This is a genomic window from Streptosporangium sp. NBC_01810 (assembly GCF_035917355.1).
Classification (GTDB): domain Bacteria; phylum Actinomycetota; class Actinomycetes; order Streptosporangiales; family Streptosporangiaceae; genus Streptosporangium.
In genome coordinates, this window is the sequence record NZ_CP109070.1 from 3,715,245 (window position 1) to 3,945,930 (window position 230,686).

Sequence of the window (230,686 nt, forward strand, 5' to 3'; positions counted from 1 at the left end):
AACGACACGCCATCCCCACGATCACGATCGGATCGTCGGCCACCGAACGCACCACCGGCAGATCCGCGACCTGCTCGGAGTCCACCGAGCCGAACAGCTCCCCGTATAGGAATTCGGCCACGCTGTGCGAGGTCGGGTAGTCGAAGACCAGCGTCGCGGGCAACGACAACCCCGTCGCCGTGGCCAGCTGGTTGCGCAACTCCACCGCGGCCAGCGAATCCAGGCCCATCTTGCTGAAGGCCCGGTCGGGCTCCACCGCATCCCCCGACGCGTGGCCCAGCACCACCGCCACCTGCCGCCGTACCAGCTCTTCCAGCACCCGCCCGCGCTCGCCCACGTCCAGGCCGGCCAGGCGCCGCCGCAGCCCGCCCTCTTCGCCAACGCCGGCGACCGCACGAACCATCCGCCTCGCCGCCGGTACCAGCCCCCGCAGCAACGCCGGCACCTCACCGCCGCGGCCCCGCAACACCTCCACCTCCACCCGCAGCGGCACCGTCATCGCCGCATCCGTCCGCACACTCACGTCGAACAGCCGCAGCCCCTCGGCGGCAGACAGGGCCGGCAACCCGATCCGGGCCAGCCGGTCGCGGTCGGCGTCGGACAGCTCGGCGCTCATCCCGGTGGCCGCATCCCACAGCCCGTACGCCAGCGACGTCGCCACCAGCCCTCGCGACCGCCGATAGGCCGCCAACCCGTCCAGGAACACGTTGGCCGCCGCGTAATTGCCCTGCCCCGCCGCCAGGACCAGCCCACCGGCCGAGGACACCAGCACGAACATCGCCAGCGGCAGATCCCGGGTCAGCTCATGCAGATGCCAGGCCGCGTCCGCCTTCGGTCGCAGCACCGCATCCAACCGGCTTGGCGACAACGCCTCCACCACACCGTTGTCCGCCGCGCCCGCCGCATGCACCACACCCACCAGCGGGGCCGAATCCGGAACCGACCCCACGACCCGTGCCAGCGCGTCTCGATCCCCCACATCGCACGACATCACCCCGACCTTCGCCCCCAGCCCGGTCAGCTCCGCCACCAGCGTCTCGGCACCCTGCGCCGACAGCCCGCGCCGGCTCACCAGCAGCAGGGAACGCACACCGTGATCGCTCACCAGACGACGCGCCAGCAACGCCCCCAACCCGCCCGTACCACCCGTCACCAGCACCGTCCCCGCCGCCAACCCGACAGAGCCGCCGGGCCGCTCGGCAGAGCCCAGATCCGAGCCCGAATCCAAGCCCGAATCCGAGCCGTCGGCGATCACGGCGACGGAGCCGCCGGGCCGCTCGGCCGAGCCCAGAACGGCCCGCTCAGACTGCGCCATCCTGACCAGCCGAGGCACCAGGAACGCCCCCGAGCGCACCGCCAGCTCCGGCTCCCCGCAGGCCACCGCCGCCCGCACCGCCGCGTCCCGCTCCTGGCCCTCGTCCAGATCCAGCAGCACGAACCGCCCCGGGTGCTCGGCCTGCGCCGCCCGCACCAACCCCCACACCGGCGCGACCGCCACATCCACGTCCGCGCCCTCACCCACCGACACCGCACCCCGGGTCACCACCACCAAAGGCGCCGACCCCGGGCTCTCCCGCTCCAGCCACGCCTGCAGTACCTCAAGCACGCCGCCGACCACCGAACGCACCACCTCCGGCGTCTCACCGGCCGGCCGCGCCGCGCAGTCCACCACCACGACCGGCTCGGCGGCATCGACAGCCGCATCGGGAGAGCGGTCATCCGCGACCGCGGGCCATTCGGTCACCGGCGCCGCACCGACGGTGGCGGGCGTCTCGATCGGGTTCCACGCCACCTGGAACAGGGACTGCTCCCCTCCCGCCGCGCCCAGCTGCCGCGCCGACACCGGGCGCCCCACCATCGCCCCCGCCGACAGCACCGGCCGGCCGTTCTCATCGGCCACGTCCAAGCTCAGCGTGTGCTCACCCGAATGCCGCACCCGCACCCGCAGCGTCGAGGCGCCCGAGGCGTGCAGCACCACCTGCCGCCACACGAACGGCAACACCGCCCGCCCGCCGCTCGCCACACCCGAGGGATCGATCAGCGACACGTGCATCGCCGCGTCCAAAAGCGCCGGATGCACCCCGAACCGCCCCGCCTCCGCAGCCGCCCGCTCATCCAGCACGACCTCGGCGAACAACTCCTCCCCCCGCCGCCACGCCGCGCGCAACGCCTGAAACGCCGGCCCGTAGCCATAGCCGACCTCGGCCAGCCGCTCGTAGGCCCCCGCCACCTCCACCTCGGCCGCCCCCGCCGGCGGCCACCGCACCAGATCGAATCCCGGCTCGGCCGCCCGCTCCGCGAGCACTCCCTGGGCGTGCAGCGTCCACTCACCGCCCTCGTGCTCATCGGCTCGGGAATACACCCGCACCGCGCGCCGGCCGGCCTCACCGGGGCCGTCGACGACCACCTGGACCCGCACCCCGCCGGTCTCGGGCAGTATCAGCGGCGCCTGCAACGCCAGCTCCTCCAGCACCGCGCAGCCGACCTCGTCACCCGCGCGGACCACCAGCTCCACGAATCCGGTCCCGGGCAGCAGTACCCGGCCCAGAACCTCGTGGTCGCAGATCCACGGATGGGTCGACGCCGACAACCGCCCGGTCAAGACCACCCCGTCCGACTCCGGCGACACCACCACCGCCCCCAGCAGCGGGTGCAGCACCGTCTCAAGCCCCAGACCTCGCGCGTCCCCGCCCCGCCGGCCGGTCGGCCAGAACCGCTCCTTCTGGAAGGCATAGGTGGGCAGCTCCACCCGCCGCCCACCCGGCAACACCGCACGCCAATCAAGGGGAACCCCGCGCACGTGCAACCCGGCCAACGCCATCATGATCGTCGTCTGCTCGTCCTGGCCCCCGCGCAGTGCCGGCACCAACACCGCAACCGGATCAGAACCGGCTTCGGCTTCCGCGGCGAGGGTGTCTTGGGCCATCGCGGTCAGCACACCGTCCGGCCCCAGCTCCAGATAGGCCCGCACCCCCTGAGCGTGCAACGTCCGGACACCGTCGGAGAACCGCACCGCGCCACGCACCTGATCCACCCAGTAATCCGGTGAGCACAGCTGCTCGGCGGTGGCCGCCTGCCCGGTCACCGTCGACACGAGAGGAATCTGTGGCGGGCTGTAGGTCAGCGCGCCCGCCACCGCCCGGAAGTCCTCCAGCATCGGATCCATCAACGGCGAATGGAACGCATGCGACACCCGCAACCGCTTCGTCCTGACCCCCCGAGACTCCAACTCGGCGGCGATGGCCAGCACCGCCTCCTCCACCCCGGCGATCACCACCGAGGCCGGACCGTTCACCGCCGCGACCGACACCTCCTTCTCCCGCCCCGCCAGCAGGGCGGCGACCTCCTCCTCAGAGGCCCGCACCGCGACCATCGCCCCACCGGCGGGGAGCGCCTGCATCAACCGCGCCCGGCCCGCCACCAGCACACACGCATCCGACAGGGACAACACCCCCGCCACATGCGCCGCGGTGATCTCCCCGATCGAATGGCCCGCCAGCACACCCGGCCGCACCCCCCAGGACTCCACCAACCGGAACAACGCCGTCTCCACCGCGAACAACGCCGGCTGCGCCCACCCCGTCCGATCCAGCAACCCCGCCTCGACCGAACCCGGCTCGGCGAACAGCACCTCCCGCACCGAACACCCCACCCACTCGACCGACCCACCATCCGGCTGCCCGGCCGGCTCCCGCTCCAACCGCTCCAGCAGCGGATCCAACTCCGCGATCACCGCATCCAACGCCGCCGCGAACACCGGGAACCGCTCATACAACTCCCGGCCCATCCCCACCCGCTGACTGCCCTGACCGGTGAACAGCACCGCCGGCTTGGCCGCGCCCCGCGCCGAACCGGTCACCACCCCCGCGGCCGGCGCACCCTCGGCCACCGCGGCCAGACCCCGCACCAACTCCGCCCGCTCAGCACCCACCACCGCCGCCCGATACTCAAACGCCGATCGAGCCGTCGCCAGCGACACCCCCACCTCGGCCAACCCCAGACCGGGGAAGCTCTCCACATGCGACAACAACCGGGCCGCCTGCGCCCGCAACGCCACCTCACTGCGCGCCGACACCACCCACGAAACCGCTCCGCCATCAGAGCCGCCGTCAGCCTCGCCGCCTCCGGCCTCCACCGCGTCCACCGGCACCGGAGGCTGCTCAATGATCACGTGCGCGTTGGTGCCACTGATCCCGAACGACGACACCGCCGCCCGACGCGGACGCCCGGCCTCCGGCCACGACCGCGCCTGAGTCACCAGCTCGACCGCGCCCTCGCTCCAGTCCACATGCGACGACGGCGCATCCACATGCAACGTGCGCGGCACCACACCCTCACGCATCGCCATGACCATCTTGATGATCCCCGCCACACCCGCCGCCGCCTGGGTGTGACCGATGTTCGACTTCACCGAACCCAGCAGCAGCGGCCGGTCGGCCGACCTGTCCTGCCCGTACGTCGCCAGCAACGCCTGAGCCTCGATCGGGTCACCCAGCGTCGTACCGGTACCGTGACCCTCCACCACGTCGACATCCGCGAAAGACAGCCCCGCCCCGGCCAGCGCCTGCCGGATCACCCGCTGCTGCGACGGACCGTTCGGCGCCGTCAACCCATTCGACGCCCCGTCCTGGTTGACCGCCGACCCGCGCACCACCGCCAGCACCTGATGACCGTTGCGGCGGGCGTCCGACAACCGCTCCAGCACCAGCACCCCGACGCCCTCCGACCAGCCGACCCCGTCGGCCGACTCGGAGAACGACCGGCAGCGGCCGTCAGAGCTCAGACCGCCCTGGCGGAAGAAGTCGATGAAGGTGTTCGGGGTGGACATCACGGTCACCCCACCGGCCAGCGCCAGCGAGCATTCGCCCGAGCGCAGCGCCTGCGCCGCCAGGTGCAACGCCACCAGCGACGACGAACACGCCGTGTCCACCGTCACCGCCGGACCCTCCAACCCCAGGGTGTAGGACACCCGGCCGGAGGTCACGCTGCCGGTGGTCCCGTTGACCACGATCCCGCGCAACTCCTCCGGCGCGCCGTTCCCCGCTGAGGGGTAGTCGTGATACATCATCCCGGCGAAGACACCGGTCGGGCTGCCCTTGAGGGTGAGCGGGTCGATACCCGCCCGCTCGACGGCCTCCCAGGAGGTCTGCAGCAGCAGACGCTGCTGGGCGTCGGTCGCCAGCGCCTCACGTGGTGAGATCCCGAAGAACCCCGGGTCGAACTCGGCCGCGTCATACAGGAATCCGCCCGCACGGGCGAAGGACGCGTCCGGAAGCTCCCAGCCCCGGTCGGCCGGGAAGCCCGAGATGGCGTCCCTGCCCTGGCTGACCAGCTCCCACAACTGCTGCGGAGAGGTGACGCCGCCCGGATACCGGCAGGCCATGCCAACGATGACGATCGGGTCCCCGCTGAGCGGAGCCGCGACCGGCAGGGGCGGCGCGGAGGCCGCGTCGGCGCCGTCGCCGTCGAGTCGCCCTTGGATGAAGCCGGTCACCGCCGCCGGGGTGGGCTGATCGAACACCAGCGTGGCCGGCAGCCGCAGCCCGGTCGCCTCGATCAGCCGGTTACGCAGTTCCACCGAGGTCAGGGAGTCAAGACCGAGGTCCTGGAAGGTCAGCTCCGGCGAGATCGCGTTCGCCGAGGCATGCCCCAGCACGGCGGCCACCTGCCCGAGCACCAGCGTGGACACGGCCTCGCCCAGCGCCTGCCCCGACAGGGCGCTGAGTGCCTCAGAGCCGGAGGAGGTGATGGCCGCCTGCCGCAGGGGGGCGGGCACCAAAGCACGCAAAAGCGCCGGGATACGGCTTTGTGCCCGCAGCGCGGCCCGGTCCAGCCGGGCGGCCACCACCACCGGCTCAGCGCCCGTCATCGCGGCGTCGAACCAGGTGAGTCCCTGCTCGGCGGAGATGGGGCGCAGCCCGGACCGGGCCATGCGCCGCATGTCGGTCTCGGTCAGGGCGGCGGTCATGCCGGTGTCCTGCTGCCAGGGCCCCCACCCGATCGACAAACCCGCCAGCCCCTCAGCGACGCGCCGGCCTACCAGGGCGTCGAGGAAGGCGTTGGCCGCGCTGTAGTTCGCCTGGCCGCCGTTGCCGAGCGTCGCGAACACCGAGGAGAACACCACGAACGCGGTCAGGCCGAGGTCGCGAGTGAGTTCGTGCAGGTGCCAGGCGCCGTCCGCCTTCGGCCGCAGCACGGCGTCGATCCGCCCGGGCGTCAGCGCGCCGATCGGCCCGTCGTCGAGCACGCCGGCGGCGTGCACCACCCCGGTGAGCGGATGCTGCGGTGGGATCGCGGCGATCAGTTCGGCCAGCGCGTCGCGATCGGACACATCACAGGCGACGGCCGTGACCTCGGCGCCCTGGGCGGTCAGCTCCGAGGCCAGTTCCGCGGCGCCCTCGGCCTGCGGGCCGCGACGGCCGACCAGCATCAGGTGACGCACGCCGTGCTCGCTCACCAGGTGGCGGGCCACGAGCGCGCCCAGCCCGCTCAGACCGCCGGTGACCAGCACCGTGCCATCGGCACCCCACACAGGCACCGCGCCACCAGCCCCCCGGAAGATGTTCGGCGCCGACGAGGCAGCGTCGTCATCGTCCTCGACTGTGACGAGTCGCGGCACCCGGAGCAGGCCATCGCGTACCGCGATCTGCGGCTCCGCGGACTCGAACGCCCAGGCCAGCGTCTCACCGCTCACCCGATCGACATCAAGATCAAGGTCAAGCAGGACGAACCGCCCCGGGCTCTCCACCTGCGCCGAGCGCACCAGGCCCCAGACCGCCGCCGCGACGGGGTCGGGCGCGCTCCCGGCATCGACGGCCACCGCCCCACGGGTCACGAAGATCACCGGAGCGTCGGTGTGCTCGTCGCTTCCGCCTTCCCGCAGCCGGGTCAGGACCGCCGAGGTCACCGACCGCACAGCGTCCGGAACATCGCCCCCGGCCGGCACCGAGACCGGCACCAGCGTCACATCCACGGCCGAGACCGGGACCGGGACTCCGATCAGTGTCACGTCCGCGGCCGGGTCCGGCTCGCGCACGAGGTCCGCCACCTGCCCGGCCGCACGCAAAGCATCGACCAGACCCCACTCATCAGAGCCCAGCACCGACCAGCGCCTGACCGGACGCTCCCCACTCCCCGATTCCAGCGCGAGCGGCCAGTCCAATCGCAACAGCGGCCCACCGGTGCGCGCCGCAGACCGCAGATCATTGGGCCGCATCGCCAAGGAACGCACCCAGGCGACCACACCACCCTCGGTATCGGCCACGACCAGCGTGATCGCATCCCTACCGGCCTCACTCACCCGCACCCGAAGCGTCGAGGCGCCGGAGGCGTGCAGGGACACCCCGCTCCAGGCGAACGGCAGCAGCCCACCGCCCGCCTCCTCAAGCCCGGCCAAAGAGGCCACCTGCAGCGCGGCGTCGAGCAGGGCCGGGTGCAGCCCGTACGCACCCGCGTCAGCCGCCAGGTCTTCGGGCAGGGTGACCTCGGCGAACACCTCCCGGTCGGTACGCCAGACGGCGCGCACCCCCTGGAAGGCGGGGCCGTAGGAGAAGCCCACCCGCGCCCGCCGCTCGTAGAAGTCGTCGAGGTCCACCGCGACGGCGTCCGCGCGGGGCCACTCGCCCAGGCCGGGATCGGGAACGCTCGGCACGCCTGGGGTCAGCACACCGGTGGCGTGCCGAACCCACGGCGCCTCCGGCTCGTCCACCGGCCGGGAATACACACCGATCGTCCGGCCGCCGTCGGTGTCGGCGGCGCCGAGCGCCACCTGCAGCCGCGCCTCACCCCGCTCGGGCAGCACGAGCGGCGCGGTGAGCGTGAGCTCCTCCACCAGACCGCAACCGACCTCGGCACCCGCCCGCACGGCCAACTCGACGAAGGCCGTACCGGGCAACAACACCCGCCCGGCCACCACATGATCACCCAGCCACGGATGCGCCGCCGTCGAGACCACAGCGGTGAACAGGAACCCACCGGTATCGGGCAGCTCCACCGCCGCACCCAGCAGCGGGTGCCGCGGCCGATCCAGCCCGGCCAAGGTGACATCGCCCCCGGCCGCCGAGGGCTCGCTCCAGTACCGCTCCCGCTGGAAGGCATACGTCGGCAGATCCACCCGGCGAGCCGCCCTAGCGGAGAACAACTCCGGCCAGCGCACCGCCACCCCGTGCACATACAACCGGGCGGCCGCCGCCAGCGCCGCGGCCGCCTCGCCGCGATCCTTACGCAAGACGGGCAAGGCAACCGGCCCCACCAGCCCCACCGGCCCCGACGTCTCGGCCGGGGTCCGACCGGCCGGCGAGGAGAGGTTCTGGTGAACCAGCGCCGACAACCCGCCATCCGGACCAAGCTCCAAGAACACCTTGGCCCCCGCCGCCCCGGCGGCACGGATCGCGTCGGCGAAACGCACCGGCCGCACGACATGGTCCACCCAGTACTGCGCCGAGCACAGGTAGGCGGCGTCGACCGGCTGGCCGGTCACGGTGGAGACGATCGGCGTCCTCGGCTCGTGAAAGGTCAGCCCCTCGACGATCTCCCGGAACTCCGCCAGCATCGGCTCCATCAACGGCGAGTGGAACGCGTGGCTCACCCGCAGGCGGGTGGCCTTGCCGAAACACGCGGCAATTCGCAGGACGGCGTCCTCGGCGCCGGCGATCACCACCGACGACGGGCCGTTCACCGCGGCGATGACGACCCCGTCCTCCAGCAGCGGCTCCACCTCCGCCTCACCGGCCTGGACCGACACCATCGCCCCGCCCTCGGGCAGGCGCTGCATCAACCGGCCCCGGGCCGCGACCAGCGCGCAGGCATCATCCAGCGACAGCACACCGGCCACATGGGCGGCGGCGATCTCACCGATCGAGTGCCCCACCAGCAGGTCCGGCACCACACCCCACGACTCGACCAGGCGAAAGAGCGCCACCTCGATCGCGAAAAGCGCCGGCTGGGCGAACTCGGTACGATCCAGCAGCCCGGGATCCGCACCGAACACCACCTCACGCGGCGAGCGCTCCAGCTCACCGGCCAGCCGCGCGAACACCTCCTCCAACGCGCGGGCGAAGACCTGGAACCGGGCGGCCAGCTCGCGGCCCATCCCGAGCCGCTGCGCGCCCTGTCCCGCGAACAGCACCGCCAGCCCGCCGGGCACACCGGCGACACCGCGTGCCACCTCGGCCACACCCTCACCATCGGCCAGCAGCACCGCCCGGTGAGCGAACTCCGAACGTGCCCTCACCAGCGAGTAGCCGACATCGGCCGGATCCGCCCCACTCTCGGCCACAAAAGACATCAGCCGATCGATCTGAGCACCGAGCGCGGCCTCGCTCTTACCCGAGACCACCCAAGGCACCACGACAGGCGCCCTACCCGATGTCGTACCAAGCTCGGAGGACTCGGAGGACTCGGCCGAAGCCTCCGAAACGGAAAGCTCCGAAACGGGAAGCTCCGAAGCAGCCGGAGCCTCCAAAGTGGAAAGCTCCGAAGCAGCCGGAGCGGCAGGATCGGACGGCCGCCCCGGCCCGGACACGGGGTCCGGCACCTGCTCGACGATCACGTGCGCGTTGGTACCGCTGATCCCGAACGACGACACACCGGCCCGGCGGGGCCGTCCGGCCTCCGGCCACTCGGCACGCTCGGTCACCAGCCCGACCGCGCCGGCCGACCAGTCCACGTGCGATGTGGGGGCGTTGACGTGCAACGTCCGCGGCACGATCCCCTGCCGCATGGCCATCACCATCTTGATCACGCCCGCGACCCCTGCGGCCGCCTGGGTGTGACCGATGTTCGACTTGATCGACCCGAGCAGCAGCGGCCGGTCCCGGTCCTGGCCGTACGTCGCCAGCAGGGCCTGGATCTCGATCGGGTCGCCCAGCTTGGTGCCCGTGCCGTGCGCCTCCACCACGTCCACGTCCGAGGGGGAGAGCCCGGCGCCGGCAAGGGCCTGCCGGATCACCCGCTGCTGGGAGACGCCGCTGGGAGCGGTCAGGCCGTTGGAGGCGCCGTCGGAGTTGACGGCCGATCCACGGAGCACGGCGAGCACCCGGTGGCCGTTGCGGCGGGCGTCCGACAGGCGTTCCAGCACCAGCACGCCGACGCCCTCGGCCCATCCCGTGCCGTCGGCGGCGTCGGCGAACGCCTTGCACCGCCCGTCCGGAGAGAGGCCGCCCTGCTTGGCGAACTCCAGGAAGATGCCCGGCGTCGACATGACGGTGACCCCGCCCGCCAGCGCCAGCGAGCACTCCCCCGACCGCAGCCCCTGCGCGGCCAGGTGCAGGCCGACCAGCGACGACGAGCACGCGGTGTCCACCGTGATCGCGGGACCTTCCAGCCCCAGGGTGTACGCCACCCGGCCGGACAGAACACTCGGCGAGGTGCCCGTCAACGTGTAGCCCTCGGCGTCACCGGACGCCTCGTGCATCCGGGCGCCGTAGTCCTGCGCCATCGCACCGAGATACACGCCGGTCCGGGTGCCGTCCAGCGACGACGGCGGGATTCCGGCCCGCTCCACCGCCTCCCAGGCCACTTCCAGCGCCAGCCGCTGCTGCGGCTCCATCGCCAGCGCCTCACGCGGCGAGATCCCGAAGAACGCGGCGTCGAAGTCTCCCGCGTCGTGGAGGAAGCCTCCGGGATGGTCCGCGGCGAGGGCCCCCATCCGCCATCCGCGGTCGGCGGGCAGCGCCGACACGGCGTCCACACCGGCGTCGACCAGCCGCCACAGGCTTTCCGGGGAGTCGATCCCGCCTGGGTAGCGGCAGGCCATCCCAATGATTGCGATGGGCTCGTCGGCCATCGGGGAAGAGGCCACCGGAGGAGAGGCCACCGGTTCCAGCGGCTGGGATCCGGAACCGGTGGCGGCTGTGGACCCCAGGAAGGCGGCGAGTCTCGCCGGTGTGGGGTGATCGAAGAGGGCGGTGGCGGTCAGCGCCGGCCCGTCGGCCGAATCAAGCCGGGTGGTGAGCTCGACGAGCATCGCGGAGTCGAAGCCGAGCTCTTTGAAGGGCAGGCCGAGATCGATCCCATCAGGATCGTACGTCCCGAGGACCGCCGCGCACGCGTCGCGGACCAGGTCCAGCGGGCTGCCGGAGCCGAGCCGCTGGACGGCGTCCGGCCCGTCCGGCCCGTCCGGTCTCCCATCGGCCGCCGATGCCGATCCTGCCCGCGCCCGCGGTCCCGCTTCCTCCCGCTCTCGTTCCGGGCCGGCCCCCTCCAGCCAGTGGCGGACACGCTGGAACGCGTACGTCGGCAACTCGACTCGGGACGCGGCGGGGAGGAACCGTTCCCAGCCGACCTCCACCCCGCTCGTGTAGAGCTCGGCGATCGAGGTCATCAAGCGGGAGATCCCGGCGTTGTGCCTCTGGAGGGTGCAGACGGCCACCGCCGGGCGGCCGGCGATCCGCGCGCTCTCCTGGATACTGCCGACCAGTACCGGGTTCGGGCTCACCTCGATGAAAGCACCGAACCCGTCGGCCAGCAACCGCCCGACCGCGCCCTGGAAGTCGACCGGCCGGCGCAGGTTGCGATACCAGTAGTCACCGTCAAGCTCCGCCGTGTCCAGCGGGGCGCCGGTCACCGTCGAGTAGAAGGGGATCTCCGAACTGCGCGGCCGGATCGACGCCAGCAGCGGTGCCAGGCGCTCCTCGATCCGCTCGACGACGGAGGAGTGCGAGGCGTAGTCGATGTTGACCCGGCCCATCTGCACCGTGTCCGCCCACTCGGCCATCATCTCGGCCAGCGCCTCGTTGTCCCCGGACACCACCGTGGAGGACGGGCTGTTCACGGCGCCGACGGACAGGCGGCCCGCCCAGCGTGCCAGCCGGTCCTCCACGGCCTCCAGAGGGAGTCCCACCGAGACCATGCCGCTTCTGCCGGAGAGGACCTCGGTGATCAGCTTCGATCTGGCGGTCACCAGCCAGGCGCCGTCCTCCAGCGACAGCGCGCCCGCGACACACGCGGCGGCGACCTCCCCCTGCGAGTGGCCCACCACCGCGGCCGGTTCCACGCCGTACGACCGCCACAGCGCCGCCAGGGAGACCATGATCGCCCACAGCACCGGCTGGATCACGTCGGCGCGTTCCCTGGGCGGGCTACCGGGTTCCCCCCGCACGACGCTCGTCAGCGACCAGTCGACGAACGGCGCCAGCACCGCCTCGCATTCCGCCATGGCGGCGGCGAACACCGGCGACGAGTCGAGCAGCTCCACCCCCATCCCGGCCCACTGCGATCCCTGGCCGGGAAAGACGAAGACCTGCTGGCCGGGGCGTTGCCATACGCGGGCCAGCGGCGCGGTGTGCTGACCGAGCCCGAAGACCAGCCGCATCTGATCGAGGAGCTCCACCCGGTCGGAGAGCACGCCGCCGGAACTGGGATCGACGTCGATCCTGCCGCGCACCAGCCCTGACGCGAAGCGCCCTTCCGACAGCGCGTCCAGCCCGTGGAGCAATTGTTCGCGTCCGTCCCCGATGACGACCGCTCGATGGCGCAGGCCGGCCCGCGTCGTCGCCAGAGAGAAGGCCACGTCGCCGGTCGAGAGGTCCTCCCGTTCCCTGACGTGGCGGGCAAGCCGGGCCGCCTGTGCCCGCAACGCGCTCTCGGTGTGGCCGGACAGCGGCCAGGACACCGGTGACGATGTCTCCGGCCCTGCCCCGGGGCGCTCCCCAAGCTCCTCGGGTACGGCGACCGGCAGGGCAGGCCCGGTCACCGGCGCCGGGGAGGTGCGCTCCGGGGCGGAGGTCAGCACGACATGGCAGTTGGTGCCGCCGATGCCGAACGACGAGACGCCCGCGACGATCCGCCCGTCACCGTGGCTCACCGGCCACGACATCGGAGACTCCACCACCCGCAGGTTCCACTCGTCGAAGCGGATCGCGGGGTTCGGCCGCTCGAAGTTCAGGCTCGGCGGCAGCAGCCGGTGCTCGATGGCCAGCACGGTCTTGAGCAGCCCGACGATGCCGGCGGCGCCCTCCAGATGGCCGACGTTGGTCTTGGCCGATCCCACCCACAGCGGCGCGTTCGAGCGGCCCGTGCCGTGCACCGCGCCGAGCGCGCCGGCCTCGATGGGATCGCCCACTCTGGTGCCGGTACCGTGCAGCTCGACGTAGCCGACGCTCGCCGGGTCCACGCCGGCGCGCCGATACGCCGACCGCAGTACCCGCTCCTGCGCTCGGGAGCTCGGGGTGGTGAGCGTCTCGCCGGAACCGTCGTTGTTGACCGCGCTGCCCGCGATGACGCAGTACACGTGGTCGCCGTCCGCGAGGGCACGCGACAGCGGCTTGAGGAGGACGATGGCGCCGCCCTCGCCGCGGACGTAACCGTTCGCCCGCGCGTCGAAGGTGAAGCACCTGCCGTCCGGGGAGAGCGCGCCGAGCTCCGCGGCCGCCAGGGCACTCTCCGCGGCGAGGTTGAGCTGGACCCCACCCGCGAGGGCCATGCTGGACTCGCCGCTGCGGATGCTCTCGCAGGCGAGGTGCACCGCCACCAGCGATGACGACTGGCCCGTGTCCACGGCCATGCTCGGGCCGGTCAGGGCGAGGAAGTGCGACACCCGGTTGGCGAGGATGCTGCGGTTGACGCCGGTGAGCGAGTGATGGCCGATTCCCGCAGCGCCGCTCTGGCGGCTCAGCAACGCGTAATCGTCGGCCATCGCACCGATGAACACGCCGACGTCGGTGCCGCGGAGGGGAGTGGGCGCGATACGCGCGTTCTCCAGAGCCTCCCAGCCGAGCTCCAGCATCAGCCGCTGCTGGGGATCCATCGTGCGGGCCTCACGGGGTGAGATCGCGAAGAACCCGGCGTCGAACCGGTCGATCCCGTCCAGGAACGCGCCGTGCGCGCTGGAACCGAACTCCGTATCCGCGCTCCAGCGGTCGGGCGGCACCGTGGACACGGCGCTCACGCCGTCGCACAACAGCCGCCAGAACTCCGCCGGACCTGGTGCGGAGGGCAACCGGCAGGACACTCCGACGATCGCGATGCGATCGTCACTCGTGCCGGAGTCATGGCCAGGCATGAACTTGGATCGATTCACGCACCGCTCCCCATACACGTCGTAATGCCGACATGCGGAGACTCGATTCGCCGCCCGGCAAGGGCAGGTGCTCGAATCGCCGCATCCGGCTCGTGGCCTCACGGCCAGCACGAACTATGCCGAGCACACGCTGCGCGTTTCACTAGTTGTGCGGCGCGAAAAAGACGGTGCGGGTCACCGGTTGTGCGGCGCGAAAAAGACGGTGCGGGTCACCGGTTGTGCGACGCGAAAAAGACGGTGCGGGCGTGACCGTAACCCGGTGACACAACGGGAGTCGCCTCCGGTACCTCAGCATGCCAGACGTCCCACCTGCCACGCCCCCGGCCCTGTTCACCGCGGCGACCTGAGCCGACCCGGTCTCATGCCTCATAGCGCGCGGATCCTAGTGTTTTCACGAGTGCCGCCCGGGTTCTTCTGTAGTTGACCCGGCGCGTGTCCGGAGAGTCCCGCGTCGCAGTGCGGCGGGGAAGGCGGGACTTTCTGAGCGCCTCTTATCGCCCCGTGCCGACGAGCCGGCTGGCTGATGAGTGAGGAACTCCATGGCGTTCAAATATCAGGTTTCAAAGCCGTACCTCGCAGGACGAGAACTGGAGTACCTCACCGAGGCCGTCAACTCCGGCTGGATATCCTCGCAGGGCCCCTTCGTCAGGCGCTTCGAGGAGGAGTTCGCCCAGTACAACGGCACTGCGTACGGCGTCGCGTGCTCCTCTGGCACGACCGCTCTCACCCTCGCGCTGCGGGCGCTCGGAGTCGGCCCCGGCGACGAGGTCCTGGTTCCCGAGTTCACCATGGTCGCCACCGCGTGGGCGGTCACCTACACCGGCGCGGTGCCGGTGTTCGTGGACTGCGGCGACGACCTCAACATCGACGTCTCGCTGATCGAGGCTCGGATCACCCCCCGTACCAAGGTCATCATGCCGGTGCACGTCTACGGCCGGCGGTGCGACATGGACGCGATCATGAAGCTGGCTCACGAGTACAACCTGAGAGTGGTGGAGGATTCGGCGGAGGCGCACGGCGTGCGCCCGGTGGGCGACATCGCGTGTTTCTCGCTGTTCGCCAACAAGATCATCAGTGCCGGTGAGGGGGGTGTCTGCGTCACGAACAGCGAGCATCTCGCTCAGCAGATGGCCCACCTGCGCAGCATGGCCTTCAGCAAGGAACACGACTTCATTCACAAGAAGCTGGCCTACAACTTCCGCATGACGAACATGCAGGCCGCGGTCGCCCTGGCCCAGCTGGAGCAGATCGACGAGATACTCGCCATCCGCAAGCGGATCGAGAAGCACTACGACAGCGGGCTCGACGGCATCGACGGGATCACCATCATGCCGTCTCGCGACGTCCTCTGGATGTACGACATCCGGGCGGAGCGGCGGGAGGAGCTTCGGGAGTTCCTGACCGACGCGGGGATCGAGACCCGGCCGTTCTTCCAGCCCATGAGCCGTCAGCCGATGTATTTCAACCCCGACTGGCCGGCGCTGAACGCCGCCCGCTTCGCGGCCGACGGTCTCTATCTGCCCACCGACCCCGGGCTGGCCGAGTCCGACCAGGAGTGGGTGATCGGGAAGGTACGCGAGTTCTACCTGGAGGGTCAGGCCACGGGGCGCACACGCATGTGACCCTTCGGCGGCCTGACCGGTCGGATCCTCTCGCGTCCCCGGTCGGTACGCCTCCGGGCCCCTGCCCGCCGGTCGCTCCAGAGGTCATCCGTCTGCCCGTGCGTCGCCGCCGGTGCGTCGCTTCAGATGGTCACCGCGTCGGCCGGTGCGTCGCTTCAGATGGTCAACCGCCGGAACCCCGGCCACAGGAACGCGTCGAAGGCGTTCGTGGCCAGGAGGTGACCGTTGACGACCATTCCGATGGCGGACACCGCGGCGGTCATCACCTGCGCCCGGCGCCGGCCGCCCAGTTCCCTGGCGATCTGGGTGGCGCCGTCGGTCCCCGCGCGGGAACGTTCATGTCGAGGACGGTGCCCTCGATCCAGGGTCCGGCTGCGTCAGGAACACTGAGTCGCAGCCGGCGCCCTCCCGTATCCGCGACCACTGCCGCAGCGCCGCCTTGGTGGCCCCGGTGACGACACGTTCACAAGCGTGACGATCGCCTCCCGGGTCAGGCTCTCCTGGGTCGAGACGGAGAAGGCTTCGTTGAAGATCCGCTTCTGCCTTGCCGTATGTCTCGCGCTACGCCCCGAGTTCCCGGGCGATCTCCTCGTTCACCGCCTGCTGATGCCGGGTGAGGAAGAAGTGACCGCCGGAGAACACCCTGATACGGAACCGCCCCGCGGTATGCCGACTCCAGGCCTCCGCCTCCTCGACCGTCGTCCTCGGATCGGCGTCCCCGGTCAGCACGGTGATCGAACCACTCATGCTCCGCTCCGGATCTCCGCGATAGGTCTCGATCGCACGATAGTCACCTCGCAGCGCGGGCAACGCCATCCGCAGGATCTCCTCATCGCCGAGCAACCCCGCATCCGTGCCGTTCAGCAGCTTGAGCTCGGCGACGATACCGTCGTCATCACGCCGGTGCACCGACTCGTCCCGCCAGGTGGACGGCCCGCGACGTCCCGAGGCGATCAGCGTGTGGGGCGCGTTGACACCCTTCCGCTCAAGCCGGCAGGCCACCTCGAAGCCGATCACCGACCCCATGCTGTGACCGAAGAAGACCGTCGGCTTCTCCGACAACGTGACCAGCTCGTCGACGATCCGATCCGCCAGGATGCCGATGTCGGTGATACACGGCTCCCGCAACCGATCCTGCCGCCCGGGATACTGAACGGCCACCACATCGGCATCCGGCGAGAACCTGGCCGAGACCGGACGGAAGAAACTGGCCGATCCACCCGCGTGCGGAAAGCACACCAGGCGCTTACCCGCCCCCGCCGCCGGATGATAGCGACGGACCCAAGCGGTGCTGACGTCGTCCGCGGTACTCACGATCCGTTGCCCCTTCATCGCGCCGAATGCCACTCGGACCAGTGAACCCCGGCAACGACTCGCAAAACCACTAGAAGCCGGTACTCCAGCCGCACATCGGGATCTCCGCTGAATCGGATAGATCTTCCGCGCTCAGCACCACCTGCCGGCTGAATCTGGCCGAGGGCTGGTGGCGACCGCTGCGCCGGACCACGTTCGTCACGACCCACCACCTCGAACCCGCATCGACGCCGTGATTCTAATGATTTCCGGGAATCGGCTGCACCAGGATGTTCCGGACAGGAAAACAAGATCGCTGCTCGGGTCCGTCACACATGTCACTTCGGCAGCCGATCCAGGGAGGCAATCAAGAGTGGCCCCACCTCCGACCGCCACTGATCCGACCCTCGTAGATTCGGCTTTGATACGATGCGTGCCCTCATAGTAACCGTCGGCTCGGAGGGGGATATCCAGCCTTTTCTTGCCCTCGGAAAGCGTCTGCTCGCGGAGGGCCATGACGTTACGTTCTCGGCCTCCGACAGTTACGCAGCGCGCACCGACGCTGTCGGTGTTCCTTTCGTCGGCAGGCCGACTTGGAGTAAGACGGAATTCCAGGCGAACTACATCCGTGTCATCAACGAGAAGAACAAACTGCGGCAACTGACGGTCATGCTGGAATTCCTGGCGCAGGAGCAGCATGCCTCGGTACCGGAGCTGATGGCGCTGGCACCTGAGGCCGACATCGTCGTCCACTCGCCGCTGTCCATCGCCGCGGCCGCCGCGGCGCGTGCGGTCGGCACGCCCCACGTGAGCGTGCACCACACCTGGCCGCTGCACCGAGCGCGCGGCTATGGCCCGACCAATGTCAATCTCGGGCCCGCGGGCAACGCCCTCGCATGGTCGATCGTTGGCTCGGGGGTCAGGCGCGCGACCGACAAGCTTCTCAACCCCATCGTCGTCGCAGCCGGCCTTCCGCCCTGGCGCGACGTTCTCTTCGACGCGAGCCATTCGCGCCTGCTCAACTTCATCGCCATCAGCCCGCACATTCTCAAGCACGATCCGCTCTTCGACTCCACCTACCGCACCACGGGATACTGGTTTCTCGACGAACCGGAGTACGTACCCCCGGACGACCTCGCGGCGTTCATAGCCGACGAGCCGCCGATCGTGATCGGCTTTGGCTCGAATACCGGGTTTGACGCCCGCGCGGTCACAAAGCAGCTGCTTGAGGCGGTTCGCGGCCTGGGCCGGCGTGTCGTCCTGCAATCCGGCTGGGCCGGGCTCGGAGATCAGGAGCTGCCACCCAACATCTTTTTGGCAGACTTCGTCCCGCACGGGTGGCTCTATGCCCGCGCCGCGTGCGTCGTCCATCACGGGGGGGCCGGGACGACCGCGGCGGCGTTCCGGGCTGGTATCCCGCAGGCGGTCGTGTGGCTCCAAGGTGATCAGCTCCACTGGGGAAGGAAGATCGCGCAGCTCGGCGTCGGGCCTCCGCCTCGTCCCCACCGCGCTCTCAACACCGGCTGGTTGCGAGGCACGCTCGATCGTCTGCTCACCGACAACGGTATGGCCACCCGCGCTCGGGCGCTCGGCATCGCAATCCGTGAAGAAGACGGGGTGGGTATGGCGGTTCGCGCGATCGAGGAGGTGTCCGTGGCCACGTAAAAGCGGCTCAGGCACAGAGAGTGGTTTGGCGCTCTGGTCACAGCGCAGTGGGCCGCCGGTATGGCCACCCGGTCCGCTGTGGCCGGATCCCGCGGGAGAAGGATGAGCAGGCCGCCCATGTGCTCTCCAGGTCGGGCAGGACGGGATGAGGATCCTGCGGGCGGTCTTCGCCGACAGCGCGCCACCGCGGTTGCGGGATCTGCCAGGAGTACAGGTATCGCGGTAGGTGCGGGTCCAGCGGTATGGACCGGCGCGGACGGCAACCTGGCGTGGCGTGCTCCCAAGTCCAGCCGGGACCGGCAGACCCGTCGTGGTCGTCCCCGCCGATCCACCATCACCGCCCCGGAGACAGGCCAGGACATCGATGCCATCCCCACCGGATACGAAAACCGTACGGCGAGGCGCATGACCTCGCGCGATCGCGTTGTTGGCCGTGGTCACGGACCGTGGTGCAGAGATACTGACCGAAGTCACCGAGAGTACCCACATGTCCCCGTGCGGCGGACCGTCAGAAAACGCACCACCGCGCGGAGGTTCTGCACCACGGCCCGCGAACCGTCACCTGGACTTCCGCCCGCGACCACTACGCGTCAAGAGCTGCCCACCAGGATCGATTCTCCCGGTACCAGGCGATGGTGCCCGCGAGACCTTCTCTGAAATCGATCATGGGTTCGAACCCGATCTCCTCGGTTATCTTCCCGTAGTCGATCGAGTACCGGTGGTCCTGAACCCGCCGGTCTGCCACATAGCGGACTCGGTCCCAATCGGCCCCGGCCAGTTCGAGCAGAAGGCCGGTCAGCTCACGGTTGGTGAGTTCTATCCCGCCGCCGATGTTGTAGATCTCGCCGGCGCGGCCCTTGTCAAAGACCATGGAAATGCCGCGGCAGTGGTCGTCGACGTTCAGCCATTCGCGGACGGCGCCGCCGTCGCCGTGCAGCGTGAGGTCACGCCCCTGGAGCAGGCGGGTGACGAAGCGGGGAATGATCTTCTCCGGATGCTGCCGGGGTCCATAGTTGTTGGAGCATCGGGTGATCGACAGGTCCAGGCCGTAAGTGCGCCAGTGCGATCGAGCGAGGCAATCGCTGGCCGCCTTCGACGCCGAGTACGGGTTGTTGGGCTCAAGCCGGAACTGTTCCGTCCATGACCCCTTATCGATCGACCCGTACACCTCGTCGGTGGACACGTGCACGACGCGCTGAATTCCACTCATCCCGCATTGTTCGAGAAGGCGGTGGGTGCCCATCACGTTGGCCCACACGAACGGTTCCGCGTCATTCACCGCCCTGTCGACGTGCGACTCGGCAGCGAAATGCACGACTCCGTCGTGTCCTGGCAGGAGATCGGCCAGCAGCTCCCGGTCGCAGATGTCGCCGCGCACGAAGGTCAACCTCGGATGCGCCTCGGGCAGGTTCTCCGTCCTGCCGGCGTAGGTCAACTTGTCCAGAACGGTGACTCGAGTGTCCTCGTGGCCGGGATATCGGCCGTCCAACATTGACCGTACGAAATGGGATCCGATGAACCCAGCTCCGCCAGTAACCAGGATTCGCATCTGATACTCCTTCATCCGCGTTACCTGCCTCGCCTCTGGCGGACAACTCGGACGGAAACACGGTGTCGGCGATCATGTAATTCCCCTAGATCAAGGGGTTTCGTTCAGGTGATTGTGCCTCAGCCGATCAGGTAATTCCCCTAGTGTTGGCGGCCGTAAGCTCCGAGCGCCAGCTGATCGAGGACTTGTCGTGAGCTGTCGAAATGCCTTCCGGCAGATCGAGCGCGGTGGCCACGGCGGCTGGGCAACCCGACAGGTGGAGGGAGAGAACGCTGATGGACACCACCAGCCGATGCCTGGTGTGCGGGACCGACCGTCTGGAACGAGTGGTCTCGCTCACCCCGACTCCGCCCGCCAACGACATCGCGCCCACGGCCGAGGCGGCCCGATCTCAGGACCGGTACCCGTTGGACCTCGTGCGCTGCGCCGGGTGCGGCCTGGTCCAGCTGGTGGACGTCATCCCCCGATCGGTACTGTTCGCCGACTACCGGTACGCCACGGGTGCCGCTCCTGCCCTCGTCGACCACTGCCGTGCGCTGGCCACCCGGGTCACGGATCGACTGGGGCTGGCCGCCGGGGCGAAGGTGCTCGAAATCGGCTCGAACGACGGCACGCAGCTGAGCTTCTTCGCCGAGCGCGGCATGCGGGTGCTCGGTGTCGACCCGGCGGTCGAACTGGGGGTCTACGCGCAGGAGCAGGGAATTCCGACGCTGACCACGCATTTCGGTGTGGAATCGACCGAGAAGATATTGAGTGACATCGGACCCGTTGACGCGGTGTTGGGCAGCAATGTGCTCGCCCATGTCAACGACGTGAACGGAGTTCTCCGCGCGACCCGCCTGCTCCTCAAACCGGGTGGCTGCGCCGTCATCGAGGTCGCACACGTCCTGCCGATGGTCCAGCACGGTATCTTCGAGTTCGTCTACCACGAGCACCTTTCTTACTTCTCCCTGCATGTGCTGGCACAGGCGGCCAAGGCGAACGGGCTCGCGGTGTTCGACGCCGAACTCATCCCGACCCAGGGAGGCTCATTGCGGTGCTGGATAGGCCGCGATGACGATGCCCGCCCTTCGACGGCCGGATTCGACCGGATCCTGCAGGCCGAGGTCGACGCGGGGGTGCCCGACGGCAGTTTTCTCGACGGCTTCGCGGATCGCATCGACCGGGTCTGCACGACCCTCAACGACGTGCTGAGCGGTCTGTCGAAAGTCGGTCGGCAAATCTGCGGGTACGGTGCGTCGGCGCGGGCCGTCACCCTGCTCTCCCAGGCCGGAGTGGGCGGTGAGATCGCCTGGATCGTCGACGACAACCCACGTAAGGTGGGCAAGTTCACGCCGGGCGACGGTATCCCCATTGTGAGCTCCGAGCGGCTGGCCGCGAACGCGGCCGACTACTGCGTGCTGTTCGCCTGGAACTTCGAGGCCAGCATCCGCGCCCGGTCGGCGGCGTTCACGGCAGCCGGCGGCGCGTTCGTCGTGCCGTTCCCGGAGCTGTCCATCAGTTGAAGTGGTTAAAACGGCCGCGAACCGCTGGAGGAACTGACGTGCACGTCCTGGTCACTGGAGGCCTGGGCTATCTCGGCCATGCGGTCACCCACGATCTTCTTGCCGCCGGTCACCGGGTCACCGTCCTGACCCGGGGCCACCCGGACGCGGGGCGGCACGCCGGCGTCGGCCTGGTGGAAGGCGATATCCGGGACCGCGCCCGAATCCGGGAAATAGTCGCCGCCGGGCGCTTCGACGCGGTATGCCACCTCGCCGCAGTGTCCCGAGGGCGTGACTCGTTCGCCGACCCGCTGACGTACTACGACGTAAATGTGGTTGGCACCCTCAACCTCCTCATGGCGCTCGACAACATCCGTGAATCGGTGCCGTCGGCTCGATTCGTGTTCGCATCGACCGACAAGGTTTACGGCTCGCAGCACGTCGGTGCCCTGGGCGAGGATCTGGAGCCCCACCCGGAAAGCCCCTACGCGGCATCGAAGGTCAGTGCGGAGCAGCTCGTCGCGGCGTACGCCGCCACTGGAGCGATTGGCGCAGTCACGCTGCGGTGCTTCAACATCGCCGGGGCGGCCAATGGGCGCACCGACACCGACACCGCGCGTATCATCCCGAATGTATTCCGCGCGCTCACCGGCGAGTTGCCGTACATCACACTCAACGGCGACGGATCCGCGGTCCGCGACTTCGTCCACATCCTCGACGTGGCGACAGCGGTGCGGCTATCGCTCGCCGCCGTGAAGGCAGGCGAGCACCGCGTCTACAACATAGGTAGCGGCACCGCGTCCAGCATGGCGCAGGTCGTGGCGGCAGCGGAAGCTGTCACCGGCCTCCCGGTACCGGTCCGAAAGGTGCCCCCCAAGCGGGAACCGCAGACCCTCACGGCCGACAACAGCCGCGCGGTGAAAGAACTCGGATGGCTTCCCGAGCGATCAGGCCTTACCGAGCTGATCGCCGACGCATGGAGCACCTGGCACGCCTGACGATGCGGTTCGGGGATGGCGATACGGACAGCCGTGCGGTCGAGGCTCGGGTTCAGGGTCAGCCCGTGCCTGCCATACGTCGTCGGCAGGCACGGGCGCCCGCGCTACGCCCCGAGTTCCCGGGCGATCTCCTCGTTCACCGCCTGCTGATGCCGGGTGAGGAAGAAGTGACCGCCGGAGAACACCCTGATACGGAACCGCCCCGCGGTATGCCGACTCCAGGCCTCCGCCTCCTCGACCGTCGTCCTCGGATCGGCGTCCCCGGTCAGCACGGTGATCGAACCACTCATGCTCCGCTCCGGATCTCCGCGATAGGTCTCGATCGCACGATAGTCACCTCGCAGCGCGGGCAACGCCATCCGCAGGATCTCCTCATCGCCGAGCAACCCCGCATCCGTGCCGTTCAGCAGCTTGAGCTCGGCGACGATACCGTCGTCATCACGCCGGTGCACCGACTCGTCCCGCCAGGTGGACGGCCCGCGACGTCCCGAGGCGATCAGCGTGTGGGGCGCGTTGACACCCTTCCGCTCAAGCCGGCAGGCCACCTCGAAGCCGATCACCGACCCCATGCTGTGACCGAAGAAGACCGTCGGCTTCTCCGACAACGTGACCAGCTCGTCGACGATCCGATCCGCCAGGATGCCGATGTCGGTGATACACGGCTCCCGCAACCGATCCTGCCGCCCGGGATACTGAACGGCCACCACATCGGCATCCGGCGAGAACCTGGCCGAGACCGGACGGAAGAAACTGGCCGATCCACCCGCGTGCGGAAAGCACACCAGGCGCTTACCCGCCCCCGCCGCCGGATGATAGCGACGGACCCAAGCGGTGCTGACGTCGTCCGCGGTACTCACGATCCGTTGCCCCTTCATCGCGCCGAATGCCACTCGGACCAGTGAACCCCGGCAACGACTCGCAAAACCACTAGAAGCTGCGCCGGGAGCCCCGGCCCGAGGCCGCCAAACGGTCCATACGCTACGGACTCCAGTGATTTCCTGGTCTTTCGACATCTAATGTCACTATTGGCCATGGGCGGCGAGAGGGATTTTCATGATCACAACCCGTGGACCGGCACGCAGTTTTCACGTGGACGGTCAGCGGATCGACGCGGTCAACGGTGTCGACATCGATGTGAACGCCCCCTTGGGTGGTCAACGTACGTTGACCTAATGAATGGGGAACTCGTGGCTCTGGTGACCGAGCAGAAGGGGACGACCCTTTGCGTGCGCTACGCGCCGCCGAGTTGCGCCGCCAGATCGATCGGCTGGCCACCGTCCAGGTGCGCCGGGTACGCGTACAGGGGATGTCATGGCTGCAGATAGCGGAGGCCCTCGGGGTCAGCAAGCAGGCGGTACACAAGCGCTTCGGATGGAGGAGGTTCTTCGCGGGCGGGTGCGACTGAGCGGCCTGGGCAGGCGGAGCTCGTGGCGGCTGCTGTTCGACCTGGTCCGCCCGCACAAGCGCGTGCTGCTGCTGGGTGGCGTGTTCACTTTGGTGGGCAGCTTCGCCGGGCTGGCGATGCCGATCCTCGCCAAGGGCGTGATCGACACCTTCGGGAAGGGGGGCGACCTCGTCGGCCCGGTGCTCGGGCTGTCGGTGGCGGTCCTGGTGGCGGCCCTGATCTTGGCGGTGGGGCGCTTCCTGCTCGAGCGGATGGGCGAGGGAATCGTGCTGGCCTCGCGCATGAGCCTCGTTGATCGCATCCTGCGGCTCAAGGTGGCCGACGTGGACCGGCTCAAGCCGGGGGACCTGCTCTCCCGGGTCAGCTCCGACACCACGCTGCTGCGCGCCGTCTGCACGGAGGCGCTGGCCAGCTCGGTGAACGCGATCTTCATGTTCCTGGGTGCAGTGGTGCTGATGGCCATCATCGACGGCCTGCTCCTCATGGTCACGCTTGTGGTGGTCGCCCTGATCAGCCTCATAGCGGCGTCGATCGTGCCGCGCATCGGCCGGGCGTCGCTCCAGGCCCAGGTGGCCCTGGGCGAGATGAGCTCCGTGCTCGACCGCGCTCTCCAGGCGTTCCGCACGGTCAAGGCCAGCGGGGCCGAGTCACGCGAGATCGCGGTGGTGGGCGCTGCGGCCGCCGAGGCACGTGACCGCGGCGTGGCCGCCGCCGCGTGGACCTCGGTCACGAGCGTCGGCACCTGGATGTCCACCCAGCTGGCGTTCCTCGCCGTGCTTGGAGTGGGCGGCGCGCGCGTCGCCGACGGGTCGATGGAGATCTCGTCGCTGGTCGCGTTCCTTCTTTACCTGTTCTACCTGGTGTCCCCAATCGGGACGCTGATCCAGAACCTCACCCAGATGCAGAACGGCCTGGCCGCGATAACCCGCATCCAGGAGATCTCCAAGCTTCCGTCCGAGCCACCCACCCCCGAGACGCGGGAGCCGGAGACCGGTGACCCCGTCGGCCTCGTCTTCAGCGGCGTGGTCTTCCGGTACGGCGAAGACCGGCCGATCATCCACAACCAGGTGAACTTCGAGGTGCCCGCGGGTGGCATGACGGCCCTGGTCGGCCCTTCGGGAGCCGGCAAGTCCACGGTCTTCGGGCTCATCGAACGGTTCTACGAGCCACAGGCCGGGACGATCCTCATCGGTGGCCGAGACATCCGCGAGTGGCCACTGGGCGAGCTGCGCGCTTCGCTCGGCTACGTGGAGCAGGACGCCCCCGTCCTCGCCGGCACATTCCGGGAGAACCTCGTCTTCGGGGCGCCTGGCGCTACCGAGGAGGAGATCGCCTACGCCCTGACCCGCACCCGCCTGGACGATCTGGTCGCCCGCCTGCCCGAAGGCCTCAATACACCTGTCGGCCACCGCGGCGTCCTGCTCTCGGGCGGGGAGCGCCAGCGGGTGGCCATCGCCAGGGCGCTGCTCCGCAGACCCCGTTTGCTGCTGCTCGACGAGGCCACCTCGCAGCTCGACGCCGTGAACGAGCTGCGCCTGCGCGAGGTGGTGGCCGAGGTGGCGCGGGAGACCACGGTCCTGGTCATAGCCCATCGGCTGTCCACCGTCACCGGCGCCAACCGGATCATCCTCATGGAGGCAGGCCGGGTCCGCGCCTACGGCACTCATGACGAGCTGGTCGACGCCGACGACCTCTACCGCGAGCTTGCCGCGACCCAGTTCCTCGTCACATCCTGATGCTCCGGGGAGCCGGCGTGGTGCCATAAGACCGGCGTCCGCACGCATCCCCGCAATCTGGCACTTCACCCTCAAGATCGAAGCGCCCGATAACCGTGATGTCACTCTGGTGGGGCACTCGAACCTTCAATCGCGAGATCCGCTGACCGTGCTTTCCCCGCCGCGGCGGGGGAAAGCACCGATCATGGCGGCGTCGGTCCGCGCACAGGAACGTTCATGTCGAGCGCGGTGCCCTCGATCCAGGGTTCCGGCTGCGTCAGGAACACCGAGTCGCCGTCGGTGCCCTCCTGCATCTGCACCCACCGCCGCATAGCGGCCTGGGTGGTCGGTGATGACATGCTCATCAATGCGGCGATGGCCTCTTGGGTAAGACCGGCCCGGGCCGAGGTGGAATGGGCGTCATTGAAGATCCGCTTCTGCAGGGCCACCGCCTTCCGCGGCCGCCTGGCATAGCGCTCCGCCATCCGCTGGACCGTGTCCAGCAGATCCTCGGCCGGCACCACCCGGTTCACCAAACCCAGCTCCAGAGCCTCCTGCGGTGCGTAGAAACGCGCTTCGAGCATCATCTCCAAAGCGCGGGACGGCCCGACGAGCTGGACGAGTCGCTGCCCGCCCAGGGAGGTGGTCAGCCCCACCGACAGTTCGGGCAGGCCGAAACAGGCATCACGGTCAGCCGATACGCGCATGTCAAAGAAGACCGACATCTCCAGGCCACCGCCGCCGCACGGCCCGTTCACCGCGGCGATCCACACCGCCGGGGAATACATCAACCGCAGCGCCGTGTCATGGAACCGGGTTACCGTAAGCAGTTCTTTGAGCGAGGAACGGGCGACCAGACGTTCACCCGCCCAGCCAGTCATGGCCCGCACACTCCGGTACAGGTTCTGAGCGACCGCATGGGAAATCTCCGGCGTGCCATCCGCCTGCGAAGACATGTGGGCGATGTCGAAGTGCGTGATGAACCGGCCGGGCCGCGCGCCGGTGACGACGACCGCGCCGACCGAAACGTCGTGCTCCACCGCCTCGACGAGCCGGATGAAGTCCCGTTGCATCGGCAAGGTCATGTAGTTGAACGGCGGGGCGTCCACCCACGCCGTCAGCACCCGGCCCGACTGCTCAAGCCGCAACGTGGACAGTTCGAGACCCGCTGCGCCGCCATCCACCGGCCGACGATCCGTCTGTTCTTCACTGGGCTCTTTACTGGGCCGAGCTGCACGATCCATTGGTCTGACAAGCCCTCCTGCCGCACGTATCGCGCCATCCGGCGAGTTCCCGAGCGATCTCTTCGTTCACTACCTGCCGATGTCCGGTAAGGAAGAAGTGGCCACCGGGATCAGCTCATCGACGATCCTGTCGGCCAGGATGCCGAGGTCGTCGATTCGCCGTGCCGATGCCACGGGACACAGTGAACCGCAGAAGCGACTCGCAAAATCACTAGTGGCCACCAGTGTCTTTCGCGACGGTCAGTGCGCCAATCGGAACCAGTCGTCGATCAGCCGGGCCGTGTCCGCTGCCTTCTCGGCGAGCATCGAAAAGTGGTTCGCCTCGATCGTCCGTACGGCATGCGACGGGTCGAACGGCGTCGCCCGCCAGTAATCCGATTCGGGTTCGACGTCAGAGAACGGCTCGGTGCACTGCACGAACAGCACCGGCGCATTCACATCCACCAGTTTAATGTCGGACATAATGGCAGACCAATATCCCATAGCGGACAGTCGTGCACTGTTGAACTCGCCGAAAACCGTCTCCATCTGCAAGATGTACTGCAGCACCTGCTCGGACAGCATCTGAGAATCGCCACCTGCTCGGGGGGGGAAGGAATCCATCATCACCACCGCCTCCGGGGAGATCCCTGACTTCTCCAGTACACCGGCTGCGCCGTAAGCGAGAATGCCGCCGGCCGAATGACCGATGAGCGTGAACGGTTCCCCCGCACTGGCCTGCACGATGCTTTCCGCGATGCTTTCGAGGGCGATGTCGATCGTGGCGGGCAGGCCCTCACCGAAGGCGTAGCCGAGCAGGGGAAGCGCCGAGACGTGTCTTTCCCCGCGGAAGTGCGCGGCGAACCGAGCATATTGATGAACGCCACCGGTCACCGTGGACGAACTCACGCAGATCAAGCGAGGCCGAGCCGCGCCACTGGCCAATGTCACCGGTTGAGGGATTTCCCGCAGGTCGACAGGTGCGTCGTAGATGGGCCGGGTCCGCGCCACGGCATAAAGCAGTCCGAACGCCTCCTGCGCTTTCCCGGAGCGGAAAGCGCCGCGGAACAACTCTGCCAAGGTGTCGTCCACCTGGGCCGCCGAGGTCGCAGTCGCCTGGCCGGCATTCATCCGGGTGACGAGTTCATGCCGCAGCCAACGGGCGAGGCCAGTGGAATTCTTGTTCTCGAACACCGCCATCAGCGGGAATTCCCAACCAACCGCCCTGGCAAGGGAGTTACGCAATTCGGCCGCGGTGAACGAGTCGAAGCCCAGCTCGAAGAAATCACGTTCGAGATCGACGGCCGAGGAGTCGCCGTGGCCGAGAATGGCAGCCGCATGATGCTGCACCAGTTCCTGCAGCCCCTCGTCCTGCTGTGCTCCACTAAGCCCGCGCAACCGATCCCACGCCGTGTCGGCCTCGGGTATCGACACGGCCAGACCCGCCGCGGCAGCCAGCAGCGGGGGATCCGCCGCCGCCACGTCCCCCGTACGGGAACCGGTCGCCTCGGGCCAGAAGCGTCGGCGCTGGAAAGCGTACGTCGGCAACTTGACCTGGCGCCCGCCTGGAAGCACCGCTCGCCAATCCACCGGCACCCCGCGCACGTGCAGCTTGGCCAGCGCCGTCATCGCGGCAGTCTGTTCATCACGGTCCTTGCGCAGTACCGGCACCAGCACCACGTCCGCCCCTGCCACGAGGGTGTCTCCCGCCATGGCGGTGAGCACCCCGTCGGGGCCCAGCTCCAGATACGCCCGTACGCCCTGCGCACGCAGGGTGCGGATGCCGTCGGCGAAGCGGACCGTGCCACGCACCTGATCCACCCAGTAGTCCGGCGAGCACAACTGCTCGGCCGTGGCCGCCTGCCCGGTCAGGGTGGACACGATCGGAACCCTCGGCGCGCCGTAGGTGAGCCTGCTCGCCAGCGTGCGGAAGTCCGCCAGCATCGGCTCCATCAACGGCGAATGGAACGCATGCGACACCCGCAACCGCTTCGTTCTGATGCCCCGCCCCTCCAACGCCGCGGCGACCTCAAGGACCGGCTGCTCGACCCCGGAGATCACCACCGAGACCGGGCCGTTCACCGCCGCGACCGACACCTCCTTCTCCCGCCCGGCCAGCAGGGCGGCGACCTCCTCCTCAGAGGCCTGCACCGCCACCATCGCCCCACCGGAGGGAAGTGCCTGCATCAACCGCGCCCGGCCCGCCACCAACGCACACGCATCACTCAGGGACAACACCCCGGCCACATGCGCCGCGGTGATCTCCCCGATCGAATGCCCGGCCAGCACACCCGGCCGCACCCCCCACGAGGACACCAGCCGGAACAACGCCGTCTCCACCGCGAACAACGCCGGCTGCGCCCACCCGGTCCGATCCAGCAACCCCGCCTCCGCCTGCGCACTGCCCGGCTCGGCGAACAGCACCTCGCGCAGCGAACCGTCCAGCATCGGGTCCAGCTCGGCGATCACCGCATCCAACGCCGCCGCGAACACCGGGAACCGCGCATACAGCTCCCGGCCCATCCCCGCCCGCTGACTGCCCTGACCGGTGAACAGGAACGCGAGCCGCGGCTCCGCCCCGGCCACCCCGCGCACCACACCCGCACCCGGACCGTCCTCGGCCAGCGCACCCAGCCCGGCCAGCACACCCTCACGATCGGCGGCCAGCACCACGGCCCGATGCTCGAACGCCGACCGCGTCGTGGCCAGCGAGAACGCCGCATCGGCCAGCCCCAGACCAGGCTCGCCGGCCATGTACGACGCCAGGCGCTCAGCCTGCGCCCGCAATGCCTGACCTGTCTTCGCCGACACCAGCACCGGCAGCACACCCGCGGCAGGAGCCCGGTCCTGAGGAGTGTCTTCTTCCGGCGTTTCCGGCCCTTGTTCGAGGATCACGTGCGCGTTGGTGCCGCTGATCCCGAACGACGACACCCCCGCCCGCCGCGGACGACCGGTCCGCGGCCACTCCGCCGGCTCGGTCAGCAGCTCCACCGCACCCGCCGACCAGTCCACATGCGACGAGGGCGCATCCACGTGCAGCGTCTTGGGCAGCACACCGTGCCGCATCGCCAGCACCATCTTGATCACACCCGCCACTCCGGCCGCGGCCTGGGTGTGACCGAGGTTCGACTTGATCGAGCCCAGCAGCAGCGGCCGGTCGGCTTCACGGTCCTTGCCGTACGTGGCCAGCAGCGCCTGGGCCTCGATCGGGTCACCCAGGATCGTGCCGGTGCCGTGTGCCTCGACCGCGTCCACCTCGGACGGCGACAACCCCGCGCCGGCCAGCGCCTGACGGATCACCCGCTGCTGCGACGGGCCGTTCGGCGCGGTCAGGCCGTTGGACGCACCATCCTGGTTGATCGCCGACCCACGCACGACCGCCAGCACCTGGTGGCCGTTGCGGCGTGCGTCCGACAACCGTTCCAGCACCAGCATGCCCATGCCCTCGGACCAGCTGGTGCCGTCCGCGGTGTCGGCGAACGCCTTGCACCGACCATCGGACGCCAACCCGCTCTCCGTACCAAAGCCGAAGAGCCCGAACGGGGTGGTCATCACCTTGACACCGCCTGCCAGCGCCAGGCTGCACTCGCCCGAGCGCAGCGCCTGCACCGCCAGGTGCATGGCGACCAAGGACGACGAGCATGCGGTGTCGACCGTCATAGTCGGGCCCTCCAGGCCCAGGGTGTAGGACAGGCGGCCCGACAGCACGCTGGCCGTTGCACCGGTGAGGACATAGTTCGCCATGTCTGTCCCGGTTTGCAGACACAGATGCCCGTAGTCCTGGCCGTTGGTGCCCACGAACACCCCGGTGGAGCTGCCCTTCAGCGAGACCGGGTCGATCCCGGCCCGCTCGACCGCCTCCCACACCCCTTCCAGCAGCAGCCGCTGCTGCGGATCCATCGCCAAAGCCTCACGCGGCGAGATCCTGAAGAACCCCGCGTCAAACCCCGCCACATCGGACAGGAACCCGCCCTGACACTCCAGGCCCATCATCAACATCGCCTCCTCCTCCCAGCCCCGATCGGCCGGGAACGAAGAGATCGCGTCCTGTCCCTCGGACAGCAACCGCCACAGATCCTCAGGAGAGTCGACCCCGCCCGGATAGCGGCATGACATCGACACAATGGCGATCGGCTCGTGCCTGCCCGACTCCACCTCTTCGAGCCGCCGGCGGGTCTCGTGCAAATCGGCGGTGACCCACTTCAGGTACTCGACGAGCTTCCGGTCTTCGGACATGAGAATGGCCCTTCAGTATTCAGACACGGGCTCGAATCACAGATCTTTCGAGCGGCCCAGTTCGTTGTCGATGAAGCTGAGGATTTCCTCGGTACTCGCCGATTCGAGCATGTCGGCGACAGCGATTTCACTGGTTTCCGTGCCGCTCTCGCTCACCTTCGCCAGCAGGTGCCGCAGCCGGGTCGCGATGCCGTTCCGGGTGAGATCGTCGAGCGCGTTGCCGGAAAGAGCGGTCTCGAACCGGTCGAGATCGGCCAGCAATGACAGCTCTACCGCGGTGTTCGCTCCGGGCGCGATTTCCTCCAGAAGGTATTCGGCGAGGCTGGCGGGAGTGGGGTAGTCGAAGATGATGGTCGCCGACAGCTGCAGCCCCGTCACCGCGTTCAGCCGGTTGCGCAGCTCCATGGTGGTGAGGGAGTCGAAGCCCAGCTCACGGAACTCCCGTCCCGGCTGGATCGCGTCCACCGACTCGTGCCCCAGCACCGCCGCCGCCTGAGTGCACACCAGTTCCATCACCAGCCGCACCCGCTCGGCCTGCTCCAGGCCCGCCAGCCGCCGCACCAGCTCCGCGTCCCCGCCCGCGAGAACGGAGACCGCCGACCGGCGCCCCGCACGCACCAGGCCCCGCATCAGATGCGGCACCTCGCCCATCGCCCGCAACGCCGACAGCTCCAGTCGCACCGGCACCACCATCGCCCGATCCGACCCCACCGCCGCCTCGAACGCCGCGAGCCCCTGCTCGGCCGACAACGCCGGCATACCCGTCCGGCTGATCCGCCGCATCTCGATCTCACCCAGCGTGCCGGTCATCCCCGCGTCCTGGGCCCAGGCACCCCACGCCAGCGACAACCCCGCCAGCCCCGCAGCCCGGCGCACCTGAGCCAGCGCGTCCAAGAACACGTTGGCCGCCGCGTAGTTACCCTGACCAGGCGCTCCCACCACACCCGCAAGCGAGGAGAACACCACGAACGCCGCCAGGTCCAGGCCCCGGGTCAGCTCGTGCAGATACCAGGCCGCATCCACCTTCGGCCGCAACACCGCATGCAACCCCTCCGCCGACAGCGACGGAATCGTCCCGTCGGCCAGCACACCCGCGGTGTGAATCACCGCGGTCAGCGGATGCCCGGCATCCACACCGGCCAGCAGCGCCGCCACCTGATCCCGATCCGCCATGTCACAGGCGGCGATCTCCACCTCGACCCCGTGCGCGATCAACTCGGCCCGCAACTCCAGCGCACCCGGAGCCTCCAGACCCCGACGGCTGGCCAGCAGCAGATGCCGCACACCCCGCTCGGCCACCACATGCCGCGCGAACAACGCACCCAGACCACCGGTGCCACCGGTGATCAGCACCGTGCCCTCCGGGTTCCAGACCCGGGGCATGGTCAGCACGATCTTGCCGGTGTGCCGGGCCTGGCTCATGAACCGGAACGCATCCCGGCCCCGGCGCACATCCCACGCCGTGAACGGCAACGGCTCCAGCTCACCCGCCGCGAACAACCCCATCAGCCCGCCCAGCATCTGCCGCAACCGCTCAGGCCCGGCATCCAGCATGTCAAACCAGTGATACACCAGCCCGGGGAACCGCTCCTGGTCGCGAATGTCGAGCTTGCCCAACTCGACGAACCGGCCGCCCGGACGCAGCAGCCGCGCCGAGGCGTCGATGAACTCCCCGGTCAGCGAGTTGAGCACCACGTCGATGCCCCGCTCACCGCAGACCGCGCGAAACCGCTCCTCGAACTCCAGGCTCCGCGAGGACGCGATGTGATCGTCCGGGATGCCCAGCGAACGCAGCACGTCCCACTTGGCCGGGCTGGCCGTGGCGAACACCTCCACCCCCAGCCGCTGGGCCAGCTGAATCGCCGCCATGCCCACACCGCCGGTGCCGGCGTGCACCAGCAGCCGCTCGCCCTCCCGCAGCCCGGCCAGGTCCATCAGCCCGTAGTAGGCCGTCAGGAACGTCACCGGGATCGTCGCGGCCTGCTCGAACGAGACCCCATCGGGGATCTTGGCCAGGGCTCGGGCGTGAGTGACCGTCACCGGGCCGAACGAGCCTTCGGCCAGACCGACCACCCGGTCGCCCGGGTGCAGGTCGTCGACCTCGGGGCCGACCTCCAGCACCACCCCGGCGGCCTCACCACCCATCAGGCCGACCTTGTCCTGGAACCAGCCCAGCGCGTTCAACCCGTCCAGCAGGTCACGGAAGTTCACCCCCGCCGCGTGCACCGCCAGCCGTACCTGCCCGGCCTCCAACGGCGCGGTCGCCTGCGGGAACGCGAGCAACTCCAGCGCGTCCAGGCTGCCCTTGGCCCGGCTGCCCAACCGCCACGCCACCTCACCGGCCGGCGGCAGCAGACCCGCCCCCGACACCAGCGACGCCAACCTCGGCGCCCACACCCCACCGTCACGCACCGCCACCTGCGGCTCACCCGACGTCGGCAGACCGGCCAGAATCCCCGGCAATGCCGACAGCGAGGACTCCTGCCCGTCCACGTCGACCAGCAGGAACCGGCCCGGATTCTCCGACTGGGCACTACGCACCAATCCCCACACCGCCGCGGCCGCCAGATCGGCGACCACCTCGCCATCACCCGCCGCGACCGCCCCCCGGGTGACGAACACCAGCCGCGACTCGGCGAACCGCTCCTCGGCCAACCAGCCCTGCAACAGTCCCAGAACCCCGGCCGTCACCTCATGCGCCGAAGCCACCACCTCCACCGCCGACCCGGCCGCGACCTCGGCCAGCACCACCCCCGGCACCGACCCCGCCTCCGCCAGCGCCGACAGATCACGATGAACCGCGACCGACTCCCACCTCCTCGCAAGACCCAGCGCGTCCGGCTCGAACGCCGCGAAGCCGACCATCGCCACCGGCACCGGGTCGGCCACGGTGACCTCGGAGAGCGTGGTCCACTCCAACCGGAACAGCCCATCGCGCTCCATCACCTGGCCACCACCCGCGGCGGCGATCTGACCGGGCAAGAACGGACGCAGCACCAGCGACCGCGCCGACAGCACCGGCTCCCCGGCCGCGTCCACCGCCGTCAGCGTGACCGAGTCGGCAGCGGTCCGAAGCAGCCGCACCCGCAACATCGCCGCACCTGCCGCCTGCAGGCTCACCTCACTCCAGGAGAACGGCAACCGGCCACCCTCCACCGGATCCAGCCCGACGAACGGCACCGCGTGCAACGCCGCGTCCAGCAACGCCGGATGCACCCCGAACGCACCCGCACTCGACTGCGCCTGCTCGGGCAGGACGACCTCGGCGAACACCGCACCGTCGACACCCCGCCAGGCCGCCCGCAACCCCTGGAACACCGGACCGTAGGCGAACCCGCCCGCGGCCATTCCCTCGTACAACCCATCCGTCTCGATAGCGGTCGCGCCCTGCGGCGGCCACACCGCCGCGTCGAACGGCACCGCGGGAGACGTGCCGGTCGCGAGCACACCGGCAGCCAAAGTGCCGGTCGCGTGCCGCACCCACGGCACATCGTCCGCGGCCTGCGCCGACCGGGCGTACACGTTCACGCTCCGGCGGCCCGACTCCTGCGCGGCGCCCACCCACACCTGCACCGCGACGGCGTCGGTCTCGCCCAGCACCAGCGGCGCGGTCAGCGTCAGCTCCTCCACCACATCGCAGCCGACCTGGTCACCCGCCCGGATCGCCAGCTCCAGGAACCCGGTACCCGGGAAGATCACCGTCCCGGCCACCGCGTGATCGGCCAGCCACGGATGCGACCGCACCGACAGGCGCCCGGTCAGCAGCACACCGTCGGAGTCGGCCAGCCCCACCGCGGCGCCCAGCAGCGGATGACCGGCTGTCGCCAGCCCGGCCGCGGCCACGTTGCCCACCTGGGAACCGGCCCCCTCAGGCCAGTACCGCTGGTGCTCGAAGGCATAGGTCGGCAGATCGACCCGGCGCCCGCGCGGAAGCACCGTCTGCCAGTTCACCGGCACGCCGTGCACGTGCAGACGAGCCAGCGCCTCGGTAACGGCCTCCTGCTCGTCCCGGCCCCCGCGCAACACCGGCACCAGCACCACGTCCGAATCCGGCCCGGAGGCCGGTTCCACGTCCGAGCCGGACTTTGAGGCCTGATTCGCGGCACTCGGGCCCGAGTCCGCCATCAGCGTGTCCTGAGCCATGGCGGTCAGCACCCCGTCGGGGCCCAGCTCCAGATACGCCCGCACACCCTGCGCGCGCAGGGTGCGGATGCCGTCGGCGAAGCGGACCGCTCCACGCACCTGATCCACCCAGTAGTCCGGCGAGCACAACTGCTCGGCCGTGGCCGCCTGCCCGGTCAGGGTGGACACGATCGGAACCCTCGGCGCGCCATAGCCGAGCCTGCTCGCCAGCGCACGGAAGTCCGCCAGCATCGGCTCCATCAACGGCGAATGGAACGCATGCGACACCCGCAACCGCTTCGTCCTGACCCCCCGCCCCTCCAGGGCGGCGGCGACCTCAAGGACCGGCTGCTCGACCCCGGAGATCACCACCGAGACCGGGCCGTTCACCGCCGCGACCGACACCTCTTTCTCCCGCCCGGCCAGCAGGGCGGCGACCTCCTCCTCAGAGGCCTGCACCGCCACCATCGCCCCACCGGAGGGGAGCGCCTGCATCAACCGCGCCCGGCCCGCCACCAACGCACACGCATCCGACAGGGACAACACCCCGGCCACATGCGCCGCGGTGATCTCCCCGATCGAATGCCCCGCCAGCACATCCGGCCGCACCCCCCACGAGGACACCAGCCGGAACAACGCCGTCTCCACCGCGAACAGGGCCGGCTGCGCCCACCCGGTCCGATCCAGCAACCCCGCCTGCGCCTGGTCACTGCCCGGCTCGGCGAACAGCACCTCGCGCAGCGAACCGTCCAGCAGCGGATCCAGCTCGGCGATCACCGCATCCAACGCCGCCGCGAACACCGGGAACCGCGCATACAGCTCCCGGCCCATCCCCGCCCGCTGGCTCCCCTGACCGGTGAACAGGAACGCGAGCCGCGGCTCCGCTCCCGCCGCTCCGTGCACCACACTCACGCTTGGCAGATCCTCGGCCAGCGCACCCAGCCCGGCCAGCACACCCTCACGATCAGCGGCCAGCACCACCGCCCGATGCTCGAACGCCGACCGCGTCGTGGCCAGCGAGAACGCCGCATCGGCCAGCCCCAGATCAGGCTCGCCGGCCAGGACCGACACCAGCCGCCCGGCCTGCGCCCGCAACGCCTGACCCGTCTTCGCCGACACCAGCACCGGCACCACACCCGCGGCAGGCACCCGGTCCTGCGGAGTGTCTTCTTCCGCCGATGTTTCCGGCCCTTGTTCGAGGATGACGTGCGCGTTGGTGCCGCTGATCCCGAACGACGACACCCCCGCCCGGCGCGGACGACCCGTCCGCGGCCACTCCACCTGCTCGGTCAGCAGCTCCACCGCACCCGCCGACCAGTCCACATGCGAGGACGGCGCATCCACATGCAGCGTCTTGGGCAGCACGCCGTGCCGCATCGCCAGCACCATCTTGATCACACCCGCCACACCCGCGGCGGCCTGGGTGTGACCGAGGTTCGACTTGATCGCGCCCAGCAGCAGCGGCCGATCGGCTTCACGGTCCTTGCCGTAGGTCGCCAGCAGCGCCTGCGCCTCGATCGGGTCACCCAACCTGGTACCCGTACCGTGCGCCTCCACCGCATCCACCTCGGACGGCGACAACCCCGCACCGGCCAGCGCCTGACGAATCACCCGCTGCTGCGACGGACCGTTCGGCGCGGTCAACCCGTTCGACGCCCCGTCCTGGTTGATCGCCGACCCACGCATCACCGCCAGCACCTCATGCCCGCTACGCCGAGCATCCGACAACCGCTCCAGCACCAGCACGCCCACACCCTCAGACCAGCTCGTACCGTCCGCACTGTCGGCGAACGCCTTGCACCGCCCATCGGGCGACAACCCGCCCTGCGCGCTGAACCCGATGACCCCCATCGGTGACGCCATCACCGTCGTACCGCCGACCAGCGCCAGCGAGCACTCCCCCTGCCGCAGCGCCTGCGCCGCCAGGTGCATCGCCACCAGCGACGACGAACACGCCGTGTCCACCGACACCGCCGGACCCTCCAACCCCAGCATGTAGGACAGGCGGCCCGACAACACGCTGGCCGACATACCGGTGACGCCATGGCCTTGCACATCCGTCTGAGTGCTCACGATCAGGCTCGTGTAGTCCTGGCCGTTGGTGCCCACGAACACGCCGGTGTGGCTGCCCTTGAGCGAGACCGGGTCGATCCCGGCCCGCTCGACCGCCTCCCACGCCCCCTCCAGCAGCAACCGCTGCTGCGGATCCATCGCCAGCGCCTCACGCGGCGAGATCCCGAAGAACCCCGCGTCGAACCCCGCCACATCCGCCAGGAACCCACCCTGAACATCGAGGCCCATCCCAGACAGCAACTCCGGATCCCAGCCCCGATCGGCCGGAACCGGCGAGATCGCCTCCCCGCCCTCGGACAGCAACCGCCACAGCTCTTCCGGCGAGTTCACCCCACCGGGAAACCGGCAGCTCATCCCCACGATCACGATCGGATCGTCCGCCGTCGACGCCCTCGGCCCGGCCACCACACCCGAGACCGCCGCCTGGTCCTGCCGGCCCAGCAACTCCGACACCAGGAACCGCGCCAGCACGAGCGGCGTCGGATAGTCGAACACCAGCGTCGCCGGCAACCGCAACCCGACGGCGATGTTGAGCCGGTTGCGCAGGTCCACCGCGGTCAGGGAGTCGAAGCCCAGCTCACGGAACTCACGTCCGGGCTGGACGTCCTCCCCCGAGGCGTGACCCAGCACCACCGCCGCCTGAGCGCGCACCAGCTCCACCACCAGCCGAACCCGCTCGGCCTCCTCCAGCCCCGCCAACCGCCGCACCAGCTCCGAATCCCCACCCACCGAAGTGGAGACCGCCAGGCGGCGGCCCGCACGCACCAGGCCCCGCATCAGATGCGGCACCTCGGGGAACGTACGCAGCACCGACAGCTCCAGCCGCACCACCACCACCATCGCCCGATCCGACCCCACCGCCGCCTCGAACGCCGCGAGCCCCTGCTCGGCCGACAACGCCGGCATACCCGTCCGGCTGATCCGCCGCATCTCGATCTCACCCAGCGTGCCGGTCATCCCCGCGTCCTGGGCCCAGGCACCCCACGCCAGCGACAACCCCGCCAGCCCCGCAGCCCGGCGCACCTGAGCCAGCGCGTCCAAGAACACGTTGGCCGCCGCGTAGTTACCCTGACCAGGCGCTCCCACCACACCCGCAAGCGAGGAGAACACCACGAACGCCGCCAGGTCCAGGCCCCGGGTCAGCTCGTGCAGATGCCAGGCCGCATCCACCTTCGGCCGCAACACCGCATGCAACCCCTCCGCCGACAGCGACGGAATCGTCCCGTCGGCCAGCACACCCGCGGTGTGGATCACCGCGGTCAGCGGATGTTCGGCCGGGACCTGCGTCAGCAGGGCCGCCACCGCGTCCCGGTCGGCCATGTCGCACGCCGCGATGGTGACCTCGACCCCGTGCGCGATCAACTCGGCCCGCAACTCCAGCGCACCCGGAGCGTCCAGACCCCGGCGGCTGGCCAGCAGCAGATGCCGCACACCCCGCTCGGCCACCACATGCCGCGCAAACAGCCCGCCCAGACCACCGGTACCACCGGTGATCAACACCGTCCCCTCCGGATCCCAGACCCGGCCGGCGTCATCACCGGAGACATCAACGGGAACATCGGTCGGGACGTTGCCGGACGCCACCCGCGCCAGGCGCGGGACCAGAACGTCACCCTCGCGCACCACCGCCTGCGGCTCACCCGACGCCAACGTCCCCGGCAGCACACCGCGCAAGGCCGACAGCGAGGCCTGGTCCTGGTCCATGTCGACCAGCACGAACCGGCCCGGGTTCTCCGACTGCGCACTGCGGACCAGCCCCCACACCCCGGAAGCCGGAAGATCCGCTACCACCTCGCCGTCACCCGACGCGACCGCGCCCCGGGTGACGAACACCAGACGCGAATCGGCGAACCGGTCATCGGCCAGCCACCGCTGCACCACATCCAGAACGCGAGCGACCAGCGCATGCGCCGACTCCACCACCCCGGCCACCGGATCCGAGACCACCTCCGCGAGCACCACCGCCGGCACCGGACCCGCCTCGGCCAGCGCGAGCAGATCCGCATGCACCGGCACCACGTCCCCGGCCACCCGCAACGCCACCGCGACACCCAGCGTGTCCCGGCCGAGTACCGCCACCGGCACCTGGTCGGCTTCCGGCAGACCGCCTACCGCAGCCCATTCCACCCGGAACAGCGTGTCCTGCCCGGCCCCGCGACCATCGGAGAGCGCCAGCTGCCCGGCCGAGACCGGCCGCAACACCACCGAGCGCGCCGACAGCACCGGCTCCCCTGCCGCGTCCACCGCGCTCAGCGACACCGCATCCGGCCCCGTCCTGACCAACCGCACCCGCAACACCGAAGCACCACCCGCGTGCAGGCACACCTGCTCCCACGAAGACGGCACCAGGCCACCCTCCACCGGCTCCAACCCGGCGAAGGCCACCGCGTGCAGCGCCGCATCCAGCAGAGCCGGATGCACCCCGAACGCACCGGAGTCCGACACCGCCTGCTCGGGCAGCGCCACCTCGGCGAACACCTCACCGTCGACACCCCGCCAGGCCGCCCGCAACCCCTGGAACACCGGACCGTAAGCGAAACCGTCCTCGGCCAGCTCCTCGTACAACCCCTCCAGCTCGATCGCGGTCGCCCCGGCCGGCGGCCACACCGCCACCTCAAACGGCGCGACCTCCGAAACACCGGCCGCGAGCGTGCCGGTCGCGTACCGCACCCACGCCACCTCATCAGCCACGCCCGCCGACCGGGCATACACGTTCACGCTCCGACGGCCCGACTCCTCCTTGGCACCCACCCACACCTGCACCACGGCCGCGCCACCCGCACCCAGCACCAATGGAGCGTCCAGGGTCAACTCCTCGACCAGGTCGCAGCCGACCTGGTCACCCGCCCGCACCGCCAGCTCCACGAACGCCGAACCCGGCACCAGTACCGAGCCCTCCACCACGTAATCGGCCAGCCACGGCTGCGCACTCACCGACAACCGACCGGTCAGCACCACCCCGTCGGAGTTGGCCAGCGGCATCGCCGCGCCCAGCAGCGGATGACCCGTCGCGGCCAATCCTGCCGCCACCACGTTCCCTATACCGGAACCGGTGTTCTCGGGCCAGAACCGCTGGTGCTCGAAGGGGTAGGTGGGCAGGTCAACCCGGCGCCCGCCCGGCAGTACCGATCGCCAGTCGACCGGCACCCCGTGCACATGCAGCTGGGCCAGCGCCGTCATCGCCGCCATGGGCTCGTCCCGCCCCTTACGCAGCACCGGCACCAGCACCGAGGGCAACTCGTGCCCATGTGCCTCCGGCTCGGTCGCGATGGTGTCCTGGGCCATGGCGGTCAGCACCCCGTCGGGGCCGAGCTCCAGATACGCCCGCACACTCTGCGCCTGCAGGGTGCGGATGCCGTCGGCGAAGCGGACCGCTCCACGCACCTGGTCCACCCAGTAGTCCGGCGAGCACAGCTGCTCGGCCGTGGCCGCCTGCCCGGTCAGGGTGGACACGATCGGAACCCTCGGCGCGCCATAGCCGAGCCTGCTCGCCAGCGTGCGGAAGTCCGCCAGCATCGGCTCCATCAACGGCGAATGGAACGCATGCGACACCCGCAACCGCTTCGCCCGCACCCCCCGCTCCGCCAGCGCCGCGGCGATGTCGAGAACCGGCTGCTCGGCCCCGGAGATCACCACCGACGCCGGGCCGTTCACCGCCGCGACCGACACCTCCTTCTCCCGCCCGGCCAACAGCTCGGCGACCTCCTCCTCAGAGGCCTGCACCGCCACCATCGCCCCACCGGAGGGAAGCGCCTGCATCAACCGCGCCCGGCCCGCCACCAACACACACGCATCGGCCAGCGACAACACCCCGGCCACATGCGCCGCGGTGATCTCCCCGATCGAATGACCCGCCAGCACATCCGGCCGCACCCCCCACGAGGACACCAGCCGGAACAACGCCGTCTCCACCGCGAACAGGGCCGGCTGCGCCCACCCCGTCTGATCCAGCAACCCCGCCTCGACCGACCCCGGCTCGGCGAACAGCACCTCGCGCAGCGAACCGTCCAGCAGCGGATCCAGCTCGGCGATCACCGCATCCAACGCCGCCGCGAACACCGGGAACCGCTCATACAGCTCCCGGCCCATCCCCGCCCGCTGGCTACCCTGACCGGTGAACAGGAACGCGAGCCGCGGCTCCGCCCCGGCCACCCCGCGCACCACACCCGCACCCGGACCGTCCTCGGCCAGCGCACCCAGCCCGGCCAGCACCCCCTCACGATCAGCGGCCAGCACCACCGCCCGATGCTCGAACGCCGACCGCGTCGTGGCCAGCGAGAACGCCGCATCGGCCAGCCCCAGACCAGGCTCGCCGTCCAGGACCGACGCCAGCCGCCCGGCCTGCGCCCGCAACGCCTCCACCGACCGGCCCGACACCAGCACCGGCACCACACCGGCAACCGGTGCGTGGTCCTGCGGAGCGTCCTCGTCCGCGGCTTCCGGAGATTCCACCGCTTGTTCGATGATTACGTGGGCGTTGGTGCCACTGATTCCGAACGACGACACCCCCGCCCGCCACGGCCGATCCACCCGAGGCCAAGACCTGGCCTCGGTCAGCAGCTCCACCGCACCCGAGGCCCAGTCCACATGCGAGGACGGCGCATCCACATGCAACGTCTTGGGCAACACGCCGTGCCGCATCGCCAGCACCATCTTGATCACACCCGCCACACCCGCGGCGGCCTGGGTGTGACCGAGGTTCGACTTGATCGCGCCCAGCAGCAGCGGCCGATCGGCTTCACGGTCCTTGCCGTAGGTCGCCAGCAGCGCCTGCGCCTCGATCGGGTCACCCAACCTGGTACCCGTACCGTGCGCCTCCACCGCATCCACCTCGGACGGCGACAACCCCGCACCGGCCAGCGCCTGACGAATCACCCGCTGCTGCGACGGACCGTTCGGCGCGGTCAACCCGTTCGACGCCCCGTCCTGGTTGATCGCCGACCCACGCATCACCGCCAGCACCTCATGCCCGCTACGCCGAGCATCCGACAACCGCTCCAGCACCAGCACGCCCACACCCTCAGACCAGCTCGTACCGTCCGCGGCGTCGGCGAACGCCTTGCACCGCCCATCGGGCGACAACCCGCCCTGCGCGCTGAACCCGATGACCCCCATCGGTGACGCCATCACCGTCGTACCGCCGACCAGCGCCAGCGAGCACTCCCCCTGCCGCAGCGCCTGCGCCGCCAGGTGCATCGCCACCAGCGACGACGAACACGCCGTGTCCACCGACACCGCCGGACCCTCCAACCCCAGCGTGTAGGACAGCCGGCCCGACAACACGCTGGCCGACATACCGGTGACGCCATGGCCTTGCACATCCGTCTGAGTGCTCACGATCAGGCTCGTGTAGTCCTGGCCGTTGGTGCCCACGAACACGCCGGTGTGGCTGCCCTTGAGCGAGACCGGGTCGATCCCGGCCCGCTCGACCGCCTCCCACGCCCCCTCCAGCAGCAACCGCTGCTGCGGATCCATCGCCAGCGCCTCACGCGGCGAGATCCCGAAGAACCCCGCGTCGAACCCCGCCACATCCGCCAGGAACCCACCCTGAACATCGAGGCCCATCCCAGACAGCAACTCCGGATCCCAGCCCCGATCGGCCGGAACCGGCGAGATCGCCTCCCCGCCCTCGGACAGCAACCGCCACAGCTCTTCCGGCGAGTTCACCCCACCGGGAAACCGGCAGCTCATCCCCACGATCACGATCGGATCGTCCGCCGTCGACGCCCTCGGCCCGGCCACCACACCCGAGACCGCCGCCTGGTCCTGCCGGCCCAGCAACTCCGACACCAGGAACCGCGCCAGCACGAGCGGCGTCGGATAGTCGAACACCAGCGTCGCCGGCAACCGCAACCCGACGGCGATGTTGAGCCGGTTGCGCAGGTCCACCGCGGTCAGGGAGTCGAAGCCCAGCTCACGGAACTCACGTCCGGGCTGGACGTCCTCCCCCGAGGCGTGACCCAGCACCACCGCCGCCTGAGCGCGCACCAGCTCCACCACCAGCCGAACCCGCTCGGCCTCCTCCAGCCCCGCCAACCGCCGCACCAGCTCCGAATCCCCACCCACCGAAGTGGAGACCGCCAGGCGGCGGCCCGCACGCACCAGGCCCCGCATCAGATGCGGCACCTCGGGGAACGTACGCAGCACCGACAGCTCCAGCCGCACCACCACCACCATCGCCCGATCCGACCCCACCGCCGCCTCGAACGCCGCGAGCCCCTGCTCGGCCGACAACGCCGGCATACCCGTCCGGCTGATCCGCCGCATCTCGATCTCACCCAGCGTGCCGGTCATCCCCGCGTCCTGGGCCCAGGCACCCCACGCCAGCGACAACCCCGCCAGCCCCGCAGCCCGGCGCACCTGAGCCAGCGCGTCCAAGAACACGTTGGCCGCCGCGTAGTTACCCTGACCAGGCGCTCCCACCACACCCGCAAGCGAGGAGAACACCACGAACGCCGCCAGGTCCAGGCCCCGGGTCAGCTCGTGCAGATGCCAGGCCGCATCCACCTTCGGCCGCAACACCGCATGCAACCCCTCCGCCGACAGCGACGGAATCGTCCCGTCGGCCAGCACACCCGCGGTGTGGATCACCGCGGTCAGCGGATGTTCGGCCGGGACCTGCGTCAGCAGGGCCGCCACCGCGTCCCGGTCGGCCATGTCGCACGCCGCGATGGTGACCTCGACCCCGTGCGCGATCAACTCGGCCCGCAACTCCAGCGCACCCGGAGCGTCCAGACCCCGGCGGCTGGCCAGCAGCAGATGCCGCACACCCCGCTCGGCCACCACATGCCGCGCGAACAGCCCGCCCAGACCACCGGTACCACCGGTGATCAACACCGTCCCCTCCGGATCCCAGACCCGGCCCGCCACGTCGCCCAGGTCAGAGCCGGGCGCCACCCGCGCCAGGCGCGGCACCCACACCTCACCATCGCGCACCACGGCTTGCGGCTCACCTGAGGAAAACGCCCCGGCCAACACCCCCGGCAGCCCTGACAGCGGGGACTCCCGATCCACATCGATCAACAGGAACCGGCCCGGGTTCTCCGACTGCGCACTACGCACCAGACCCCACACCGCCGCGGCCGCCAGATCGGCGACCACCTCGCCGTCGCCCGCCGCGACCGCGCCCCGGGTCAGGAACACCAGCCGCGACTCGGCGAACCGCTCCTCGGCCAGCCAGCCCTGCAACAGATCCAGCACCCGGGCGGTCAGCGCATGCGCCGACTCCACCACCCCGCCCACCGGATCCGAGACCGCCTCCACCATCACCACGGCCGGCACCGTGCCCGCCGCCAGCGACGACAGCTCCGCGTGCACCTCCACCGCAAGGCCACCCGGCTCCCCGGCCACCCGCAACGCGGGAGCAACACCCAACGCGTCCGCACCCAGCACCGCCACCGGCATCGACGACGTCTGACCGGCCTCCGGCAAAGCACCCGCGGGCGCCCACTCCACCCCGAACAACGACTCCCAGCCCACGCCGACACCACCGGAGAGCGCCAGCTGCTCGGCCGGGACCGGCCGCAACACCACCGAGCGCGCCGACAGCACCGGCTCCCCTGCCGCGTCCACCGCGCTCAGCGACACCGCATCCGGCCCCGTCCTGACCAACCGCACCCGCAACACCGAAGCACCACCCGCGTGCAGGCACACCTGCTCCCACGAAGACGGCACCAGGCCACCCTCCACCGGCTCCAACCCGGCGAAGGCCACCGCGTGCAGCGCCGCATCCAGCAGAGCCGGATGCACCCCGAACGCACCGGAGTCCGACACCGCCTGCTCGGGCAGCGCCACCTCGGCGAACACCTCACCGTCGACACCCCGCCAGGCCGCCCGCAACCCCTGGAACACCGGACCGTAAGCGAAACCGTCCTCGGCCAGCTCCTCGTACAACCCCTCCAGCTCGATCGCGGTCGCCCCGGCCGGCGGCCACACCGCCACCTCGAACGGCGCGGCTTGCGGAGCACCGGCCGCGAGCGTGCCGGTCGCGTACCGCACCCACGCCACCTCATCAGCCACGCCCGCCGACCGGGCATACACGTTCACGCTCCGACGGCCCGACTCCTCCTTGGCACCCACCCACACCTGCACCACGGCCGCGCCACCCGCACCCAGCACCAATGGAGCGTCCAGGGTCAACTCCTCGACCAGGTCGCAGCCGACCTGGTCACCCGCCCGCACCGCCAGCTCCACGAACGCCGAACCCGGCACCAGTACCGAGCCCTCCACCACGTAATCGGCCAGCCACGGCTGCGCACTCACCGACAACCGACCGGTCAGCACCACCCCGTCGGAGTTGGCCAGCGGCATCGCCGCGCCCAGCAGCGGATGACCCGTCGCGGCCAATCCTGCCGCCACCACGTTCCCTATACCGGAACCGGTGTTCTCGGGCCAGAACCGCTGGTGCTCGAAGGGGTAGGTGGGCAGGTCAACCCGGCGCCCGCCCGGCAGTACCGATCGCCAGTCGACCGGCACCCCGTGCACATGCAGCTGGGCCAGCGCCGTCATCGCCGCCATGGGCTCGTCCCGCCCCTTACGCAGCACCGGCACCAGCACCGAGGGCAACTCGTGCCCATGTGCCTCCGGCTCGGTCGCGATGGTGTCCTGGGCCATGGCGGTCAGCACCCCGTCGGGGCCGAGCTCCAGATACGCCCGCACACTCTGCGCCTGCAGGGTGCGGATGCCGTCGGCGAAGCGGACCGCTCCACGCACCTGGTCCACCCAGTAGTCCGGCGAGCACAGCTGCTCGGCCGTGGCCGCCTGCCCGGTCAGGGTGGACACGATCGGAACCCTCGGCGCGCCATAGCCGAGCCTGCTCGCCAGCGTGCGGAAGTCCGCCAGCATCGGCTCCATCAACGGCGAATGGAACGCATGCGACACCCGCAACCGCTTCGCCCGCACCCCCCGCTCCGCCAGCGCCGCGGCGATGTCGAGAACCGGCTGCTCGGCCCCGGAGATCACCACCGACGCCGGGCCGTTCACCGCCGCGACCGACACCTCCTTCTCCCGCCCGGCCAACAGCTCGGCGACCTCCTCCTCAGAGGCCTGCACCGCCACCATCGCCCCACCGGAGGGAAGCGCCTGCATCAACCGCGCCCGGCCCGCCACCAACACACACGCATCGGCCAGCGACAACACCCCGGCCACATGCGCCGCGGTGATCTCCCCGATCGAATGACCCGCCAGCACATCCGGCCGCACCCCCCACGAGGACACCAGCCGGAACAACGCCGTCTCCACCGCGAACAGGGCCGGCTGCGCCCACCCCGTCTGATCCAGCAACCCCGCCTCGACCGACCCCGGCTCGGCGAACAGCACCTCGCGCAGCGAACCGTCCAGCATCGGGTCCAGCTTCGCGATCACCTCGTCCAACGCCTTCGCGAACACCGGGAACCGCTCATACAGCTCCCGGCCCATCCCCGCCCGCTGACTGCCCTGACCGGTGAACAGGAAGGCGAGCTGCGGCTCCGTAGCCACCCCGCACACCACACCCGCACCTGGCAGATCCTCGATCACACCCCGCAGCCCGGCCAGCACACCCTCACGGCCATCGGCCAGCACCACCGCCCGATGCTCGAACGCCGACCGCGTCGTGGCCAGCGAGAACGCTGTATCGACCAGCGCCGTCTCACCGCGGTCCTTCATGTGCGAGACCAGCCGCTCGGCCTGCGTCCGCAACGCCTGACCTGTCTTCGCCGACACCAGCACCGGCAGCACACCCGCGGCAGGCACCTGGTCCTGCGGAGTGTCTTCTTCCGGCGTTTCCGGTCCTTGTTCAAGAATTATGTGCGCGTTGGTGCCGCTGATCCCGAACGACGACACCCCCGCCCGGCGCAGGCGACCGGTCTCCGGCCATTCCGCCGGCTCGGTCAGCAGCTTCACCGCACCGGCGGACCAGTCCACGTGCGAAGAGGGAGTATCGACATGTAGCGTCTTGGGCAGCACACCGTGCCGCATCGCCAGCACCATCTTGATCACACCGACCACACCCGCTGCCGCCTGCGCATGACCGAGGTTCGACTTGATCGCCCCCAGCAACAGCGGCCGACCCTCGTCCCGGTCCTGCCCATAGGTCGCCAGTAGCGCCTGCGCCTCGATCGGGTCACCCAGAACCGTGCCGGTCCCGTGCGCCTCCACCGCGTCCACCTCGGACGACGACAAACCGGCGCTGACCAGTGCCTGGCGGATCACCCGCCGCTGCGACGGGCCGTTCGGCGCCGTCAACCCATTGGACGCACCGTCCTGATTGATCGCCGAGCCACGCATCACCGCCAGCACCTGATGACCGTTGCGCCGGGCGTCCGACAACCGCTCCAGCACCAGCATGCCCACACCCTCGGACCAGCTCGTACCGTCCGCGGCGTCGGAGAACGCCTTGCACCGCCCATCGGGCGCCATCCCGCTGCCCTGTAGGCCGAACCCGACCAACACCATCGGCGACGTCATCACCGTGATACCGCCGGCCAGCGCGAGCGAGCACTCCCCCGACCGCAGCGCCTGCGCCGCAAGGTGCAATGTCACCAGCGACGACGAGCACGCGGTGTCCACCGACACCGCCGGGCCCTCCAACCCCAGCGTGTAGGACAGCCGGCCCGACAACACGCTGGCCGCCACACCGGTGACGCCATTGCCCTGCGCATCCGCCGGAGCCCTCATGATCAGGCTCATGTAGTCCTGGCCGTTGGTGCCCACGAACACACCGGTGGAGCTGCCCTTCAGCGAGACCGGGTCGATCCCGCCCCGCTCGATCGCCTCCCACGACGTCTCCAGCAGCAACCGCTGCTGCGGATCCATCGACAGCGCCTCACGCGGCGAGATCCCGAAGAACCCCGCATCAAACCCCGCCACATCCGTCAGGAACCCGCCCTCGCACCCGGCACCCACCGCTGACAACAACTCCGGATCCCAGCCCCGATCGGCCGGAACCCGCGAGATCGCGTCCTCACCCTCGATCAGCAACCGCCACAGATCCTCAGGAGAGTTGACCCCACCTGGAAAGCGGCACGCCATCGACACGATGGCGATCGGCTCCTGCCTGCCCGACTCCACCTCTTCGAGCCGTCGGCGGGTCTCGTGCAAATCGGTGGTGACCCACTTCAGGTACTCGACGAGCTTCCGGTCTTCGGACATGAGAGTGGCCCTTCACATTGTTCAGACGCGGGCTCGAATCACAGATCTTTCGAGCGGCCCAGTTCGTTGTCGATGAAGCTGAGAATCTCCTCGGTACTCGCCGATTCGAGCATGCCGGCGACAGCGATTTCACTAGTTTCCGTACCGCTCTCGCTCACCTTCAGCAGCAGGTGCCGCAGCCGGGTCGAGATGCCGTTCCGGGCGAGCTCGTCGAGTGTGTAGCCGGAAAGAGCGGTCTCGAACCGGTCGAGATCGGCCAGCAATGACAGCTCTACCGTGGTGTTCGCTCCGGGCGCGATTTCCGCCAAAAGGTGTTCGGCGAGGCTCACGGGGGTGGGGCAATCGAAGATGAGAGTGGCGGGCAGCCGCAGCCCGGTGGCGGCATTGAGCCGGTTGCGCAGCTCCACCGCGGTCAGGGAGTCGAAGCCCAGCTCACGGAACTCCCGCCGCGCCCGGACGGTCTCCGCCGAGGCGTGCCCCAGCACCGCCGCCGCCTGAGCGCGCACCAGCTCCACCACCAGCCGAACCTGCTCGGCCTCACCCAGCCCCGCCAGCCGCCGCACCAGCTCCGAATCCCCGCCCACCGGGATGGAGACCGCCGACCGGCGCCCCACCCGGACCAGGCCCCGCATCAGATGCGGCACCTCGGGGAACGTGCGCAGCACCGACAGATCCAGCCGCACCGCCACCACCGCCGCCCGGCCCGACGCGGTGGCCGCCTCGAACACCGCCAGCCCCTGCTCCGCCGACAGCGCCGGCATCCCCGCCCGCGCCATCCTGCGCAGGTCGACTGCGCCCAGCGTGCCGGTCATCCCGGTCTCCTGCTCCCACAGGCCCCAGGCCAGCGACAACCCCGGCAGTCCCGCAGCCCGACGCGCCTGGACCAATGTGTCCACAAACGCATTCGCCGCCGCGTAGTTGCCCTGCCCGGCGTTGCCCATCACCCCGGCGAACGAAGAGAACGCCACGAACCCGGCCAGGTCCAGGTCCCGGGTCAGCTCGTGCAGATGCCAGGCCGCGTCCACCTTCGGCCGCAGCACGCTGTCCAGCCGCTCAGGCGTCAGCGACGGAATCGTCCCGTCGGCCAGCACACCGGCGGTGTGGATCACCGCCGTCAGCGGATGTTCGGCCGGGACCTGCGTCAGCAGGGCCGCCACCGCGTCCCGGTCGGCCACGTCGCACGCCGCGATGGTGACCTCGACGCCGTGTGCGATCAGCTCGGCCCGCAACTCCACCGCGCCCGGAGCGTCCAGGCCCCGGCGGCTGGTCAGCAGCAGATGCCGCACACCCCGCTCGGCCACCACATGCCGCGCGAACAACGCCCCCAGACCACCGGTACCACCGGTGATCAACACCGTCCCCTCCGGATCCCAGACCCGGCCCGCCACATCGCCCAGGTCAGATCCCGGCGCCACCCGCGTCATCCGCGCCATCCGCACCGCACCCTCGCGTACCGCCGCCTGCGGCTCACCCGAGGCCAGCACCCCGAGCAGTGCATCGAGCAGGGCCGGCAGCGAGGACTCCTGATCATCCACGTCGACCAGCACAAATCGGCCCGGGTTCTCCGACTGAGCACTGCGAACAAGGCCCCACACCCCAGCGGCCGGAAGATCAGCCACCACCTCACCATCATCGGTCGCGACCGCGCCCCGGGTGACGAACACCAAGCGCGAATCGGCGTACCGCTCATCGGCCAGCCACCGCTGCAGCAGATCCAGCACGTGGGCGGTCAGCGCATGCGCCGACTCCACCACCCCGGCCGCCGGATCCGAGACCACCTCCGCGAGCACCACCGCCGGGACCGGACCCGCCTCGGCCAGCGCGGGCAGATCCACATGCACCGGTACCAAATGCCCGCCAGGCTCCCCGACCAGATCGCCGGCTACCCGCAACGCGGGGGCAAGACCCAGGGCGTCCAAGCCGAGCACCGCCACCGGTATCGACACCGGCGCCTGGTCGGCCTGCGGCAGGCCACCCGCGGCAGGCCACTCCACCCGGAACAGCGCGTCCTGCCTGGCCCCGCGAGGGTCGGAGCCGGCCAAGTGCTCGGCGGCCATCGGCCGCAGCACCACCGACCGGGCCGACACCACCGGTGCCCCGGCCGCATCCACCGCGCTCAGCGACAACGCATCGCCGCCCGTCCTGGCCAGCCGCACCCGCAGCACCGACGCCCCGCCCGCGTGCAGGCACACCCCACCCCATGACAACGGCAACCGGCCGCCCGCGGCATCGTCCAGCCCGGCGAAGGGCACCACGTGCAGCGCCGCGTCCAGCAGCGCCGGGTGCAACCCGAACGAAGCCGCATCACCGGCCTGCTCCGGCAAACTCAGCTCGACGAACACCTCGTCATCACGCCGCCAGGCCGCCCGCAACCCTTGGAACACCGGGCCGTACCCCAAGCCCTCCTCCGCCAGCTCTTCATACAGCCCCTCCAGCTCGATCGCAGCCGCGCCGACCGGAGGCCACACCGCCACATCGAACGGCTCGGCAGGCGAGGCACCCGTGGTGAGAGCGCCGGTCGCGTGCAGCACCCACGGCACATCATCGACCGCATCCGCCGACCGGGCATACACGTTCACCGTCCGGCGGCCCGACTCCTGAGAGGCGCCCACCCACACCTGCACCGCGACCGCCTCGCCCGCACCCAGCACCAGTGGCACATCCAGCGTCAGCTCCTCCACCAGCTCACAGCCGACCTGGTCACCCGCCCGCACGGCCAGCTCCACGAATGCGCTGCCTGGCACCACCACCGAGCCCGCCACCTGGTAATCGGCCAGCCACGGCTGCGCACTCACCGACAACCGACCCGTCAGCACCGCCCCGTCGGAATCGGCCAGCGGCATCGCCGCGCCCAGCAGCGGGTGATTCGTCGCGGCCAGACCCAGCACCCGAGCGTCCCCGCTCTGCTTGGCGTTCGGCCAGAACCGCTGGTGCTGGAAGGCGTAGGTCGGCAGGTCGACCTGACGCCCGCCCGGCAGCACCTGCCGCCAGTCCACCGCCACCCCACGGACGAACAGCTCTGCCGCCGAGACCAGCACCCGGTCCAGCCCGCCGTCGTCGCGGCGCAACGTCCCGGCGATCACGGCCTCCACCCCGGCCTCATCCACGCATTCGCCGATGCCGACCGTCAGCACCGGATGCGGGCTCACCTCGACAAACGCCCGATGCCGCTGCTCCAGCAACTGTCCGATCGCCGGGGCGAAGGCGACCGTGCGCCGCAGGTTGTCACACCAATACCCGCCGTCGAGTTCCGGCCCTTCCACCCACTGACCGGTCACCGTCGACAGCATCGGCACCCGCACCTGCTGCGGCGCCACCCCCGCCAGCACCTCAGCCAGCTCATCTCGAACCAGGTCGACCTGCGCCGAATGCGAGGCGTAGTCCACCGCGATCCGCCGGACCCGCACGTTTTCACCAGCAAGGCGCTCGACCAGCTCCTCAACGGCTTGGACCTCACCGGCCACCACCACCGAACTGGGGCCGTTGACCGCCGCCACCGAGATCCGCCCGTCCCAGGCCGCCACCTGCTCGCCCACCTGCTCGACCGGCAGCGCCACCGACGCCATCGCCCCGAGCCCGGCCAACCTGCGCGCGATCACCTGGCTGCGCAGCGCCACCACCCGCGCGCCGTCCTGCAACGACAAGCCGCCCGCCACCACCGCTGCGGCGATCTCCCCCTGGGAATGGCCCACCACCGCATCCGGCCGGCTCCCCAGCGACTCCCACACCGCCGCCAGCGACACCATCACCGCGAACGAGGTCGGCTGGACCACCTCCACCCGATCCAGAGACGGCGCCCCCTCCACCTGCCGGACCACATCCAGCAGCGACCACTCCACGAACGGCTCCAACGCCGCCGCACACTCGGCCATCCGCCCGGCGAACACCGCCGACTCCTCCAGCAGCCGCGCGCCCATCCCCGCCCACTGCGCCCCCTGGCCCGGGAACACCCACACCGACTTCCCCACGACATCGGCCACACCTTGAACCACACCCGCCGTGGGCTCACCGGAAGCCACCGCCGCCAGCCCCGCCAGCAGCCCCTCGTGGCCGCCGCCCACCACCACCGCACGGTGCTCGAACACCGACCGCGACACCACCAGCGACGACCCCACATCCACCGGCTCAAGCTCACCGGCCGCCCGTACGTGCGCCAGCAGTCGCCCGGCCTGCGCCCGTACCGCCTCCTCGGTCTTCGCCGACACCACCCACGGCACCACACCCGCGGCCGGAGCCCGGTCCTCCGCACCCGACCCGGCCGGCTCGGCCTCCGGTCCCTGCTCCAGGATCACGTGCGCGTTGGTACCGCTGATCCCGAACGACGACACACCCGCCCGGCGCGGACGACCCGTCTGCGGCCACTCAGCCGACTCGGTCAGCAACTCCACCGCGCCCGCCGACCAGTCCACATGCGACGACGGGACGTCCACGTGCAACGTCTTGGGCAACACCCCATGCCGGAGAGCCATGACCATCTTGATCACACCCGCCACACCCGCGGCCGCCTGGGTGTGGCCGAGGTTCGACTTGATCGACCCCAGCAGCAGCGGACGGTTCTCGTCCCGGTCCTGGCCGTACGTGGCCAGCAGAGCCTGCGCCTCGATCGGGTCACCCAGCGTCGTCCCCGTACCGTGCGCCTCGACCGCGTCCACCTCGGACACCGAGAGCCCGGCCCCGGCCAGCGCCTGGCGAATCACCCGCTGCTGCGACGGGCCGTTCGGCGCCGTCAACCCATTGGAGGCACCGTCCTGGTTCACCGCCGACCCACGGACGATCGCCAGCACCTGGTGACCGTTGCGGCGGGCGTCCGACAACCGCTCCAGCACCAGCATGCCCACACCCTCGGAATAGCTGGTGCCGTCCGCCGCGTCAGCGAAGGACTTGCACCGGCCATCGCCTGCCAGCCCACCCTGCGCGCTGAAGCCGATGAACACCGCCGGGGTGGCCATCACGGTCACCCCACCCGCAAGCGCCAGATCGCAATCACCCGAACGCAGCGCCTGCGCCGCCATGTGCATCGCCACCAGCGACGACGAACACGCCGTGTCCACCGTCACCGCCGGACCCTCCAGGCCCAGCGCGTACGAAATGCGGCCGGTCGCGACGCTTCCCGCCGAACCGGTGCTGATGAAGCCCATGGCCTCCAGCGGGAGTTCGGCGCTCACCCCGTAGTCGTGATACATCACACCGGCGAACACGCCGGTACGGCTGCCGCGCAACGAGGTCGGGTCCATGCCCGTCCGCTCGAAAGCCTCCCACGACGTCTCCAACAGCAGGCGCTGCTGCGGGTCCATCGCCAACGCCTCACGCGGCGAGATCCCGAAGAACCCCGGATCGAACTGCGTGGCGCTCTCCAGGAAGCCACCCTCGCGCACATAGTCCGGGCTGTACGACGCCCCCAGATCCCAGCCCCGCGACGTCGGGAACTCGGAGATCCCGTCCCCGCCCTCGGAGACCAGCCGCCACAGATCCTCCGGAGAGGCGACCTCACCTGGGAAACGGCACGCCATGCCCACGATCACGACCGGATCGTTCGTTACCGGCACCACCATCGCGGGAACCGTCACATCGGCGTCCTCGCCGAACAACTCGGCCAGCAGGAAGTCCGCCAGCACGGTCGGTGTCGGGTAGTCGAACACCAGCGTGGACGGCAACCGCAGCCCGGTGGCGGCGTTCAGCCGGTTGCGCAGCTCAACCGCGGTGAGAGAGTCGAAGCCCAGCTCGCGGAACTCCCGCCGCACCTCCACCGTCTCCGGCGAGACATGGCCCAGCACCATGGCCGCCTCGGTACGCACCAGGTCCACCAGGACCTCGGCACGCTCGGCCGCCCCCAGCGGAGCCAGCCGCTGCAGCAACGTCGCCGCCACCACCGAACCGGACGCCGCCGATCGGCGCCCACCCCGCACCAGCCCACGCAACAACGCCGGCACCTCACCGTAGGTGCGCATCGACGGCAGATCCAGCCGAACCGGAACCAGCACCGCGTGCTTCAACGCGGTAGCGGCCTCGAACAGCGCCAGGCCCTGCTCCACCGTCAACGGTGGCATGCCCGTCCGGGTGATCCGCTGCATATCGATATCGCCCAGCGTTCCGGTCAATCCGGTGTCCTGGGTCCAGGGCCCCCAGGCCAGCGACAGCGCGGGCAGCCCCTCGGCCCGGCGCGCCTGCGCCAAGGCGTCCAAGAACGTGTTCGCGGCCGCGTAGTTGCCCTGCCCAGCGGAGCCCATGACACCCGACAGGGACGAGTACGTGATGAACGCCGCGAGGTCCAGATTCCGGGTGAGCTCATGCAGATGCCAGATGGCGTCGACCTTCGGCCGCAGCACCGTCTCCAGCCGCTCCAACGTCAGCGACGGAATCGTGCCGTCGGCCAGCACACCGGCGGTGTGGATCACCGCGGTCAGCGGATGCCCGGCATCCACGCCGGCCAGCAGGGCCGCCACCTGATCCCGATCCGCCATGTCACAGGCGGCGATGTCCACCTCGACCCCGTGCGCGATCAGCTCGGCCCGCAACTCCAGCGCACCCGGAGCATCCAGGCCCCGACGACTGGTCAGCAGCAGATGCCGCACCCCCCGCTCGGCCACCAGATGCCGGGCCAGACTGCCGCCCAGACCACCGGTGCCACCGGTGATCAGAACCGTCCCCTCGGGCTCCCACGACCGTTCGATCTCCTCCGCAGGTGCCACCCGCGCCAGGCGCGGAACCCGCACCCCGCCCTCGCGCACCGCCGCCTGCGGCTCACCCGAGACCAGCACCCCGGCCAGTACCGACGAGGACAACTCACCGTCGGCATCGACCAGCACGAACCGGCCCGGGTTCTCCCATTGGGCCGACCGGACCAGGCCCCACACCGCCGCGGCCGCCAGATCGGCGACCACATCGCCTTCCCGCGCCTCGACCGCACCCCGGGTGACGAACACCAGCCGCGACGTCTCGAACCGCTCATCGGCCAACCACCGCTGCAGCAGGCCCAGGACATCTGCGACCAGCGCGTGCGTCGACTCCACCACGTTCTCGGCATCGGCCGATCCCACGGCGACCATGACCACATCCGGCACCGAATCCAGCAGGGCCAGGTCCGAAAGGGCTTCTCCGGCGAGTTCGGCCACGTCCAGTTCGGCGTCGGATACCGGCGTCTGAACCGAGGGCGTCCACTCCAGCCCGAACAACGCGTCCCGCTCCACTCTCGGGCTGCTACCGGCGGCGGCGAGCTGGTCGGCTGAGACCGGGCGCAGCACCAGTGACCGCGCCGACACCACCGGCTCCCCGGCGAAGTCCACCGCGCTCAGCGATACCGCATCCTCGCCCACCTTGGCCAGCCGCACCCGCAGCAGCGCCGCCCCACCCGCGTGCAGGCACACCTCATCCCAGGAGAACGGCAACCGCGTACCCGCTGCGGCGTCCAGCCCGGCGAAGCTCACCGCGTGCAACGCCGCGTCCAGCAGAGCCGGATGCACCCCGAACGAACCCGCGTCCGACTGCGCCTGCTCCGGCAGCGCGACCTCGGCGAACACCGCGCCATCAGCACCCCGCCAGGCCGCCCGCAATCCCTGGAACACCGGGCCGTAGACAAGCAAACCTTCGGCCAGCCGGTCATAGAGGCCGTCCAGCGCGATCGTAGTCGCGCCGGCCGGGGGCCACACCGCCGTGTCGAACGGCACGGCGACCCGGCTGCCCGTGGCGAGCGTGCCGGCGGCATGCCGCACCCACGGCACCTCCTCGGCCGCGTCCGCCGACCGGGCGTAGATGCTCACGCTCCGTCGGCCGGTCTCCTCCGGCGCACCCACCGCGATCTGGATCACGACCGCGTCATCCTCGCCCAGCACCAGCGGCGCGGCCAGCGTCAGCTCCTCGACCACCTCGCAGCCGACCTGGTCACCCGCCCGCACCGCCAGCTCCACGAACCCGGTACCCGGGAAGAACACCATCCCGGCCACCACGTGATCGGCCAGCCAGGGGTGCGACGAGAGCGACAACCGCCCGGTCAGCAGCACCCCGTCCGAGTCGGCCAGACCCACCGCCGCACCCAGCAGCGGATGATCCGTCGCGGCCAGACCCAGCACCCGGGCATCACCGCTCTGCCTCTCGCTCGGCCAGAACCGCTGGTGCTGGAAGGCGTAGGTGGGCAGGTCGACCCGCCGGCCACCGGTCAGCACGCTCTGCCAGTCCACCGCCACGCCTCGGACGAACAGCTCCGCCGCCGAGACCAGCACCCGATCCAGCCCGCCGTCCTCACGCCGCAACGTCCCGGCGATCACCGTGACGGCGTTCGTCTCGTCCACACATTCCCCGATGCCGACCGTCAGCACCGGATGCGGGCTCACCTCCACGAACACCCGATACCGCTGCTCCAGCAACACCCCCACCGCCGGAGCGAAACCCACCGTACGCCGCAGATTCTCACACCAATACCCGGCCCCCAGCTCCGCACCCTCCACCCACTGACCCGTCACCGTCGACAGCATCGGCACCCGCACCGGCCCCGGCGCCACCCCCGCCAGGACCCCGGCCAGCTCCTCCCCGATCAGATCCACCTGCGCCGAATGCGAGGCATAGTCCACCGCGATCCGCCGCACCCGCACGTTCTCAGCGGCAAGGCGCTCGACCAGCTCCTCCACCGCCGCGACCTCACCGGCCACCACCACCGAGTTCGGACCGTTCACCGCAGCCACCGAGACCCGCCCGTCCCAAACCGCCACGTACTCACGCACCCGCTCGACCGGCAACGCCACCGACGCCATCGCCCCCAGCCCGGCCAACCGCTCGGCGATCAACCGGCTGCGCAACGCCACCACCCGCGCACCGTCCGACAACGACAGACCACCCGCCACCACCGCCGCCGCGATCTCCCCCTGCGAATGCCCCACCACCGCGTCCGGACGAACCCCCAGCGACTCCCACACCGCCGCCAACGACACCATCACCGCGAACGAGGCCGGCTGCACCACATCCACCCGATCCAGCCCCGGAGCGTCCTCGGTCTGCCGGACCACATCCAGCAACGACCAGTCCACGAACGGCTGCAACGCCGCCGCACACTCCGCCATCCGAGCCGCGAACACCGCCGACTCCTCCAGCAGAGCCGCCCCCATCCCCACCCACTGCGCCCCCTGACCAGGGAACACCCACACCGACTTCCCCTCCACATCGGCCACACCCGCAACCACGCGCGGCGCCGACTCACCCGCGCCCAGCGCACCGACACCCGCCAGCAGACCCTTGCGATCCCCGCCGACCACCACCGCCCGGTGCTCGAACACCGACCGCGACGACACCAGCGAGAAGCCCACATCCGCCAGACCCAACTCGCCACGCGTGTCCATAAACGCCGCCAGACGGCCTGCCTGAGCGCGCAACGCCTCAGCGGTCTTCGCCGACACCACCCACGGCACCACACCCGCGTCCGGACCTGCAGGCTCACCGGCCTCCGGTTCCACCGCCTGCGGCCCCTGCTCCAAGATCATGTGTGCGTTGGTGCCGCTGATCCCGAACGACGACACCCCCGCCCGGCGCGGGCGGCCCATATCCGGCCAGTCCCTGGTCTCGGTCAGCAGCTCCACCGCGCCCATGGACCAGTCCACATGCGAGGACGGCTCGTCCACGTGCAATGTCTGGGGCAGCACCCCGTGCCAGAGAGCCATGACCATCTTGATCACGCTCGCCACACCCGCCGCCGACTGCGCGTGACCGAGATTCGACTTGATCGATCCCAGCAGCAACGGCCGGCCCTCCGGCCGATCCTGACCGTACGTCGCCAGCAGCGCCTGCGCCTCGATCGGGTCACCCAGCGTCGTCCCCGTACCATGCGCCTCGACCACGTCCACCTCGGACGGCGACAAACCGGAGACAGCCAGCGCCTGACGAATCACCCGCCGCTGCGAGGGGCCGTTCGGCGCGGTCAACCCGTTGGACGCACCGTCCTGGTTGATCGCCGAACCACGTATCACCGCCAGCACCTGATGCCCGTTGCGCCGCGCGTCCGACAGCCGCTCCAGCATCACCAGGCCGACACCCTCGGACCATCCGATGCCGTCCGCCGAGTCGGAGAACGCCTTGCACCGGGCATCCGGCGCCAGCCCGCCCTGCTCACCGAACTCCGCGAACGCCGCGAGGGTCGTCATCACCGTCACACCACCGGCCAGGGCCAGTGAGCACTCCCCACTGCGCAGCGCCTGGGCCGCCATGTGGATGGTCACCAGCGACGACGAGCAGGCGGTGTCCACCGTGATCGCCGGCCCCTCCAACCCGAAGGTGTAGGAGATCCGGCCGGAGGCCACGCTACCCATCAGGCCGGTCATGATGTGACCGCGAGACTCCTCCCCGGGCGTGTAGCCCGATCCGGAGGCACCGATGAAGACGCCGGTGTCGCTGCCCCGCAACGAGTCCGGATCGACGCCGGCGCGTTCGAGGACCTCCCAGGCTGTCTCCAGCAGCAGGCGCTGCTGCGGATCCATCGCCAGCGCCTCGCGCGGCGAGATCCTGAAGAACTCCGCGTCGAACCCGGGTGCGTCGGAAACGAACCCGCCCTTCAGGCCCAGACCGCTATAGCTTTCCCAGCCGCGGTCGGCCGGCAGCGCGGTCATGACGTCCTGCCCCTCGACGACCAGCCGCCACAGGTCCTGTGGAGAGTTCACCCCGCCCGGGTAGCTGCAGGCCATCGAGACGATGACGATCGGGTCGTCCCCGACCGAGACCGCGGCCACCGGCAGGACGGCGTCGCCGTGCGCGCCGAGCACCTCGCCCAGCAGGTACTCACCGAGCACGGCGGGGGTGGGGTAGTCGAAGACGAGAGTGGAAGGCAGGCGCAGCCCGGTGGCCACGTTGAGCCGGTTGCGCAATTCGATCGCGGTCAGCGAGTCGAAGCCCAGCTCACGGAACTCCCGCCGGACGTCCACCGCCGCGGAGTCGGAGTGTCCAAGGACGGCGGCGGCCTGAGTGCGGACCAGATCGGTCATGAAGCGGGTCCGGTCGGCCTGCGTCAGCCCGGCCAGTTGCCGCACCAACGTTCCTTCGTCGGCCGCGTGCGCCACCGCTGCCGTACGGCGGGTGCCCCGCACCAGACCGCGCAGCAGCGGCGGCACCAGATGGGCGGGCATCGCCGGCAGGTTCAGCCGCACCGGGACCACCAGCGGCGCATCCGACCCCAGGGCCGCGTCGAACAGGGCCAGCCCCTGTTCGGTGGTGATCAGCGGTAGCCCGGCTGAGGTGATTCGCTGCACGTCGGCCTGCGACATACTGCCGGTCATCCCGGTCTCCTGCGCCCACAACCCCCAGGCCAGCGACAACCCCGGCAACCCCTGCGCCCGGCGCCGCGCCATCAACCCGTCCAGCCATACATTGGCCGCCGCATAGTTGCCCTGCCCGGCGTTGCCCATCACCCCGGCAAACGAAGAGAACACCACGAACCCGGCCAAGTCCAGGTCCCGGGTCAGCTCGTGCAGATGCCAGGCCGCGTCGACCTTCGGCCGCAGCACCGCGTCCAGCCGCTCCGGCGTCAGCGAGGTGATCGTGCCGTCGTCCAGCACACCCGCGGTGTGGATCACCGCGGTCAGCGGGTGCTCGGGATCGACCTGCGCCAGCAGCGCCGCCACCTGATCCCGGTCGGCCACATCACAGGCGGCGACCGTGACCTCGACGCCGTGGGCGATCAACTCGGCCCGCAACTCCACCACACCCGGAGCCTCCAGGCCCCGGCGGCTGGCCAGCAGCAGATGCCGCGTCCCATGCTCGGCCACCAGATGCCGGGCCAGCTCCGCACCCAGACCACCGGTGCCACCGGTGATCAGCACGGTGCCCTCCGGGTTCCAGACCCGGGGCATGGTCAGCACGATCTTGCCGGTGTGCCGGGCCTGGCTCATGAACCGGAACGCCTCCCGGCCCCGGCGCACATCCCACGCCGTGAACGGCAACGGCCGCAACTCACCCGCCTGGAACAGCTCCGTCAGCGCGCCCAGGATCTGCCGCAACCGCTCAGGCCCGGCATCCGCCACGTCGAACCAGTGATACACCAGCCCGGGGAACCGCTCCTGGTCACGGATGTCCAGCTTGCCCAACTCGATGAACCGGCCGCCCGGACGCAGCAGCCGCGCCGAGGCGTCGATGTACTCCCCGGTCAGCGAGTTGAGCACCACATCGATGCCCTGATCGCCGCACACCTGGGAGAACTGCTGCTCGAACTCCAGGCTCCGCGACGAGGCGATGTGATCATCGGGGATGCCCAGCGAACGCAGCACGTCCCACTTGGCCGGGCTGGCCGTGGCGAACACCTCGACCCCCAGGCGCTGGGCCAGCTGGATCGCCGCCATCCCGGTCCCGCCGGTGCCCGCGTGCACCAGCAGCCGCTCGCCCTCCCGCAGCCCGGCCAGGTCCATCAGCCCGTAGTAGGTCGTCAGGAACGCCACCGGAATCGTCGCGGCCTGCTCGAACGAGCAGTGATCGGGAATCTTCACCAGGATCATGGCCTCGGTGACGACCACCGGGCCGAACGCGCCATCGGCCAGACCCATCACCCGGTCCCCCGGACGCAGGTCCGCCACCTCCGGGCCGACCTCCAGCACCACCCCGGCGACCTCACTGCCCATCAGGCCGACCTTGTCCTGGAACCAGCCCAGCGCGTTCAACCCGTCCAGCAGATCCCGGAAGTTCACCCCCGCCGCCTGCACCGCCAGCCGTACCTGCCCCGCTCCCAGCGGCTCGGTCGCCTGCGGGAACGCGAGCAGCTCCAGCGCGTCCAAACTGCCCTTGGCCCGGCTGCCCAGCCGCCACGCCACCTCACCGGCCGGCGGCACCAAGCCCGCCCCCGACGCCAGAGACGCCAACCTCAGCGCCCGTACTCCACCCTCACGCACCGCCACCTGCGGCTCATCCAGCGCCGGCATCGCGAGCAGTACATCGCGCAAAGTCGCGAGTGAGGACTCCTGATCATCCAGGTCGACCAGGACGAACCGGCCCGGATTCTCCGACTGCGCCGACCTCACCAGACCCCACACCGCCGCGGCCGCCAGATCGGTGACCGCCTCGCCCTCGCCCGCGGACACCGCACCCCGCGTGACGACCACCAGCCGCGAATCATCACACCGCTCATCGGCCAGCCACCCCTGCAACAGACCCAGCACCCCGGCCGTCACCTCATGCGCCGAGATGGCCTCGTCCCCGGCCTGCCTGGTCCCGACCTCGGCCAGTACCACCTCCGGCACCGGCCCCGCCTCGGTCAGCGCCGACAGATCGTGATGAACCGCGACCGACTGGCCGACCGACGTCCACACTCCGGCAAAGCCCAGCGGGTCCGGCTCGAACCCCGCAAAACCGATCGCTGCCACCGGCACCGGATCGACCCTGGGGAGCTCCGACAGCGGAGTCCAGTCCAACCGGAACAACCCGTTCCCCGCCGTCGCCTGCCCCCCACCCGCGGCGGCGACTTGGTCAGGCGAGAACGGGCGCAGCACCAGCGACCTCGCCGACAGCACCGGCTCCCCGGCGACGTCCACCGCGACCAGCGACACCGAGTCGGCAGCGGTCCGGCTCAGCCGCACGCGCAACATCGCCGCCCCGGTGGCGTGCAGGCTCACCTCTCCCCAGGAGAACGGCAACCGGGTACCCACCTCGGTGTCGTCCAGCCCGGCGAACGTCGAGGCATGCAACGCCGCGTCCAGCAACGCCGGATGCACCCCGAACGCACCCGCACCCGACGCCGCCTGCTCGGGTAGCGCGACCTCGGCGAACACCTCGCCACCCTCGCCCCACCAGGCCGCCCGCAACCCCTGGAACACCGGGCCGTAGACGAGCGAACCTTCGGCCAGCCGGTCATAGAAACCGTCCAGCGCGATCGCGGTCGCGCCGACCGGCGGCCACACCGCCGTGTCGAACGGCACGACGGCCTGGCTACCGGTGGCAAGCGTGCCGGTGGCGTGCCGTACCCACGGCACATCGTCGGCCGCGTCCGCCGGACGGGCGTACACGTTCACGCTCCGGCGGCCCGACTCCTGGGCGGCGCCCACCCACACCTGCACCGCGACGGCGGCGGTCTCGCCCAGCACCAGCGGCGCGACCAGCGTCAGCTCCTCGACCACCTCGCAGCCGACCTGGTCACCCGCCCGCACCGCCAGCTCCAGGAACCCGGTACCCGGGAAGAACACCATCCCGGCCACCACGTGATCGGCCAGCCATGGATGCGACCGCAGGGACAACCGCCCGGTCAGCAGCACCCCGTCCGAGTCGGCCAGACCCACCGCCGCACCCAGCAGCGGATGATCCGTCGCGGCCAACCCCGCCGCGGCCACATTCCCCGCACCGGTACCCGTTCCCTTGGGCCAGAACTCCTGGTGCTGGAAGGCGTAGGTGGGCAGGTCGACCCGCCGGCCACCGGTCAGCACGCTCTGCCAGTCCACCGCCACGCCTCGAACGAACAGCTCCGCCGCCGAGACCAGCACCCGATCCAGGCCGCCGTCCTCACGGCGCAACGTCCCGGCGATCACAGCCTCCACCTCGGCCGCATCCACGCATTCCTGGACACCGACCGTCAGCACCGGATGCGGACTCACCTCCACGAACACCCGATACCGCTGCTCCAGCAACACCCCCACCGCCGGAGCGAAACCCACCGTACGCCGCAGATTCTCACACCAATACCCGGCCCCCAGCTCCGCACCCTCCACCCACTGACCCGTCACCGTCGACAGCATCGGCACCCGCACCGGCCCCGGCGCCACCCCCGCCAGGACCCCGGCCAGCTCCTCCCCGATCAGATCCACCTGCGCCGAATGCGAGGCATAGTCCACCGCGATCCGCCGCACCCGCACGTTCTCAGCGGCAAGGCGCTCGACCAGCTCCTCCACCGCCGCGACCTCACCGGCCACCACCACCGAGTTCGGACCGTTCACCGCAGCCACCGAGACCCGCCCGTCCCAAACCGCCACGTACTCACGCACCCGCTCGACCGGCAACGCCACCGACGCCATCGCCCCCAGCCCGGCCAACCGCTCGGCGATCAACCGGCTGCGCAACGCCACCACCCGCGCACCGTCCGACAACGACAGACCACCCGCCACCACCGCCGCCGCGATCTCGCCCTGCGAATGCCCCACCACCGCGTCCGGACGAACCCCCAGCGACTCCCACACCGCCGCCAACGACACCATCACCGCGAACGAGGTCGGCTGCACCACATCCACCCGATCCAGCCCCGGAGCGTCCTCGGTCTGCCGGACCACATCCAGCAACGACCAGTCCACGAACGGCTGCAACGCCGCCGCACACTCCGCCATCCGAGCCGCGAACACCGCCGACTCCTCCAGCAGAGCCGCACCCATCCCCACCCACTGCGCCCCCTGACCAGGGAACACCCACACCGACTTCCCCACGACATCGGCCACACCCGCAACCACACCCGCCGTGGACTCACCCGAGGCGACCGCGCCCAGCCCCGCCAGCAGCTCCTCATGGCCACCGCCGATGACCACCGCCCGGTGCTCGAACACCGACCGCGACGACACCAGCGAGAACGCCGTATCCACCAGTGCCACCTCACGATGGCCCTCCACGTGCGAGACCAGCCGCTCGGCCTGTGCCCGCAACGCCCCCGCCGTATGGCCCGACACCAGCACCGGAACCACACCGCTCACCACATCAGCGGCCAATGCCTGTTCCTGCGGCGCGTCCTCTCCTTCCGGCGTTTCCGGTCCTTGTTCGAGGATCACGTGCGCGTTGGTGCCGCTGACCCCGAACGACGACACCCCCGCCCGGCGCGGACGACCGCTCTTCGGCCACTCGGCCGCCTCGGTCAGCAGCTCCACCGCACCCGCCGACCAGTCCACATGCGACGACGGCGCATCCACGTGCAGCGTCTTGGGCAGCACGCCATGCCGCATCGCCAGCACCATCTTGATCACACCCGCCACACCGGCCGCGGCCTGGGTATGACCGAGGTTCGACTTGATCGCCCCCAGCAACAGCGGCCGATCCTCGTCCCGGTCCTGCCCATAGGTCGCCAGCAGCGCCTGCGCCTCGATCGGGTCACCCAGAACCGTGCCGGTGCCGTGCGCCTCGACCGCGTCCACCTCGGACGACGACAACCCCGCGCCGGCCAGCGCCTGACGAATCACCCGCCGCTGCGAAGGACCGTTCGGCGCCGTCAGCCCATTGGACGCACCATCCTGGTTGATCGCCGATCCACGCACCACCGCCAGCACCTGGTGCCCGTTGCGGCGGGCGTCCGACAACCGCTCCAGCACCAGCATGCCCACACCCTCGGACCAACTGGTGCCGTCCGCGGTGTCGGAGAACGCCTTGCACCGCCCATCGGGCGCCATTCCGCCCTGCGCGCTGAAGCCGACGAACACCATCGGCGACGTCATCACCGTGATACCGCCGGCCAGCGCCAGCGAGCACTCCCCCGACCGCAGCGCCTGTACCGCAAGGTGCAATGTCACCAGCGACGAAGAGCACGCGGTGTCCACGGTCACCGCCGGGCCCTCCAGGCCCAGGGTGTAGGACAGGCGGCCCGACAGCACGCTGGCTCCCAGACCGGTGACGCCATGGCCCTGAACATCCACCTGGGTGCTCATGATCAGATTCATGTAGTCCTGGCCGTTGGTGCCCACGAACACCCCGGTGGAACTGCCCTTCAGCGAGACCGGGTCGATCCCGGCCCGCTCGAAAGCCTCCCACGACGTCTCCAGCAGCAGCCGCTGCTGCGGATCCATCGCCAACGCCTCACGCGGCGAGATCCCGAAGAACCCCGCGTCAAACCCCGCCACATCCGCCAGGAACCCACCCTGGGCCGCGCTACCACCCCCGCCATCGGATCCCAACCCTGACGACATCCCCAGATCCCAGCCCCGATCGGCCGGGACCGGCGAGATCGCATCCTCACCCTCAGCCAGCAATCGCCACAAATCTTCAGGAGAGCCAACTCCACCTGGAAAGCGGCATGACATCGACACGATGGCGATCGGCTCGCGCTTGCCCGACTCCACCTCTTCGAGCCGTCGACGGGTCTCGTACAGGTCGGTGGCGACCGACTTGAGGTAGTCAACGAGCTTCAGGTCTTCCGACATGGGAGAAGCCCTCCAGGGTATTCGCGTATGAGCCGGGACATCACAGGTCTTTGAGGCGGCCCAGTTCGTTTTCGATGAAGCCGAGGATGTCCTTGGTACTCGCAGAGTTGAGCACGTCGGCGACAGCGATTTCACTAGTTTCCGTGCTGCTCTCGCTCATCTTCGCCAGTAGCTGCCGCAGCCGGGTGACGATGCCGTTCCGGGCGAGCTCGTCGAGCGCGGTATCGGAAAGAGCGGTCTCGAACCGGTTGAGATCGGCCAGCAATGACAACTCCGTGGCCTTGTTCGCTCCGGGCGCGATTTCCTCCAGGAGGTATTCGGCGAGGCTCACGGGAGTGGGGTAGTCGAAGATGAGGGTGGCGGGCAGCCGCAGCCCCGTCGCCGCGTTCAGCCGGTTGCGCAGCTCCACAGTGGTCAGGGAGTCGAAGCCCAGCTCGCGGAACTCCCGTCCCGGCTGGATCGCGTCCACCGACTCGTGCCCCAGCACCATCGCCGCCTGAGTGCACACCAGTTCCATCACCAGCCGCACCTGCTCGGCCTGCTCCAGGCCCGCCAGCCGCCGCACCAGCTCCGCGTCCCCGCCCGCGAGAACGGAGACCGCCGACCGGCGCCCCGCACGCACCAGGCCCCGCATCAAATGCGGCACCTCGCCCATCGCCCGCAGCACCGACAGCTCCAGTCGCACCGGCACCACCATCGCCCGATCCGACCCCACCGCCGCCTCGAACGCCGCGAGCCCCTGCTCGGCCGACAACGCCGGCATACCCGTCCGGCTGATCCGCCGCATCTCGATCTCACCCAGCGTGCCGGTCATCCCCGCGTCCTGGGCCCAGGCACCCCACGCCAGCGACAACCCCGCCAGCCCCGCAGCCCGGCGCACCTGAGCCAGCGCGTCCAAGAACACGTTGGCCGCCGCGTAGTTACCCTGACCAGGCGCTCCCACCACACCCGCAAGCGAGGAGAACACCACGAACGCCGCCAGGTCCAGGCCCCGGGTCAGCTCGTGCAGATGCCAGGCCGCATCCACCTTCGGCCGCAACACCGCATGCAACCCCTCCGCCGACAGCGACGGAATCGTCCCGTCGGCCAGCACACCCGCGGTGTGGATCACCGCGGTCAGCGGATGTTCGGCCGGGACCTGCGTCAGCAGGGCCGCCACCGCGTCCCGGTCGGCCATGTCGCACGCCGCGATGGTGACCTCGACCCCGTGCGCGATCAACTCGGCCCGCAACTCCAGCGCACCCGGAGCGTCCAGGCCCCGGCGGCTGGTCAGCAGCAGATGCCGCACACCCCGCTCGGCCACCACATGCCGCGCAAACAGCCCGCCCAGACCACCGGTACCACCGGTGATCAACACCGTCCCCTCCGGATCCCAGACCCGGCCCGCCACGTCGCCCAGGTCAGAGCCGGGCGCCATCCGCGCCAGGCGCGGCACCCGCACCTCGCCCCCGCGCACCGCCATCTGCGGCTCCTCGGACACCGACATCCCCAGCAGCCTTGACAGCGGGGATTCCAGATCCACATCGATCAGCAGGAGCCGGCCCGGATTCTCCGACTGGGCACTACGGACAAGACCCCACACCGCCGCGGCCGCCAGATCGGTGACCACCTCGCCGTCGCCCGCCGCGACCGCGCCCCGGGTCAGGAACACCAGCCGCGACTCGGCGAACCGCTCCTCGGCCAGCCAGCCCTGCAACAGGTCCAGCACCCGGGCGGTCAGCGCATGCGCCGACTCCACCACCTCTCCCACCGGATCCGAGACCGCCTCCACCATCACCACGGCCGGCACCGTGCCCGCCGCCAGCGACGACAGCTCCGCGTGCACCTCCACCGCAAGGCCACCCGGCTCCCCGGCCGCCCGCAACGCGGGAGCAACCCCCAACGCGTCCGCACCCAGCACCGCCACCGACACCCCACCGGGCTCCGGCAAAGCACCCGTGGGCGCCCACTCCACCCCGAACAACGACTCCCAGCCCACGCCGACACCACCGGAGAGCGCCAGCTGCTCGGCCGAGACCGGCCGCAACACCACCGAGCGCGCCGACAGCACCGGCTCCCCGGCCGCGTCCACCGCGCTCAGCGACACCGCATCCGGCCCCGTCCTGACCAACCGCACCCGCAACACCGAAGCACCACCCGCGTGCAGGCACACCTGCTCCCACGAAGACGGCACCAGGCCACCCTCCACCGGCTCCAACCCGGCGAAGGTCACCGCGTGCAGCGCCGCATCCAGCAGAGCCGGATGCACCCCGAACGCCTCCGAGTCCGACTGCGCCTGCTCGGGCAGCGCCACCTCGGCGAACACCTCACCGTCGACACCCCGCCAGGCCGCCCGCAACCCCTGGAACACCGGACCGTAAGCGAAACCGTCCTCGGCCAGCTCCTCGTACAACCCCTCCAGCTCGATCGCGGTCGCCCCGGCCGGCGGCCACACCGCCACCTCAAACGGCGCGGCTTGCGGAGCACCGGTCGCGAGCGTGCCGGTCGCGTACCGTACCCACGGCACATCATCAGCCGACCGGGCGTAGATGCTCACGCTCCGGTGGCCCGTCTCCTGCGGAGCCCCCACCGACACCTGCATCGCGACCGCGCCCCGCTCGCCCAGCACCAGCGGCGCGGCTAGCGTCAGCTCCTCGACCAGGTCGCAGCCGACCTGGTCACCCGCCCGCACCGCCAGCTCCAGGAACCCGGCCTCCGGGAAGACCACCGTTCCGGCCACCGCGTGATCGGCCAGCCACGGATGCGACCGCACCGACAACCGTCCCGTCAGCACGACCCCATCGGAATCGGCCAGCCCCACCGCGGCGCCCAACAGCGGATGCCCTGCCGTGGCCAGACCCGCCGCCGCCATGTTCCCCGCACCGGCACTGCCATCAGGCCAGAACCGTCGATGCTCGAAGGGATAGGTCGGCAGGTCGACCCGGCGCCCACCCGGCAGCACTGCCCGCCAGTCGACCGGCACCCCGTGCACATACAGCTCGGCCAGCGCCGCCAGGGACGCCCCGTGCTCGTCGCGGTCCTTGCGCAGCACCGGCACCAGCACCGTGTGCGACTCGTGCACATGTGCCTCCGGCTCGGTCGCGATGGTGTCCTGGGCCATGGCGGTGAGCACCCCGTCGGGGCCGAGCTCCAGATACGCCCGCACGCCCTGCGCCTGCAGGGTGCGGATGCCGTCGGCGAAGCGGACCGCTCCACGCACCTGGTCGACCCAGTAGTCCGGCGAGCACAGCTGCTCGGCCGTGGCCGCCTGCCCGGTCAGGGTGGACACGATCGGAACCCTCGGCGCGCCGTAGGTGAGCCTGCTCGCCAGCGTGCGGAAGTCCGCCAGCATCGGCTCCATCAACGGCGAATGGAACGCATGCGACACCCGCAACCGCTTCGTCCTGATGCCCCGCTTCTCCAGGGCGGCGGCGACCTCAAGGACCGGCTGCTCGGCCCCGGAGATCACCACCGAGGCCGGGCCGTTCACCGCCGCGACCGACACCTGGTCCTCGTACCCGGCCAGCAGGGCGGCGACCTGCTCCTCAGAGGCCTGCACCGCCACCATCGCCCCACCGGAGGGGAGCGCCTGCATCAACCGCGCCCGGCCCGCCACCAACGCACACGCATCCGACAGGGACAACACCCCGGCCACATGCGCCGCGGTGATCTCCCCGATCGAATGCCCCGCCAGCACATCCGGCCGCACCCCCCACGAGGACACCAGCCGGAACAACGCCGTCTCCACCGCGAACAGGGCCGGCTGCGCCCACCCGGTCCGATCCAGCAACCCCGCCTGCGCCTGGTCACTGCCCGGCTCGGCGAACAGCACCTCGCGCAGCGAACCGTCCAGCATCGGGTCCAGCTCGCCGATCACCGCATCCAACGCCGCCGCGAACACCGGGAACCGCGCATACAGCTCCCGGCCCATCCCCGCCCGCTGGCTCCCCTGACCGGTGAACAGGAACGCGAGCCGCGGCTCCGCTCCCGCCGCTCCGTGCACCACACTCACGCTTGGCAGATCCTCGGCCAGCGCACCCAGCCCGGCCAGCACACCCTCACGATCAGCGGCCAGCACCACCGCCCGATGCTCGAACGCCGACCGCGTCGTGGCCAGCGAGAACGCCGCATCGGCCAGCCCCAGACCAGGCTCACCGTCCAGGACCGACACCAGCCGCCCGGCCTGCGCCCGCAACGCCTGACCCGTCTTCGCCGACACCAGCACCGGCACCACACCCGCGGCAGGCACCCGGTCCTGCGGAGTGTCTTCTTCCGCCGATGTTTCCGGCCCTTGTTCGAGGATGACGTGCGCGTTGGTGCCGCTGATCCCGAACGACGACACCCCCGCCCGGCGCGGACGGCCCGTCCGCGGCCACTCCACCTGCTCGGTCAGCAGCTCCACCGCACCCGCCGACCAGTCCACATGCGAGGACGGCGCATCCACATGCAGCGTCTTGGGCAGCACGCCGTGCCGCATCGCCAGCACCATCTTGATCACACCGGCCACACCCGCGGCGGCCTGGGTGTGACCGAGGTTCGACTTGATCGCGCCCAGCAGCAGCGGCCGGTCGGCTTCACGGTTCTGGCCGTAGGTCGCCAGCAGCGCCTGCGCCTCGATCGGGTCACCCAACCTGGTACCCGTACCGTGCGCCTCCACCGCATCCACCTCGGACGGCGACAACCCCGCACCGGCCAGCGCCTGACGAATCACCCGCTGCTGCGACGGACCGTTCGGCGCGGTCAACCCGTTCGACGCCCCGTCCTGGTTGATCGCCGACCCACGCATCACCGCCAGCACCTGATGACCGTTACGGCGGGCATCCGACAACCGCTCCAGCACCAGCACGCCCACACCCTCAGACCAGCCGGTACCGTCCGCACTGTCGGCGAACGCCTTGGATCGCCCGTCGGCTGCTATCCCGCCCTGCGCATTGAAGCCGATGAACCCCAACGGTGACGCCATCACCGTCGTACCGCCGGCCAGCGCCAGCGAGCACTCCCCCTGCCGCAGCGCCTGCGCCGCCAGGTGCATCGCCACCAGCGACGACGAACACGCGGTGTCCACCGTCATCGCCGGGCCCTCCAAGCCCAGCATGTAGGACAGGCGGCCCGACAAAACGCTGGCCGAGAGACCGGTGACGCCATGGCCTTGCACATCCGTCTGGGTACTTATGATCAGGCTCGTGTAGTCTTGGCTGTTGCTTCCCACGAACACGCCGGTGTGGCTGCCCTTGAGCGAGACCGGGTCGATCCCGGCCCGCTCGACCGCCTCCCACGCCCCCTCCAGCAGCAACCGCTGCTGCGGGTCCATCGCCAGCGCCTCACGCGGCGAGATCCCGAAGAACCCCGCGTCGAACCCCGCCACATCCGCCAGGAACCCACCCTGAACATCGAGGCCCGTCCCGGACAGCAACTCCGGATCCCAGCCCCGATCGGCCGGAACCGGCGAGATCGCGTCCCCGCCCTCGGACAGCAACCGCCACAGCTCTTCCGGCGAGTTCACCCCACCGGGGAACCGGCAGCTCATCCCCACGATCACGATCGGATCGTCCGCCGTCGACGCCCTCGGCCCGGCCACCACACCCGACCCGACGGCCTGGTCCTGCCGGCCCAGCAACTCCGACACCAGGAACCGCGCCAGCACGGTCGGCGTCGGATAGTCGAACACCAGCGTCGCAGGCAACCGCAACCCGACGGCGATGTTGAGCCGGTTGCGCAGGTCCACCGCGGTCAGGGAGTCGAAGCCCAGCTCACGGAACTCACGTCCGGGCTGGACGTCCTCCCCCGAGGCGTGACCCAGCACCACCGCCGCCTGAGCGCGCACCAGCTCCACCACCAGCCGAACCCGCTCGGCCTCCTCCAGCCCCGCCAGCCGCCGCACCAGCTCCGAATCCCCGCTTGCCGAGGTGGAGACCGCCAGGCGGCGGCCCGCACGCACCAGGCCCCGCATCAGATGCGGCAGCTCGGGGAACGTACGCAGGATCGAGAGATCCAGCCGCACCACCACCACCGGCGAGTGACCCGTCGTGGCAGCTGACTCGAACGCCGCGAGCCCCTGCTCGGCCGACAGCGCCGGCATCCCCGCTCGCGCCATCCGCTGCAGATCTATCGCCCCGAGGCTGCCGGTCATCCCGGTCTCCTGCGCCCACAAGCCCCACGCCAGCGACACTCCCGGCAGCCCTTCGGCCCGGCGCAGCTGGGCCAGCGCGTCGAGGAACGCGTTCGCCGCCGCGTAGTTGCCCTGACCCGCGTTGCCCATCACCCCCGCCATGGAGGAGAACACGACAAACGCCGCAAGGTCCCGGTCCTGGGTGAGTTCGTGCAGGTGCCAGGCCGCATCCACCTTCGGCCGCAGCACCGCATCCAGCCGCTCCGGCGTCAGCGACGGAATCGTGCCATCGGCCAGCACACCGGCGGTGTGGATCACCGCGGTCAGCGGATGCCCGGCGTCCACCCGAGCCAGCAGCGCCGCCACCTGGTCACGGTCGGCCCCATCGCAGGCCGCGATCTCGACCTCGACCCCGTGCGCGATCAGCTCGGCCCGCAACTCCAGCGCACCCGGAGCGTCCAGGCCCCGGCGGCTGGTCAGCAGCAGATGCCGCACACCCCGCTCGGCCACCACGTGCCGTGCGAACAGCGCGCCCAGACCACCGGTGCCACCGGTGATCAGCACCGTGCCCTCCGGGTCCCAGACCCGGCCCGGCGCGTCGCCAACGTCAGATCCTGGCGCTATCCGCGCCAGGCGCGGGACCAGAACGTCACCCTCGCGTACCGCCGCCTGCGGCTCACCCAAGGCCAGCACCCCCGGCAGTACACCGCGCAAGGCCGACAGCGAGGCCTGGTCCTGGTCCATGTCGACCAGCACGAACCGGCCCGGGTTCTCCGACTGCGCACTGCGGACCAGCCCCCACACCCCGGAAGCCGGAAGATCAGCCACCGTCTCGCCGTCACCCGACGCGACCGCGCCCCGGGTGACGAACACCAGACGCGAATCGGCGAACCGGTCATCGGCCAGCCACCGCTGCACCACATCCAGAACGCGAGCGACCAGCGCATGCGCCGACTCCACCACCCCGGCCACCGGATCCGAGACCACCTCCGCGAGCACCACCGCCGGCACCGGATCCGCCTCGGCCAGCGCGAGCAGATCCGCATGCACCGGCACCACGTCCCCGGCCACCCGCAACGCCACCGCGACACCCAGCGTGTCCCGGCCGAGTACCGCCACCGGCACCTGGTCGGCTTCCGGCAGACCGCCTACCGCAGCCCATTCCACCCGGAACAGCGTGTCCTGCCCGGCCCCGCGACCATCGGAGAGCGCCAGCTGCCCGGTGGAAATCGGCCGCAGCACCACCGACCGCGCCGACAGCACCGGCGCACCCGTCGCATCCGTCGCGTTCAGCGACACGGCATCGCCACCCACCCTGGCCAGCCGCACCCGCAGCACCGAAGCCCCGGCCGCGTGCAGGCACACCTCACCCCAGGAGAACGGCACCCGGACAGCCTCGGAATCGTCCAGCCCCGCAAACGGCACCACGTGCAGCACCGCGTCCAGCAGCGCCGGATGCAACCCGAACGAATCCGCCTCGCCGACCCGCTCGGGCAACCTCACCTCGGCGAAGATCTCACCATCGCGCCGCCAGGCCGCCCGCAACCCCTGGAATGCCGGACCGTACCCCAGCCCTCGGGTGGCCAGCTCGTCATAAAGGCCGTCCAGCTCGATCGCGGTCGCCCCGGCCGGGGGCCACACCTCCACCTCGAACGGCGCGGCTTGCGGAGCACCGGTCGCGAGCGTGCCGGTCGCGTGCCGCACCCACGGCACCTCATCGGTCGCGTCGGCCAACCGCGAGTACACGCTCACCGCCCGGCGGTCCGACTCCTCCGCGGCGCCCACCCACACCTGTACCGCGACCGCGTCACCCTCGCCCAGCACCAGCGGCGCGGTCAGCGTCAGCTCCTCCACCAGATCGCAACCGACCTGGTCACCGGCCCGCACCGCCAGCTCCACGAACGCCGCACCCGGCACCACCACCGAGCCCGCCACCACGTAATCGGCCAGCCACGAGTGCGACGCCGACGACAACCGCCCGGTCAGCACCACCCCGTCAGAGTCGGCCCGAGGCATCACCGCGCCCAGCAGCGGATGCCTCGTCGCGGCCAGGCCCAGCACCCGGGCATCACCGCTCTGCCTCTCGCTCGGCCAGAACCGCTGGCGCTGGAAGGCGTAGGTCGGCAGGTCAACCCGGCGCCCGCCCGGCAGCACCTGCCGCCAGTCCACCGCCACCCCACGGACGAACAGCTCCGCCGCCGAGACCAGCACCCGATCCAGGCCGCCGTCCTCACGGCGCAACGTCCCGGCGATCACAGCCTCCACCTCGGCCGCATCCACGCATTCCTGGACCCCGACCGTCAGCACCGGATGCGGACTCACCTCCACGAACACCCGATACCGCTGCTCCAGCAACACCCCCACCGCCGGAGCGAAACCCACCGTACGCCGCAGATTCTCACACCAATACCCGGCCCCCAGCTCCGCACCCTCCACCCACTGACCCGTCACCGTCGACAGCATCGGCACCCGCACCGGCCCCGGCGCCACCCCCGCCAAGACCCCGGCCAGCTCCTCCCCGATCAGATCCACCTGCGCCGAATGCGAGGCATAGTCCACCGCGATCCGCCGCACCCGCACGTTCTCAGCGGCAAGGCGCTCGACCAGCTCCTCCACCGCCGCGACCTCACCGGCCACCACCACCGAGTTCGGACCGTTCACCGCAGCCACCGAGACCCGCCCGTCCCAAACCGCCACGTACTCACGCACCCGCTCGACCGGCAACGCCACCGACGCCATCGCCCCCAGCCCGGCCAACCGCTCGGCGATCAACCGGCTGCGCAACGCCACCACCCGCGCACCGTCCGACAACGACAGACCACCCGCCACCACCGCCGCCGCGATCTCCCCCTGCGAATGCCCCACCACCGCGTCCGGACGAACCCCCAGCGACTCCCACACCGCCGCCAACGACACCATCACCGCGAACGAGGCCGGCTGCACCACATCCACCCGATCCAGCCCCGGAGCGTCCTCGGTCTGCCGGACCACATCCAGCAACGACCAGTCCACGAACGGCTGCAACGCCGCCGCACACTCCGCCATCCGAGCCGCGAACACCGCCGACTCCTCCAGCAGAGCCGCACCCATCCCCACCCACTGCGCCCCCTGACCAGGGAACACCCACACCGACTTCCCCTCCACATCGGCCACACCCGCAACCACGCGCGTCGCCGACTCACCGGAAGTCACCGCCGCCAGCCCCGCCAGCAGCTCCTCATGGCCACCGCCGACCACCACGGCCCGGTGCTCGAACACCGACCGCGACGACACCAGCGACGACCCCACATCCACCGGGTTCAGCTCACCGTGTGTGTCCATGAACGCCGCCAGACGGCGCGCCTGCGCCCGCAGCGCCTCCTCGGTCTTGCCCGACACCACCCACGGCACCACATCCGCAGCCGGAGCCTGGCCCTCGCCACCCGACTCCGTCTCAGGAGCCTCCGGACCCTGCTCAATGATCACGTGCGCGTTGGTGCCACTGATCCCGAACGACGACACCCCCGCCCGCCGCGGGCGACCGGCCTCCGGCCAGTCCCTGGCCTCGGTCAACAACTCCACCGCGCCCATGGACCAGTCCACGTGTGACGACGGGGCGTCCACGTGCAGCGTCTTGGGCAGCACGCCGTGTCGCATCGCCATGACCATCTTGATCACACCGGCCACACCCGCGGCGGCCTGGGTGTGCCCGAGGTTCGACTTGACCGAGCCCAGCAGCACCGGCCGGTCCTCGGGCCGGTCCTGGCCGTACGTCGCCAGCAGCGCCTGCGCCTCGATCGGGTCGCCCAGCGTCGTACCGGTGCCGTGCGCCTCGACCACGTCCACCTCGGACGGCGACAACCCCGCGCCGGCCAGCGCCTGACGGATCACCCGCTGCTGCGACGGGCCGTTCGGCGCGGTCAACCCGTTCGACGCACCGTCCTGGTTGATCGCCGATCCACGCACCACCGCGAGCACCTGGTGCCCGTTGCGGCGGGCGTCCGACAACCGCTCCAGCACCAGGACACCCACGCCCTCGGACCAGCTGGTGCCGTCCGCGGTGTCGGCGAACGCCTTGCACCGACCATCGGACGCCAACCCGCCCTGGGCGCTGAAGTCGATGAACACCCCCGGCGTGGCCATCACGGTCACCCCACCGGCCAGCGCCAGACTGCACTCGCCCGAGCGCAGCGCCTGCGCCGCCATGTGCATCGCCACCAGCGACGACGAACACGCGGTGTCCACCGTCACCGCCGGACCCTCCAGCCCCAGCGCGTAGGCGACACGGCCGGTGACGATGCTCCCGGAGTTACCGGTGCTGACGAAAGTCATCACATCCGGCGGGAACTGAGCGCTCGTCCCGTAGTCGTGGTAGATCACTCCGGCGAACACGCCGGTACGACTGCCGCGCAACGAGACCGGGTCGATGCCCGCTCGTTCGACCGCCTCCCAGGACGCCTCCAGCAGCAGCCGCTGCTGCGGGTCCATCGCCAGCGCCTCACGCGGCGAGATGCCGAAAAATCCCGGATCGAAGTCGGTCGCGTCGATGACGAAACCACCGTCGAAGTCCAGCTCGCCACGCGCCTGCCAGCCTCGGTCCCGTGGCAGTGGGGAGATGGCGTCCTGGCCCTCGGCGACCAGCCGCCACAGATCCTCTGGAGAGCTCACCCCTCCGGGGTAGCGGCAGGCCATCGAGACGATGGCGATCGGGTCGTCCACCACCGAGGTGGCGGCCACCGGGAGAATCGCGTCGCCGTGCACGCCGAGCACTTCACTGAGCAGGTACTCACCGAGCACGGTGGGGGTGGGGTAGTCGAAGACGAGAGTGGAGGGCAGGCGCAGCCCTGTGGCGGCGTTGAGCCGGTTGCGCAACTCGAGCGCGGTCAACGAGTCGAAGCCCAGCTCACGGAACTCCCGCCGGACGTCCACCGCTTCCAAGGAGGAATGCCCGAGGACGGCGGCGGCCTGAGCCCGGACCAGGTCGATCAGCATCTGGATCCGCTTGGGGTGGTCCAGGCCGGCCAGCTGCCGGGACAGTGCCTCGCCCGCACCACCACCTCCGGCTGCCGACAGCGCGGCGGCCGTACGGCGAGTGCCCCGCACCAGCCCGCGCAGCAGCGGTGGCACCAGCTGGGCGGACATCGCCGGCAGGTTCAGCCGCACCGGGACCACCAGCGGTGAGTCCGAGCCGATGGCCGTGTCGAACAGGGCAAGCCCCTGCTCGGTGGTGATCGGCGGCAGCCCGGCGGCGGTCATCCGCTCCACGCTGGCCTGCGATAGTCCCCCGGTCATCCCGGTAGCCTGCGCCCACAAACCCCAGGTGAGCGACAGTCCCGGCAGTCCCTGCGCCTGCCGCTGGGCCATCAGCGCGTCCAGCCACGCGTTGGCCGCCGCGTAGTTGCCCTGCCCCGCGTTGCCCATCAGCCCGGCCAGCGAGGAGAACACCACGAACCCGGCCAGATCCATCTCCCGGGTCAGCTCGTGCAGATGCCAGGCCGCGTCGACCTTCGGCCGCAGCACCGCGTCCAGCCGCTCCGCCGTCAGCGAGGCGATCGTCCCGTCATCCACGATTCCAGCCGCGTGAATCACCGCGGTCAGCGGATGCTCGGCGTCGATCCCGGCCAGCAGACCCGCCACCGCATCCCGGTCGGCCATGTCGCAGGCGATGATGGTGATCCGGGCACCCCGATCGCTCAGCTCCCGGTGAAGTTCTGTCACACCGGGGGCGTCGGGGCCTCGGCGGCTGGTCAGCAGCAGATGCCGCACACCCCGCTCGGCCACCAGATGCCGGGCCAGCTCCGCACCCAGACCACCGGTGCCACCGGTGATCAGCACCGTGCCCTCCGGGTTCCAGACCCGGGGCATGGTCAGCACGATCTTGCCGGTGTGCCGGGCCTGACTCATGAACCGGAAGGCATCCCGGCCCCGGCGCACATCCCACGCCGTGAACGGCAACGGCCGCAACTCACCGGCCGCGAACAACCCCATCAACTCGGCCAGGATCTGCCGCAACCGCTCAGGCCCGGCATCCAGCATGTCAAACCAGTGATACACCAGCCCGGGGAACTGCTCCTGGCTGCGAATGTCGAGCTTGCCCATCTCGATGAACCGGCCGCCCGGACGCAGCAGCCGCGCCGAGGCGTCGATGAGCTCCCCGGTCAGCGAGTTGAGCACCACGTCGATGCCCCGCTCACCGCAGACCGCGCGGAACCGCTCCTCGAACTCCGGACTCCGGGAGGAGGCGATGTGATCGTCCGGGATGCCCAGCGAACGCAGCACGTCCCACTTGGCCGGGCTGGCCGTGGCGAACACCTCCACCCCCAGGCGCTGGGCCAGCTGGATCGCCGCCATGCCCACACCGCCGGTGCCGGCGTGCACCAGCAGCCGCTCGCCCTCCCGCAGCCCGGCCAGGTCCATCAGCCCGTAGTAGGCCGTCAGGAACGTCACCAGGATCGTCGCGGCCTGCTCGAACGAGACCCCGTCAGGGATCTTGGCCAGGACTTGGGCGCTGGTGACCACCGGGCCGAATGCGCCTTCGGTCAGACAGACCACCCGGTCCCCCGGGCGCAGGTCGTCGACCTCGGGGCCGACCTCCAGCACCACCCCGGCGGCCTCACCACCCATCAGGCCGACCTTGTCCTGGAACCAGCCCAGCGCGTTCAACCCGTCCAGCAGGTCACGGAAGTTCACCCCCGCCGCGTGCACCGCCACCCGCACCTGCCCCGCTCCCAACGGCTCAGCCGTCTCCGGGTAGGGAATGAGCTCCAGCGCGTCCAGGCTGCCCTTGGCCCGGCTGCCCAGCCGCCACCCCGTACCGGACGGAGGCAGCAGACCCGCCCCCGACACCAGCGACGCCAACCTCGGCGCCCACACCCTGCCCCCGCGCACCGCCACCTGCGGCTCACCCGAAGCCAGCACCCCACCCAGCGCACCGAGCCGCACCGACTCCTCGTCCACGTCCACGTCGACCAGCAGGAACCGGCCCGGATTCTCCGACTGGGCACTACGCACCAATCCCCACACCGCCGCGGCCGCCAGATCGGCGACCACCTCGCCATCACCCGCCGCGACCGCCCCCCGGGTGACGAACACCAGCCGCGACTCGGCGAACCGCTCCTCGGCCAACCAGCCCTGCAACAGTCCCAGAACCCCGGCCGTCACCTCATGCGCCGAAGCCACCACCTCCACCGCCGACCCGGCCGCGACCTCGGCCAGCACCACCCCCGGCACCGACCCCGCCTCCGCCAGCGCCGACAGATCACGATGAACCGCGACCGACTCCCACCTCCTCGCAAGACCCAGCGCGTCCGGCTCGAACGCCGCGAAGCCGACCATCGCCACCGGCACCGGGTCGGCCACGGTGACCTCGGAGAGCGTGGTCCACTCCAACCGGAACAGCCCATCGCGCTCCATCACCTGGCCACCACCCGCGGCGGCGATCTGACCGGGCAAGAACGGACGCAGCACCAGCGACCGCGCCGACAGCACCGGCTCCCCGGCCGCGTCCACCGCCGTCAGCGTGACCGAGTCGGCAGCGGTCCGAAGCAGCCGCACCCGCAACATCGCCGCACCTGCCGCCTGCAGGCTCACCTCACTCCAGGAGAACGGCAACCGGCCACCCTCCACCGGATCCAGCCCGACGAACGGCACCGCGTGCAACGCCGCGTCCAGCAACGCCGGATGCACCCCGAACGCACCCGCACTCGACTGCGCCTGCTCGGGCAGGACGACCTCGGCGAACACCGCACCGTCGACACCCCGCCAGGCCGCCCGCAACCCCTGGAACACCGGACCGTAGGCGAACCCGCCCGCGGCCATTCCCTCGTACAACCCATCCGTCTCGATAGCGGTCGCGCCCTGCGGCGGCCACACCGCCGCGTCGAACGGCACCGCGGGAGACGTGCCGGTCGCGAGCACACCGGCAGCCAAAGTGCCGGTCGCGTGCCGCACCCACGGCACATCGTCCGCGGCCTGCGCCGACCGGGCGTACACGTTCACGCTCCGGCGGCCCGACTCCTGCGCGGCGCCCACCCACACCTGCACCGCGACGGCGTCGGTCTCGCCCAGCACCAGCGGCGCGGTCAGCGTCAGCTCCTCCACCACATCGCAGCCGACCTGGTCACCCGCCCGGATCGCCAGCTCCAGGAACCCGGTACCCGGGAAGATCACCGTCCCGGCCACCGCGTGATCGGCCAGCCACGGATGCGACCGCACCGACAGGCGCCCGGTCAGCAGCACACCGTCGGAGTCGGCCAGCCCCACCGCGGCGCCCAGCAGCGGATGACCGGCTGTCGCCAGCCCGGCCGCGGCCACGTTGCCCACCTGGGAACCGGCCCCCTCAGGCCAGTACCGCTGGTGCTCGAAGGCATAGGTCGGCAGATCGACCCGGCGCCCGCGCGGAAGCACCGTCTGCCAGTTCACCGGCACGCCGTGCACGTGCAGACGAGCCAGCGCCTCGGTAACGGCCTCCTGCTCGTCCCGGCCCCCGCGCAACACCGGCACCAGCACCACGTCCGAATCCGGCCCGGAGGCCGGTTCCACGTCCGAGCCGGACTTTGAGGCCTGATTCGCGGCACTCGGGCCCGAGTCCGCCATCAGCGTGTCCTGAGCCATGGCGGTCAGCACCCCGTCGGGGCCCAGCTCCAGATACGCCCGCACACCCTGCGCGCGCAGGGTGCGGATGCCGTCGGCGAAGCGGACCGCTCCACGCACCTGATCCACCCAGTAGTCCGGCGAGCACAACTGCTCGGCCGTGGCCGCCTGCCCGGTCAGGGTGGACACGATCGGAACCCTCGGCGCGCCATAGCCGAGCCTGCTCGCCAGCGCACGGAAGTCCGCCAGCATCGGCTCCATCAACGGCGAATGGAACGCATGCGACACCCGCAACCGCTTCGTCCTGACCCCCCGCCCCTCCAGGGCGGCGGCGACCTCAAGGACCGGCTGCTCGACCCCGGAGATCACCACCGAGACCGGGCCGTTCACCGCCGCGACCGACACCTCTTTCTCCCGCCCGGCCAGCAGGGCGGCGACCTCCTCCTCAGAGGCCTGCACCGCCACCATCGCCCCACCGGAGGGGAGCGCCTGCATCAACCGCGCCCGGCCCGCCACCAACGCACACGCATCCGACAGGGACAACACCCCGGCCACATGCGCCGCGGTGATCTCCCCGATCGAATGCCCCGCCAGCACATCCGGCCGCACCCCCCACGAGGACACCAGCCGGAACAACGCCGTCTCCACCGCGAACAGGGCCGGCTGCGCCCACCCGGTCCGATCCAGCAACCCCGCCTGCGCCTGGTCACTGCCCGGCTCGGCGAACAGCACCTCGCGCAGCGAACCGTCCAGCAGCGGATCCAGCTCGCCGATCACCGCATCCAACGCCGCCGCGAACACCGGGAACCGCGCATACAGCTCCCGGCCCATCCCCGCCCGCTGGCTCCCCTGACCGGTGAACAGGAACGCGAGCCGCGGCTCCGCTCCCGCCGCTCCGTGCACCACACTCACGCTTGGCAGATCCTCGGCCAGCGCACCCAGCCCGGCCAGCACACCCTCACGATCAGCGGCCAGCACCACCGCCCGATGCTCGAACACCGGACGGGTCGTGGCCAGCGAGAACGCCGTATCGGCGAGCGCCACCTCACGATGGCCCGCCACATGCGAGGCCAGCCGATCCGCCTGCTCCCGCAATACCCCTGCCGTACGGGCCGACACCAGCACCGGCAGCACACCCGCACCCGCGGCCGGCGCATCGTCCCGCGCCGCCGTTCCGGCCTCGATCCGCGGAGCCGCCGGCCCCTGTTCGAGGATGACGTGCGCGTTGGTACCGCTGATCCCGAACGACGACACCCCCGCCCGGCGCGGACGACCCGTCCGCGGCCACTCCACCTGCTCGGTCAGCAGCTCCACCGCACCCGAGGCCCAGTCCACATGCGAGGACGGGGTATCGACGTGCAACGTCTTGGGCAACACGCCGTGCCGCATCGCCAGCACCATCTTGATCACACCGGCCACGCCCGCGGCGGCCTGGGTGTGACCGAGGTTCGACTTGATCGCGCCCAGCAGCAGCGGCCGGTCGGCTTCACGGTTCTGGCCGTAGGTCGCCAGCAGCGCCTGCGCCTCGATCGGGTCACCCAACCTGGTACCCGTACCGTGCGCCTCCACCGCATCCACCTCGGACGGCGACAACCCCGCACCGGCCAGCGCCTGACGAATCACCCGCTGCTGCGACGGACCGTTCGGCGCGGTCAACCCGTTCGACGCCCCGTCCTGGTTGATCGCCGAGCTGCGCATCACCGCCAGCACCTGATGACCGTTACGGCGGGCATCCGACAACCGCTCCAGCACCAGCATGCCCAAGCCCTCAGACCAGGTGGTGCCGTCCGCGGTGTCGGCGAATGCCTTGCACCGCCCATCGGGCGCCAATCCCCCCTGCGCGCTGAAGCCGATGAACCCGATTGGGGTGGTCATCACCGTGGCACCGCCGGCCAGCGCCAGGCTGCACTCGCCCGAGCGCAGCGCCTGCGCCGCCATGTGCATCGCCACCAGCGACGACGAACACGCGGTGTCCACCGTCACCGCCGGACCCTCCAACCCCAGCGTGTAGGACAGGCGGCCCGACAAAACGCTGGCCGACATACCGGTGATGGCGTGGCCTTCCACGTCTGCCCGGGTGTTCATCATCAGGCTCATGTAGTCCTGGCCGTTGGTGCCCACGAACACGCCGGTGTGGCTGCCCTTGAGCGAGACCGGGTCGATCCCGGCCCGCTCGACCGCCTCCCACACCCCTTCCAGCAGCAGCCGCTGCTGCGGGTCCATCGCCAGCGCCTCACGCGGCGAGATCCCGAAGAACCCCGCGTCGAACCCCGCCACATCCGCCAGGAACCCACCCTGAACATCGAGGCCCGTCCCGGACAGCGTCTCCAGATTCCAGCCTCGATCGGCCGGGACCGGCGAGATCGCGTCCTCGCCCTCGGACAGCAACCGCCACAGCTCTTCCGGCGAGTTCACCCCACCGGGGAACCGGCAGCTCATCCCCACGATCACGATCGGGTCGTCCGCCGTCGACGCCCTCGGCCCGGCCACCACACCCGAGACCGCCGCCTGGTCCTGCCGGCCCAGCAGCTCCGACACCAGGAACCGCGCCAGCACGGTCGGCGTCGGATAGTCGAACACCAGCGTCGCAGGCAACCGCAACCCGGTGGCGATGTTGAGCCGGTTGCGCAGGTCCACCGCGGTCAGGGAGTCGAAGCCCAGCTCACGGAACTCGCGTCCGGGCTGGACGTCCTCCCCCGAGGCGTGCCCCAGCACCACCGCCGCCTGAGCGCGCACCAGCTCCACCACCAGCCGCACCTGCTCGGCCTCCTCCAGCCCCGCCAGCCGCCGCACCAGCTCCGAATCCCCGCCCGCGAGGACGGAGACCGCCGACCGGCGCCCCGCACGCACCAGGCCCCGCATCAGATGCGGCAGCTCGGGGACCGTACGCAGGACCGAGAGATCCAGCCGCGCCGCCACCACCGCCGCGTGATCCGATGCGGCCGCCAGCTCGAACATCGCGAGCCCCTGCTCGGCCGACAGCGCCGGCATCCCCGCTCGCGCCATCCGCTGCAGATCTATCGCCCCGAGGCTGCCGGTCATCCCGGTCTCCTGCGCCCACAAGCCCCACGCCAGCGACACTCCCGGCAGCCCTTCGGCCCGGCGCAGCTGGGCCAGCGCGTCGAGGAACGCGTTCGCCGCCGCGTAGTTGCCCTGACCCGCGTTGCCCATCACCCCCGCCATGGAGGAGAACACGACAAACGCCGCAAGGTCCCGGTCCTGGGTGAGTTCGTGCAGGTGCCAGGCCGCGTCCGCCTTCGGCCGCAGCACCGCATCCAGCCGCTCCGGCGTCAGCGACGGAATCGTGCCATCGGCCAGCACACCGGCGGTGTGGATCACCGCGGTCAGCGGATGCCCGGCGTCCACCCGAGCCAGCAGCGCCGCCACCTGGTCACGGTCGGCCCCATCGCAGGCCGCGATCTCGACCTCGACCCCGTGCGCGATCAGCTCGGCCCGCAACTCCAGCGCACCCGGAGCGTCCAGGCCCCGGCGGCTGGTCAGCAGCAGATGCCGCACACCCCGCTCGGCCACCACGTGCCGCGCGAACAGCGCGCCCAGACCACCGGTACCACCGGTGATCAACACTGTCCCCTCCGGATCCCAGGCCCGATCCTCATCCAGACCAGAGCCGGAGCGAGCCTCGAGGTCAACGCCGTGCTCAGAGCCGGGCGTCACCCGCGCCAGGCGCGGCACCCGCACCTCGCCCCCGCGCACCGCCACCTGCGGCTCACCTGACGCCAGCAGCCCCGGCAGCACATCGAGCAAGGAGAGCAGCGAGGACTCCTGCCCGTCCACATCGACCAGCACGAACCGGCCCGGGTTCTCCGACTGAGCGCTGCGGACAAGCCCTCGCGCCGCCGCCACGACCGGGTCCGGCACCGCTTCATCCTCCACACCGGCACCGGTCGCCACCGCGCCCCGGGTGAGGAACACCAGCCGCGAGTCGGCGAACCGCTCCTCGGCCAGCCACCCCTGCAACAGATCCAGCACGCGGACGGTCAGCGCATGCGCCGACTCCACCACCCCGCCCACCGGATCCGAGACCACCTCCACCAGCACCACCGCCGGCACCGCACCCGCCTCAGCCAGCGACGACAGCTCCGCGTGCACCGGCACCGCAAGACCGCCTGCTTCCCCGGCCGCCCGCCATACGGGGGCAACCCCCAACGCGTCCGCACCCAGCACCGCCACCGGCATCGACGGCACCTGGGCGGCCTCCGGCATACCGCTCACGGGCACCCATTCCACCCGGAACAACGCGTCCTGACCGACCCCGCGACCATCGGAGACCGCCAGCCGCTCGGCCGGGACCGGCCGCAGCACCACCGAGCGCACCGACAGCACCGGCTCCCCGGCCGCGTCCACCGCGCTCAGCGACACCGCGTCCGGCCCTGTCCTGGTCAGCCGCACCCGCAACACCGACGCACCACCCGCGTGCAGGCACACCTGCTCCCACGAGAACGGCAACCGGCCGCCCTCCACCGGCTCCAGCCCGGCGAAGGCCACCGCGTGCAGCGCCGCGTCCAGCAGAGCCGGATGCAGCCCGAACGAAACCGCCCCACCGATCTGCTCCGGCAACCTCAGCTCGGCGAACACCTCACCGTCGCGTCGCCAGGCCGCCCGCAGTCCTTGGAACGCCGGGCCGTAGGCGAAGCCGTCCTCGGCCAGCTCCTCGTACAGCCCCTCCAGCTCGATCGCGGTCGCCCCGGCCGGCGGCCATGTCGCCGCGTCGAACGGCACGACCTCCGCCACCCCGGTCGCCAACGTGCCGGTCGCGTGCCGCGCCCACGGCACCTCCTCGGCCACGTCCGCCGGACGGGCGTACACGCTCAAGGTTCGGCGGCCGGTCTCCTCCGGCGCACCCACCGCGATCTGGATCACGACCGCGTCATCCTCGCCCAGCACCAGCGGCGCGGCCAGCGTCAGCTCCTCGACCACCTCGCAGCCGACCTGGTCACCCGCCCGCACCGCCAGCTCCACGAACGCCGCACCCGGCACCACCACCGAGCCCGCCACCACGTAATCGGCCAGCCACGGCTGCGACGAGAGCGACAAGCGGCCCGTCAGCACCACCCCGTCCGAGTCGGCCAGACCCACCACCGCACCCAGCAGCGGATGATCCGTCGCGGCCAGACCCAGCCCCCGGGCATCACCGCTCTGTTTGGCGTTCGGCCAGAACCGCTGGTGCTGGAAGGCGTAGGTGGGCAGGTCGACCCGCCGGCCACCGGTCAGCACGCTCTGCCAGTCCACCGCCACGCCACGGACGAACAGCTCCGCCGCCGAGACCAGCACCCGATCCAGGCCGCCGTCCTCACGGCGCAACGTCCCGGCGATCACAGCCTCCACCTCGGCCGCATCCACGCATTCCTGGACCCCGACCGTCAGCACCGGATGCGGACTCACCTCCACGAACACCCGATACCGCTGCTCCAGCAACACCCCCACCGCCGGAGCGAAACCCACCGTACGCCGCAGATTCTCACACCAATACCCGGCCCCCAGCTCCGCACCCTCCACCCACTGACCCGTCACCGTCGACAGCATCGGCACCCGCACCGGCCCCGGCGCCACCCCCGCCAGGACCCCGGCCAGCTCCTCCCCGATCAGATCAACCTGCGCCGAATGCGAGGCATAGTCCACCGCGATCCGCCGCACCCGCACGTTCTCAGCGGCAAGGCGCTCGACCAGCTCCTCCACCGCCGCGACCTCACCGGCCACCACCACCGAGTTCGGACCGTTCACCGCAGCCACCGAGACCCGCCCGTCCCAAACCGCCACGTACTCACGCACCCGCTCGACCGGCAACGCCACCGACGCCATCGCCCCCAGCCCGGCCAACCGCTCGGCGATCAACCGGCTGCGCAACGCCACCACCCGCGCACCGTCCGACAACGACAGACCACCCGCCACCACCGCCGCCGCGATCTCGCCCTGCGAATGCCCCACCACCGCGTCCGGACGAACCCCCAGCGACTCCCACACCGCCGCCAACGACACCATCACCGCGAACGAGGCCGGCTGCACCACATCCACCCGATCCAGCCCCGGAGCGTCCTCGGTCTGCCGGACCACATCCAGCAACGACCAGTCCACGAACGGCTGCAACGCCGCCGCACACTCCGCCATCCGAGCCGCGAACACCGCCGACTCCTCCAGCAGAGCCGCACCCATCCCCACCCACTGCGCCCCCTGACCAGGGAACACCCACACCGACTTCCCCACGACATCGGCCACACCCGCAACCACGCGCGGCGCCGACTCGCCCGCGCCCAGCGCACCGACACCCGCCAGCAGACCCTCACGATCGCGCCCGACCAGCACCGCCCGGTGCTCGAACACCGACCGCGACGACACCAGCGAGAACGCCACATCGGTCAGCCCAAGACCAGGCTCACCCTCCAGATACGACACCAGCCGCCCGGCCTGCGCCCGCAACGCCTCACCCGTACGACCCGACACCACCACCGGAACCACCGGCGATTCCGTCCCGGCGCCGGGCAGCGCATCGGGGCCCTGCGGAGAAGCCACCACCGCGACCTCGGGCCCCTGCTCAATGATCACATGCGCGTTGGTGCCGCTGATCCCGAACGACGACACCCCCGCCCGGCGCGGACGACCGGTCTGCGGCCACTCGACCTGCCCGGTCAGCAGCTCCACCGCGCCCGAGGCCCAGTCCACATGCGAGGACGGCGTGTCCACGTGCAACGTCCGGGGCAGCACACCGTGCCGCATCGCCATGATCATCTTGATCACACCGGCCGCACCGGCCGCCGCCTGGGTGTGACCGAGGTTCGACTTGATCGACCCCAGCAGCAACGGCCGATCCTCATCGCGGTCCTGACCGTAGGTGGCCAGCAGCGCCTGCGCCTCGATCGGGTCACCCAGCGTCGTACCGGTCCCGTGCCCCTCGACCGCATCCACCTCGGCCGGCGACAACCTCGCACCGGCCAGCGCCTGACGGATCACCCGCTGCTGCGACGGACCGTTCGGCGCCGTCAACCCGTTCGACGCACCGTCCTGGTTCACCGCCGAACCACGGACGATCGCCAGCACTTCATGACCGTTGCGGCGGGCGTCCGACAACCGCTCCAGCACCAGCATGCCCACACCCTCGGAATAGCTGGTGCCGTCCGCGGTGTCAGCGAAGGACTTGCACCGGCCATCGGGCGACAGCCCTCCCTGAGTGCTGAAGTCGATGAACGCCACCGGGGTGGCCATCACGGTCGCGCCACCCGCAAGCGCCAGATCGCAGTCACCCGAACGCAGCGCCTGCGCCGCCATGTGCAGCGCCACCAGCGACGACGAACACGCGGTGTCCACCGTCACCGCCGGACCCTCCAGGCCCAGCGCGTACGAAATGCGGCCGGTCGCGACGCTTCCCGCCGTACCGGTACCAATGAAGCCCATGGCCTCCGGCGGGAACTCGGCGCTCATCCCGTAGTCGTGGTAGAAGATGCCGGCGAACACACCGGTACGGCTGCCGCGCAACGAGACCGGGTCCATGCCCGTCCGTTCGAAAGCCTCCCACGACGTCTCCAGCAGCAGGCGCTGCTGCGGGTCCATCGCCAGCGCCTCACGCGGCGAGATCCCGAAGAACCCCGGATCGAACTGCGTGGCGCTCTCCAGGAAGCCACCCTCGCGCACATAGCTGGTACCCCGGCTCTCCGGATCCGGGTTGTACAGCGCCCCCAGATCCCAGCCGCGCGTGGTCGGGAACTCGGAGATCGCATCCCCGTCCTCGGAGACCAGCCGCCATAGATCCTCCGGAGAGTCGACCTCACCCGGGAAGTGGCAGGCCATGCCCACGATCACGATCGGGTCGTCGCTCAGCGGCATGACGGGCGCCGGAATGATCGCGTCGGCGTGCTCGCCGAGCAACTCGGCCAGCAGGAAGTCCGCCAGCACGGTCGGTGTCGGGTAGTCGAACACCAGCGTGGACGGCAACCGCAGCCCGGTCGCGGCGTTCAGCCGGTTGCGCAACTCGACCGCGGTAAGACTGTCGAAGCCCAGCTCGCGGAACTCCCGCCGCACCTCCACCGTCTCCGGCGAGACATGCCCCAGCACCATGGCCACCTCGATGCGCACCAGGTCCACCAGGACCTCGGCACGCTCGGCCGCCCCCAGCGGAGCCAGCCGCTGCAGCAACGTCGCCGCCACCACCGAACCGGACGCCGCCGACCGCCGACCGCCCCGCACCAGACCCCGCAACAGCGGCGAGACCTCACCCTGCGCGCGCAGCACCGCCAGCTCCAGCCGGAGCGGGATCACCACCGGCCGGGCCACCCGACCGGCGGCGTCGAACAGCGCCAGCCCCTGCTCCACCGACAGCGGCGGCATGCCCGTCCGGGTGATCCGCCGCATGTCGGCGTCGCTCAGCGTTCCGGTCATTCCGGTGTCCTGGGTCCAGGCACCCCAGGACAGCGACAATGCGGGCAGCCCCTCGGCCCGGCGCGCCTGCGCCAAGGCATTGAGGAATGTGTTCGCAGCCGCGTAGTTCCCCTGCCCGGGTGCTCCCATGACACCCGACAGCGATGAGTACGTGATGAACGCCGCGAGGTCCAGATCCCGGGTCAGCTCGTGCAGATGCCAGGCGGCGTCGACCTTGGGCCGCAGGACCCTGCCCAGCCGCTCCAGACTCAGCGACGGGATCGTCGCGTCCTCCAGCACACCGGCGGTGTGGATCACCGCGGTCAGCGGATGCCCGGCATCCACACCGGCCAGCAGGGCCGCCACCTGATCCCGATCCGCCATGTCACAGGCGGCGATGTCCACCTCGACCCCGTGCGCGATCAGCTCGGCCCGCAACTCCAGCGCACCCGGAGCATCCAGGCCCCGGCGACTGGTCAGCAGCAGATGCCGCACCCCCCGCTCGGCCACCAGATGCCGGGCCAGACTGCCGCCCAAGCCGCCGGTGCCACCGGTGATCAGAACCGTCCCCTCGGGCTCCCACGACCGTTCGGCCTCCTCGGCCGGTGTCACCCGCGCCAGGCGCGGAACCCGCACCCCGCCCTCGCGCACCGCCGCCTGCGGCTCACCCGAGACCAGCATCCCGGCCAGTACCGACGAGGACAACTCACCGTCGGCATCGACCAGCACGAACCGGCCCGGGTTCTCCCATTGGGCCGACCGGACCAGGCCCCACACCGCCGCGGCCGCCAGATCGGCGACCACATCGCCTTCCCGCGCCTCGACCGCACCCCGGGTGACGAACACCAGCCGCGACGTCTCGAACCGCTCATCGGCCAACCACCGCTGCAGCAGGCCCAGGACATCTGCGACCAGCGCGTGCGTCGACTCCACCACGTTCTCGGCATCGGCCGATCCCACGGCGACCATGACCACATCCGGCACCGAATCCAGCGAGGCGAGCTCTCCGGTCAGCTCGACCACACTCGCATCGGTCTTCGAGTCCAGCACCTCCGGCAGCGAGATCCAGTCCAGCCCGAACAGGGAATCCCGCTCCACTCCACGGCTGCCGCCGGCGCCGACAAGCTGGTCGGGCGTGAAGGGACGCACGATCAGCGACCTCGCCGACAGCACCGGCTCCCCCGCCAGGTCCACCGCCGTCAGGGAGACCGAGTCGGTACCCGTCCTGGTCAGCCGCACCCGCAGCAGTGCCGCCCCACTCGCGTGCAGGCACACCTCTCCCCAGGAGAACGGCAGCCAACCACCCTCGACCACGTCCAAGCCGGCGAAGCTCACCGCGTGCAACGCCGCGTCCAGCAGAGCCGGATGCACTCCGAACGAACCCGCGTTCGACGCCGCCTGCTCGGGCAGCGCGACCTCGGCGAAGATCTCTCCATCGCGCTGCCATGCGGCCTGCAGCCCCTGGAACACCGGACCGTACCCCAGCCCTCGGGTGGCCAGCTCGTCGTAGATGCCGTCCAGCGCGATCGCGGTCGCGCCGGCCGGGGGCCACACCGCCGTGTCGAACGGCGCGACGGTCCGGCTGCCCGTGGCGAGCGTGCCGGTGGCGTGCCGCACCCACGGCACATCGTCACCGGCCTGCGCCGGCCGGGAATAGACGTTCACCGCACGTCGGCCGGTCTCCTCCGGCGCACCCACCGCGATCTGGACCACGACCGCGTCATCCTCGCCCAGCACCAGCGGCGCGGCCAGCGTCAGCTCCTCGACCACCTCGCAGCCGACCTGGTCACCCGCCCGCACCGCCAGCTCCAGGAACCCGGTACCCGGGAAGAACACCATCCCGGCCACCACGTGATCGGCCAGCCAGGGGTGCGACGAGAGCGACAACCGCCCGGTCAGCAGCACCCCGTCCGAGTCGGCCAGACCCACCGCCGCACCCAGCAGCGGATGATCCGTCGCGGCCAACCCCGCCGCGGCCACATTCCCCGCACCGGTACCCGCACTGCCATCAGGCCAGAACCACCGGTGCTGGAAGGCGTAGGTGGGCAGGTCGACCCGCCGGCCACCGGTCAGCACGCTCTGCCAGTCCACCGCCACGCCTCGGACGAACAGCTCGGCCGCCGAGACCAGCACCCGATCCAGGCCGCCGTCCTCACGGCGCAACGTCCCGGCGATCACAGCCTCCACCTCGGCCGCATCCACGCATTCCTGGACCCCGACCGTCAGCACCGGATGCGGACTCACCTCCACGAACACCCGATACCGCTGCTCCAGCAACACCCCCACCGCCGGAGCGAAACCCACCGTACGCCGCAGATTCTCACACCAATACCCGGCCCCCAGCTCCGCACCCTCCACCCACTGACCCGTCACCGTCGACAGCATCGGCACCCGCACCGGCCCCGGCGCCACCCCCGCCAGGACCCCGGCCAGCTCCTCCCCGATCAGATCCACCTGCGCCGAATGCGAGGCATAGTCCACCGCGATCCGCCGCACCCGCACGTTCTCAGCGGCAAGGCGCTCGACCAGCTCCTCCACCGCCGCGACCTCACCGGCCACCACCACCGAGTTCGGACCGTTCACCGCAGCCACCGAGACCCGCCCGTCCCAAACCGCCACGTACTCACGCACCCGCTCGACCGGCAACGCCACCGACGCCATCGCCCCCAGCCCGGCCAACCGCTCGGCGATCAACCGGCTGCGCAACGCCACCACCCGCGCACCGTCCGACAACGACAGACCACCCGCCACCACCGCCGCCGCGATCTCGCCCTGCGAATGCCCCACCACCGCGTCCGGACGAACCCCCAGCGACTCCCACACCGCCGCCAACGACACCATCACCGCGAACGAGGCCGGCTGCACCACATCCACCCGATCCAGCCCCGGAGCGTCCTCGGTCTGCCGGACCACATCCAGCAACGACCAGTCCACGAACGGCTGCAACGCCGCCGCACACTCCGCCATCCGAGCCGCGAACACCGCCGACTCCTCCAGCAGAGCCGCACCCATCCCCACCCACTGCGCCCCCTGACCAGGGAACACCCACACCGACTTCCCCACGACATCGGCCACACCCGCAACCACGCGCGGCGCCGACTCGCCCGCGCCCAGCGCATCGACACCCGCCAGCAGACCCTCACGATCGCGCCCGACCAGCACCGCCCGGTGCTCGAACACCGACCGCGACGACACCAGCGAGAACGCCACATCGGTCAGCCCAAGACCAGGCTCACCCTCCAGATACGACACCAGCCGCCCGGCCTGCGCCCGCAACGCCTCACCCGTACGACCCGACACCACCACCGGAACCACCGGCGATTCCGTCCCGGCGCCGGGCAGCGCATCGGGGCCCTGCGGAGAAGCCACCACCGCGACCTCGGGCCCCTGCTCAATGATCACATGCGCGTTGGTGCCGCTGATCCCGAACGACGACACCCCCGCCCGGCGCGGACGACCGGTCTGCGGCCACTCGACCTGCCCGGTCAGCAGCTCCACCGCGCCCGAGGCCCAGTCCACATGCGAGGACGGCGTGTCCACGTGCAACGTCCGGGGCAGCACACCGTGCCGCATCGCCATGATCATCTTGATCACACCGGCCGCACCGGCCGCCGCCTGGGTGTGACCGAGGTTCGACTTGATCGACCCCAGCAGCAACGGCCGATCCTCATCGCGGTCCTGACCGTAGGTGGCCAGCAGCGCCTGCGCCTCGATCGGGTCACCCAGCGTCGTACCGGTCCCGTGCCCCTCGACCGCATCCACCTCGGCCGGCGACAACCTCGCACCGGCCAGCGCCTGACGAATGACGCGCTGCTGCGACGGACCGTTCGGCGCCGTCAACCCGTTCGACGCACCGTCCTGGTTCACCGCCGAACCACGGACGATCGCCAGCACTTCATGACCGTTGCGGCGGGCGTCCGACAACCGCTCCAGCACCAGCATGCCCACACCCTCGGACCAGCCCGCGCCGTCGGCCGCGTCCGAGTAGGACTTGCACCGCCCGTCGCCGGCCAGGCCGCCCTGCCCGGTGAAGTCGATGAACGGGCTCGGCGTGGCCATCACGGTCACGCCGCCGGCCAGGGCCAGCGAGCAGTCACCGCCGCGCAGCGCCTGCGCGGCCAGATGCAGCGCCACCAGCGACGACGAGCACGCGGTGTCCACCGTCACCGCCGGACCCTCCAGGCCCAGCGTGTACGAAATGCGGCCGGTCGCGACGCTTCCCGCGGTACCGGTACCCATGAAGCCCAGCACGTCCGCCGGGAACGGCAGGCTGGTCGCGTAGTCGTGGTACATGACGCCGGCGAAGACGCCGGTACGGCTGCCGCGCAGCGAGGTCGGGTCGATCCCGGCCCGCTCGACCGCCTCCCAGGTGGTCTCCAGCAGCAGGCGCTGCTGCGGGTCCATCGCCAGCGCCTCACGCGGCGAGATCCCGAAGAACCCGGGATCGAACTCCCCGGCCTCGTGCAGGAAGCCACCCGCTTCCACATAGTTGACGGCTCGGCCCTCGGTGCTCCCCTCAAGGGAGCCACGGCTCCAGCCGCGCGTCGTCGGGAAGGGGGAGATCGCATCCCCGCCTTCACTGACCAGCCGCCACAGATCCTCCGGCGAGGTGACCCCACCCGGGTAACGGCAGGCCATGCCCACGATCACGATCGGGTCGTCCGCGACCGGTACCACCGACGCGGGGATGACCACGTCGGCGTCCTCACCGAGCAGCTCGGCCAGCAGGAACTCCGCCAGCATGGCCGGCGTCGGGTAGTCGAACACCAGCGTGGCCGGCAGCCGCAATCCGCTCACCCCGTTCAGCCGGTTGCGCAGCTCGACCGCGGTGAGGGAGTCGAAGCCCAGCTCACGGAACTCCCGCCGTACCTCCACCGTCTCCGGCGACGCGTGCCCGAGCACGACCGCCACCTCGGTCCGCACCAGATCCAGCAGGACCTCGACGCGCTCGGCCAGGCCCAGCGGGGCCAGCCGCTGCAGCAACGTCGCGGCCACCACCGAACCGGACGCCGCCGACCGGCGCCCACCCCGCACCAGACCGCGCAACAGCGCCGGCACATCACCCTGCATCCGCAGCGACGGCAGGTGCAGCCGGACCGGAACCAGCACCGCGTGCTCAAGCGCGGTGGCGGCCTCGAACAGGGCCAGGCCCTGCTCCAGTGACAGCGCCGGCATCCCCGCCCGCGCCATCCTGCGCATGTCGGTGTCGTCCAGCGTGCTGGTCATCCCGACGTCCTGGGTCCAGGCTCCCCAGGCCAGCGACAGCGCGGGCAGTCCCGCGGCCCGCCGGTGCTGGGCCAGCGCGTCCAGGAAGACGTTGGCAGCGGCGTAGTTGCCCTGCCCGGCGTTGCCCATCACCCCGGCCAGCGAGGAGAACACCACGAACGCCGCCAGGTCCAGGCCCCGGGTCAGCTCGTGCAGGTGCCACGCGGCGTCCACCTTCGGCCGCAACACCGTGTCCAGCCGCTCCGATGTCAGTGACAGGATCGTCCCGTCGTCCAGCACACCGGCGGTGTGGATCACGGCGGTCAGCGGATGCTCGGCCGGCACCTCTGCCAGCAGTTCCACCACCGCGTCCCGGTCCGCCACATCGCAGGCCACTATCCCGACCTCGACGCCGTGCGCGATCAGCTCCGCCCGCAGCTCCATCGCGCCGGGGGCGTCCAAACCCCGGCGGCCGGCCAGCAGCAGGTGCCGCACTCCACGCTCGGCCACCACGTGCCGCGCGAACTGCGCGCCCAGCCCACCGGTCCCACCGGTGATCAGTACCGTGCCATCCAGGTTCCACGGCCGTCCGGCCTCATCGGCCGGTGCCACCCGCGCCAGGCGCGGAACCCGCACTCCGCCCTCGCGCACCGCCGCCTGCGGCTCACCCGAGACCAGCACCCCGGCCAGTACCGACGAGGACAACTCACCGTCGGCATCGACCAGCACGAACCGGCCCGGTTCCTCCCACTGGGCCGACCGCACCAGTCCCCACACCGCGGCGGCCGCCAGGTCCGCGACGGCCTCGCTCTCGCTCGTCGCGACGGCGCCCCTGGTCACGAAGACCAGCCGGGAGCGGCGGCAGCGATCGTCGGCCAGCCACGCCTGCAGCAGGCCCAGCGCCGCGGTGGTCAACTCGTGAACCCCGGTGACCACGTCGCCCTGCTCCGCGGAGCCGACCGTGACGGTCACCGTCTCCGGCACCGTCTCCAGCGCCGCCAGCGCCGCCTCCGGATCCGATGCCAGATCCAGGGTCGGCTCGACCGGGTCGAGCCCGGTGCCGGCCTCCGCCGGTGTCTCGGGCAACGCCGTCCAGGTCAGCTGGAACAGCGAGTCCCGGTACGGGTCGCGGCCGCTACCGGCGGCCAGCTGGTCGGCTGCGACCGGCCGCAGCACCAGCGAGCGCGCCGACAGCACCGGCTCCCCTGCGCCGTCCACCGCGATCACCGAGACCGCGTCGCCACCGGTCCTGGCCAGCCGCACCCGCAGCATCGACGCGCCACCGGCGTGCAGGCACACCTCACCCCACGAGAACGGCATCCGGCCGCCCTCGGCATCGTCCAGCCCCACAAAGGTCACCGCGTGCAGCGCCGCGTCCAGCAAGGCCGGATGCACCCCGAACGCACCCGCACTCGACTGCGCCTGCTCGGGCAGGACGACCTCGGCGTACACCGCACCGTCCGCACCCCGCCAGGCCGCTCCCAGCCCCTGGAACACCGGCCCGTAGTGGAACCCGCCTGCGGCGAACTGCTCGTACAGGCCGTCCAGCTGGATGGCCGTCGCATCACGCGGCGGCCACACCGCCGCGTCGAAGCCGGCCGCGGTGTCGGCGAGTGCGCGAGACCGACCATCGGCCACGGCCAGCACACCGGTGGCGTGCCGTACCCACGGCTCCTCGTCGGCGGCCTCGGCCGGGCGGGCGTAGACGCTCAGGTTGCGGCGGCCGGACTCCGCCGCCGCGCCCACCCACACCTGTACGGCGACGGCGTCCCGCTCGCCGAGCACCAGCGGCGCGGTCAGGGTCAGCTCCTCCACCAGGTCGCAGCCGACCTGGTCACCGGCCCGTACGGCCAGCTCCAGGAACCCGGTACCCGGGAAGATCACCATGCCGGACACCGCGTGATCGGCCAGCCACGGATGTGACCGCAACGACAACCTTCCGGTGAGCAGCACTCCGGCCGAGTCGGCCAGCCCGACCGCGGCGCCCAGCAGCGGATGCCCGGCGGAGGCCAGACCCGCGGCCGCCACGTTCCCCAGCCGGGAGCCGGCCTCGTCGGGCCAGAAACGCCGGCGCTGGAACGCGTACGTCGGCAGATCGACCCGGTGCCCGCCCCGGAGCACCGCCTGCCAGTCCACCGGTACTCCACGCACGTGCAGCCGCGCCAGCGCCTCCATGATCGCGCTGTGCTCGTCCCGGTCCCCGCGCAGCACCGGCACCAGTACCGCATCGGTGCCGGAGAGCTGGGCCGGTGAGTCGTGCGCGGTGAGCTCGGCCAGGGTGTCCTGGGCCATCGCGGTGAGCACTCCGTCCGGCCCGAGCTCCAGGTAGGCCGTGGCCCCCTGCCGGTGCAGCGTCCGTACCCCGTCGGCGAAGCGCACCGCGCTCCGCACCTGCTCCACCCAGTAGTCGGGCGAGCACAGCTGCTCGGCCGTGGCCATCTCACCGGTCACCGTGGACACGATCGGAATCCGCGGCGCGCTGAAGGTCAGCGTCCGGGCCAGGGCACGGAAGTCCTCCAGCATCGGGTCCATCAACGGCGAGTGGAACGCGTGCGACACCCGCAACCGCCGCGTCTTGACCCCACGCTCCTCCAGCGCGGCCACGATCTCAAGAACGGCCTGCTCATCCCCAGAGATCACCACGGACGCCGGGCCGTTGACGGCCGCGACCGACACCGTACGGTCGGCCAGCAGCTCGGCGACCTCCTCCTCGGAGGCCCGCACCGCCACCATGGCCCCGCCCGGCGGCAGCGCCTGCATCAACCGGCCGCGCGCCGCCACCAGCGCGCACGCGTCCGACAGGGACAGCACCCCGGCCACGTGCGCCGCGGTGATCTCCCCGATCGAGTGCCCCGCCATGACCTCCGGCCGGACCCCCCATGACTCGACCAGCCGGAACAGCGCCGTCTCCACCGCGAACAGCGCCGGCTGCGCCCAGCCGGTCTGGTCGAGTGACTCCGCCTCGGCCGTACCCGGCTCGGCGAACAGCACCTCGCGCAACGACCCGTCAAGCATCGGGTCCAGCTCGGCGATCACCTCGTCCAACGCCGCCGCGAACACCGGGAACCTGTCGTACAGCTCCCGGCCCATTCCCGCCCGCTGGCTGCCCTGACCGGTGAACAGCACCGCCGGCTTCGATTCGGCCGCGGCCTGCCCCTGCAGCACGCCCGCACCCGGCCGGCCTTCGGCCAGTGCCCGCAGACCGGCCCCCACACCGGCATGGTCGGCGGCCACCACGGCCGCCCGATACTCGAACGCCGAGCGCGTGGTGGCCGTCGAGAACGCCACATCGGCCAGTCGCAGACCGGGCTCGCCGTCCAGGTACGCCGCGAGCCTCCCGGCCTGCGCCCGCAACGCCTCCGCCGACCGGCCGGAGACCAGGACCGGCACGGCAGCGTCCGACGCGGGTGGGCGGCTCTCGAACTCCTGGCCCTCGGACTCCGCGTCCTGCGTTTCGACCCACTCGATGATCATGTGGGCGTTGGTGCCGCTGATCCCGAAGGACGACACCGCCGCCCGGCGAGGGTGATCGGCCTGCGGCCACTCGGCCGGCTCGGTCAGCAGCTCTATCGCGCCCGAGGCCCAGTCCACGTGCGAGGACGGCTCGTCCACGTGCAGCGTCCTGGGCAGCACCCCGTGTCGCATCGCCATGACCATCTTGATCACACCGGCCACGCCGGAGGCCGCCTGGGTGTGACCGATGTTCGACTTCAGCGATCCGAGCAGCAGCGGCCGGTCCTCCGGCCGGTCCTGCCCGTACGTCGCCAGCAGCGCCTGCGCCTCGATCGGGTCGCCCAGCGCCGTGCCCGTGCCGTGCCCCTCCACCACGTCCACCTCGGCGGGGGTCAAGCCCGCGCCGGCCAGGGCCTGACGGATCACCCGCTGCTGCGAAGGACCGTTAGGCGCGGTCAACCCGTTGGACGCACCGTCCTGGTTCACCGCGGAACCCCGCAGGACGGCCAGGACCTGGTGGCCGTTGCGCCGCGCGTCGGACAGGCGCTCCAGGACCACCACGCCCACGCCCTCGGCCCAGCTGGTGCCATCGGCGGCATCCGAGTAGGACTTGCACCGCCCATTGGCGGCCAGCCCGCCCTGAGCACTGAACTCCATGATCCCCATCGGCGTGGCCACCACGGTCACACCACCGGCCAGCGCCAGCGAGCAGTCACCCGCGCGCAGCGCCTGCGCCGCCAGGTGCATCGCCACCAGCGACGACGAGCACGCGGTGTCCACCGTCACCGCCGGGCCCTCCAGACCCAGCGTGTAGGACAGCCGGCCCGAGGTCACGCTCCCCGCCTGGCCCGTCACCATGAAGCCACGGGCCTCGTCCGACGGGATGTAGCCGGAACCGCCGGCGCCGACGTAGACACCCGTGTCGCTGCCCCGCAGCGACAGCGGATCGATTCCGGCGCGCTCGAACGCCTCCCAGGTGGTTTCCAGCAGAACGCGCTGCTGCGGATCCATCCCCAGGGCCTCACGTGGCGAGATTCCGAAGAACCCGGCGTCGAACTCCGCGGCGTCGGACATGAAGCCGCCCTGGAAGTCCAGGTCGCCGTTCACCTGCCAGCCCCGGTCGACCGGCAGCGGGGAGATGGCGTCGCGTCCCTCGGTGACGAGCTGCCACAGATCCTCGGGAGAGTGCACCTCGCCCGGATAGCGGCATGCCATCGACACGATCACGATCGGGTCGTCTGCCACCGACGCGATCGCCGTCGGCACAATGACGTCACCGTGCTCACCCAGCAGCTCGGCCAGCAGGAACTCCGCCAGCACCACGGGGGTCGGGTAGTCGAACACCAGGGTGGCGGGCAGCCGCAGCCCGGTCGCGACGTTCAGCCGGTTGCGCAGCTCAACCGCGGTGAGGGAGTCGAAGCCCAGCTCGCGGAACTCCCGCCGCACCTCCACCATCTGGGGGGAGTCGTGTCCCAGCGCCGTGGCGGCCTGGGCCCGGACCAGCTCGATCAGCAGCCGGCTGCGGTCGGCGGGGGCCAGCCCGGCCAGCTGCCGCAGCAACGCCCCGTCCGCACCCGACACCGGGGCCGCCGCCGTACGGCGCGTGCCCCGCACCAGCGAGCGCAACAGCGGCGGCACCTCACCGAACGCCCGCAACGCCGGCAGGTTGAGCCGAACCGGTGCGACCACCGGCGTGTCGCAGCCCAGGACCGCGTCGAACAGCGCCAGGCCCTCGGCGAAGGAGAACAGGTGGAATCCCGCGGCCGTCAGCCGGCGAAGGTCCGTCTCGGAGAGCTCTCCGGCCATACCGGCATCCGCTGCCCACGGCCCCCACACCAGGGACAGGCCCGGCATGCCCTGGGCCCGGCGGTGCTGGGCCAGCGCGTCCAGGTAGGCGTTGGCCGCCGCGTAACCGCCCAGCCCCGCACCGCCGGCCAGCCCGGCCATCGAGGAGTACACGACGAAGGCGGCCAGATCGAGATCCCGGGTCAGCTCATGCAGGTGCCAGGCGCCGTCGGCCTTGGGGCCGAACACGTTGGCCAGCCGCTGCGCGTCCAGCGACGGGATCATGCCGTCGTCACGGACGCCCGCGGTGTGGATGACCGCGGTGAGCGGGTGCTCCGCCGGCACGCCGGCGAGCAGCTCCGCCACCTGGTCCCGGTCGGCCAGGTCGCAGGCGGCGATGGTGATCTCGACCCCGTGCGCGATCAGCTCGGCCTGCAACTCCACCGCACCCGGAGCGTCCAGCCCCCTCCTGCCGGCCAGCAGCAGGTGCCGGACCCCGTGCTCGGCCACCAGATGCCGGGCCAGGCTGCTCCCCAGACCACCCGTACCACCCGTGATCAGAACGGTGCCGTCGAGATCCAGCCGCCGCGCGCCGTCTCCGCCTGGCGTCAGGCGGACCAGCCGGGGAACGCGGGCCACGTGTTCGCGAATCGCCACCTGGGGCTCGCCGCAGGCCAGCGCCTCGGGCAGCGCCGACAGCCCGCTCTCCCGCTCGTCCACGTCGACCAGCACGAAGCGGCCGGGATTCTCGGTTTGCGCGACGCGTACCAGCCCCCAGACCGCGGCCGCCGCCGGATCCGTGACCGTCTCGTCTTCCCCGCCGGCGACCGCGCCCCGGGTGACCAGCACCAACCTCGACTCGGTGAACCGGTCATCGGCCAGCCACTGCTTCAGCAGCTCCAGCACCCGGCCGGTCAGCTCCTGTGCCGCCTGCGCCCCGCCCGCCTCGACGGGCGAGCCGATCTCGACGGCCACGACGTCCGGCACCCGGTCCAGCGAGACGCGACCGCCCGCGGGCTCGGCCTGACCCGGCTCGGCCCAGCGCAGGTCGCCCAGTCCCGGCCGGCCCGGCTCGGACCGGTCCAGCTCGACACAGTCCAGCCCGGCCACCGCGTCCAGCGGGGAGACGATCGTGGGCGCGACCACCCACTCCAGCGCGAACAACGCGTCCCGCTCCAGCCCCTGGCCGCCAGAGGCGAGCATCTGGTCCGCGGACACCGGCCGGAACACCAGCGACTCCGCCGTCAGCACCGGCGCGCCCTCGGCGTCCACCGCCGCCAGCGACACCGAACCGCTTCCGGTCTTGACCAGCCGCACCCGCAACGCCGAAGCGCCATTGGCGTGCAGGCAGACGCCGCCCCAGGAGAACAGCAGCCGCCCCTGGCCCGGCTCCGTCAAATTCATGAACGAGGCCGGCTGCAACGCCGCGTCCAGCAGTGCGGGGTGCAGGCCGAACAGGCCGGCGCCGCCGACCTCCTCGGGCACCTCGACCTCGGCGAAGATCTCCCCGTCACGCTGCCAGGCCGCCCGCAACCCCTTGAAGGTGGGCCCGTAGACCACGCCCCCCTCGGCCAGGTCGTCGTACAGCCCGTCCAATGCGATGGGCGTCGCGCCCACGGGCGGCCAGGTGGCCGTGTCGAACCGCGCCGTACGCGCTCCGACCCCCAGCACTCCGGCCGCGTGCCGCACCCAGGGCTGGTCCGGCGCGTCGGCGAGCCGCGCGTAGATCGCGAGATTCCTGCGGCCTGTCTCGTCGGATGCGCTCACCACCACCTGGACGGCGACGGCGCCGTCCGGGGCGAGCACCAGCGGGGCGGCCAGGGTGAGCTCCTCCACCCGGTCGCAGCCGACCTGATCCGCCGCCCGGATCGCCAGCTCCAGGAACCCGGTGCCGGCGAACAGCGCCGTGTCGGCCACCGCGTGATCGGCGAGCCAGGGGTGCAGGCGCACCGACATCAGGCCGGTGAGCAGTGCGCCGTCGGAGTCGGCGAGCCCGACAGCGGCGCCCAGCAGCGGATGCCCCGCCGCGGCGAGGCCAAGCCCTCGGGCATCGGCGATCCGCACTCCGCTCGGCCAGTAACGCCGGTGCTGGAAGGCGTAGGTGGGCAGGTCGACCTGGCGGCCCCCTCCCAGCACCGCCTGCCAGTCCACCGCCACACCGCGGACGAACAGCTCGGCCGCCGAGACCAGTACCCGGTCCAGCCCGCCTTCGTCACGGCGCAACGTCCCGGCGACCACCGCGGTGACCCCCGCCTCGTCCACCGCCTGCTCGATCCCCAACGTCAGCAACGGGTGCGGACCGACCTCGATGAACGCCCGATACCGCTCCTCCAGCAACAGCCCCACGGCCGGCGCGAACTCCACCGTGCGCCGCACGTTCTCGTACCAGTAGCCGGCGTCCAGCTCCGTGCCGTCGAGCCATTGCCCGGTCGCGGTCGACAGCATCGGCACCCGCGCCGCACGCGGCGCCACCTCCGCCAGGTCCACCAGCAGATCGTCACGGAACCGCTCGACCTGAGGCGAATGCGCGGCGAAGTCCGCACCGGCCAACTGCCAGCGCATGATGCCCTCGGCCGACAACCGCCGCTCCAGCACCCGCATGGCCTCCCCGTCGCCGGCGACGGTGACCACCCGGGGCCCGTTGACCGCGGCGATCGAGATCCGATCCAGCAGATCACCCTCGGCCAGCGCCGCGCGCACCTGCTCCACCGGCGCCATCACCGACAGCATCATCCCGTGCCCGGACAGCCGCTCCCCGATCAACCGGCTGCGCAACGCCACCACCCGCGCACCGTCCGACAGCGACAGACCACCCGCCACCACCGCCGCCGCGATCTCGCCCTGCGAATGCCCCACCACCGCGTCCGGGCGAACCCCCAGCGACTCCCACACCGCCGCCAACGACACCATCACCGCGAACGAGGCCGGCTGCACCACATCCACCCGATCCAGCCCCGGAGCACCCTCGGTCTGCCGGACCACGTCCAGCAACGACCAGTCCACGAACGGCTGCAGCGCCGCCGCACACTCCGCCATCCGAGCCGCGAACACCGCCGACTCCTCCAGCAGAGCGGCCCCCATCCCCACCCACTGCGCTCCCTGACCAGGGAACACGAAAACCGTCCTGCCCTCGACATCCGCCGCACCCTGGACCACACCGGGCGCCGACTCGTCCGAGCCGATCACGGCCAACCCCGCCAGCAGACCCTCGCGATCCCCGCCGACCACCACGGCCCGGTGCTCGAACACCGACCGCGACGACACCAGTGAGAAGCCCACATCCGCCGGCCCCAGCTCGCCCCGGGCCTGCACATGCGCCGTCAATCGCCCGGCCTGTGCCCGCACCGCGTCAGCCGTACGGGCCGAGATCACCCAGGGCAGCACACCGCCTGCCGGACCGGCAGGCTCATCGGCCGCCGGTTCCACGACCTCCGGCCCCTGCTCCAGGATCATGTGTGCGTTGGTGCCGCTGATCCCGAACGACGACACACCCGCCCGGCGCGGACGACCGGTCCGCGGCCACTCGGTCGGCTCGGTCAGCAGCTCCACCGCGCCCGAGGCCCAGTCCACGTGCGACGACGGCTCGTCCACGTGCAGCGTCCTGGGCAGGATGTCATGCCGGAGAGCCATGACCATCTTGATCACACCGGCCACACCCGCGGCGGCCTGGGTGTGACCGATGTTCGACTTCACCGAACCCAGCAACAGCGGCCGGTCCTCCGGCCGGTCCTTGCCGTACGTGGCCAGCAGGGCCTGCGCCTCGATCGGGTCACCCAGCGTGGTGCCGGTGCCGTGCGCCTCGACCGCGTCCACCTCAGCAGGGGACAGCCCGGCGACGGCCAGTGCCTTGCGGATCACCCGCCGCTGCGAGGGGCCGTTCGGCGCGGTCAACCCGTTGGACGCGCCATCCTGGTTGATCGCCGACCCGCGAACGAGCGCGAGCACCTGGTGGCCGTTGCGCCGCGCGTCCGACAGCCGCTCCAGCATCACCAGGCCGACACCCTCGGACCATCCGATGCCGTCCGCCGCGTCGGAGAACGCCTTGCACCGGGCATCCGGCGCCAGCCCGCCCTGCTCACCGAGTTCCCCGAACGCCGCGAGGGTCGATATGACGGTGACGCCGCCGGCCACCGCGAGCGAGCACTCCCCGTTACGCAGGGCCTGAGCCGCCATGTGGATGGTCACCAGCGACGACGAGCACGCGGTGTCCACCGTCACCGCCGGACCCTCCAGGCCCAGGGTGTACGAGATCCGGCCGGAGGCCACGCTGGCCAGCTGCCCGGTCATGATGTGACCGCGAGACTCCTCCCCGGGCATGTAGCCCGAGCCGACGGAGCCGATGAACACGCCGGTGTCGCTGCCTCGCAACGAGTCCGGATCGATGCCGGCGCCTTCGAGGACCTCCCAGGCGGCCTCCAGCAGCAGCCGCTGCTGCGGGTCCATCGCCAGCGCCTCACGCGGCGAGATCCTGAAGAACTCCGAGTCGAACTCGGGCGCGTCGAAGACGAACCCGCCCTTCAGGTCGAGGTCGCCATGGACCTGCCAGCCTCGGTCGGTCGGCAGCGGGGTGATGGCGTCCTGCCCCTCGATGACCAGCCGCCACAGATCCTCCGGGGAGTTCACCCCTCCGGGGTAGCGGCAGGCCATCGAGACGATGGCGATCGGGTCGTCCCCGACCGAGACCGCGGCCACCGGCAGGATGGCGTCGCCGTGCGCGCCGAGCACCTCGCTCAGCAGGTACTCGCCGAGTGCGGTGGGGGTGGGGTAGTCGAAGATGAGGGTGGAGGGCAGGCGCAGCCCGGTGGCGGCGTTGAGCCGGTTGCGCAGCTCGATCGCGGTCAGCGAGTCGAAGCCCAGCTCGCGGAACTCCCGGCGAACCTGCACCGCCTCCAGCGAGGGGTGCCCGAGGACGGCGGCGGCCTGAGTGCGGACCAGATCGACCACGAACCGGTCCCGCTCGGCCTGCGTCAGCCCGGCCAACTGCCGCAACAGCGCACCCTCGCCGGGGGCGGACACCGACGCCGCCGTACGGCGGGTGCCCCGCACCAGACCGCGCAGCAGCGGCGGGACCTGCTGAGCGGGCATTGCCGGCAGGTTCAGCCGTACCGGGACCACCAGCGGTGAGTCCGAGTCGAGGGCGGCGTCGAGCAGCGCCAGTCCCTGTTCGGTGGTGATCGGCGGCAGCCCGGCGGCGGTCATCCGCTGCACGTCGGCCTGCGACATGTCCCCGGTCATCCCGGTGGCCTGCGCCCACAAACCCCAGGCCAGCGACAACCCCGGCAACCCCTGTGCCTGCCGCCGCGCCATCAGCGCGTCCAGCCAGGCGTTGGCCGCCGCGTAGTTGCCCTGCCCCGCGTTGCCCATCAGCCCGGCCAGTGAGGAGAACACCACGAACCCGGCCAGATCAAGATCTGCGGTGAGCTCGTGCAGATGCCAGGCCGCGTCGACCTTCGGCCGCAGCACCGCGTCCAGCCGCTCCGGCGTCAGCGAGGCGATCGTCCCGTCATCGAGGAGCCCGGCCGTGTGGATCACCGCGGTCAGCGGATGCTCGGTGTCGACCCCGGCCAGCAGGCCGGCCACCGCATCCCGGTCGGCCATGTCGCAGGCGGCGACGGTGACCTCGACGCCGTGCGCGATCAGCTCGGCCTGCAACTCCACCGCGCCCGGCGCGTCCAACCCCCGGCGGCTGGCCAGCAGCAGATGCCGCATCCCACGCTCGGCCACCAGATGCCGGGCCAGCTCCGCACCCAGACCACCGGTGCCACCGGTGATCAGGACGGTGCCCTCCGGGTTCCAAACCCGGGGCATGGTCAGCACGATCTTGCCGGTGTGCCGGGCCTGACTCATGAACCGGAAGGCATCCCGGCCCCGGCGCACATCCCACGCCGTGAACGGCAACGGCCGCAACTCACCGGCCGCGAACAGCTCCATCAACTCGGCCAGGATCTGCCGCAACCGCTCAGGCCCGGCATCCAGCACGTCGAACCAGTGATACACCAGCCCGGGGAACCGCTCCTGGTCACGGATGTCCAGCTTGCCCATCTCAATGAACCGGCCGCCCGGACGCAGCAGCCGCGCCGAGGCGTCGATGTACTCCCCGGTCAGCGAGTTGAGCACCACATCGATGCCCTGATCTCCGCACACCTGGGAGAACTGCTGCTCGAACTCCAGGCTCCGCGACGAGGCGATGTGATCATCGGGGATGCCCAGCGAACGCAGCACGTCCCACTTGGCCGGGCTGGCCGTGGCGAACACCTCCACCCCCAGGCGCTGGGCCAGCTGGATCGCCGCCATCCCGGTCCCGCCGGTGCCGGCGTGCACCAGCAGTCGCTCGCCCTCCCGCAACCCGGCCAGGTCCATCAGCCCGTAGTAGGTCGTCAGGAACGCCACCGGAATCGTCGCGGCCTGCTCGAACGAGACCCCGTCAGGAATCTTGGTCACCCCACCGGCACCGGTGATCACCACCGGGCCGAAGCCACCCTCGGTCAGACCGACCACCCGGTCGCCCGGACGCAGGTCGTCGACCTCCGGACCGACCTCCAGCACCACCCCGGCGGCCTCACCACCCATCAGCCCGACCTTGTCCTGGAACCAGCCCAGCGCGTTCAACCCATCCAGCAGATCCCGGAAGTTCACCCCCGCCGCACGCACCGCCACCCGCACCTGCCCCGCTCCCAGCGGCTCGGCCACCTGCGGGAACGCGAGCAACTCCAGCGCCTCCAGACTGCCCTTGGCCCGGCTGCCCAACCGCCACGCCACCTCACCGGCCGGCGGCAGCAGACCCGCCCCCGACACCAGCGACGCCAACCGCGGCACCCGCACCCCACCGTCACGCACCGCCACCTGCGGCTCACCCGAAGCCGGCAGACCGGCCAGAATCCCCGGCAATGCCGACAGCGAGGACTCCTGCCCGTCCACGTCGACCAGCACGAACCGGCCCGGATTCTCCGACTGCGCGCTACGCACCAACCCCCACACCCCGGCCGCACCCAGATCCGCCACCGACTCACCCTCACCCGCGGACACCGCACCCCGCGTCACCACCACCAGCCGCGAACCAGCACACCGCTCATCGGCCAGCCACCCCTGCAACAGACCCAGCACCCCGGCCGTCACCTCATGCGCCGAGACCACCGCATCCCCGGCCGACCCGGCCGCGACCTCGGCCAGCACCACCTCCGGCACCGGCCCCGCCTCGCCCAACACCGACAGATCCCGATGAACCATCACCGACTGCCCGGCCGCCCCCCACACCGCCGCAAACCCCAAGGCATCCGGCTCGAACCCCGAGAAACCGACCACCGCCACCGGCACCGGACCAGCCACCGGAACCTCGGAAAGCACGGTCCAATCCAGCCGGAACAGCCCATCCCGCTCCGTCACCTGACCACCACCACCGGCGGCGAGCTGCTCAGGGCTGAACGGGCGCAGCACCAGCGAACGCGCCGACAGCACCGGCTCCCCGGCGGCGTCCACCGCCGTCAGCGACACAGCGTCGTCGCCCGTCCGGAACAGTCGCACGCGCAGCATCGCCGCCCCGGTGGCCTGCAGGCTCATCCGCCCCCAGGAGAACGGCAACCGGCCACCCTCCACCGGCTCCAGCCCGACGAAGGTCACCGCGTGCAGCGCCGCGTCCAGCAGAGCCGGGTGCACCCCGAACGCGCCCGCGCTCGACTGCGCCTGCTCGGGCAGCGCGACCTCGGCGAACACCTCACCGTCGGCGCCGCGCCAGGCCGCCCGCAGCCCCCGGAACACCGGGCCGTAGGCGAAACCGCCCGCGGCCAGTCCCTCGTACAACCCCTCCAGCCCGATCGTGGTCGCACCCTGCGGAGGCCACACCGCCGCGTCGAACGGCTCGGCATTGGGAGCACCGGTGGCCGGAGTGCCGACGGCCAGCGTGCCGGTGGCGTGCCGCACCCACGGCACGTCATCGGCGGCCTCGGCCGACCGGGCGTAGATGTTCACGCTCCGGTGGCCCGTCTCCTCCGCGGCGCCCACCCACACCTGCACCGCGACGGCGTCGGTCTCGCCCAGCACCAGCGGCGCGGTCAGCGTCAGCTCCTCCACCACATCGCAGCCGACCTGGTCACCCGCCCGCACCGCCAGCTCCAGGAACCCGGTACCCGGGAAGATCACCGTCCCGGCCACCGCGTGATCGGCCAGCCACGGATGCGACGAGAGCGACACGCGGCCGGTCAGCAGCACCCCATTGGAATCGGCCAGGCCCACGGCGGCGCCCAGCAGCGGATGACCCGCCACCGCCAACCCCGCCGCGGCCACATTCCCAACCTGGGAACCCGCCCTCGCGGGCCAATACCACTGGTGCTGGAAGGCGTAGGTCGGCAGGTCGACGAGGCGCCCGCCCGGCAGCACCTGCCGCCAGTCCACCGCCACCCCACGGACGAACAGCTCGGCCGCCGAGACCAGCACCCGATCCAGCCCGCCGTCCTCACGCCGCAACGTCCCGGCGATCACGGCCTCCACCTCGGCCGCATCCACGCATTCCTGGACCCCGACCGTCAGCACCGGATGCGGGCTCACCTCCACGAACACCCGATACCGCTGCTCCAGCAACACCCCCACCGCCGGAGCGAAGCCCACCGTACGCCGCAGATTCTCACACCAATACCCGGCCCCCAGCTCCGCACCCTCCACCCACTGACCCGTCACCGTCGACAGCATCGGCACCCGCACCGGCCCCGGCGCCACCCCCGCCAGAACCCCGGCCAACTCCTCCCCGATCAGATCCACCTGCGCCGAATGCGAGGCATAGTCCACCGCGATCCGCCGCACCCGCACATTCTCAGCGGCAAGGCGCTCGACCAGCTCCTCCACCGCAGCGACCTCACCGGCCACCACCACCGAGTTCGGACCGTTCACCGCCGCCACCGAGACCCGCCCGTCCCAAGCCGCCACGTACTCGCGTACCCGCTCGACCGGCAACGCCACCGACGCCATCGCCCCCAGCCCGGCCAACCGCTCGGCGATCAACCGGCTGCGCAACGCCACCACCCGCGCACCATCCGACAACGACAGACCACCCGCCACCACCGCCGCCGCGATCTCCCCCTGCGAATGCCCCACCACCGCATCCGGACGAACCCCCAGCGACTCCCACACCGCCGCCAACGACACCATCACCGCGAACGAGGCCGGCTGCACCACATCCACCCGATCCAGCCCCGGAGCACCCTCGGTCTGCCGGACCACATCCAGCAACGACCACTCCACGAACGGCTGCAACGCCGCCGCACACTCCGCCATCCGAGCCGCGAACACCGCCGACTCCTCCAGCAGCGCCGCACCCATCCCCACCCACTGCGCCCCCTGACCAGGGAACACCCACACCGACTTCCCCACGACATCGGCCACACCCTGAACCACACCCGCCGTGGACTCACCCGAGGCGACCGCGCCCAGCCCCGCCAGCAGCTCCTCATGGCCGCCGCCGATGACCACGGCCCGGTGCTCGAACACCGACCGCGACGACACCAGCGACGACCCCACATCCACCAGGCCCAGTTCGCCGGCCGCCTCCACCTGCGCGCCCAGACGGCGCGCCTGCTCGCGCAACGCCTCAGAGGTCTTCGCCGACACCACCCACGGCACCACACCAGCGGCCGGGCCGGCAGGCTCACCGGCCTCCGGTTCCACCGCCTGCGGCCCCTGCTCCAAGATCACGTGGGCATTGGTGCCGCTGATCCCGAACGACGACACCCCCGCCCGGCGCGGACGATCGGCCTCCGGCCACTCAGCCGGCTCGGTCAGCAGCTCCACCGCACCCGCCGACCAGTCCACATGCGACGACGGCGCGTCCACGTGCAGCGTCCGGGGCAGCACCCCGTGCCGCATCGCCATGACCATCTTGATCACACCGGCCACACCCGCCGCGGCCTGCGCGTGACCGATGTTCGACTTGATCGACCCCAGCAGCAGCGGTCGATCCTCGTCGCGGTCCTGGCCGTAGGTGGCCAGCAGCGCCTGCGCCTCGATCGGGTCACCCAGCGTCGTACCGGTCCCGTGCCCCTCCACCACGTCGACATCCGCGAAAGACAGTCCTGCCCCGGCCAGCGCCTGGCGGATCACCCGCTGCTGCGAGGGACCGTTCGGCGCGGTCAGACCGTTGGACGCACCGTCCTGGTTCACCGCCGACCCACGCACCACCGCCAGCACCTCATGGCCGTTGCGGCGCGCGTCCGACAGCCGCTCCAGCACCAGCATGCCCACGCCCTCGGACCAGTTCACCCCGTCGGCCGCATCCGAATAGGACTTGCAGCGGCCATCACCGGACAACCCGCCCTGCGCACTGAAATCGATGAACGGCCCCGGGTTCGCCATCACCGTCACACCGCCGGCCAACGCCAGCGAGCAGTCACCTCCGCGCAGCGCCTGCGCGGCCAGATGCATCGCCACCAGCGACGACGAACACGCCGTGTCCACCGTCACCGCCGGACCCTCCAACCCGAAGGTGTAGGACAGGCGGCCGGTCGCCACACTTCCGGCAGTACCGGTACCGACGAACCCCATCACCTCCGGCGGGAACGACACACTGGTCGCGTAGTCGTGGTACATGACCCCGGCGAACACCCCGGTACGGCTACCCCGCAACGAGACCGGGTCGATCCCGACCCGCTCGATCGCCTCCCATGACGTCTCCAGCAGCAGCCGCTGCTGCGGATCCATCGCCAACGCCTCATGCGGCGAGATGCCGAAGAACCCCGGGTCGAACTCCCCGGCCTCGTGCAGGAACCCGCCCTCACGCACATAGCTGGTCCCGCGATTCTCCCGATCCGGGTTGTAGAAGGCCGCCGGATCCCAACCTCGCGTGGTGGGGAACGGCGAGATCGCGTCCGCGCCCTCGGTGACCAGCCGCCACAGGTCCTCCGGGGAGGTGACCCCGCCCGGATAGCGGCACGCCATGCCCACGATCACGATGGGGTCGTCGGCCACCGGCCGGACCTCGCCGGGAACCACCACATCGGCGTACTCGCCGAGCAGCTCGGCCAGCAGGAACTCCGCCAGCATGGCCGGCGTCGGGTAGTCGAACACCAGCGTGGCCGGCAACCGCAGCCCGGTCGTACCGTTCAGCCGGTTGCGCAACTCCACCGAGGTCAACGAGTCGAATCCCAGCTCGCGGAACTCCCGCTGCACCTCCACCGTCTCCGGTGAGAGATGCCCCAGCACCATGGCCACCTCGGTACGCACCAGGTCCACCAGGACCTCGGCGCGCTCGGCCGCCGCGAGCGGAGCCAGCCGCTGAAGCAGCGTGCTGGCCGTCGCCGACTTCCCGACGGCAGACCGGCGCCTTCCGCGTACCAGCTTGCGCAGCAGCGGCGGAATCTCGCCCTGTGCGCGCAGCACCGGCATATCCAGCCGGACCGGGGCCACGACCGGTTCGCTGGAACGGATCGCCGCCTCGAACAAGGCGATGCCCTGTTCCGGTGCGAGTGGCGGCGTACCGGCACGGGCCAACCGCTCCATGTCGCCATCGCCCAAGGTGCCGGTCATCCCGCTGTCCTGAGCCCACGCACCCCAGACGAGCGACACCCCGGGCAACCCCATGGCCCGGCGCTGCTGGACCAGCGCGTCGAGGAACGAGTTGGCCGCGGCGTAGTTGCCCTGACCTGGAGCTCCGAGCACGCCTGCCACCGACGAGAACATGATGAAGTCGGCCAGGTCCTCGTCACGAGTGAGCTCGTGCAGATGCCAGGCGGCGTCGACCTTCGGCCGCAGCACGGTGTCCAGCCGCTCCGGCGTCAGCGACGGGATCGTCCCGTCGTCCAGCACACCCGCGGTGTGGATCACCGCGGTCAGCGGGTGCTCGGCGTCCACCCCGGCCAGCAGGGCCGCCACCGCATCACGATCGGTCACATCACAGGCGGCGACCGTGACCTCGACCCCGTGCGCGATCAGCTCGGCCCGCAACTCCACCGCGCCCGGCGCGTCCAGGCCCCGGCGGCCGGCCAGCAGCAGATGCCGCACCCCACGCTCGGCCACCACGTGCCGCGCGAACAGCGCGCCCAGACCACCGGTGCCGCCGGTGATCAGCACCGTGCCCTCCGGGTTCCACAGCCGGGGCATGGTCAGCACGATCTTGCCGATGTGCCGGGCCTGGCCCATGAACCGGAAGGCATCCCGGCTCCGCCGCACATCCCACACCGTGACCGGCAACGGCCGCAACTCACCGGCCGCGAACAGCTCCATCAACTCGGCCAGGATCTGCCGCAGCCGCTCAGGCCCGGCGTCCATCAGATCGAACCACCGGTACACCAGTTCCGGGAACTGGACCTGCTCACGGATGTCCAGCTTGCCCATCTCAATGAACCGGCCGCCCGGACGCAGCAGCCGCGCCGAGGCGTCGATGAGCTGCCCGGTCAGCGAGTTGAGGACCACATCGATCCCCCGCTCACCGCACACCTCCCGGAACCGCTCCTCGAACTCCAGGCTCCGGGAGGAGGCGATGTGATCGTCCGGGATGCCCAGCGAACGCAGCACCTCCCACTTGGCCGGATGCGCCGTGGCGAACACCTCCACCCCCAGCCGCTGGGCCAGCTGGATCGCCGCCATGCCCACACCGCCGGTGCCGGCGTGCACCAGCAGCCGCTCGCCCTCCCGCAACCCGGCCAGGTCCATCAGCCCGTAGCAGGCCGTCAGGAACACCACCGGAATCGTCGCGGCCTGCTCGAAGGAGACCCCGTCAGGGATCTTGGTCAACCCGCCGGCGCCGGTGACCACCACCGGGCCGAACGCGCCCTCGGTCAGACCGACCACCCAGTCGCCCGGGCGCAGGTCGTCGACCTCGGGGCCGACCTCCAGCACCACGCCGGCGGCCTCACTGCCCATCAGGCCGACCTTGTCCTGGAACCAGCCCAGCGCGTTCAGCCCGTCCAGCAGATCCCGGAAGTTCACCCCCGCGGCACGCACCGCCATCCGTACCTGCCCGGCCTCCAGCGGCTCGGCCATCCCCGAAGAGGGGAGCAGCTCCAACGCGTCCAGGGTGCCCTTGGCCCGGCTGCCCAGCTGCCACCCCGTACCGGACGGAGGCAGCAGACCCGCCCCCGACGCCAGCGACGCCAACCGCGGCACCTGCACTCCACCGTCACGCACCGCCACCTGCGGCTCGCCCGAAGCCAGCACCGCGGGCAGCATCCCCGGCAAGGCCGGCAGCGACGCCTGGTGTTCATCCACGTCGACCAGCACGAACCGGCCCGGATTCTCCGACTGGGCACTGCGCACCAGTCCGCAGGCCGCAGCGGCCGGCAGATCCGACACCACTTCACCGTCTCCGGCCGCGACCGCACCCCGCGTCACGAACACCAACCGTGAATCGCGATACCGCTCATCGGCCAGCCACTGCTGCAGCACGGCCAGAACGCGCGCGTTCAGCTCGTGTGTCGCGTCCACCACCGCACCGACCTGGTCGGAGACCAGTTCGGTCACCACGACACCCGGTGCCTGGCCCGTATCCCCGAACACCGATGGATCCGCGAGGTCGAACGTGTCGATGCCGACCACCGCCACCGTCGGCGGCGAGGAGTCTGCCGTCGGCGCCACCCGTGCCGACGGCAACGCCGTCCACTCCAGCCTGAACAGGGAGTCCCGCTCGCCCTTACGGCCGCCTTCGCCGGTGGCCGCCGTGATCGGGCGCAGTACGAGTGACCGCGCCGTCAGCACCGGTTCACCCGCTACATCGGCCACCACCAGCGAGACGGCATCGCCCTCGGTCCTGGCCAGTCGGACCCGCAGCGCCGGCGCGCCACCGGCGTGCAGACACACCTCACCCCAGGAGAACGGCAACCGGCCGCCCTCGGCATCGTCCAGCCCCGCGAACGTCACCACGTGCAACGCCGCGTCCAGCAGGGCCGGGTGCACGCCGAACGAACCGGCGTCCGACTCGAGCTGACTCGGCAGGCTCACCTCGGCGAAGATCTCATCATCACGCCGCCAGGCCGCCCGCAAGCCCTGAAACAGCGGCCCGTAGCTCAGCCCGCCCTCAGCGAGCTGGTTGTACAGCCCGTCCAGCTCGATCGCGGACGCGCCCTGCGGCGGCCAGACCTCGGTATCGAGGCGCTCGGCGGTCTGACCGCCGACGGCAAGGACGCCGACCGCGTGCCGTGCCCACGGCTCGTCGTCGGTGGCCTCAGCCGGCCGGGTATAGATGCTCAGGTCGCGTCTGCCCGACTCCTCCGCGCCCACCCACACCTGCACCGCGACGGCGTCGGTTTCGCCCAGTACGAGCGGCGCCGCCAGGGTGAGCTCCTCCACCAGGTCGCAGCCGACCTGGTCGCCGGCCCGGATGGCCAGCTCCAGGAACGCGGTGCCGGGAAACAGCACTCTCCCGCCCACGACGTGATCGGCCAGCCACGCTTGCGACCGCAACGACAGCTGGCCGGTCAGCAGTACGCCGTCTGAGGCGGCGAGCGCCACAGCGGCGCCCAGCAAAGGATGCCCTGCCGCGGCCAGCCCCAGGTTTCGAGCGTCACCCATTCGCCGTTCGCGGGGCCAGTACAACTCGTGCTGGAACGGGTAGGTGGGCAGGTCGACCCGGCGTCCGCGCGGGAGCACCGCCTGCCAGTCGACCGGCACCCCGTGCACGTGCAGCTCGGCCAGCGCCGTCATGGATGCCGTCTGCTCGTCGCGGTCCTTACGCAGTACCGGCACGAGCACGGCATCCGACTCGTGCACATCCGCGTCGGCGGCGAGGGTGCCGGCGGCCATCGCGGTCAGCACGCCGTCGGGGCCGAGCTCCAGGTAGGCCCGTACGCCCTGGTGGTGCAGCGTGCGGACGCCGTCGGCGAAGCGGACCGTGCCGCGGACCTGGTCCACCCAGTAGTCCGGCGAGCACAGCTGCTCGTCGGTGGCGGGTTCCCCGGTCAGGTTCGAGACCACCGGAATTTCCGGCGGGCTGTAGGTCAGCGTCCGGGCCAGGGTGCGGAAGTCCTCCAGCATCGGGTCCATCAGCGGCGAATGGAAGGCGTGCGACACCCGCAACCGCTTCGTTCTGATGCCCCGCTCCTCCAGGGCGGCGGCGATGTCGAGGACCGGCTGCTCAGCCCCGGCGATCACCACCGAGGCCGGGCCGTTCACCGCCGCGACCGACACCTCCTTCTCCCGCCCGGCCAGCAGGGCGGCGACCTCCTCCTCCGAGGCCTGCACCGCCACCATCGCCCCACCCGCGGGGAGCGCCTGCATCAACCGCGCCCGGCCCGCCACCAACGCACACGCATCGGCCAGCGACAGCACCCCGGCCACGTGCGCCGCGGTGATCTCCCCGATCGAATGACCGGCCAGCACCTCCGGCACCACGCCCCATGACTCGACCAGCCGGAACAGCGCCGTCTCCACCGCGAACAACGCCGGCTGCGCCCAGCCGGTCTGGTCGAGCAACCCGGCCTGCGCACTGCCCGGCTCGGCGAACAGCACCTCACGCACCGACCCGTCAAGCATCGGGTCCAGCTCGCCGATCACCTCGTCCAACGCCGCCGCGAACACCGGGAACCGCGCATACAGCTCCCGGCCCATCCCCGCCCGCTGACTCCCCTGACCGGTGAACAGGAACGCGAGCTGCGGCTCCGCCCCGGCCACCCCGCGTACCACACCCGCACCCGGCAGGTCCTCGGCCAGCGCACCCAGCCCCGCCAGCACACCCTCACGGCCATCGGCCAGCACCACGGCCCGATGCTCGAACGCCGACCGCGTCGTCGCCAGCGAGAACGCGGCATCGGCCAGCCCCAGACCAGGCTCACCGTCCAGGAACGACATCATTCGCCCGGCCTGCGCTCGGAGTGCCCCCGCCGTACGGCCCGAGACCAGCACCGGCACCACACCCGCGGCCGCATCTGACGGCGCCCGCTCCTCCGCACCCGGCTCAGCGTCAGGGGCTCCCGGGCCTTGTTCGATGATGACGTGCGCGTTGGTGCCGCTGAAACCGAACGACGACACCCCGGCCCGCCACGGCCGATCCACCTGAGGCCAGGGCCTGGCCTCGGTCAGCAGCTCCACCGCGCCCACCGACCAGTCCACGTGCGAGGACGGCTCGTCCACGTGCAGCGTCCTGGGCAGCACCCCGTGTCGCATCGCCATGACCATCTTGATCACACCGGCCACACCGGCGGCGGCCTGGGTGTGACCGATGTTCGACTTCACCGAGCCGAGCAGCAGCGGCCGGTCCTCCGGTCGGTCCTGCCCGTACGTCGCCAGCAGGGCCTGCGCCTCGATCGGGTCACCCAGCGTCGTCCCCGTGCCGTGCGCCTCGACCACGTCCACGTTCGCGGGGGTCAGGCCCGCACCGGCCAGGGCCTGGCGGATCACCCGCTGCTGAGAAGGGCCGTTCGGCGCGGTCAACCCGTTGGACGCACCGTCCTGGTTCACCGCCGAGCCGCGCAGGACGGCCAGGATCTGGTGGCCATTGCGGCGGGCGTCCGACAACCGCTCCAGCACCAACATGCCTATGCCTTCGGACCAGTTCGTGCCGTCCGCCGCGTCGGCGAACGCCTTGCATCGTCCGTCGGCCGCGAGCCCGCCCTGGGCGCTGAAGTCAATGAACATTCCGGGCGTGGCCATCACGGTCACGCCTCCCGCGAGGGCCAGACCGCACTCGCCCGAGCGCAGCGCCTGCGCCGCCAGATGCAACGCCACCAGAGAGGAAGAACAGGCGGTGTCCACCGTGACCGCAGGGCCCTCCAAGCCCAGCGCGTAGGCGATACGCCCGGTGGCGATGCTTCCGGCGGTCCCGGTGCTGACGAAGCTCCTCACTTCCAGTGGGAACTCGGCACTCGGACCGTAGTCGTGGTAGATGACACCGGCGAACACGCCCGTGTGGCTGCCACGCAGCGAGACCGGGTCAATCCCGGCCCGCTCGATCGCCTCCCACGACACCTCAAGCAGCAGCCGCTGCTGCGGGTCCATCGCCAAAGCCTCATTCGGCGAGATCCCGAAGAACCCGGGGTCGAACTCCCCGGCCTCGTGCAGGAAGCCACCTTCACGCACATAGCTGGTGCCCCGGCGCTCCCGATCCGGGTTGTACACCATCCCAAGATCCCAGCCACGCGACGTCGGGAACTCACCGATCCCATCACCGCCCTCGGCCACCAACCGCCACAAGTCTTCAGGAGAGTTGACATCACCCGGAAAGCGGCACGCCATCGACACAATCGCAATCGGATCATGCCTGCCCGACTCAACCTCTTGGAGTCGCCGACGGGTCTCACGCAAATCAGCGGCGACCGACTTGAGATATTCAACGAGCTTGCGGTCTTCCGGCATCGGGGCGGCCCTCCGAAGTGTTCCGAGGCGAGCCGGGATCACAGGTCTTTCAGGTAGCCCAGTTCGCTTTCGATGATGCCGAGGATGTCTTCGGCACTCGCTGATTCGAGCATGTCTACGACAGCGATTTCACTAGTTCCTGGGTCACTCTCGCTCACCTTCCCCAGCAGCTGCCGGAGCCGTGTCGCGATACCGTTCCGAGTGATTTCGTCGAGCGCGTCCTCGGAAAGTGCGGCCTCGAATCGGTCGAGGTCGGCCAGCAACGACGGCTTCGCGGCTGTGGGTTCCCCGGGAGCGATTTCCGCGAGGAGTTGTTCGGCAAGGACAGCGGGGGTGGGGTAGTCGAAGATGAGGGTGGCCGGCAGGCGCAGCCCGGTGGCGGCGTTGAGCCGGTTGCGCAGCTCGATCGCGGTCAGCGAGTCGAAGCCCAGCTCGCGGAATTCGCGCCGTACTTCCACCGCCGCGGAGTCGGAGTGTCCGAGGACGGCGGCGGCCTGGGTGCGAACAAGGTCGGACAGCATGCGGATCCGCTTGGGGTGGGCCAGGCCGGCCAGCTGCCGGGACAGTGCCTCGCCCGCGCCACCACCTCCGGCTGCCGACAGCGCGGCGGCCGTACGGCGGGTGCCGCGCACCAGCCCGCGGAACAGCGGCGGCACCTGCTCTTGCGGCAGTGCGGGCGGGTTCAGCTGGACCGGGATCACCAGCGGTGAGTCCGAGCCGAGGGCGGCGTCGAGCAGCGCCAGTCCCTGTTCGGTGGTGATCGGCGGCAGCCCGGCGGCGGCCATCCGCTGCACATCGGCCTGCGACATGTCCCCGGTCATCCCGGTGGCCTGCGCCCACAAACCCCAGGCCAGCGACAGCCCCGGCAGCCCCTGTGCCTGCCGCCGCGCCATCAGCGCGTCCAGCCAGGCGTTGGCCGCCGCGTAGTTGCCCTGACCGCCGCCGCCCATCAGCCCGGCCAGCGAGGAGAACACCACGAACCCGGCCAGATCCAGGCCCTGGGTCAGCTCGTGTAGATACCAGGCCGCGTCGACCTTCGGCCGCAGCACCGCGTCCAGCCGCTCCGGCGTCAGCGAGGTGATCGTGCCGTCGTCCAGCACACCCGCGGTGTGGATCACCGCGGTCAGCGGGTGCTCGGGATCGACCTGCGCCAGCAGCGCCGCCACCTGATCCCGGTCGGCCACATCACAGGCGGCGACCGTGACCTCGACCCCATGGGCGATCAGCTCGGCCCGCAACTCCACCGCACCCGGAGCCTCCAGGCCCCTGCGTCCGGCCAGCAGCAGATGCCGCGTCCCACGCTCGGCCACCAGATGCCGGGCCACCTCCGCACCCAGACCACCGGTGCCACCGGTGATCAGCACGGTGCCCTCCGGGTTCCAGACCCGGGGCATGGTCAGCACGATCTTGCCGGTGTGCCGGGCCTGACTCATGAACCGGAAGGCATCCCGGCCCCGGCGCACATCCCACGCCGTGAACGGCAACGGCCGCAACTCACCGGCCGCGAACAGCTCCATCAACTCGGCCAGGATCTGCCGCAACCGCTCAGGCTCGGCGTCCAGCACGTCGAACCAGTGATACACCAGCCCGGGGAACCGCTCCTGGTCACGGATGTCCAGCTTGCCCATCTCGACGAACCGGCCACCCGGACGCAGCAGCCGCGCCGAGGCGTCGATGAACTCCCCGGTCAGCGAGTTGAGCACCACGTCGATGCCCCGCTCACCACACACCGCGCGGAACCGCTCCTCGAACTCCAGGGTGCGCGACGAGGCGATGTGATCGTCCGGGATGCCCAGCGAACGCAGCACCTCCCACTTGGCCGGGCTGGCCGTGGCGAACACCTCCACCCCCAGCCGCTGGGCCAGCTGAATCGCCGCCATGCCCACACCGCCGGTGCCGGCGTGCACCAGCAGCCGCTCGCCCTCCCGCAGCCCGGCCAGGTCCATCAGCCCGTAGTAGGCCGTCAGGAACACCACCGGAATCGTCGCGGCCTGCTCGAACGAGACCCCGTCAGGAATCTTGGCCAGGGCTCGGGCGTGAGTGACCGTCACCGGGCCGAACGAGCCTTCGGCCAGACCGACCACCCGGTCGCCCGGACGCAGGTCGTCGACCTCGGGGCCGACCTCCAGCACCACCCCGGCGGCCTCACCACCCATCAGCCCGACCTTGTCCTGGAACCAGCCCAGCGCGTTCAACCCGTCCAGCAGATCCCGGAAGTTCACCCCCGCCGCACGCACCGCCACCCGCACCTGCCCCGCTCCCAACGGCTCGGCCACCTCCGGGAACGCGAGCAACTCCAGCGCCTCCAGACTGCCCTTGGCCCGGCTGCCCAACCGCCACGCCACCTCACCGGCCGGAGGCAGCAGACCCGCCCCCGACACCAGCGACGCCAACCTCGGCGCCCGCACCCCACCGTCACGCACCGCCACCTGCGGCTCACCCGAAGCCGGCAGACCGGCCAGAATCCCCGGCAATGCCGACAGCGAGGACTCCTGCCCGTCCACGTCGACCAGCACGAACCGGCCCGGATTCTCCGACTGCGCGCTACGCACCAACCCCCACACCCCGGCCGCACCCAGATCCGCCACCGACTCACCCTCACCCGCGGACACCGCACCCCGCGTCACCACCACCAGCCGCGAACCAGCACACCGCTCATCGGCCAGCCACCCCTGCAACAGACCCAGCACCCCGGCCGTCACCTCATGCGCCGAGACCACCGCATCCCCGGCCGACCCGGCCGCGACCTCGGCCAGCACCACCTCCGGCACCGGCCCCGCCTCGCCCAACACCGACAGATCCCGATGAACCATCACCGACTGCCCGGCCGCCCCCCACACCGCCGCAAACCCCAAGGCATCCGGCTCGAACCCCGAGAAACCGACCACCGCCACCGGCACCGGACCAGCCACCGGAACCTCGGAAAGCACGGTCCAATCCAGCCGGAACAGCCCATCCCGCTCCGCACCACGACCGCCGCCGACGGCGAGCTGGTCGGTCGCGATCGGCCGCAGCACCAGCGAACGCGCCGACAGCACCGGCTCCCCGGCGGGATCCACCGCGATCAGCGACACGGAATCGTCACCCGTCTTGGCCAGGCGCACCCGCAGAACCGACGCACCACCCGCGCGCAGGCTCACCTGCCCCCAAGAGAACGGCAACCGGCCCCCCTCCACCGGCTCCAGCCCGACGAACGGCACCGCGTGCAGCGCCGCGTCCAGCAACGCCGGATGCAGCCCGAACGAACCGGCGTCACCGACCTGCTCAGGCAGCGCGACCTCGGCGAACACCTCACCGTCGGCGCCGTACCAGGCGGCGCGCAGATTCCGGAAGACCGGGCCGTATCCGAACCCGCCCGCGGCCAGTTCCTCGTACAACCCGTCCAGCTTGATAGCGGTCGCGCCGGCCGGGGGCCACACTGCCGCGTCGAACGGCGCGGCGTCCGCAGAACCGATGGTGGGGGTGCCTGTCGCGAAGGTGCCGGTGGCGTGCCGTACCCACGGCACGTCGTTCGCGGCCTCGGCCGACCGGGCGTAAACGTTCACGCTCCGGTGGCCCGTCTCCTGTGCGGCGCCCACCCACACCTGCACCGCGACGGCGTCGGTCTCGCCCAGCACCAGCGGCGCGGTCAGGGTCAGCTCCTCCACCAGGTCGCAACCGGCCTGGTCACCCGCCCGGATCGCCAGCTCCAGGAACCCGGTACCCGGGAAGATCACCGTCCCGGCCACCGCGTGATCGGCCAGCCACGGATGCGACCGCACCGACAGGCGCCCGGTCAGCAGCACACCGTCGGAGTCGGCCAGGCCCACGGCGGCGCCCAGCAGCGGGTGGCCGGCTGTCGCCAGCCCGGCCGCAGCCACATTGCCCACGCGAGATGCCGGCCCCTTGGGCCAGAACCGCTGATGCTGGAAGGCATACGTCGGCAGGTCGACCCGGCGAGCGCCGGGGAGGACGGCCTGCCAATCCACTGCCACCCCGTGCACGTGCAGCTCGGCAAGCGCCGTCATGGACGCGATCCGCTCGTCGCGGTCCTTACGCAGCACCGGCACCAGCACAGCGTCCGACTCGTGCGCGTCCGCATCAGACTCGGCCGCGAGCGTGTCGGCGGCCATCGCGGTCAACACGCCGTCGGGGCCGAGCTCCAGATACGCCCGCACACCCTGCGCGTGCAGAGCACGGACGCCGTCGGCGAAGCGGACCGTGCCACGCACCTGATCCACCCAGTAGTCCGGCGAGCACAACTGCTCGGCCGTGGCCGCCTGCCCGGTCAGAGTGGACACGATCGGAACCCTCGGCGCGCCGTAGGTGAGCCTGCTCGCCAGCGTGCGGAAGTCCGCCAGCATCGGCTCCATCAACGGCGAATGGAACGCGTGCGACACCCGCAACCGCTTCGTCCTGACCCCCCGCCCCTCCAACGCCGCGGCGACCTCAAGGACCGGCTGCTCGGCCCCGGAGATCACCACCGAGACCGGGCCGTTCACCGCCGCGACCGACACCTCCTTCTCCCGCCCGGCCAACAGCTTGACGACCTGCTCCTCCGAGGCCTGCACCGCCACCATCGCCCCACCGGAGGGAAGTGCCTGCATCAACCGCGCCCGGCCCGCCACCAACGCACACGCATCACTCAGGGACAGCACCCCGGCCACGTGCGCCGCGGTGATCTCCCCGATCGAATGCCCCGCCAGCACATCCGGCCGCACCCCCCACGAGGACACCAGCCGGAACAACGCCGTCTCCACCGCGAACAGCGCCGGCTGCGCCCACCCGGTCCGATCCAGCAACCCCGCCTGCGCCTGGTCACTGCCCGGCTCGGCGAACAGCACCTCGCGCACCGACCCGTCAAGCAGCGGATCCAGCTTCGCGATCACCTCGTCCAACGCCGCCGCGAACACCGGGAACCGCGCATACAGCTCCCGGCCCATCCCCGCCCGCTGGCTCCCCTGACCGGTGAACAGGAACGCGAGCCGCGGCTCCGCCCCGGCCACCCCGCGCACCACACCCGCACCCGGACCGTCCTCGGCCAGCGCACCCAGCCCGGCCAGCACACCCTCACGGTCGGCGGCTACCACCACGGCCCGATGCTCGAACGCCGACCGCGTCGTGGCCAGCGAGAACGCCGCATCGGCCAGCCCCAGATCAGGCTCGCCGGCCATGTACGACGCCAGCCGCTCAGCCTGCGCCCGCAACGCCTGATCGGTCCGCCCCGACACCAGCACCGGCACCGGCACGTCCTGATCCGCTACAGGCGCCGGGCCCTCGGCCGCCACATCCGGAGTTTCCGCGTCCTGCTCCACTGGGCCCTGCTCGATGATCACGTGCGCGTTGGTGCCGCTGATCCCGAACGACGACACCGCCGCCCGGCGCGAACGACCGGTCTCCGGCCACTCCACCGGCTCGGTCAGCAACTTCACCGCACCAGAGGCCCAGTCCACGTGCGACGACGGCTCGTCCACATGCAACGTCCGGGGCAGCACCCCGTGCCGCATCGCCATGACCATCTTGATCACACCCGCCACACCGGCGGCGGCCTGCGTGTGACCGATGTTCGACTTCACCGAACCCAGCAGCAACGGCCGACCCTCCGGCCGCTCCTGACCGTACGTCGCCAGCAGGGCCTGCGCCTCGATCGGGTCACCCAGCGTCGTCCCGGTCCCGTGACCCTCCACCACGTCCACCTCGGCCGGAGACAACCCGGCACCGGCCAGCGCCTGGCGGATCATCCGCTGCTGGGACGGGCCGTTCGGCGCGGTCAAACCGTTCGACGCACCGTCCTGGTTGATCGCCGAGCTGCGCACGACCGCCAGCACCTGGTGGCCGTTGCGGCGCGCGTCCGACAACCGCTCCAGCACCAGCACGCCCACACCCTCGGACCAGCTCACCCCGTCGGCCGCATCCGAGTAGGACTTGCACCGGCCGTCGCCGGCCAGCCCGCCCTGGGCGCTGAAGTCGATGAACGCTCCCGGGGTTGCCATCACGGTCACACCACCGGCCAGCGCCAGCGAGCAGTCACCCCCGCGCAGCGCCTGCGCCGCAAGATGCGTCGCCACCAGCGACGACGAGCACGCGGTGTCCACGGTCACCGCCGGGCCCTCCAGCCCGAACAGGTAGGAGATCCGGCCGGACAGCACACTTCCGGCGGTGCCGGTCCCCATGAAGCTCATCACGTCCGGAGGGAACTCCAGACGACTCGATGTGTAGTCATGGTGCATCACCCCGGCGAACACGCCGGTACGACTGCCGCGCAGCGAGACCGGGTCCATCCCCGCCCGCTCGATCGCCTCCCACGACACCTCAAGCAGCAACCGCTGCTGCGGATCCATCGCCAGCGCCTCACGCGGCGAGATCCCGAAGAACCCCGGATCAAACTCCCCCGCCTCGTGCAGGAACCCCCCCTCACGCACATAACTGTTCCCCCGGCGCTCCCGATCCGGGTTGTACAACCCGTCGAGATCCCAACCGCGGGTCGTCGGGAACTCGCTGATCCCGTCTCCGCCCTCGGCCACCAGCCGCCACAGATCCTCGGCGGAACTCACCCCGCCCGGATAGCGGCACGCCATCCCCACGATCACGATCGGGTCGTCGGCCACCGGCGGCAGCACCGGCGGTGCCGTGTCCACGACATCCGCCTGCGCACCCATCAGCTCGTCAAGCAGGTGTTTGGCCAGCACGGTCGGCGTGGGGTAGTCGAACACCAGCGTGGCCGACAGGCGCAGCCCTGTCGCGGCATTCAGCCGGTTGCGCAACTCGATCGCGGTGAGGCTGTCGAACCCCAGCTCGCGGAACTCCCGCCGCACCTCCACCGTGTCCGGCGTGGCGTGCCCCAGTACCAGCGCCACCTCGATCCGCACCACATCCAGCAGGACCTCGAGGCGTTCTGCGGCACCCAGCGGAGCCAGTCGCTGCGGCAGTTTGCTCCGTACCTGCGGGGCGGCGGCCGTCGAGCGGCGTACGGCGGGAACCAGCCCGGTCAGCATCGGCGGCAGCTCCTCATGCGCCCGCAACGCCGACATGTTCAACCGGACCGCAGCCACTGCCGACTCACTGGACGCCACGGCCGCGTCGAACAACGCCATGCCCTGTGCGGGCGAGATCGGCAGCAGGCCGCTCATGCTCAGCCGCTGAACGTCCACCTGCGACAACCGGCTGGTCATCCCGACGTCCTGCGACCACGGGCCCCATGCCAGCGACAGCGCCGGCAATCCCGCGGCCCTCCGGTGCTGGACCAGCGCGTCCAGGAACGCGTTGGCCGCCGCGTAGTTGCCCTGCCCGGGCCCGCCGAACGTGCCCGCCACCGACGAGAACACAATGAACTCGGCCAGGTCCTCGTCACGGGTGAGCTCGTGCAGATTCCAGGCGGCATCCACCTTGGGACGCAACACTTCGCCCAAACGCTCGGGTGTCAGCGAGGCGATCGTCCCATCGTCCAGCACACCGGCGGTGTGGACCACCGCGGTCAGCGGATGCCCGGCGTCCACCTGCGCCAGCAGCGCCGCCACCGCGTCCCGGTCGGCCACGTCACACGCGACGATGCTCACCTGCGCGCCCTGCGCGGCCAGGTCCGTCCGCAGCTCCGCCGCACCGGGAGCATCCAGACCCCGGCGGCTCACCAGCAGCAGGTGCCGTACCTCATGCTCGGTCACCAGATGCCGAGCCAACTGCGCGCCCAGGCCGCCGGTCCCACCGGTGATCAACACCGTGCCCTCAGGGTTCCAGGCCCGTGCACCGTGCTCATCCGGTGACAGCCGGGCGAGGCGGGGAACCCGTGCTTCGTAATCGCGCACCGCCACCTGTTGTTCACCGCAGGCCAGCAGGACGGGCAGCGCCGACAGGGCCGTCTCCTGCTCCTCCACATCGGCCAGCAGGAAGCGGCCCGGATTTTCCGCCTCGGCGCTACGGACCAGTCCCCACACGGTGGCCGCAGCCGGATTCGACACAGCCTCGCCGGCACCGGTCGCGACCGCGCCCCGGGTGACGAACACCAGGCGCGAGTCGCTGAACCGCTCATCGGCCAGCCACTGCTGCAGCAGGCTCAGCACACGCGTGGTCAGCGCGTGCGCCGACTCCACCACGTCCGCGGAGTCAGCCACGTCGACCTCGACGGTCACCAGTTCAGGCGCCCTGCCGAACGGCAGCTCCAGCGAATCGAGGTCGCCGGTGAGCTCGGCCACCTCCAACCCGATCACGGCGTCCACCGGGGAGACCGTCATCGGCACGGCGATCCAATCCAACTGGAACAGCGCGTCCCGCTCCACCCCACGGTCTTGGGAAGCCGCCGCAAGCTGGTCGACCGAGACCGGACGCAGTACCAAGGAGCGCGCCGACAGCACCGGCGCCCCGGCGGCGTCCACCGCGGTCAGCGACACCGAATCGACGCCGATCGTGGCCAGCCGCACACGCAACGCCGACGCGCCTCCGGCCTGCAGGCTCACAGTGCTCCAGGAGAACGGCAACCTGCCGCCCCCCGCCGACTCCAGCCCGGTGAACGGCACCGAGTGCAGCGCAGAGTCGAGCAACGCTGGATGCATATTGAACAAACCGGCGTCAGCGACCTGCTCCGGCAGAGCGACCTCGGCGAACACCTCGCCACCCCCGCCCCGCCAGGCCGCTTTCAGACCCTGGAACACCGGCCCATAGCCGAGCCCGCCCTCGGCAAGCCGGTCGTACAGCCCGTCCAGCTCGATCGCGGTCGCGCCCTGCGGCGGCCACACCGTGGCGTCGAACCCGGCGACCGGGCCACCGGCCTCGGTGGCAGGGCCGGTGGTCATCAGCATGCCGGTGGCGTGCCGTATCCACGGTGTGTGATCCTCAGCCTCGGCCGGGCGGGCGTAGATGTTGAGCAGGCGCCTGCCTGACTCGTCCCGGGCACCCACCGACACCTGCACCGCGACAGCGTCATCCGCACCCAGCACCAGCGGCGCGGCCAGCGTCAGCTCCTCGACCAGGTCGCAGCCGACCTGGTCACCGGCCCGGATCGCCAGCTCCAGGAACCCGGTGCCGGGGAACACCACCATCCCGCCCACGACATGGTCGGCCAGCCACGGATGCGACCGCACGGACAACCGGCCGGTCAGCAGCACACCGTCGGAGTCGGCCAGGTTAACGGAAGCGCTCAGCAGCGGATGCTCCGCCGCGGCCAAGCCCAGAGTGCGGGCATCCCCGATCCGCTTGCCGGCCGGCCAGAACAGCTGACGCTGGAAGGCGTAGGTCGGCAGCTCCACCCGCCGCCCACCCGGCAACACCGCACGCCAGTCGAGCGCTACCCCGTGCACATGCAACTCGGCCAGCGCCGCCATGACCGCCGCCTGCTCATCACGGCCCCTGCGCAGCACCGGCACCAGCACCGCATCCGCCCCCGAGACCGCATCCGCAATGAGCTGATCCGAGTCGACGGCGAGGGTGTCGGCCGCCATCGCGGTCAGCACACCGTCCGGCCCCAGCTCCAGATACGCCCGCACACCCTGCGCGTGCAGCGTCCGGACGCCGTCGGCGAAGCGGACCGTGCCACGCACCTGATCCACCCAGTAGTCCGGCGAGCACAGCTGCTCGGCCGTGGCCGCCTGCCCGGTCAGGGTGGACACGATCGGAACCCTCGGCGCGCCGTAGGTGAGCCTGCTCGCCAGCGTGCGGAAGTCCGCCAGCATCGGCTCCATCAACGGCGAATGGAACGCGTGCGACACCCGCAACCGCTTCGTCCTGACCCCCCGCCCCTCCAACGCCGCGGCGACCTCAAGGACCGGCTGCTCGGCCCCGGAGATCACCACCGAGACCGGGCCGTTCACCGCCGCGACCGACACCTCCTTCTCCCGCCCGGCCAACAGCTTGACGACCTGCTCCTCCGAGGCCTGCACCGCCACCATCGCCCCACCGGAGGGGAGCGCCTGCATCAACCGCGCCCGGCCCGCCACCAACGCACACGCATCACTCAGGGACAGCACCCCGGCCACGTGCGCCGCGGTGATCTCCCCGATCGAATGACCGGCCAGCACATCCGGCCGCACCCCCCACGAGGACACCAGCCGGAACAACGCCGTCTCCACCGCGAACAGCGCCGGCTGCGCCCACCCCGTCTGATCCAGCAACCCCGCCTCCGCCTGCGCACTGCCCGGCTCGGCGAACAGCACCTCGCGCACCGACCCGTCCAGCAGCGGATCCAGCTTCGCGATCACCTCGTCCAACGCCGCCGCGAACACCGGGAACCGCGCATACAGCTCCCGGCCCATCCCCGCCCGCTGGCTCCCCTGACCGGTGAACAGGAACGCGAGCCGCGGCTCCGCCCCGGCCACCCCGCGCACCACACCCGCACCCGGACCGTCCTCGGCCAGCGCACCCAGCCCGGCCAGCACACCCTCACGGTCGGCGGCTACCACCACGGCCCGATGCTCGAACGCCGACCGCGTCGTGGCCAGCGAGAACGCCGCATCGGCCAGCCCCAGACCAGGCTCACCGTCCAGGAACGACGCCAGCCGCCCGGCCTGCGCCCGCAACGCCTCCACCGACCGGCCCGACACCAGCACCGGCACCACACCGGCAACCGGTGCGTGGTCCTGCGGAGCGTCCTCGTCCGCGGCTTCCGGAGATTCCACCGCTTGTTCGATGATCACGTGGGCGTTGGTGCCACTGATCCCGAACGACGACACCCCCGCCCGCCACGGCCGATCCACCCGCGGCCACTCCACCTGCTCGGTCAGCAACTCCACCGCACCCGAGGCCCAGTCCACATGCGACGACGGCGCATCCACATGCAACGTCCTGGGCAACACCCCATGCCGCATCGCCATGACCATCTTGATCACACCGGCGACACCCGCCGCCGCCTGGGTGTGACCGATGTTCGACTTGATCGACCCCAGCAGCAACGGCCGACCCTCCGGCCGCCCCTGACCGTACGTCGCCAGCAACGCCTGCGCCTCGATCGGGTCACCCAGCGTCGTCCCCGTCCCATGCGCCTCCACCACATCCACCTCGGACGGGTTCAAACCCGCACCGGCCAAAGCCTGACGAATCACCCGCTGCTGCGACGGACCATTCGGCGCGGTCAACCCATTCGACGCCCCATCCTGATTGATCGCCGACCCACGCAGAACCGCGAGTACCCGGTGGCCACTGCGCCGAGCGTCCGACAACCGCTCCAGCACCACCACACCGATACCCTCGGCCCAACTCGTACCGTCCGCCGCCTCGGCGAACGCCTTACACCGCGCATCAGGAGCCAGCCCACCCTGCTGACTGAAATCGATGAACGCCCCCGGCGACGCCATCACCGTCACACCACCGGCCAACGCCAGACTGCACTCACCCGAACGCAGCGCCTGCGCCGCCAGATGCATCGCCACCAGCGACGACGAACACGCCGTGTCCACCGTCATCGCCGGACCCTCCAAGCCCAGCGCGTAGGAGACCCGACCCGACAACACACTCCCCGCATTACCGGTGCCGAAGAAACTCATCACATCCGGCGGGAACTCCACACTCGACGCATAGTCGTGATACGACACCCCGGCGAACACGCCGGTACGACTGCCGCGCAGCGAAACCGGATCCATCCCCGCCCGCTCGATCGCCTCCCACGTGGCCTCCAGCAGCAACCGCTGCTGCGGATCCATCGCCAGCGCCTCACGCGGCGAGATCCCGAAGAACCCCGGATCGAACTCCCCCGCCTCGTGCAGGAACCCCCCCTCACGCACATAACTGTTCCCCCGGCGCTCCCGATCCGGGTTGTACAACCCGTCGAGATCCCAACCGCGGGTCGTCGGGAACTCGCTGATCCCGTCTCCGCCCTCGGCCACCAGCCGCCACAAATCCTCGGCCGAACCCACCCCGCCCGGATAGCGGCACGCCATCCCCACGATCACGATCGGGTCGTCCGCCACAGGCACAACGGACGTGGGGATGATCACGTCGGCCTGCCGGCCGAGCAGCTCGCCCAGCAGGAACTCCGCCAGCACCACCGGCGTCGGATAGTCGAACACCAACGTCGACGGCAACCGCAACCCCGTCACACCGTTCAACCGGTTGCGCAACTCCACCGCGGTCAGCGAGTCAAACCCCAGCTCGCGAAACTCCCGCCGCACCTCCACCAGCTGCGGCGAAGCATGCCCCAACACCGTGGCCACCTCACCCCGAACCAACTCCACCACAAACCGCATCCGATCGGCCTGCCCCAGACCGGCCAACCGCCCCACCAACACCCCATCACCCACCGACGACACCGACACCGCCGACCGGCGAACCCCACGCACCAGCCCGCGCAGCAGATGCGGCACCTCACCACTCCCCCGCACCGCCGACACGTCAAACCGCGCCGCCACAACCACCGCAGCACCCACCACACCCGCCGCCTCGAACAACGCCAAACCCTGCTCAGGCGACAACGGCATCATCCCCGCCCGCGCCATCCGCCGCATATCCGCCTGGCTCAGCGCCCCGGTCATCCCGGCATCCTGCGCCCAGGCACCCCACGCCAGCGACAACCCCGCCAGCCCCTGCGCCCGCCGCACCTGCGCCAACACGTCCAAGAACGCGTTCGCCGCCGCGTAGTTACCCTGACCCGCCCCACCGAACGTCCCCGCCACCGACGAGAACACCACGAACGCCGCCAGGTCCAGACCCGCGCTGAGCTCGTGCAGATGCCAGGCCGCATCCACCTTCGGCCGCAACACCACATCCAGCCGCTCCGCCGACAACGACGGAATCGTCCCGTCGTCCAGCACACCCGCGGTGTGAATCACCGCGGTCAACGGATGATCGGCCGGGACCTGCGCCAGCAGCGCCGCCACCTGATCCCGATCGGCCACATCACACGCCGCGATCTCCACCTCGACCCCGTGCGCGATCAGCTCCGCCTGCAACGCCACCGCCCCCGGCGCATCCGCTCCCCGCCGGCTGACCAGCAGCAGACGCCGCACCCCACGCTCGGCCACCACATGCCGCGCGAACAACCCGCCCAGACCACCGGTACCACCAGTGATCAACACCGTGCCCTCGGGATCCCACGAGCGGGCACCGTCCTCGTCCAGGTCATCGCCGACACCCGAACCCGGCGTCACCCGCGCCAGGCGCGGCACCCACATCTCACCCCCGCGCACCGCCACCTGCGGCTCACCCGACGCCAGCACCCCGGCCAACATCCCCGGCAGCGCCGACAGTGAAGACTCCCGCCCGCCCACGTCCACCAGCACGAACCGGCCCGGGTTCTCCAGCTGCGCACTGCGCACCAGACCCCACACCCCGGCGGCCGGCAGATCGGTGACCGCGTCCCCTTCCCGCGCCTCAATCGCACCACTGGTGAGAACCACCAAGCGGGAGTCGACGAACCGGTCATCGGCCAGCCATCGCTGCACCACATCCAGCACCCGGGCGGCCAGCTCATGCGCCGACTCCACCACTCCGCACGCCGGGTCCGAGATCGCCTCGGCCACTATCACGCCGGGTACCGGATCCGCCAGGACCGACAGATCCGCGTGAACCTGAGCCGGCTGACCGACCGTCTCCCAGGCGGCGGCGACCCCTAGGAGGTCGAGACCGAGCACCGCCACCGGCACCGCATCGGCCGTCGAAAGCTCCGTCAGCGGCGACCACTCCACCTCGAACAGCGGGTCCCGCCCCGCCCCGCGACCGCCGGAGGCGACCGCGAGCTGATCGGCGGAGACCGGCCGCAGCACCAGCGAACGTGCCGACAGCACCGGCTCCCCGGTGGCGTCCACCGCGCTCACCGAAACCGAATCGTCGCCCGTCTTGGCCAGCCGCACCCGCAGCACCGACGCACCACCCGCGTGCAGGCAGACTCCACCCCAGGAGAACGGCAACCGCCCGCCCTCGGCACCGTCCAGCCCGGCGAACGAAACCGCATGCAACGCCGCATCCAACAGCGCCGGATGCAACCCGAACGAACCCGCGCTCGACGCGGCCTGCTCAGGCAGAGCGACCTCGGCGAACACCGCGCCGTCAGCACCCCGCCAGGCAGCCCGCAGCCCCTGGAACACCGGCCCATAGCTCAGCCCGTCCCCGGCAAGCCACTCGTACAACCCGTCCAGCTCGATCGCGATCGCGCCCTGCGGCGGCCACACCGCGGTGTCGAACTCCACACTCCGGCCACCGGCCCCCGCGTACCGGCCATCCACCGCCAAAATCCCCGCGGCGTGCTCCACCCACGGCTCATCCTCAGCCGCCTCCGCCGGCCGCGCGTAGATGTTCACACCACGACGACCCGACTCCGCGGCGGCAGCCACCCACACCTGCACCGCCAACGCGTCCCGCTCACCCAGCACCAACGGCGCGGCCAGCGTCAGCTCCTCCACCACATCACAGCCGACCTGATCACCCGCCCGGATCGCCAACTCCAGGAACGCCGTACCCGGCACCACCACCGAACCCATCACCGCGTAATCGGCCAGCCACGGATGCGACCGCAGCGACAACCGGCCGGTCAGCAACACCCCATCGGAACCGGCCAGCCCCACCGCCGCGCCCAGCAACGGATGCCCCGCAGCCGCCAGGCCCGCCGCCGCCACATTCCTCGCACGATCACCGGCGCCCTGGGGCCAGTACCACTGGTGTTGGAAGGCGTAGGTCGGCAGCTCCACCAGCCGCCCACCCGGCAACACCGCACGCCAGTCGAGCGCTACCCCGTGCACATGCAACTCGGCCAGCGCCGCCATGACCGCCGCCTGCTCATCACGGCCCCTGCGCAGCACCGGCACCAGCACCGCATCTGGATCCGCGTACGCATCCGCCCCAAGCGAACGAGCGTCCGAACCCCGCGAGTCCGAGTCGGCGAGCGCGGTGAGGGTGTCGGCGGCCATCGCGGTCAGCACACCGTCCGGCCCCAGCTCCAGATACGCCCGCACACCCTGCGCGTGCAGCGTCCGGACGCCGTCGGCGAAGCGGACCGCGCCACGCACCTGATCCACCCAGTAGTCCGGCGAGCACAACTGCTCCGCCGTGGCCACCTCGCCGGTCACGTTCGACACCACCGCGATACGCGGCGCACTGTAGGTCAACCCGCCCGCCAGGGCACGGAAGTCCGCCAGCATCGGCTCCATCAACGGCGAATGGAACGCGTGCGACACCCGCAACCGCTTCGTCCTGATGCCCCGCTTCTCCAGGGCGGCGGCCACCTCCAGCACCGCCTCCTCCACCCCGGAGATCACCACCGAGGCCGGGCCGTTCACCGCCGCGACCGACACCTCCTTCTCCCGCCCGGCCAACAGCTCGGCGACCTCCTCCTCCGAGGCCTGCACCGCCACCATCGCCCCACCCGCGGGGAGCGCCTGCATCAACCGCGCCCGGCCCGCCACCAACGCACACGCATCGGCCAGCGACAACACCCCGGCCACGTGCGCCGCGGTGATCTCCCCGATCGAATGCCCGGCCAGCACATCCGGCCGCACCCCCCACGAGGACACCAGCCGGAACAACGCCGTCTCCACCGCGAACAGCGCCGGCTGCGCCCACCCCGTCCGATCCAGCAACCCCGCCTCGACCGACCCCGGCTCGGCGAACAGCACCTCACGCACCGACCCGTCCAGCAGCGGATCCAGCTTCGCGATCACCTCGTCCAACGCCGCCGCGAACACCGGGAACCGCGCATACAGCTCCCGGCCCATCCCCGCCCGCTGGCTCCCCTGACCGGTGAACAGGAACGCGAGCCGCGGCTCCGCCCCGGCCACCCCGCGCACCACACCCGCACCCGGACCGTCCTCGGCCAGCGCACCCAGCCCGGCCAGCACCCCGTCACGGCCATCGGCCAGCACCACCGCCCGATGCTCAAACGCCGACCGCGTCGTGGCCAGCGAGAACGCCACATCGGCCAGCCCCAGACCAGGCTCACCGTCCAGGAACGACGCCAGCCGCCCGGCCTGCGCCCGCAACGCCTCCACCGACCGGCCCGACACCAGCACCGGCACCACACCCTGCTCGGCTTCGCTCTGCGGACTCTCCGGTCCCCGTGGCGCCTCCTCGGTTTCGGCCTCCGGTCCTTGTTCGATGATTACGTGGGCGTTGGTGCCACTGATCCCGAACGACGACACCCCCGCCCGCCACGGCCGATCCACCCGAGGCCACGACCTGGCCTCGGTCAACAACTCCACCGCACCCGAGGCCCAATCCACATGCGACGACGGCGCATCCACATGCAACGTCCTGGGCAACACCCCATGCCGCATCGCCATGACCATCTTGATCACACCGGCGACGCCCGCCGCCGCCTGCGTGTGACCGATGTTCGACTTGATCGACCCCAGCAGCAACGGCCGACCCTCCGGCCGACCCTGACCGTACGTCGCCAGCAACGCCTGCGCCTCGATCGGGTCACCCAGCGTCGTCCCCGTCCCATGCGCCTCCACCACATCCACCTCGGACGGGTTCAAACCCGCACCGGCCAGAGCCTGACGAATCACCCGCTGCTGCGACGGACCATTCGGCGCGGTCAGACCATTCGACGCCCCATCCTGATTAATCGCCGACCCACGCAGAACCGCGAGTACCCGGTGGCCACTGCGCCGAGCGTCCGACAACCGCTCCAGCACCACCACACCGATACCCTCGGCCCAACTCGTACCGTCCGCCGCCTCGGCGAACGCCTTACACCGCGCATCAGGAGCCAGCCCACCCTGCTGACTGAAATCGATGAACGCCCCCGGCGACGCCATCACCGTCACACCACCGGCCAACGCCAGACTGCACTCACCCGAACGCAGCGCCTGCGCCGCCAGATGCATCGCCACCAGCGACGACGAACACGCCGTGTCCACCGTCATCGCCGGACCCTCCAAGCCCAGCGCGTAGGAGACCCGACCCGACAACACACTCCCCGCATTACCGGTGCCGAAGAAACTCATCACATCCGGCGGGAACTCCACACTCGACGCATAGTCGTGATACGACACCCCGGCGAACACGCCGGTACGACTGCCGCGCAGCGAAACCGGATCCATCCCCGCCCGCTCGATCGCCTCCCACGTGGCCTCCAACAGCAACCGCTGCTGCGGATCCATCGCCAGCGCCTCACGCGGCGAGATCCCGAAGAACCCCGGATCAAACTCCCCCGCCTCGTGCAGGAACCCCCCCTCACGCACATAACTGTTCCCCCGGCGCTCCCGATCCGGGTTGTACAACCCGTCGAGATCCCAACCGCGGGTCGTCGGGAACTCGCTGATCCCGTCTCCGCCCTCGGCCACCAGCCGCCACAAATCCTCGGCCGAACCCACCCCGCCCGGATAGCGGCACGCCATCCCCACGATCACGATCGGGTCGTCCGCCACAGGCACAACGGACGTGGGGATGATCACGTCGGCCTGCCGGCCGAGCAGCTCGCCCAGCAGGAACTCCGCCAGCACCACCGGCGTCGGATAGTCGAACACCAACGTCGACGGCAACCGCAACCCCGTCACACCGTTCAACCGGTTGCGCAACTCCACCGCGGTCAGCGAGTCAAACCCCAGCTCGCGAAACTCCCGCCGCACCTCCACCAGCTGCGGCGAAGCATGCCCCAACACCGTGGCCACCTCACCCCGAACCAACTCCACCACAAACCGCATCCGATCGGCCTGCCCCAGACCGGCCAACCGCCCCACCAACACCCCATCACCCACCGACGACACCGACACCGCCGACCGGCGAACCCCACGCACCAGCCCGCGCAGCAGATGCGGCACCTCACCACTCCCCCGCACCGCCGACACGTCAAACCGCGCCGCCACAACCACCGCAGCACCCACCACACCCGCCGCCTCGAACAACGCCAAACCCTGCTCAGGCGACAACGGCATCATCCCCGCCCGCGCCATCCGCCGCATATCCGCCTGGCTCAGCGCCCCGGTCATCCCGGCATCCTGCGCCCAGGCACCCCACGCCAGCGACAACCCCGCCAGCCCCTGCGCCCGCCGCACCTGCGCCAACACGTCCAAGAACGCGTTCGCCGCCGCGTAGTTACCCTGACCCGCCCCACCGAACGTCCCCGCCACCGACGAGAACACCACGAACGCCGCCAGGTCCAGACCCGCGCTGAGCTCGTGCAGATGCCAGGCCGCATCCACCTTCGGCCGCAACACCACATCCAGCCGCTCCGCCGACAACGACGGAATCGTCCCGTCGTCCAGCACACCCGCGGTGTGAATCACCGCGGTCAACGGATGATCGGCCGGGACCTGCGCCAGCAGCGCCGCCACCTGATCCCGATCGGCCACATCACACGCCGCGATCTCCACCTCGACCCCGTGCGCGATCAGCTCCGCCTGCAACGCCACCGCCCCCGGCGCATCCGCTCCCCGCCGGCTGACCAGCAGCAGACGCCGCACCCCACGCTCGGCCACCACATGCCGCGCGAACAACCCGCCCAGACCACCGGTACCACCAGTGATCAACACCGTGCCCTCGGGATCCCACGAGCGGGCACCGTCCTCGTCCAGGTCATCGCCGACACCCGAACCCGGCGTCACCCGCGCCAGGCGCGGCACCCACATCTCACCGCCGCGCACCGCCACCTGCGGCTCACCCGACGCCAGAACCGCGGACAGCCCGTCGGACAAAGTCGCGAGCGAAGACCCCTGATCATCCACGTCGACCAGCACAAACCGGCCCGGATTCTCCGACTGAGCACTGCGGACAAGCCCTCGTACCGCCGCCACGACCGGGTCCGGCGCCGCTGCACCGTCCGCACTGACACCGGCCACAACCCCGCGCCGGGTGACGAACACCAGGCGCGAATCGGCGAACCGGTCATCTGCCAGCCATCCCTGCAGCAAGCCCAGAACATGCGAGGTCAACTCGTGCACCGACTCCACGACCCCGCTGTCTCGGCCAGAGACCACTTCCGCCACCACCACACCCGGCACCGGACCCGCCTCCACCAGCGACAGCAGATCCGCATAAACCGGCGCCGAATCCCCGCCCGAACCCCCAGCCGCCTGCAGCGTCCCAGCGACACCCAACGTGTCCAGGCCGAGCACCGCCACCGGGAGCGGATCGGCGGTCGGGAGATCTGTCAGCGGCGTCCACTCCAAGCCGAACAGCGCGTCCCGCTCCACCCCTCGGCCGCTTCCCGCAGCGGCGAACAGCTCGGCTGCGACCGGCCGCAGCACCAGTGAACGTGCCGACAGCACCGGCTCCCCAGCCGCGTCCACCGCCGTCACCGAGACCGCATCAGCGTCGGTCCTGGCCAGCCGCACCCGCAGCACCGACGCACCACTCGCGTGCAGGCAGACTCCACCCCAGGAGAACGGCAACCGCCCGCCCTCGGCACCGTCCAGCCCGGCGAACGACACCGCGTGCAACGCCGCATCCAACAGCGCCGGATGCAACCCGAACGAACCCGCGCTCGACGCGGCCTGCTCAGGCAGAACGACCTCGGCGAACACCGCGCCGTCAGCACCCCGCCAGGCAGCCCGCAGCCCCTGGAACACCGGCCCGTAGTGGAACCCGCCCGCGGCGAACCGGTCGTACAACCCGTCCAGCTCAATGACGGAAGCCCCCTGCGGCGGCCACACCACCGTCTCGAACCGCTCAGCGACGCGGCCTCCGGCCGTCAGCACACCGGTCGCGTGCTCAACCCATGGCTCCTCATCGGCGGCCTCGGTCGTCCGGGCATAGATGCTCACACCACGACGGCCCGACCCGTCCGCCGCCCCCACCCACACCTGCACCGCGACCGCATCCCGCTCACCCAGCACCAGCGGCGTGGTCAAGGTCAGCTCCTCGACCACATCACATCCGGCCTGATCACCCGCCCGCACCGCCAGCTCCACGAACGCCGAACCCGGCACCAGTACCGAACCCATCACCACGTAATCGGCCAGCCACGGATGCGACCACAGCGACAACCGGCCGGTCAGCAACACCCCATCGGAGCCGGCCAGCCCGACCGCGGCCCCCAGCAACGGATGGCCCGTAGCCGCCAACCCGGCAGCCGCCACATTCCCCACCCGCGAACCCGCACCATCAGGCCAGAAACGCTGACGCTGGAACGCATAGGTCGGCAACTCCACCCGGCGCCCACCCGCAAGCACCGACTCCCAATGCACCACCACCCCGCACACATGCAGCTGAGCCAACGCCGACATGACCGACCACTGCTCGTCCCGGTCCCTGCGCAGCACCGGCACCACCACCGCGTCAGACCCCGCCACCAGGTCCGCGACGGGCTGCTCCTCGGCGGCAAGGGTGTCCTGAGCCATGGCGGTCAGCACCCCGTCGGGGCCGAGCTCGAAGTACGCCCGCACGCCCTGGCCGTGCAGCGTGCGGATGCCGTCGGCGAAGCGTACGGCCTGGCGAACCTGCTCCACCCAGTAATCCGGCGAGCACAACTGCTCCGCCGTGGCCGGCCCACCGGTCACCGTGGACACGATCGCAACGCGCGGCGCGTTGTAGGTCAACGTCCGAGCCACAGCGCGGAAGTCCGCCAGCATCGGCTCCATCAACGGCGAATGGAACGCATGCGACACCCGCAACCGCCGGGTCCTGATCCCCCGCTCCTCCAGCACCGCGACGATACCGAGAACCGGCTCCTCCACCCCGGAGATCACCACCGAGGACGGGCCGTTCACCGCCGCGATCGACACCTCACCCTCACGGCCCTCCAGCAGAGCGGCGACCTCCTCCTCCGAGGCCTGCGCCGCCACCATCGCCCCACCCGCGGGCAACGCCTGCATCAACCGGCCCCGAGCGGCCACCAACGCGCACGCATCGGCAAGCGACAACACCCCCGCCACATGCGCCGCCGCCAACTCCCCCACCGAATGCCCCGCCAGCACATCCGGCTTGACACCCCACGAGGACACCAGGCGGAACAACGCCACCTCAAGCGCGAACAGCGCCGACTGCGCCCACCCCGTCTGGTCCAGCAACCCCGCCTCAGCCGTACCCGGCTCGGCGAACAGCACCTCACGCACCGAACAGCCCACCCGCTCGGCCGACTCGCCACCCGGCCGCCCGGCCGGCTCCCCGTCCAACTGCTCCAGCACCGCGTCCAACGCCTCGGCGAACACCGGGAACCGCTCATACAGCTCCCGGCCCATCCCCGCCCGCTGGCTTCCCTGACCGGTGAACAGGAATGCGATCTTGTCTCGCCGCCCGCTCTGCCCCAGCAGGGCGCCCGCACCCGACCGGCCCTCGGCCACGGCCCGCAGCCCGGCCACGACATCCTCGCGAGCACCGGCCAGCACCGCCGCCCGGTGCTCGAAGACCGATCGCGTCGTGACAAGGGAGAAGGCCATGTCGGCCAGATCCAGATCAGGTTCGGCGTCCAGGTATGACACCAGCCGCTCGGCCTGCGCCCGCAGCGCCTCCGCCGTACGACCCGAAATCAGCATCGGGGGCACACCTGCGGTCGCCGCCGGGCCCTGGTCCTCCGCCCTCGCCTCGACTGGTGTGTTCTCCGGTGCCTGCTCGATGATCACGTGGGCGTTGGTGCCGCTGAGCCCGAACGACGACACCCCGGCCCGCCACGGCCGATCCACCCGAGGCCAGGCCCTGGCCTCGGTCAGCAGCTCCACCGCACCCGAGGCCCAGTCCACATGCGACGACGGCGCATCCACATGCAACGTCTTGGGCAACACCTCATGCCGCATCGCCATGACCATCTTGATCACACCCGCCACACCGGCGGCCGCCTGGGTGTGACCGATGTTCGACTTCACCGACCCCAGCAGCAACGGCCGATCCTCCGGCCGATCCTGCCCATAGGTCGCCAGCAACGCCTGCGCCTCGATCGGGTCACCCAGCGTCGTACCGGTGCCGTGCCCCTCGACCACGTCCACATCAGCGGGGTTCAGCCCGGCGCTGCCCAGCGCCTGGCGAATCACTCGCTGCTGCGACGGACCATTCGGCGCGGTGAAGCCATTCGACGCGCCGTCCTGGTTCACCGCCGACCCGCGCAGAACCGCGAGTACCTGATGGCCGTTGCGCTGAGCGTCCGACAACCTCTCCAGCACCAGCATGCCCACGCCCTCGGCCCACCCCGTGCCGTCCGCCGCGTCGGCGAACGCCTTGCACCGGCCGTCAGCCGCCAGCCCACCCTGCCGGGTGAACTCCACGAACGCGCCAGGGGTGCTCATCACGGTCACCCCACCCGCCAGCGCCAGCGAGCAGTCGCCGCTGCGCAGCGCCTGCGTCGCCAGGTGCAACGCCACCAGGGATGACGAGCACGCGGTGTCCACCGTCACCGCCGGACCCTCCAGGCCCAGCGTGTACGAAAGCCGACCGGAGGCCGCGCCCGCGCCCATCCCGGTCCCGACGTTGCCCTCGAGATCGGCCAGCGAGTTCACCATCAGGTAGGAGTAGTCCTGACCGCTCATCCCGACGAAGACCCCGGTACGGCTGCCGCGCAGCCGGGCGGCGTCGATCCCGGCCCGCTCGACGGCCTCCCACGACACCTCCAGCAGCAGCCGCTGCTGCGGATCCATCGCCAGCGCCTCACGCGGCGAGATCCCGAAGAACCCAGGGTCGAAGTCCGCGACGTCGCGGATGAAGGCTCCCTTGTCGGTGTCGCTTCGAGGCCGGCCGTCCGAATCATGACCCGACAGCATGTCGAGATCCCAGTCGCGATCGGACGGGAAGCCCGAGATGGCGTCACCACCTTCGACGATCAGCCGCCACAGATCCTCAGGGGAGGACACCCCGCCGGGGAACCGGCAGCTCATCGCCACGATGGCGATCGGCTCGGTTGTGACCGCGACCAGCTTCTGGTACTGACGCCGTAGCCGTTCGGCCTCCTTCATGGAGGTCCGGAGCGCCTGTACGACCTTCTCACTGGGCGTATCCATCACAGCCTCCGTACATCGGGCGGGGTCGGGAAACGTACGGCCGACGTCACCGGTACCAGGACACCCACCGCCGCCGCGTCGATCGCGTCAGTCACCACATCCCTCTCCGCGCACACCGGCACCCGGTGCTCTCGCCTGGTGGGGCGTCCCCGCCAGGAAGGGGAGGCCGTAGCACGGGTCTCCGCATGGTTGAAGAGGATGACTGACGGTATGCACGACGAGGCTCCCGTTAAGAGGAAGGTCGTCGAGCATGCCATTCATTCGGTGAAGTTAGGCCGATGGCGACTCGGCAAACTCCTAGTCTTTAGAGGGCCTGGCGAGCCGGCCGCGCCCACGGGCCGGGGCCCCGGGAAAACTAGTGATCCCCCTAACATCGCCGCGATACCGTGCGGGCACGCCGATGTGCAGGACACAGAGACGTTCACGGCGACGACGGATCCGCACCGGAGCAGACACCCGCGTGTCACCGGCTGTTCGGCAGCCGGGCTCCCGCGATGGAGGTGTGTGTGATGGGCGAGGGCCGCAAGCCACTGCTGTTTGTCAGCAACGCGGGGGTCGGTGTCTTCAATCCCCTGTGCGTGATCGCCGCCGAGCTGGCCCGGCGTGGTACGGAGGATCTGTGGTTCGCGACGGACGAGTCCCGCAGGGCCGAGGTCGAGAAGATCGACGAGGGAAGCGGCGTGCGATTCGCCTCGCTCGGCGAGACCGATCCAGAGCAGTCCCCCAGTGACTGGGACGACGAGATGTACCGGCAGGTCACCCAGCGGTCCCGGTGGAAGGCGCACCGCGCGGTGGTACGGCGCGGGTTCTCCCCGGAGAGCGGAAAGCAGAAGTATCTGGCACTCGACGCCCTGGTCGAAGAGCTCAACCCAGCCCTCATGATCTTCGATAGCCTACACTCCGTCGCGCTCCTGGTAGCGCTCAAGAGGAAGATCCCATTCGCCCTCAGCTCGCCTTTCATGCCGAGCAATCTGCTTATTCCGCGTGGGTTCCCCATGCTGCACACCGGCCTGCCGTTGAATATGTCGTTTCCGCAACGGGTCCGCAACACCGTGTTCAAGCTCCGGGCCGGGATGATGTTCCTGCACCCAAAGATGCTGAGGCGCGTTCTTGAAGGCGCCTCAAAGGTGAGACAAGGTCTGCTGCCACGGGAGATTCTCGGTCTATCGGCGAAAGTCGATCACGCCGATCTCGTCCTGTGCTACACGGTCTTCGGGCTGGAGTATCCCTTTCCCGTTCCGGATAAGTTCCACCTGGTCGGCGCCATGATCCCGCCGTTGCCGGAGGCGCCGGACGACGACGACCTGTCCGGTTGGCTCGACGCCAACCCCTCCGTGGTCTACATCGGACTCGGCACCATCACACGGCTGACCCGCCACGAAGTACACGCGCTGGTGGAGGTCGCCCGCCGGTTGGACGGCAGGCATGCCGTGCTGTGGAAGCTGCCGACCGGGCAGCAACACCTGCTGCCCCCCAGGGACGAGCTGCCACCGAACCTCAGGATCGAGAGCTGGGTCCCCTCGCAACTCGACGTGCTGGCCCATCCCAGCGTCAAGCTCTTCTTCAACCACGGCGGCGGCAACGCGTTCCACGAGGGCCTGTACTTCGGCAAGCCGCAGGTCATCCGGCCGCTCTGGGTCGACTGCTATGACCAGGCGGTGCGCGGCGTGGACAGCGGGGTCAGCCTCACGGTGAACGATCCGCAGACCATCGACGTCGATGATGTGATCGACAAGATCACCCAAGTGCTGGGCAACCCTGCCTTCCGTGAGCGCGCCGAATTCTTCGCCAAGGTGCAGCATGAGGCGGGAGGCGTCCGAGCAGCCGCCGATCTGATCCTGGGCAACCCGGCGCTGAAATGATCCGACAGGTACTGCCGAAGGACGTGGCGACAGCATGGAAACGCACAATGGCGATCCGATATCCATCGAGTTCCCGAGGCGGCGACGCGGGCAGCTCTCTCCCCCGGACGAATACGCCTCACTCCGGGAGCAGTCGGGACTGGTCAAGTCGGCGCTGCCCAACGGCAGCACCGTGTGGCTGGTCACTCGACATGATGACGTGCGCACTGTGCTCACCGATCCCCGGATCAGTGCCAGCCCCTTGCACGAGGGCTTTCCGACGATCGGGCGCAACGGGACGGTGCCGCCGCCCGACCAGATTCCCGGCTGGTTCGTCGCGTACGACCCGCCGGAGCACACCCGCTTCCGCAAGGCTCTGATCCCTGAATTCACCGTACGGCGGATCGCTGAGCTTCGCCCGGCCGTCCAGCGGGTCGTCGACACCTGCATCGACGACATGCTCGCCACCGGCACCACCGCCGACCTGGTGTCCGCGTTCGCGCTGCCGGTGCCGTCGCTGATCATCTGTGAGTTGCTCGGCGTGCCGCGTACGGACCGCGAGCTTTTCGAGTCGAGGACGCGCATCCTGGTGACCTTCACGTCGACCGACGATGAACGCGAGTCCGCGACCAGGGACCTGCTGCTGTACATCTCCAAGCTGATCGCCATGAAGCAGCGGTTCCCCGGCAGGGACCTGACCAGCCGGCTGTTGTCCGCCGGGGTGCTGACCCCCAAGGAGATCTCCGGCGTCGCCCTGCTGCTGCTGATCGCCGGGCACGAGACGACGGCGAACAACATCGCGCTCGGCGTGGTCATGCTGCTGCTGAACCGGCAGTGGGTCGGCGCGCCGGGGGTGGTGGAGGAAGTGCTGCGCTACCTGTCCGTCGCTGACCGGGTGGCTCTCCGCGTGGCCATTGAGGACATCGAGATCGGCGGGCACGTCATCAAGGCCGGCGAGGGCATCGTGCCGCTCGGCGCCGCGGCGAACCACGACCATGCCACGTTCGAGCGGGCCGACGAGTTCGATCCGAGCCGTTCGGCCCGCCACCACGTCGCGTTCGGGTACGGCGTGCACCAGTGTCTCGGGCAGAACCTCGTCAGGGTCGAGATGGAGGCCGTCTTCACGTCCCTATTCCAGCGGATTCCGACCCTTCAGCTCGATCTCGCGGTCGAGGACCTGCCGTTCAAGTACGACGGTGTGCTGTTCGGGCTGCATGCGCTGCCGGTCCGTTGGTGACGGAGCGGCAGGCCCCGGCCGGTCACCTGTCAGACCCGGTCTTTCAAAAATGAGGAATGTCATGCGTGTCAATGTGAACGCCCAGCGCTGCATCGGTGCCGGCCAGTGCGTGCTCATCGCGCCGGAGGTCTTCGACCAGAGCGACGAGGGAACCGTCATCGTTCTGGTCGAAGACCTGGACGATTCGGCTCAGGCCGTTATGCGGGAGGCCGTCGTGGCCTGCCCGTCCAGGTCCATCTCGCTGGCCGAAAGCTGAGAACCGCACCGAGCGGGTAACCGCGAGCTGACCGCACGAATCCGACCCGGCCGGGTGGACGCACACCCGGCCGGGTCAATTGGCGTTCCGGACCGTCCCACTACCTCGGGTCCCGCCGTCATGGTCCCGCGCCCACGAAACGGGACCATGACGGCGGAACGTCCGGCGGGACGGCGAGACCATGACAGCGGGACGTCCGGCGGGACGGCGCGGCTCATTGGAGCCCGCCGTCGAGGGCCGCCCGCACCAGCTCGTCGAGCCCCATCGAGTCGAGCGCGTCATCGGCGTCCTCATCCGTCTCGGTGGACGTCGCCTCCGGGTCGCCGGCCAGGTGCAGCAGCGCGTCCAGCACGCCGATCTCCCTCAGCTTGGCCATGGAGAGCGAGGCGAACATCGCCCGCACCCGCGACTCCTCCTCATCGACGCCCGAGGCCGCGCCCGTCTCCGGCAGGAGCTGCGCGATCACGTGACCGGCGAGGGCCTCCGGAGTCGGGTAGTCGAAGATGAGCGTGGAGGGCAGCTTCAGCCCCGTCAAGGCCGTGAGCCGGTTACGCAGCTCGATCGCGCTGAGGGAGTCGAACCCGAGGTCCCGGAACGCCTGATCGGCGCCGATCGCCTCGCGACCGGAGTGCCCGAGAACCATGGCGATCTGGCCGCGCAGCAGGTCGAGCAGCACGCCAAGCCGTTCGGAGCCGGCAAGGCCGGCCAGCCTGTCCCGCAGGGCGGACGCCGACTGCGCGGCCTCCTGCCCCGAGCCTGCCGACTCGACCAGCTCATGATATCCCGGCAGCTCACGCAGCAGCCGGCTGGGCCGGCCCGCCGTGTAGGAGCGGACGAACCGCTCGTGCTCGATGTCGGCGACCACGGCGACCGGTTCGCCTCCGGCGACGAGGCCGCTCAACGCGGCGACCGCCAGCTCGGGGTCCATCGGGCGCACGCCCATCCGCCGGGACGCCTCCTGCGCCGCGGCCACCTCCGCCATACCGCCGCCGGCCCAGGCCCCCCACGCCACCGCCGTGGCCGCCAGCCCGCGCTCGCGCCGCCGCTCGGCCAGGCCGTCCAGCACCGCGTTGGCGGCGGCGTAGTTGCCCTGGCCGGGGCTGCCGAGCGTCCCCGCCGCGGACGAGAACAGCACGAACACCGGCAGATCCAGGTCTCGCGTCAGCTCGTCCAGCACGACCGCCGGTGCCACCTTGGCGCGGAACACCGTCTCGAACCGCTCCCGGGTCAAGCCGTCCACCACGCCGTCGTCGACCACGCCCGCGGCGTGCACCACACCGGTCAGCGGGAACTCGGCCGGGATGCCGGCCAGTACGGCGGCCAGTGCGTCCGGGTCGGCCGCGTCGCAGGCCGCGACGGTCACCTGGGCGCCCAGCCTCGCCACCTCGTCGCGCAACTCGGCGGCGCCGGGGGCCTCCATCCCCCGCCGGCTGACCAGCACCAGGTGCTCCGCACCATGCCGGGCCAGCCAGCGGGCCAGATGTCCACCGAGCGCGCCGGTGCCGCCGGTGATCAGTACGGTTCCGGACGGCGTCCACTCGTCGGGCCCGTCGGCCTGGCCGACGGGGTCCTGCACCAGCCGCCGGGCGTACGTGCCGGAGGCCCGGATGGCGATCTGGTCCTCGCCGTCCAGCCCGGCCAGCACGCTCGCCAGCCGCCGCGCCGCTTCCCGGTCGAAACCGTCCGGCAGATCGATCAGGCCGCCCCACCGCTGCGGGTGCTCCAGCGCGGCGACTCGGCCGAGCCCCCAGATGGCGGCCTGCGCCGGATCGCGCAGGACGTCGCCGGGATCGGCCGCGACCGCGCCTCGGGTGAGGCACCACAGCGGCGCGTCGATGCCTGCATCGCCCAGCGCCTGGATCAGCAGGGTCGTCAGGGCGAGCCCGCAGGGAAGCCCGGTGTCCCCGATGCCTCCACTGTTCACGGTGTCCCCGGTGTCCCCGGTGTCCCCGGTGTCCCCGGTGTCCCCAGACTCCCCGGTGTTCCCGGACTCCCGCAATGCCAGGAACGAGACCACTCCGGCGAACGGCCGGGCGCCGGCGTGCGCGCCCAGCCACTCGGCCAGCGCGGCCCGATCCCGGGTTACGGCGGCGAGGTCGGCCACCTCCATGCGGACCACGTCGGCACCGAGCGTGTCGATCACCGAGCCCGTCCAGGCGTCCGCGCGCAGTTCCTCGGGGAGCACCACCAGCCAGGGGCCGGCCGGGCCGGCCTGTGAGGTCCGGCCGAGCGCGACCGCGTCGTCACCGGTGAGGGGCTTCCAGACGATCCGGTACCGCCAGGCGTCCACGGTGGATCTCCGGCGCCGCTCCCGCCGCCACGACGACAGCGCCGGCAGCACCTTGGTCAGCGCCTCATCGTCCACGTCGAGCCGCGACGCCAGCGCCTTGGCGTCCTCCTCCTCGACGGCCGCCCAGAATTCGGCGTCCACCGGGTCCACCGCGCCGCCCGGGTCCGCCGCGCGGGTCCGGCCCGGGTGGCCCGCGTCGGGCCAGAACCGCTCGTGCTGGAACGCGTACGTCGGCAGGTCCACCGGCCGGGCGCCGGTACCGGCGAAGAGCGAGGCCCAGTCGGGGCTCATCCCGTGTACGTGCAGCCGGGCGAGTGCGGTGACGAGGGCCCGGTGCTCGTCGCGGTCCCTGCGCAGCAGGGGGACCAGCTCCACCTCGGCCTCCGCGGGGATGGTGTCACGGACCATCGCGGTCAGGGTCCCGTCCGGGCCGATCTCGATGTAGCGGGTCACCCCCGCCTCGTGCGCCGCCCGAATCCCGTCGGCGAACCGTACCGCGCTCCGTACGTGCGCCACCCAGTAGTCCGGGGAGCACAGCTCGGCCGTGACGACGCCGCCGGTCACGTTCGAGATCACCGGGATTCGCGGTGCGGAGTAGGAGATGCCTTCGGCGACCGTCCGGAAGTCCGCCAGCATCGGCTCCATCAGCGGCGAGTGGAACGCGTGCGAGACCCGCAGCCGCCTCGTCCGGCGCCCGCTCTCCGCCAGCGCGCCCGCCACGTCGAGCACCGCCTGCTCCGCCCCGGCTATCACCACGGACTCCGGGCCGTTGACCGCGGCGACGGAGACCAGGTGCTCGTGTCCGGACAGCGCCCGCAGCACCTCCTCCTCGCCGGCCTGGACGGCGACCATCGCGCCGCCGGCCGGAAGCCGCTGCATGAGCGCGCCCCTGGCCGCCACCAGCGCGCAGGCGTCCCCGAGTGACAGCACGCCCGCGACGTGCGCCGCGGCCAATTCGCCGACCGAGTGTCCGATCAGCAGGTCAGGGGTGAGATCCCAGGACTCCAGCAGGCGGAACAGGGCCACCTCGACCGCGAACAGCGCCGGCTGGGTCCACCCGGTCCCATCGAGCAGCCCGGCCTCGGGGGTGCCCGCCGGGGCGAACAGGATCTCCCGCAGCGGGCGGTCCAGCCTGGCGTCCAGATGCGCCAGTACGGCGTCGAGCGCATCGGCGAAGACCGGGAACCGGTCGTAAAGCTCGCGGCCCATCTCCGCCCGCTGGCTGCCCTGGCCGGTGAACAGGAACGCCGTCTTGCCCGGTCGCCCGATCCGGCCATCGATCACGTGCGGAGCCGGGTCTCCGTCCGCCACCGCCGTCAGGCCGTCCACCAGCTCCGCACGGCTACCGGCCAGGACGGCGAGCCGCTGCCGGAAGCTCGACCGGCTGGTGGCCAGGGAGTACGCGAGGTCGGCCAGGCCGAGATCGGGGTGTTCGACGAGGTGATCGAGCAGGCGTAGCGCCTGTGCCCGTACCGCGGCCGGAGTCTTGGCCGACAGCGGGACCGGCAGGAGGCCGGGAACCGCCGCGACGGGCATCCCGCGAAGCCCCATGGCGGACCCTGGCGGCTCGGCGGACTTGGACGACCCGGTGAAGTCGGCGGGAGGCGCCTCCTCAATGATCACATGTGAGTTCGTGCCGGTGGCTCCGAAGGACGAGATCCCGGCCCGGCGCGGGCGTCCGGAGTCCGGCCACGGCCTGGCCTCGGTCAGCAGCTCCAGCGCGCCCGCCGACCAGTCCACGTGCGACGACGGCGCGTCCAGGTGCAGCGTCCTCGGCGCCACCCCGTTCCTGATGGCCATGACCATCTTGATCAGTCCGGCGACTCCGGCCGCCGCCTGAGTGTGCCCGATGTTGGACTTGATCGACCCGAGCAGCACCGGCCGTTCACGGTTCTGACCGTAGGTCTCCAGCAGGGCCTGCGCCTCGATCGGGTCGCCCAGCCTGGTGCCGGTGCCGTGCGCCTCCACCACGTCCACGTCGGACGGGGCCAGCCCGGCACCGGCCAGGGCACGGTGGATCACCTTCCGCTGTGACGGGCCGCTCGGCGCGGTGAATCCGTTGGACGCGCCGTCCTGGTTGACGGCCGAACCGCGCAGGATCGCCAGCACGCGATGGCCGTTGCGCCGGGCATCCGACAGCCGTTCGACGACGAGCATGCCGACGCCCTCCGCCCAGCCCGTGCCGTCGGCGGCGTCGGAGAACGCCTTGCACCGGCCGTCCGGGGACAGTGCCCCCATCTCGCCGAACTCGACGAAGCCCACCGGGGTGGACATCACGGCGACCCCACCGGCGAGAGCCAGCGAGCACTCCCCGGACCGCAGCGCCTGCGCGGCCAGGTGCAACGCCACCAGCGACGAGGAGCAGGCGGTGTCCGCGGTCACCGAGGGTCCCACCAGGCCGAAGGTGTAGGACAGCCGGCCGGAGATCACGCTGGCCGCCTGGGCCGTCTGCGCGTGGCCGTGATGATCGCGGGGTGGCTGGTAGTCACCACCGGTGGCGCCGACATAGACGCCCACATCACTGCCCCGCAGGCCGGCGGGCTCGATGCCCGCCCGTTCGAACGCCTCCCAGGCGGCTTCGAGCACCAGTCGCTGCTGCGGGTCCATCACCATCGCCTCACGGGGCGAGATGCCGAAGAAACCCGGGTCGAAGTCGGCGACGTCGTAGAGGAAACCGCCTCCGGCCGCCGTGCTGCGGCCACGCCCGTCGGCGTCCCCACCGGACAGAGCGGCCAGGTCCCAGCCCCGGTCGGCGGGGAACGCGCCGACCGCGTCCACCTCGCCGGTGACCAGCCGCCACAGGTCCTCCGGTGAGCGGACGCCACCCGGATACCGGCAGCTCATGCCGACGATGACGATCGGGTCGTCCGAGAGCGCGGCCGGCACGGGTGCTCGGCTCTCCTCGCCGAGGCTCTCCTCGCCGAGCACCCGGCCCGCCAGGTGTTCGGCGAGTTCCACCGGTGTCGGGTGGTCGAAGACGAGCGTGGCGGGCAGGGTCAGCCCGGTCGCGGCGTTGAGCTGGTTACGCAGGTCGACCGCGGTGAGAGAGTCGAACCCGAAGTCCCGGAAGGCCCGGTCGGCCTCGATCGCGGCGCCGTCCGTGTGCCCGAGGACCGCGGCGGCCCTGGTCACCACCAGTTCGAGGACGAGGCCGGCGCGCTCGGCCGCCGGCACCCCGAGAAGACGGTCCCGGAGCGCGGCCGCCACGGTGGGTTCGCCGTCGTGGGCGCCGCCGCCCGCCGCCTCGATCGCCCGCCGGGCCTGGGGAAGCTCGTCCAGCAGCGGGGTCGGCCGCGACGCGAGGAAGGCCGGGGCGAACCGGTCCCACGCCACGTCGGCGACCGTCACCGCGCTCTCGCCGTTCGCGACGACCCGGCCCAGCGCGCTGAGTGCGAGCTCCGGCGCCAGGGCGGGCAGCCCGTTCACCCGCAGGTGCAGGTCCATTCCCCTGTCTGTGGTCACGCCGCTGTCCGCCCATGCCGACCAGGACACGGTGGTTCCCACCACGCCTCGGGCGCGGCGCGCTTCGACCAGTGCGTCCCGGACCGCCTCCGCGGCGGCGGCGACCCCTCGGCCGGCGACCCCCCAGACGCCGGAGAGCGAGCAGAACAGAACGAACGCGTCCAGCTCCCGGTCTTCCAGCAGGGAGTCCAGGTGCACCGCCCCGGCGGCGTAGGCCGCGGCGGTCGCGGCCATGTCCGCCGGCTCGGCCCCTTCCAGGGGGGCGGCCTCGGCCGGTTCCTCGGCGTAGATGACCGCGTCCGGCGGGAACTCCGCCAGCAGGGCGGCCACGGCCTCCCGATCCGCCAGGTCGCAGTGCCTGATCGTCACCCGGGGATCCGCGCCGGCGGGCTCCACCCGATCGGCGGCCCCCAGCGGCTCCGCGGGCTCCGTCAAGGCGGGGCGCCCGGCCAGCACGACTCGGTCGGCGCCCGTGTCGGCCAGCCAGCGGGCGATGCGCTCGCCGGAGACTCCCGTGTCCCCGGCGACCAGTACCGTGCCACGAGGCCGCCACGACCGGTCGGCGTCCCCGGCCGGGGACGGGACGAGCCGGCGGCCGAACACTCCGGAGGCGCGCACGGCGACCTCGCTCTCGCCGTCCGGGCCGCCGGCCAGCATGCCGGCGAACCGGGCGACGGCCCGCCGGTCGAGCGGTTCGGGCAGGTCGATCATGCCGCCCCAGCGTCGGGGGTGCTCCAGCGCCGCCACCCGGCCGAGGCCCCAGACCGCGGCCTGACCCGGGCTCGGCGGCGAGTCGGATCGGCCCACCGACACCGCGCCTCGGGTGACGCACCACAGCGGCGCGTCGACACCCGCGTCGCCCAGCGCCCGCACCAGCGCGGCCGTCAACGCCACCTCGGGCAGGCCGTCTTCGGGCAGGCCGGCACCGCCCGTCCCGGCGAGCGCCAGCAGGGAGATCACACCCGCCGGCGCCCGGCCGTCGGCGTCCGGGCCGCCGAGCAGCTCGACGAGCTGTGCGGCCAGCCTCGCGTGGTCGGTGTGCGTGACGTCGAGACGCATCAGAGCATCGGGGCCCGCCAGGGCGGCGCCCACGGCGTCGAGCGCCTCCGCCCACGCCCCCTCCTCCGACCGGCCGGCCGGGACGGCCACCAGCCACCTCCCGGATGGGACGGCGGACGGCACGGCGGCCAGGGGCTTCCACACCACCCGGTAGCTCCAGGAGTCCAGCAGGGTGTGCTCGCGGCGCGAGCGGCGCCAGGATGACAGCGCGGGCAGCACCGTGGACAGCGAGTCCGCCTCCAGATCCAGCGTGGCCGCCACGGACGTCAGGTCCGCACGCTCGATCGCGGCCCAGAACTCGGCGTCCACCGGGTCCCCCGCCGAGGCGACGGCCGGGGCGACGGCCTCAGGCCAGTACCTCCGGCGCTGGAAGGCGTACGTGGGCAGGTCGACGCGGCGCGCGCCGCATCCGGTGAAGAGGGACCGCCAGTCCACCGGCAGCCCGTGGACGTGCAGCCGGGCCAGCGCGTCCACGACCGACGCCTCCTCGCCACGGTCCTTACGCAGCACCGGCACGACCAGGGTGCCGGCCTCGGCGCCGTCGGCCGCCAGGCAGTGCTGGGTCAGCGCGGACAGCACGCCGTCCGGGCCGAGCTCGACGAACGTGCTCACGCCGGAACCGCGCAGGGTGCGCACGCAGTCGGCGAAGCGGACCGCCTGCCGAGCGTGGTCGACCCAGTAGTCGGGTGAGCAGAGCCACTCGGCGACGACCGGTTCGCCCGTCAGGCCGGAGACGAGCGGGATGGCCGGCGGTGAGAACCCGAGCCCTCGTACGGCCCGGCGGAACTCCTCCAGCATGGGGTCCATCAGCGGCGAGTGGAACGCGTGGCTGACGGCCAGCCGGGTGGTCTTACGGCCCTCGGCCGCGAACCGGGCGGCGACCTCGGTGACCGGCCCCTCCACCCCGGCGATCACCACCGCCGACGGTCCGTTGACCGCGGCGATCGACACCTCGTGCTCGTGCCCGGCGAGTATCGGGAGAACCTCGTCCTCGGTGGCCTGTACGGAGACCATCGCGCCCCCGGCCGGTAGCACCTGCATCAGGCGCCCCCTGGCGGCGACCAGGGTGCACGCGTCCGCCAGCGTCAGCACACCGGCGACGTGCGCCGCGGCGATCTCACCGATCGAGTGCCCGGCCACCAGGTCCGGGCGCAGCCCCCACGACTCCGCCAGGCGGAACAGAGCCACCTCGATCGCGAACAGCGCGGGCTGCGTCCACTGGGTCTGGTCAAGCCGTTCGGCCTCGGGCGAGCCCGCCTCGGCGAACAGGATCGTCCGCAACGGGCGGTCCAGCTCGATGTCGAGCTGCGCGAGCACCGCATCCAGTGCCTGCGCGAACACCGGGAACCTGGCGTACAACTCCCGGCCCATGCCGGGGCGCTGGGAGCCCTGACCGGCGAACAGCATCGCCGACCTGCCCGCGACGGCGGTGGCCTCGCCACGCGCGATCTCCGACACTCCGTCGGCGGTGGCCAGCAGCACCGCGCGGTGCCGGAACATCGACCGGCTCGCCAGCGAGTAGCCGACGTCCACCGGATCGAGGTCGCGGTCGGCGGCAGGTACCCGATCGAGCTGGGCCCGCAGCGCCTCCCGGGTCCGGCCGGAGACGACCCACGGCACGACCGCGGGAACCTTCCGCTCGTCAGGCCGCTCGGCCGGCTGTCCTTCGCCCTGCTCGTCGAGGGACCGCTCGCCGGGGGACCGCTCACCGGGGGACCGCTCACCGGGGAACCCCTCGCCGGGGAACCGCTCATCGGGGGACCGCTCGTCCAGGGGCGCCTGCTCCAGGATGACGTGGGCGTTGGTGCCGCTGATCCCGAAGGCGGAGACGCCGGCCCGCAACGGTCGCTCCTTCCGCGTCCACCGCTGAGGCTCGGTCAGCAGCTCGACGGCCCCGGACGACCAGTTCACGTGCGACGTCGGCACCTCGACGTGCAACGTCTTGGGCAGCATGCCGTGCCGCATGGCCAGCACCATCTTGATCACACCGGCGACACCCGCCGCCGCCTGCGTGTGGCCGAGGTTGGACTTGATCGCCCCCAGCAGGAGCGGGTGGTCCCGCTCCTGGCCGTACGTCGCCAGCAGGGCCTGTGCCTCGATCGGGTCGCCCAGCGCCGTGCCGGTGCCGTGCGCCTCGGCCGCGTCGACCTCTGCCGGGGACAGCCCCGCCGCGGCCAGTGCCTGCCGGATCACCCGCTGCTGCGACGGGCCGTTCGGCGCGGTCAACCCGTTCGACGCCCCGTCCTGGTTCACCGCCGACCCGCGTACGACGGCGAGGATCGGATGACCGCCCCGCCGCGCGTCCGACAGGCGTTTCAGCACGAGCACGCCGACGCCTTCCGACCAGCCGGTGCCGTCAGCCGAATCGGAGAACGCCTTGCACCGCCCGTCGGGGGCCAGACCGCCCTGGACGCTGAACTCGACGAACGAGTCCGGGGTCGACATCACCGAGACACCGCCCACCAGTGCCAGCGAGCACTCCCCGCCGCGCAGGGCCTGCGCGGCCCAGTGAAGGGCGACCAGGGAGGACGAGCACGCGGTGTCGACGGTGATCGCGGGCCCCTCCAGCCCCAGCGTGTAGGACAGCCGCCCTGACATGACGCTCGCCGTGGTGCCGGTGGCCACGTGCCCCTGCACGTCCGCGCCGGAACTCTTGAGCAGGCCGACGTAGTCCTGGCCGTTGGTGCCCACGAAGACGCCGCCGTCGCTGCCCCGCAGGTCGAGGGGATCGATGCCGGCCCGCTCCAGCGCCTCCCAGGACGCCTCCAGCACCAGGCGCTGCTGCGGATCCATCGCCAGCGCCTCACGCGGTGAGATGCCGAAGAACTCGGCGTCGAACTCGGTCGCGTCCCGCAGGAAGCCGCCGAGGCTCGTGGCCGACATCCCTCCGGCGAGCGCCTCCAGGTCCCATCCCCGATCATCGGGGAACGAGGAGACGCCCTCCCTTCCGTCCACCAGCAGCCGCCACAGCTCCTCGGGGGAGCTCACCCCGCCGGGGAACCGGCAGCTCATGCCGACGATCACGATGGGGTCGTCGGCGGCGTGTGCCGTCACGGCCCGCGACCCGGGCCGCGACTCCTCGTGCGGCATCGAGCCGAGCAGTTCGGCCAGCAGGAAATCCGCCAGCGCGCTGGGGGTGGGATAGTCGTACACCAGCGTCGCGGGCAGGGTCAGCCCCGTCGTCGCCGCCAGCGCGTTGCGCAGTTCGACCGTGGTCAGCGAGTCGAACCCCAGATCCTTGAACGGGCGGTCCGGCGCGACGCCGTCCGTGTCGGCGTGGCCGAGTACCGCGGCCACCCGGCCGCGCAGCAGGTCCAGTACGGCCCGGCTCCGCTCGGCGGCGGGCAGGTCGGCCAGCCGCCGCCGGAACGCCCGCTCCGTCGTGACGGCCCCGTCCGCCCCGGTGCCGATGGCTCCGCCCTCGGTCGCCCCGGCGGCCGCGATCACCTCAGGCAGGTCGCTCACCAGCGGATGGCGCCGGATCGCGGCGAAGGCGGCGACGAAGCGAGGCCAGTCGACGTCGACGACGGTCAGCGTCGTGTCCTCGTGCTCGATCGCCTGCCGCAGCGCACGGATCGCCAGGTCCGGAGGCATCATCTCCAGGCCGACCCGGCGCATCCGGTTCTCCACCACGGCGTCGTCCGCCGCCATGCCGGCCCCGGCCCACGGGCCCCAGGCGATCGACGTCGCCGGGAGGCCCAGCCCGCGCCGGTGCTCCGCCAGCGCGTCGAGCACGGCGTTGGCGGCCGCGTAGTTGGCCTGGCCCGCGGCGCCGAAGGTCGCGGCCGTGGACGAGAACAGCACGAACGCCGGCAGGTCCAGCCGCTCGGTCAGTTCGTGCAGGTTGAGTGCGGCGACGGCCTTCGCCCGCAGGACCGAGGAGAGGTGCTCCGGCGTCATTCCGTCCAGCATTCCGTCGTCGACCACTCCCGCCGCGTGGAAGACCGCGACCAGCGGCCGTTCCTGCGGGATCCCGGCCAGCACGGCGGCCAGGGCGTCGCGATCGGCGACGTCGCAGGCCACGACGCTGACCTGGGCGCCGAGGCCGGCCAGCTCGTCCCGCAGTTCGGTCGCGCCCGGGGCGTCCGGTCCGCGGCGGCCGACCAGCAGGACGTGCGCGGCACCGGCGCCGGCCGCCCAGCGGGCGAGGTGGGTCCCCAGTCCTCCCGTGCCTCCCGTGATCAGTACGGTGCCCGCGGCGATCCGCGCGGCGCCCGGTGAGGCGGCCTCCCGCCCGGCGAGCTCCTCGCCGAGCGGAGCGCGCACCAGCCGTCGGCCGAACACCCCGGAGCGACGTACGGCGAGCTGGTCCTCGCCGTGCCCCTGAGCATCGGACAGCACGCCGACCAGGCGGGAGACGGTGACGGGGTCGAGGGTCTCCGGCAGGTCCACCAGCCCGCCCCACAGCCTCGGCTGCTCCATCGCCGCGGTCCGGCCGAGACCCCACACGGCGGCCTGCACCGGCCTGGACACCTGTTCCGAACGCCCCACCGACACCGCGCCACGGGTCACACACCACAGGGGGACGTCGGCCCCGGCGTCACCGAGCGCCTGCGCCAGCGCGACCGTCAGCGCGAGACCGGCCGGAACCCCTGGATACCCGGCGAGGTCGTGCTCGTCCAGTGCCAGCAGCGACACGACCGCGGCGGGCCTGGAACCGTCGGAACACAGCTTTCGCAGGCGCGCGGCCAGTTCCGCCCGGTCGGTGTCGCCGACCTCGATCCGGTCGGTCTCCGCGCCCAGCGCGCCCGCCAGCGAGGTCACCCACTCATCACCCGCCGGCCGCGCCGGGACCACCACGAGCAACCGGCCCCGTACCCGCGCGGAGGGCGTGGCCGTCGAGGTGGGCGCCGACTCGGACAGCGGCTTCCAGACGGTCCGATACCGCCAGCCGTCCACGGCGGAGCGCTCCCGGCGGTCACGGCGCCACGAGGACAGCGCCGGGAGCAACGCCTCCAGCGCGTCGCCGTCGACGTCCAGCCCCTCCGACAGCGCCGCCACGTCGCCGCGCTCGACGGCGTCCCAGAAGCCGGCGTCCGCCGTACCGCCGGGCGCGCGTGTGCCGGACGCCACGGTGTCCGGCCAGAACCGCCGGTGCTGGAAGGCGTAGGTCGGCAGGTCGACCGTCTCGGCGCCGGTGCCGGTGAAGAACCCTCGCCAGTCCACGGCGAAGCCATGGACGTGCAGCCGGGCCATCGCGGTGGTGATGGCCTGCTCCTCGGCACGATCCCGGCGCGACACCGGGATCGGATGCGTGCCGGGCCGGTCGGTGAGGCAGTCGGCGGCGAGGGCCGTGAGAACGGCGTCGGGCCCGAGTTCGAGGAAGGTGGCGACACCCTGCTCGGCCAGCCACCGCACGCCGTCCGCGAAGCGGACCGGCCGGCGGATGTGCGCCACCCAGTATTCGGGGGAGCAGAGCTGCTCCGCGGTCGCCGCCTCACCCGTCACGTTCGAGACGACCGGAATCTCCGGGGGCGCGTACGACAGGCCTCGCGCGACCCGGCCGAAGTCGTCGAGCATGGCGTCCATTCGCGGGGAGTGGAACGCGTGGGAGACCTGGAGCCGCCTGGTCCTGCGTCCTTCGGCGGTGAACCGCGCCGCGATCTTCAGGACGACTTCCTCCTCGCCGGCGACGACCAGCGACGCCGGGCCGTTGACCGCCGCGATCGAGACCTGCTGCTCGCTCCCGGCCGGCAGCGGGAGCACCTCCTCCTCGCCGGCCTCCAGCGCGACCATCGCCCCACCGGCGGGCAACGCCTGCATCAGGCGGGCACGGGCCGCCACCAGGGTGCACGCGTCCGGCAGTGACAGCACTCCGGCGACGTGCGCCGCGGTGATCTCCCCGATCGAGTGCCCCGTGAGGTAGTCAGGCCTGACTCCCCAGGACTCCAGCAGGCGGAACAGGGCCACCTCGAAGGCGAACAGCGCCGGCTGGGTGTAGCCGGTCTCGTCCAGCAGGGCGGCCTCCGCCGTACCCGCCGGGGCGAACAGCACCTCGCGCAGCGGGCGATCCAGATCCGCGTCCAGGTGGGACAGCGCCTCGTCGAGCGCGTCCGCGAACGCCGGGAAGCGGTCGTACAGCTCCCGGCCCATCTCCGCGCGCTGGCCGCCCTGGCCGGTGAACATGAAGGCCAGGGAACCGCGGGCGGCGCCGTCGTTTCGGGGGCCGTGGACGACGGCCCCCGAAACGACGGCGCCGTCCAGCGGCTCTTCGGCCAGCGCCCGCAACCCGTCGATGATCTCCTGGCGCTCCCGCCCGATCAGCGCCGCGCGTTGGTCAAGGTGCGACCGCGAGGTCGCCAGGGAGAAGGCGACGTCTGTGGGGTGGAGACCGGGCGACTCCTCCAGCAGGGACAGCAGCCGCCCCGCCTGGTAGCGCAGGGCCTGCTCGTTCTTGCCCGACACCAGCACGGGGACGACGACGGGCTCGGCCTCCCGGACCCGGGCGGCGGTGGGCGGCGCCTCTTCGAGCACCGCGTGGGCGTTGGTGCCGCTGAGTCCGAACGACGACACCGCGGCCCGGCGCGGGTGCCCGGCGCGCACCCATTCCCTCGGCTCGGTGAGCAGCTCGATGGCGCCGCTGGACCAGTCCACGTGCGAGGACGGCTCGTCCACGTGCAGCGTCCTGGGCAGCAGGCCGTGCCGCATCGCCATGACCATCTTGATCACGCCGGCCACACCGGACGCCATCTGGGTGTGCCCGATATTGGACTTGACCGACCCCAGCAGCAGCGGACGGTCCGCGTCCCGGTCCTGGCCGTAGGTCGCGAGCAGCGCGTGCGCCTCGATCGGGTCGCCCAGCGCCGTCCCGGTCCCGTGGCCCTCGACGACGTCGACCTCCGTCGGCGACACCCCGGCGTTGGCCAGCGCCTGCGTGATCACCCGCTGCTGCGACGGGCCGTTGGGCGCGGTGAGTCCGTTGGAGGCGCCGTCCTGGTTGATCGCCGACCCGCGGATGACCGCGAGAATCGGGTGCCCGTTGCGCTCGGCGTCGGACAGCCGCTCCACCAGCAGCAGGCCGACGCCCTCGGCCAGGCACATCCCGTCCGCCGAGTCGGAGTACGCCTTGCACCGGCCGTCGGGGGCCATGGCCCGCTGCCGGCTGAACCCGATGAAGGCATCGGGGGTGGACATCACGGTCACCCCACCGGCCAGTGCCAGTGAGCTCTCGCCGTCACGCAGCGACCGGCAGGCCATGTGCAGCGCCACCAGCGACGACGAGCACGCCGTGTCCATCGTGACGGCCGGGCCCTCCAGCCCGAACAGGTACGACACCCGGCCGGACAGCACGCTCGGCACGGTGCCGGTGACCAGGTGACCTTCCAGGCCCTCCCCCTGCCCGGTCATCGCCGCGCTGTAGTCCGCGTAGCTGGAACCGATGAAGGTGCCGGTCAGGCTGCCCCGCAGCGCCGAGGGGGCGATCCCGGCCCGCTCGACGGCCTCCCACGCCGTCTCCAGCACCAGCCGGTGCTGCGGATCCATCGCCAGCGCCTCACGCGGCGAGATCCCGAAGAAGTCGGCGTCGAACTCCATCGCGTCGTGGAGGAAGCCGCCCTGTGTCGAGTACGTCTTGCCGGTGCGCTCCGGGTCCGGGTGGTAAAGCCCCTCGGCGTCCCAGCCACGGTTGCCGGGGAACTCGGAGACGGCGTCGACGCCGTCGAGCACGATCTGCCACAGCTGCTCCGGCGACCGGACCCCGCCCGGGTAGCGGCAGGCCATCCCGATGATCGCGATCGGCTCGTCCGAGGCGCCCCGCGCCGGGCCGGCCACGGCCACCGGTCCGGCCTGCGTCCCGGCGATCTCGGCGCGCAGGAACTCCGCCAGCGCCTCCAGGTTCGGGTGGTCGAACACCAGCGTGCTGGGCAGCGTCAGGCCCGTCGCATTGGCCAGCCGGTTGCGCAGATCGACCGCGGTCACCGAGTCGAAGCCCATGTCGCGGAACGCCTGCCGCCCGGCGACGGCGTCGGCTGAGGCGTGGCCCAGCGCGGTCGCCGCCTGGGCCCGCACCAGCTCCAGCAGCAGGCGGTCCCGTTCGGACGCCGGCAGCCCGCGCAGCCGGGTGACGAATTCCCCATCGCTCGCGGCGACGGCCGGCCGCTCGGCGGTTTCGGCCAGCCGCCGTACGGCGGGCACCTCGCTGAACAGCCGGCTCGGCCGTACGGAGGTGAAGACCGGGAAGTACCGCTCCCAGTCGATGTCGGCGATCGCCAGCACGGTCTCCTCGCCGGCCAGCACCTGCCGGAACCCTTCGAGCGCCAGGGCCGGCTCCATGAACACGAGCCCGCTGCGCCGGATCTGCTCGGGATCGACCCGCCCGAGCTCGCGGTCGTCCGACCAGATGCCCCAGGAGATCGACGTGGCCGGCAGTCCCCGGGCACGCCGGTTCTCCGCCAGCGCGCCGAGGAAGGCGTTGCCCGCCACGTACGCCGCGTGCCGCCCGCTGCCCCACATCCCCGCCGTCGAGGAGAACAGCACGAAGGCGTCGAGTTCGTCCGTGTCCAGCAGCTCGTCCAGGTGCCGGGCGCCGGTGACCTTGGCCCGCACCACCTCGGCGAACGCCTCGACGGTGGTGTCCTGCAGGGTGTGCAGCTCGATGGAGGCGGCGGCGTGCACCACCGCACGGACGACGTGGCCCTCCGCCCGCAACCGTGCGAGCAGGTCGGCGACGGAGTCGCGATCGGACACGTCACACGCCATCATCGTGGCGGCCGTGCCGAGCTCGGCCAGCTCCGCCAGCAGCTCGGCCGCGCCGGGAGCGTCCATGCCACGGCGACTGGTCAGCACCACGTGCTCGGCCCCCTCGGCCGCGAGCCAGCGGGCCAGGTGCGGGGCGAGCGTTCCGGTGCCGCCGGTCACCAGGGTGGTCCCGCGCAGCGTCCAGCTGCGCGCCGGCTCCCGGTCCGCCGCCGATACCGGCGCCGGCACCACCCGTCGGGTGAACAGGCCGGCGGGCCGGATCGCGAGCTGGTCCTCGCCGCCGCCGCCGGCCAGGACGCTCGCCAGGCGCCGCGCCGCGCGCTGGTCGAGCGTCCCAGGCAGGTCGACCAGGCCGCCCCATCGTCGCGGGTGCTCCAGCGCGGCCGTCCAGCCCACGCCGTGGACCTGCGCCTGGATGGGGTTGGTCACCGGATCCGACCTGCCGGTTGAGACCGCACCGCGGGTGAGACACCACAGCGGCGCGTCGATGTCCACGTCGCCCAGGGCCTGCACGAGCGCGACGGTCAGTGCCAGGCCGGTGGCCAGCTCCGGGTATCGATCGGTGGGCTGTTCGGCCAGGGCCAGCAGGGACACCACGCCGGAGACGTGCTCCCCCTCGTCGAGCGAGGCGTCCGGCCCGGCGCCCGGTGCCCCGGCATCGCCCGGCGCACCGGCCGGCACGCCGGTCAGCGCGCGCGCCAGCAGAACGCGATCCGTGCACGACTCGTCGAGCACGACCCTGCGGACCCGCGCGCCGTGCGCGGTCAGCGCGTCGGCGACGTCATCCCCGGCGAGACCCTCTGTGGTGACGAGCAGCCACGTGCCCGACAGGGGGGTGGAGGCGAGGCCGGTCACCGGCCGCCACGCGACGCGGTAGCGCCAGGAGTCCACGGTGGACCGGGCCCGTTGCCGGCGACGCCAGGAGGACAGCGCGGGTACCACCGCGGCCAGTGCCCCCGTGCCCACGTCCAGCCCCGAAGCCAGCGAGTCAAGGTCCTCCTGCTCCACCGCCGCCCAGAAGCGCTCGTCCGCCGGGTCCGCCGCGCCGGTCGTCCGCGCCTCGGCGCGCTGTATCCAGAACCGCTTCCGCTGGAAGGCGTACGTCGGCAGCTCCACCCGGCGGGCGCCCGTGCCGTCGAAGGCCGCCTGCCAGTCGATCGGCACGCCGCGCACGAACACCTCCGCCAGGGAGGTCAGGAAGCGCTCCGCGCCGCCCTGGTCGCGGCGCAGAGTCCCGGCGACCACTGTGCCCGCCGCGGTCCCAGCTGCCTCCTCGGCCGTCTCCTGGATCGCGCCGGTCAGCACCGGGTGCGGGCCGACCTCAATGAACGCCCGGTACCCGGCGTCCAGCAGGCACCGCACAGCGGGTTCGAACCGGACGGCCTGCCGCAGGTTGCGGTACCAGTAGTCCGCGTCCAGCTCCGTGCCGTCCAGCCAGTCCTCGGTCACCGTGGACAGGAACGGCACCTCGGCCCGCTCCGGCCGGATCGCCGACAGGGCCTGCGGCAGCTCCTCCTGGAGCCGCTCGACATGGGCCGAGTGCGACGCGTAGTCGACCGCGACCCGCCGGGTCCGCACGCCCTCCTCGGTCAACCGCCGCGACAGCTCATCGAGCGCGTCGGGGTCGCCGCACACCACAACCGAACGCGGCCCGTTGACCGCCGCGATCGAGATCCGCTCGCCCCAGGGGCGCAGCCTCTCCTCGATGTCCGGCACCGGAAGCGAGACCGACATCATCCCTCCGGCGCCGGCCAGCCGCCGCGCGATGGCCTGGCTGCGCACCGCCACCACCTGGGCGGCGTCGTCCAGAGACAGCGCGCCCGCCACGCAGGCGGCGGCGATCTCACCCTGGGAGTGCCCGATCACCGCGTCGGGCTCCACCCCATGGGCACGCCACATCGCCGCCAGCGAGACCATCACCGCGAACGACACCGGCTGCACGACGTCCACCCGGTCCAGCGACGGCGCGCCCTCCGCCTGGCGCAGCACGTCGATCAGCGACCAGTCGACATGCCGGCTCAAGGCCAGGCCGCACTCGGCGATACGCTCGGCGAACACGGGGGACTGCTCCAGCAGCAGGGCGCCCATACCGGCCCACTGCGCGCCCTGCCCCGGGAACACGAAGACCGTCTTGCCCTCGACGTCCGCCACTCCCTGGGTCGCGCCCGGCGCGGGCTCGCCCGCGGCCACCGCCCGCACCGCGGCGGAGAGCGCGTCGCGGTCACCGCCCACCACGACCGCGCGGTGCTCGAACGCCGACCTCGACGTCACCAGCGAGAAGCCCACGGCGGCCGGATCGAGCTCACCGAGGTCGGCCACGTGCGAGGCCAGCCGCCGCGCCTGTGCGCGCAGCGCCTCCGCCGTCCTGCCCGACACCACCCACGGCACCGCACCGGCACCCGCCCCCGCACCGGCACCGGCACCGGCACCGGGAACGGGAACGGAAGCGGCGGCATCGGCGTTGGGGCCTGCGGTCGCGCTGGAATCCGGATGGGCACCGGGACCGGCGAGCACGACGTCGCCGGCCGGTTCCTCCGCGTCCGGCGCCTGTTCGAGGATCGCGTGGGCGTTCGTGCCGCTGATCCCGAAGGAGGACACCGCCCCCCGGCGCGGCCGTCCGGTCTCCGGCCACGGCATGGCCTCGGTCAGCGGCTCGACCGCGCCCGCCGTCCAGTCCACGTGGGACGACGGCGTGCCCATGTGCAACGTCTTGGGCAGCACCCCATGCCGCATCGCCATGACCATCTTGATCACACTGGCCACGCCCGCCGCGGACTGTGTGTGGCCGATGTTCGACTTGATCGACCCGAGCAGCAGCGGGTGCTCCCGGTCCTGCCCGTACGTGGCGAGGAGGGCTTGGACCTCGATGGGGTCGCCCAGGCCCGTACCCGTGCCGTGCGCGTCGATCGCGTCGACCTCGGCCGGGGACAGCCGCGCGCCTACCAGGGCCTTCCGGATCACCCGCTGCTGGGAGGGGCCGTTGGGCGCGGTCAGCCCGTTGGACGCACCGTCCTGGTTCACCGCCGAACCGCGCACCACCGCAAGGATCGGGTGGCCGTTGCGCCGCGCGTCGGACAGCCGCTCCACCAGGAGCAGGCCGGCCCCTTCCGCCAGGCTCATCCCGTCGGCCGCGTCGGAGAACGCCTTGCACCGGCCGTCGGCGGCCAGGGCCCGCTGGCGGCTGAACGCCACGAAGGCGGCCGGGGTGGTCATCACCGTCACGCCGCCCGCCAGGGCGAGCGAGCTCTCGCCGTTACGCAGCGACTGGCAGGCCAGGTGCAGCGCCACCAGCGACGACGAGCATGCCGTGTCGACCGTGACCGCCGGCCCCTCCAGGCCGAGTACGTACGACAGCCGGCCGGACAGCACGCTCGGGATGGTGCCGGTGACCTGGTATCCCTCGGCATCGGCGGCGTCCGAGCCGTACTCCTGGTAGCTGGAGCCGATGAACGTGCCGGTCGAGTGGCCGCGCAGCGCCAAGGGATCGATCCCGGCCCGCTCGATGGCCTCCCACGCGGTCTCCAGCAGCAGCCGCTGCTGCGGGTCCATGGTCAGCGCCTCGCGCGGTGAGATCCCGAAGAACCCGGGGTCGAAGTCGCCGGCGTCGTGCAGGAACCCCCCTTCGACCGAGTACGTCGTGCCGGAGTGATCGGGGTCGGGGTCGTAGAGCCCTTCCGCGTCCCAGCCCCGGTCGGCGGGGAATCCGGAGATCGCGTCGACCCCGTCGGCCATCAGTTCCCACAGCTGTTCGGGAGAGCCGACGCCACCGGGGAACCGGCAGGCCATCCCGATGATCGCGATCGGTTCGTCGGCGTGGACGGCGACCGGAACCCCGGCGGCGTCCGCGCCCACCGCGTCCGCCGAGCCCACGACCTGCGACCGCAGGAACTCCACCAGTGCCGCCGGGTTCGGGTGATCGAACACCAGCGTGCTCGGCAACGCCAGGCCGGTCACCGCGACAAGCCGCTTTCTCAGCTCCACCGCGGTCAGTGAGTCGAAACCCAGCTCGCGGAAGGCACGCCGCTCGGAGACCGACTCGGCCGAGGCGTGCCCCAGCACGGCCGCCACCTCGGCGCGTACCAGATCCAGCAGCCTGCGCCGCTGCTCCTTCCCGGCCAGGTGCCGCAGCCGCGCGACGAATTCGGGGTCGCCGGAGGCCCCTGCCCCGTCCTCGCTCTCGTGCTGTGCCCTGACCTCCGCGAGCTCGCTGAACAGGTGGCTGGGCCGGGTCGAGGTGAAGATCGGATAGAACCGGTCCCAGTCGACGTCGGCGACCGTCACCACCGCGTCCCGGCCGCCGGCCGCCCGGCTCAGCTCGCCGATCGCGAGATCGGGCGGCAGGAAGGCCAACCCGCGCCTGAGCAGGTAGTCGGCCATGTTCTCCGCCGTGGCCATGCCGGCTTCGGCCCACGCGCCCCAGGCCACCGACGTCGTGGCGAGACCGCGCGCACGCCGGTGCTCGGCCAGCGCGTCGAGGTAGGCGTTGGCCGCCGCGTAGGCGCCCTGCCCCGCGCTGCCCCACACCCCGGCGATCGAGGAGAACAGTACGAAGAAGTCGAGCTCGCGATCTCCGAGCAGGTCGTCCAGGTTGGCGGCGCCGGCCACCTTCGCCGTCATCACCTCGGCGAAGGTGACGGCGTCCGCCTGCTCAAGGGGCGCGACGGCCTCCCCCACCCCGGCCGCGTGGACGATCCCGGTGAGCGGGTGCTCGGCCGGGATCGTGGCCAGCACGGCGGCCAGCGCGTCGCGATCGGCCACGTCGCAGGCGACGACGCTCACCTCGGCACCCAGCGCGAGCAGCTCGTCGCGCAGCTCCGACGCCCCGGGGGCGTCCATGCCGCGCCGGCTGGTCAGCACGAGGTGCGTGACGCCGCCGCGTACCAGCCACCGCGCGGTGGCCGCGCCCAGGGCGCCGGTCCCACCGGTGATCAGTACCGTCCCGCCGGGACTCAACGCGGTACCGCCGGACGAGCCGACCGAATCGGGCGCGGCCGGGTGACGCCGCAGCCGCCGGCCGAACACGCCCGACGTCCGCACCGCCACCTGGTCCTCGCCGTCCAGGCCCGCCAGCACGCTCGCCAACCCCTGGGCGGCGCGCCCTTCGACGACCTCGGGCAGGTCGACCAGGCCGCCCCACCGCTTCGAATGCTCCAGGGCCGCGACCCGGCCCATACCCCATACCTGCGCCTGGACCGGACGTGTCACTCGATCGCCGGGAGTCGCGGACACGGCGCCACGGGTGACGCACCACAGCGGCGCGTCGATCTCCGCGTCGCCGAGCGCCCGCAGGAGCGCGATCGTGAGCACGAGACCGCCCGGCACCGCCCCACCGTCCGCGACGGGCGCCTCCGTCAGTGCGAGCATCGACACCACACCGGAGATCTCGTCCATCTCCCGGAGCCGGACCGCGAGCGACGTGTGGTCGGCGTCCGTCCCCTCCAGCACGAGCCGCTCCACTCGCGCCCCGTGACCGTTCAACGCGGCGATCACGTCGCCGTCCGAGATCCCGTCGGCGGTCACGACCAGCCAGGTGCCCGCCAGCACGGCGAGAGGGGGCGTACGGCGGGGCTTCCACTCCACCCGGTAGCGCCAGGAGTCGAGCGTCGACGCCTCGCTCCGGCTCCGTCGCCACGACGACAAGGCCGGGAGCAGGGTGTCCAGCGAGGAGGAGTGCTCGTCGCGCAGGCCGAGGATCGCGGCCACGTCCCCGGCGTCGCCGCGCCCGACCGCGTCCCAGAGCCGCGCGTCCGCCGGATCGGCGACCGCGTCGTTCACGGCCGGCGGCGGCTCCGGCCAGAACGACTCATGCTGGAACGCGTACGTCGGCAGGTCCACCCGGCGGGCCCCGCGGAGCAGGGGCGGCCAGTCGACGCGTACGCCGTTCACCTGCAGCTCGGCCAGCGCGGTCATGAGGGCGGCGCTCTCGTCGCGGTCGCCGCGCAGCACGGGCAGCAGCAGCGCATCCGCCGCCTCGGGAAGGGCGTCCTGGGCCATCGCGGTCAGCACGCCGTCCGGCCCGATCTCCAGGAACGCGGTCATGCCCGCCTCGTGCAGCTCCCGCACGCCGTCGCAGAACCGGACCGCCTCCCGAACGTGCCGCACCCAGTAGGCCGGTGAGCACAGTTCGTCCGTGACGAACCCGCCGGTCACGTTCGAGATCATCGGGATCCGCGGGGGCGCGTAAGACACCGTCTCGGCGACCGCCTGGAACTCCGCGAGCATCGGCTCCATCAGCGGAGAATGGAAGGCGTGCGACACCCGCAGCCGCTTGGTCCTGCGCTCCCGGGCCGCCCACCCGGCGGCGATCTCCAGCACCGCGGCCTCGACCCCGGCGATCACCACTGATGCCGGGCCGTTGACCGCCGCGACGGAAACCTCGCCCTCGCGCCCGGCCAGCGACTCCAGGACCTCCTCCTCGCCGGCCTGGATCGCCGCCATCGCACCGCCGGCCGGGAGCGCCTGCATCAACCGGCCCCGCGCGGCCACCAGCGCGCAGGCGTCCTCCAGCGTCAGCACCCCGGCGACGTGCGCCGCGGCGAGCTCCCCGATCGAGTGCCCCGCCAGCGCGGCCGGGCGCACGCCCCACGACTCCACCAGCCGGTACAGCGCGACCTCAAGGGCGAACAGCGCCGGCTGCGTGTACTCCGTACGGTCGAGCAGCTCAGCGTCGAAGAACAGTACCTCCCGCAGCGTGCGGTCCAGGTGAGAGACCATCTGGGGGGCCAGCGCCGCGAGCACGCCTTCAAGCGCCTCGGCGAACACCGGGAATCGCTCGTAGGTCTCCAGGCCCATGCCCACTCGCTGAGCACCCTGGCCGGTGAACAGGAACGCCACCTTCTGGTCGTACTTGGCCTGGCCGCGTACGACTCCCGGCGCGGCCCGGCCGCCGGCCAGCGCGCGCAACCCGGCCAGCGCTCCGGCATGGTCCTCGGCCAGTACGGCGGCCCGGTGCTCGAAGGGGGAACGGGTGGTCACCAGCGAGAACGCGACGTCGGCCAGGGGCTCCTCGGGACGGCCTTCCAGGTGGGACAGCAGCCGCGCGGCCTGCTCCCGCACCGCCTGCTCCGTCCTGCCCGAGACCGGCAGCGGCAGCGGCAGACCCGCCATCGGCGGCCTGACGTCCGAGGGGGCCTCCCCCCCGGCCGACGGAGTCCGCTCGACGGTGTCCTGCTCGATGATGAGGTGGGCATTGGTGCCGCTGAAGCCGAACGACGACACGGCGGCCCGGCGCGGGTGACCCGTCTCCGGCCACTCTCGCGCCTCGGTCAGCAGCTCCACCGCACCCGCGGTCCAGTCCACGTGCGAGGACGGCGCGTCGACGTGCAGGGTCTTGGGCACGATGCCGTGCCGCATGCCCATGATCATCTTGATCACGCCCGCGACGCCCGCCGCCGCCTGGGTGTGACCGATGTTCGACTTGATCGACCCGAGCAGCAGCGGGTGGTCCTCCGGCCGGTCCTGACCGTAGGTGGCCAGCAGCGCCTGCGCCTCGATCGGATCGCCCAGGGTGGTCCCGGTCCCGTGCCCCTCCACCACGTCCACCTCGGCCGGGGACAGACGCGCTCCGGCCAGGGCCTGGCGGATCACCCTCCGCTGGGAGGGGCCGTTCGGCGCGGTCAGCCCGTTGGACGCACCGTCCTGGTTGATCGCCGAGCCCCGCAGCACCGCCAGCACGTCGTGACCGTTGCGCCGGGCGTCCGACAGGCGCTCCAGCACCAGCACCCCGACACCCTCGGCCCAGCTGACACCGTCCGCGCCGTCCGAGAACGACTTGCACCGCCCGTCCGCGGACAGCCCCCGCTGCCGGGAGAACTCCACGAACGCTCCGGGGGTGGCCATCACGGTCACACCGCCGGCCAGCGCGAGCGTACATTCCCCCGAGAGCAGCGCCTGTGCCGCCAGATGCACCGCGACCAGCGAGGACGAGCACGCCGTGTCGACCGTTACGGCCGGGCCCTCCAGTCCCAGCGTGTAGGACACCCGGCCGGAGACGACGCTCGCGGCGGTCCCGGTGCCCCGGAAGCCCTCGAACTCACCCGCGCCCAGGATCCCGCTGTAGTCGGTGTACATCACCCCGGCGAACACGCCCGTCCGGCTGCCCCGGAGCGTGACCGGGTCGATTCCGGCCCGCTCGACCGCCTCCCAGGAGGTCTCCAGCAGAAGTCGCTGCTGCGTGTCCGTCGCCAGGGCCTCCCGCGGGCTCATCCCGAAGAAGTCCGCGTCGAACTCCGCCGCGTCGTGCAGGAAACCGCCCTGTCTGGTGTACGAGCTGCCCGCGTGGTCGGCGTCCGGATGGTAGAGCGCGTCCAGGTCCCAGCCACGATTGGCCGGGAATCCGGTGATCGCGTCACGGCCCTCGGCCACCAGCCGCCACAGGTCCTCCGGTGAGGCGACACCACCCGGGTAACGGCAGCTCATCCCGACGATCACGATCGGGTCGTCGGTGACCGGCGCGATCGTGGCCGGAACGGCCACGTCGTCCTGCCCACCCAGTATCTCGTCCAGCAGGAACTCCGCCAGTACGGCGGGCGTGGGATGGTCGAACACCAACGTCGCCGGCAACCGCAACCCCGTCGCCACGTTCAGCCGGTTGCGCAGTTCCACCGCGGTGAGGCTGTCGAAGCCCAGCTCGCGGAACTCCCGCCGGACGTCCACCGTTTTCGGCGAGGCGTGCCCCAGCACCAGCGCCACCTCGGCCCGCACCAGGTCCACCAAGACCTCGACACGATCGGCGCGCTCCAGGCCGGCCAGCCGCCGGAGCAGTGTGCCGTCACCGGCCGCGGCCATCGACGCCGCCGACCGGCGCAGGTCTCGCACCAGCCCGCGCAGCAGATGCGGCACCTCACCCTGTGCCCGCACCGCCGCCAGGTCGAGCCGGACCGGAGCCACGGCCGGCTCACCCGAGCGGACGGCCGCCTCGAACAGCGCGACCCCCTGCTCCGGAGTGATCGCCGGCATCCCGGCGCGAGTCAACCGGCGCGTCTGAGCGTCGTCCAGCCCACCGGTCATCCCGGCGTCCTGCGCCCAGGCACCCCACGCCAGCGACAACCCCGCCAGCCCCTGCGCCCGCCGCACCTGCGCCAACACGTCCAAGAACGCGTTCGCCGCCGCGTAGTTACCCTGACCCGCCCCACCGAACGTCCCCGCCACCGACGAGAACACCACGAACGCCGCCAGATCCAGACCCCGGGTCAGCTCATGCAGATACCAGGCCGCATCCACCTTCGGCCGCAACACCACATCCAGCCGCTCCGCCGACAACGACGGAATCGTCCCGTCGTCCAGCACACCCGCGGTGTGAATCACCGCCGTCAACGGATGATCGGCCGGGACCCGAGCCAGCAGCGCCGCCACCTGATCCCGATCGGCCACATCACACGCCGCGATCTCCACCTCGACCCCGTGCGCGATCAGCTCCGCCTGCAACGCCACCGCCCCCGGCGCATCCGCTCCCCGCCGGCTGACCAGCAGCAGACGCCGCACCCCACGCTCGGCCACCACATGCCGCGCGAACAACCCGCCCAGACCACCGGTACCACCAGTGATCAACACCGTGCCCTCGGGATCCCACGAGCGGGCACCGTCCTCGTCCAGGTCATCGCCGACACCCGAACCCGGCGTCACCCGCGCCAGGCGCGGCACCCACATCTCACCGCCGCGCACCGCCACCTGCGGCTCACCCGACGCCAGAACCGCGGACAGCCCGTCGGACAAAGTCGCGAGCGAAGACCCCTGATCATCCACGTCGACCAGCACGAACCGGCCCGGATTCTCCAACTGCGCCGACCGCGCCAGACCCCACACCGCCGCAGCCGCCAGATCAGCCACCACCTCGCCGTCACCGGCCGCCACCGCACCTCTGGTCACCAACACCAGACGCGAATCACGACACCGGTCGTCGGCCAGCCACGCCTGCACCACATCCAGAACGCGAGCGGTCAGCTCATGTGCCGACTCCACCACCCCGCCCGCCGGATCCGAGACCACCTCCGCCAGCACCACACCCGGCACCGGACCCGCCTCCACCAGCGACGGCAGATCCGCATGGACCTGCACCAGATCCCCACCCGGCCGCCACGCCGCAGCGAGGCCCAACGCCCCTCGACCCAGCACCGCCACCGGCACCCCGTCGATCACCGCATGCTCCGGCACCGCCGTCCACTCCACCCGGAACAGCGCATCCCGCCCCGGCACCCGGCCACCGGCGGCCGGCAGGTCATCGGCCGAGAACGAACGCAGCGCCAGCGACCGCGCCGACAGCACCGGCTCCCCCGCCGCATCCACCGCCACCAGCGACACCCTGTCAGCGCCCGTCCTGGCCAGCCGCACCCGCAGCACCGAGGCGCCACCGGCGTGCAGGCACACCTCACCCCAGGAGAACGGCAACCGGCCGCCCTCGGCATCGTCCAGCCCGGCGAAGGTCACCGCGTGCAGCGCCGCGTCCAGCAACGCCGGATGCAACCCGAACGACCCCGCGTCAACCACCTGCCCGGGCAAGGCAACCTCCGCGAACACCTCACCGTCCGCACCCCGCCACGCCGCCCGCAACCCCCGAAACACCGGCCCGTAGCCCAGCCCGCCCTCGGCCAGCCGGTCGTACAACCCGTCCAGCTCGATCACCGACGCGTCCCGCGGCGGCCACACCGCCGTATCGAACACCGCCGTACCGAACACCGCCGTACCGAACACCGCCGTACCGAACACCGCCGTACCGAACACCGCCGTATCGAAGTGCGTGCCGGCCCCGCCCACCCCGGCGGTGTGAGCACGGCTCGCCAGCACACCGCCGGCATGCCGTACCCACACATCATGATCGTCGGCCTCCGTCGGCCGAGCGTGAATGCTCAGCTCCCGGCGGCCCGCCCCGTCCGCGGGTCCCACCCGCACCTGCACCGCGACGGCGTCGTCCCCGCCCAGCACCAGCGGCGCGGTCAAGGTCAGCTCCTCCACCACGTCACAGCCGACCTGATCACCCGCCCGCACCGCCAGCTCAAGGAACCCGGTGCCGGGGAACACCGCCATCCCGCCCACCAGGTGATCGGCCAGCCACGGATGCGACCCCAGCGACAACCTCCCGATCAGCAGCGCCTCATCGGAGTCGGCCAACCCCACGGCGGCCCCCAGCAGCGGGTGCCGGGCGGCCCTCAGGCCCGCCGCCGTCACGTCTCCCACCCGCGAGCCCGCGCCATCAGGCCAGAACCGCTCGCGCTGGAAGGCGTATGTGGGCAGCTCCGCCCGGCGGGCGCCGGGGAACACCGCACGCCAGTCCACCGACACCCCGCGCCCGTGCAGAGCGGTCAGCGCCGACATCACCGCGCGCTGCTCGTCCCGGTCCCTGCGCAGCGCCGGCACCAGCACCTCGTCCGGCTCCCACCCGGAGTTCTGGGCGCGTGGCTGCGAATCCGACGCCGAGTCGGTGTCGCGCGGGTCCGGTTCGGCGGCCAGGGTGTCCTGGGCCATCGCGGTCAACACCCCGTCCGGGCCCAGCTCCAGATAGGCCCGGACGCCCTGGGCGCGCAGGGTGCGCACCCCGTCGGCGAACCGGACCGCGCCACGCACCTGGTCCACCCAGTAGTCCGGCGAGCACAACTGCTCGGCCGTGGCCGTCTCTCCGGTCACGTTCGACACCACCGGAACCCGCGGCGGGTTGTAGGTCAGCGTGCCGGCCAGGACCCGGAAGTCCGCCAGCATCGGATCCATCAGCGGCGAATGGAACGCGTGCGACACCCGCAACCGGCGGGTCTTGACCCCCCGCTCCTCCAGGACGGCGGCGATGTCGAGGACCGGCTGCTCGGCCCCGGAGATCACCACCGAGGCCGGGCCGTTCACCGCAGCGACCGACACCTCGCCCCCGCGCCCGGCCAGCAACGGCTCGACGTCCTCCTCCGAGGCCTGCACCGCCACCATCGCCCCACCGGACGGCAACGCCTGCATCAACCGCGCCCGGCCGGCCACCAACGCACACGCATCGCTCAGGGACAGCACCCCGGCCACATGCGCCGCGGTGATCTCCCCGATCGAATGACCGGCCAGCACCTCCGGACGAACCCCCCACGAGGACACCAACCGGAACAGCGCCGTCTCCACCGCGAACAACGCCGGCTGCGCCCACCCCGTCCGATCCAGCAACCCCGCCTCGACCGAACCCGGCTCGGCGAAGATCACCTCCCGCACCGAACGCCCCACCCACTCGGGCAGGCGCCCGTCAAGCAGCGGATCCAGCTCCGCGATCACCTCGTCCAACGCCTTCGCGAACACCGGGAACCGCGCATGCAGCTCCCGGCCCATCCCCGCCCGCTGACTGCCCTGCCCCGTGAACAACACCGCCGACTTGGCCTGCCTGCCGCGGCCCTTGATCACTCCGGCGGCGGCGGCACCGTCCGCCAGCGCCGTCAACCCCGCGCGCAGCTCGGCGCGATCGGCGGCGAGAACCCCCGCCCGATACTCGAACGCCGACCGCGTCGTGGCCAGTGAGAACGCCACGTCGACCACGGCCGTCTCGGGCACGCCGTCCATGTGCGTGAGAAGGCTCGCCGCCTGAGCGCGCAGCGCCTCCTCCGTCCGGCCCGACACCAGCACCGGCACCACGCCCGCGTCCGAGGGCGCCCGGCCCGCGTCCGAGGGCGCCCGGCCCGCGTCCGAGGGCGCCCGGCCCGCGTCCGAGGGCGCCTGATCCTCCGCGGAAGCGTCCGCCTCGGCCGGCGGCGCCGCCTCCAGCACCACGTGGGCGTTGGTGCCGCTGACCCCGAACGACGACACCCCCGCCCGGCGCGGCCGCCCGGTCTCCGGCCAGGCCCGCTGCTCGGTCAGCAGCTCCAGCACGCCCGCGGACCAGTCCACCCGCGACGACGGCGCGTCCACGTGCAACGTCTTCGGCAGCACCCCGTGCCGCATCGCCATGACCATCTTGATCACACCGGCCACGCCCGCCGCCGCCTGCGTGTGACCGATGTTCGACTTCACCGAACCCAGCAGCAAGGGCCGCTCCCGGTCCTCGCCGAACGTGGAGATCAACGCTTCGATCTCGATCGGGTCGCCCAGCGTCGTACCCGTCCCGTGCCCCTCCACCACGTCGATGTCCGCCGTCGACAGCCGCGCACCGGCCAAGGCCTCACGGATCACCCGCCGCTGCGACGGACCGTTCGGCGCGGTCAGGCCGTTCGACGCCCCATCCTGGTTCACCGCCGAGCCACGGATGACCGCCAGCACCTGGTGCCCGTTACGCTGCGCGTCCGACAGGCGCTCCAGCACCAGCACGCCCACGCCCTCCGACCAGCCCGTGCCGTCGGCGCTGTCGGCGTACGCCTTGCATCGCCCATCGGGCGACAAGCCACCCTGGCGGTTGAACTCGATGAAGGTGCTGGGCGTCGACATGACCGTCACTCCGCCCGCGAGCGCCAGGGTGCACTCGGCCATCCGCAGTGAGTGAGCGGCCCAGTGCAGCGCGACCAGGGATGACGAGCAGGCCGTGTCCACCGTCACCGCCGGGCCGACCAGGCCGAGCGTGTACGACAGCCGACCGGACATCACGCTGTTCGCCGTGCCCGTGAGCCCGAAGGCGTCGATGTCGCGCGGCAGGCTGTCGCGGTAGTCCGGTGACATCGCGCCGACGAACACCCCGGTCTGACTGCCCCGTAGCGTGATCGGGTCGATGCCCGCTCGCTCGACGGCCTCCCAGGAGGCTTCGAGCAGCAGCCGCTGCTGCGGATCCATGCCCAGCGCCTCCCGGGGGGAGATGCCGAAGAAGCCGGCGTCGAAGTCCGCCGCGTCACGCAGGAACCCACCGGACAACGACTGCGGGACGGCGCCGCCGTACTCGTCCCGAAGCCTGTCAAGGTCCCAGCCACGATCGGCGGGCGGCCCGGATACCGGATCACCACCCTCCGCGAGCAGGCGCCACAGGTCCTCCGGTGAGGACACGCCGCCCGGGTACCGGCAGGTCATCCCGACGATCGCGATCGGCTCCAGGTGCTGTTCTTCAAGGTCGTGGACGCGTTGCCGGGTGCGCCGCAGATCCGCGGTCGCCCGCTTGAGGTATTCCCGGAGTTTCGCTTCGTTGTCCATATCAGCTCAACCCTTTTTCGACGACCAGCACGAACTCATCAACTCGTCGGGCCTCGAATGCTTCGCAATCGAGTTCGGCGATCACAGCGCCCCCATGTGCACCTCGCCGGCGGTCGCTAACCGGCGCCGGTGAGGTGCACGGATCCGCGCCACGCCGGAAGGTACGGGCAGGGGGGCAGGGAGTCAGGGGGTTTGGCACCTTCACCGACACCGCGCGCCACGCCATCCGGCCTCATACCACCTACCGCCGCGTCGAGTTCACAGGCTCCATCCACATCGGCCCAGTTTCGGCCCGGCGCTCCCTGAAAATCATTAGTAACTGCGGTCGCGGCACCGCCGTCCTGGCCGGTCACCTTCTTGGTGACGGCTCAGCGGCGCGTCCCGGCGCGCCTACGCCCCGGCGTGTGTGGAGGCCGTACGACCGCCCGTTCCCGAGCCGTACGACACCGCCCGTTCCCGAGCCGTACACCCGCCCGTTCCCGAACGGCCCGTGACTCTGGGGAAATGACCAGCCCGCGGGATCTTACGCTCGCGCAATGGCCGGTCAACTTCACATCACATCAGAGTTGTCAGAGTACGTTCACGAGATGTCGGCGCGGGAGGACGAGATCCTACGTTCCCTTCGTGAGGAGACCGCGGCCCTGCCCGCGGGCAGGGCGATGCAGGTCATGGCCGAGGAGGGGCAACTGCTGGCGCTGTTGGCCCGGCTCACCTGCGCGCGGACCGTGCTGGAGGTCGGCACCTTCACCGGCTACAGCACGCTCTGCCTGGCCCGCGCGGTCGCTCCCGGAGGCCGCGTCATCACCTGTGACATCACCGAGCGGTGGCCCAGCTTCGGAGTGCCCTACTGGCGCCGGGCCGGCGTGCTCGACCGGATCGACCTGCGGGTCGGCGACGCGTCGGACACCCTTGCCATGCTGCTGCTCGACGAGGGGCCGGGGTCGGTCGACTTCGTGTTCATCGACGCCGACAAAACAAACTATCCGAAGTACTACGAGGCCGGCCTCGCGCTGCTCAAGGACAATGGGCTGATCGTGGTGGACAACACCCTGTTCTTCGGCAAGGTCGCCGACCCGGCGGCACAGGACGCGGACACCGACGCCATCCGCAGGTTCAACACCTTCCTCCGGGAGGACCCTCGGGTGGACATCTCACTGCTGCCGATGGCGGACGGCATCACCCTGGTGCGCAAGAAGTGCCCGGCGGAACCGCCCTGCTAGTACTCCGTTCCGCAAAGGAGGGCGCGACGCGCGGCCGAAAACCTGAGGCCGCCCTGACAGCCTCCCGGCCTCCTGGGCCGGGGAGGGTCTGTCTTCCGATGAGGAACGTCGCACTAGGCGACGGGCGAAGGGCTGAGGACATTGGAAGGCGAAGGCCTGAGGTCCCGCGCGATGAGGTCCATCGTGGTGGGCGGGTCCTGCGGGGTCGGGACGAGATGGAGCCGTTGCAGGCCGCTGACGCCGGGGGCGGGCAGCCTCCCGAGGCATGGGCAGGTCTCGCCGGTGAATCCGCTGAACCGGTAGGCGATCTCCATCATCCGGTTGCGGTCGGTGCGGCGGAAGTCGGCCACCAGATGCGCGCCGGCGAGCGCGGCCTGGTCGGCCAGCCAGCGCAGGATCACCGTGCCCGCGCCGAAGGACACGACCCGGCACGACGTGGCGAGCAGCTTCAGGTGCCACACATGCGTGCCCAACTCCAGCAGAACGACCCCGACCGCGCCGTGCGGTCCGAAACGGTCGCTCAACGAGGTGACCAGGACGCGGTGCCGGGGGTCGTCGAGCAGCCGGACCAGCATCTCCTGTGAGTAGTGCACGCCGGTGGCGTTCATCTGGCTGGTGCGCAGGGTCAGTTCCTCGACCCGGGCGACGTGCTCCACGGTCGCGTGCTCGATGTGCATCACCAGGCCGAGCGAGCGGATGAACTTCTCATCCGAACCGGTGAAGCCGGACTTCGCGGTCTGCCGCCGGAAACCGGCCTGGTACATCTGCCGCCGGCGCCGGGCGTCCTCGGTCACCGTCTCCGGGCTGAACTCCGGCAGCCCGGCCAGCTCGGTGACCTGATCGGCGGAGTAGCACCGTACGTCGGGAAGGTGGAACGCCACCTCGGCCCGTTCCGCGGCCTGGTCGTCCACGAACGCGATCGTGCCGTGGGCGAACTTCAGCTCCTCCGCGATGTGCCGGATCGCGCCGGACTTGGGCGACCAACTGATGTGGGGCAGCACGAAGTACTCCGCGATGCCCAGTTTCTCAAGCTTCGCCCAGGCATGGTCATGATCGTTCTTGCTCGCGACGGACTGCAGGATGCCTCGGGAGTCGAGCACCCGGATGAGTTCACGGGTGGACTCCGGCAGGCGTACCTCGTCGTCCTCCAGCAAGGTTCCCTGCCACAGCGTGTTGTCCAGATCCCACACCAGGCATTTCACCATCGTGGTCTTGTCGGGCACCTGTTCTCCTCGTCTCGGTCAGCGCGACTGCGCGACGGCGTGCTGGGCGAGAATGAGCTGGCAGATCTCAGTGCTGCCCTCGATGAGTTCCATGAGCTTCGCGTCCCGGTAGGCCCGCGCCACCACGTGGCCGTCCTGCGCCCCCGCCGACGCCAGCACCTGTACGGCCGCCGCCGCACCGCGTGCGGCCTCGGTCGAGCTGACGTACTTGGCCAGGACCGTGGCGATCACCATCTCCGGCGACCCCGCGTCCCAGCAACGGCTCGCGTGCTCGCAGACCCGTGTCGCCGCCTGCTCGGCCGCCATGAGCTCGGCGAGGTATCGGGCCACGAGCTGGTGCTCGGCCAGTGGCCGGCCGCCCTGCCGACGGGTTCCCGCGTGCGAGCCTGCCGCCGAAAGGCAGGCACGCAGGATCCCGACGCAGCCCCAGGCCACCGATATCCGGCCGTAGGCCAGAGCCGTGGTGACCAGCAGTTGGAGCTGCTGTCCGCCGCCGCCGAGCACGGCGCTCGCGGGCAGCCGGACGGCGTCGAGGCTGACGTCGGCGTGCCCGGCGGCCCGGCAGCCGCTCGGGTTGGGCACCGGCCGTATGGTGACTCCCGGAGCGTCGGCGGGCACGACGACGGCGGCGCCGCCGTCGCCGTATCGTCCGAAGACGACGATCGAATCGGCGTAGCGGGCCACGGTGGTCCACGCCTTCTGCCCGTCGACCACCACCGTGTCGCCGTCGGCACGTATTTTGGTGGCCATCGCCGTCACATCGCTGCCGGCGTCACGTTCGCTGAAGGCGACGGCGGCCAGCTCGCCACTGGTCAGCCTTGGGAGGTACTCCTGCCGCTGGCGGGCGTCACCAAGCCGCTGGATCGTCCATGCCGCCATTCCCTGTGACGTCATCACGCTACGCAGGGAACTGCACAGGCTGCCCACGTGTGCGGTGAAGGCGCCGTTGTCCGAGCTCTTCCCGCCGATGCCGCCGTATGCGAGTGGTACCTCGGCGCAGAGCAGGCCCAGCTTGCCAAGGGTCCGGAGCGTCTCCACGGGGAGGAGACCTTCGAGGTCCCATGCCGCTGCCTGATCCCCGACCAGGTGGGTGACCCCTTCACGCGCCTCGGCTAACCACTCAGGCATGGTCCGCCACCGGTGCGTCCAGCAGCCGCAGGACGAGGGAGGTCATCCGCTCGACGGTGCGGAAGTTGTCCAGCTTCAGGTCCTCCCCGAGGATGGCGACGCCGTACCTCTGCTCCAGGTGGACGACCAGCTCCATGGCGAACATCGAGTTGACGAGCCCGGAGTCGAACAGATCCTTGTCGACGGCGACATCCGTTTTGATCCGCTCTTCGAGGAAGTCACGGATCTGCTGCTGGACGGTGTCGAGGGTCGGCTGAAGCATCTCTTCTGGTTTCGTGTTCACGAGAGCACCTTCTTGTAATCGTAGAAGCCCTTACCTGACTTGCGTCCGAGGTGCCCCGCGGACACCTTCTCCAGCAGCAGCTCACAGGGCTGGAAACTCGCGTTGCCGGTGCGCTCCCAGAGCATTCGCAGCGCGTCGACCAGATTATCCAGTCCGATCAGGTCGGCTGTGCGCAGCGGCCCGGTGGGATGTCCGAGACAGCCTCGCATCAGGTCGTCCACCGAATCGACGGTGGTCACGCCGGCCTCGACGATCCGCGCCGCCTCGTTGATCATCGGGTGGAGGAGCCTGCTCGTGACGAACCCCGGAGCATCCTGAACGACGATCCCGCGGCGCCCCATCCGCGTCAGCAGATCGGTGACCGCGGTCATCGTCTCATCGCTCGTCAGGGCGCCTCTGATCACCTCCACCATCGTGATCAGGTAGGCGGGGTTCATGAAATGAATGCCGACCAGCTCGTGCGGGCGGCCGGTGAATCTCCCCAGCTCCCCGATCGGGATGCCCGAGGTGTTGGAGACCAGCGGTGTTCCGGTCCTGACCAGCCTCGACGCCTCGCCCAGCACTTTCGCCTTGATCTCGGCGTCCTCGATGATCGCCTCGATGACCGCGGTGGCGTCGGCGACGGCCGCAAGCTCCATGGTCGTCGTCAGGTCGGCCACCGGGCCCTTCGCCGGTACCGTGCCCATGAGCCGCGCGTGCCGGAGCTGGAGGTCGACGCGGTGCCGGGCGTCGGCGAGCTTGTCCTCCGACACGTCGACGAGCACGACCGGGATGCCGTGGCCGATCGCCACGACCGCGATCCCGGTGCCCATTACCCCGGCCCCAAGAACCCCCAGACGGACATCTTTCACTTCATTCACCCCTGAGCCTCACATAACGGTTCGGGTTGGCCTTTCCCTATGCTTCACGGGCCACTTCTCCTCCGTACACCGGACACCCGTACACCGGACATGAGAAGCTCCGGTGAGCTCACCAACTCGATGCGAGGATGAGGTCTCCGAAGTCCCGCTCGCGCGAGGCGTGCTGGAGGTCGGACTCCACCATCATGTGCATGAGCTGCTCGAAGCCGACGCTCGGCTCCCAGCCGAGCTCGACTCTGGCGCGGCTTGGATCGGCGCAGAGGGTCTCCACCTCGGCGGGACGCACCAGCGCCGGATCGATGACGACGTGGTCCCGCCAGTCCAGTCCGACGTACTCGAAGGCCATCTGTACGGCGTCGCGCACCGAGTGCATGCAGCCGGTGCCCACGACGTAGTCGGTGGGCTCGTCCTGCTGCAGCATGAGATGCATCGCCCGGACGTAGTCGCCGGCGAATCCCCAGTCACGGACCGCGTCGAGATTTCCGAGACACAGCTTGTCCTGCAGGCCGAGCTTGATCTGGGCGACACCGAGGGAGATCTTCCGGGTCACGAACTCCGTACCCCGGCGCGGCGACTCGTGGTTGAACAGAATGCCGGAGACACCGTACATGTCGAACGACTCGCGATAGTTCCGGGTGATGAAATGGCCGTATGTCTTCGCGACCCCGTAGGGGCTGCGCGGGTGAAAGATCGTCGTCTCGTGTTGCGGACTCTCCACGACCTTGCCGAACATCTCCGAAGACGACGCCTGGTAGAAGCGGATCTGACCACTACTGCCGTCACGGGACTTGTCCAGCCCGCATACCAGGCGAATCGCCTCCAGCATCCGGAGCACGCCCATGCCATTGACCTCGGTGGTCAACTCGGCCTGATCCCAGGACATCGGGACGAAGGAGATGGCCGCGAGGTTGTACACCTCATCGGGCTGAACCTTGTCCACTGCGGTAACCAGGCTCCCCTCGTCCAACAGATCGCCATTGACGAATGACAGATCGCTGACAAGGCGGCTGACGCGGGATTTCCGGGGATTCGCCTGTCCTCTGATCAACCCCCAAACCTGGTATCCCAGGGACAGTAGATGCTCAGCCAGATAAGAGCCGTCTTGGCCGGTGATACCGGTGATCAGCGCGCGCCTGGACATGCACTTTCCTTTCAGCACCGTGGACAGGTTCCGACCGGACACCATCGCGACCGCGAAGACGCCGACGGCGTGCCCACAGCGGGAATCGAGTCCGTTGAACCGGCAGATCGCCGGCCCACGACCGAGCAGAGAATCTGTCGGGGTGTCAGATGATCGACAGTGGCAGTGGCCTGCCACCAGAGTCAAGGAGACCGAAAAACGCCAAGGAATTGTAGAGACTTCGGGGAACTGGAGGGCTCCCCTCGAACCCTCGACCGGAATCATCCGCGGGAGCGTGACCGGCGCCCGGGCCATCCGCATGACGGGATCGGCGGCCCGGGACTGAAAGCGCTACTCCTCGACCCAGCCGTGCGTCTGAGCGAGGCCGACGAGGCACTTGCGGACGCCCAGGAGTTGCTCCGCCGTCATCGTCGGCACGGCCGCGAGCATGGCCTCTGTGATCTCCTGCGTCAGTTCCCTGACGGACAGCACGTCACAGAAGCCGACGTCGTTGCCCTGACGGTCGGGGGTGGGGGCGGCCGGTTCCGATGACACCGCCGGCGCGATCGACGCGGGTGCCGGGGCGGGTCTCGGCACGGCGGACGAGAGCAGTGGGACCTTCGGTGGGCCGGGCCTGTCGAGCACGCGGACCTGGGACGCCTTCAGCCCCTTGCCGCCGTTCTCGACCCTGAATTCGACCCTCGTGTCGATCGAGATGAGACGCTTGTCACTGTCCAGGTCGTTGACATGCATGAAAACGTCTTCGCCACCTGAGTCAGGGGCGATAAAACCGAACCCACGAAATTCATCGAAACTGACGAGTTTGCCCGTTACCACCACACCACACCTCACCAGAGCCACAGTTCCCGAATTGGGGAGTACTGCCCGGAGAACCATTCGTCACAACCACCGGAATCCGCTCGCGGCTCAGCCGAGGAGCGCCACAGCGGCTATCTGACGTATGAGTCCCCGCACGTTTCTAAAGCTGGCCGACTATATTTACTCGGCTATTTTGGTACGTCCGGACCACTGGAAGATCGGAAGGCTCTCTCCGTCGACCGTCAGAAACTCACCGTTGTGTACGAAATGCTCGTATCCCGCGCCGAAGAGAATTTTCACCTTCTCCTCCGGCTCGACCGAACTTCGAACGTGACCGCGACCGGAAAAACGCTCCGGCCCACCGGAGAGCACAATTTTTGCACTGGTCACGATGACACCTCCCTTTACCATTACGGTTCCTTTGAAGAACACGATCGGGATCGGCGGCGATGATCGGTGAAACCGGCCGGGAAAACCCAATCGAGGTCACCCTGGAATCGCTGTACCAGAATATATGAACATCACGGAACGGTTGGCTCAATGGCTTTTCACACCGGCGTCGCCGACCGCTCCGAGTACCGGTCCTCCCACTGGTCTCCGGGATCCGATGACACGGTCATCCAGATCACCACGCGACCGTGGGCCGATTACCCGGACTTATTTCACGTAGTCGGGCAGAATCCGGGGCGGCCAGGAGCCGAGCCGGAAGATACCCATGGAGTACGCCTTGGAGACCAGAGCCGGGCGGTTGGTGGCCTTCAGCTTTCGCAGCAGCATCGTCACGTGATATTCCACACCGCCGCGGCTGAGGTACAGCATCGACGCGAGTTGCACTGTCGACACACCCGCCGCCACCCCTTCGAGTACGCGCGCCTCCATGCTGCTCAGCAACCTCTTTCGCCCGGTCAGCAGGTCATCACGCTGCTCCCGGTCGGGCCGTACCAGCACCATGATGCTCTCGACGTGGCCGGCCTCGCCGTGCAGCGCGATTCCGGTCAACTCACCGCCGAGCACGGTCTGATCCGGCCGTACGGCGATCACCCGCTCTTCGAAGCGGGCGCGCTGGTGGTCCGTCAGATGGGTGAACTGCTGTCCCAGCTTGTCGCGGACGCTCAGATGGAGCAGCTCGCAGAACGCCAGCCCTCGAATGTCCGCCAGGGAGCGTCCGAACTGCCGGGTGAACTCGAGATTCGCCTCGATAATCCTGGTCGTATGGTCGAGATTCGCCACGCAAATCCCTGACTGGTCGAAAAAAGAACGGTATTGATCTATCCTGTCAGCGGGCTTACCGACTAACAGAAGCCCGTGTTCCTCATCGACCAGGGCGGTGCCGATATCAATACTCACCTGGTGACCATTCCTCTCCTCCAGCAGACGAGACGATGACCCGATAACTACAGAGTAACGACCGAATCCACTTATTTACATGGTATTAACCCGCCCGAAAGTCGGTCAACATAAGTCCAGCACGAACAGTAAAAGACTGTGGTATGTGAGGCGTCTGGTTCGGACCTTGCGGTGCGGTGGCCCGGTCTCGTTCGGTACCGAACTCCCCTGCGCCCGCCCCGGGCAATATAGTTCACATCCTGCACTAATAATGTGCCGTGCGGCTGGGCACCCTGGGCCGGGTCGGCAGGCGGCGCCGCGCCGGACAGCTGAAATTGCACATCGCGATCCAGCTCACCTCGGGCCGGCGAACCGCGATGCCCGTCGTTGACCGGCGCCTCGACGTGGGTTTCTGCCGACCGAATTAAAGCGATGACCTTTATGCCGACTCCGAGCCCCTCGACCGCCTGGTCGGCGGAGGCCTCGCCGGACGGCGGCGGGAACCGGTGCCGCGGCCGGGAGACCGTCATCGGGGGTGGTCGACGGCGATTCACCGGACGCCCGGCTGTGCCGATCCGTTGAGCAGGATCCGGCGGCGTGGCCGTCGTACGACCTATTCGTCCGCGTTCCGCGCGCCCAGTTCTTCGACGAGCGCCGCCCGGCCGCTCACCCCGAGCTTGCGATAGGTGCTCGTCAGGCTCTTTTCTATGGCGCGCCGGGTCACCCCGAGAGAGTCGGCGATCCGCTGGTTCGTCCAGCCCCGCAGCACGAAGGCGACAACCGTCTCCTCAGCCTTGGTCAGCTCACCGCGTTCCGGCGCGAACAGCCGCAGCGCCGGGCCGTTCAGTTCCGAGTCCCTGTCGCCCTCGGCCCAGGACACGCCACATTCCCGGGCGACCCGCATGCCCTCGGAGATGAACTCCTCCGCATCGGCGGAACCTGTTTCGGCGAGCCTTCTGCCGAGAAGCGTGAGCGTCCGGGACAGCTCGATCCGATCCTCAGAACGGCGAAGCACGTCGACGGCCTGCCGGAGGAGATCGATGCCCTCCTCACCCGGGGCGATCATGCCACGCAGCCGCAGCGCGCGGCCGTACGCCGAGGGTGCGCCCCATGCCCGTGCGAAGGCATGTTCCTCGTCGGCCAGCTCGGCCGCCGCCTGCACCCTCCCGAGCCGGTGGTTCACCGCCGCGGCCCACACACGCCAGGGGTACAACGCCGCATTCGTCCATCCGCAGCGCGACAGCTGCCTGCCACTATCGAGGAACCTGTCCAGTGCGGCAGGCAGATCGCCGCGCACCACGTCCAGCATCCCCCGCACCATGCGATGCGCGACGACCACCCGGAGGTCACCGCTCTCCGGGCTGATACGGATCACCCGCTCGCCCAGCTCGACGTCCCGTGTCTCGAGCGCGATCATGGCGAGCGTCCAGACGGACAGTGTCCTGGCCTCCGGCCAGGCCGAGTCGGCATTGTCGACCACGCTCAGCGCGATGCTCTTCGCCTGGGCCATATGCCCGGACGCGCGAAGGATCATGCTCCGCTCCGCGTTGACCAGTGCGGTGACCCCGTCGAGGGCCTGGCGCTGAGCCTGTTCTCGCATCGCCTCCAGCCACGGGGTCACCGAGGCCGCCGTGTCGGCGAGGACCAGGGCCTGGACCAGCAGCGGAAGAGTGGTGTAGGCGTGCCCGGCGCGCGGCGGCTCTCGCTCCAGGATCCGGGTGACCAGGGCGGAGATCTCACCGGCCGTGACGCCGCCGGTCATGGTCGCCGCGTACGTGAGCACGGCCAGCAGCTCCCGTCCGGAGCCGGTGGAGACCGGCACCGCCGCGCCGAACCCCCGCAACCGGTCGGCCGCCGCGCCGAGATGCGCGGCGTCCTGGATCCGGAGACAGCGGGTACGGGCTTCCAGCCGCAGGCCGAGGTCTCCCTGCGCGTGCGCCGATCCCCGGCCGTGGAACTGCCCCGCCACGTCCTGGACGAGCGCGCTCAACGACTGGTTGACCACGCCGAGCGCGGGCGGGATCCACAGCACCGCCTCCGCGCGCTCCGTTACCGAGGTGAGCATCGGCACGGCCTGCGCGATGTGAGTGACCGAGAACGCGAGGTCGAATCCCCGCTCGGCGGCGGCCAGGTCGACCAGGAGCCGGCCCCGAGCCTCACTGTCAGGCGGCCTGTGCAGCAGCGCGTGCCGGATATAACGGGCCGCCTCCCTCACGGCACCGCGTTCGAGCGCGGCGCCGGCGGCCGCACGCAGGACGCCGATCTCCCAGGCATCGTACCCGGAGGTGACCTGCAGGAGCTGGTCGGCGACGTGCTCGGCCGGGTGCCCGACGGTGTGCAGCAGTGACGCCGCCCGGCGGTGCATCAAAGCTCGCGTGTCGGTGCTCATCTCCGATTCGATGGCGTACCGTACGCTCTGGTGGACGAATCGCGGAGACTCGCCGTCGGCGAGCAGGCCGAGATGGTCCAGGGTCTGCATCGCGGACTTGTAGTCGATGCTGTCCAGGCCGGCGAGCTCACTGATCAGCTCTGGCTCCGCCAGGTCTCCGAGCACGACCATCGCCTGCGCGAGATCCCGGACGACCACGGGCTGGATGCCGAGGCAGAACATCCGCCGGTCGCGCAGGAACGGCTGGCTCGCGGCGTGAATCTCACCGGCCTGTGCCGCGACCGGCTGGAAGCCGGCCGTGCGTAACCTGTGCAGCATCTCGGCCAGTGAAGCGGGGTTCCCACCGGACACCTCATGACAGGCCCGGGCGAATTCGGAGTCGCAGGACTCCCTGAACTCCTCGCTGATCAACTGGCGTACTCCCCCGACGGACAGCGGCATCGGGTGCAGCGTGCGAGCCCCCGAGGTGGCGATCTCCCTGAGCAGCGTATGGTCGGAGGCCTCGCATTCCTCGGAGAAAGCCCCGGCGACCAGAACCCGCGCGCCGTCCAGCCGCCTGGCGAGGTACGCCAGCCAGCGCAGGGACGCCGCGTCCGCCCATTGGAGGTCGTCGACCGCGATCAGCAGGGCCTTGTCCTCGCTGAGGTTGGTGATCAGCGAGTTCAGCCCCTGCAGAATCGTCTCTTGTCTGAGCGACCGATTCAGCCCGATGGAACACGAGTCGCCGAAGAGCATCCCCCGCACCAGGCTCGCCGCGCCCTGGAACCAGGTCGCCCAGTGAGCCTTCTCCACTCCGGCCAGGAGCGGCTCGAACAACTGCTGGGCGATGCCGAACGTGAAGTCCTGTTCGAGGAGCGTGCCGCTGGCGCGCAGGACCCGCACGTGCGGGGCGGCCGCGTCGACCAGGGTACGCAGCAGTGCCGACTTGCCGACGCCGGGCGGGCCGATGATCGCCATCATGGATCCGTTGCCGGCCACGGCCGCGCGGACCGCCTGCTCCGCCCGGGCCAGTTCCTTTTCTCGTTCCAGCAGCATGGCTCAGTCCCCCATGTTTCGGGGTGCCGGGATCGAGGCCAGGAGCGAGGCGAGCTCGTTACGGTTGGTGACGGCGAGCTTGCGATAGATCGCGGTCAGCCGCAGCTCCACGGTTCGGACGCTCACCGACAGGATGCTTGCGATGTAGGTGTTCGAGTGGCCTGCGGCGATCAGCCCCGCGACCCGTTCCTCCTGGCTGGTCAGCAGGTACCTCGTTTCGACAGCCTTCGTGGCAGGGCGCCGGGACCGCTCGGTGAGCCCACCGGGAGGCATGTCGATCTTCTTCATTGCCGCCTCCGTCAGACTCGGTGTCCCGGCGTGTTTCCTCGCCACCGCCGACGCCGCGACCAGCTCGGCCGACGCCATCGCATAGCAGTCGCGCGATACCGAGTCTCGCAGAACCCGCACGGCGTGTTCGAGTTCGCTCATCGCCTCGGCACCGTTCAGCACGCGTGACGCGCACAGATGCGCCATCCCCAGTGCGCTGGGGGCGCCCCACTCCCGGGCCCGCTCCACCGCCTCCATCGCCAGCCGCCTGGCGGCCTCGGCATTCCCGCACGCGCTGTGCGCCGCGGCGCCCACCGATCGCCACGGCAGCACCGCGGGATTCGTCCAGCCCCTGGCCAGCAGTACACGCCCGGACTCGTTGATGTCGCGCAGCGCGGTCTTTGGGTCGGCCAGTTCCATGCGCACTCTGGCACGCATGTACAGCAGCACCGCCCAGGCCGCGCCCTGGTCCGCTCCCGAGGGAAACTCAAAAGCCAGCGACTGCTCGGCTTTTTCCACGGACCCGCCGGCGAGATGCAGGTACGCCTCCATCGCGACGAGGAAGGGAACCAGTCGTGGATGCCACGAGGTGAGCGGCAACTCCGCCCGTGCCGCCTCGAAGTCACACGCCGCCTGCCCGAGGTTGCCCCGCCGTATCTCGCATCGGCCGCGATGGATCAGCGCCAGCGCGGCCGGTGCCCGTGCGCCGCAGCGTCGGGCGTCGGCCAGGACCTCGTCCAGCCCGATCACCGCCTCGGCGACCTCGTCGGCCAGGAGTAGCGCCTTGGCCGCGTGGATCCTCGGGCCGAACGGCTGGTCCTCGCCCCTGACCTGGAAGGCCGTCCTGGCCAGTTCCCGCACCCGGGGCAGGCGCTTACCCCGGATGGCCAGCATCCAGGCCGCGATGCCCGCCCGCACAGGATCTCCCGGCTGGTCGGACGGGTCCGGGAACGAGTGCACGGGCAGTGCCGAGTCGTCGATCGTGCAGTCGTTCTCCGCGAGCCAGCCGATGGCCGCCAGCGACCCGAGGTCCGCTCCACCCGCCTCTCGCCGCGCGTAGGCCGTCGCGACCGCGCGGTACGTGGCGGACGCGTCGCCTCTTGAGGCGAGCAGATCGGCCGCCCGGATGAGTTCCACAACCGGCACCTCGGTTCCGCTGTTCAGCAGCACCTGCTGCAGTCGCCGGTCGCTCGTCTCCGAGCTGCGGTCCACCTCCATCATCGCGAGCTCGATGAGCAGCCGTTGCCGCTGCTCGTCCCTCACCGGTTCCCGGAGCGCTCGGCCGAGCAGGGCCGCGGCGCCCTCGTGATCCCCGTCGAGACGGCGCTGCGTGGCCACCCGGCTCAGGAGGCTCACCACCCACTCGGCACCGACCGGCCGGGTGTTGAGCAGCAACCGGGCCAGCCGTTCCTCTGGAATCGCCGCCCGGTAGCCGAGCTGGACGGCGCGCATCGCCAGTGCCTGCCGCTCCCCGACCTCCATCCCGGCCAGCGCCTTGTCGGCGACGAGAGGGCCAGCCGGCCGCGGCTCTTTCCCGTCGGTCACCAGACCCAGTCGTACGAGGACGGACAGTGCCTGTTCGGAGGACATCGTCCTCAGCGGCGCCAGGGATGTGAGCAGGTCGAAATCGAGGCCGTCCCCGCAGACCGCCATCACGAGAAGTAGCGCGAGCGCGTCCGCGGGCAGACGGGAGATGACCGTCGCCACCCGGTCGCCGCTCACCTCTGCGGCCCGCTCCAGCAGGACCGGGACGTACCGCGCGACAGGCGGCAGGGAGGCGCCCACGAAATGATCCAGTACGGCGAGCAGGGCCGCCGGGCTGCCCCCCGTGGCCTCGGTGGCCGCGGCCACGAATGCTCCGTCGACGTGCCCGGCGTACCGGGAGACGATCACCTGCCAGACTCCGTGCTCGCGCAGCGGCGGCACATGGATCACGCTGCGGGGCACCGATCCGGGCTCGGTGACCGGTCCGACCGCACAGCCTTCACCGGGAGCACCGGCCTGAACCAGGAGTATCGGGGCGTATCGCAGCCGGTGCGTCATGGCCGCCAGCCATGCCTTCGATCCCTCGTCCGCCCACCGGGCATCGTCCAGGGCGATCAGCAACGGGCGGTTTCTGGCGAGCGCCACGAACTCCCCGCACAGCGCCGGAATCAAGGTCGCGGCCGGCTGCTCCTCCGCCCACAACCGCCGCGCGAAGGCCGGATATCCGGCACCGGCCAATCCGGCGGTGATCTGCGAGAGCACACTGTAGCGGAGATCGGCCTCGGCGGGCGAGCAGCGGGCGAGGACGGCCAGCAAGCCGGCCTCCCTGGCGCGGGCGACGACCACCCTGAGCAGGGCGCTCCTTCCCATACCCGGCTCTCCGAGCACGGTCACCACACCCGGCCGGCCGCGCCGGAGCACGGTCACCTGCTTGCCCAGCAGGCTTATCTGCCTCTCCCGGTCGGCCAGGAACTCCGGTGCGTCGTCCCTCCAGCGAGCGCCTCGCTCGGTGACACCCGCCGACCACGTGCGTGTCGGCCCGTGCGGCCCCTCCGCTAACACCGTGTGCTCGACACCGGTTCGCCCACGGTCAACGAGACCGTTTCGGAACCCCTGCCGGAGCCTGCCATGGCACGAGAACAGACCGAAGCCCTCCGGCGAAGGTTCGGAGCCTCGACCACGGGCGCATCAGCGCCATGGAGGGGCACAAGAACTCCGCCGTTCAGCCCAACCGATCCGACCGTGACCTTGGCTTCGACCCTGTGTCCGGTATCGCTGAACATTTCGCACCTCGAATCGACGACGCACGTGCCTGATCTCAAGCACTCCGATCGCCCACTGAGGAGACCTTAATCACCACCATGTTGGTTTACAAGCGTTTACCTTGGATTTGCCTGTGATTGTCTTTATTTACCTGTGTTCGATGGTCTGTCCGCTTCTCCTAGCGGCGACCGGGAACACGGGGACGGCGTCTCCGGGAAGCGGACGCCTCCCGGAGGACGAGCAGGAGGGACAGAGGGGGCGCAGGGGGAGGCAGGGGCACCCCGGGCGACCCCACGCCGGGTCGGCACGGCAGGGTGCCGACGACCTGGCTTACAGGGGGATGTTGGTGTGGCGGCCTCGGCGTGCCGGAGCGGCGGCCAGCGCCTCGCCGAGCCGCAGCCGGGTGTGCGCCGGGTCGATCACCTCGTCGACGACGCCGATGCTCACCGCCCTGGCCACACCCCCCGCGATCTTCTCGTGCTCCGCGGCCAGGCTGGACAGCAGTTCCTCGCGCTCGTCCGGTGCCGCAGCGGCGAGCTTCTTGCGGTGCAGGATCTCCACCGCCGCCTTCGCACCCATGATCGCCACCTCGGCCTCCGGCCACGCGAATACGGTGGTGGCACCGAGAGACCGGGAGTTCATCGCGATGTAGGCGCCACCGTAGGACTTGCGCGTGACCAGCGTGAACCGTGGAACGCTGGCCTCGGCGAACGCGTGCAGCAGCTTCGCTCCTCGGCGGACCACGCCCTCCCACTCCTGCCCGACGCCGGGCAGGTAGCCGGGGACGTCGACCAGCACGAGCAGGGGCACGCCGAACGAGTCGCACATCCGGACGAACCTGGAGGTCTTATCCGAAGACAGCGAGTCGAGGCAACCGCCCTTGCGCAGCGGATTGTTCGCGATCACCCCTACCGTCCGCCCGGCGAGCCGGCCGAACCCGATCACCATGTTCGGCGCCCACCTGGGCTGCAACTCGACGAATCCCGACTCTCCGTTCTCCTCGTCCAGGATCGCCTTGACCAGCGGGCGCACATCGTACGCGCGCCGGGGTGAGTCGGGGAGCAGGTGGCGCAGCGGCATTTCCTCGCGCACCGAATCCAGGTCGACGAATCCCGGCTTCGCCAGCAACGTGACGAGCTGACGGGCGCGGGCGAAGGCCGCCTCCTCGGAATCCGTGCCGATGTGAGCCACCCCGGACTTCCGGCTGTGCGCGTCCGGCCCGCCGAGGCTCTCCATGTCGATCTGCTCGCCGGTGACCGATCGGACGATGTCCGGACCGGTGATGAAGACGCGGGCGGCATCAGACATGATCACGATGTCGGTCAGCGCCGGACCATAGGCCGCACCGCCCGCCGCGGGACCGAGCACGACGGACAGTTGCGGGATCTCGCCCGAGGCACGGACCATCGCGGCGAACATCTCCCCGATCTCGTGCATCGCCGACACGCCTTCGTGGAGCTTCGCGCCGCCGGAGTGCCACACACCGATCACCGGGCAACGTTCGCGCACCGCGAGATCAATGGCGTCGGCGATCAGCGGGCACTCGTCGACCCCGATCGCGCCGCCCTTCAGCGTGGCGTCGGTGCAGTAGACCACCACTCTCACACCGTTGACCCGTCCATAGGCGACCACCACCCCCACGCCTTCGCGCCGGTGGATGATCTCAAGCGAGTCTGGATCCAACAGCCGAGACATCCGAACCGTCGGGTCGCGATGGTCAAGGGACGACTCATCTCGGTCCGCCACAGCCACTGAGGGAAATGTCATCGCTCACCTCTGCGAATCGCCCGTTGTCCGAACCGTAAGTGAACAGCGGCGGCGCCGGGAAAACCCCTAGTCTTGGCCGCCCGATCCCGGAACGGCCGGTGCCCGCACGTCCCCTCCTCGCATGCGCCGCGGCCCCCCCGATCGGCCTGCGAACGCCTCGCATCAGCGCAGCCGGCGCAGCCCTTCGTGCACGCGCACGATCAACTCGATGGACGGCTGACCGTCGACCTCGGCGGGGGAATGCACCCTGAGCAGGTTCCAGCCGATCGCGTCACTGATCAGGACGATGGCCACCCCGAGCGGCGCCCTGATGCGCCCCGCGATCTCGATCACGGCCATGGGCTCCTGGCACATGTCGCAGATCCAGCGATACTCCGGAGACAGCGCGGGATTGTCGACGCTCAGCATGCCCGTCGGCGTCACCGAGATCAGCGAGTCCATGCGCAGCAGACCATCACCGCTCGTACGCCCCCCGGTGAGCACGTACGGCCGTGGTCCGACCGGCCGCGAGTCCTGCTGGTACGGCGCGGGGTACGGTGGCGGCCAGTCCGGGGCCGGTATCGGTGCGGGGCTGACACGAGGCACCGTATCCGGGGAGATCCCGACGTGGTGATCGTCGACATCGGCCCAGAACTCCTCCGGGTCGTCGTGCGCTTCTTCCCGGCCGACGTCGACGACGGCCGCCTCGACATCCCGTGTGTCGTCGTCCGCCTCGACATCCTGAGTGTCGTCGTCCTCCTCTTCCACTTCTTCCACGGGCTTGGGCAGAAACTGGTTCTCGGCCCAGAGCCTGTAGTCACCCCAGCCGCCGAAGGCGGAAGAATGGTACTTCGGTTTGTCGGCGTCTCGCCGTCGTCGCCTCCTGCTGATGGACATCGCGGGGATCTCACCTACTCTCGAAAGATCATCTGGCATCGAGATCGTGCGATGATTGAAGATGAGCACCCCCCTGAGATCATCGCCATCCGTCACCCCCCGCGATTTCGTCGCGCGGCCGTCGCCCCTGCGGGGTCTGCTGATTGTCCTCACCGAATTCCTAGGTGTTTGCTTAGTATTCTGCGAATTCCCCAGCAGGGGGAAGTGCCTTGTATAACGACTGTCGTCGCACCGGCGGCCCCGGTGGATGACACGGCGAGTCAACTTCTGATCACACATCGGTCAAGCCGGCCCGGCCCGCGCGTCATCTGACCGTCGGCGTGATCCGGCCCGCTCTGCCCAGCGTTTCCAGTGCCCACCCCAGATCCGCTCGGCCACTCACATCCAGCTTGCGAAAGACGCTGGTGAGATGGGTCTCGACAGTGCGCAGCGTGATGCGCAGGGTCTGGGCGATCTCCTGGTTGGTCGCGCCGGTCGCCGCGAGTTCCGCGACGCGCCTCTCTCCCGTGGTCAGTACGTTCTTGACTCCACCGGTCCCCCGGTACATCCGGCCGCCCGCGGCGACGAGCCGGCCGCGGGCCTTCTCGGCCAGCCCGCGAAATCCGCACCGCACCGACAAATGCACGGCGCGGCGAAAATGCCCGCGGGCACCCTCGCGATCGTCCATCCGCAGCAGCGCCTCGCCGAGCATGCTTTCGGCCCGGACCAGATACCAGCGCGCCTGGGTCCCCGTCAGTGTCTCCACCGCCTCGGTGAGCGTCTCCACCCCATCGCTCCCCTCGGCGGCCGCCCCCCTCGCCAGCAGGGCGAGCCCTCGGGCGGACGCGTTCCCCCAGGCCTCGGCGAGTTCCTCACCGTGCTCGGCGAACTCCCCCGCCTCGTTCCCGCGGCCCAGGTCGGCAAGGAGACAGGCCGCCTCCAGCCACCACGGCACGAACATCGGATTCCTGATGCCGACCTCGGCGAGCAGCGCGCCACAGTCGGTCAGGGACGACAGCGCGCCTCCGTGGTCACCTCGCGACGCCGCCAGGTACGACCTCGTCATCAGCACCCGTGGATAGTCGGGGAGAGAATCCTCCACCGCCGACGAGGTCATCTGGCCGAGCACGGAAGCGGCTTGGCCGAGGTCGCCCCGCCAGGCGAGCACCGCCGACAGAGCCGTCCGCGGCGCCGTGGCGCTTCTCGACCACGGCTGCCCATCCGCCAGTTTCATGGCCCTGATCGCGTCCACCAGCGCCCCGTCGAGGTTACCCGCCTCGCCCAGGATCCACGACCGCCTGGACAGGGCCATCACCTGGCCCCAGGTGTCCCCGTGCTCCGCGCCACGCGAGATCATCCGGTCCACGACCTGCACCGCTTCCTCAACCTCGTCAGCGAGCGAGAGTACGTACGCGGCGGCACCGAATGCCCGGTCCCAGGAGGTTTCATCTGGACCGCTGAGCGCCTGGCGGGCCAGCGCCAGGCAGGTCCGGGACGAGGAACCGGACATAGCGGAGATCATGGATCGCCCGGCAAGCAGTTCGCGTTCGCCCTCGACGGGCACCTCCGGTGTCCGCATCGTCATCGCCCATTCGAAGATCATCTTGGCGGTGGACCTGTGGTTCCATCCGATCAGCAGCAGCGCCGACTCGACCGGCACCCGCAGTTCGTGGTCCTCGGTGTCCACGCCGTCGAGTTCCGCCAGGATGCCGTTCAATATCGAGACCGCCTCCGGTTCCCTTCCCAAGGGCGGTGCGACCCTGGCCAGCTGGATCGCCAGGCGCGCTCTCCCCCGTACGTCGCCGGTCTCCCGCAGGCCATCACAGAGCATCGCGTACGCTCTCGCCGGATCGTCATGTCCGATCAGTCGCGTGAGGTCGGCCTGCGCGTCGATGTCGGCGGGATCGGCCACGACCATCCGGCCCAGGTAGCGCGCCGCCACCTCCGGTGCCCCGTTCAGCTCGGCACGGCGTGCCCCCTCCCGGAGCACATCCCGCATCCAGGTTTCGGGAAGCCCGGGCAGCAGCGCCAGTTGCGCACTGATCTCCTCGGCCGGCCGGCCTCCGTCGTTGAGCAGCCTGGCGGCCAGCTCCCGCCGCCGGTCGAGCGTGGCGGCCGGCCTGCCGCTCAACACCGCGGCGCGAACATGATCCTCGTTCAGCTCGGCCAGGCCGACGTCGATGATCCTCTCATCGCGCAGGATGTCGACCGCGGCGGCTACCAGCGGCTCGGAGACCCCGGACAGCATGCCCACCAGTTCCGCGTCGGGGTTCCCCAGCACCGCGAAGGCCTCCACGACGCCGCGCACGTACTCGGGCTGCCGGTCGAGCGTCGCCAGCAGATGTCCGACGTAGAGCTCGGCTCCGAATTCGGCGGCCCTGAACTCGCCCCGGGCGTCAGGTGGCACGCCCTCCTTGCTCAGGCGCTTGAACAGCCGCGCGAGCAGTGCCGGATTGCCCCGGCAAGCACTGCTGCACACGCGGACGAACGGCTCTTTCGGTACGGCGTCCCAGTACCGCCGGGCCATCCTTCCCGCGTCCTCCTCGGACAGCGGCCAAAGGTCGACGATGCGGTGCCCACGCGCGGCGACACCGGGAACCGCCCGCCGCCCGTTCGACAGGCCGGAGCGATGCTGGGCGAGCAGGACGAACAATGGCAGATGGTGCCCGCGGTTCATCAGGAAGTCCAGCCAGGTCAACGACTCTTCGTCGCACCACTGCGCGTCGTCGAACATGACGGCCACCGGCCCCGACATGGTCGCCTCGCTGACACGCCGGAACAACCGGTGTGACAGCGGCACGGTGCTGCCTTCCAGGTGGAACAGCGCTCCACCGAACAGGCTTTCCGCGGCGCGCCAGGGCAGGCGGGCCCCGGCGGGTGAGCAGGAGCCGCGCATGGTCATCACTCCGACACGCCGGGCATACCGCTCAAGGGCGTTCAGCAAGGCGGTCTTGCCCGAGCCGGCGGGCCCCCGCACCAGCATCAGACGTGCCCCGCCCTCCGCGGCCTTGTCCAGCCCGGACACCAGCGTGCGGAACTCCACCTCCCGGCCCACCGGCGTGACCTCGCCGTAGAAGATCCGTCCCGCCATGGGTCACCATCCCGCTCCATCAAGTCACCGCGTGGCATATGGGTCAGGCGCGGGGAACGTGCTTCGGGGGTCGGCCGGCCCGAAACCCGAGCCTGGCTCCCATCAGCTCGCATCCGAGATTTAATGGACGGGCGAGTAGTCTTTGAACCAGAAGTTCTCCCATTCGGGCATCGACATGCCACCTCCGGATGGATGCCCGGCCACCCGCCGACCCGGCACAGCCACGCCTCCGACGTTACCTTCCCGAATCTTGTTCGGTAAAGCCCTATTTGCTGGGAGTTCATCCGGATTCCGCCGACGTGGCCCACCCGGGAGACGACCGCCGGCTCCGGCCCTGGAGGCCGGAGCCGACGAGGGCCACGGTCGGCGGCGGCACCGCCGTGATCGCCAGGACAACCGGCAGCGGCACCGCTGACCGGAACACGGCGGCACCGTCTGCCCCATCAGGCGCGGCTTTCTCCCCCGCTCAGGTAGGCGGTGCCCTGACCACCCGGGCAGTGGAGTATCCGGCCGGTCATGACCGTTCCCGCTTTCCCGCGAGTGCGACGGCGATTTCGATGAGCTGGTCTTCCTGCCCGCCGACGAGCTTGCGGCGCCCGGCCTCGATGAGGATCTCGGCGCCGGAGACGCCGTACTTCCTGGCCTGGCGGTCGGCGTGCTTGAGGAAGCTTGAGTAGACGCCGGCGTAGCCCATGGTGAGCGAGAGCCGGTTGAGCAGGCACTCGTCATCCATGATCGGACGGACCACGTCCTCGGCCGCGTCGATGATCTTCAGGGTGTCGATGCCGGTGCGGATGCCGAGCTTCTCCGCGACGGCGACGAACCCCTCGACCGGGGTGTTGCCAGCGCCCGCGCCGAACCTGCGGGTCGAGCCGTCGATCTGGAGGGCTCCCGCGCGTACGGCGAGCACGGAGTTGGCGACGCCGAGGCCGAGGTTCTCGTGGCCATGGAAGCCGACCTGGGCGTCCGATCCGAGTTCGGCCACCAGGGCGGAGATCCGGTCGGCCGTCTGCTCCATGATCAGCGCGCCGGCGGAGTCGACGACGTACACGCACTGGCAGCCGGCGTCGGCCATGATCCGCGCCTGCCCGGCGAGCACCTCGGGCGGCTGGCTGTGCGCCATCATCAGGAAACCGACGGTCTCCAGGCCGAGATCCCTGGCCAGCCCGAAGTGCTGCACGGAGATGTCGGCCTCGGTGCAGTGGGTGGCGATCCGGCAGATGCTCGCGCCGTTCGCGGCTGCCTCGCGGATGTCGTCCTGGACGCCCAGGCCGGGCAGCATGAGGAAAGCGATCTTGGCCTGCTTAGCGGTCTGGACCGCGGCCTTGATCAGCTCCTGCTCGGGCGTGTGACTGAACCCGTAGTTGAACGACGAGCCGCCGAGGCCGTCGCCGTGGGTGACCTCGATGACCGGCACGCCCGCGTCGTCGAGGGCGCCCACGATGGAGCGGACGTGCTCGACGGTGAACTGGTGCTGCTTGGCGTGGGAGCCGTCGCGCAGCGACGAGTCGGTGACTCTGATGTCGAGGTCGGTGTTGTAGGGCATGGATGGATCTCCTTGTGACGAGGAGGGGTTAGGAGGGCAGGCGCGCGGAGACGATGCGCTGCGCGAAGCCCTCGCCGACCTTGGTGGCGGCGGCCGTCATGATGTCGAGGTTCCCGGAGTACGGCGGCAGGAAGTCCCCCGCCCCCTCGACCTCGATGAAGACCGCCACCCGGGCGAGGCCGCCGCTCACCGGCGTGGGGTCGTCGAACTGCGGCTCGGCGCGCAGCCGGTAGCCGGGCACGTACGACGCGACACTGGCGATCATGTCCGCGATCGAGGCGGCGACCGCGTCCCGGTCGGCCTCCTCGTGGATCGCGCAGAACACCGTGTCCTGCATGAGCATCGGCGGCTCGGCCGGGTTCAGGATGATGATCGCCTTGCCGCGCGCGGCGCCGCCGATCGTCTCGATGCCACGGCTGGTGGTCTTGGTGAACTCGTCGATGTTCGCCCGCGTGCCGGGGCCCGCCGATGGAGAGGCGACGCTGGCGACGATCTCGGCGTAGGAGACCTCGGTGACCCGGGAGACGGCGTGCACGATCGGGATGGTGGCCTGCCCACCGCAGGTGATCAGGCTGACGTTGGGCGCGTCGAGGTGCGCGCCGAGGTTGACCGCCGGCACCACCGCCGGACCGAGCGCGGCCGGGGTCAGGTCGACGGCCTGGATGCCGAGTGCGGCGTACTTCGGCGCGTTCTCCCGGTGCACGTACGCCGAAGTGGCCTCGAAGACGAGGTCTGGGCGCTCGCCCTGGGCGAGCAACGGGTCGACCCCCTCGGCGGAGACGGCCAGGCCGTGCGCTTCCGCCCGTTTCAGGCCGGGGCTGTCCGGGTCGACGCCGATCATCCATCGAGGCTCGATCAGCTCGGATCTGAGCAACTTGTACATCAGGTCGGCCCCGATGTTGCCCGAACCGACGATCGCTGCGGTCGCCTTGGTCACTGTCTCACCCTCATTCGAATCGAGCGGTCACGGAGCCGAGTCCGGCGAACTCGGCGCGGAAGGTGTCGCCGGGGCGCACGTCGACGGCGCGGGTGCAGGACCCGGGCAGGATGACGTGCCCCGCCTCGAGCTTCACCCCGAACCCGGCGACCTTCCTGGCCAGCCAGGCCACGGCGGTGGTCGGGTTGCCCAGAACCGCGCCGGTGTCACCGCGTGCCACCTCGGTGTCACCCGAGTAGAGAACGGCCTCGATGGCGGCCAGGTCCAGCTCCGCCGGGCTCACCCGGGCGGCACCGAGCAGCACCCCCGCCGAGGACGCGTTGTCCGCGATCGTGTCCGCCAGGCCGATCTTCCAGTCCCTGATCCGGCTGTCGATGAGCTCGATGCTCGGCACGATGTACTCCGTCGCGGCGAGCACGTCCTCCTCGGTGCACCCCTCACCGGGCAGGCTCGATCCGAGCACGTACCCGATCTCGACCTCGATCCTCGGGTAGCAGTACGCGGAGGTCGTGATGGGGGTGTCCTCCGACAGCACCATGTCGTCGAGCAGGTGCCCGTAGTCGGGCTCGTCGACGCCCATCATCTGCTGCATCACCAGAGAGGACAGGCCCACCTTGTGCCCGCGCACCCGGGCGCCCGCGACGAGCCGCCGGCCTATGTTGATGAGCTGGATCTCGTACGCGTCGATGACGTCGATGTCCGGGAAGGACTCCGTCAGCGGCGCGATCGGCTCCCTGTCCCGCTCCGCCGCCCACAACCGGTCGGCCGCGGACACGCGTTGTGCCGGTTCCAGCATCCACATCCTCCTGAGATCACGCCGCGCCGCACCCGGATCGGCGGGGCGCCCGCAATCAAAGATTCCAGTCGCGGGACACCGGCGGCGGTGTGCCTCCCGCTCAGTGGGAGCGACGTCGACGAATCGGGTGGTCGGCGGGGTCACCGCCTACGTGAAGACCTCAGGGGAGTCGGCGAGGGTGTCCGGGCAGGCCCCGCGAAAGCACGGCCACCGCGAGCGACCGGCGCCGCGTCCGGTACGAGGTGTCATCGCGGGTGTGCCTCCAGTTCGACGATCCGGGAATAGGCGCCGTCGTTCGCGGACCGCACCACCACGCGCAGCGCGCTTGCGGTGACCGGCTCGAAAGTCCGGCGCACCAGGCCTTCGGTGTTGCCGCGGATCTCGGCGACCGTGCGCCACTCGTCGCCGACCGGCAACTGCACGTCGGCATCACGGATGCCCCGGTTCTTCGCGAGGTACGCCGCGGAGTCGATGGTGTACAGGTCGACCCGCCCTACCGGCGCCGACGCGGCGAAGTCGACGGTCAGCGTGTCGGGAAACGTGCCCTGAGTCGCGTCGTTCCATCCGTTCCCCCGACCCCACCGGTCCGAGCTGCGATCCCCGTCGATCACGCCCTCGGGCTGGATCGCGCGCCCGTCAGCCCCGCTTCGGCGGGCGCGTGTGCATGGGCGACGCGATGCGGTTCCACAGGTTGATCTGCGCCACCTGGGCGACCAGGTACGCGGCCTCCTCCGGCTTGAACGCGGCGGCCACCGCGCCCCAGACCTCATCCGACACGCCGTCGGGCCGCTCCGTGACAGCCTCGGCGTAGGCCAGCGCGACTCGCTCGGCATCGGTGTACAGCTCCGACTCCCGCCACGCGGACAGCTGGTAGATCCGATCCTGCTTCTCGCCGAGTCGCAGCGCCTCGTGGACGTGCATGTCGATGCAGAAGAGGCAGCCGTTGATCTGCGAGCTACGGATCTTGACGAGCTCGCGGATCGCGGGATCCAGCGGCCCCTTCGAGATCACCTGCTCGGCCTGGATGAACGTCTTGTACATTTCGGGCGCCACCTCGGCGATGTTCAAGCGTGACATCGTGCTCCCACCTTTCTCGGTCTCTCTCCCGGTTCTCACCAGGGAGACGAGATGGCACCCGCCGCTGTGACGGCTTTTGCCAGAAAGATTCCCGAAGAGTCAGCGCGCCGGGTCGATATACGAGAGCTTGTCCGGATTGAGCACCCGCCGGATCGCCAGGATCCGGCCGTCGGCCGCGACGTCGAAGGTGTCGACCAGGACGATCCGCTTGTCTCGGTACGCCACCAGCGCGAGCTCCCCGCCCACCTCGCGGGGAACGAGCGGGAAGAGCCCCCATCGCCCGGCCACCCGGGACAGCACCGTGGCGATCCGCTCACCACCGGAAATGACCTTGCGCGCGGCGAAGACCTTGCCGCCGCCGTCGGTGACGTACACCGCGTCGGGATGCAGGAGCTCGACCAGGGCCTTCAGGTCGCTCGCCTCGTACGCGGCGCGGAACGCCGCGAGCACCCGCTCGCGCTCCGGGCGACTCGCGCGTGGCTGCTGCTTCGTCGCGGCCACCCGGCGCCGCGCCCGCGAGGCGAGTTGACGGCCGGCGGCGGGAGTGACGCCGAGCACCCGGGCGATGCGATCGAAGGGCACCTCGAAGACGTCATGCAGCACGAACGCGACTCGCTCGGGCGGCGTGAGCCGATCCATGACGACGAGCATCGCCATGCTCACCGACTCGTCGACGAGCACCGGCTCGGCGGCGTCCGGACCGGTCAGCAACGGCTCAGGCAGCCACGGACCGACGTACGTCTCACGCCGCACCCGGGCCGACCGGAGGATGTCGTAGGACCTGCGGGCGGCGACCGTCACCAGCCAGGCCCGCGGATTCTCCACCCCGGACAGGTCGGCACCGGCCGCGCGCAGCCAGACGTCCTGCGCCACGTCCTCGGCGTCACCGACACTGCCGAGCAGCCGATAGGCCGCCCCGAACACCGCCGGCCGATGCTCGGCCCACTCTTCCTCGGTCACACGCAGACGCTACAAGCAGCGTCGGACGAACTCGGCGAGTGGCCTAGGACGGACCGCTGACCCGCGTATCCGTCGCTTCCTGCGCCGTTGTTCCCGAGCCCGGGACAGTCGCCCGGAGTGGTTCATCTGCGGCCTCGTCGGGTGAGCGCGTTGCCGGCCGCGCCTATCGCGAAGCCGAAGACGATCATTAAGACGTAGCTGTAGATCTCGTAGCCTTCGGGGGCGAGGAACCGGAGGAAGCCCATGAAATGGATCCAGCCGAACCACTCGTGCAGAAGACCGCTCCCGCCGCCGGCGACAAGGATGAAGCAGAGCAGACCCGACAGGGTCGCCAGGGGGGACTTCGGGTTGGTGGAGGTCATGGCTCCACGGTAGGCAGGTGATGCCCGGCGCGGAATCAGGCTTAGGAGGGTAGTGCGGTGACCAAAGTCGGCCGCCGGCGGTCAAGGGGACGTACTTAAGTATCCATCGGACGCGGAGCCCGAGCGGCGGGTTCGGAGCAGGGCGGCGATGAGGACGGCGCCGAGGGCGAGGAGGGCGGCGGCGACGGTGAGCGCGGCCACTGTCAAGACCGACAGGCCCAGCCCGCATCCCAGGCTCGTGACGAGCATGCCCGGCAACACGCCCGCCGCGTACGAGTCACCCGCCACCACGCCGGACAGCAGCAGCAGCCCAGCCGAGCCGATCAGGAATGACAGGACCAGCGTCCAGCGCACTCCGACCCTCGTCATCGCGCGGGTGGACAACCGCATGCCCAACAGGATTCCGGCGCCGTAGGGCAGGTAGGCGACGCCGGCCTGAAGCGGACCGTATCCGAGCACGGTCTGCAGGTGGATCATCAGCAGGAAGGCCATCGCGTACATGGCCACGGAGAACAGCAGGGTCGCGCCGTTGGCGACGGCACGCGTCCGATCGGACAGAAACGACATCGGCACCAGCGGCTCGGCCGTCCGTGGCTCCACCACGAGGAACCCGGCGGCCAGGACGGCGGCCAGGAGCAGGGCCGCGATGGCGCCCCAGATGCCCAGTGCTCTGGTGCGTTCCTCGGTGCCGGGGAACAACAGGGTGATCACGGACAGTGCGGCGGGGCTGGCCATGGCCGCGCCCGCGCCCTGGGTGAACCGCCCGGCCACGAGCTGCCAGGGCTGCTGGGCGAGCCCGCAGGCGAGACTCGCCATGCCGAACAGCGCCACCCCGATGAGGAAGACGCGGCGCCGTCCCAGCAGGTCGGCCACGCGGCCGGCAACAACAGCCCGCCAAAGGCCAGGAAGTACGCGTTGACGACCCAGGCCAGCCCCGGGCCGCTGAAACCCAGGTCGTCGCGGAGGCTGGGGAGGGCGACGCTCACCACGGTGTCGTCCAGGACCAGCATGAACTGCACGAAGCACAGCACGACCAGCGCCGCCCGGCGGCGGCCGGTGACCGCGGGAGACACCGGCGTCATGACAGGCGTCCCGTCGGCGAGGGCGGCACATTCGTTCGGCGGTGAGGAAAAGGATTGATCAGCACTCGACGACGCTATGCGCCGGCGAAACTGGCCACAATCCGCGATGGGGCCACACAATATCGTCATGAGGACACACCCTTCGCCCGTGAGGACCTCGCCGATGACGCGCGACTGCGGGCCGAGGCGGTGGTGCTGGACCTGTTGCACCCTTTGCCGACCCTGCCGATCGATGTCCCGCTTCCCGTGGACGAACGCGTACGCGCCGTGGCCGACGCCCTGCTCGCCGACCCCTCCGACTCCCGGAGCCTTGACGCCCACGCACGCTCCCTCGGGGTGAGCCGACGCACCCTGACCCGGCTGTTCGTCCGCGACACGGGCATGAGCTTCGACCGCTGGCGCACCCACATGCGGCTGCGGGCCGCCCTGCCTCTCCTCGCCGAAGGCCGGACGGTGTCGCAAGCCGCGCACGCCGTGGGGTACGCGACCCCGAGCGCTTTCCTCGCGGCGTTCCGTCGTACCGTCGGCACCTCACCCGGGCGCTACCTCAGCGGAGACGCCGTGACGGAGGCGGTCTATCGAAAGCAGATCCGCCCGGTCCTGCTCGGCGGCGCGGAGGCGATGGACCGGATCTTCACGTGACGGGAGCGATAGTCACTCAGTTGATCACTCAGAATGCAGAAAGGGTGTCTCCCTTTCGGGTGACACCCTTGCCGACCAGCTGAAACCTGGTCGGGACGACAGGATTTGAACCTGCGACCCCTTGACCCCCAGTCAAGTGCGCTACCAAGCTGCGCTACGTCCCGGTTGTCCGCGCCCTCTCGGGGTGGACGTCATAACCTTAGCGCAGATCGGGCAGGCTTCGCACACGGCGACGCCCGCGTGGGCAGGCGATCGGGTGAAAGGCGAGGGGTACGTGGGACGCAAGGCGTTGATCGACCAGGAGGAGCTGCGGCGGCTGGCCGGGCGGGGGTTGTCGAACGCGGAGCTGGCGGCGCGGTTTGGGGTGAGCGAGTCCGGGATCCTGCAGGCGAAACGGGCCGCCGGGCTCTCGAAGCCGATGCTCGATCACTCCCGGGCCATCCCGTGGAAGCTGGACCGCACACACAACCAGTCGGGGCCCGCGACGAACCTGCGGAACCTGTCGGCCGTGGCCCAGGGTCGGGCGATCCCCGCCGAGAAGCTGAACACGGCGCTGCGCTGGGCCGGGCGGCTGGTCTCCGCCGGGCTGGACATCTCGTACGAGTCCGGCAGGGGGTTCACCGAGGTTCCCGCCTCCGCGGAGGACTGGCTGGCCGCCAGGGTGCTGGCCGAGGCCCGCAGGGCTCTCGATCCCGCCGAGGAGCAAGGCGAACGGCCTGAATGAGGGGCAGCCCTCATCTCCGAGCCTGGGGCCGGCCACCGGCCCGCATCCCGGTAGATCGGGGATCGGAGATCGGAGATGGAGGCCGAAGATCGGATCCGGGGCCCCTGCCACGGGAATTCCCCCGCGGCCGCCGGAGCCGGGAACCGCATTCGAAAACGTGGCAAAAGAACGTCTAACACCCAACATGGCCTGCTAAAACATCAAATCCAGACCGAGTAGCGGGACGACCATAAAAGTCGGCAGCCGGTTTCGAGGCCTGACCCCAGGGCAGCGCACGGGGACAAACGCCTACACAACCGGAGGCAGACATGTCCACCGTGATCTGGGTGGCCGTCGTCGTGGTCGCGGTGGTGGCGATCGTCGCAGTCGGCTATCTCGTACTGCAGCAGCAACGCCGGCACCGACTTCGTGACCGCTTCGGCCCCGAATACGAACGTACCCTGCAGGAGCGTGACAGCAGGCGCGACGCCGAGCAGGAGCTCAGAGCCCGCGAGCAGCGCTTCAGCTCCCTCGACATCCGCACTCTGGACGCTCAGACACGTGAGATCTACGCGAAGAAGTGGATGGAGGTCCAGGAGCGTTTTGTGGACGCTCCCGGCTTCGCGGTGACAGAGGCCGATCATCTGGTGACCTCCGTGATGGCCGAGCGGGGCTACCCGACCGAGGACTTCGAGCAGCGGCTCTCCGACCTGTCCGTCGCGCACGGCCGCACTCTCGACCACTACCGGCAGGCCCACGAGATCAGCACCAGGGCCGCTCACAAGGAGGCCTCCACCGAGGAGCTCCGGCAGGCCATGGTGCACTACCGCGCCCTGTTCGAGGAGCTGCTCGCGGCTCCCGGGAGCAAGGTCAACGGTGAGCGGAATCCCCGGCACGCTGCCCCCTCCGACCGGAGGCAGGCCGATCTCGCCGACCGCGACCTCCATCACCGTGATCCCCGGCAGACGGGTGCCGCAGCCCCCGAGACCACAGACGGCAACGAGCGAGCCCACCGACGCGATCCCCAAGGACGGTGACCCGACGTGAACAATCGATTCAACCCGGACAACGACCGGCTGGTCCACAAGGCCGACGAGAACGACCCGAACGCACCCCGGCACACCGAGGACGTGGCGCCCGGGTTCCAGGAGCCACACCACGGTGACGCCTCGCGCGGCACCCCGGTGCCCCCCGGCCTCCCCGGCCTCCCCGGGAGCGCCGCGGACGACCTGCGGGGCGACGTGCTGGGAGAGGGCACGGACTCCTGCTCGACCTGATCAACACCAGGATCGGCGGGATCAGTGGGACCGCCTTCCTGCTCCTCGGACTCCTGCTCCTCGCTCTGCACCAGGCCGGGATCGGCTCGGCCGGCCCTCGGACCACCACCGGGGGCGGAGGCTGGCGCCGCAGGCGCTGACCTTTCGGAGGTACGGCTGTCGAACGGGAAGGGGCCCGTCCACATGGACGGGCCCCTTCCCGTTCGAACCTCGAAAAACGGCTCGGAGCGTCAGCCGTCGAGCTCGTGTCGCCCGCGTCCTCAACCTCTGCGGTCAGTACGGCTAGACCTTGAACGACATGGTGATGAACGTACCCGCGGCCCCGGTCTCGAACTTGATGTCGGAGCTGACCATCCGGGCCACCCACAGGCCCATACCGCTGGTCGCGTGAGGCCCGGGGGGCGTCTCCCCCGGAGCCGGCCCCGGGTCCCAGCGACCCTCGTCGTGGATCTCCACGACGAGGGTCCGGCCGACGATCCACATCCGCAGCACGGCCTTGGCGCTGGTGTGGCCGTGGGTGACGGCGTTGGTGGCCACCTCGTTCAGCGCCACCAGGAAATCGGCGAGTCCCTCCTGCGACATGCCGCTCCGCACCGCCTGGGCGGCGGCGAAGTCGCGCACGTCGGGAAGGTCGGGAAGGCAGAAGGCGAGTTCGGCGACGGCGGCCCTCGCGGGGGATGTCCGGGAACGGGCGCCACTCGCCGTGAAGCGTGCCGGACGAACACCGTCCTCGTTCACCCGAGATCCGCCTCCCCTGCCCGGCTTCGCTGTCGTCCTCAGCGTCCGGGATTCAATCAAACGCACCTGACGCCACATCCGTTGTCGCCGACTGAGGTGCCCGGTACCGGACTGTGTATTCAGCATTCGGCGACAAGTTCCGCACGGAGCTGGTCGAGCACCTTCCGCAGGATACGGGAGACGTGCATCTGGGAGATCCCGAATTCCGCGGCGATCTCGGCCTGGGTCATGTTGCCGAAGAAGCGCAGCAGCAGGATGTTCTTCTCGCGCACCGGCAGCTTGTCGATCAGTGGCTTGACCGCCTCGCGGTCCACGAGTGTGCCCAGCGCGTCGTCCTCCTCGGGGATGACGTCGCCCAGTGCCGCTGCGTCGTCGTCGGCGCCGAGAGGGGCGTCCAGCGAGAGCGCGCTGTAGGCGGCGGAGGCATCGAGGGTGAGCAGGACATCCTCTTCGGAGATGCGCATCCTCACAGCCAGCTCGGCGACCGTGGGGACACGGCCGAACTCCTGGCTGAGGTCGGCGACCAGGCGGTTCAGCTCGGCCCTGCGCTCCTGGTAGACGCGGGGGACGCGGATGGCCCAGGTGCGGTCGCGGAAGTGGCGCTTGACCTCACCGGTCATGGTGACCACGGCGTAGCCGCGGAAGGGGTGCCCGAGGGTCGGGTCGAAGCCGTTGATGGCCTTCATCAGCCCCACGTACGCGGCCTGCAGGAGATCCTCCAGCGGTTCGCCGCGGTAACGGTAGCGGCGAGCGATCTCCATGGCGAGGTGGCGGTGCATCTCGACGATGCGCTCGCGCAGGCGCTCGGCGCGGTGCTCGGAGACCTCAGGCAGGGACATCTCGGCAAGGAGGTCCTCGGCGGTCGTGTCGGTGATCTCGAGTGCCTGAACAGACATTGCTGCTCCCTGGTATTACCGTCGAGCGAGCCGACCACGGAGCAACATCCGGGCAGACGGCATCGCCTCGACCAATTTTCAAGGCGGGCCCTCTGCTGGACCTCTGGTTCCACCATTCCCCTGAATCCGGGAGTATTACTCGCCTCCAGGTAACAGTAAGGTTGCTAATCGAATGGTGCGAGGAGGCTCTGGGTGACGGTGTCGGAGAACGGTGAGAGATCTGCAGCCCTGACTCTCACGTCGGCGCTCGTCAGTGGGATCAACGTGATCCGGGTGACGGGCCTGCTGGACGCGACGACGCGGGACCAGTTCGCCGACTACCTGGCGGCGGAGACGAGCGAGCACGGCCTGGACATGGCACTGGATCTGGGTGGGGTGACCTTCATGGACTCGCGGGCGTTGGGGCTGATCGTCCATCAGTGGCAGGCCAGCACCACCGCCGACGCCAAGTTCGCCCTCATCGGAGTGGAGTACGCCAAGACCAAGGTGATGTGGATCACCGGTCTGGCCCAGCGGCTGCCTCTGTACGACACGATCGACGACGCGATCGCCGCCTGCGGCTAGGGCGGCCCGCGCGCCGGACGCGTTCCAGACGCGCGGGCAGGGCCGGGTGGCCCGTCTGATCACCCTGACGGCATCACGTCGTCGACCAGCCCCCAGGACAGAGCGGTCGGCGCGTCGAGGCGCTCACCGGTCATGGCGAGGTAGAGGGTGCGCCAGCGGCCGACACGCCGGGGGATGCCGACGGTGCCGCCCGCGCCGGGGATCAGCCCCATGCCGATTTCCGGCAGGCGGAAGGTGGCCCCGGGATCGGCGATCACGGTTCCGGCGAAGGCCGGAAGCTCGATCCCGGCGCCGACGCAGCTACCGTGCACGCGCACCTCGACCCGGTCCGCGAGCTCGTGGATGAACCTCCCGGCACCGCCGCGGGTGCGGACCAGATGGGCGGTGACAAGATCAGGAGTGGTGCCGAACTCGTCGAGGTCGCCGCCGGAGCAGAAGGACGGCCCGGCACCGTCGATCACCACCCGGGTAACGGTGTCGTCGAGCACCGCTAGGCGCATGGCCTCGACCAGGGCGTCACGAACCTCACGCCCGTAGGCGTTCCGCCGCTCCGGTCTGTTCAACGTGATCAGCAGGTGGTCGTCGACCCGGTCGACCAGCACCGGTGGTGCCGGCGCCGCGGGCACCGGCCGGCGACGGCGGCCATCGAGCCAGCGACGGAACTCGGGGCCACCGAGCAGAGTCGAGTAGGCAAGGGATTCGACGTCCAACGCGGTGGTGACCTCCAGCGCCTCCGTCATCCTGAGAACGGCGCCGAAAACCACGGAGGCCTGCGGATTGCGCAGCGCCGCGCCGTGCACGGCCATGAGCCGCTCCTCGGGATCGGGAACGGCGACGCACTCGTACCCGGCCGGCACGGCCGGCCCGACAAGGGTCAGATCCAGTGCGCGCGTCAGATCAACCGCCTGTTCGGGCAGCGGCTTTCCGGCGATCCCGATCAGCAGCCGGTCGCAGGCGCGTGCGCGCGTCACCGCCCGGCCCAGCGTCGCCGCGTCGGCGCCGCCGTCCAGTTCCACCCCCACGATCGGCTCGCACACCCCTGCGGACATGTCGAGCAACGGTCCGTCGGCGGCGCCGTCCGCCAGTTCGGCGACAGAGACACGCAGAAGATCAGCCACCCACTCCCCCACTCCGTCGACGGATCATCGGTTTCCCTCGTTGCGCTGGTGCTCGTCGACCAGCAACCTGGCCAGGTCCGCGACCTTCACCTGGTGATGCTGGGAGATGCGACGCAGCTCGTCGAAGGCGGCCTCGGCCGAGCAGCCGCTGGACTTCATGATGATGCCCTTGGCCTGGTCGATGATCGCCCGGCCCGCCAGGGCCTCCTGCATCTGGGCGGCATCGGTACGGACCTCGTCGTAGTCCCACATGTTGGCGAGCGCCACCCCCACCTGCTCGGCGAGCATGTCGGCCAGCGGTGGGACGTTCCTGGCGGCGAAGACGCCGGGCCGTACGCCGTACAGGCCGAGGACCAGGACGGCGTGCTCGACGGTGATCGGCATCACCAGAACCGAGCGGACACCGCAGCGGACCGCCATGCCGACGTACGCCGGCCAGCGCGACTCGTGCAGGACGTCCTGGACGACCACGTGACGTCCGGTGGCACGGGCCTCGATCGAAGGCCCCTCACCGAACTCCCCCTCGCTGTCGAGGAGCACGATGAGCTCGCTGTGCGAGGCTGAGACGACCATGCGTTCCTGGCGCCAGAGTTCGGCGGACCCGCCCGCGCAACCGGGCACACCACCTGCGAGGGTGGCTGTGAGCCCGCGCAGCACGCCCTCGCTCGACGTTTCCTCGCTGACCCTGCCGAGGACCGCGAGATCCCGAGCCAGAACGGGAGTGACCATGTCCATCTCAACTCCCCTTCCCTGTGTCGCTAACTTAACCACTATCCGACCACGCATCGATTCGACCTACCTGGTGGCGTACCGTCTACGACGGGACCAGCCCACTCCGGCCCCGGACGAGGACGAGCATTGACCGACGCCATTGGCCTTCAGAGCCTGGAGCAGGCGCTGAGCGCGCTGAGCGCCAGGGTCTCCTCCCTGCGCGAGGCGAAGTCCGCCTACCCCGCCGACCCCCGGTCCACGCTTGACGCGGCGCTCGCGGAGCTCGACACCGCCCGCGAGCTGCTGGAGACCTCCGTGCGCGAGCTGCGCAAGGCGCCCAAGCGGTCGGGTCAGCGGGAGAACGGGGCTCAGCGGGAACTCAAACTACTGCGGCAGGTGTTCCGTACCTTCCCCGTCCCCGTGGTGGTGCTGGACACCTCGGGGGTGGTGCGGCGGGTCAGCGCCGAGACATCCCGGATGCTCGGCAGCCCGGCGGGATATCTGATCGGCCGCTCGTTCCCGCTGTTCGTCGACGTCTCTCGCCGGGCGGCGTTCCGCTCGCACCTGACGGCGGTCCAGCAGGGCGGTCAGACCGCGACGTTCCAGACGCGGCTGGCCCACCAGGGCCGCGCGCACACGGTGCAACTGGCCGTCACCCGGCTGACGATGCCGGGCGAGCCGCAGGAGATGGTCGCGGTCGTGATCCTACCGCTGGAGGCGCAGGTGGCGGGGCCGCCCCAGGGCCCCGCCGACCGGTCGGACGCCACCCTGGTCATGGCCGCGGCGCGCCGGCAGGAGCTGCTGGCCAGGATGACCCGCCTGCTGCTCGATGAGGAGAGCCTGCGCCAGCCGGTGACCGTCACCAGGGCCGCGCGGCTGCTGGCCTCCGAGTCGGCCGACTGGGTGATCGCCGACGTGGTCCGTGACGACGTGCCCGTCCGGGCCTGCGTGCTCGGCCCGAGCGACAAGCCGGTGACCCAGCTGGTCCGCCTCGCCGAACAGATGAACCCGCTGACCGCACCGGCCGTCGCGCACGTGCTGACCGGCGGCTCGGGCATGGTGCACGAGATGCTGGAGGACGAGGGGCTGCTCGGTGACGTCCCCGGCGGGCCGTCCCTGCTGCGGGTGATGGGCGCCGCCTCGGTGCTGATCGTGCCGATCGGCGGCGCGGACGGCGTGCTGGGCGCCCTGACCCTGGTCCGCCTGCGCGACCGTGAGCCGTTCTCACTGGCCGATCTGGGGTTGCTGGAGGAGATCGGCGTCCATCTGGGGCTCGCGCTGCGCGCCCGGCGTAGCTTCCAGACCCGCTCGCGGGCCGCCGACGCGCTGCGCACCAGCGTGGTGCCCCGAAGCCTGCCGGACATCCCCGGATTCGAGGCCGCCGCCATCTACAACGCGGGCTCCAGCCCGGTCGGCGCCGAGTTCTACGACGTCTTCCCCACGGACGAGGGATGGGGCTTCGCCCTCGGCGGCGCCGTGGGCAAGGGCGAGGAGGCCGCGTCGGTCAGCGCCATGGTCCGCAACGGCCTGCGCGTGCTCAGCGTCTGGGAGTCCGACCCGGGTGAGGTGATGCGCAAGCTGAACCAGGCCCTGATCGCCCAGCACAACGGCATGTTCGTGATGGCCGTGACCGGCTTCATCCGGGCACGCAAGATCAGGCTGGCCAGCGCGGGACACCACCCCGCCGCACTGTTGCAGCCCGACGGCGGGGTGCGGTTCACCGCGGGAGGCGGCGTACCGCTGGGCATCGCCCCCGAGGCCGAGATGTTCACCGAGGAGCTCACGCCGGCCTCCGGCCAGACCCTGGTCTTCTACTCCGACGGTCTGGTCGCCTCACAGAACGAGCTCGGCGAGTCCTACGGCGAGACCAGGCTGGCCGACGTGCTGGCACGCTGCGTGACGCAGTCTCCCTCCGAGATCGTCAAAACGGTGGAGGAGGATCGGCACGTGTTCTCCGGCGGGAGGGTTTGGGATGAGATCGTGATACTCGCCCTGCGTGTCGTATAGCTTGGCCAACTCGGCGTGGCCTGCCGGTCTCGCCGAGCGCAGCTGTGCGACCGCCTCGACATCCACAACGATCGATGGATGCGTGATCCAACCGCACCGTCCCGGGCACCAGGGCCGAGGAGTCACGGCAGAGCAGGAGGTGCTGAAACCGCGGGTTTGGCTCCGACGGAGATCGGGGTATGGTTAGGGCAATGCAGACGTGTGCCTAAGACGCAGGCACCCCTGAAGGAATCACAGGCTTTTCATGCCTATCTCCTCCCAGAGGTGTGCCGTGAACATTGCATTCGTCTCCTCCGAGGTTCTCTCCTCCACCCAGGACGAGTCCGACCTTGCCGCTCAGCGCGCTCACCTGATGGCCGTCGCCCGTGAACTCGGCAGGGAGCACAAGGTCACGATCTACGCCCGGAGAAACTCCGACCTGGACAAGGCCAAAGTTCGCGTGTCGCAGGGCGTCACGCTTGAGCACCTGACCGCCGGGCCGGCGCAGGATCTTCCTGAGGATGGCGTGCTGCCCTACCTTTCCGACCTTGGCGACCAGCTGATGCACCGCTGGGGGCAGAACCGCCCTGACGTCATCCACGCGCACTCCTGGACCGGCGGGCTGGCCGCCATCGCCGGTGCGAACGGCCTGAACGTGCCGTTCACCCAGACGTTCACCAGCGAGCAGCCCCGCGACGCCAAGAGGGTGCGGCTGCAGCGGGCCATCGGGCGCCGGGCCAGCGCGGTGATCGCCGGGTGCGGCGACGAGGAGAGCTCGCTGATCCGGCTGGGTGTGCCGCGCCGCAACATCTCGGTCATCCCGTGCGGTGTCGACGTCGAGCGGTTCCGCCGTCAGGGTCCGGCCTCCGCCCGCGGTACCCGCCCCCGCCTGCTGCACGTCGGACCGCTCACCGCGGAAAAGGGCGTGCACACCGCGATCCGCGCCCTGGAGGGCATCCCCGACGCCGAGCTGATCATCGCCGGTGGCCCGGCGGCCGCGGACCTGGAGCACGACGCCGACGCGCGCCGCATGATGCTGCTGGCCAAGGAGATCGGCGTAGACGACCGGATCACCGTTCTCGGGCACATCCCGCACTCCGCGGTCGCCAAGCTGATGCGCAGTGCCGACGTGGTCGTCTCCCTGCCCCAGGAGGCTCCGGCCGGCGTCGTCGCGCTGGAGGCCATGGCCTGCGGTGTTCCTGTCATCGCCTCGGCGGTGGGCGCCCACCTCGACTCCGTGGTGGACGGGGTGACCGGCCTGCTGGTGCCCGCCGACCGTCCCGCGCAGACCTCCCGCCTGACCCGCGAGCTTCTCGCCGACCCGACCCGCCGCACCGCGCTCGGCTTCGCCGGCGCCGACCGTGCCCGGTCCCGCTACTCGTGGGAGCGGATCAGCCAGGAACTCGTCCACGTCTACGAGGTCGCCCTCTCCGGTTCCCTCCGCTGACCGCGCCCACCGCGACGGCCAAGCGCCGCCGGCCACGCGAACACGCTTCGAGACCGGGGGTTCCCACGGGAACCCCCGGTCTTTCGCGTGTGACGGGTCCCTACCACCGGCCGCGTGCCGGAAGGCGGCCCTGCGGCGCGCCCCGGGACGACCCGACCGATCTGGTGGGTACGAGGTGCCGCCGGCCGCGTGCCGGAAGGCGGCCCTACTGCTGGGACGCGCGGCGGTGCAGCACGACCCCGAGGCCGCTCGCGGCCAGCAGGACGGCCCCGGCCAGGACCAGGATCACCGCGCCGCCCACGGCTCCGTCGGTCCAGTCCCAGACCGCCTCGGGGACGGCGAGCGTCAGCCCGGCCACGCCGCTGACGATCAGCACCCAGGTACGCCGGCGCCCGTACAGCGCCAGGCAGGCCAGCGCGATCACCGCGGTCAGCCAGTATCCCCAGGCGTCCCCGTCCCACAGGACAGGCCACTGCCCGCCGAAGAGCGCGATGGCGGCGCCCATGCCCAGCCCCAGGTCACGGGGGGCGAGCAGCCCGGCGAGGGCGAGCACCAGGATGACCACGCCCAGCGCGATGTAGGCCAGGCCCCAGCCGCCGCCCTCCTGTCCGGCGAAGACGTCCAGCAGGCCGGTCACCGTGAGCAGGGCGAACCCGCCGCAGGCCAGCAGGCCGATCGCGGTGGGCAGCAGCACGTAGGCCACCGCGGCGACCACCAGCCCGGCCGCGCCGGCGATGAGTCCCTCGTAGCGGTCGGCGGCGACCCCCGCGCAGAGGGCTGCCGTACCCGAGCCCAGCGCGGCGAGGGTGGCGGCGACCCTGCCCTGCACCGCGGCCGTCCTGCCGGTCGCGGACCGGGCGGTCCGGCCGAGCCCGGCGGCCACCGCCAGCAGCAGGACGGTGACCACGGCGAGGACGGTGATTCTCGTCGGCTGGGTCATCCGGTCCCAGCCCAGAGCGACGAAGGCGGTGGCACCGGCCAGGACGAGCCCTCCGCCGACGTACGCGAGGATCTCGCTCCATCCGACCCGGTCCCCGGCGCCCCGGTCGCGCAGCGCCTCACCCACGGCGAGGCTGACCGGTTCCACCTGCTCCGGGCGGAGCTCACCGGACTCCACCAGCTTGGCCAGCGCCTGCCGTATGGCATCAACGTCGTTCATGTCCGAAATCGTGGCACAGTCGGGCTCGGGGCGGCACCCTCCGGATGCGTGGGACGGATGCGTGGGACGGATGCGTGGGACGGATGCGTGGGACGGATGCGAAAAAGGAATACCTCCGTTACTGGAGTGCGATCATTGCTTTGATATCCCCATGCCGCCCGGGCGGCTGACCTTCTGGCTGGACGGCAGGAAGGTGTGGGACTACCGCGGTCCGAACGTGCCGACGGGCCGCTCCATGCACCTGACGCTCCAGAACGATGTGACGTGCAACGAGTGGTCGCCGTGCCGCAACCGCTCCACTCCCCCGACGGTCAGCATGTACGTGGACTGGGTGAAGATCTACCGGGCCGCCGTCTAAAACGCTGGGTGAAGATCTACCCGACCGCCGTCCAGAGCGCTGGGTGAAGATCTACCCGGCCGCCGTCCGGAGCGGTTGCCCGCCAGGGCGGCGGGCCTGCCGGCGGTCACCCCCGAGGACGTCCGGGCCCGCTCCGCGGATCCGGCGAGAGGCACCGCGCTCAGAGCAGGCGGACCGCCTTGAGTGCGAGGTGGACCAGCAGGCGGTTCTCGCCGTCGGCGAGGTCGCGGCCGGTGAGCCGCTCGGCCTTGGCCAGCCGGTAGTAGAGCGTCTGGCGGTGCACGCCGAGCGCGGTGGCGGTCTGCTGGACGTGACCCGCGCGGTCGAGGTAGGTCTCCACGGTCCTGGCCAGCTCCGGGTCCCGGGCCAGCACGGCGATCTCCGCCGCCAGTTCCCGCAGCCCCGCCGAGGACGTCCGGGCGAGCAGCCGGTAGACGCCCAGTCCCGACCAGAGGGCGACGGGGGCCAGCGCGGGCACCCGGGCGGCGACGCCGAGCGCGTGCACTGCCTCCCGCCAGCTCCGCCAGGCCTGCGCGGGATCGTCCCGGGGCGCGCCGACGCCCGCCATCGTGCCGTACATGCTCTGGACCCGGCCCGCCAGCTCCCCCGCCTGGCCTGCCGGGACCAGCAGCGCGACCAGCGGCTCGTCCCCGACGGGGAAGGCCGGGTCGGCGAGCACGCCGCGCGGGAGCGTCCAGAGGGCGGCGACCCGGTCCGGCGAGCTGCGGGCGGCGATCGCCGCCACCGGGCCCCGCATGTCCAGCCTCGACAGCGCCCAGGAGCGCTCCTCGGCGTCGGAGGAGAACAGCTCCCGCAGGTTCGCTCCCAGGTCCTGGCGGCTGCGGGCCTCCTGCGCGAGGACCGCGGCGACCCGGGAGACCAGGTCGCCGACCGAGGCCAGGACGTCGTCACCGAGCGTGCCGTCGTCGAGCAGCCACAGGTAACCGTAGGTCACCTCACGGTGCCGCAGCGGCACGCACACCCGGGCGAGCACTCCCAGGTCGGCGTCGGCGGGGATGCGTACCGGCCCGTGGGCGCCGGCGATGCCGTATCCCTCGAAGTAGGCCCGCACCTGGTCGGTCGCGCGGCGCCGCAGAATGGACTCCTGGCGCACCATGTCGATGTCACCGCTCTGCGCGGCATAGGCCAGGAGCTGGAACGAGCGGTCCTCCAGGGTGGCGGAGGCACCGAGCCTGGCGGCGATCTCGTCGACTGTCTCCTGTAGCACCTCACCATTGTTGTGCATGTGTATGAACACTCTTCCCGCCGGTCGTGGCAGATGCACATGATGGTCGGCCCGGGCGGGGTTTTAGTGTGAAGACATGCTCGGTTCTCTCCTTCTTGGCGTGTCCCGGTTGCCGCTGGTGCGGCGCGCGGTCTCCGGTGTGCCGCTGACGCGCAGGGTCGTCGACCGCTTCGTCGCGGGTGAGACGCCCCAGGACGCGGTCGAGGCGATCCGCCGCCTCGCCGCCGTGGGCCTGGCCGTCAGTGTCGACCACCTGGGCGAGGAGACTCGGGACGCCGGTGCCGCCGCCCGGACTGCCGGGGCGTACGTCACACTGCTCGGCGCGCTGGGCGAACTGGGGCTCGGCGACCGCGCCGAGGTGTCGGTGAAGCTCTCGGCCGTCGGTCAGGCGCTGGGCGCCGACGGCGACAAGATCGCTTTGGAGAACGCGCGGCGGATCTGCGAGGCGGCCCGCGCCCGCGGGGCGAGCGTGACCCTCGACATGGAGGACCACACCACCGTCGACTCCACGCTGGAGACGCTGCGGGCCCTGCGAGAGGACTTCCCCTCCACCGGCGTGGCCGTGCAGTCCTACCTGTTCCGCAGCGAGGCCGACTGCCGTGACCTGGCGCAGGCGGGCTCGCGGGTCCGCCTGGTCAAGGGCGCCTACGCCGAGCCGGCCTCGGTGGCCCACCGGCACAAGAACGAGGTCGACCTGGCCTACGTGCGCTGCCTGCGCGTTCTCATGTCGGGTGGCGGCTACCCGATGGTGGCGACGCACGACGACCGGCTGATCTCCATCACCGAGACGCTCGCCGACCGGTTCGGCCGCTCCCGTGGTGACTACGAGTACCAGATGCTCTACGGGATCAGGACCGACAGGCAGCGGGCCCTGGCGGGTGCCGGCCACGTCGTGCGCGTCTACGTCCCCTACGGCGACGACTGGTACGGCTACTTCATGCGCCGGCTGGCCGAGCGCCCGGCGAACATCGCCTTCTTTCTTCGTGCCCTTGGAGGCAAGTGATGGATGCCATATCCACGGTTCCCGCCCCGACCAACGAGCCGGTGCTCGGCTACGCGCCGGGCAGCGCCGAGCGTGCCGCGTTGGAGAAGCGCGTCAAGGAGCTGGCCGGGGCCCAGCTGGACCTGACGATGACGATCGGCGGCGAGCAGCGGATGGGCGGCGGCGCCCCGATCGACGTGGTCCAGCCGCACAACCATGCCTCGGTGCTGGGCCGCACGGCCGACGCCGACGCCGGCGACGTGCGCGCGGCGATCGACGCCGCGCTGCGGGCGGCGCCCGCGTGGCGTGCCCTGCCCTTCGACGAGCGGGCCGCCGTCTTCCTGCGGGCCGCCGACCTGCTGGCCGGGCCGTACCGGCAGACGCTGAACGGCGCCACGATTCTGGGCCAGTCCAAGTCCGCGCAGCAGGCGGAGATCGACTCGGCCTGCGAGCTGATCGACTTCCTGCGCTTCAACGTGGACTTCGCGCGCAGGCTCCTCAGCGACCAGCCGATCTCGTCGCCCGGGGTGTGGAACCGGATGGAGTACCGGCCGCTGGAGGGCTTCGTCCTGGCGATCACCCCGTTCAACTTCACGGCCATCGCCGGGAACCTGCCGTCGGCTCCGGCCCTGATGGGCAACGTGGTCGTCTGGAAGCCCTCCCCCACCCAGCAGTTCGCCGCGCACTTCACCATGCGCCTGCTTGAGGAGGCCGGGCTCCCGCCGGGTGTCATCAACATGGTGACCGGCAACGGCGCCGCCGTCTCCGAGGTCGCGATGCCCCACCCGGATCTGGCGGGTATTCACTTCACCGGTTCCACGGCGACCTTCCAGCACCTGTGGTCCACGGTCGGCGCCAACATCACCTCCTACCGGTCCTACCCGCGCCTGGTCGGCGAGACCGGCGGCAAGGACTTCGTGCTGGCCCACCCTTCGGCCGATCCCGCCGTGCTCACCACCGCGCTGATCCGCGGCGCGTTCGAGTACCAGGGGCAGAAGTGCTCGGCCGCCTCCCGGGCCTACGTGCCGCGCTCGGTCTGGTCGGTGATCCGCGACGAGCTGGTGGGCACCGCCGAGTCGCTGACCGTCGGGGACGTGGCCGCCGACCTGTCGACCTTCATGGGCGCGGTCATCGACGGGCGGGCGTTCGCCAAGCACAGGGCCGCGATCGACCGGGCCCGCTCGCTCGACTCGATCAACGTGCTGACCGGCTCGTACGACGACTCCACCGGCTACTTCGTGAGGCCGACCATCCTGGAGTCGGCCGACCCCACCGACGAGATCTTCGTCAAGGAGTACTTCGGGCCGATCCTCGGCGTGCACGTCTACGACGACGCGGACTTCGACGCGGTGCTGGGGCAGATGGAGGGCGTCTCCCCGTACGCGCTGACCGGCTCGATCATCGCCCGGGACCGCTACGCGATCACCTCGGCGTCGGAGCGGCTGCGCTTCGCGGCGGGCAACTTCTACATCAACGACAAGCCGACCGGCGCGGTCGTCGGCCAGCAGCCCTTCGGCGGGGCCCGCGCCTCGGGCACCAACGACAAGGCCGGGTCGATCCTCAACCTGATCCGCTGGGTCAACGCCCGGACGATCAAGGAGACGCTCGTTCCACCGATTGTTCAGGGACCATATAGGGGTGACATCCCTCAGAGCGGGTGGCAGCAGCCCGATCTCGGAAAGCTCGGCTAGCACATGGGCTGACATCCCGCAGGCCGGTTGGCAGGAGCCCGACCTGAGGAAGCTCGGCTACCCGGACAACGGATAGCGACGGTTGAAGCGGCGACGCCCGGGACTCATGAATCCGAGTCCCGGGCGTCGTGTTCTCTCCCTGGGCGGGCCGGCGGTGCCAGGTCGCGCCCGCGAAGCCCGTATTCAGCCGACGTGGACGTGGGGACGGCGAGTGACGTCGGGTTCGGCCTGGCGGAGGACCTCGCGGGTGAGCGGAGGAACGTCTCCTCCGCCGAAGAGCAGATAGCGGAGCATGGCCAAGATCGGGTTGCCCTCGGCCCAGTGGAAGTAGATGTGCGGGACCCGGCCGGTGCGGTCACGCAGATGGAGCAGGAAGGCCGCCAGGGAGTTGGGCACGGTGGGACTTTCGATGCGGAAGATGCGGTGGCCGTACCGCTCCTCGCCGTGGACGCGCAGTTCGCTTTCAAACTCCGACGCGTCGACCACGGTGACCTCGACGAACATGATCGGCTCTTCGCTGCGGAGGCGGTGGTTGAGCCACTGCTCGCGGCGTTTGTCGTTGTACTCGGCCTGGTTGCGCTGGTGTGGTTCGTTGGCGATCAGATGGATGTCGCCGCAGGCGTCGTTGACGAACTCCTCGGCGAGCGGGTCGAGGGTCACCTCGGTCACCCGCAGTTCGGTGGACCGGGTCGCACGGGAGATCAGCGAGGTGGCGATGACGGCCACGATGAAGAAGAACGCGATCTTGACGCCGTCCGGGCGCTCGATCACGTTGGCCACCAGCGTGTAGGCGAAGACCGCCGCGATCACACCGAACACCGTCCGAGCACCGCGCCGGCCGTTCCGGTGGGCGGAGATGGTCACCGCGACCGCGGCCGACAGGATCAGGACCAGCACGCCGGTGGCGTACGCCCCTCCCTGGGCCTCGACGTCGGCGTCGAAGATGATCGTGATGGCGAAGGCGATGACGGAGAAGACCAGCACCAGCGGCCGGACCGCCCGGGTCCAGTCGGGCGCCATGCCGTACCTGGGGAGGTAGCGCGGCACCAGGTTGAGCAGACCGGCCATGGCCGAGGCGCCCGCGAACCACAGGATCGCGATCGTGCTCACGTCGTAGACCGTGCCGAACAAGTCGCCGAGGAACAGGTGGGCGAGGTAGGCCAGAGCCCGGCCGCTGGCCTTGCCGCCCTCCTCGAACTCGTGGTGCGGGATCAGGACGGTGGTGGCGAAGCTGCTGAAGACCAGGAAGACGCTCATGATCAGAGCGGCTGTGGTGAGCAGCCGCTTGGTGCCCTTGATCCGTGCCTGGAGGTCCCCGTTGACCAGTGGCATCACCGCGACACCGGTCTCGAACCCGGACAGGCCGAGCGCGAGTTTGGGCATGACCAGCATGGAGAGCGCGACCATCGCCAGGGGGCTGGTGTAGTTGGTGGTCAGAGCATGACCCCAGTCCACCACGAGGTCGGGGCTGTCCAGCACGTGCAGGACCGCGACCGTCACCACGATCGCGTTGAGCACGAGATAGATCCCGACGAGGACCACCGCGAGGCCGATGGCCTCGCTGAAGCCCAGCAGGAACACCCCGCCCAGCAGGCCGAGCAGCACGAGCGTGACCAGGACCCGCTGGCCGTCCAGGAAATCGGGGACGAAGGGATTCTCCAGGATGTGAGCGGTCGCGTCGGCGGCGGAGAGGGTCATCGTGATGACGAAGTCGGTGGCCGCGAAGCCGAGCAGGGCCAGCACGAACAGCTTGCCCCACCACTTGGGCGCCACCTTCTCCAGCATGGCGATGGAGCCCTGGCCGTTGGGGCTCTCCTCGGCCACCCTGCGGTAGACGGGTAGCGCGCCGAACAGGGTCAGCAGGACCAGGAGCAGCGTGGCGACCGGGGACAGCGCGCCGGCGGCGAGCGCGGCGATGCCGGGCTGGTAACCGAGCGTGGAGAAGTAGTCGACCCCCGTCAGGCACATGACCTGCCACCACGAGTGCTTCTTGTCCGGGTCGTGCTCGATCTGCCTGCGGTCGGCCTGCAGACCGTGAAGCAGCCAGGTCCGCGGCGAGTCCGCCCCCTTTTGGGTTGACCGACCCAACGCGCTACCTCCACCGTCAAAAACACATAAAGATGATGTGACTTTATTCAGCCCAAAGGGATCGAAGACGCCCGAAGAGCGTCAAGAAAACGTATGGATTGCGACGAGGCCCCACCCGGCAGGCGGCATCGAGATCGCATCGCGGTTCACCCACGACCCGCGGCAGGCCTCCGTCCTTCGGGGATTCCCGTCGAGGCCGTGCTTCTCGCTCACCGTGACGGAGCTTGGAGGACCGCCGGAAGCAGCCGCCCTCTCCAGGGCGCGACCTCGGCCCCCAGCGGAGATCGATTCATCCCCCGGGTTGAGGTGGCAACCGTCGGCGGGTGTCCACTCGAAGCCGGGCCGATACCTGGTCGATCACGCGCAGCTGGGTAGAGGTAGGGCGTTGACCTCGGAAGACATGAAGACATGGAGACATGACGTGAGGGGGGAGGTGCGGCAGCGATGCCCCGCTATCTCGACTATCTCGGCAGAGATCGCATCGCGCTCGTGGCCGCCCTGGTGGCCCCACCGGCCGTCGCGGCGGCGCTCCTGCCATTCCGCGCCGGACTGCCGAACACGACCGTCGCCCTCGTCCTGGTCGTGATCGTGGTCGCGGTCGCCGCCACCGGCCACCGCCTGGCCGGCGCGCTCGCGGCGATCTCGGCCGCACTGTGGTTCAACTTCCTCTTCACCCGGCCCTACCAGCACTTCACCGTCACCAGGCCCGTGGACGTCCAGACCGCGGTTCTTCTGCTCGTCGTGGGCCTGGCGGTCTCTCAGCTGGCCGCCCGCGCCCGGCGGCTACAGGTGGTCGCCATCACCGACGCCGATTACCTGGCCCGGATCCACGACACCTCCGAGCTGGCCCAGACCGCCAAAGCACCCGGCACGGTGGTCGACCACGTCACGGACCAGCTCACCACGTTGCTGCAGCTACGCGGGTGCCGTTTCGAGTACGGAGCCCTGATCGGCCATCCGCCCCGGCTCGAACGGGACGGCACCGTGATCTGGGGCCACAGACACTGGGACGTCGACCGGCTGGGCCTGCCCGGCCAGGAGGTCGAACTGCGCACGTTCGGCAACGGCCGCTTCTACGGCCGGTTCATGCTCGATCCCACGCCCGGGATCGTCCCGCCCCTGCAGGCCCGCCTGGTCGCGGTGACCCTGTCCGATCAGGCGGGCGCCGCGCTCGACATCGCCGGCAGTGGCTGAGGCCGATCGTTCACCGAATCCTCGGGAGCACCGGGTGGCTCAGGCCGGCGCCGGCCCGGTACTCTCTTCCACCGGCGCTCTCAGCGCTCTCAGGACTGGAAGCGGTAGCCCATGCCTGGTTCGGTCAGCAGGTGGACCGGGTGGGCGGGATCGGGCTCCAGCTTCTTTCGCAGCTGGGCCATGTACTGGCGCAGGTAGTGGCTCTCCTTGACGTAATTGACGCCCCAGACCTCGGTCAGCAGCTGACGTTGGCTGATCAGCTTTCCGGGGTTGCGCAGCAGGATCTCCAGCAGCTGCCATTCGGTCGGCGTGAGCCGTACCTCGCCGGAGATGCTCTTGCGGGTCAGGTCGACCACGTGGTCACCGACCCGGATGCTGGCGAGTTCGGCCTCGTGGAACACGCTTCTCCGGGTCACCGCGCGGATGCGGGCGAGCAATTCATCGATGCCGAAGGGCTTGGTGACGTAGTCGTCGGCACCCGCGTCGAGCGCGTCCACCTTGTCCGCGCCACTCGCGCGGCCGGAGAGCACGACGATGGGGATCGAGGTCCAGCCGCGCAGTCCGTGGATGACGTCGATTCCGTCGATGTCGGGCAGGCCGAGGTCGAGGACGACCAGGTCCGGGTGCCAGTCGGCGGCCTCGCGCAGTGCCGACGCCCCATCGGTGGCCACCGCGACCTCGTAGCGGCGGGCGACCAGGTTGATCCGGAGCGCGCGCAGGATCTGCGGCTCGTCGTCGACGACGAGAATACGTGTCATACCTTCTCCCCGCTGTTCTCCACGATGACGGGTACGGCCTGCGGTTGTGCGGAGACGGGCAGTGTCAGGATCATCGTGAGACCTCCCCCTGGTGTCTCCTCCGGTAGCAAGGTGCCGCCCATCGCCTCCGCGAGTCCTCTGGAGAGTGCGAGGCCGAGGCCGACACCGGTGTGGTTGTCACGGTCGCCGAGGCGCTGGAAGGGCAGGAAGACCCGGTCGTGCGCCTCGGGCGGGATGCCGGGGCCTCGGTCGACGACCCGGATCTCCACGTGGTCGCCGTGTCGGCTGGCGGTGATGAGGACCTTCCGGCCGGGCGGGCTGTAGCGGACGGCGTTGGAGATGAGGTTGACCAGGATTCGTTCCAGCAGGGCCGGGTCGGCGACGATCTCCGGCAGGTCGACGGAGACGTCCCCCTCAACCTGGTCGCGCAGCGGCCCGAGATCGTCGACGGCCCTGGGCACGATCTCCTCCAGCGCGATCGCCTGGAGGGCCAGGCCGAGCACGCCCGCCTGCAGGCGGCTCATGTCGAGCAGGTTCGCGACGAGACGGTCGAGTTTGGCCAGGGACTCGTCGGCGGTGGCCAGCAGTTCGTCGCGGTCCTCGGGAGACCAGTCGATGTCGGTGTTGCGCAGGCTGTCGACCGCGGCCTTGGCCGAGGCGAGCGGTGTGCGCAGGTCGTGGCTGACGGCGGCGAGCAGTGCGGTGCGCATCCTGTCGGCCTCGGCCAGCGGCCTGGCCTGCCCGGCCTCCTCCTCCAGCCGGTTCTGCCGCAGGGCGACGGCGGCTTCGGCGGCGAAGGCCTCCAGCACCCGGCGGTCGGAGGCCTCCAGCAGCCTGCCTCGCACGGCGAGCACCAGCTGCTCGTCGATCGTCACGTCGGTGTCGGCTCCGGCGGGGCAGGTGCAGGGCGCCTCGCCCGCCGTGGCGATGATCCGCCAGCACTGCGGGTCCGACTGGTCGTCGGGGCCTGGCTCGCCGATCCGTTCGAGCAGGGTGACCGAGGTCAGGCCGAAGATCTCGCGCAACCGTCCCAGCAGTGAGTTGAGCGCGTGCTCTCCGCGCAACACGTGCCCGGCCAGCGTGGACAGTACCTCGGCGTCGGCCCGGGCCCGCGCCGCCTCCCGGGTACGGCGGGCGGCGACATCGACCACCGCGCTCACCATGACGGCCACCAGCACGTAGACCGCCAGCGCGAACAGGTTCTCCGGATCGGAGATGGTGAACCGGTCGACCGGTGGGGTGAAGAAGTAGTTGAGCAGCAGGAATCCGGCCACGGCCGCGGTGACCGCGGGCCACATGCCGCCGACGAGCGCCACCCCGACGACCAGCAGCAGGAAGAGCAGGATGTCGATCGGGAGGCTGACGGCGTCACGGTAGGGAAGAAGGGTCGCCGTCAGGAGGGGCAGTCCCAGCATCGCGAGGATCCAGCCGGTGACGCGGCGGGTACGGTTCAGCGCGGCCCGCGACGTCGTATGGCCGCGCCCCTTCTTCGCCTCGGGATGGGTGATCATGTGGACGTCGATCGAGCCGGAAAGCGCGGTGGTCGTGACCCCGACGCCCCGGGAGAAGATCTGCGCGAAGCGGCCTCTGCGGGAGGCGCCGAGCACCAGCTGGGTGGCGTTGACGCCGCGGGCGAAGTCGAGCAGCGCGCGCGGCACGTCGTCGCCGACGACCTGGTGGTAGGTGCCGCCCAGGCTCTCCACCAGCGTGCGTTGCCTGGCGAGGCTGGCCAGGTCCGCCCCGGCCAGCCCGTCGGAGCGGGTCACGTGGAGGGCCAGCAGGTCGGCGCCCTTGCTCCGGGCGGCGACTCTGGCCGCCCGCCGGACCAGAGTGTCCCCCTCGGGACCGCCGGTCAGCGCGACCACCACGCGCTCGCGCGCCTCCCAGGTCCCGGCGATGCCGTGCTCGGCGCGGTAGCGGTCGAGCTGCTCGTCGACCTTGCCCGCGACCCACAGCAGCGCCAGCTCCCGCAGGGCCGTCAGGTTGCCGACCCTGAAGTAGTTGGACAGCGCCGCGTCCACCTTCTCCGGGAGGTAGACGTTGCCGTGGGCCATCCTCCGGCGCAGTGCCTCCGGGGCCATGTCGACCAGTTCGACCTGGTCGGCCCGCCGTACGACCTCGTCGGGCACGGTCTCGCGCTGCGGCACTCCGGTGATCTGCTGGACGACGTCGTTGAGCGACTCCAGGTGCTGGATGTTGACCGTGGAGATGACGTCGATGCCCGCGTCGAGCATCTCCTCGATGTCCTGCCAGCGCTTGGCGTTGCGCGAGCCGGGCACGTTGGTGTGCGCCAGCTCGTCGATCAGCGCCACCCTGGGCCCGCGCGCGATGACCGCGTCCACGTCGAGTTCGGTGAAGGTGCTCTCCCGGTGGCTCATCGTTTTGCGGGGGATCACCTCCATTCCCTCGATCAGATTGGCGGTGCGGGGCCGGTCGTGGGTCTCCACGAGTCCCACGACCACGTCGGTGCCGCGCGCGAGGCGCCTCTGCCCCTCGCTGAGCATCGCGTAGGTCTTGCCGACCCCCGGGGCGGCCCCCAGGTAGACACGCAGGTGCCCACGGCCCCTGTTCAGCGCGTTCGCTGTGCTCATGGCGATCGTTCCTCATCGGGCGAGCGGGCCGCCCGTCCTCGTACGGCCCGCTCGCGGCGGCGGTCATCCCCCGTCGAGAGCGAGGTTGAGTTCCAGGACGTTGACCGCCGGTTCGCCCATGAAGCCGAGCGCGCGGCCGGTGGTGTTCTGCTGGATCAGGGCCTTGACCCTCGCCACGTCGAGACCGCGCTCCCCGGCCACCCGGGGGGCCTGCAGTTCGGCGTAGGCGAGTGAGATGTGCGGGTCCAGTCCGGAACCACTGGCGGTGACCGCGTCGGCGGGCACGACCGCTTTCGCCGGGCCGCGGACCGGGACCGTACGGCCCGCGGCCAGGTCCTCGCCCGGCTTGGCGCACTCCACCTTCACCCCCCGGTACTCGGCGGCGAACGGTGTGGCGGGGCAGGCCTGGTTGGCGCTGACCGCCCTGGTCGGGGTGCCGACGGCGGGAAAGACCTTCAGCACCGCGCCGACGCCGTCCGGCGTGCAGTACGGCCTGGCCCCGGAGACGCCCTCCAGTTCCCCGACCGCCTTGGACCGGGCGCAGACCTGGGTGAGCAGGCTCTGCCTGCCCTCGTCGGGGTTGCCCTCGTCGTCCTTGGCGCCGGGTATGGGAAGGACGTCCAGGACGTCTTCGGGGCCCAGGTTGCTCGCCGCGGTGGAGAGCGGGTCGTAGCCGTCCCCGGCCGCCGACGGGCGGCTCTGGAAGTACTTCCTGACCGGGTTGCCGTCCTTGTCGGTGAAGTTCTGGCCGATGAGGGCGCTGCCCACGGCCTTTCCGTCCTTCTGGACGATTGAGCCGTTGGCGTCGTTGTTGAAGACGGCCTGGGCGACCCCGGTGACCAGCAGCGGGTAGGCCGCCCCCAGGATCAGGGTCAACACGAGCAGTGCGCGTAGCGCGGCGAGATGCTGGCGCAGCCAGCTGGGCAGGCGTTCCATTACGACATCCCCGGAAGGAACTGGATGAGCAGGTCGATGAGCTTGATGCCGATGAACGGCACGATGATGCCGCCCAGACCATATACGTAGAGGTTGCGGCTGAGCAGTTTGGAGGCGCTGGAGGGCCGGTAGCGCACCCCGCGCAGCGCGAGCGGGATCAGCGCGACGATGATGATCGCGTTGAAGACGACCGCCGACAGGATCGCGGACTGGGGGCTGGCCAGCCGCATGATGTTGAGGGTGTCCAGGCCCGGGTAGACCGCGGCGAACATCGCGGGAATGATCGCGAAGTACTTGGCGATGTCGTTGGCGATGGAGAAGGTGGTCAGCGCGCCCCGGGTGATGAGCAGTTGCTTGCCGATCTCCACGATCTCGATGAGCTTGGTCGGGTTGGAGTCCAGGTCGACCATGTTGCCGGCTTCCTTGGCGGCCGAGGTGCCGGTGTTCATCGCCACCCCGACATCGGCCTGGGCCAGCGCGGGGGCGTCGTTGGTGCCGTCGCCGGTCATCGCGACCAGCCGCCCGCCCTGCTGCTCCTTCTTGATCAGGGCGAGTTTGTCCTCGGGGGTGGCCTCGGCCAGGAAGTCGTCCACGCCGGCCTCGTCGGCGATGGCCTTGGCGGTCAGCGGGTTGTCACCGGTGATCATGACGGTGCGGATGCCCATCCGGCGCATCTCGTCGAAGCGTTCGCGCATGCCCTGCTTGACGACGTCCTTGAGATGGATCACGCCCAGCACCCGCGCCGTGCCGTCGGCGATCTCGCCGACGACCAGCGGGGTGCCGCCGGAGCCGGAGATGGCGTCGACGATCGCGCCGACCCCGTCGGTCGGGTGGCCGCCGTGGTCGCGGACCCACTTCATCACCGCGGTCGCCGCGCCCTTGCGGACCTGGCGGCCGTCCACCCCGACCCCGGACATACGGGTCTGGGCGGTGAAGGGCACCCACTCGGCGTGGGTCAACTCGCCCGGCTGCCGCTCGCGCAGGCCGTAGGCCTGTTTGGCGTAGACCACGATCGAGCGCCCCTCCGGGGTCTCGTCGGCCAGGCTGGACAGCTGCGCGGCGGCGGCCAGTTCCTCGGTGGAGACGCCGTGCACCGGCACGAACTCCGACGCCTGCCGGTTGCCCAGCGTGATGGTGCCGGTCTTGTCCAGCAGCAGCGTGGACACGTCCCCCGCGGCCTCGACCGCGCGTCCGCTCATCGCCAGCACGTTGCGCTGCACCAGGCGGTCCATACCGGCGATGCCGATCGCCGACAGCAGCGCGCCGATCGTGGTCGGGATCAGGCAGACCAGCAGTGCCACCAGCACGATCCCGCTCACACCGTCGGCGGTCAGCGCGAGCGAGTCGGGAACGCCGGGGTTGTTCGCCTTGGAGAAGATCGCCAGCGGTTGCATGGTGGCGGTGGCGACCAGGAAGATGATCGTCAGGGCGGCCAGCAGGATGTTGAGCGCGATCTCGTTGGGCGTCTTCTGCCGGTTGGCGCCCTCGACCAGGGCGATCATCCGGTCGATGAAGCTCTCTCCCGGCTTCTGGGTGATCTGCACGATGATCCGGTCGCTCAGCACCTTGGTGCCGCCGGTCACCGCCGAGCGGTCACCGCCGGACTCGCGGATGACGGGCGCGGACTCGCCGGTGATCGCCGATTCGTCGACGCTGGCGATGCCCTCGACCACGTCGCCGTCGCCGGGGATGATCTCCCCGGCCTCGACGACCACGTGGTCGCCCTGCCTGAGCTCGGGCGCGCCCACGGTGTCCCATCGCGTCACGGCGGCGTCCGGCTTCCAGCCGGTGATCCGGCGGGCGGTGGTGTCGCGTTTGGCGGCGCGCAGGGTCGCGGCCTGGGCCTTGCCGCGGCCCTCGGCCACCGCCTCGGCCAGGTTGGCGAAGACCACGGTCAGCCACAGCCACACCACGGTGGCCCACGCGAAGAAAGACGGGTCGGTGAGAGCGAGCACGGTGGTGAACACCGCACCGACCTCCACGATGAACATCACCGGGTTACGCCACAGCGTGACCGGGTTGAGTTTGCGCAACGCGTCCGGCAGGGAGGTGATCAGCTGTTTGGGGTCGAGCAGGCCACCGCCGACCCGGCCGTCCTTCTTCTGCGGTACCGGAGTGTGACCGGGTGCTTGAAGCGTTGAGGTGGACATGTTCACTGGATTCCTTCTGCGAGCGGCCCGAGCGCCAGGGCGGGGAGGAAGGTCAGCGCGACCAGGATGACCGTCACGCCGACGACCATGCCGACGAACTGCGGCCGGTGCGTGGGCAGTGTGCCCGCCGACACCGGAACCGGAGCCTGCCGGGCCAGCGAGCCCGCCAGCGCCAGCACGAACACGATCGGCAGGAACCGGCCGAACGCCATGCACAGCCCCAGCGCGATGTCGTACCACGGGGTGTTGACGGTCAGTCCGCCGAACGCCGAGCCATTGTTGTTCGAGGCGCTGGTGAAGGCGTACAGCACCTCCGAGAACCCGTGCGGGCCGCTGTTGAGCATGCTCGCCCTCTGTTCCGCCGAGCCCATGGCGAAAGCCGTGCCCACCAGTACGAGGACCGGGGTGACCAGGAAGTACATCGAGGCGAGCTTGATCTCCCTGGCGCCGATCTTCTTGCCGAGATATTCGGGGGTGCGGCCGACCATCAGCCCGGCGACGAACACCGTGATCACCGCGAGCACCAGCATGCCGTACAGGCCCGCGCCCGCGCCGCCGGGCGCGACCTCGCCCAGCATCATGTTGAACATCGTGACCATGCCGCCGAGCGCGGTGAACGAGTCGTGGAAGGAGTTGACCGCGCCGGTGCTGGTCAGGGTGGTGGCGGCGGCGAAGGTGGCGGAGTTGGGCACGCCGAAGCGGACTTCCTTGCCTTCCATCGCGGCGCCGACGGCCTGCGGCACGGTGCCGTTGTGCGCGATTTCGAGGCCGGTCAGTACGGCGACGCTGGCGAGGGCGAGCGTCGCCATGATCGCGGCGATCGCGTAACCCTGCCGGTTGTCACCCACGATGCGGCCGAAGGTGCGGGGCAGCGCGAACGGGATCAGCAGGATCGCGAAGATCTCCACCCAGCTGGTCCAGCTCGTGGCGTTCTCGAACGGGTGGGCGGAGTTGGCGTTGTAGAACCCGCCGCCGTTGTTGCCCAGCTCCTTGATGATCTCCTGGCTGGCCACCGGGCCGCCGGTGACGGCCTGGGTGCCGCCGGTCAGCGTCGCCACCTCGTGCGGGGAGGCGAAGTTCTGCACCAGACCGCCCGCCACCAGCACCAGCGCGCCGACGAACGCGATCGGCAGCAGGATGCGGATCGAGCCGCGTACCAGGTCGACCCAGAAGTTTCCCAGCTCCTCGCTCTGCCGGCGGGCGAACCCGCGCACCAGCGTGATCGCCACCGCTATGCCGACCGCGGCCGAGACGAAGTTCTGCACCGCGAGGCCCGCCATCTGCACCAGGTGCCCCATGGTGGACTCACCCGAGTAGGCCTGCCAGTTGGTGTTGGTCACGAAGCTGACCGCGGTGTTCCAGGCGACGTGGTCGGTGACCGGCGACATTCCCAGCGACAGGAACAGCTTGTCCTGCAGGCGCTGCAGGCCGTACAGGAACAGGACGGAGATCACCGAGAACGCCAGCACGCTGCGGGCGTAGACGCTCCAGCGCTGTTCGACGTCCGGCCGCACCCCGGCCAGCCGGTAGATCACCCGCTCGACGGCGAGGTGCCTGGTGCCGCTGTAGACGCGGTACATGTAGTCGCCCAGCGGGCGGTAGGTGACCGCCAGGGCGACGACGAGGGAGACTATGAACAGAACCCCTGCCAGGGTTGATGACATTAGAAGCGCTCCGGGAACAGCAGGGCGACGATCATGAAGATCACCAGACCGACGACCACGATGAGACCAGTGGCATTGACGGCGCTCACAACCGTTCCACCGCCTTGACGACCAGCCCGAGGATCGCGAAAACCGCGATCGTCAGGGCGACGAAGATGACGTCAGCCATCCCCACTCCTCGAATCCGGAAAAGTTCCTGCCGTCAGATGAGCGGCACACAGGTAAGCAAAACGCCAATTTCCCCCCCTTATGGCACTTCTTGACGTGTTCCATACGGCGTAGCGGCGAGATTTGACGCCGCCCCTACACGATGACTTCAAAGATCTACGTCGCGGAGGCACTTGCCGCCGACGGCCTGGACGCCTACGGCGCGGCGACGGTCCGCTTCCACCGGAAGCCGGTCGAGTTGTCGGGCGACAAGACCGTGGTCGACGTGCTGAGCTGAGTCTCACCCCCCGGACCGCGTCCGGCTGCCGCCTCGGCGATCCTTCGGTGAGAGCGGGCGGCCCCGCGAGGAACCGGGCACGCGACGGCGCCCGTTTTCCCACACCGACCGGTCGGGACGTTACCGGCTGGAAGAAGCCCTGCTCGGCGACGAGGTCAGCCCCTCCAGAACCAGCTCGGAGAGCTGGTCGGCCACCTCGGAGACGGCCGGCAGGCCGTCGGGGCGATACCAGTCGTACGCCGAGGTCAGCATGCCAAGAACTCCGAAGCCGGCGATACGCGGCTGCAGGGACGGATTGAAGACCCCTTCCTCGACACCTTGACGGATCACCGACTCGTACATCGCGTCAAGCTCGTCGCGCTTTTTCTTTATCTCGGCGAAACGGTCCTCGGTAAGGAAACGACGCTCCAGAGTAAACACGGTGACATGGGCGCGGAACCGGTCGATGACCACCAATGACTCAAGGATGAGCTGCCGCAGCCGTTCCGTCGGGCCCTCGAACGACTCGAGAATGCGGCGGCAGTTCCGGAGCCGATCGTCGATGTATTCCTCTTGTATCTGCTGAAGGATCTCCTCCTTACCGGAGAAGTGATGGTACAAGGCCCCCTTGGTCAGGTTGGCCTCCTTCACGATGTCCTCGACGGACGTCGCGTGGTAACCACCGACCTCGAAAAGCTTCAGTGCACTTGCCAGCAACGCCCGCCGCGTCTCCGCGGGAGAATAGGTGCCCCGGGGGCCACCTCGTGATGCGGTACGTGCCATGGTTCTCGTCCCCCCTACCTAAAACGGTTTTCCAGTGGTCATCTGCCACACAGGGTAGGGCGTTCTCCGCCGGGCACCACGTCGGCCTTCAGGACGACGTATACACCTAGTAGGCGGCGACCATGCCGACGACGACACCGGCGAGCGAGACCGAGGTGAGAACGCAGCCGAGGACGACCGCGGCCCGCCTGCCACGTCGCACCCTGGAGACGTAGAGGAGCACGTACGGCAGGAAGGCGAACACTCCGGCACCGAGGAACGGCATGGTCAGCGCGGCCAGGATGCCCGAGGTACCGGTCGCGACGGCACGGTCGCCCTCGGGGGTGAGCTGTGCCCGCCTGACATCACCGGCCGTGGAGTCGGGCGAGGCGTCGACCGGGATCGCGGCGCCGCCGCCGTCGGGCGCGAAGCTGCCCTTGCAGTCGTAGCGGCCCCTGCCCAGTTCCTCGCACGAGATGACCGTGAGGGTGCCGGGGGTGCCGACGGAGCCGGTCGCGAGCTTGAGGCCGGAGACCGCGAACACGAAGGGCAGCACGCCCAGCCCCACCCAGAGGAGGAGCAGGATCGCCATGCCGACCCGCCCGGGCGCGCGACCGGGACCGGGGGCCGGCGCCGGCTGGAAGGCGTTCGCCATGTCCTCGAATGCGTTGCTCATGCGGACAGGGTGGGGTAGGCCGCTTGCGAATGACATGCTCGCGACTTGTAGAGGATGCTCATGGCTCGCGACCTTTTCCCGGCAGGCGATGACCTCGGCCCGGCGCGCACGGCATCCGGGTCCGCGAACCCGGCCCCGGTCGCGGTGCGCGCGTCATGACCCCGGTCGCGGTGCGCGCGTGCGTCATGACCCCGTGCGGGTTCTCATGACTCGCGCCGGGCCGCCCTGACCTCCGCCTCCTCGGCGTCGAGCTTGTCGGCCTCCTCTGGAGTGGGCGCGGTGCCGCCGAGGTGGCGGGGCTGCCACCAGACGCCCTGCGGGATCTCCGGGTAGCCCCGCTGTGCCTGGTCGAGCATCTCGCTCATACGCCCGCGCAGGTCGGCGGTGACGGCGTCGTAGTCGTCGCCGCGCTTGGGGTGCATGGGCTCGCCGACCCGGATCGTGATCGGCACGTGCCGCTGCAACAGCTTCTTGGGGTGGCCTTTCGTCCACAGCCGCTGGGTGCCCCACAGGGAGACCGGGATCATCGGCACCTTGGCGCCGACGGCCATCCGGACCGCGCCGTTCTTGATCTCCTTGATCGTGAAGGACCGGCTGATCGTGGCCTCGGCGAACACGCCGACGACCTCTCCGCCCCTGAGCGACTTCAGCGCCGCGCCGAACGCGGCGGCGCCCGCCCCGCGGTCGACCGGGATGTGGTGCATGCCGCGCATCAGCGGGCCGGAGATCCTGTGGTCGAAGACCTCCTTCTTCGCCATGAAGCGCACCAGGCGCCCCGAGGGGCGCGCGGCCAGACCGGCGAAGATGAAGTCGAGGTAGCTGATGTGGTTGCTGACCAGCACGGCTCCGCCGGTCCGCGGGATGCGTTCGGCCCCCTCGATGCGGATCTTGAGGTCCAGCGCGCGGAACAGGGTCAACGCCGCCCCGATGACCGGGGGGTACACGATCTCAGCCATGGCTGAACCGTACCTCAGCCACTCCCTCCTCCCAGCCCCCCTCTCGCGCCCGCGAGGAAGGGGGGTGAGAGGCTCGGTGTCCTCGGAACGCCTCCTCCGGCCACCACGAATCCCGCGCACGGCTCGCCGGGACTCCGTGCGGGTCGCGGCGAGCCGTGCGACCGGCTCCGCGTGCGGGGCCGGGGAGCCGTCGGCCCCGTGCGGGCCGTTCTCGGCGGCGGACCGTACGGGCATCCGCGACGCGGGGCTAGCGCGTGGCCAGCAGACCCTCCAGGAGTCCGAGGACCGCCGGGATCGGAGGGGGGGTGGTCCCGAACTCCACGTCGGTCCCGCTGACGGAGTCCATCACGGTGACCGAGTTGGGCGGCAGGCCCCAGCGCTCGCCGCCGTCGTGGCCGACGCCGACCTCGATGCCGGCGAAGGTGACGTACTCCCAGTTCTTGAGGTCCCTCCTGAGTGCCTCGTGACCGTGTGCGATCGCCCATTTGGCGACGGCCGCGAGGATGTCGCCGAGTGTGTTCTCGCGCTCCTTCAGGTCGCCGGACTGGAGTTCCTCGATCAGACGGTCCAGTTCGGCGCGCTGGGCGAGGAGTGCCTTGATATCGCTCATGGGGGGCCTTTCGGAGATGGTGAGGGTACGCGAACGGCGGCGGTGAACTCGTCGGAGCATCGTTCGAGCCGGGATCGGGCCGCCGCCCGGGCAGTCCCCCGCCGCGATCCGCGACCTGCCGAAGGCTCCACCGATCGCCGGAGAGGACATTGCCGTCATGCGTCACATAATGGTGCCGCACCCGCCTACTCGCCGTCGATCCACAAATATGCTCTTTAACAGTCCAGAAGCATTGAGGCAGCGTCACGCCCGGAGATCGGATCCGCCGCGACCGGTTCCCGGTCGCCCCAGGTGAGGGTGGTGGCCGGGCAGGGCGTGCCCTCCAGCGCCCCGCCGCACGGCCGGATACGCGTAGCCGTGATCAATTAACGGCTGCGCCGCCCGGCACGCCACGTTGGTGCAGTCGCATGTCGCCGACTCCTTGGCGGAGCGATCATGATCCAATGCCGTTCATGAGGCGTTCGCCGTTGCGCTCACCGGCCTACTTGTAGCGGAATTATGCGACCATCGCGTCTACCAGGGTCAATGCCCATAACGATCATCCGGAGGGCACAACCAGGGCACTCGACACATCCGCAGTGCCCTCGGCAAAGAAGGCGTCCATGGCCTTCCGGGCGCGGTCCGCAGCGTCCGGCATCAGGTGCGTGTACGTCCGGAGCGTGAAGCCCGGATCGCTGTGCCCGAGGTACTCGGCCACCGTCCGGATGTCGACCCCGGCGCCGAGCCAGGCCGATGCCGCGGTGTGCCGAAGCGCGTGGCACCCGTGCTCCCGGTACGGCTTGCGCCTCTCCCCCGCGACGGGCGCCGGGACGATGCCCGCGACCTCCAGGCCTAGACGCCACGTGTAGTTGAAGGTGTTGCGGTGCAGCGCGCCCCCGCGCGGGCCGGTGAAGAGCAGGGCGGCCGTGACAGGCTCGCCATCCGGCACCTTCCACGGAAGCGTCACCTCGACCGGCGGGTACGCGGCGATGTGCGCGCTGAGCCGAAGCGCAACCGACTCAGGCAGCGGCACCGTGCGGGTCTTGCCGCGCTTCGGCGGAGCGAACACGAGCTGGCCATCGATAATCCGCACCTGCCGGAGCACCTGAACCGCCCGGCCGAGGAAGTCGACGTCCCCCAGGGCGACGCCGAACAGCTCTCCCTGCCGGTGTGCGCACCCGGCACCGAGGTAGGCCATGGCCCGGTACGGAGACGGGAGCGCTTCACCCATAGCCTCGACCTGACCGAGCGTCCAGGGGACGACCTTCTTCGGCGCGCGCGCCGGCGGCCGTACCGACTTCGTGGCGCACGGATTCCGGCCGATAATCTGGTCGTCGATCGCGGCATTGAAGACGGCCGACACCGTGCCGACGATGAGCTTGATCGTGGACGGCTGAAGCCCTGCGCCCTCCATCTCCTTGACCCACGCCTGCACGAGGGATGGTCGCTTGGCGAGCATGCCCATGGTGTGCGCGCTGATGCTCTTGCCGAACACCCATT

The 230,686-nt window shown here is 70.7% G+C and carries 72 protein-coding genes, 1 tRNA gene and 1 pseudogene (2 of these 74 only partly in view); 22 read left to right on the top strand and 52 right to left on the bottom strand.

Translation table 11 applies throughout. The annotated features are described in order from the left end of the window. Nucleotides 1–14,002, bottom strand: partial view of an SDR family NAD(P)-dependent oxidoreductase gene (locus OIE13_RS16585; RefSeq protein WP_442816068.1) — the 5' end (the start) only. 22,055 nt of this gene lie to the left of the window's left edge; 14,002 of the gene's 36,057 nt are visible here — the first part of the coding sequence; the start codon lies at nucleotides 14,000–14,002; its stop codon lies off the left edge, out of view. Between the two features lie 557 nt (nucleotides 14,003–14,559). On the opposite strand from OIE13_RS16585, the gene OIE13_RS16590 reads away from it, so the two are divergent. Continuing rightward, the gene (locus OIE13_RS16590; RefSeq protein WP_326638701.1) at nucleotides 14,560–15,642 is read left to right on the top strand and encodes a DegT/DnrJ/EryC1/StrS family aminotransferase; all 1,083 of its coding nucleotides are present in this window, start codon (nucleotides 14,560–14,562) and stop codon (nucleotides 15,640–15,642) included. A 561-nt stretch (nucleotides 15,643–16,203) separates the two neighbouring features. On the opposite strand, the gene OIE13_RS16595 is transcribed toward OIE13_RS16590, so the two are convergent. After that, the gene (locus OIE13_RS16595) at nucleotides 16,204–16,956 is read right to left on the bottom strand and encodes a thioesterase II family protein (RefSeq protein ID WP_326638692.1); all 753 of its coding nucleotides are present in this window, start codon (nucleotides 16,954–16,956) and stop codon (nucleotides 16,204–16,206) included. Nucleotides 16,957–17,364: 408 nt separating this feature from the next. Between OIE13_RS16595 and OIE13_RS16600 the strand changes: the two genes are divergently transcribed. Then, a complete protein-coding gene (locus OIE13_RS16600) occupies nucleotides 17,365–18,600 on the top strand; it encodes a glycosyltransferase (protein ID WP_326638700.1) in 1,236 nt (411 codons plus the stop codon). A gap of 583 nt (nucleotides 18,601–19,183) precedes the next feature. Here the strand turns inward: OIE13_RS16600 and rfbB are convergent. Beyond that, the gene (gene rfbB, locus OIE13_RS16605) at nucleotides 19,184–20,164 is read right to left on the bottom strand and encodes a dTDP-glucose 4,6-dehydratase (protein ID WP_442816056.1); all 981 of its coding nucleotides are present in this window, start codon (nucleotides 20,162–20,164) and stop codon (nucleotides 19,184–19,186) included. A gap of 260 nt (nucleotides 20,165–20,424) precedes the next feature. On the opposite strand from rfbB, the gene OIE13_RS16610 reads away from it, so the two are divergent. Together OIE13_RS16610 and OIE13_RS16615 are read left to right on the top strand one after the other, a co-directional pair. Next, nucleotides 20,425–21,654, top strand: a complete 1,230-nt coding sequence (locus OIE13_RS16610; RefSeq protein ID WP_326638696.1) for a class I SAM-dependent methyltransferase — start codon at nucleotides 20,425–20,427, stop codon at nucleotides 21,652–21,654. A 38-nt stretch (nucleotides 21,655–21,692) separates the two neighbouring features. After that, nucleotides 21,693–22,631: an NAD-dependent epimerase/dehydratase family protein gene (locus OIE13_RS16615; protein ID WP_326638694.1), complete on the top strand. Its 939-nt coding sequence runs from the start codon at nucleotides 21,693–21,695 to the stop codon at nucleotides 22,629–22,631. A gap of 104 nt (nucleotides 22,632–22,735) precedes the next feature. On the opposite strand, the gene OIE13_RS16620 is transcribed toward OIE13_RS16615, so the two are convergent. Continuing rightward, entirely contained in the window at nucleotides 22,736–23,488 is a 753-nt protein-coding gene (locus OIE13_RS16620; protein WP_326638692.1) for a thioesterase II family protein, read from the bottom strand. A gap of 365 nt (nucleotides 23,489–23,853) precedes the next feature. Between OIE13_RS16620 and OIE13_RS16625 the strand changes: the two genes are divergently transcribed. Then, nucleotides 23,854–24,036 (top strand): hypothetical protein, encoded by a 183-nt coding sequence (locus OIE13_RS16625; protein WP_326638689.1) that lies wholly within the window; start codon nucleotides 23,854–23,856, stop codon nucleotides 24,034–24,036. Then, nucleotides 24,003–25,772: an ABC transporter ATP-binding protein gene (locus OIE13_RS16630; RefSeq protein WP_326638687.1), complete on the top strand. Its 1,770-nt coding sequence runs from the start codon at nucleotides 24,003–24,005 to the stop codon at nucleotides 25,770–25,772. The genes OIE13_RS16625 and OIE13_RS16630 overlap by 34 nt, the downstream gene beginning before the upstream one ends. A 182-nt stretch (nucleotides 25,773–25,954) precedes the next feature. Here OIE13_RS16630 and OIE13_RS16635 read toward each other — a convergent pair whose 3' ends face one another. The 7 genes and pseudogenes from OIE13_RS16635 to OIE13_RS16660 form a co-directional block, all read right to left on the bottom strand. Continuing rightward, on the bottom strand, nucleotides 25,955–26,935 hold the full coding sequence (locus tag OIE13_RS16635; RefSeq protein ID WP_326638686.1) for an enoyl-CoA hydratase/isomerase family protein: 981 nt from the start codon (nucleotides 26,933–26,935) through the stop codon (nucleotides 25,955–25,957). 300 nt (nucleotides 26,936–27,235) lie between these two features. Beyond that, entirely contained in the window at nucleotides 27,236–31,210 is a 3,975-nt protein-coding gene (locus OIE13_RS16640) for a beta-ketoacyl synthase N-terminal-like domain-containing protein (protein ID WP_326830205.1), read from the bottom strand. Nucleotides 31,211–31,246: 36 nt separating this feature from the next. Then, complete coding sequence (locus OIE13_RS16645; RefSeq protein WP_326830206.1) at nucleotides 31,247–48,535, bottom strand: SDR family NAD(P)-dependent oxidoreductase; 17,289 nt, start codon at nucleotides 48,533–48,535, stop codon at nucleotides 31,247–31,249. Nucleotides 48,536–48,573: 38 nt separating this feature from the next. Further along, nucleotides 48,574–65,592 (bottom strand): SDR family NAD(P)-dependent oxidoreductase, encoded by a 17,019-nt coding sequence (locus OIE13_RS16650; RefSeq protein WP_326830207.1) that lies wholly within the window; start codon nucleotides 65,590–65,592, stop codon nucleotides 48,574–48,576. 40 nt (nucleotides 65,593–65,632) lie between these two features. Then, nucleotides 65,633–116,206 (bottom strand): SDR family NAD(P)-dependent oxidoreductase, encoded by a 50,574-nt coding sequence (locus OIE13_RS16655; RefSeq protein WP_442816069.1) that lies wholly within the window; start codon nucleotides 116,204–116,206, stop codon nucleotides 65,633–65,635. 42 nt (nucleotides 116,207–116,248) lie between these two features. Continuing rightward, a pseudogene (locus tag OIE13_RS36725) lies at nucleotides 116,249–116,326 on the bottom strand (polyketide synthase docking domain-containing protein); the annotation flags it as partial. A 38-nt stretch (nucleotides 116,327–116,364) separates the two neighbouring features. After that, nucleotides 116,365–139,083 carry an SDR family NAD(P)-dependent oxidoreductase gene (locus tag OIE13_RS16660; protein ID WP_326830209.1) on the bottom strand — a complete coding sequence of 7,573 codons (22,719 nt, stop codon included), beginning with the start codon at nucleotides 139,081–139,083 and terminating at the stop codon, nucleotides 116,365–116,367. Between the two features lie 509 nt (nucleotides 139,084–139,592). Here OIE13_RS16660 and OIE13_RS16665 point away from each other — a divergent pair. The 3 genes from OIE13_RS16665 (at nucleotide 139,593) to OIE13_RS16675 (ending at nucleotide 142,417) form a co-directional block, all read left to right on the top strand. Continuing rightward, nucleotides 139,593–140,945 carry a glycosyltransferase gene (locus tag OIE13_RS16665; RefSeq protein ID WP_326638673.1) on the top strand — a complete coding sequence of 451 codons (1,353 nt, stop codon included), beginning with the start codon at nucleotides 139,593–139,595 and terminating at the stop codon, nucleotides 140,943–140,945. A gap of 34 nt (nucleotides 140,946–140,979) precedes the next feature. Next, the gene (locus OIE13_RS16670; RefSeq protein ID WP_326638671.1) at nucleotides 140,980–142,161 is read left to right on the top strand and encodes a cytochrome P450; all 1,182 of its coding nucleotides are present in this window, start codon (nucleotides 140,980–140,982) and stop codon (nucleotides 142,159–142,161) included. A gap of 61 nt (nucleotides 142,162–142,222) precedes the next feature. Next, entirely contained in the window at nucleotides 142,223–142,417 is a 195-nt protein-coding gene (locus tag OIE13_RS16675; protein WP_326638669.1) for a ferredoxin, read from the top strand. 214 nt (nucleotides 142,418–142,631) lie between these two features. Here the strand turns inward: OIE13_RS16675 and OIE13_RS16680 are convergent, their stop codons facing one another. After that, nucleotides 142,632–171,989, bottom strand: a complete 29,358-nt coding sequence (locus tag OIE13_RS16680) for a type I polyketide synthase (protein WP_326830210.1) — start codon at nucleotides 171,987–171,989, stop codon at nucleotides 142,632–142,634. A gap of 566 nt (nucleotides 171,990–172,555) precedes the next feature. Here OIE13_RS16680 and OIE13_RS16685 point away from each other — a divergent pair. Next, nucleotides 172,556–173,209, top strand: coding sequence for an O-methyltransferase (locus tag OIE13_RS16685; RefSeq protein WP_326830211.1), 654 nt, complete (start codon nucleotides 172,556–172,558; stop codon nucleotides 173,207–173,209). A 113-nt stretch (nucleotides 173,210–173,322) separates the two neighbouring features. Here OIE13_RS16685 and OIE13_RS16690 read toward each other — a convergent pair whose 3' ends face one another. From OIE13_RS16690 to OIE13_RS16790, 21 genes are all read right to left on the bottom strand, one after another. Next, a complete protein-coding gene (locus OIE13_RS16690; RefSeq protein WP_326638663.1) occupies nucleotides 173,323–174,432 on the bottom strand; it encodes an HAD-IIIC family phosphatase in 1,110 nt (369 codons plus the stop codon). An 18-nt stretch (nucleotides 174,433–174,450) separates the two neighbouring features. Then, on the bottom strand, nucleotides 174,451–175,560 hold the full coding sequence (locus tag OIE13_RS16695) for an acyl-CoA dehydrogenase family protein (protein ID WP_326638661.1): 1,110 nt from the start codon (nucleotides 175,558–175,560) through the stop codon (nucleotides 174,451–174,453). Beyond that, on the bottom strand, nucleotides 175,553–175,843 hold the full coding sequence (locus OIE13_RS16700; RefSeq protein ID WP_326638660.1) for an acyl carrier protein: 291 nt from the start codon (nucleotides 175,841–175,843) through the stop codon (nucleotides 175,553–175,555). The genes OIE13_RS16695 and OIE13_RS16700 overlap by 8 nt, the downstream gene beginning before the upstream one ends. Then, nucleotides 175,840–176,694, bottom strand: a complete 855-nt coding sequence (locus OIE13_RS16705) for a 3-hydroxyacyl-CoA dehydrogenase family protein (protein ID WP_326638658.1) — start codon at nucleotides 176,692–176,694, stop codon at nucleotides 175,840–175,842. Before OIE13_RS16705 ends, OIE13_RS16700 begins: the two co-directional genes overlap by 4 nt. 118 nt (nucleotides 176,695–176,812) lie before the next feature. Beyond that, complete coding sequence (locus tag OIE13_RS16710; protein WP_326830212.1) at nucleotides 176,813–177,889, bottom strand: GDP-mannose 4,6-dehydratase; 1,077 nt, start codon at nucleotides 177,887–177,889, stop codon at nucleotides 176,813–176,815. Nucleotides 177,890–178,174: 285 nt separating this feature from the next. Further along, on the bottom strand, nucleotides 178,175–178,720 hold the full coding sequence (locus OIE13_RS16715) for a cold shock domain-containing protein (protein WP_326638655.1): 546 nt from the start codon (nucleotides 178,718–178,720) through the stop codon (nucleotides 178,175–178,177). A gap of 102 nt (nucleotides 178,721–178,822) precedes the next feature. Beyond that, nucleotides 178,823–179,032 (bottom strand): DUF5988 family protein, encoded by a 210-nt coding sequence (locus OIE13_RS16720; protein WP_326638653.1) that lies wholly within the window; start codon nucleotides 179,030–179,032, stop codon nucleotides 178,823–178,825. Between the two features lie 267 nt (nucleotides 179,033–179,299). Next, nucleotides 179,300–179,989 (bottom strand): helix-turn-helix transcriptional regulator, encoded by a 690-nt coding sequence (locus tag OIE13_RS16725; RefSeq protein WP_326830213.1) that lies wholly within the window; start codon nucleotides 179,987–179,989, stop codon nucleotides 179,300–179,302. Nucleotides 179,990–180,581: 592 nt separating this feature from the next. Further along, complete coding sequence (locus tag OIE13_RS16730) at nucleotides 180,582–183,392, bottom strand: ATP-binding protein (protein ID WP_326830214.1); 2,811 nt, start codon at nucleotides 183,390–183,392, stop codon at nucleotides 180,582–180,584. A gap of 3 nt (nucleotides 183,393–183,395) precedes the next feature. After that, on the bottom strand, nucleotides 183,396–186,206 hold the full coding sequence (locus OIE13_RS16735; protein WP_326830215.1) for a LuxR family transcriptional regulator: 2,811 nt from the start codon (nucleotides 186,204–186,206) through the stop codon (nucleotides 183,396–183,398). Between the two features lie 531 nt (nucleotides 186,207–186,737). Continuing rightward, the gene (locus OIE13_RS16740) at nucleotides 186,738–188,102 is read right to left on the bottom strand and encodes an acyl-CoA carboxylase subunit beta (protein ID WP_442816057.1); all 1,365 of its coding nucleotides are present in this window, start codon (nucleotides 188,100–188,102) and stop codon (nucleotides 186,738–186,740) included. Nucleotides 188,103–188,336: 234 nt separating this feature from the next. After that, nucleotides 188,337–189,050: a DUF742 domain-containing protein gene (locus OIE13_RS16745; RefSeq protein ID WP_326830216.1), complete on the bottom strand. Its 714-nt coding sequence runs from the start codon at nucleotides 189,048–189,050 to the stop codon at nucleotides 188,337–188,339. 304 nt (nucleotides 189,051–189,354) lie between these two features. Then, complete coding sequence (locus tag OIE13_RS16750) at nucleotides 189,355–192,120, bottom strand: BREX system ATP-binding domain-containing protein (protein ID WP_326638642.1); 2,766 nt, start codon at nucleotides 192,118–192,120, stop codon at nucleotides 189,355–189,357. Between the two features lie 514 nt (nucleotides 192,121–192,634). Next, the gene (dmpG, locus tag OIE13_RS16755; protein ID WP_326638640.1) at nucleotides 192,635–193,666 is read right to left on the bottom strand and encodes a 4-hydroxy-2-oxovalerate aldolase; all 1,032 of its coding nucleotides are present in this window, start codon (nucleotides 193,664–193,666) and stop codon (nucleotides 192,635–192,637) included. Nucleotides 193,667–193,694: 28 nt separating this feature from the next. Beyond that, nucleotides 193,695–194,603 (bottom strand): acetaldehyde dehydrogenase (acetylating), encoded by a 909-nt coding sequence (locus OIE13_RS16760; protein WP_326638638.1) that lies wholly within the window; start codon nucleotides 194,601–194,603, stop codon nucleotides 193,695–193,697. A gap of 10 nt (nucleotides 194,604–194,613) precedes the next feature. Beyond that, nucleotides 194,614–195,399 (bottom strand): 2-keto-4-pentenoate hydratase, encoded by a 786-nt coding sequence (locus tag OIE13_RS16765; RefSeq protein ID WP_326638637.1) that lies wholly within the window; start codon nucleotides 195,397–195,399, stop codon nucleotides 194,614–194,616. Nucleotides 195,400–195,644: 245 nt separating this feature from the next. Then, entirely contained in the window at nucleotides 195,645–196,010 is a 366-nt protein-coding gene (locus OIE13_RS16770) for a discoidin domain-containing protein (RefSeq protein ID WP_326638635.1), read from the bottom strand. A gap of 25 nt (nucleotides 196,011–196,035) precedes the next feature. Beyond that, entirely contained in the window at nucleotides 196,036–196,476 is a 441-nt protein-coding gene (locus OIE13_RS16775; RefSeq protein ID WP_326638633.1) for a carboxymuconolactone decarboxylase family protein, read from the bottom strand. A gap of 99 nt (nucleotides 196,477–196,575) precedes the next feature. Beyond that, a complete protein-coding gene (gene sigJ, locus OIE13_RS16780) occupies nucleotides 196,576–197,436 on the bottom strand; it encodes an RNA polymerase sigma factor SigJ (protein ID WP_326638631.1) in 861 nt (286 codons plus the stop codon). 122 nt (nucleotides 197,437–197,558) lie between these two features. Beyond that, entirely contained in the window at nucleotides 197,559–197,798 is a 240-nt protein-coding gene (locus tag OIE13_RS16785) for a hypothetical protein (protein WP_326638630.1), read from the bottom strand. Between the two features lie 81 nt (nucleotides 197,799–197,879). Next, the gene (locus OIE13_RS16790; protein WP_326638628.1) at nucleotides 197,880–198,671 is read right to left on the bottom strand and encodes an MFS transporter; all 792 of its coding nucleotides are present in this window, start codon (nucleotides 198,669–198,671) and stop codon (nucleotides 197,880–197,882) included. A 263-nt stretch (nucleotides 198,672–198,934) separates the two neighbouring features. Here OIE13_RS16790 and OIE13_RS16795 point away from each other — a divergent pair, with 263 nt between their 5' ends. Then, complete coding sequence (locus tag OIE13_RS16795; protein WP_326638626.1) at nucleotides 198,935–199,522, top strand: helix-turn-helix transcriptional regulator; 588 nt, start codon at nucleotides 198,935–198,937, stop codon at nucleotides 199,520–199,522. Between the two features lie 87 nt (nucleotides 199,523–199,609). Here the strand turns inward: OIE13_RS16795 and OIE13_RS16800 are convergent. Beyond that, nucleotides 199,610–199,686: transfer RNA gene (locus OIE13_RS16800), tRNA-Pro, on the bottom strand. A 92-nt stretch (nucleotides 199,687–199,778) separates the two neighbouring features. On the opposite strand from OIE13_RS16800, the gene OIE13_RS16805 reads away from it, so the two are divergent. From OIE13_RS16805 to OIE13_RS16815, 3 genes are all read left to right on the top strand, one after another. Then, nucleotides 199,779–200,246, top strand: a complete 468-nt coding sequence (locus tag OIE13_RS16805) for a hypothetical protein (protein ID WP_326638624.1) — start codon at nucleotides 199,779–199,781, stop codon at nucleotides 200,244–200,246. Between the two features lie 308 nt (nucleotides 200,247–200,554). Beyond that, on the top strand, nucleotides 200,555–201,262 hold the full coding sequence (locus tag OIE13_RS16810) for a hypothetical protein (protein WP_326638622.1): 708 nt from the start codon (nucleotides 200,555–200,557) through the stop codon (nucleotides 201,260–201,262). Between the two features lie 6 nt (nucleotides 201,263–201,268). Continuing rightward, nucleotides 201,269–201,502 (top strand): hypothetical protein, encoded by a 234-nt coding sequence (locus OIE13_RS16815; RefSeq protein WP_326638620.1) that lies wholly within the window; start codon nucleotides 201,269–201,271, stop codon nucleotides 201,500–201,502. A gap of 282 nt (nucleotides 201,503–201,784) precedes the next feature. Here OIE13_RS16815 and OIE13_RS16820 read toward each other — a convergent pair whose 3' ends face one another. Next, nucleotides 201,785–202,240, bottom strand: a complete 456-nt coding sequence (locus OIE13_RS16820; RefSeq protein WP_326638618.1) for an ATP-binding protein — start codon at nucleotides 202,238–202,240, stop codon at nucleotides 201,785–201,787. 119 nt (nucleotides 202,241–202,359) lie between these two features. Then, nucleotides 202,360–203,136, bottom strand: coding sequence for a SigB/SigF/SigG family RNA polymerase sigma factor (locus OIE13_RS16825; protein WP_326638616.1), 777 nt, complete (start codon nucleotides 203,134–203,136; stop codon nucleotides 202,360–202,362). 192 nt (nucleotides 203,137–203,328) lie between these two features. On the opposite strand from OIE13_RS16825, the gene OIE13_RS16830 reads away from it, so the two are divergent. Next, nucleotides 203,329–203,700: an STAS domain-containing protein gene (locus OIE13_RS16830; protein ID WP_326638614.1), complete on the top strand. Its 372-nt coding sequence runs from the start codon at nucleotides 203,329–203,331 to the stop codon at nucleotides 203,698–203,700. 59 nt (nucleotides 203,701–203,759) lie between these two features. Here OIE13_RS16830 and OIE13_RS16835 read toward each other — a convergent pair whose 3' ends face one another. Both OIE13_RS16835 and OIE13_RS16840 read right to left on the bottom strand, forming a co-directional pair. Further along, complete coding sequence (locus tag OIE13_RS16835; RefSeq protein ID WP_326638613.1) at nucleotides 203,760–204,818, bottom strand: enoyl-CoA hydratase/isomerase family protein; 1,059 nt, start codon at nucleotides 204,816–204,818, stop codon at nucleotides 203,760–203,762. A 24-nt stretch (nucleotides 204,819–204,842) separates the two neighbouring features. After that, nucleotides 204,843–205,553, bottom strand: coding sequence for an ANTAR domain-containing response regulator (locus OIE13_RS16840; protein WP_326638612.1), 711 nt, complete (start codon nucleotides 205,551–205,553; stop codon nucleotides 204,843–204,845). 123 nt (nucleotides 205,554–205,676) lie between these two features. Here OIE13_RS16840 and OIE13_RS16845 point away from each other — a divergent pair, with 123 nt between their 5' ends. Together OIE13_RS16845 and OIE13_RS16850 are read left to right on the top strand one after the other, a co-directional pair. After that, nucleotides 205,677–207,536, top strand: coding sequence for a SpoIIE family protein phosphatase (locus tag OIE13_RS16845; RefSeq protein WP_326638610.1), 1,860 nt, complete (start codon nucleotides 205,677–205,679; stop codon nucleotides 207,534–207,536). A 271-nt stretch (nucleotides 207,537–207,807) separates the two neighbouring features. Continuing rightward, entirely contained in the window at nucleotides 207,808–208,962 is a 1,155-nt protein-coding gene (locus OIE13_RS16850; protein WP_326638608.1) for a glycosyltransferase, read from the top strand. Nucleotides 208,963–209,167: 205 nt separating this feature from the next. Here the strand turns inward: OIE13_RS16850 and OIE13_RS16855 are convergent, their stop codons facing one another. After that, a complete protein-coding gene (locus tag OIE13_RS16855) occupies nucleotides 209,168–210,121 on the bottom strand; it encodes a hypothetical protein (protein ID WP_326638606.1) in 954 nt (317 codons plus the stop codon). A 151-nt stretch (nucleotides 210,122–210,272) separates the two neighbouring features. Between OIE13_RS16855 and OIE13_RS16860 the strand changes: the two genes are divergently transcribed. Continuing rightward, nucleotides 210,273–210,479: a hypothetical protein gene (locus OIE13_RS16860; protein WP_326638604.1), complete on the top strand. Its 207-nt coding sequence runs from the start codon at nucleotides 210,273–210,275 to the stop codon at nucleotides 210,477–210,479. 160 nt (nucleotides 210,480–210,639) lie between these two features. Here the strand turns inward: OIE13_RS16860 and OIE13_RS16865 are convergent, their stop codons facing one another. Continuing rightward, nucleotides 210,640–211,707 carry a PucR family transcriptional regulator gene (locus tag OIE13_RS16865; protein WP_326830217.1) on the bottom strand — a complete coding sequence of 356 codons (1,068 nt, stop codon included), beginning with the start codon at nucleotides 211,705–211,707 and terminating at the stop codon, nucleotides 210,640–210,642. 94 nt (nucleotides 211,708–211,801) lie between these two features. On the opposite strand from OIE13_RS16865, the gene OIE13_RS16870 reads away from it, so the two are divergent. Both OIE13_RS16870 and pruA read left to right on the top strand, forming a co-directional pair. Further along, on the top strand, nucleotides 211,802–212,728 hold the full coding sequence (locus OIE13_RS16870) for a proline dehydrogenase family protein (protein ID WP_326638600.1): 927 nt from the start codon (nucleotides 211,802–211,804) through the stop codon (nucleotides 212,726–212,728). Then, entirely contained in the window at nucleotides 212,728–214,398 is a 1,671-nt protein-coding gene (gene pruA, locus OIE13_RS16875; protein ID WP_326638598.1) for an L-glutamate gamma-semialdehyde dehydrogenase, read from the top strand. The genes OIE13_RS16870 and pruA overlap by 1 nt, the downstream gene beginning before the upstream one ends. Nucleotides 214,399–214,581: 183 nt before the next feature. On the opposite strand, the gene OIE13_RS16880 is transcribed toward pruA, so the two are convergent. Then, a complete protein-coding gene (locus OIE13_RS16880) occupies nucleotides 214,582–216,486 on the bottom strand; it encodes an amino acid transporter (protein ID WP_326638597.1) in 1,905 nt (634 codons plus the stop codon). 444 nt (nucleotides 216,487–216,930) lie between these two features. Here OIE13_RS16880 and OIE13_RS16885 point away from each other — a divergent pair, with 444 nt between their 5' ends. Further along, nucleotides 216,931–217,680, top strand: coding sequence for a DUF4118 domain-containing protein (locus OIE13_RS16885; RefSeq protein WP_326638595.1), 750 nt, complete (start codon nucleotides 216,931–216,933; stop codon nucleotides 217,678–217,680). Between the two features lie 89 nt (nucleotides 217,681–217,769). Here OIE13_RS16885 and OIE13_RS16890 read toward each other — a convergent pair whose 3' ends face one another. The 6 genes from OIE13_RS16890 to kdpF all read right to left on the bottom strand — a co-directional run bounded on the left by OIE13_RS16890 (nucleotide 217,770) and on the right by kdpF (nucleotide 225,868). Then, a complete protein-coding gene (locus OIE13_RS16890) occupies nucleotides 217,770–218,438 on the bottom strand; it encodes a response regulator (protein ID WP_326638593.1) in 669 nt (222 codons plus the stop codon). Next, entirely contained in the window at nucleotides 218,435–221,029 is a 2,595-nt protein-coding gene (locus OIE13_RS16895) for a sensor histidine kinase (RefSeq protein ID WP_326638591.1), read from the bottom strand. The genes OIE13_RS16890 and OIE13_RS16895 overlap by 4 nt, the downstream gene beginning before the upstream one ends. A 63-nt stretch (nucleotides 221,030–221,092) precedes the next feature. Next, nucleotides 221,093–221,965, bottom strand: a complete 873-nt coding sequence (locus tag OIE13_RS16900) for a potassium-transporting ATPase subunit C (protein ID WP_326830218.1) — start codon at nucleotides 221,963–221,965, stop codon at nucleotides 221,093–221,095. Continuing rightward, nucleotides 221,965–224,115 (bottom strand): potassium-transporting ATPase subunit KdpB, encoded by a 2,151-nt coding sequence (kdpB, locus tag OIE13_RS16905; protein WP_326638588.1) that lies wholly within the window; start codon nucleotides 224,113–224,115, stop codon nucleotides 221,965–221,967. The genes OIE13_RS16900 and kdpB overlap by 1 nt, the downstream gene beginning before the upstream one ends. A gap of 2 nt (nucleotides 224,116–224,117) precedes the next feature. After that, a complete protein-coding gene (kdpA, locus tag OIE13_RS16910; RefSeq protein ID WP_326638585.1) occupies nucleotides 224,118–225,779 on the bottom strand; it encodes a potassium-transporting ATPase subunit KdpA in 1,662 nt (553 codons plus the stop codon). Then, nucleotides 225,779–225,868: a K(+)-transporting ATPase subunit F gene (kdpF, locus tag OIE13_RS16915; RefSeq protein ID WP_326638583.1), complete on the bottom strand. Its 90-nt coding sequence runs from the start codon at nucleotides 225,866–225,868 to the stop codon at nucleotides 225,779–225,781. Before kdpF ends, kdpA begins: the two co-directional genes overlap by 1 nt. A gap of 221 nt (nucleotides 225,869–226,089) precedes the next feature. On the opposite strand from kdpF, the gene OIE13_RS16920 reads away from it, so the two are divergent. Then, entirely contained in the window at nucleotides 226,090–226,224 is a 135-nt protein-coding gene (locus OIE13_RS16920; protein ID WP_326638581.1) for a hypothetical protein, read from the top strand. 120 nt (nucleotides 226,225–226,344) lie between these two features. On the opposite strand, the gene OIE13_RS16925 is transcribed toward OIE13_RS16920, so the two are convergent. The 5 genes from OIE13_RS16925 to OIE13_RS16945 form a co-directional block, all read right to left on the bottom strand. Further along, nucleotides 226,345–226,986, bottom strand: a complete 642-nt coding sequence (locus OIE13_RS16925) for a TetR/AcrR family transcriptional regulator (RefSeq protein WP_326638579.1) — start codon at nucleotides 226,984–226,986, stop codon at nucleotides 226,345–226,347. Nucleotides 226,987–227,092: 106 nt separating this feature from the next. Beyond that, nucleotides 227,093–227,641, bottom strand: a complete 549-nt coding sequence (locus OIE13_RS16930) for a hypothetical protein (RefSeq protein ID WP_326638578.1) — start codon at nucleotides 227,639–227,641, stop codon at nucleotides 227,093–227,095. 203 nt (nucleotides 227,642–227,844) lie between these two features. Continuing rightward, nucleotides 227,845–228,597 carry a lysophospholipid acyltransferase family protein gene (locus OIE13_RS16935; protein ID WP_326830219.1) on the bottom strand — a complete coding sequence of 251 codons (753 nt, stop codon included), beginning with the start codon at nucleotides 228,595–228,597 and terminating at the stop codon, nucleotides 227,845–227,847. A gap of 247 nt (nucleotides 228,598–228,844) precedes the next feature. Continuing rightward, the gene (locus tag OIE13_RS16940) at nucleotides 228,845–229,207 is read right to left on the bottom strand and encodes a hypothetical protein (protein ID WP_326638574.1); all 363 of its coding nucleotides are present in this window, start codon (nucleotides 229,205–229,207) and stop codon (nucleotides 228,845–228,847) included. A gap of 538 nt (nucleotides 229,208–229,745) precedes the next feature. Beyond that, nucleotides 229,746–230,686: the 3' portion of a tyrosine-type recombinase/integrase gene (locus OIE13_RS16945; RefSeq protein WP_326830220.1), read on the bottom strand. Its footprint extends 334 nt past the window's final position; the window shows 941 of its 1,275 coding nt (coding positions 335–1,275); the start codon falls outside the window, past its right edge; the stop codon is at nucleotides 229,746–229,748.

Coding starts and splice junctions, on each gene's coding strand:
- OIE13_RS16590 (WP_326638701.1), top strand. CDS start 14,560: ATGGCGTTCAAATATCAGGTTTCAAAGCCGTACCTCGCAGGACGAGAA.
- OIE13_RS16600 (WP_326638700.1), top strand. CDS start 17,365: ATGCGTGCCCTCATAGTAACCGTCGGCTCGGAGGGGGATATCCAGCCT.
- rfbB (WP_442816056.1), bottom strand. CDS start 20,164: ATGAAGGAGTATCAGATGCGAATCCTGGTTACTGGCGGAGCTGGGTTC.
- OIE13_RS16610 (WP_326638696.1), top strand. CDS start 20,425: ATGGACACCACCAGCCGATGCCTGGTGTGCGGGACCGACCGTCTGGAA.
- OIE13_RS16630 (WP_326638687.1), top strand. CDS start 24,003: ATGGAGGAGGTTCTTCGCGGGCGGGTGCGACTGAGCGGCCTGGGCAGG.
- OIE13_RS16640 (WP_326830205.1), bottom strand. CDS start 31,210: ATGTCCGAAGACCGGAAGCTCGTCGAGTACCTGAAGTGGGTCACCGCC.
- OIE13_RS16645 (WP_326830206.1), bottom strand. CDS start 48,535: ATGTCCGAAGACCGGAAGCTCGTCGAGTACCTGAAGTGGGTCACCACC.
- OIE13_RS16650 (WP_326830207.1), bottom strand. CDS start 65,592: ATGTCGGAAGACCTGAAGCTCGTTGACTACCTCAAGTCGGTCGCCACC.
- OIE13_RS16655 (WP_442816069.1), bottom strand. CDS start 116,206: ATGGCGTGCCGCTTTCCGGGTGATGTCAACTCTCCTGAAGACTTGTGG.
- OIE13_RS16660 (WP_326830209.1), bottom strand. CDS start 139,083: ATGGATACGCCCAGTGAGAAGGTCGTACAGGCGCTCCGGACCTCCATG.
- OIE13_RS16665 (WP_326638673.1), top strand. CDS start 139,593: ATGGGCGAGGGCCGCAAGCCACTGCTGTTTGTCAGCAACGCGGGGGTC.
- OIE13_RS16670 (WP_326638671.1), top strand. CDS start 140,980: ATGGAAACGCACAATGGCGATCCGATATCCATCGAGTTCCCGAGGCGG.
- OIE13_RS16675 (WP_326638669.1), top strand. CDS start 142,223: ATGCGTGTCAATGTGAACGCCCAGCGCTGCATCGGTGCCGGCCAGTGC.
- OIE13_RS16680 (WP_326830210.1), bottom strand. CDS start 171,989: ATGGACAACGAAGCGAAACTCCGGGAATACCTCAAGCGGGCGACCGCG.
- OIE13_RS16695 (WP_326638661.1), bottom strand. CDS start 175,560: ATGCCTGAGTGGTTAGCCGAGGCGCGTGAAGGGGTCACCCACCTGGTC.
- OIE13_RS16710 (WP_326830212.1), bottom strand. CDS start 177,889: ATGGTGTCCGGTCGGAACCTGTCCACGGTGCTGAAAGGAAAGTGCATG.
- OIE13_RS16715 (WP_326638655.1), bottom strand. CDS start 178,720: ATGGTTCTCCGGGCAGTACTCCCCAATTCGGGAACTGTGGCTCTGGTG.
- OIE13_RS16730 (WP_326830214.1), bottom strand. CDS start 183,392: ATGCTGCTGGAACGAGAAAAGGAACTGGCCCGGGCGGAGCAGGCGGTC.
- OIE13_RS16740 (WP_442816057.1), bottom strand. CDS start 188,102: ATGTCTCGGCTGTTGGATCCAGACTCGCTTGAGATCATCCACCGGCGC.
- OIE13_RS16745 (WP_326830216.1), bottom strand. CDS start 189,050: ATGTCCATCAGCAGGAGGCGACGACGGCGAGACGCCGACAAACCGAAG.
- OIE13_RS16750 (WP_326638642.1), bottom strand. CDS start 192,120: ATGGCGGGACGGATCTTCTACGGCGAGGTCACGCCGGTGGGCCGGGAG.
- dmpG (WP_326638640.1), bottom strand. CDS start 193,666: ATGCCCTACAACACCGACCTCGACATCAGAGTCACCGACTCGTCGCTG.
- OIE13_RS16765 (WP_326638637.1), bottom strand. CDS start 195,399: ATGCTGGAACCGGCACAACGCGTGTCCGCGGCCGACCGGTTGTGGGCG.
- OIE13_RS16775 (WP_326638633.1), bottom strand. CDS start 196,476: ATGTCACGCTTGAACATCGCCGAGGTGGCGCCCGAAATGTACAAGACG.
- OIE13_RS16785 (WP_326638630.1), bottom strand. CDS start 197,798: ATGACCTCCACCAACCCGAAGTCCCCCCTGGCGACCCTGTCGGGTCTG.
- OIE13_RS16810 (WP_326638622.1), top strand. CDS start 200,555: ATGTCCACCGTGATCTGGGTGGCCGTCGTCGTGGTCGCGGTGGTGGCG.
- OIE13_RS16825 (WP_326638616.1), bottom strand. CDS start 203,136: ATGTCTGTTCAGGCACTCGAGATCACCGACACGACCGCCGAGGACCTC.
- OIE13_RS16840 (WP_326638612.1), bottom strand. CDS start 205,553: ATGGACATGGTCACTCCCGTTCTGGCTCGGGATCTCGCGGTCCTCGGC.
- OIE13_RS16855 (WP_326638606.1), bottom strand. CDS start 210,121: ATGAACGACGTTGATGCCATACGGCAGGCGCTGGCCAAGCTGGTGGAG.
- OIE13_RS16860 (WP_326638604.1), top strand. CDS start 210,273: ATGCCGCCCGGGCGGCTGACCTTCTGGCTGGACGGCAGGAAGGTGTGG.
- OIE13_RS16870 (WP_326638600.1), top strand. CDS start 211,802: ATGCTCGGTTCTCTCCTTCTTGGCGTGTCCCGGTTGCCGCTGGTGCGG.
- pruA (WP_326638598.1), top strand. CDS start 212,728: ATGGATGCCATATCCACGGTTCCCGCCCCGACCAACGAGCCGGTGCTC.
- OIE13_RS16885 (WP_326638595.1), top strand. CDS start 216,931: ATGCCCCGCTATCTCGACTATCTCGGCAGAGATCGCATCGCGCTCGTG.
- OIE13_RS16890 (WP_326638593.1), bottom strand. CDS start 218,438: ATGACACGTATTCTCGTCGTCGACGACGAGCCGCAGATCCTGCGCGCG.
- OIE13_RS16895 (WP_326638591.1), bottom strand. CDS start 221,029: ATGAGCACAGCGAACGCGCTGAACAGGGGCCGTGGGCACCTGCGTGTC.
- OIE13_RS16900 (WP_326830218.1), bottom strand. CDS start 221,965: ATGGAACGCCTGCCCAGCTGGCTGCGCCAGCATCTCGCCGCGCTACGC.
- kdpB (WP_326638588.1), bottom strand. CDS start 224,115: ATGTCCACCTCAACGCTTCAAGCACCCGGTCACACTCCGGTACCGCAG.
- kdpA (WP_326638585.1), bottom strand. CDS start 225,779: ATGTCATCAACCCTGGCAGGGGTTCTGTTCATAGTCTCCCTCGTCGTC.
- OIE13_RS16920 (WP_326638581.1), top strand. CDS start 226,090: ATGACTTCAAAGATCTACGTCGCGGAGGCACTTGCCGCCGACGGCCTG.
- OIE13_RS16925 (WP_326638579.1), bottom strand. CDS start 226,986: ATGGCACGTACCGCATCACGAGGTGGCCCCCGGGGCACCTATTCTCCC.
- OIE13_RS16930 (WP_326638578.1), bottom strand. CDS start 227,641: ATGAGCAACGCATTCGAGGACATGGCGAACGCCTTCCAGCCGGCGCCG.
- OIE13_RS16935 (WP_326830219.1), bottom strand. CDS start 228,597: ATGGCTGAGATCGTGTACCCCCCGGTCATCGGGGCGGCGTTGACCCTG.
- OIE13_RS16940 (WP_326638574.1), bottom strand. CDS start 229,207: ATGAGCGATATCAAGGCACTCCTCGCCCAGCGCGCCGAACTGGACCGT.